Origin of the sequence: Streptomyces sp. NBC_00083 (assembly GCF_026343295.1) — a bacterium.
Taxonomy (GTDB): domain Bacteria; phylum Actinomycetota; class Actinomycetes; order Streptomycetales; family Streptomycetaceae; genus Streptomyces.
The window spans coordinates 1-225590 of record NZ_JAPELY010000002.1 but is presented as its reverse complement, the minus strand read 5'-3'; the positions used below and the strand labels follow the sequence as shown (position 1 = coordinate 225590).

Genomic DNA, 225590 nt, shown 5'->3' with positions numbered 1-225590 from the left:
CGCACGGTCGTCGCGGGAGAGGAAGCCGGCCTTCTTCAGGGCGCCGCGGTTGTTGTCCACGTCGGCCTCGTTCAGCGCGCGGGCCACGCCGAGGCGCAGGGCGCCGGCCTGACCGGACACGCCGCCACCCGAGATGCGGGCGATGACGTCGTAGCGGTTGTCGAGCTCGAGCACCTTGAAGGGCTCGTTGACTTCCTGCTGGTGGACCTTGTTCGGGAAGTAGTCCTCGAGCGTACGCCCGTTGATCTTCCACTTGCCGGTGCCCGGAACGATCCGGACACGGGCGATGGCGTTCTTGCGACGGCCCAGGCCGGCGGCCGGCTGCGGGTCGCCGAAGCGGGACGCCATCGACTCGGTGGTGTACTCGCCCTCGACGGGGACCTCGGACTCGAAGGTGGTGACCTCCGCGTAGGTCTCTTCGCCCTCGACGGGGGTCTCGACAGTGGTCTCGGCCACGATGCTCCTCAGATTCTTTTCTGTCTTAGGGGGTGTGGCCGGAACTACTGCGCGACCTGGGTGATCTCGAACGGCACCGGCTGCTGGGCAGCGTGGGGGTGCTGGTCGCCCGAGTAGACCTTCAGCTTCGAGAGCATCTGACGGCCCAGGGTGTTCTTGGGGATCATGCCCTTGATGGCCTTCTCGACGGCCTTCTCCGGGTTGTTCGCCAGGAGGTCGTCGTAGCGCACCGCGCGGAGACCGCCCGGGTAGCCGGAGTGGCGGTAGGCCATCTTCTGGGTCTTCTTGTTGCCGGACAGGTGAACCTTGTCGGCGTTGATGATGATGACGAAGTCACCCATGTCCATGTGCGGGGCATAGACAGGCTTGTGCTTCCCCCGGAGGAGGTTCGCGGCGGTGGTCGCCAGACGACCCAGGACGACGTCCCGGGCATCAATGACGTGCCACTGGCGAGTGATGTCGCCGGGCTTGGGGCTGTACGTACGCACTTCGTAGCCTTCGCTTCTTAGTGGATGGGGTCCAAACACATTGCACCCTGAAGCGATCATGCAGCTTGGACCCACAGTGCCGGGAACGCTGCCCGTATGCGAGTCACTGGTAACTGCTCCAGAGAACCTGCGCAACGGCTCTTCGCGTGAGAACGACCGAGCCAATACGCATAACAAACCAGAAGAATACCCGGGCGCCCCCAGGCGGGTCAAAACCGCCCGACGGCCCCCGGCCCGCATCCGGCACCCCCGGCCCTGGCCTGCGCAAACGTCTAGCGCGCCCGCTCCACTCGGCGCTCGTCCCACACCGGCTCGGGCGTCTCCCGCACCACTCCGTCCGAGCCGAAGACCAGATAACGGTCGAACGACTTCGAGAACCAGCGGTCGTGGGTCACCGCGAGCACCGTCCCGTCGTACGACTCCAGACCGTCCTGCAGCGCCTCCGCCGACTCCAGGTCCAGGTTGTCCGTCGGCTCGTCGAGCAGCAGCGCGGTGGTGCCGGCCAGCTCCAGGAGCAGGATCTGGAAGCGGGCCTGCTGGCCGCCGGAGAGCTTCTCGAAGGGCTGGTCGCCCTGCCGCTCCAGCTCGTAGCGGCGCAGCACCGACATCGCGGCCCCGCGGTCCTTGGCGTGCTCGCTCCACAGGATGTCCACCAGGGTGCGCCCGAGCAGCTCGGGGTGGGCGTGGGTCTGCGCGAAGTGGCCGGGCACCACCCGCGCCCCCAGCTTCCAGTTCCCGGTGTGCGCCACCGACGCGTCCCCCGCGAGCATCCGCAGGAAGTGCGACTTGCCGGAGCCGTTGGAGCCGAGCACCGCGACGCGCTCGCCGTAGAAGACCTCCAGCGAGAACGGCTTCATCAAGCCGGTCAGCTCAAGGTTCTCGCAGGTCAGGGCGCGCACCCCGGTACGACCGCCGCGCAGCCGCATGGTGATCTCCTGCTCGCGCGGCGGCTCCGGCGGCGGGCCTGCGTCCTCGAACCGCTTGAAGCGCGTCTGCATCGCGTGGTACCTGGACGCCATGTCCGGGCTGATCGCGGCCTGGTTGCGCAGCCGCAGGACCAGCGCCTTCAGCCGCGCGTGCTCCTCGTCCCAGCGCCGCTTGAGCTCCTCGAAGCGCGCGAACCGCTCGCGCCGCGCCTCGTGGTAGGTGCCGAACCCGGCGCCGTGCACCCACACGTCCGTCCCCGCGGGGCTCGGCTCCAGGCTCACGATCCGCTCCGCGGCCCGCGAGAGCAGCTCCCGGTCGTGCGAGACGAACAGCACGGTCTTACGGGTCTCCCGCAGCCGCTCCTCCAGCCAGCGCTTGCCGGGGACGTCCAGATAGTTGTCCGGCTCGTCCAGGAGCAGCACCTCGTCGGGCCCGCGCAGCAGCGCTTCGAGCACCAGACGCTTCTGCTCACCGCCACTGAGCGTGCGCACCTCGCGGAACTGCGCCTTGTCGTACGGCATCCCGAGCGCGGCCATGGTGCACATGTCCCACACCGTCTCGGCCTCGTAGCCGTGCGCCTCCGCCCAGTCGCTGAGCGCCTGCGCGTACCGCATCTGCGCGGGCTCGTCGTCGACCGTCATGATCAGGTGCTCGGCCGCGTCCACCGCGGCCGCCGCCTCCTTGATCCGCGGCTGCGCCACCGAGACCAGCAGGTCGCGCACGGTCCGCTCGTCCCGCACCGAGCCGACGAACTGCGGCATCACGCCGAGGCCGCCGCTCACCGTGACCGAACCGCCGTGCGGCTGGAGCTCGCCGGAGATCATGCGGAGCAGCGTCGTCTTCCCGGCCCCGTTGGCGCCGACCAGGGCCACCACCGAGCCCTCCGCCACCCGGAACGACGCGTCGCCGAGCAGCACCCGCCCGTCCGGCAGGTAGTACTCCAGGTGTGCAGCCTCTAGATGTCCCATGGTGCGGATTGTCGCCCAGCCCCTGCCCCCCTGAACAATCGAATTAGGATGCGCGGCATGAGCTTTGGGCAAGGGGGACCCGGGTGGGGCCCGGGGGATCAGCAGACACCGGACTGGGCGGCCCTGGCCGACGCGTCGGCCGCGCGCAACCGGCGCCGCAAGTGGCTGTTCATCGGGGGCGGTGCGCTCGCCACGGCGGCGGTCGTCGCGGTGGTCGCCACCGTGATCGTCAGCGCCGGTTCCCAGGACGACGGAAAATCCGCGAGCGAGCTGCCCTCTCCCCCGGCCCTGCCGAGCGACAGCGCCCACCCGCAGCCGTCGTTCTCCAAGGTGGCCCCGCCGCCCCCGCCCAACCCGTACGACTACATAGCGAGCGCCCAGAAGGACAAGGCGCCGCTCGGCGCCGACACCCTCTTCCCCGGCACGAGCCTGACCCTGGGCAGCGGCGTCTACGCCAAGGGCCCCACCGACCAGGTGACCTCCTGCGCCGCGGCCACCCAGGGCGCGCTCGGCACGGCGCTCACCAACAACGGCTGCCGCCAGGTCATCCGGGCCACCTTCACCAAGTCCGGTGTCGCCGTCACCGTGGGCGTCGCCGTGTTCGACACGGACACCGCCGCCAAGAAGGCGAAGGAACAGGCATCGGGCGGCATCGCCTCCCTGTCCGGCGCGGGCGTCGCGACGTTCTGCCGGGACGGCGCGGTCTGCCGCAGGACCACCAACTCCTACGGCCGCTACGCCTACTTCACGACCGGCGGCTTCGCCGACGGCAAGAACGTGACCAAGGGCGACACCCCCGTCTTCACCGCCGGCGACGACCTCGCCCAGTTCGTCTTCGACCAGATCGTCGCCCGGGGCCGCAACCAGGCGTCAGCAGCAGCCGCCCAGCCCGCCGCCTGAACTCCCGGGCAGCGTGCGCACGTTGCGTGCCTCCTTGGCCCGCGCGGCTAGCAACTCGTCGGCGGGGTAGCCCACTTCCTCCAGGGTGAGACCGTGCGGCTTCACCACGTGCACGGAGGAGTCGCGCACGGCGGCATCGAGCACCTTCCCGGGCCACTCCACATCCCGGTGCCCGTCGCCGACGTGCAGCAGCGCGCCCACCAGGGAGCGCACCATGTTGTGACAGAACGCGTCCGCCCGCACGGTCGCGGTGACGATCCCGTCGTCACCGCGCACCCAGGACAGCTCCTGGAGCGTACGGATGGTGGTGGCGCCCTCGCGCTTCTTGCAGTACGCCGCGAAGTCGTGCTCGCCGACCAGCGCGGCCGACGCCGCGTTCATGGCCTCGACGTCCAACTCCCAGTCGTGCCACAGGACATGACCCCGCAGCAGCGGGTCGACGCCGCCGATGTCGTCGGTCACCCGGTACGCGTACCGCCGCCAGATCGCCGCGAACCGCGCGTTGAACCCGCTGGGCGCCTCGGCGATCCGCCAGATCCGCACGTCGTGCGGGAGCCGCCCGGCGAGGCGCCGCAGCAGCTTCTCGCGGTGCTCGGCCCACACGTCCTCGGGCAGGTCGACATGGGCGACCTGGCCGCGCGCGTGCACCCCGGCGTCCGTACGCCCGGCGACGGTCAGGCCGTAGGGCACCTGCGACCGCGTCACCGTGCGCAGCGCGTCCTCGATCTCGCCCTGCACGGTCCGGCGGCCGAACGGCTGCCGGGCCCAGCCGGAGAAGTCCTTGCCGTCGTACGACAGGTCAAGACGCACCCGGACGTGGCCGGGCTCCACCTCATCGCTCACGTAACCGATCCTCTCAGAGCATCCACACAGCGGAACGGGCCCGCCCCCCGAAGGGAACGGGCCCGTCCACAGCCTTCAAGAACGCTTACGCGTCCTTCGCCTCGTCGGCCGGCGTGGTGTCCTCGGCCTTGGCCTCGGACTCCTTGACGGCGCGCACGGTGGCGGCCTCGGCCTCGGCGACGGTCGCCTTCTTGGCGATCTCGCCCTCGACCAGCTCGATCACGGCCATCGGCGCGTTGTCACCACGGCGGTTGCCGATCTTGGTGATACGGGTGTAGCCACCCGGACGCTCCTCGTAGCGGGGCGCGATCTCGGTGAAGAGGGTGTGGACGATGCCCTTGTCGGTGATCGTCTGCAGCACCAGGCGACGGTTGTGGATGTCGCCCTTCTTCGCCTTGGTGATCAGGCGCTCGGCGACGGGACGAAGGCGGCGGGCCTTGGCCTCGGTCGTCGTGATGCGGCCGTGCTCGAAGAGCGACTTCGCCAGGTTGGCGAGGAGCAGCTTCTCGTGCGCGGCGCTGCCGCCGAGACGTGCACCCTTTGCGGGACGCGGCATGGTGATTCTCCTAGTGATCTGCACCGGCCGTACGAGGTACCGATGTCAGTGTCCGAGCAGGCGGTTACCTGTCGGAGACCCGCGCCCCGTAAGGGGCGCGGGAAAGAGCCGATGTGCGACTCCGTCGCGTGTGCGCGACCAGCCGTGGCCGGCCCGCAGGCGGAGACCGATCAGTACTGCTCGGTCTCCACGAACCCGGCATCCGCGTCGTCGTCCGCGCCGAAGGCGTCGGCCGCGGCGGTCGGGTCGAAGCCGGGAGGCGAGTCCTTCAGGGCGAGGCCCATACCGGCCAGCTTCGCCTTGACCTCGTCGATCGACTTCGCACCGAAGTTGCGGATGTCGAGCAGGTCGGCCTCGGAGCGCGCCACGAGCTCACCCACGGAGTGGATGCCCTCACGCTTGAGGCAGTTGTACGACCGAACGGTGAGCTCCAGCTCCTCGATCGGCAGGGCGAGATCGGCGGCGAGAGCGGCGTCCGTCGGGGACGGGCCCATGTCGATGCCCTCGGCGTCGATGTTGAGCTCGCGCGCCAGACCGAACAGCTCGACCAGGGTCTTACCGGCCGACGCCATGGCGTCACGGGGACGCATGGCCTGCTTGGTCTCGACGTCGACGATCAGCTTGTCGAAGTCGGTGCGCTGCTCGACACGGGTCGCCTCGACCTTGTACGTGACCTTGAGCACCGGGGAGTAGATGGAGTCGACCGGGATGCGGCCGATCTCCTGGCCCAGCTGCTTGTTCTGCACGGCGGAGACGTAGCCGCGACCGCGCTCGACGGTCAGCTCCATCTCCAGCTTGCCCTTGCCGTTGAGCGTGGCGAGCACCAGGTCGGGGTTGTGCACCTCGACACCGGCCGGCGGGGCGATGTCAGCAGCGGTGACCAGGCCGGGACCCTGCTTGCGCAGGTACATCACGACCGGCTCGTCGTGCTCCGAGGAGACGACCAGCTGCTTGATGTTGAGGATGAGGTCGGTGACGTCCTCCTTGACGCCCGGCACGGTGGTGAACTCGTGCAGGACACCGTCGATCCGGATGCTGGTGACAGCGGCACCGGGGATCGAGGAGAGGAGCGTACGACGCAGGGAGTTGCCGAGCGTGTAGCCGAAGCCGGGCTCCAGGGGCTCGATGACGAACCGCGAGCGGTACTCGTCAACGACCTCTTCGGTCAGCGAAGGGCGCTGAGCGATAAGCATGGGAAGATCCTTCAGTCATGGGCACCCACTATTTGATGCCCTGCTGGGTACTGCGTACTGCAAGGGTACGGGCGGCACGCCTCCAAGGAGCCGTACCGCCCGAGCCTTCAAGGCAATCCTTGAGGCAACCTCGCGTCAGACGCGGCGGCGCGGGGAGCGCCGCCCCGGATCAGACGCGGCGGCGCTTCGGGGGACGGCAGCCGTTGTGCGGCGTCGGGGTGACGTCCTGGATCGAGCCGACCTCGAGGCCAGTGGCCTGGAGGGAGCGGATCGCGGTCTCGCGGCCGGAGCCCGGACCCTTGACGAAGACGTCAACCTTGCGCATGCCGTGCTCCTGCGCGCGGCGGGCGGCCGACTCGGCGGCCATCTGCGCGGCGAACGGAGTCGACTTGCGGGAGCCCTTGAAGCCGACGTGGCCGGCGGACGCCCAGGAGATCACGTTGCCCGAGGGGTCCGTGATCGAGACGATGGTGTTGTTGAACGTGCTCTTGATGTGCGCGTGGCCGTGAGCGACGTTCTTCTTTTCCTTGCGGCGCACCTTCTTGGCAGCGCCCTGACGACCCTTGGGGGGCATGTCTTACTCCAGATGGAGGGGAGGTGATCGGTCCTACAGCGAAGACCGCTGAAAAGCGTCCGCTGTGGACTACTTCTTGCCCGGCTTCTTCTTACCGGCGATGGCGCGACGCGGGCCCTTGCGGGTACGAGCGTTCGTGCTGGTGCGCTGACCGTGGACCGGCAGACCACGACGGTGGCGCAGACCCTGGTAGCAGCCGATCTCGACCTTGCGGCGGATGTCGGCGGCAACCTCACGGCGAAGGTCACCCTCGGTGCGGAGGTTGGCGTCCACGTACTCGCGGATCTTGACCAGGTCCTCTTCGGCCAGGTCACGAACGCGGGTGTTCGGGTTCACGCCGGTCGAGGCGAGGATCTCCTTGGACCGGGTACGCCCGATACCGAAGACGTAGGTGAGTGCGATCTCCACGCGCTTTTCGCGCGGGATGTCGACACCGGAAACGCGTGCCATTTACTGGCTCCAGTTGTTTTCGGGGGTCTTCCACAGCGCCGCTCCCGACCGCCGTACTAGGTACGTTTCGGGTCCCCGGCCCCCGCCGGAGGTGTCACCAGCCGGGGAAACCGGCCAGGTGGGTGCTGCGTATGTACGTTTTGCTCGCGTCGCTCGAAGAACTGCGGAGTGCAGGTCGGTCGGCGTGCGTCAGCCCTGGCGCTGCTTGTGGCGCAGGTTGTCGCAGATGACCATGACCCGGCCGTGACGGCGGATCACCTTGCACTTGTCGCAGATCTTCTTGACGCTCGGCTTGACCTTCATGGGATGTCAGGTTCTCCGGGTCAGTGCCACCGCCGCCACTGAGGGCGACGTGGGCAAGATCTACTTGTACCGGTAGACGATCCGGCCACGCGTCAGGTCGTACGGAGAAAGCTCCACTACGACCCGGTCATCGGGGAGGATACGGATGTAGTGCATCCGCATCTTGCCGCTGATGTGCGCGAGGACCTTGTGACCGTTCTGGAGTTCCACCTTGAACATGGCGTTCGGGAGGGACTCGATCACGGTGCCCTCGATTTCGATGGCACCTTGCTTCTTGGCCACGCTTCGCCTTTCGAATCGGCTACCTTGATCGACTCCCGCAGCCGTGTGTGGACACACGGGTACACGAGAGCCGACGCATCAGTCTACGACAGGCCACTCGAAAAGACGAATCCGGGGAGTTTGCCCGCCATCGTAGATCCTTAAGCGACCAGACATAGATGCCTGCCGCAGCGGGTCGCACGGCGACTCGCGGGAAGGGGGGCGGCAGGGGTCTGGGGGACGGTCAGCCCAGCGGGTCAGGAGCCGTGGTGACCCCGTACTCCGCCAGCTTCGCCTTGCCGCCGTCCGGCATCGTCAGGACCAGCGGGCCGTTCTCCGTCAGGGCGACCGAGTGCTCCCAGTGCGAGGACCAGGAACCGTCCGTCGTGATGACGGTCCAGTCGTCCTCCAGGACCTCCGTGCGGGGCGTGCCCAGGGAGACCATCGGCTCGATCGCCAGGCAGAAGCCGGGGATGAGCTTCGGGTTGTGGCGGCCGAGCATGCGGCGCTTGTCGACGTAGTTCAGGAGGTGCGGGTCCATGTGCATCTCGGAACCGATGCCGTGGCCGCCGTAGTCCTCGACGATCCCGTACTTGCCGGTCGAGGGGCGCGGCTGGCGGCGGATGTACGACTCGATCGCGCGCGAGACGTCGATGAGCTTGTTGCCCTTCTTCACCGCGGCGAGGCCGGCCCACATCGACTCCTCGGTCACCCGGGAGAGCTCGATCAGCTCGGGCGCGTGGCCGGAGCCGACGAACGCGGTGTACGCGGCGTCGCCGTGCCAGCCGTCGATGATCGCGCCGGCGTCGATGGAGATGATGTCGCCGTCCTTGAGGACGGTCTTGTCGTCGGGGATGCCGTGGACGACGACCTCGTTGACCGAGGTGCAGATGGTGGCGGGGAACCCGCCGTAGCCCAGGAAGTTGGACTTCGCGCCGTGCTCGGCGATCACCTTGCGGGCGACTTCGTCCAGGTCCTTCGTCGTGGACCCGGGCACTGCGGCCTCGCGGGTGGCGGCGTGGATCGCGGCGACGACCAGTCCCGCCTCGCGCATCTTCGCGATCTGCTCGGGGGTCTTGATCTCCACCATGTGCGGCTCACGCCTTTCTGGACAGGTATGGGTCACCCCCAACGATACGGCGTCCCGTTCCCCACCCGGGCGGCATACGCATCCCCGCCCCACGGCCAAGGGTGCCGCCCACCCTGCCCGTGCGGCCCGACACCGGCCCGACCGGGGCCACCTCAGCCCGTCCGGCGTTTGAGGACGAGCACCCTTCAGGCGCGAACGGGGTCTGGGGCAGAGCCCCAGTTCCTGAACCCCAGCCCCCCTTCCCTCCCCCGGAGGGTTTAGGGAAGGGGCGGGGTGGGGCCGTCCTCCCGGCCCCCGGCCGTCGACTGCGGACCGTGCTGGGTCACCCGCGCAGTTCCCCGCGCCCCTAGTAGGGCACCCGGCACCACCCGGAGCCGTGCACCGGGGTACGATGCGGCGGCCGCGGCGCCCCCGGAGGGGTACCGCGGCCGCATGCAGTGCTGGGTGCGAGAACTACGCCGCTTCGCGGCGCAACGCGTCCATCGCCTTCTTCGTGACCTCATCCACCTTGCCCAGCGCGGAGATCGTGATGACCAGCCCCTGCGCCCGGTAGTAGTCGATGATGGGCTCGGTCTCGCTGTGGTAGACCTCGAGCCGCTTGCGCACGGTGTCCTCGGTGTCGTCACCGCGCTGGTACAGCTCGCCGCCGCACTCGTCGCAGACGCCGTCCCGCTTCGGGGCGTTGTACACCACGTGGAAGACGTGCGCGCTGTCGTTGCGGCAGATCCGCCGGCCGGCGATCCGCTTGACGACCTCGTCCTCGGGCACTTCGAGGTCGAGCACGGCGTCCAGCTTGACGCCGTCCGCCTTCAGCACCTCGTCGAGCGCCTCGGCCTGCACCACGTTGCGCGGGAAGCCGTCGAGCAGGAAGCCGTTCTCGGCGTCCGGCGCTTCCATGCGGTCCTTGGCCATCCCGATGGTGACCTCGTCCGGCACCAGGTTGCCGGCGTCCATGTACGCCTTGGCCTGCTTGCCCAGGTCCGTGCCCTGGCTGATGTTGGCACGGAAGAGGTCGCCCGTGGAGATGTGCGGGATCGCCAGGTTCTTGGCAAGGAACGCGGCCTGCGTTCCCTTGCCCGCACCGGGCGGTCCAACGAGGACGATTCGCATCAGCGGAGGAACCCTTCGTAATTGCGCTGCTGAAGCTGGCTCTCGATCTGCTTAACGGTTTCCAGACCCACACCCACGATGATGAGGATGCTCGTCCCGCCGAGCGGGAAGCTCTGGACGCCGCCGAAGATGATCAACGCCATTGTCGGTACGAGCGCGATCAGCCCCAGATACAGCGACCCCGGCCAGGTGATCCGGTTGAGTACGTAGCTCAGGTACTCAGCGGTCGGTCGGCCAGCCCGGATGCCCGGGATGAAGCCACCATACTTCTTCATGTTGTCGGCGACTTCCTCGGGGTTGAACGAGATCGCCACGTAGAAGAACGCGAAGAAAACGATCAGCAGGAAGTAGCTGACGATGTAGTAAGGATGGTCGCCCTTGGTCAAGTTGTCCTTGACCCAGGTCGCCCAGCCGGCCGTCGAGTTCGAGAACTGGACGATCAGGGCCGGGATGTAGAGCAGCGACGAAGCGAAGATGACGGGGATCACACCCGCCTGATTGACCTTCAGCGGAATGTAGGTCGAGGTTCCGCCGTACGACCTGCGGCCGATCATGCGCTTCGCGTACTGCACGGGAACGCGCCGCTGTGCCTGTTCGACGAAGACCACGAGCCCGACCATGACGAGGCCGACCAGGAGCACGGTGCCGAACTCGATCCAGCCACCGGCCAGGTGGCCCTGCTTCTTGATGGCCCACAGGGAGCTCGGGAAGCTGGAGGCGATCGAGATGAACATCAGGATGGACATGCCGTTGCCGATGCCGCGGTCGGTGATGACCTCACCGAGCCACATGACGCAGGCGGTACCGGCGGTCATCGTGACGACCATCGTGATGGTGGTGAAGATCGAGCGGTTCGGGATGATCTCCGTGGCGACCTGGCAGCCGCTGAAGAGGGCGCCGTTGCGGGCCGTGGCCACGAGACCGGTGCCCTGCAGGATCGCCAGCGCCACGGTCAGATAACGCGTGTACTGCGTGATCTTCGCCGTGCCGGCCTGGCCCTCCTTCTTGAGGGCCTCCAGGCGCGGGATCACCACGGTCAGCAGCTGCAGAATGATGCTCGCCGTGATGTACGGCATGATGCCGAGCGCGAAGATCGTGATCTGCAGCAGCGCGCCGCCGCTGAACATGTTGACCAGGCCGAACAGACCGCTGTTCTGCTGAGCCTGATCGACACAGGTCTGCACGTTCTTGTAGTTCACGCCGGGCATCGGCACATGCGTACCGAGCCGGTAGATCACGATGATGCCGAGTGTGAAGAGCAGCTTCTTGCGCAGGTCAGGCGTCTTGAACGCCTGGGCGAACGCGGTGAGCACGGTGCCTCCTGCGACCCCCGCGCAAGTGCGTCAGGGTGACGGTCTTGAGGTTCGACGAATAAGGAATGAAGGTCTTGATCTGCCAAAAATCCGTGCCGCAGCCGTCCAGGCACACAGCACGGAACTTAGACAGTGCACGCCACCTTACCGGCGACCGTGCCCCCCTAGGAACGACCAACCGGGGATGCCCCTTTTGAGAGGCATCCCCGGTCGGATGTTCAAGCCATCAAGCTGTCTCAGACGAGCTCGGTGACGGTGCCGCCGGCGGCGGCAATCTTCTCCTTGGCGGAGCCGGAAACGGCGTCAACCGAAACCTGCAGCGCCACGGAGATCTCGCCCTGGCCCAGGACCTTGACGAGGCTGTTCTTGCGCACCGCGCCCTTGGCGACCAGGTCGGCCACCGTGACCTCTCCACCCTCGGGGTAGAGAGCGCCGAGCTTGTCCAGGTTCACGACCTGGAACTCGGTGCGGAACGGGTTGCGGAAACCCTTGAGCTTCGGCAGGCGCATGTGGAGGGGCATCTGGCCACCCTCGAAGCGCTGCGGAACCTGGTAGCGGGCCTTCGTACCCTTGGTACCACGACCTGCGGTCTTACCCTTGGACGCCTCACCACGACCCACACGGGTCTTGGCGGTCTTGGCTCCCGGGGCAGGACGGAGGTTATGGGCCTTCAGCGGGCTGTTCTCGCCCATGTCAGTCGACCTCCTCAACCGTCACGAGGTGGCGGACGGTCTGCACCATGCCGCGGAACTCGGGGCGGTCCTCCTTGACAACCACGTCGTTCAGGCGCTTGAGCCCGAGCGAACGCAGGGTGTCGCGGTGGTTCTGCTTGCTGCCGATGTACGACTTCGTCTGCGTGATCTTGAGGCGGGCCATTAGACACCCGCTCCCGCACGAGCACGGAGCAGAGCCGCGGGGGCAACGGCCTCGAGGGGCAGACCACGGCGAGCCGCGATCTCCTCGGGACGCTGCAGGCCCTTGAGGGCCGCCACGGTTGCGTGCACGATGTTGATCGCGTTGGAAGAGCCGAGCGACTTCGACAGGATGTCGTGAACGCCGGCGCACTCCAGAACGGCGCGCACCGGGCCACCGGCGATAACACCGGTACCGGGGGCAGCCGGCTTCAGGAGCACGACGCCCGCCGCACGCTCGCCCGTGATCGGGTGAGGGATCGTGCCCTGGATGCGCGGAACCTTGAAGAAGTTCTTCTTGGCTTCCTCGACACCCTTGGCGATGGCCGCGGGAACTTCCTTGGCCTTGCCGTAACCGACACCTACGGTGCCGTCACCGTCGCCCACCACGACCAGCGCGGTGAAGCTGAAGCGGCGACCACCCTTGACAACCTTGGCAACGCGGTTGATCGCGACAACGCGCTCAACGTAAGCGGTCTTCTCGGCGGCAGCGCCACCGTCGCGACCCTTCCGGTCCCGCCGCTCGCCGCCACCGGCACCGCTTCCGCGGCGCTGGGGTCCAGCCATTGGATTTACCTCTCTCTGTTACGTCCGTTAGTCCCGGAACCGGGGCTTAGAACTTCAGCCCGGCTTCGCGGGCGGCGTCAGCCAGAGCGGCAATGCGCCCGGCGTACCTGTTGCCACCACGGTCGAACACGACGGTCTCGACGCCCGCGGCCTTGGCGCGCTCGGCGACCAGGGCCCCGACCGACTTGGCCTGCGCGGACTTGTCGCCCTCGCCACCACGGATCGACGCGTCCAGAGTCGACGCCGACGCCAGGGTGTGACCCTTGAGGTCGTCGATGACCTGAGCGGTGATACCGCGGTTGGAACGCGTCACGACGAGGCGCGGACGCTCCGCCGTACCCGACACGTGCTTGCGGATGCGGACGTGGCGACGTGCCTTGGCGGCACGCTTGTAAGCGTCGCCCTTGGCGATCTTCACACCGTATGCCATGGCTTACTTACCAGCCTTTCCGACCTTGCGGCGGATGACTTCGCCGGCGTACTTGACACCCTTGGCCTTGTACGGGTCGGGCTTCCGCAGCTTGCGGATGTTCGCGGCGACCTCGCCGACCTTCTGCTTGTCGATGCCCTCGACCGAGAACTTCGTGGGCGACTCGACCTTGAAGGTGATGCCTTCGGGGGCCTCGACGGTGATCGAGTGGCTGTATCCCAGCGCGAACTCCAGGTTGGAGCCCTTCGCCTGGACGCGGTAACCGACACCGCTGATCTCGAGCGCCTTGATGTATCCCTGGGTCACACCGGTGATCATGTTGGCCACCAGCGTGCGGGACAGGCCGTGCAGGGCCTTGTTCTGACGCTCGTCGTTGGGGCGGGTGACGTTAAGAACGCCGTCCTCACCCTTCACGATCTCGATGGGAGCCGCAACAGCGTGCGTGAGGGAGCCCTTGGGGCCCTTCACGTGCACCGTACGGCCATCGATGGTGACGTCCACACCGGCGGGAACCTGGATGGGGAGCTTGCCGATTCGCGACATTAGCTTTTCCTCCGTTCCCGACTACCAGACGTAGGCGAGGACTTCCCCACCTACGCCCTTCTTGCCTGCCTGCTGGCCGGTGAGCAGACCGTGGGACGTGGAGATGATCGCCACGCCCAGGCCGCCGAGCACCTTCGGCAGGTTGGTGGACTTCGCGTACACACGCAGACCGGGCTTCGAGATCCGCTTGATGCCCGCGATGGAGCGCTCACGGTTCGGCCCGAACTTCAGCTCGAGGACGAGGTTCTTGCCGACTTCGGCGTCCTCGACCTTCCAGCCAGTGATGAAGCCCTCCTGCTGGAGGATCTCCGCGATGTGCGACTTGATCTTGCTGTGCGGCATCACGACAGAGTCGTGGTACGCCGAGTTAGCGTTGCGCAGACGAGTGAGCATGTCTGCGATCGGGTCAGTCATGGTCATGAATCGGCCTTCGGCCTCTCTCGCCGCGGTTTCCTGTATGCGCCATCCCTCTCCCCACTCAGTGGCGGGACGGGTGCGGTGCGGGGACCTACGGCGTAGTAAGTCGTTATGGGCGGCGGACGCCCAACCCCACAAGCCTACGGCATGGGGAGTCGGGCCTCCGCCGACCAGATACTTACCGAGAGCGTCCGGAAATTCCCAAGTCCCTAAGGACAGCGGGGAATTACCAGGAGCTCTTGGTCACGCCCGGCAGCTCGCCACGGTGAGCCATCTCACGGAGGCACACGCGGCACAGGCCGAACTTGCGGTACACGGAGTGGGGACGACCGCAACGCTGGCAGCGCGTGTAACCGCGCACACCGAACTTGGGCTTGCGGGCAGCCTTCGCGATGAGAGCCTTCTTCGCCATCTCGCTTACGCCTCCTTGAAGGGGAAGCCGAGGTGACGAAGGAGGGCACGGCCCTCGTCGTCGTTGGTCGCCGTGGTGACCACGGTGATGTCCATACCCCGGGTACGGTCGATCTTGTCCTGGTCGATCTCGTGGAACATGACCTGCTCCGTGAGACCGAAGGTGTAGTTGCCACGGCCGTCGAACTGCTTCGGCGACAGACCACGGAAGTCACGGATACGCGGCAGCGCGAGCGACAGCGTACGGTCCAGGAACTCCCACATGCGGTCACCGCGGAGGGTGACGTGGCAGCCGATCGGCTGACCCTCGCGCAGCTTGAACTGCGCGATGGACTTGCGGGCCTTGGTGACGGCCGGCTTCTGTCCGGTGATCGTGGTGAGGTCGCGAACCGCGCCATCCATCAGCTTGGAGTCGCGGGCGGCGTCGCCCACACCCATGTTGACCACGATCTTCACGAGGCCGGGGATCTGCATGACGTTCTCGTACGAGAACTCGTCGCGCAGCTTGCCCGCGATCTCCTCGCGGTACTTCGTCTTGAGACGCGGAGTGGTGGTGGTAGCCATCAGATGTCCTCACCCGTCCGCTTGGCAACGCGGATCTTGTTGCCCTCGTCGTCGAAGCGGAAACCGACGCGGGTAACGACCTTGTTGCCGTCCTTCTCCACGACGAGCTGAACGTTGCTCACGTGGATCGGGGCCTCGGTCGTCACAATGCCACCGGTCTGCGAACCGCGAGCGGTCTGGCCGGCCTTGGTGTGCTTCTTGACCCGGTTGACACCCTCGACCAGGACGCGGTCTTCGCGGGGGAAGGCCGCGATGACCTTGCCCTGCTTGCCCTTGTCCTTACCGGTGATGACCTGAACCAGGTCGCCCTTCTTGATCTTCATGCTTACAGCACCTCCGGCGCGAGCGAGATGATCTTCATGAACTTCTTCTCGCGCAGCTCCCGGCCCACCGGGCCGAAGATGCGGGTGCCGCGGGGGTCGCCATCGTTCTTGAGGATGACGGCCGCGTTCTCGTCGAAGCGGATGTACGAGCCGTCCTGACGACGACGCTCCTTGACGGTGCGCACGACGACAGCCTTGACGACGTCGCCCTTCTTCACGTTGCCACCGGGGATCGCGTCCTTGACGGTGGCGACGATGACGTCACCGATACCCGCGTAGCGGCGACCGGAGCCACCGAGCACACGGATGCAAAGGATTTCCTTCGCACCAGTGTTGTCGGCGACGCGCAGTCGCGACTCCTGCTGGATCACGTCTATCTCCTGATCGTCTGCCGGTTCCCGGCCGGGGCTTGATGACTCAAGCCCCGACCGAGCCTGGCGGAACCAACCTGAGGGAAGCCCCTCAGGTAATTACTTGGCCTTCTCGAGGATCTCGACGATGCGCCAGCGCTTGCTCGCCGACAGCGGACGCGTCTCCATGATGAGGACGCGGTCGCCGACGCCGGCAGCGTTCTGCTCGTCGTGCGCCTTGAGCTTGTTGGTACGGCGGATGACCTTGCCGTACAGCGCGTGCTTCACACGGTCCTCGACAGCGACGACGACGGTCTTGTCCATCTTGTCGCTGACGACCAGACCCTCGCGGGTCTTGCGGAAACCGCGCGCTTCAGTCGTCTCAGTCACATTCTTCTCGCTCATCAGGCGCTCTCCACCGTCTCGATGCCCAGCTCGCGCTCGCGCATCAGGGTGTAGATCCGGGCGATGTCCTTACGGACGGACTTGAGCCGCCCGTGGTTCTCGAGCTGGCCCGTCGCCGCCTGGAAGCGGAGGTTGAACAGCTCTTCCTTGGCTTCGCGGAGCTTGTTGAGGAGCTCCTCGTCGCCCAGTTCGCGCAGTTCGGACGCCTTGGTTCCGGCCGACATCACGCCTCACCTGCCTCGCGCCGGACGATGCGGCACTTCATCGGGAGCTTGTGAGCGGCTCGGGTGAGCGCCTCACGAGCAATCTTCTCGTTCGGGTAGGACAGCTCGAACATCACCCGGCCCGGGTGAACGTTCGCGACCCACCACTCCGGAGAACCCTTACCGGAACCCATGCGGGTCTCGGCAGGCTTCTTCGTCAGGGGGCGGTCCGGGTAGATGTTGATCCAGACCTTGCCGCCACGCTTGATGTGGCGGGTCATCGCGATACGAGCCGCCTCGATCTGGCGGTTGGTCACGTACGCCGGCGTGAGGGCCTGAATGCCGTACTCGCCGAACGCAACCGTCGTACCACCCTTGGCCATACCGCGACGCTTGGGGTGGTGCTGCTTGCGGTGCTTGACCCTACGGGGGATCAGCATTTCGGTCAGGCCTCCGTTCCGGTGCTCTCAGCCGGAGCGGCAGCGGCGGGAGCCTCGGCCTTGGGGGCCTCGGCAGCCGGCGCAGCCTGCTGCGGCTTGCGGCCGCGACCGCCACGCTCGCCGCCACGACCACCGCGGCCACCGGCCGGACGGTCGTTGGCGCCACCACGGGCCGGGCGGTTACCCGCACGGGCCGCTGCGTTCTCGGCGCGAACCTCGGCGATGTTCTTGACGTCGCCCTTGTAGATCCAGACCTTCACGCCGATGCGGCCGAAGGTCGTCTTGGCCTCGAAGAAGCCGTAGTCGATGTTCGCGCGCAGGGTGTGCAGCGGCACACGGCCTTCGCGGTAGAACTCCGAGCGGGACATCTCGGCGCCGCCGAGACGGCCGCCACACTGGATCTTGATGCCCTTGGCGCCGGCCTTCATGGTGCCCTGCATGCTCTTGCGCATGGCACGACGGAAGGAGACGCGGGAGGAGAGCTGCTCGGCAACGGCCTGAGCAACCAGCTGAGCGTCCATCTCGGGGTTCTTGACCTCGAGGATGTTCAGCTGGACCTGCTTGCCCGTGAGCTTCTCGAGGTCGCCGCGGATGCGGTCGGCCTCGGCGCCACGGCGGCCGATGACGATGCCGGGACGCGCGGTGTGGATGTCCACCCGCACGCGGTCACGGGTGCGCTCGATCTCAACCTTCGAGATGCCGGCGCGCTCCATGCCGGACGTCATCATCCGACGGATGGCGACGTCTTCCTTGACGTAGTCCTTGTACAGCTTGTCGGCGTACCAACGGGACTTGAAGTCCGTGGTAATGCCGAGCCGGAACCCGTGCGGGTTTACCTTCTGGCCCATTACCGGGTTCCTTCCTTGCTGCTGACGACCACGGTGATGTGGCTGGTCCGCTTACGGATCCGGTAGGCACGGCCCTGAGCACGCGGACGGAACCGCTTCAGGGTCGGGCCCTCGTCCACGTACGCCTCGCTGATGACCAGCGAAGAGGCGTCGGTGTGGTCGTAGTTGTGCGCGGCGTTGGCAATGGCGCTGTCCAGCACCTTGCCGACCGGCACGCTCGCGGCCTGCGGGGCGAAGCGCAGGACCGCCTGAGCCTCCGTGGCATCCATGCCACGGATAAGGTCCACCACGCGGCGGGCCTTCATGGGCGTGACGCGGATGTACCGCGCCTGGGCCCTGGCTTCCATGGTTGTCCCTTCGGTGTAAGTCATAGTCGTTACCCACCCCGCGTTAGCGGCGCTTCGACTTCCGGTCGTCCTTGACGTGGCCGCGGAAGGTGCGAGTCGGCGAGAACTCGCCGAGCTTGTGGCCGACCATCGACTCGGAGACAAACACCGGGACGTGGGTCTTGCCGTTGTGCACCGCGATCGTGTGGCCGAGCATGGCCGGGATGATCATCGAGCGACGGGACCAGGTCTTGATGACGTTCTTGGTACCAGCTTCGTTCTGAGCGTCCACCTTCTTTACGAGGTGTCCGTCGACGAAGGGTCCCTTCTTGAGACTGCGCGGCATCTAAACCCGCTCCTAGCGCTTCTTGTTCGTCTTGCGGCGGCGGACGATGTACTTGCTCGATGCCTTCTTCGGCGAGCGAGTACGACCCTCCTTCTGACCCCACGGGGAGACCGGGTGGCGACCACCACTGGTCTTGCCCTCACCACCACCGTGCGGGTGGTCAACCGGGTTCATCGCGACACCGCGGACGGACGGGCGAACGCCCTTCCAGCGCATACGGCCGGCCTTGCCCCAGTTGATGTTCGACTGCTCGGCGTTGCCGACCGCACCGATGGTGGCGCGGCAGCGGGCGTCGACCAGGCGAATTTCGCCGGACGGCATACGAAGGTGGGCCATCGTGCCCTCCTTCGCCAGCAGCTGCACCGAAGCACCCGCGGAGCGGGCGAACTTCGCACCGCCACCGGGACGCAGCTCGATGGCGTGGATGGTCGTACCGACCGGGATGTTGCGCAGCGCCAGGTTGTTGCCCGGCTTGATGTCGGCCCCGGGGCCGTTCTCAACGCGGTCACCCTGGTTCAGGCCACGGGGCGCGATGATGTAGCGCTTCTCGCCGTCTGCGTAGTGCAGGAGCGCGATGCGCGCGGTGCGGTTGGGGTCGTACTCGATGTGAGCGACCTTCGCCGGAACGCCGTCCTTGTCGTGACGACGGAAGTCGATCACGCGGTAGGCACGCTTGTGGCCACCGCCCTGGTGACGGACGGTCACACGACCGGTGTTGTTACGGCCGCCCTTGCTGTGCAGGGGGCGGACCAGCGACTTCTCCGGCGTGGACCGCGTGATCTCGACGAAGTCGGCGACGCTGGAGCCACGACGGCCCGGAGTCGTCGGCTTGTACTTGCGGATACCCATTTCTCAGTCCTCGTCCGATATTCGGACCAGGGCGCTCCGTTAGGAGGCCTGGCCGAAGATGTCGATACGGTCGCCCTCAGCAAGGGTCACGATGGCGCGCTTGGTGTCGGCGCGCTTGCCGAAACCGGTCTTCGTGCGCTTGCGCTTGCCCTGGCGGTTGATCGTGTTGACCCCGGTGACCTTGACCGAGAAGACCGCTTCCACGGCCTGCTTGATCTGGGTCTTGTTGGAGCCCGGCTTCACGATGAACGTGTACTTGTTCTCGTCGAGCAGCGCGTAGCTCTTCTCGGACACAACCGGCTTGACAAGAATGTCGCGCGGGTCCGTGAAGGTCTTGCTGGTGATCTCGGCCATCAGGCCTCGCTCCCCTCGTTGTCATCGGCCTTGGGGCCAGACACGAAGGACTCGAAAGCGGCCTGGGTGAAGACCACGTCGTCGGAGACGATCACGTCGTACGTGTTCAGCTGGCCCGGCTCCAGGATGTGGACCTGGGGCAGGTTGCGGGCGGACAGCCACGCGGCCTCGTCGGCGCGCTCGACGACCAGGAGCAGGTTGGCGCGCTCCGAGATCTTGCCGAACAGCGTCTTGGCGGCCTTGGTGGAAGCCGTGCCCTCGACCACGCCGGTGACGACGTGGATGCGGGAGTGGCGCGCCCGGTCGGAGAGGGCACCGCGCAGGGCGGCGGCCTTCATCTTCTTCGGGGTGCGCTGCGAGTAGTCACGCGGCTGCGGGCCGTGGACGACGCCACCGCCGGCGAACTGCGGCGCACGGGTCGAACCCTGGCGCGCGCGGCCGGTGCCCTTCTGGCGGTACGGCTTGCGGCCACCACCACGGACTTCGCCGCGGGTCTTGGTCTTGTGCGTGCCCTGACGGGCAGCTGCCAGCTGTGCGACGACGACCTGGTGGATCAGCGGAACGCTGGTCTTCGCGTCGAAGATCTCCGCGGGGAGCTCGACGGTACCGGCCTTGTCGCCTGCCGGCGAAAGGATGTCAATGGTGCTCATTACCTCAAGCCCCCTTGGCCGCGGTACGGACCAGGACGAGGCCGCCGTTCGGACCGGGGACCGCGCCCTTGATGAGGAGCAGACCCTTCTCCGCGTCAACCGCGTGGATGGTCAGGTTCTGGGTGGTGACACGCTCGTTGCCCATGCGGCCCGCCATGCGGACGCCCTTGAACACGCGGCCAGGGGTGGCGCAGCCACCGATGGAACCGGGCGAGCGGTGCTTGCGCTGGACGCCGTGTCCGGCGCCGAGGCCCTTGAAGTTGTGACGCTTCATGACACCGGCGAAGCCCTTGCCCTTGCTCTTGCCCGTGACGTCGACCTTGACGCCGGACTCGAACACCTCGGCAGTGATCTCCTGGCCCAGCGTGTACTCGCTGGCGTCAGGGGTGCGGAGCTCCACCAGGTGGCGGCGGGGCGTCACGTCGGCCTTGGCGAAGTGACCCTTGAGGGGCTTGTTCACCTTGCGCGGGTCAATCTCGCCGAAGGCGATCTGGACCGACTCGTAGCCGTCGACGTCGTTCGTGCGGACCTGCGTCACGACGCACGGCCCGGCCTTGATGACGGTGACCGGGACAACCCGGTTGTTCTCGTCCCAGACCTGGGTCATGCCGAGCTTCTCGCCCAGGACGCCCTTGATGTTCTTGCTCATCTCGGCCCGTCCCTTCAGAGCTTGATCTCGATGTCGACACCGGCCGGCAGGTCGAGGCGCATCAGCGAGTCAACCGTCTTCGGCGTGGGGTCGAGAATGTCGATGAGGCGCTTGTGCGTGCGCATCTCGAAGTGCTCGCGAGAGTCCTTGTACTTGTGCGGCGACTTGATGACGCAGTACACGTTCTTCTCAGTGGGCAGCGGCACCGGGCCTGCGACCGACGCACCAGTGCGGGTCACCGTCTCGACGATCTTCTTCGCCGAGGAGTCGATGACCTCGTGGTCGTAGGCCTTGAGCCGGATGCGGATCTTCTGTCCCGCCATGGCTACCTAGTAGTCCTTTGTCTCGTAACGCTCTGGAACCCGGGGGTTCTACTGACTTCCGTCTCCGACCCACGCGGTCGGGCGTGTCGCACTCCCTCTACGCAGAAATCCCATACGGAATTTCCCAACCAAGGGGATGCGGGCCACAAGACCTCGCAATCGGGGGCAGAACACCCACCGGACGCCTGGCCGGAGCCCCGCTGACACTTCCCGGAAGATTCCCGTACGTCCGCCCCTGCCCCTCTCATCTCTGGAGAAGCGTGGGACGACGAGTACTGTGGGACTCGCTTCCGGTCCTCCCGGCGGGAGACGCGCAGCATCGGCACTCAACCGAGCAACCCCGACAGTCTGCCATACCAGCCCACGGCCTGGCCAATCGCAGCCGGGAAGCGTACCCCACGTCACACACACCCACGCCTGCGGCACGCGGATGGTCCAGCCGCATGGGGCCGGCCCCTGATCCCTCAGCCGCACTCCACGAGGATCAGGCCGGGCTGCAACATGGAGACCCCCCGGCCCGACAGGTGGACCTTCGCGGCATGGGGCGGATCGAAGAAATCTACGTCACGACCGTAGCGATCAATGGCGGTCAGCATGACCTCGCATTCGGTAACGCCGCCATCGGGCGCCGCCTCGCTGACGAATTTCTGTCCGGTCCGCACGACTCCGCCCACACACCTGACAATGCAGACAGCCGAATTCTCACTCGACTCCTCCACCGAGTGGACCTGCAGCTTATTATGCACCGCCATGCTTGTATGCCTCCGCCACAAAGTGCTTGATCTGTTCTGCTGAAAGTTTTGGTACGTCGAACCCCAGTGCATCACTAATTCCCTGATATCCGTGCACCTTCGGCACATGGATGCCCATCTGGTTGAGAATGTCGTGTGCAACTCCCACAGGTATCTCGACGCCGGCTCGCTGGGCGAGCTCGGACGCAGGCAGACCAACTGCGACTTCCGCTTCGGCTCGTATGAATCCCGGCTCCAGCGGAACCCCGTCCAGCGCGCTTCGCGGGATCAACTGGACCACCGCATCGCCGAACTGCTCCGAGTGCCGGGCGAACACAGTCGCCACTCCCGGATCGGTCGATGTCGGCGTGAAGCCGGAGGCCTGTGTTCCGCTGCTCGCATCATAGCCCCGTGTCGTCCCCCGGAAAAGATGCTCTTCGTCCAGGCAGTGAAACAGCCCAAGCGGATCCATACCCATATGGGGATTCGGAACATAAGCGACGGCGTTTGGCGACGCCACCAGGCCCAGTGGATCGGGTGATAAATAGCGCGCGGTTTCCGGGTCGTAATGCCGGAAGTAGTTGTAGTGCAGCCCCGTCTCGGGGTCGAAATACTGGCCCGGGAAGCGGAGCGGGGTGTAGGCGTGGGCGTCGGTGTTCCAGGTGGTGGCGCCCCACAGGGTGGAACGGGTGCGCCAGGCCATGGCGCCCTGCTCGTCCACCAGCTCGCTCGGGGTGCCGATCAGGTCGGTGACGATCGCGAAGAAGCGTTCGTCGATCGAGTCCTCGGAAGCCGTGGATATTCGTTCGGTCTGGGCGATCGGGCGCATGCCCGCGTGATCCCAGGTCAGGGTGACCACGGCGGGAGACGCGGACGACGCGCTCGTCTGTTCGCACAGGGTGGTGCCATCCCAGGTGAACGCCACCCGCTCCGCCACCACCTCCCCCGCCATCCGTTCCTTCGCGACGCGGCGCCCGAGCGGGTCGTAGCGGTAGCGCCAGACCGCGCCGTCCGGGGTGATCACGGAGGTGAGTCGGTCCTCCGGGTCCCAGGCGTACCGCCAGGTGTCCGGCTTGCGGGACAGTCGCTGCTTCTGGCGCAGAGTGACGCGGCCCTGGGTGATGTGCCCGAGCCCGCCCCTCACCGCGGCAAGGCGGCCCGCCTCGTCGTACGCGCATCCGAACGGTGTGTCCCGGCGGGCCGTGACGGGCCACTGCCTTCGGCAAAAGGCGGATCCGGTTGCGGCAGACCCGAGTTGGCGGTCCGAAGAGCACGGACGTCGCGGCCATCCAGAGCTCGCTCGTCGCGCGGGCAACCCCACCCCCCGCTCTTCCGTCTCACTGGGCGCGCGTCCCCCGGGGTCGCCGGGATTGGGGCGAGTGGTGGGTGGAACGTACGTGGACGGCACGGCTGGGCCGGGGCGGCGCGGGGTGTTGGGGGGGCTGGCCGCGGCCGGGCTCGGGGTCGGGCTCGCGGGGTGTGGCGCGCCCTCGCGCGGGCGGGCCGGGGCGGCCGTCGGGACGGCGCCGCTCGCGGCAGCCGGCCGCACCCCGCTCCTGCTCCAGATCCTCGCCCACCCCGACGACGACCTCTACTTCATGAACCCCGACACCCAGCACACCCTCGACTCCGGCGTCCCGCTGGTGAGTGTGTATGTCACCGGCGGTGAGGCCAACGGGGACAACCGGGTGGTGAGCGACAGCGGGCCGCACGTCTACGACAAGGCGGCCTATTCGTCCGCCCGGCACCAGGGGCTGCGGCAGGCGTACGCCACGCTGCTCGGGCTCGACAAGTACACGCCCTGGCAGAAGTCCGTCGCCGAGCTGCGCGGCGGGCACCGCGCGGAGGTCAACCGGCTCCAACACCGGGGCCGCAGCGTGGAGTTGGTGTTCCTCAACACCGCCATGCACACCCCGCTCGGCGGACGGATGGGACTGCCGAGCCTGTGGGAGGACCACCACCTCCAGCTGCCCGTCGTCATCGCCGAAGGGTCCCCGCTCACCCGGGCCAAGGCCTACACGTACGACTCCATGGTCGACGTACTCGAAGGGCTCCTCGCCGACCACTCCCCCACCCTCGTCCAGACCCTCGACCCCGACCCGGACATCCAGCACAGCTCCCCCGCCGACCGCTCGCACGACTCCGAGCAGCCGGGGTACTCCGACCACGCCGACCACACCGCCGCCGCCTCCTTCGCCTGGGCCGCGATGATCCGGCACGCCGAGCGCGGCAACGCCTTCCTCGCCACCGCCTACCGCGCCTACTACAACCGGCACTGGCCCAAGAACCTCCCCGCCGGCGTCCTCGCCGAGAAGGCGGCGCACCTCGTGCCGTACGGCGGCGACAAGGACTGGCAGTGCGGCAACCCCGGCGGATGCGGCGACTACAACGTCGGCGGGAAACGGCCCCTGACCAACTGGAAGGGCTGGGTGCGGTCCACCCACCACCGCCACCCCGGCCCGCGCCTGCTCGTCTCCGACGACGGCGCCCACGCCTACGGCGTCCTCGGCCTGCGGGCCGTGCGCTGGAGCCGGAGCGCCGACGACCGGTGGGGCGGCCCGCAGGACCTCGGCGGGTCGCCGCTCGCCCCCGTCCTCGGCGGCGCCACCCTGCCCGACGGACGGCAGCTCCTGTGCGCATTGCGCTTCTCCTCGCTCCAGGGCCGGTCCGGCGCCAACACCCGCGAGGTGGTCCTGCTCGAACAGGCCGCGCCCGGCGGGGAGTTCACCGCCTGGCAGGGGCTCGGCAACCCCGAGCGCGGGGACGACCGGGGCCGGCGGATCGGGCCGCCGACGGCCGTCGCGGCGCCCGACGGACGCGTCCACCTCTTCGTGCGCAACGCCGACCGCGGTGTCAGCACCCGGGTGCGCGGGGCCGACGGCACCTGGTCCCCCTGGCGCGACCTGGGCGGCGACTCCGTACAGGAGGGTCTGAGCGCCGCCGTCGACGGGCGCGGGCGCGTGCACGTCTTCGCGGCCGGCGCCGACACGGTCCACCACTGGACGCAGAGCGCCCCGGGCCGGCCCCTCGCCCCCGTACCGTCCCGGCTGCCGCTCGCCGTGGACGCGGTGGCCCCGGTCCCGCTCGGTGACGGCGGCAGCGGAGGCATCGGCGGCGGCGTACAGCTCCTGTACCGCACCTCCGCCGACCCGAAGAAGGCCCGCGAGGACCCCGGCTCCCCCGCCTCCCCGCACCTCACCTCCGTACACCTGGACGGCACCCCGGCGCCGCCGGTCGCGCTCGACGGGTACGGTCCGGTCGCCGCGGCCGGCGGCCATGTGCTGGGGACGGACGAGCGGGGGCGCGTCCAACTGGCGCGCGCCGGGCGGGTGTCGAAGCGCAGCCGAGGCGTCGTCCCGGCCGGGCCGCCCACGCTGTACGTCCACGACGGGCAGCCCGTCGCCCTCGGGCTCGGCGTCGACGCGGCGCCCTGGTCCTGGCGCCCGTAGAACCCCGAAGAACCCCGAAGAACCGCGGAGAACCCCGGAGCGCCCGGCGGCCCGCGGGCAACGCGAAGAGCCCCGCACCTCGAAAGGTGCGGGGCTCTTCTGACAGCTCAGCGAGCTACCAGGTCAGACAGCCAAGTACTTACTTGGTGATCTTGACGACCTGGCCGGCGCCCACGGTCCGGCCACCCTCACGGATGGCGAACTTGAGGCCCTCCTCCATGGCGACGGGCTGGATCAGCGCGACGTTCATGGAGGTGTTGTCGCCCGGCATGACCATCTCGGTGCCCTCGGGGAGGGTAACGACGCCGGTCACGTCAGTCGTACGGAAGTAGAACTGCGGGCGGTAGTTGTTGAAGAACGGCGTGTGACGGCCACCCTCGTCCTTGGACAGGATGTACGCCTGGGCCTCGAACTCGGTGTGCGGCGTGACCGAACCGGGCTTGATGATGACCTGGCCGCGCTCGACGTCCTCGCGCTTGATGCCACGAAGCAGCAGACCGACGTTCTCACCGGCCTGGCCCTCGTCGAGCAGCTTGCGGAACATCTCGATGCCGGTGACCGTGGTGGTGGTCTTCTCGGTCTTGATACCGACGATGTCGACGGTCTCGTTGACCTTGAGGACACCACGCTCGATACGACCGGTGACGACGGTGCCACGACCGGTGATCGTGAAGACGTCCTCGATCGGCATCAGGAACGGCTTGTCGACGTCACGCTCGGGCTGCGGGATCGCCTCGTCGACGGCGGCCATCAGGTTCAGGACCGACTGGCCCCACTCCTTGTCGCCCTCGAGCGCCTTGAGCGCCGAGACCTTGACGACCGGCAGGTCGTCGCCCGGGAACTCGTACTCGGAGAGGAGCTCACGGACCTCGAGCTCGACGAGCTCCAGGATCTCCTCGTCGTCCACCATGTCGGCCTTGTTCAGGGCGACGACGATGTACGGAACGCCGACCTGGCGGGCCAGGAGCACGTGCTCCTTGGTCTGCGGCATCGGGCCGTCGGTGGCGGCAACCACGAGGATCGCGCCGTCCATCTGCGCGGCACCCGTGATCATGTTCTTGATGTAGTCCGCGTGACCAGGGCAGTCGACGTGGGCGTAGTGACGCGACTCGGTCTGGTACTCGACGTGCGCGATCGAGATCGTGATACCGCGCTGGCGCTCCTCAGGAGCCTTGTCGATCTGGTCGAAGGCCGAGGCCTCGTTCAGGTCCGGGTACGCGTCGTGCAGCACCTTGGTAATGGCGGCCGTGAGGGTCGTCTTACCGTGGTCAATGTGACCGATGGTGCCGATGTTGACGTGCGGCTTAGTCCGCTCGAACTTTGCCTTCGCCACTGGGGTCCTCCTGCGGAGTGGTTCTGGTACGCCTTACTCATCGGCGCCAGGTGATCTTTGCTGGGATGCCGGGGCCGCCCGGGGCATTCACCGTAAACCTGATGGTTTACGCCGAATGCCCCAGCGGCTCCGGTGACAAGCCTAAAGCGTGAACTCGGAAGAGTTACTCGCCCTTGGCCTTCGCGATGATCTCCTCGGCGACGTTCCGCGGAACCTCGGCGTAGGAGTCGAACTGCATCGAGTAGCTTGCGCGACCCGAGGTCTTGCTGCGGAGGTCGCCGACGTAGCCGAACATCTCCGAGAGGGGCACGAGGCCCTTCACGACGCGGGCGCCGCTGCGCTCCTCCATGGCCTGGATCTGGCCACGGCGGGAGTTGATGTCGCCGATGACTTCACCCATGTAGTCCTCGGGCGTGGTGACCTCGACGGACATCATCGGCTCGAGGAGCACGGGCGAAGCCTTGCGCGCGGCCTCCTTGAAGGCCTGCGAACCGGCGATCTTGAACGCGAGTTCGGAGGAGTCGACCTCGTGGTAGCCACCGTCGAGAAGGATGACGCGGACGCCAGTCATCTCGTAGCCGGCCAGGATGCCGAACTGCATGGCCTCCTGCGCACCCGCGTCCACCGACGGGATGTACTCCCGGGGGATACGGCCACCGGTGACCTTGTTCACGAACTCGTACGACGCCTCGCCGCCCTCGATGGGCTCGATCGCGATCTGCACCTTGGCGAACTGACCGGTACCACCGGTCTGCTTCTTGTGGGTGTAGTCCACGCGCTCGACGACCTTGCGGATCGTCTCGCGGTAAGCGACCTGCGGCTTGCCGACGTTCGCCTCGACACGGAACTCGCGACGCATACGGTCGACGAGGACGTCGAGGTGAAGCTCGCCCATACCACCGATGATGGTCTGGCCGGTCTCCTCGTCCGAGTGAACCTGGAAGGAGGGGTCCTCCTCCGCGAGACGCTGGATGGCGACACCCAGCTTCTCCTGGTCACCCTTGGACTTGGGCTCGATGGCGACCTGGATGACCGGCGCCGGGAAGTCCATGGACTCCAGGATGACCGGGGCCTTGTCGTCGCACAGCGTCTCACCGGTGGTGGTCTGCTTCAGGCCCATGACGGCGACGATGTCACCGGCGCCCACCGACTCGATCTCCTCACGCTTGTTCGCGTGCATGCGGTAGATCTTGCCGATGCGCTCCTTCTTGCCCTTGATGGGGTTCAGCACCGCGGTGCCGGCCTCAAGGCGTCCGGAGTAGATCCGGATGAAGGTGAGCTTGCCCAGGTGCGGGTCGCTCGCGATCTTGAACGCCAGCGCCGAGAGGGGCTCCTCGTCGGACGGCTTGCGCTTGACCACGACCTCCGGGTCCTTGACGTCGTGGCCCTCGATGGCCTCGACGTCCAGGGGGGAAGGCAGGTAGCGGACGACGGCGTCGAGCAGGGGCTGGACGCCCTTGTTCTTGAACGCGGTGCCACAGAACACGGGGGTGACGGTGGTGTCGCCGCCCTTGCCGGACGCGATCGTGATGCGACGCACCGCGGCGTACAGCTGCTCCTCGGTGGGCTCGACGCCCTCCAGGAAGAGCTCCATGATCTGGTCGTCGTTCTCGGCGACGGTCTCGACCAGCTTGCCGCGCCACTCTTCAGCAGCCTCGACGTGCGTGGCCGGGATGTCGACGACGTCGTACATCTCGCCCTTGGTCGCTTCCGCGGACCAGACGAGGGCCTTCATGCGGACCAGGTCCACAACGCCCTCGAAGTTGGCCTCGGCACCGATCGGCAGCTGCATCACGATCGGGGTGGCGCCGAGGCGGTCCACGATCATGTCGACGCAGCGGTGGAACTCGGCGCCGGTCCGGTCGAGCTTGTTGACGAAGCAGATACGCGGAACGCCGTAACGGTCGGCCTGACGCCAGACCGTCTCGGACTGCGGCTCCACACCGGCGACACCGTCGAACACGGTGACCGCACCGTCGAGGACGCGGAGCGAACGCTCCACCTCGACCGTGAAGTCCACGTGGCCCGGGGTGTCGATGATGTTGATGGTGTGGTCGACGTCCTCGAGCGGCCAGTGGCAGGTCGTCGCGGCGGACGTGATGGTGATGCCGCGCTCCTGCTCCTGCTCCATCCAGTCCATCGTGGCAGCGCCGTCGTGGACCTCACCGATCTTGTAAGACACACCGGTGTAGAACAGGATCCGCTCGGTGGTGGTCGTCTTGCCCGCGTCGATGTGAGCCATGATCCCGATGTTGCGGACCTTGGCCAGGTCAAGTGAAGTGGTAGCCATATCGGCTCAGTCTTCTCTCGGTCTCGATGTGGGTAGCGACTACCAGCGGTAGTGCGCGAAGGCCTTGTTGGACTCGGCCATCTTGTGGGTGTCCTCACGCTTCTTGACCGCAGCGCCGAGGCCGTTGGAGGCGTCGAGCAGCTCGTTCATGAGGCGTTCGGTCATGGTCTTCTCACGGCGGGCGCGGGAGTAACCCACGACCCAGCGCAGCGCGAGGGTGGCGGCGCGACCGGGCTTGACCTCGATCGGCACCTGGTAGGTGGCGCCACCGACACGGCGGGACTTGACCTCAAGAGACGGCTTGACGTTCTCAAGAGCGCGCTTCAGCGTGATGACCGGGTCAGCACCGGTCTTCTCGCGGAGGCCCTCCATGGCGCCGTAGACGATGCGCTCGGCGGTGGAGCGCTTGCCGTCCAGCAGGATCTTGTTGATCAGCGAGGTGACAAGAGGAGAGCTGTAGACCGGGTCGATGATGACCGGGCGCTTCGGGGCGGGGCCCTTACGAGGCATTCTTACTTCTCCTTCTTGGCGCCGTAGCGGCTGCGGGCCTGCTTGCGGTTCTTGACACCCTGGGTGTCGAGCGAGCCGCGGATGATCTTGTAACGAACACCCGGCAGGTCCTTCACACGGCCACCACGCACGAGCACGATGGAGTGCTCCTGCAGGTTGTGTCCCTCACCCGGGATGTAGGCCGTGACCTCGATGCCGGAGGTCAGACGCACACGCGCGACCTTACGGAGCGCCGAGTTCGGCTTCTTCGGGGTGGTCGTGAACACACGCGTGCAGACGCCGCGGCGCTGGGGCGAACCCTCGAGCGCGGGCGTCTTGTTCTTCTCGACCTTGTCCTGCCGGCCCTTCCGGACCAGCTGCTGGATCGTAGGCACTACTTCTCCGGTTTCTGTGTGCCGTAGTAAAACTAACCTGGAACACGTCTCCGACCCACGCGGTCGGGTGTGTCGAATACTGCAGACCCTGCCCGAAGGCAGGAAGGCGCAGATTGCGGTGGCCGGTCCAGAAGCTCGTACTGCGGACGTAGGCACGCAGCGGAGCCCAGGCACACCCCAGGCACAAGGTCTGAGCGTACCTACCGCATCGACTTGGGTCAAAACAAATGCCGTCCAGGACGACACGCCGGTGACGAACCCCACTCGCGACCCGCCTTCGGACCCTCCCGCAGGCGGGCCCGGCTCCGCCTGCGGGAGCCCGCCCGTACGAGCGGCGCCCCCCGGCGGCCACCGCCACCGTGGACGGCCGTCCACGGCCGGCCAGGGCCCCGTCCCGGGCGCGCGCAGGACGGGCGGCCCCCGGGAACCCCGAAGGGCGCCCACCCCGCGTGAAGCGGAGTGGGCGCCCTTCGATGCGTCAGACGTACGCCTTACTGGTTGTACGGACCGTAGTCGTAGTCCTCCAGCGGGACGGCCTGGCCGGAGCCCGTGCCGAACGGCGAGTAGTCGATGTCGTCGTAGCCGACGGCCGAGTACATCGCGGCCTTGGCCTCTTCGGTGGGCTCGACCCGGATGTTGCGGTAGCGGGACAGACCCGTACCGGCCGGGATGAGCTTACCGATGATGACGTTCTCCTTGAGGCCGATGAGGCTGTCGGACTTGGCGTTGATCGCCGCATCCGTCAGGACTCGGGTCGTCTCCTGGAAGGAGGCGGCCGACAGCCAGGATTCCGTCGCCAGCGAGGCCTTGGTGATACCCATCAGCTGCGGACGGCCGGAGGCCGGGTGGCCGCCTTCCGTGACCACACGACGGTTCTCGGTCTCGAACTTCGAGCGCTCGACGAGCTCGCCCGGCAGCAGCTCCGCGTCGCCGGACTCGATGATCGTCACGCGGCGCAGCATCTGCCGGATGATGATCTCGATGTGCTTGTCGTGGATCGACACGCCCTGCGAGTTGTAGACCTTCTGGACTTCGCCGACCAGGTGGACCTGGACCGCACGCTGACCGAGGATCCGCAGCACGTCGTGCGGGTTGGTGGCACCGACGGTGAGCTTCTGGCCCACCTCGACCGCGTCGCCCTCGCCGACCAGGAGACGGGCACGCTTGGAGATCGGGAACGCCGTCTCCTCGCTGCCGTCGTCCGGGGTGACGACGAGCTTCTTGGTCTTCTCGGTCTCCTCGATGCGGACGCGGCCCTTGGCCTCCGAGATCGGCGCGACACCCTTGGGCGTACGGGCCTCGAAGAGCTCGACGACACGCGGCAGACCCTGCGTGATGTCGTCACCGGCCACACCACCGGTGTGGAAGGTACGCATCGTCAGCTGGGTACCGGGCTCACCGATGGACTGGGCGGCGATGATGCCGACCGCCTCACCGATGTCGACCAGCTTGCCGGTGGCGAGCGAGCGTCCGTAGCAGAAGGCACAGGTGCCGACCGCGGACTCACAGGTCAGGACCGAGCGGGTCTTGACCTCCTCGACACCCGCACCCACGAGGGCGTCGATGAGCACGTCACCGAGGTCCACGTTGGCCGGCGCGATGACCTTGCCGTCGACGACGACGTCCTCGGCGAGCATGCGGGCGTAGACGGAGGTCTCGACGTCCTCGGTCTTGCGCAGCACGCCGTCGGCGCCCCGCTCCGCGATCTTGAGCTTGAGGCCGCGGTCGGTGCCGCAGTCCTCCTCGCGGATGATGACGTCCTGCGAGACGTCCACCAGACGACGGGTCAGGTAACCCGAGTCGGCGGTACGCAGGGCGGTGTCGGCGAGACCCTTACGGGCACCGTGGGTCGAGATGAAGTACTCGAGCACGGTCAGGCCCTCGCGGAACGAGGCCTTGATGGGACGCGGGATGGTCTCGTTCTTCGCGTTCGACACCAGACCACGCATACCGGCGATCTGACGCATCTGCATCATGTTTCCTCGGGCACCCGAGTCAACCATCATGAAGATGGGGTTCGTCTTGGGGAAGTTCGCGTTCATCGCCTCGGCAACCTCGTTGGTCGCCTTGGTCCAGATCGCGATGAGTTCCTGCGTGCGCTCGTCCTTGGTGATCAGGCCGCGCTCGTACTGCTTCTGCACCTTCTCGTCCTGGGCCTCGTAGCCCTGGACGATGGCCTTCTTGGCCTCCGGGACGACGATGTCCGAGACGGCGACGGTGACGCCGGAACGGGTCGCCCAGAAGAAGCCGGCCGCCTTCAGGTTGTCGAGCGTCGCCGCCACGATGACCTTGGGGTAGCGCTCGGCGAGGTCGTTGACGATCTCGGAGAGCTGCTTCTTGCCGACCGAGTAGTCGACGAACGGGTAGTCCTCGGGCAGCAGCTCGTTGAAGAGCGCGCGGCCCAGGGACGTCCGCAGACGGAACGAGTCGCCCTGCTGCCAGGTCGTCTCACCGTCCTCGTCGAGCGGCGGGGTCCAGCCACGCGGCGGGACGGTGCCGATCGGGAAGCGGATGTCGATCTTCGCCTGGAGCGAGAGCTCCCGGGCGTCGAACGCCATGATCGCCTCGGCGGTCGAGTTGAAGGCGCGGCCGGCGCCCTTCACCTCGCGCTCCTCTTCGTCCGTGGTGAGGAAGAAGAGGCCGAGCACCATGTCCTGGGTCGGCATCGTGACGGGGCGACCGTCGGCCGGCTTCAGGATGTTGTTCGAGGACAGCATCAGGATGCGGGCCTCGGCCTGCGCCTCCGCGGAGAGCGGCAGGTGGACGGCCATCTGGTCACCGTCGAAGTCCGCGTTGAACGCGGTGCAGACGAGCGGGTGGATCTGGATGGCCTTGCCCTCGACCAGCTGGGGCTCGAAGGCCTGGATGCCGAGGCGGTGCAGCGTGGGCGCACGGTTCAGGAGAACCGGGTGCTCGGCGATGACCTCTTCGAGGACGTCGTACACGACCGTGCGGCCGCGCTCGACCATCCGCTTGGCGCTCTTGATGTTCTGCGCGTGGTTCAGGTCGACCAGGCGCTTCATCACGAACGGCTTGAAGAGCTCCAGCGCCATGGCCTTCGGCAGACCGCACTGGTGCAGCTTGAGCTGCGGGCCGACGACGATGACGGAACGCGCGGAGTAGTCCACACGCTTGCCGAGCAGGTTCTGACGGAATCGACCCTGCTTGCCCTTGAGCATGTCGGAGAGCGACTTCAGCGGACGGTTGCCGGGGCCCGTGACGGGGCGACCACGACGGCCGTTGTCGAAGAGCGCGTCGACGGCCTCCTGAAGCATGCGCTTCTCGTTGTTCACGATGATCTCGGGGGCGCCGAGGTCAAGGAGTCGCTTCAGGCGGTTGTTGCGGTTGATCACGCGGCGGTACAGGTCGTTCAGGTCGGAGGTCGCGAAGCGGCCACCGTCCAGCTGCACCATCGGACGCAGGTCCGGCGGGATGACCGGCACGCAGTCGAGCACCATGCCCTTGGGGCTGTTGCTGGTCTGCAGGAACGCGGAGACGACCTTGAGGCGCTTGAGCGCACGGGTCTTCTTCTGGCCCTTGCCGGTGCGGATGATCTCGCGGAGGCGCTCGGCCTCCTCGTCGAGGTCGAAGGTCTCCAGGCGCTTCTGCAGGGCAGCGGCACCCATCGAGCCGTCGAAGTACGTGCCGAAGCGGTCACGCAGCTCGCGGTAGAGCAGCTCGTCGCCCTCGAGGTCCTGGACCTTGAGGTTCTTGAAGCGGCTCCACACCTCGTCGAGACGGTCGATCTCGCGCTGCGAACGGTCGCGCAGCTGCTTCATCTCACGCTCGGCACCCTCGCGCACCTTGCGGCGCACGTCGGCCTTGGCACCCTCGGCCTCAAGCTCGGCCAGGTCGCTCTCGAGCTTCTTGGCGCGGGCTTCGAGGTCCGAGTCGCGACGGTTCTCGATCTGCTGACGCTCGACGGAGACGTGCGCCTCCAGCGACGGCAGGTCGCGCGTACGGCGCTCCTCGTCCACGAACGTGATCATGTACGCGGCGAAGTAGATGACCTTTTCGAGGTCCTTCGGCGCGAGGTCGAGCAGGTAGCCAAGACGCGACGGAACGCCCTTGAAGTACCAGATGTGGGTCACGGGAGCGGCAAGCTCGATGTGGCCCATCCGCTCGCGGCGCACCTTGGCACGCGTGACCTCTACGCCACAGCGCTCACAGATGATGCCCTTGAAGCGGACGCGCTTGTACTTGCCGCAGTAGCACTCCCAGTCCCGGGTCGGACCGAAGATCTTCTCGCAGAAGAGTCCGTCCTTTTCGGGCTTGAGGGTGCGGTAGTTGATGGTCTCCGGCTTCTTGACCTCACCGTGTGACCACTGACGAATGTCGTCAGCAGTGGCGAGGCCGATCCGCAGCTCGTCGAAGAAGTTGACGTCGAGCACTTGTCGTCAATCCCTCTTTCGGGGTCGATTCTTCAAGATGGTCTGAGGGGGGTCCCGGGGACAGCGGGGGCTCTAGCGAGCCCCCGCCAGACCCGTCAGACCTCTTCGACGCTGCTCGGCTCGCGCCGGGACAGGTCGATACCGAGCTCCTCCGCAGCGCGGAAGACGTCCTCGTCCGTGTCGCGCATCTCGATGGACATGCCGTCCGAGGACAGCACCTCCACGTTGAGGCAGAGCGACTGCATTTCCTTGATGAGCACCTTGAAGGACTCGGGAATGCCGGGCTCGGGGATGTTCTCGCCCTTGACGATGGCCTCGTAGACCTTCACACGGCCGGTCACGTCGTCGGACTTGATGGTCAGCAGCTCCTGGAGTGCGTACGCGGCGCCATATGCCTCCAGCGCCCACACCTCCATCTCACCGAAGCGCTGGCCACCGAACTGGGCCTTACCACCCAGCGGCTGCTGGGTGATCATCGAGTACGGACCGGTCGAGCGCGCGTGCAGCTTGTCGTCGACCAGGTGGTGCAGCTTCAGGATGTACATGTACCCGATCGAGATCGGGTCCGGGAACGGCTCGCCGGAGCGGCCGTCGAACAGGTTGGCCTTGCCCGAGGGCTGGACCAGCCGGTCGCCGTCGCGGTTGGGGATCGTGGCCTCGAAGAGGCCGGTGATCTCGTCCTCGCGGGCGCCGTCGAACACCGGGGTGGCGACGTTGGTGCCGGCGGCGACCTGGTCGGCGCCGATGGCCTGCAGCCGCTGGGCCCAGTCGTCGGCCAGACCGGAGACGTCCCAGCCGCGGCTGGCGAGCCAGCCGAGGTGGATCTCCAGGACCTGTCCCGGGTTCATTCGGGACGGGACACCGAGCGGGTTGAGGATGATGTCGACCGGGGTTCCGTCCTCGAGGAACGGCATGTCCTCGATCGGAAGGATCTTCGAGATGACACCCTTGTTGCCGTGACGGCCGGCGAGCTTGTCACCGTCCGTGATCTTGCGCTTCTGCGCCACGTAGACACGAACCAGCTGGTTCACGCCCGGCGGCAGCTCGTCGCCCTCTTCACGGTCGAAGACACGTACGCCGATGACCTTGCCGGTCTCGCCGTGCGGAACCTTCAGCGAGGTGTCACGCACCTCGCGGGCCTTCTCACCGAAGATCGCGCGCAGCAGGCGCTCTTCCGGCGTCAGCTCGGTCTCGCCCTTGGGCGTGACCTTGCCGACGAGGATGTCGCCGGCGACGACCTCGGCACCGATACGGATGATGCCGCGCTCGTCGAGGTCGGCGAGGACCTCCTCGGAGACGTTCGGGATGTCCCGGGTGATCTCCTCCGGGCCGAGCTTGGTGTCACGGGCGTCGACCTCGTGCTCCTCGATGTGGATCGAGGAGAGGACGTCGTCCTGCACGAGGCGCTGCGACAGGATGATCGCGTCCTCGTAGTTGTGACCCTCCCACGGCATGAACGCCACGAGCAGGTTCTTGCCCAGCGCCATCTCACCCTCGCGGGTGGCGGGACCGTCGGCCAGGACCTGGCCCTCGATCACGCGGGCGCCCTCGTCGACGACAACCTTCTGGTTGACCGAGGTGCCCTGGTTGGAGCGGGAGAACTTCGCGATCCGGTACGTGGTGTACGTGCCGTCGTCGTTGGCGACGGTGATGTAGTCCGCGGAGACCTCCTGGACGACACCCGCCTTCTCCGCCTTGATGACGTCACCGGCGTCGACCGCGCAGCGGTACTCCATGCCGGTGCCGACGAGCGGCGCCTCGGACGTGATCAGCGGCACGGCCTGACGCATCATGTTCGCGCCCATGAGGGCACGGTTGGCGTCGTCGTGCTCGAGGAACGGGATCATGGCGGTCGCGACCGACACCATCTGGCGCGGCGAGACGTCCATGTAGTCGACCTCGGTGCCGGGCACGTAGTCGACCTCGCCGCCACGACGGCGGACCAGGACGCGCGGCTCGGTGAACCGCATCTCGTCGCTGAGCGCGGCGTTGGCCTGCGCGATGACGAAGCGGTCCTCCTCGTCGGCGGTGACGTAGTCGACCTCGTCGGTGACCTGGCCGTCGACGACCTTGCGGTACGGCGTCTCGATGAAGCCGAACGCGTTGACGCGGCCGTACGAGGCGAGCGAACCGATCAGACCGATGTTCGGGCCTTCGGGCGTCTCGATCGGGCACATGCGGCCGTAGTGCGAGGGGTGCACGTCACGGACCTCGAAGCCGGCCCGCTCACGCGAGAGACCACCCGGGCCGAGCGCCGACAGACGGCGCTTGTGGGTGAGACCCGAGAGCGGGTTGTTCTGGTCCATGAACTGCGACAGCTGGCTGGTGCCGAAGAACTCCTTGATGGAGGCGACGACCGGCCGGATGTTGATCAGGGTCTGCGGCGTGATCGCCTCGACGTCCTGGGTCGTCATGCGCTCACGCACGACGCGCTCCATACGAGCCAGACCCGTGCGGACCTGGTTCTGGATGAGCTCGCCGACGTTGCGCAGACGACGGTTGCCGAAGTGGTCGATGTCGTCGGTCTCGACGACGATGTTCCGACCCGACTCGCCGACCGTCTCGGTCTCACCGGCGTGCAGCTTGACCAGGTACTTGATGGTCGCGATGACGTCGTCGGTGGTGAGCACGCCGGCGTCCAGCGGCTCGTCGGCGCCGAGCTTCTTGTTCACCTTGTAGCGGCCGACCTTCGCGAGGTCGTAGCGCTTCGGGTTGAAGTAGAGGTTCTCGAGCAGCGTCTGAGCGGCCTCGCGCGTCGGCGGCTCGCCGGGACGCAGCTTGCGGTAGATGTCGAGCAGCGCGTCGTCCTGGCCCTGGGTGTGGTCCTTCTCCAGGGTGGCGCGCATCGACTCGTACTCGCCGAACTCCTCGAGGATCTGCTCGGTGGTCCAGCCGAGAGCCTTCAGGAGGACGGTGACGGACTGCTTGCGCTTGCGGTCGATGCGGACACCGACCATGTCGCGCTTGTCGATCTCCATCTCCAGCCAGGCACCCCGGGACGGGATGATCTTGGCCGTGAAGATGTCCTTGTCGGACGTCTTGTCGATGTTGGAGTCGAAGTAGACACCCGGCGAGCGGACCAGCTGCGACACGACGACACGCTCGGTGCCGTTGATGACGAAGGTGCCCTTGTTGGTCATGAGCGGGAAGTCGCCCATGAAGACCGTCTGGGACTTGATCTCGCCGGTCTCGTTGTTGGTGAACTCGGCGGTGACGAAGAGCGGGGCCGCGAACGTGAAGTCGCGCTCCTTGCACTCGTCGATCGAGTTCTTGGGCGGCTCGAAGCGGTGGTCGCGGAAGGTCAGGGACATCGACCCTGAGAAGTCCTCGATCGGGGAGATCTCTTCGAAGATCTCCTCCAGACCGGACTTGGTGGGGACGTCCTGTCCGCTCTCGAGAGCGGCCTCGACGCGGGACTTCCAAGCGGCATTGCCGAGCAGCCAGTCAAAGCTCTCGGTCTGCAGCGCAAGAAGGTTCGGAACCTCAAGAGGCTCCTTGATCTTTGCAAAGGAGATGCGCAGCGGGGCGGTGCTGGCGCCGTTGTTCGTATTGGCGGTCGAGGCGTTGCGCGAGGCGGCCAAGAGGGGGTCCTTCCGAGGGCTCGGACTCACTACGCGCGTACCGGTCCCACGTGGGCACAGAGAGAGACGTTTCTGATTCGGCCGGAAAGGCCAGGTCAGGGCGGTTCAATCCGAGGTGCTCAAGCGAGGGCATGCCCCTGGTGACGGGCAGGGGGCAGCTAACAGGCAGCGCAAAGGGACAGTGTAGCCACTCGGCTCACTGATGTCCAGGGCGGATTCTTCGACACCCGCGTTGCTCTTCTCAAGTACCTCGGTACCTCGGTCGGCCGTGCGCCGCGCAGACGCAGACGCAGATTAGTACTGCCCTCTTCGCCGTCGATCCATGCCTCGGATGCGGATCGTTGTGACGACGCGTCCTGAGAATTGCGCGCTGCGTGCGGTTCGTCAAGACCCCTCCGCTCCCCGGAGATCGCCGCGGGAGTTGTCGCGGGGCCTGCGCCTGCGTTCTCACCAGCAGACGGCGAAGATCACCATACTCCCCGAGGGGCCCCGTGCAAGGCACGCGTCGCGGGTACGCCGAAGGGCGACCACCCGGATGGGTGATCGCCCTTGGCGGTGCTCAGCGGCGCGCGAGCGCGCCTGCCGGGCGGTGCGGGCCCGTGAGGACCCGCGAGGTGTTACTTGACCTCGACGGAGGCGCCGGCGCCCTTGAGGGACTCGGCGGCCTTCTCGGCGGCGTCCTTGGCGACCTTCTCGAGGACGGGCTTCGGGGCGCCGTCGACGAGGTCCTTGGCCTCCTTCAGACCCAGGGAGGTCAGCTCGCGCACGACCTTGATGACCTGGATCTTCTTCTCGCCGGCACCGGTGAGGATGACGTCGAACTCGTCCTGCTCCTCGACGGCCTCAGCGGCGGCCGGGCCCGCGGGGCCGGCAACGGCGACGGCCGCGGCGGCGGTGACGTCGAACTTCTCCTCGAAGGCCTTCACGAACTCGGAGAGCTCGATGAGGGTCATCTCCTCGAACTGGGCGAGCAGGTCTTCCTGGCTGAGCTTCGCCATGATGGGCGATCCTTCCACTAATTCGGCGGGTGCCGGATGTACATGTAGGCGGGCGTACGTTCGGCCCGCTGCGACCGCGCCCCTATGGGGCCGCGATCAATGCGCGAGCCGAGTTACTCGGCACCGCCCTGCTCGGCGAGCTTGACGCGAAGCGCTTCCGCGGTGCGGACGAACTTCGACGGCAGCGCCTGGAAGAGCGAGGCAGCCTGGGACTGCTTGCCCTTGAACGCGCCGGCCAGCTTGCTGAGCAGAACCTCGCGGGACTCGAGGTCCGCAAGCTTCTTGATCTCATCGGCGGACAGCGCCTTGCCATCAAGGACACCGCCCTTGATGATCAGGTTCGGGTTCTCCTTGGCGAAGTCACGAAGACCCTTCGCCGACTCCACCGGGTCACCGGTGATGAAGGCAACCGCCGTCGGACCGTTGAACTGGTCGTCGAGCGAAGTGATCCCGGCCTCGTTGGCCGCAATCTTGGTCAGCGTGTTCTTCACCACGGCGTACTGGGCGTTCTCACCGAGCGAACGACGCAGCGTCTTGAGCTGCGCCACGGTGAGACCCCGGTACTCGGTCAGCACGGCGGCGTTCGAGCTGCGGAACTGGTCCGCGAGCTCGGCTACCGCGGCAGCCTTGTCGGGCCTTGCCATAGAGCGTCGGCCTCCTTCCGGGTGATGAGGACCGCTCAGAAGGGGCTGAACAAACGAAACGCCCCGGCGCAGGCGCACGGGGCGTAGCTCAACCAGAATGAATCCTGGGAACTTTCCACGGTCACCTGCGCGGGTCGTCCGCATTCAGCGGATCCTTCGGCCACCGCCCCTTCGAATGAAGGCACGGCAACGACCAGCGGTCTTTGGCTTCTGGAGAAGCGTACGTTACGGCGTCCGTGTCAAGCAAATCCGCCCGTACGGGGTGCGGAAGGCCCCAGGGAGCTGCCGGGCGGCCGGTTCGTCAGGCGCTCTCGCCCGAGCCCGAACCCGCGCCGGCGCGCTTGATCATCTCGGCGAAGTCGATCGTCTGGGCGGCCGGCGGGGCGGCGACCGCCACCTTGGTGCCGTAGTCCGAGTAGTGGGCGCTGATGGACGTCTTTCCCTCCGGCATGGTGATGCCGAGGTTCATCTGCACCGGGTAGCCGTCCTTGTTGATCCACAGCTCGGTGTCGTAGCCCTTGATGCCGGCCTGCTTCGCGGTGTCGAGGAGCTTCTTGCGGTCCTGGGCGGACATGCCGTCGAGCGCCTGGTTGCTCGCGGCCATCTCGTCGATCGTCAGGGTGCCCTTGTAGTGCTCGGCCTGGACTCCGTCGATCTGCTCGGTGCCGAGGTGCTTCACGTTCGGCGAGTCCGTCAGGATCGCGAGCTGCTGGGCCGGGTCCTGCTTCTCGGCGCCGCTGGTCAGCGAGGGGGCGGACGCCCCGGCACCGCCGGCGTCGGCGAGGGCGCCGAGATCCATCTTCATCCAGCGCTTGCCCTGCATCTCCTTGGAGAGCGCGGAGCCCATGTCCATGTACATGACGTTGTCGAGCTGGATCATCCGGATCTTGTCCGGTGCGTCCTCGCCGGCCTGGGCGAAGGCCGAGCCGCTCATGGTCATGTCCATCGCCGCCGGGTCCCACGACTGGACGCCGCTCATCTCGATGTCGCCGCCGGCGTCACCCGCGGTGCCCTTGGCCCCGGCCGGGACCGACATCTTCATGGTGACCCGCGCCGACTTGGCCGCGGAGGTCTTCTTGTACGCCGCCTGGAGCGCCGTGCGCGCGTCCTTGGGGCTCGACTGCTGGGCGGCCTTCCCGGGCGCCCCGTCGGCCTTCTTGGCGTCGCCCCCGCTCTGGCAGCCCGCGGCCCCCGCCACCAGGACCGCGACTGCCGCGACGGATATCCCGGCACGCTTGACGGACCTGCTCATCTGCCCCACCCCATAGATCAATCCGGCTGAATCCCTCGCAACGGTAACTCAGCGCACTGACAGGCCGCGCATGAAAAAAACCGGCCCCCGCGCCTCGTGAGAGGTGCGGGGGCCGGCTTCAGTACGCGGCGTACGTCTCCGTACGCGAACCCGCGACTGCCGGTGATCCGTGGGATCAGACGGCGGCCGGGTCCTCCTCGACGAGGAGGTTGCGGGTGCGGTTCTGGTCCAGGGTGATACCGGGGCCCATCGTGGTGGCGAGGGTCGCCTTCTTGATGTAGCGGCCCTTGGCGGCGGACGGCTTCAGACGGAGGATCTCCTCCAGAGCCGCACCGTAGTTCTCCACCAGCTTGGTGTCGTCGAAGGACACCTTGCCGATGATGAAGTGCAGGTTCGAGTGCTTGTCGACGCGGAACTCGATCTTGCCGCCCTTGATCTCCTCGACCGCCTTGGCGACGTCGGGGGTGACCGTGCCGGTCTTCGGGTTCGGCATCAGACCACGGGGACCGAGCACGCGGCCGAGGCGGCCGACCTTGCCCATGAGGTCCGGGGTGGCGACGACGGCGTCGAAGTCCAGACGGCCCTTCGAAACCTCGTCGATGAGCTCGTCGGAGCCGACGATGTCGGCGCCCGCGGCAAGCGCGGCCTCGGCACGGTCGCCGGTCGCGAAGACCAGGACCCGGGCGGTCTTACCGGTGCCGTGCGGGAGGTTCACGGTGCCACGGACCATCTGGTCGGCCTTGCGCGGGTCGACACCCAGGCGGAAGGCGACCTCGACGGTGCCGTCGAACTTGGTCGTGGAGGTCTCCTTGGCGAGACGGACCGCTTCGAGCGGCGCGTACAGCTTGTCCGCGTCGATCTTGGCGTCCGCAGCGCGGAGGGTCTTGCTGCGCTTCACTTCAGCTCCTGTGTTGGTTCAGGCATGGAGTCGTGGTGCGGGCCAGCGCTTGGCCCTACCACTGAGGTCAAACGGGGTGAGCTGAGATCAGCCCTCGACCGTGATGCCCATGGAACGGGCGGTGCCGGCAATGATCTTCGACGCGGCGTCGAGGTCATTGGCGTTCAGGTCGGCGAGCTTCGTCGTGGCGATCTCGCGCACCTGGGCCTGCGTGATCTTCGCGACCTTGGTCTTGTGGGGCTCGCCGGAGCCCTTCTCGACACCAGCGGCCTTGAGGATCATCTTCGCGGCCGGCGGCGTCTTGGTGATGAAGGTGAAGGAGCGGTCTTCGTAGACCGTGATCTCCACCGGGATCACCCAGCCACGCTGCGACTCGGTCGCGGCGTTGTAGGCCTTGCAGAACTCCATGATGTTGACGCCGTGCTGGCCGAGCGCGGGGCCGACCGGCGGAGCCGGGTTCGCCGCACCGGCGTTGATCTGGAGCTTGATAAGCCCCGTGACCTTCTTCTTCTTGGGAGGCATTGCTCTCTCCGGGTCCTAGTGAGAGTGAACCGCCTTCATCCGATCAACCGGATGGAGGCATACCGCACAACGATAACGGGTATAGCTGCGCGGCTAAAAACCGAGCAGGTCAGAGGGGCTGCGAGAGCCTCTCTGACCTGCTCGGAAGTGCTGGTTCCAGAAAGCGCCGACCGGCGGTGCCGCTAGTTCTTCTGGATCTGGTCGAAGCTGAGCTCGACCGGGGTCTCGCGACCGAAGATCTCGACGAGGCCCTTGACCTTCTTCGAGTCGGCGTTGATCTCGTTGATCGTCGCCTGCAGCGTCGCGAACGGGCCGTCGGTGACGGTGACCGAGTCGCCCACCTCGAAGTCCAGGACCTGGACCTCGACCTTGCGCTGCGGGGCCGGCTTGCCCTCGGCCTCGGCGGCCTCGCGGGCCGCCTTCTCCTCGGCCTCGGGGGCGAGCATCTTGACGATCTCGTCGAGGGTCAGCGGGTACGGGTCGTAGGCGTTGCCCACGAAGCCGGTGACACCGGGGGTGTTGCGGACGACGCCCCAGGACTCGTTCGTCAGATCCATGCGGACGAGAACGTAACCGGGCAGCTTGTTCTGCCGGACGTTCTTGCGCTCGCCGTTCTTGATCTGGACGATCTCCTCTTCGGGGACCTCGGCCTGGTAGATGAACTCCTCGACGTTCAGCGAGACGGCACGCTGTTCGAGGTTGGCCTTCACGCGCTTCTCGTAACCGGCGTACGTGTGGATGACGTACCACTCGCCGGGCAGGAAGCGGAGCTCCTGGCGCAGGGCCTCGACGGGGTCGACCGGGGCGGCGGGCTCCGCCGGCTCCTCGGTCTCGTCCTCGTCATCGGAGGCTTCGGCGTCATCGGTCTCGTCGGCGTCGGCGGACTCGGTGGGCTCCGCGGACTCCTCGTCCGACTCGGCGTCCTCTGCGTCGCTCGCCGCGGCAGCCTCGACCTCGTCGGTCTCGGGCTCGGCGGTCTCGGCGTCGTCGGACTCGACGTGCAGGGCAGCCTCTTCGGCCGCTTCGCCCGCAGCGGCGTCGGCAGCCTCGGCCTCGTCCTCGTCGGACGCCTCGACGATGTCGAGCTCGTCCTCGACGGACTCGACCGACTCGGAGGCGTCGTTCAGGTTCGGGTCAGACACGGTGGCTGCTTCTTCCTGGCTACAGATGGGGTGGAACATGCGAAAGGGGCGCCAAAAGGGGCGCCCTTCGCGGATCAGCCGAAGACGTACTTGACTACCTGCGAGAAGCCGGAGTCAATCAACGTCACGATGCCAATCATGATGACGACGAACACGATCACTACGGAGGTGTACGTCGTCAGCTGACTGCGTGTCGGCCAGACAACTTTTCGGAGTTCGGCGACAACCTGCCGGTAGAAGAGCGCGAGACGGCCCAGAGGGCCCTTCTTTCCGCGCTTACCGCCCTTGCGGGCCTTCTTCTTCGAATCCTTGGACTCCGCTGCCTCGTCCTGGGCATCAGGCATGTCGATGGAGCCCACGGCGTCCGTCACGCTTCTCACCTGATTCCGGGTCATGGCCGTGCCGCGCCCGGTGGAGCCGCACGGCGGTGCATTGAAGTACGTACATGCGCACACATCCTGGCGAAGGAGTGTGTAGCAGGGCCGGAGGGACTTGAACCCCCAACCGCTGGTTTTGGAGACCAGTGCTCTACCAATTGAGCTACGACCCTTTGTGGTTCCCCCAACCTACCGCATGCGGTGGTGTGGTCGGTGAGGGCCAACAGGCAGTGAGTGTACGTGGTCGGCGGCCCGGCGTCGAACAGCTTCCCCCCGGACACCCCGCGGTCACCTCCGCACCCTCGCCCCACCACCGCCGGATCCCGGCCGCGCCACCGCCCCACCGCACGCGGTTCGGACGCCTGTCCACATGCTGACCGGTCCGTGAAACGCGGGTGCTCCCGCCGCGGCAGGTCTGGGACCATGGCCCGCATGAGCGCTGCAACTCCCTCGTCCTCCTCCCCCACCGAGCGCCGGGTCTCCGCGCGCATCGGTGCGATCTCCGAGTCCGCGACCCTCGCCGTCGACGCCAAGGCCAAGGCCCTCAAGGCCGCCGGGCGCCCGGTGATCGGCTTCGGCGCGGGCGAACCCGACTTCCCGACGCCCGACTACATCGTCGACGCCGCGGTCGAGGCCTGCCGCAATCCGAAGTACCACCGGTACACGCCGGCCGGCGGGCTGCCCGAGCTCAAGGCGGCCATCGCCGCGAAGACCCTGCGCGACTCCGGGTACGAGGTGGACGCCTCGCAGGTCCTGGTGACCAACGGCGGCAAGCAGGCGATCTACGAGGCGTTCGCGGCGATCCTCGACCCGGGCGACGAGGTCATCGTGCCGGCTCCGTACTGGACCACCTACCCCGAGTCGATCCGCCTCGCGGGCGGCGTCCCGGTGGACGTGGTGGCCGACGAGACGACCGGCTACCGGGTCTCGGTGGAGCAGCTGGAGGCGGCGCGCACGGAGCGGACGAAGGTCGTCCTGTTCGTCTCCCCGTCCAACCCGACCGGCGCCGTCTACACCGAGGCCGACGCCGAGGCCATCGGGCGCTGGGCCGTCGAGCACGGCCTGTGGGTCATGACCGACGAGATCTACGAGCACCTGGTGTACGGCAGCGCCGCGTTCACCTCGCTGCCGGCGATCGTGCCCGAGCTGCGCGACAAGTGCATCGTCGTCAACGGCGTCGCCAAGACCTTCGCCATGACGGGCTGGCGGGTCGGGTGGATCATCGGCCCGAAGGACGTCGTCAAGGCCGCGACCAACCTCCAGTCGCACGCCACCTCCAACGTGTCCAACGTGGCCCAGGTCGCCGCGCTCGCCGCGGTCACCGGCAACCTGGACGCGGTCGCGAGGATGCGCGAGTCCTTCGACCGGCGCCGTACGACGATGGTGCGGATGCTGAGCGAGATCGACGGCGTCGTCTGCCCGACGCCGGAGGGCGCCTTCTACGCCTACCCGTCGGTGAAGGGCCTGCTCGGCAAGGAGATCCGCGGCAAGCGCCCGCAGACGTCGGCCGAGCTCGCGGCGCTCATCCTCGACGAGGCCGAGGTCGCGGTCGTCCCCGGCGAGGCCTTCGGCACCCCGGGTTACCTGCGCCTCTCGTACGCGCTGGGCGACGAGGACCTCGTCGAGGGCGTCTCGCGCATCCAGAAGCTGCTGGCGGAGGCGCGGGACTAGGTTCCGTCGCGTCACCTCGCGGGAGCGGGCCCCCTGGGGCCCGTTTCTGCGTTCGGGGCCGGTCCCGATCGGGGAAAGGGGCTGCCGGAAACCGGCCGGGTGCGGCAAGATCCCTGGATGGAGCACGTACGTGATGTCTCTGCCCTGCCGAAGGCCCATCTGCATCTGCACTTCACCGGGTCCATGCGGCCCGCCACTCTGCTGGAGCTCGCCGACAAGTACGGCGTACGGCTGCCCGACGCGCTGACCGGCGCGGAACCCCCGAAGCTGCGGGCCACCGACGAGCGCGGCTGGTTCCGCTTCCAGCGTCTCTACGACACGGCCCGGTCGTGTCTGCGGGCCCCCGAGGACATTCAGCGCCTGGTGCGCGAGGCCGCGGAGGAAGACGTCAGGGACGGCTCCGGCTGGCTGGAGATCCAGGTCGACCCCACCTCGTACGCCCCGCTCCTGGGTGGCCTCATCCCGGCCCTGGAGATCATCCTGGACGCGGTCGACGCCGCCTCGCGCGAGACGGGGCTCGGGATGCGGGTCGTGGTCGCGGCGAACCGTATGAAGCACCCCCTGGACGCGCGCACCCTGGCCCGGCTCGCGGTCCGCTACGCCGACCGGGGCGTGGTCGGGTTCGGCCTCTCCAACGACGAACGCCGGGGCATGGCAAGGGACTTCGACCGGGCCTTCGCCATCGCGCGCGAGGGCGGGCTGCTCGCGGCCCCGCACGGCGGCGAACTGGCCGGCCCCTCCTCCGTACGGGACTGCCTCGACGACCTGCACGCGCGGCGGATCGGGCACGGGGTGCGCGCCGCGGAGGACCCGCGCCTGCTGCGGCGCCTCGCCGACAAGGGCATCACCTGCGAGGTGTGTCCCGCGTCCAACGTCGCCCTCGGTGTCTACGAGAAGCCCGAGGACGTGCCGCTGCGGGTGCTGTACGACGCGGGCGTGCCGATGGCGCTGGGCGCGGACGACCCCCTCCTCTTCGGCTCGCGCCTGGCGGCCCAGTACGAGATCGCCCGCCACGACCACGGCTTCACCGACCCCGAACTGGCCGAGCTGGCCCGCCAGTCGATCCGTGCGACGGCCGCGCCCGCGGACGTGCGGGAGGGATTGCTGGCCGGAGTGGACCAATGGCTCGCACAGTGACCGGGCCGTAGCTCCCAGGACGCCGGGTGCCCTACAGGGGCACGGGGGTCCCGGCCGGTCCCGCTCGGCCGCTACCCGATGCCCCGCAGGACCGTCCCCGCGACGGCCCGCGCGAAATCCTCCAGCCCCTGCGGCGGCACCCCGTCCGGCGTCATGTCGTACGCGAAAGCCCGCTGCGCGCACGCCCCCAGCAGCAGGCACGCCGCGGCGTACGTGTCCGCGTCCTGCCGGACCCGCCCCGCCCGCTGCTCCGCACGGAGATACGCGTCGAGACCCTCCATCGGCACGTGCGGCCCCGCGCCGAGTTCCCGCAGCGCGTCGTCGTGGCGGCGCTTGAGCTGCGGATCCGCGTACAGCGACGCCGCGATCGGGAAGCTCTCCGCGTAGAACAGCGCCGCCTGGCGCGCGACCTCCGTCAGGTTCTCCGCCACCGACCGCTCCCCCGGCTCCGCCGCGAGCCGCTCGACCAGCGGGCCGAGCTTCGGCAGCCGCTCCTTGAGGACCGTCACGAACAGGTCCTCCTTGCTCGCGAAGTGCTTGTAGAGCGCCGCCTCCGAACACCCCGCCGCCTTCGCGATCTCCTTCGTCGTGGCCCGCGCAAGCCCGATCGTGTGCATCAGCTCATGCGCGGCGTCGACGATGCGGACACGAGCGGGCGGCGATTGCATGTGTGCTCCAACGAGACTTGACGCGTGGGTGAGTACTTACTCACTCTAGGGGTGAGTGAATACTTACCCACCCTAGGAGGGTGAAGCGATGAGGCTCACGGTCTTCGGTGCCACCGGCGGCATCGGCCAGGAAATCGTCAAGCAGGCGCTGGCTTCGGGCCACGAGGTCACGGCGGTGGTGCGCGACCCGGCCCGGTTCGCCGTGACCGGCCCCGGCCTCGACGTCGTACGGGCCGACCTCACCTCCCCCGACCCCCTGCGCGCGGCGGTCGCCGGACGGGACGCGGTGCTGTCCGGGCTCGGCGCCCGCAAGCGCTCGGACGCCGGCATCACGACCCCGCTCACCCGGGCGGTGCTCGCCGCGATGGAGGCCGAGGGCACGCGGCGCATCGTCGTCGTGAGCGCGGCCCCCGTCGGACCCGAGGCGCCCGGCGACGGGCTCCTCGACCGCGGCATGCGGTCCCTGATCAGCACCCTCCTGAAGGAGGTGTACGTCGATCTGCGGGCGATGGAGGACGCGTTGGCGGCCAGCGCCACGGACTGGACGTCCGTACGCCCTCCCAAGCTCACCGACAAGCCGCTCACCGGCGTGTACCGCCGGGTCGTCGGCGGCAACCCCCGGGCCGGGCGGACCATCGCCCGGACGGATGTGGCCCACGCGATGCTGGCCTGCGTCGGCGACCCCGCCACGGTGAAGCAGGGTGTGGGGGTGGCGTACTGAGGCCGGGCCGCCGGTGAAGGGGGAGAGTAGGGGCGGGCCGGGTCGAAAGGGAGCGTCACGGGGCGCTTCCCTTCGGCCCGGCCTTGTCCGGAGCCGGTCAGATCCGGTTCGGTCCGGTGGGGCTCAGAGCTCTACTCCCACGCCCACCGGCTCGTTCACCAGGGTCACCCCGAAGGCCCGCTCCACACCGGCGACGACCTCGCGGGCGAGCGCCAGCAGGTCCTCGGTCGTGGCGGCACCCCGGTTCGTGAGGGCGAGGGTGTGCTTGGTGGAGATGCGGGCGGGGCCGGTTCCGTACCCCTTGGTGAACCCGGCCTTGTCGATCAGCCAGGCCGCCGAGGTCTTGGTGCGGTCGGCGCCGACGGGCCACGCCGGGGGCGTCACGTCCGCGCCGAGCCGCTCCTGGGCGCGGGCGAGGAACGCCGCGTACGCCTCGTTGGGGAGGATCGGGTTGGTGAAGAACGACCCCGCCGACCAGGTGTCGTGGTCCTCCGGGTCGAGCACCATGCCCTTGCCGGCGCGCAGCTTGAGCACGGTCTCGCGGGCGGTGGCGGCCGGGACGCGGTCGCCGGGCTCGACGCCCAGGGTGCGGGCGGTCTCGGCGTACTTGACCGGCGCGGACAGCCCGCCCGCGTCCTCCAGGTCGAAGACCACGCGGAGCACGACGTAGCGGTCGGGGTGCTGCTTGAAGCGGCTGTGCCGGTACGAGAAGTCGCACTCGGCGTTGGTGAGCGTGACGGTGGCGCGGTCCTGGCGGTCGTACGCGACGACGTGCGTGATGGTGCTGGAGACTTCCTGGCCGTACGCGCCGACGTTCTGGATCGGGGTCGCGCCGGCCGAGCCGGGGATGCCGGCGAGGCACTCGATGCCGGCGAGCCCGGCCTCGACGCTGCGGGCCACGGCGTCGCTCCACACTTCGCCTGCGGCCAGTTCGAGGCGGGTGCCGTCGAGCGCGAAGCCCCGGGTGGCGATGCGCAGGGCGGTGCCGGCGAAGCCCTTGTCACCGATGAGCAGGTTGCTGCCGCCGCCGATGATCAGCAGCGGGGTGCCGCTGTCGTCGGCCTCGCGGACGGCGGCGATGACCTCGTCGTCGGTGGTGGCGGTGACGAGGCGGTCCGCCGGGCCGCCGAGGCGGAGGGTGGTCAGGGGGGCGAGGGGGGCATCGTGGAGTTCCTGCACGGGGTCCAGCGTACGGGGGCGCGGCCGTGCGGCGGGCAGTGCGGGGCGGTCAGCGCGGGGCGGTCAGCGCGGCCGGGTGCGGGGCGCGCCGGGTCCGCGGCGTCATCGGCCGTGGAGGGGGCGCCGCCCTGCGGTCGGCAGTGCGGCCGGGTGCGGTCGGCCCGCGCCGCGTCCCCACCGGGGTGGTGCGCCCTATCGGGGGGTGGGGGGTGTGAACGCGGCGGGGTACCTCCTCATACGTCGCGCCCGTACAGGCCCGCCCTACGGGAACCCGGCGCCGGCACTCCTCCTTGCGGGGGCACCCCGCCACGTCCCCACCCGGCCGGACAGCGTCCGCCCCATGTGCGCCACCACCTTCAAACCCCATGGCCAGTGGTTACCCCGGCGGGCGGGCGGGGAGAGCCGCCGCCGCTCAGGCCACCAGCTCTCGCTCGGGTACCGGGTCCTCGGTGACCCCCGGGAGGGGCGTCGCCCGGCGGGGGAGCAGCGCCGCCGCCACCGCCGCCACGGCGACCGCTCCCGCGCCTGCCCACAGCGCCGGGCCCAGGCCGTCGACGAAGGCCTGCGCCGATCCGTAACCGCCCTGTGCGGAGAAGACCGACGCCAGTACCGCGATGCCGAGCGCACCGCCGACTTCCCGGAGCGCGTTGTTCGCGCCCGAGGCGATGCCCTGTTCGGAGGGGCGCACGCTCGACATCACGAGGTTCGCCGCCGGGGCGAAGTACAGGCCCATGCCGATCCCGCTGATGATCAGCGCCGGCAGCTGCTCCGCGTACGACATCTGCGGCGAGACGATCAGCGCGAACCAGGCGAGGCCCGCGGCCTGGAGCGCGAGGCCCGCCGCGACGACCGGCCGCCCGCCGATCTTGTCGGACAGGAAGCCCGCGATGGGCGCGGCGATCATCGGCATGCCGGTCCAGGGCAGCATGCGCAGGCCCGCCTCGGTGGGCGAGTATCCGATGACGTTCTGCAGGAACTGGCTGAGCAGGAAGATCGAGCCGAACATCCCGACGAACATCAGCAGGCTCGCCGCGTTGATCGCCGCGAACGCCCTGCTGCGGAACAGCCGCATCGGCAGCATCGGGTTCGCGGCGCGCATCCCGTGCACCACGAAGCCGGCCAGCAGAGCGCCGCCGAGTATCAGCCCGGTGAGCACGGTCGCGCTGGTCCAGCCGTCCGGGTTGCCGCGGATCAGCGCGTACACGATCCCGAAGAGCCCACCGCTGGCGAGCAGCGTGCCCACGATGTCCAGCGGCGCACCCGTGCCGTACGACTCGTTCAGACGCAGCCGGGCCAGCGGCAGGACGAGCAGGCCGAGCGGAACGTTCAGCCAGAAGATCCACTGCCAGGACGCGTGTTCCGTCAGGCTGCCGCCGATCAGCGGGCCGGACGCCACGGCCAGGCCGTTCACCGCGCCCCAGATCCCGTACATCAGGCCGCGCCTGGCCGCGGGCACGGCCGCGGTCAGCAGCGTGAGGGTGAGCGGCATCATGATCGCGGCGCCGACCCCCTGGATCGCGCGGGCCGCGATCAGCCCGTCGATCCCGGACGACAGCGCCGCACCCGCCGAGGCGCCGGTGAAGACCGTCAGCCCGGTGATGAAGAGCCTCCTGCGCCCGAACCGGTCGCCGAGCGCCGCTCCGAACATGAGCAGCACCGCGAAGGTGAGGGTGTACGCGCTCACCGTCCATTCGAGGTCGTCGAGGGCTCCCCCGAGATCCTCCCGGATCGAGGGGAGCGCGGTGGTGACCACCAGGTTGTCCAGCGCCGCCATGAACCCCGCGACACTGGTCACCGCCAACGCCCAGCCCGCACCCCAGCGTTGCCCGCCCGGCCGCCCCCCTGTCGGTCGGTCCGCTCGCTCCTGCTGCTTCGGCATGGTTCCCCCTACGAAGTGAAGTGTTCTGGATTAGTTATTGATCACTAACTTTGCGCGGCAGCCGTGGCCCGGCAAGGCGCTCCGGCGGCTATCCGCCGCACATCCCCTGCGGCCCGTTGAGCCCTTCCCACACCCGGTCCTCGGGCGGGAACCCCAGCGCCACCAGGGTGTTGATGAGCATCCCGCACGCCAGGAACGACGTCGCCCCGGCCGCGTCCGCGCCCAGCGCCAGCAGGATCGTGTCGTACAGCTCCGTCCACCCGGCCCGTGCCGCCTTGCCGAACTCGTGGTCGCCCGACGCCTCCGCGGCGGCCGCCGTCACGTAGATCTGCATCTGCAGGAGCAGCTTGTCCCGGTCCTCGGTGATCAGCCGCTGGTAGGCGTCGCCCATCGCCGCGAGGGCCTCCTCGCCGCGGAGCCCCTCGGACGCGCCCTGGAAGGCCGCGATGATCTCCTCGACGCAGCGGCCGGAGGCCGCGAGGAAGATGGCCTGCTTGTTCGGGAACAAGCGGAAGAGGTAGGGCTGCGAGACCCCCACGCGCTTGGCGATCACCTCGGTGGAGGTGCCGTGGTAGCCGTTGCGGGCGAATTCGACCATCGCCGCACGGACCACGCTCTCGCGCCGCTCTTCTGCGCTCATCCTCACCATGGGCAGTAAGTTAGTGGTCGATAACTAACTTGGTCAAGGGGAGGCAGCCCGCGGGACTCCGAGGGCTCGCCCCCGGAGTCCCTCCGGCATCAGGCCAGGCGCACGACCGCCCGGGACATGCCGAGCACCTTCTGGCCGGCGCTCATCGCGGTGAGGTCCACGCGGACCGTACGCGCCTCGTCGTCGAGCTTCGCCGCCACCTTGGCGCTGACCTCGATCAGCGCGCCGGTGTCGTCGTTCGGCACCACGACCGGCTTGGTGAAGCGCACGCCGTACTCGGTGACCGCGCCCGGGTCGCCGACCCAGTCCGTGACCACGCGGACCGCCTCGGCCATGGTGAACATGCCGTGCGCGATGACGTCGGGGAGCCCGACCTCCTTCGCGAACTTCTCGTTCCAGTGGATCGGGTTGAAGTCGCCGGACGCGCCCGCGTACTGCACGAGCGTGGCCCGGGTCACGGGGAAGGACGCCGACGGCAGCTCGGTGCCGGGCTCGACGTCCTCGTAACGGATCTTCGCGGTCATCTCAGGCCCCCTCGGCCGCTCGGGACACCAGCTTGGTCCAGGCGGTGACGACGTGTTCGCCCGCCTCGTCGTGGACCTCGCCCCGGATGTCCAGGATGTCGTTGCCCGCGAGGGACTTGATCGCCTCGATGGTCGAGGTCACGGTGAGCCGGTCGCCCGCGCGGACGGGACGGCTGTACGCGAACTTCTGGTCGCCGTGCACCACCCGGCTGTAGTCGAGGCCCAGCTGCGGGTCCTGGATGACCTGGCCGGCCGCGCCGAACGTGATGGCGAACACGAAGGTCGGCGGGGCGATCACATCGGTGTGCCCCAGGGCCTTGGCCGCCTCCGGGTCGGTGTAGGCCGGGTTCTCGTCCCCGACCGCCACGGCGAACTCGCGGATCTTCTCGCGGCCGACCTCGTACGGGTCAGTGGGCGGATAGCTCCGCCCCACGAAGGACTGGTCGAGCGCCATCGGCTGGCTACCTCCTGTTGATCAGGAATGAAGGGTGCTCATGACGGGGGTGGCGCGCTGCTCGCGCGCCAACGCCGAGAGGCCGCTCCCCGATGTGGGGAACGGCCTCTCGAACGAGCCTGAGTGCCAGACGCCGTGGTTAGCGGGTCTCGCGGTGCGCAGTGTGCGAGTTGCAGCGCGGGCAGTGCTTCTTCATCTCCAGTCGGTCCGGGTTGTTACGCCGGTTCTTCTTGGTGATGTAGTTCCGCTCCTTGCACTCCACGCAGGCCAGCGTGATCTTCGGGCGGACGTCGGTGGCAGCCACGTGAGTGCTCCTTGACGGACGGGTTGACGGATGAACGCATAAAAGAGTAGCCGATCGAAGGACCGACCCCACAATCGGCTACCGTGTGTAGCGGTGACCGGACTTGAACCGGTGACACAGCGATTATGAGCCGCTTGCTCTACCGACTGAGCTACACCGCTTTGATACGGAGTCCCTCACCCGAAGGTGAGGGCTTCCGCACCAGAGCCCCAATACGGAATCGAACCGTAGACCTTCTCCTTACCATGGAGACGCTCTACCGACTGAGCTATTGGGGCGAGCGAGGAAGACATTACACGCACTCTCGCCGATCGCCCAAATCCGTTTCGTGCCGCCCTTCGAGCCGTCTCCCGAGGCCCTGTCCCACCGGTCCCGTAGGCCACTCAGGGCCACACCGGTACGACTATTCCGCTCCTCCTCGATGCACGGGTGGGGCCGCCCTAGGCTCGGCTCACGCTGCGTGATCTTGCCCGCCCGAGCCCGATCACCCGAGCCCGATCAGGAGCGCGATGTCCGACAGCCACCAGCAGCCGGCCCACTCCCCCGGCACCGGCGAAGGCCCCGACCCCACCTCCGGCTCTTCGCTGTTGCTGTGCGGCGCCAGACTCGCCGACGGCCGGAGCGTGGACGTGCGGCTCGGCGGCGGCCGCATCGAGGCGGTGGGCACGGTGGGAAGCCTGGCCGCGCACGGCTCCGCGCGCGTGGACCTGACCGGCTTCCTGCTGCTTCCGGCCCCCGCCGAGCCGCACGCCCACGGCGACACCGCGCTGACCGCCCTCAGCGCGGACGGCCCGGTCTCGTACGCCGTCGAGGAGGTCCAGCGCCGGGCCACCGAGGCCGCCCTGCTCCAGCTCGGCCACGGCGCGACCGCGCTGCGCTCGCACGTACGCATCGACGAGGTCAGCGGGCTCGACCCGCTGGAGGCGGTGCTCCAGACCCGGCGCTCCCTGCGCGGCCTCACCGAGCTCGCCGTCGTCGCGGTGCCGCGGCTGCTGACCGGGGTGGCAGGCGCCGACGGGCTCGCCATGCTGCGCGACGCGGTCAAGATGGGCGCCTCCGTGGTCGGCGGCTGCCCCGACCTCGACGCCGACCCGGCCGGCTACGCCGAGGCCGTCCTCGAACTCGCCGCCGAGCACGGCTGCGCCGTCGACCTGCACACCGACGCCGCCGACCCGGCGCGCCTCGCCCGCCTCGCCGCCATGTCCGGCGGGCTGCGCCCCGGCGTCGTCATCGGCCCGTGCGGCGGCCTCTCCCGGCTCCCCCGCGAGACCGCGGCCCGCGCCGCCGACCAACTCGCCTCCGCGGGCGTCGCGGTGACCTGTCTCCCCCAGGGCGGCTGCGGCATGACGGACCGTCAAGGCGCAGCTCCCGTACGCCTGTTGAGGTCGGCCGGGGTGCGACTCGCGGCGGGGAGCGGCTCCTTGCGCGACGTCTCCAACCCGGTCGGCCGCGGCGACCCGCTGGAGGCCGCCTACCTCCTCGCGTCGCAGGCCGGTCTGCGCCCCGATGACGCGTACGCGGCGGTGAGCACGGTGGCCCGCGAGACGATGGGCCTGCCCGAGGTGCGCGTGGAGGCGGGCTTCCCCGCCGAGCTGCTCGCCGTACGGGGCGACCGCATCGCGGGCGTGCTCTCCCTCGCGTACAGCCGCATCGTCATCCACCGGGGCCGTGTGGTGGCCCGTACGAGCGCGGTGCGCGAGTACTGCGACTCGGCGGCCGCGGTGGCCCTTGACCTTCCCCGGCAGGGCCGCTCGGAGTCCGGGCGGCCCGGCGAGCCCGGCTGACCCCTGCCCGGCGGGCGGCGGGCGGCGGGCGGCGGCAACTCCGCGTACCGTCGTGACCATGCGCATTGTCATCGCTGGAGGTCATGGTCAGATCGCGCTGCGGCTCGAAAGGCTGCTCGCGGCGCGCGGCGACGAGGTCGCGGGCATCATCCGCAAGAAGGAACAGGCGGACGACCTGCGAAAGGCCGGCGCGGAGCCGGTCGTCCTGGATCTGGAGTCGGCGTCGGTGGACGCGGTCGCCGACGCCCTGCGCGGCGCGGACGCCGTGGTGTTCGCGGCGGGCGCGGGTCCGGGCAGCGACGCCTCACGCAAGGAGACGGTGGACCGGGCGGCCGCGATCCTGCTCGCCGACGCGGCGGAGCGGGCGGGCGTGCGGCGCTACGTCATCGTCTCGTCCATGGGCGCGAGCTCGTCCCACGCGGGCGACGGTGTCTTCGACGCCTACCTGCGTGCGAAGGGCGCGGCGGACGACGCCGTACGGTCCCGGACGGCCCTGGACTGGACGGTCCTGCGCCCCGGTTCGCTGACCAACGACGCGGGCAAGGGCCTGGTGACCCTGGCCGCCTCGACCGGCCGCGGCGCGATCCCCCGCGACGACGTGGCCGCGGTCCTGGCCGAACTCCTGGAGAGCCCGGCCACCGCGGGCCTCACCCTGGAACTGATCAGCGGCTCGGCGCCGGTGACGGTCGCGGTGAAGGGCGTGGCGGGAAACTGAGTCCGCCCCCGGGAGCGGTCGGGTCGGGGCCGTGCCTTTGGCCGGGGCCCCGAAGTCCCGAGCCGCCGGCGGGCGCACAACGAAGAAACCCCGGGTGACCTTCTCAGGTCACCCGGGGTTTCACCCACTGTGGCGGCGCCAGGATTCGAACCTGGGTAGGCAGAGCCGACGGATTTACAGTCCGTTCCCATTGGCCACTCGGGCACACCGCCATGGGATGTCGCCTGCGGTTCCCGCCTTGCGGCGGTGCTCCGTGGCAACGACGTAAACGATACCTGATGCCCAGGGGTGGTCCGCCACCCCATTGATCAGCGCTGTGCCGGGCAGCGGGTGACTAGGCTTTGGGGCGGTGGTTCGGCAGTGGGGCCGGGTCGCCGCGCGCTCGGCCGCCGGCTCGGGCGCACCCCGACACCCCGACCCAAGGAGCCACAGGACATGGCCGACTCCAGTTTCGACATCGTCTCGAAGGTCGAGCGGCAGGAGGTCGACAACGCCCTCAACCAGGCCGCGAAGGAGATCTCGCAGCGCTACGACTTCAAGGGCACGGACGCCTCGATCTCGTGGTCCGGCGAGAAGATCCTCATGCAGGCGAACGGCGAGGAGCGGGTCAAGGCGATCCTCGACATCTTCGAGACCAAGCTGATCAAGCGCGGCATCTCCCTGAAGTCGCTGGACGCGGGCGAGCCCCAGCTGTCCGGCAAGGAGTACAAGATCTTCGCCTCCATCGAGGAGGGCATCTCCCAGGACAACGCCAAGAAGGTCGCCAAGACCATCCGCGACGAGGGCCCCAAGGGCGTCAAGGCGCAGGTCCAGGGCGAGGAGCTGCGTGTCTCGTCCAAGAGCCGCGACGACCTCCAGGCCGTCCAGGCGCTGCTCAAGGGCAAGGACTTCGACTTCGCGATCCAGTTCGTCAACTACCGCTGACCCGGTCGGCGCCGCTCGCGGGGCGCCCGGCCGTGGTGTCCGATTTCCGCCAGCGCGCGGCGGTCGGGGGTCGCAGACTCGGTGTCGTACAGGAAGAAGGGAATGTGCGATGACTGTCTACGCGACCCTCGACAGCCCCCTGGGTGAGCTGTTGCTCGTGGGTGAGGAGTCGGCGACCGCGCCGGGCGGGACCGCGCTGGTCTCGCTCTCCGTGCCGGGGCAGAAGGGCGGTGCGACCGTCCGGGACGGGTGGCGGCAGTCGCCCGGAGCCTTCGCGGGGATCGCCGCCCAGCTGCGGGCGTACTTCGCCGGCGAGCTGACCCGGTTCGACATCGAGTACGCGGCCGGCGTGCCCGGCACCGACTTCCAGCGCCAGGTCTGGGCCGAGCTGGACGCGATCGCCTACGGGACGACCGTCTCGTACGGTGAGATCGCCCGGCGGATCGGCGCCTCCCCCGTGCTCGTGCGCGCGGTGGGCACCGCGATCGGGCGCAACCCGCTGCTCGTGGTGCGGCCCTGTCACCGGGTGATCGGCTCCGACGGCTCCCTCAAGGGGTACGCCGGCGGTCTCGACCGCAAGCAGGCGCTGCTCGGCATGGAAGGCGCCCTGGCGTCATGAGCGAGGGGCTGTTCCGGCTGCCCCGGCCCGAGCGGGTCGAGGTCGCGCCCGGTGCGGTGCATCTGCCGGGATGGCTTCCGGCCGGGCGTCAGCGGGAGCTCGTCGTCGCCTGCCGGGCGTGGGCCGAGGGGCCCGTCCCGATCCGCCGCACCGAGCTGCCGGGCGGGGGTGTCATGTCGGTGCGGACGGTGTGCGTCGGGTGGCACTGGCAGCCCTACCGGTACACCCGCGTCGCCGGTGATGTGAACGGGCTTCCCGTCGCCCCGTTCCCGGACTGGCTGGGCGAGTTGGGGCGTTCGGCGGTGGCCGCCGCCTATGGCGACGCGGACGCGGCCGCCCGCTACGCGCCCGACGCCGCGCTCGTCAACTTCTATGACGACACCGCGAAGATGGGGCTCCACCAGGACAAGGACGAGAAGTCCGACGCGCCCGTGGTCTCGCTCAGCATCGGCGACAGCTGTGTCTTCCGGTTCGGCAACACCGAGAACCGCGGACGGCCCTACACCGATGTGGAGCTGGTCTCCGGCGACCTGTTCGTGTTCGGCGGGCCCTCCCGCTTCGCGTACCACGGCGTGCCCAAGGTGCTGCCGGGAACGGGAGAGCCGGCCACGGGTCTGGCGCGTGGCCGGCTCAACATCACCCTTCGGGACACGGGTCTCGGCCGCTGATCGCCCGTTCTCCCGCGCCCCGTTGGTCAGCGGCTGCGTGAATTGCCGAACAGGATGCGGTAGATGACCAGCAGCACCAGCGAGCCGCCGATGGCCGCCGCCCATGTGGCGCCGTCGTAGAAGTGGTTGGCGATCGGGCGGTCCAGCCAGCGCGCCGATATCCAGCCACCGACGAACGCTCCCGCGATGCCGATGAGGGTCGTGATGATCGGCCCGCCCGGGTCGCGGCCGGGGAGCAGGAGCTTGGCGGCCGCCCCGGCCAGCAGGCCGAGGATGATCCAGCTGACGATGCCCATGCCGGGGACCTGCCTCTCGTACGTACGCGCTGCGCGGGGCATTGCCGTATTGCGTAACCCCGCAACCATTCGGTTCGTGAGGGAAGACGCCCCGATGGCGCGCACGGTTGCGGCGCCCGGCGGCCGCTGGTTCAGCGCGCGGCGAACGGCTCGTCCGTACGGACGATCTCCTTGCCCAGGGGCAGCAGCGACACCGGGATCAGCTTGAAGTTGGCGAGGCCCAGCGGGATGCCGATGATCGTGACGCACAGGGCGATGCCGGTGACGATGTGGCCGAGCGCCAGCCACCAGCCGGCCAGAACCAGCCACAGCACATTGCCGACGCAGGAGGGCGCGCCCGCGCCCCGCCGGTCGACGACCGTGTAGCCGAACGGCCAGAGCGCGTACATGCCGATGCGGAACGCGGCCACGCCGAACGGGATCCCGATGATGGTGATGCAGAGCAGCAGGCCCGCGAGCAGGTAGCCGAGGAACATCCAGAAGCCACAGAGGATCAGCCAGATGACGTTCAGGATTGTCTTCATGGGCGGCGACCTGCCATCTGTTCGAGTCGGGCGATGCGTTCCGCCATCGGCGGGTGGGTCGAGAACAGTTTGGACACTCCCTGACCGGGCCGGAAGGGGTTGGCGATCATCATGTGGCTCGCCGTCTCGATGCGCGGCTCCGGCGGCAGCGGCAGCTGCTTGGTGCCCGCGTCGAGCTTGCGCAGCGCGCTGGCCAGGGCCAGCGGGTCGCCGGTGAGCTGGGCGCCCGACGCGTCCGCCTCGTACTCGCGGGAACGGCTGATCGCGAGCTGGATCACCGAGGCGGCGAGCGGGCCCAGGATCATGACAAGGAGCATGCCGAAGATGCCGGGGCCCTCGTCGTCGTTGGAACGGCCGACCGGGATCAGCCACGCGAAGTTGACCAGGAACATGATCACCGAGGCCAGCGCGCCGGCGACCGACGAGATCAGGATGTCGCGGTTGTAGACATGGCTCAGCTCGTGGCCGATCACGCCCCGCAGCTCCCGCTCGTCGAGGATCCGCAGGATGCCGTCGGTGCAGCACACCGCCGCGTTGCGCGGGTTGCGGCCGGTCGCGAACGCGTTGGGCGCCTGGGTGGGCGAGATGTAGAGCCGGGGCATGGGCTGGCGCGCCTGGGTGGAGAGGTCGCGGACCATCCGGTAGAGCTCCGGGGCCTCGAACTCGCTCACCGGGCGCGCCCGCATGGCACGCAGGGCCAGCTTGTCGCTGTTCCAGTACGCGTAGGCATTGGTGCCGAGCGCCACCAGGACGGCGACGATCAGCCCTGTGCGCCCGAAGAAGCTGCCGATGACGATGATGAGCGCGGACAGTCCTCCGAGGAGGACGGCGGTCCTCAGCCCGTTGTGCCGGCGGTGCACGGTACGCCCTCCAAGTGGTGCGGTGGGGAGCCTTCGCTGGTGGTCCTTCCGATGTCCAGTGGACTCTCCCGTACTGGTCAACGCCAGGCGGGGGACGCTGGTTCCCTTGTGCGCGCTGGAGGGCGCGTTACGCCGTTCGGGTCGGGTCAGCGCGGGGCGGGCAGCCCGGCCATCTCCAGCGCCACCGGGTCGGGCTCGATCTCGCTCGTGCAGTGCGAGCAGCGGCTCGCGATGCCGGGGATCTGCGCGTAGCAGCGCGGGCAGTCGCGCAGGGCGGCCTTGATGTCGACCGGCTTGTCCTTGCGGTCGAAGCGGGCCTGCACCTTCATCATGGGCACGACGACGACGAAGTAGAGCACCGCGGCGGTGATCACGAAGGCGATGGCCGCGCCGACGAACTTGCCGTAGGGGAACGTGACGCTGTCGGCGGTGAAGGTCGCCGCGCTGAAGTCGCCGGTCGAGCGGGTGGCCAGGCCGATCAGGGGGGTGATGAACGCGGTGCTGAATCCCGTGACCACCGCGGTGAAGGCCGATCCGACGGCCAGACCGACCGCCATCGTCACTATGTTCCCGCGCAGGATGAAGTCCTTGAACCCGCTCAGCACCGCTCTGCTCCCTGATGTCTCTCGTCTGGTTCCGCGCCGTCGCACGTGCGTGCGCGCCGGGATGTGCGCGTACGACAGTGCCTCCTCAAGGGCGTACGCACCAAACCGTGCCCTCGCGTCGGCCGCGCCAAAACTCAGAAGAGGGTCACCGTGGCGAAGTGCAGGGCAAGTTGGGGCAGTCCGGACAGAACGACCCCGCCGACCGCGGTGAGGCCGATGGCGGCCGCGAGCGGAACCGGGACGCGGAGGCGCTCGGGGCGCGGGGCGGTGCCGGCGGACGCGCCCGCCGGGCGGAACAGGAGCGCGGCCCACCGCAGGTAGTAGTAGAGGGCGACGACCACGTTGACCGCCATGATGACGGCGAGCCAGCCGAGCCCCGCGTCGACGGCCGCCGAGAAGACGGTGACCTTGGCGAACAGGCCGATGATGCCCGGCGGGAGCCCGGCCAGGCAGAGCAGGAAGAACGCCAGCGCGAGCGCGGCGAGCGGGCGCTCGGCGTACAGGCCCCGGTAGTCGGAGAGGCGGTTGAGGGGCTTGGCCCGGCCCACCAGGGCGGCGACCGCGAAGGCGCCCAGGTTCACGACGGCGTACATCAGGGCGTACGCCACGGTGGCGCCGACCTTGTCGTCGCCGGAGTAGGCGGCGGCCGCGATCGGCACCAGGAGGTAGCCGGCCTGGCCCACCGAGGACCAGGCGAGCAGCCGGACCGCGCTGTGGGCGCGGGTGGCGGACTGCCGCAGGGCGGCCGCGTTGCCGAGGGTCATGGTCAGCGCCGCGAACACGGCGAGCGCGGGACCCCACACGTCGGCGTAGGCGGGGAAGGCGACGACCGTCACCAGGATGAGCCCGGAGAAGCCGACCGCCTTGCCGACGACGGAGAGGTAGGCGGCGATGGGCAGGGGCGCGCCCACATAGGTGTCGGGCACCCAGAAGTGGAAGGGCGCCGCCGCCGTCTTGAAGGCGAAGCCGACCAGGGTGAGGACGACGCCCGCCTCGGCGACCGTCTCCAACTGGCCCGGAACGGTGGCCAGTTTGGTGGCCAGCTCCGTGAGGTGCAGGGTGCCCGTCGCCGCGTACACGAAGCTGACGCCGAGCAGCATCACGGCCGTCGCCGTCACCGACGACAGGAAGAACTTCAGGGCCGCCTCGGAGGAGAGCCGGTCGCCGCGCTTGAGTCCGACGAGCGCGAAGGCGGGCAGCGAGGCGACCTCCAGGGCGACGACGAGGGTCGCGAGGTCGCGGGAGGCGGGCAGCAGGGCCGCGCCGGCCGCGGAGGAGAGCAGCAGGAACCAGAACTCGCCCGCCGGGAGCTTCCCCTCCTCGGTGTCCCTCATCGACAGCAGGGTGGTGAGCAGGGCGCCGCCGAGGACCAGCGCCTGGATGACGAAGGCGAACTGGTCGACGGTGTAGCTGCACGCGTCCGGGTTGGCGGTCAGGCAGAACGTGGAGCGGCTGCCGGTGCGCAGCGGCACCAGCGAGACGAGCGCCCCGGCCAGGCCCGCGAGGGTGATCCAGCCGAGCAGCGCCTTGCGCCTCGGCGACAGGAACAGGTCGGCGAGCAGCACGACCAGGGCGACGGCCGCGGTGATCAGGGGCGGCGCGATCGCGACCCAGTCGACGGACTGGACCAGGCTTGCGGTGCCGGCCGCCGCGGTGGTGACGTCGGGGGTCACGACTTGCCTCCTGCGAGGAGCTTCTGGACGGCCGGGTCGGTGAGGCCGAGGAGGACCGCGGGCCAGAGCCCGGCGAGGACGGTGAGCGCGACGAGCGGGCTCCAGGCGGCGAACTCGTAGCCCTGGATGTCGGCGAGCACGGGCCCGTCGGCCGGCTTGCCGCCCATGCAGACCCGGCGGACCACGACCAGCAGGTACGCGGCGGTGAGCAGGGTGCCGAACGCGGCGATCGCCACGAAGGTGAGGAAGGCGGGTCGGCTCAGGCCCGGCGCCGGGTCGAACGCGCCGAACATCGAGAGCATCTCGCCCCAGAACCCGGCGAGTCCGGGCAGTCCGAGGGAGGCGACCGCGGCGAAGGCGAGGAGCCCGCCCAGGCGCGGTGCCCGGCCGTAGAGGGCGGCCCCGGTGGCGCCGGCCAGGGTGTCGAGGTCGGCGGTGCCGTAGCGGTCCTTGAGGGCGCCGACCAGGAAGAACAGCAGGCCGGTGATGAGGCCGTGGGCGATGTTGGCGAAGAGCGCGCCGTTGACGCCGGTCGGGGTCATCGAGGCGATGCCGAGCAGCACGAAGCCCATGTGGCCGACGGAGGAGTACGCGATGAGGCGCTTGAGGTCGCCCTTGTTGCCCTCCCTCGCGAGGGAGAGGCAGGCGAGCGAGCCGTAGATGATCCCGGCGACGGCGAAGGCGGCCAGGTAGGGCGCGAAGGCGTGCATGCCGTGCGGCGCGATCGGCAGCACGATGCGGACGAAGCCGTACGTGCCCATTTTCAGGAGCACACCGGCGAGCAGCACCGAGCCGACGGTCGGGGCGGCGGTGTGGGCGTCCGGGAGCCAGCTGTGCAGCGGGAACATCGGGGTCTTGACCGCGAGCCCGATCCCGATCGCCAGAACGGCGATGACCTGCACGGATGTGGTCAGCCCCCGGCCGTTGTCAGTGGCGAGTGCCACCATGTCGAACGTGCCCGCCTTGACGCCGATCAGGAGCAGGCCGAGCAGCATGACGACCGAGCCGAGCAGGGTGTAGAGGATGAACTTCCAGGCGGCGGCCTGCCTCCCGGCCCCGCCCCAGCGGGCGATGAGGAAGTACATCGGGATGAGGACCATCTCGAACGCGAGGAAGAACAGCACGAGGTCGAGGACGGCGAAGGTGGCGAGGGTGCCGGCCTCCAGGACGAGCAGGAGCGCGACGAACGCCTTCGGGGACGGCCCGGAAGGCATCTTGAAGTAGCTGTACAGCGCGCACAGGAAGGTCAGCAGCGCGGTCAGGACCAGGAGGGGGAGGGAGATGCCGTCGATGCCGAGGTGGAGGTGGACGTCGAGCGCCGGGATCCACCTGATGTCCGTCGTGGCCTGCATCCTCGACGGGTGGCCGTGGTCGAAGCCGAGCGCGAGGACGATCGCGGCGAGCAGGATCACACCGGTCACGCTCACGCCGTGGCGCAGCACGGCCTGGTCGGGGCTCTTGCCCTTGAGGCCGGGCGGCGCGGGCAGCAGGGCGGCGACGGCACCGATCAGGGGAACGACGACGATGAACGCCAGAAGGAACTGCATCACGGACTCGCTGATATCGATCACGGCTCAGGACCCCGCGGTGACGTTGGCAAGGACGACCACGGCGGCCGCCAGGACGAGTGAGCCGGCCAGCAGCGCGCTGAGGTAGCTCTGCACATTGCCGTTCTGCGCGCGGCGCACGGCCCAGCCGAGCCAGCGCGGCCCGGCGCTCGCGGCGCGTACGTACGTCTCGACGACCTCGCGGTCCAGGAAGCGGACCAGGCCGGCCGCGGCGAGGACGGGGCGGACGAACAGGGCGGAGTACAGGGCGTCCAGGTGGAAGCCGTTGGCCGCGTGGCGGTGCAGCGGGCCGAGCAGGAGCCGGCCCGGGTCGGCCGGGTCGGGCGCGGACGCGATGGAGCCGTAGACCTCGGTGTGGCTGGCGATGGCCTCCTCCTCGACCTGCCCGCCGTCGCCCTCGGGGTGGGCCACGACGGCGCCCATCGGGGTGCGGGCGGCGAGGGCGGAGGTGTGGCGCCAGGCGGCATAGGTGACCAGGCCGCCGACGAGGGCGACCCCCGTGGAGAGGACGGCGGTGGTGACGGCCGGGGTGAGGGCGCGCCCGTCGAACCAGTCGCCGAGGTAGCCGGTGGTCAGGCCGAAGGCGAGGGAGGGGATGGCGAGCACCCACAGCACGGCGTTCATGACGACCGGCTGCTTTCCGTGGTCCGGGGCTTCCGCTCCTCGGCCGCGGAAGGCGAGCAGCCACAGGCGCATCGCGTAAGCGGCGGTGAGGAGCGCGGCCAGGAGACCGGCGATCAGCACGGTCCAGCCGGCGCCGGCCGGGGCGACCTGGCTCTCGCCGAGCGCGGTGTGCTCGGCGGCGGACAGGACCGCCTCCTTGGAGAAGAAGCCGGCGAAAGGAGGGATCGCGGCGAGCGCGAGCAGGGCGACGGTCATCGTCCAGTACGCGTCGGGGATCCGCTTGGCGAGGCCGCCCATGCGGGACATGGCGGTCAGCGAGTTGGTGCCGGCGGCGTGGATGACCACACCGGCGGCGAGGAAGAGCAGCGCCTTGAAGGCGCCGTGCGACAGGAGGTGGAAGACGGCGGCGCCGCGGTCGCCGACGGCCAGGGCGCCCGACAGATAGCCGAGCTGGCCGATGGTCGAGTAGGCGAGGACGCGCTTGATGTCGTCCTGGGCGAGCGCGGCGATGCCCGAGCCGACCATGGTGATCGCGGCCATCACGGCGAGCACGGTCATCGCGGCGGCCGACGCGGCGAAGACGGGCAGCAGCCGGGCCACGAAGTAGATGCCGGCGGCGACCATCGTGGCGGCGTGGATCAGCGCGGAGACCGGCGTCGGGCCGGCCATCGCGTCGGGCAGCCAGGTGTGCAGCGGGAACTGCGCGGACTTGCCGGCGACACCGGCGAGCAGCAGCAGCGCGATGAGGGTGGGGTGGCCGATGCCGCCGGTGAGGGCGGCCTGCACGACGCCGGTGATCCGGAACGTACCGGCGTCGGTGGCGAGCGCGAACAGACCGATGAGGAAGGGGACGTCGCCGAGCTTGGTGACGAGGAAGGCCTTGAGGGAGGCGGCGCGCGCCTCGGGGGTCTCCCAGTAGTGGCCGACCAGGAAGTACGAGCAGATGCCCATGACCTCCCAGCCGACCAGGAGCACCATCAGGTCGCCGGAGTAGACGACGAGCAGCATCGCGGAGGTGAACAGGGAGACGAGCGCGGCGTACGAGGTGTAGCGCGGGTCGTCGCGGAGGTAGCCCGTCGAGTAGAGCTGCACGCACGTGGCGACCAGGCCGACCAGGACGGCGACGAGGACCGCGAACCCGTCCAGGTGGAGGGCGAGTTCGATCGGTACGGAGCCGGTCGGGGTGAGCCGGGTGGCCGCGTCGATGGCCTTGCCGCCGCCCTGGTCGACGGCGACGACGACGGCGAGCACGAACGCGGCGAACGTCGGGAGGACCGCGAGCGGGCGGACGAAGCCCGGGGCGCGGCGGCCGAGGAGCAGGCCGGCCGCGGCGCCCAGGAACGGCAGGAGCGGGACGAGGACGGCGAGGGTCGTGGTGGTCACGCGGCGGCCTCAGCCTTCTGTGCCGGGGCGGCGGGGTCGTCGGGGTCCGCCGGGTCCGAACCGGGGCCCTCGGCGGTGTCGCGGAGCTTGTCGATGTCGGCGGTGCCGCGGTTGCGGTACACGGCGAGCACGATCGCCAGGCCGATGCCGATCTCGGCGGCGGCGATGGCGATGGTGAACAGGGTGAGCGCCTGGCCGGCGTGGAGGCTGTCGCGCAGCCACACGTCGAAGGCGACGAGGTTGAGGTTGACGGCGTTGAGCATCAGCTCGACGGACATCAGGACCAGGATCGCGTTGCGCCGCGCGAGCACACCGTAGAGACCGGTGCAGAACAGGAGGACGGCGAGCACGGCGGGATAGGCGAGATGCATCAGCGCGACTCCGTCTCACGGGGGGCGGCGCCGGAGCCCGCACCGGGGGCGTCGTCCGGGGCGCTCTTGCGGGACAGCACGATCGCGCCGACCAGCGCGGCCAGGAGCAGCACGGACAGCCCCTCGAAGGGCAGCACCCAGTGCCGGAAGAGGATCTCTCCGGACACCTTGGTGGAGCCCTGGGCGGGCCCGTCGAGGTCGATCCAGCTCGTGCGGAAGGCGTCGACGACGACCCAGACGAGGGTCCCGGCAGCGGCCACGGCCACCGCGAGCGCCACCCAGCGGTTGCCGGAGTCGGCGTCCGGGGAGCGGCCGATGGGCGCCCTGGTCAGCATCAGTCCGAACAGGAGGAGCACCACGATCGAACCGACGTAGATGAGGACCTGCACCCAGGCGATGAACTCGGCGGTGAGCAGGAGGTATTCGACGGCCAGGCCGCCGAGCGCCACGACCAGCCACAGGGCGGCGTGCACCAGCTGCTGCGTCGTGACGGTCATGACGGCCGCGCCGAGGGTGGCGATGCCGACGAGGACGAAGGCGATCTCCACACCGGTCGGCGAGAGGAAGCCCTGCGGCGCGGTGAGGGCCGCCTGGGCGAGGATCGCGCTCATGCCCGACCTCCCTCGGAGGCGGCGTCGGGGCCGGGGGCCGGCTCCGCGGAGGCCGCGGCCTCCGCCGCCTGCGCGGCGGCCAGTTTGTCGGCGGCCTTGCGCGCGGCGGCGACTTCCTTGGGCTCCTCCGCTCCCGGGTCGAGCGCGGGCGGGGCCGGCACCGTCCACATCCAGTCGCGCAGCTTGTCGCGCTCGTGCGTGAGCTCGTGGATGTCGGTCTCCGCGTACTCGAACTCGGGGGACCAGAACAGCGCGTCGAAAGGACACACCTCGATGCAGATGCCGCAGTACATGCAGAGCGAGAAGTCGATGGCGAAACGGTCGAGCACGTTGCGGCTGCGCTCGCGGCCGCCCTCGACCGCGGCGGGGACCGTCTCCTTGTGGGAGTCGATGTAGATGCACCAGTCGGGGCACTCGCGGGCGCACAGCATGCACACCGTGCAGTTCTCCTCGAACAGGCCGATCACGCCCCGGCTGCGGGGCGGGAGTTCGGGCTGCACGTCGGGGTACTGCGCGGTGACGGTCTTCTTCGTCATCGTGCGGAGCGTGACAGCGAGGCCCTTGGCGAGGCCGGAACCGGGGACAGCCATTAGCTGATCGCCACCTTCACGATGCCGGTGAGCGCGATCTGGGCGAGCGCGAGCGGGATGAGCGTGGTCCAGGCGAGCTTCTGCAACTGGTCCTCGCGGAGCCGGGGGTAGCTGACCCGGAGCCAGATCACGACGAAGGCGAGCACCGCCGTCTTGAGCAGGGTCCAGACCCAGCCGAGCCCGTCGGCGCCCCAGGGGCCGTGCCAGCCGCCGAGGAAGAGGACGGTGGTCAGGCCGCACAGGACGACGATGCCGGCGTACTCGGCGAGCAGGAACAGCGCGAAGCGCAGCCCCGTGTACTCGGTGTACGCGCCGAAGATGATCTCGGAGTCGGCGACGGGCATGTCGAAGGGCGGACGCTGGAGTTCGGCGAGACCGGCGGTGAAGAAGACGAGGGCGCCGACGATCTGCCAGGGCAGCCACCACCAGTGGAAGGCGTTGAGGATGCCGGGCAGCGAGACCGTGCCGGCCGCCATCGCCACGGAGGCGGCGGCGAGCAGCATCGGCAGTTCGTACGCGAGGAGCTGCGCGGCGGTGCGCAGGCCGCCGAGGAGGGAGAACTTGTTGGCCGAGGCCCAGCCCGCCATGAGCGAACCGAGCACGCCCACGCCCATCACGGCGAGCACGAAGAAGATGCCCGCGTCGACGACCTGGCCGACCGCGCCCTCGCTCGGGCCGATGGGGACGGCCACGAGGACGAGGAGGTAGGGCAGCAGCGCGACGGCGGGGGCGAGCTGGAAGATCCGCCGGTCGGCCGCGGCCGGGACGATGTCTTCCTTCTGCGCGAACTTCACGCCGTCCGCGACGAGTTGGGCCCAGCCGTGGAAGCCGCCCGCGTACATCGGGCCGAGCCGGCCCTGCATGTGCGCCATCACCTTGTGCTCGGTCTGCCCTACGACCAGCGGGAGGACGAGGAACACGACGAAGACGACGATGATCCGGAGGGCGACGTCGAGTGCGTCATTCACGCGGGTCGCCTCCGGCGGGGTCGGTTGGTGCGGCGGGGTCGGACGGTTCGGGTTCGTCGGTTCCGGTGCCCGGGGCGGGTTTCCCGGCGGGGGCGGGTGCGGTGGGCTTCGGTTCGGGTGCGGTGGGCTCCGGTTCGGGTGCGGCGGGGCCGGACTGCTCGGGGGCGTCGCTCCCGGTGGCCGGGGCGGGCGCCCCACCCCCCTCGCCTTCGTCGAAGGCGGGTTTCGGGTGGTGCCAGGGCGCGTCGGAACTGCGCGTGCGGGGCGCCGCGGCGGGCCGCCCCTCCGCGTCCCGCTCCTGCTCCGCGGCCGGCCCCGCGTCGGGCGCCTGCTGCGAGGCCGACCCCTGCCCGGCGCTGCGGCTCCGCCGAGGACGTACGGAAGGTGCCGGGGCGGCGGGAGTACCGGACGTGTCCGGAGTCGTCTCCGGCCCGGGGCTCACCGAGGGCGTCTCCGCACCAGGGGTCGCTGGGACACCCGGGGTCTCGCCGGCGGCCTCCGAAGCACCCTGCGTCACCTGGGCACCCGGGGTCGCTGGGGCACCCGGGGTCGCTGGGGCACCCGGGGTCTCGCCGGCCTCCGAAGCACCCGGCGTCACCTGGGCACCAGGGGTCGCTGGGGCACCCGGGGTCGCTGGGGCACCCGGGGTCGCGGCCCCGCTCGGAGTCGTCGGTGTCGCCCCCGCACCCGGAGTTTTGGGGGCGGCGGGAGCCGCCTGGGCCGACCCCGTGCCCGGAGCCGTCTCCGTCCCCGGGGTCGCCTGGGCACCCGGGGTCGCTGCCCCACCCGGGGTCGCTGGGGCACTCGGGGCCGCCTGGGCACCCGCGGTCGCCGCCCCACCCGGGGTCGCCCCCGTGCCCGGGGTTTCCGGGGCGGCGGGGGTCGCCCGGGGCGCCGTCGTACCCGGAGTCGTCGCCGGGGCGGCCTCCGCTGCCTGGGAGGCCGAGCCCTCCGACACGCTGCGGGCGCGCCGCACCGGACGCTCCCCCGCCGCGCGAGCAGGCCGCTCCCCCGCCGCGCGCGGGGTGCGGGCCGGGCGGGCCGGGGCCGGGGGGAGCTGGCCCTTGAGGGGGCCCCACTCGTTGGGGTCGGGGACGCCCGGCGGGAGCATCTGGCGGCGCTTGGGGCCGCCGTGCTCCGATTCGCCCGGCTCCTTCGCCCCCGGCCACGCCTTCGCGACGCGGGCCGCGAGCACGAAGTCCTTGCGCAGCGGGTGGCCCTCGAAGTTCTCCGGCAGGAGCAGCGGCACCAGGTGCGGGTGGCCGGTGAACTCCACGCCGAACATCTCGTGGGTCTCGCGCTCGTGCCAGGCCGCGCCCGCGTACACGTCGATCGCGGAGGGCAGCACGGGCGCCGCGTGCGGAACGGTCGTGCGCAGGAGGAGCCGGCGGACCGTGCCGTCGGCGAGGGCGACGACATGGGCGCAGATCTGGAAGCCCTTGCCGGGCTCGTCCACCGCGCTCAGCCAGTCGAAGTAGGTGCAGCCCAGCTCGGTGCGGGCGGTCTCCAGCGCCGCGATCCAGGCGTCGGCGGGCACGTCGACGGTGAGCAGGTCGTACGCCCGCGCCGCCGTGGCCTGTTCGCCGAAGACGTCGGTGACGCCGTCCGGCAGGGTGTCGTACGCGTTCACGCCCGGCCCTCCCCGGGGGTCGGCGGCGCGGCGACGAGCCCGCTGGTCAGCTGGGCCGGGGTGGCCGCGTGCGCGTACCGCTCGCCGAGCGATTCGCGGGCGATCTTCTCCTGGAGCTTGAGGATGCCCTGGAGCAGCGCCTCGGGCCGCGGCGGGCAGCCGGGCACGTACACGTCGACGGGGATGATCTGGTCGACGCCCTTGGTCACGGAGTACGAGTCCCAGTACGGGCCGCCGCAGTTGGAGCAGGCGCCGAAGGAGATGACGTACTTCGGCTCGGGCATCTGCTCGTACAGCCGCTTGACCGCGGGCGCCATCTTGTCCGTCACCGTGCCGGAGACGATCATGAGGTCGGCCTGGCGCGGTCCGGGCGCGAACGGGATCACGCCGAGCCTGATGAAGTCGTGGCGGGCCATGGAGGCCGCGATGAACTCGATGGCGCAGCAGGCGAGGCCGAAGTTGAAGACCCACAGGCTGTAGCGGCGGCCCCAGTTGAGGACCACCTTCATCGGCGCGGGGGCCAGCCTCGACAGGACGCCGAGCCGCTGCGGTTCGGGCAGCAGCTGGGGTCCGGGCACCTGCTGGGGGTTGGTCACGTCCATTCCAGGACGCCCTTCTTCCATGCGTAGAGCAGTCCCAGGGCCAGGAAGCCCAGGAAGATGAACATCTCGACGAGGGTGGTGGCGCCGAAGCCCGCGGCCGCGAAGACGGTCGCCCAGGGGAAGAGGAAGATCGAGTCGACGGCGAAGATGACGTACAGGAACGCGTAGACGTAGTAGCGGACCTGGGTGTGGGCCCAGCCCTCGCCCACGGGGTCCACGCCGCACTCGTACGTCAGCAGCTTCTCCGGCGTCGGCACGGCGGGCCGCAGCAGCCGCCCGGCCCCGAAGGCCACGGCGACGAACAGCACTCCGATCACGGCGAGGAGGCCGACGACGGAATAGCTGTGGAAGTAGTCGGCAGCCAACGCCGGCGTCTGGCGCACGGTCGGTTCCGGCACGTCGCGCCCCTCGTTCCCTGACCTCGATGATCTCGTCGCGCCCTGTTCGACGCTGTGTACGGTCGGGAGTCTAGGCCCTGATAAGGGCCCCCTTGGAAGCCGTGTCTCGCGGGCTGGGCCGCCGGGGTGGGGTTTTCCCCCGGAGAAGAGGGTGCGGCACCCCATGGCGCCGCCCATCGCGGCCCGGCACCCTGGGGACCATGACCAGCACCCTCCGCGACCGGCGACGGTCCGCAGCACACCCCACAGGCGGCCCCGCCGGCGACAGGACGGACGTCCCGCCGGCGGTGCGGTTCGCCTACGACCGGCACACCTGGAAGGAGGTCGCGCACCTCCTCGCCGACCTCCCGATGGCGATCGTCGGTTTCGTCTACGTCCTCGTGATGGTCGCGCTGGGGCTCGGTCTGTCGGTCACGGTGATCGGTCTGCCGCTGCTCGCGGCCGGCCTGCTCGGCGCGCGTCAGCTGGGCAAGGCGGAGCGGGCGAGGGCGCGGGGGCTGCTCGGGGTGCGGGTCGACGAGCCCACGCCCATCCCGGCGAGCCCGAGCAGGCACGGCGGGTTCTTCCCGTGGCTGTGGACGAGCCTGCGGGACCCGGTGGCCTGGCGCAACGTGCTGTACGAGTTCGTGCGGCTGCCCTGGGGCATCCTCACCTTCACCGTGACGCTGGTCTCACTCTTCGTGGCGTGGCCGCTGCTCGGGTTCATCGTCCGCGGCCTCGCCAACGTCGACCGGATGATGGTGCGGGCCCTGCTGTCGCCCTCCGACAGCCTGGAGCGGCGGATCGCCGAGCTGGAGTCCGACCGGGGTGTCGTCGTGGACACCGCCGCGGCCGACCTGCGCCGCATCGAGCGCGATCTGCACGACGGCGCCCAGGCCCGGCTTGTGGCGCTCGCCATGGGGCTCGGTCTCGCGAAGGAGAAGCTGCTGGAGGATCCGGACGCGGCGGCCGTGATGGTCGACGAGGCGCACGGCGAGGTGAAGCTGGCCCTCCAGGAGCTGCGCGACCTGGCCCGCGGCATCCATCCGGCGGTCCTCACCGACCGGGGTCTGGACGCGGCGCTGTCCTCGGTCGCCTCGCGCTGCACGGTCCCGGTCAAGGTCGCGGTCGACCTGCCGGCCCGGCCCGCCCCCGCCATCGAGGGCATCGCGTACTTCACCGTCTCCGAGCTGCTCCAGAACGTCAGCAAGCACAGCGGGGCGCGGGCCGCCTCGGTCGAGGTGTGGCGCAGCGCCGAGCGGCTGCTCATCCAGGTCGAGGACGACGGGGTGGGCGGCGCGCGGATCGACGGCGGCAGCGGGATGGCCGGGCTCGCGGAGCGGCTCGGGGCGGTGGACGGGCTGCTCGTCCTCGAATCGCCCGTCGGTGGCCCGACGGTCGTCACGGCCGAACTGCCGTGGCGCGACCGGGGTCCGAGCGACTGATTCCGCTCCTGATGCGGCCGGGGTAGGGAAAACCCCCGGCCGAAGAGGGTGACCGGCTCCATGGCCGCGGCCGGCGCCGGGCGCGAAGCTGGTGTTCAAGAGGGGCCCCGGTCACAGCGGCGGCCGCATCACACGTGAGGGACGGGGACAGGACCGATGACCATGGAGACGGAGTACGGGTACCGCGCGGCGGACTCCCGGGAGCCTCGGCGGCACTTCCTCCCGCCGGTGCTGCGTGCCCCGTTCGAGGGGCGGACGTTCCGGGAGTTCGGCTATCTGCTGCTCAGCCTGCCGATCAGCATCGTGCTGTTCTCCTGGGCCGTCACCATGGTGTCGATGAGCGCCGGGCTCCTGATCACCTTCGTCGGCATCCCGCTGATGGCGGTGAGCCTGCTGGGCTGCCGCGCCCTCGGTGTGGTGGAGCGGGCACGGGCGCGGGCGCTGCTCGACGTGGAGATCGACGAGCCGCGGCCGGTGGCTGCGCGCGGCGGGGTCATGGCGTGGGTCGGCGGGGTTTTGAAGAGCGGTGTCTCCTGGCGCCACCTGCTCTACTCGGTGGTCCACTTCCCGTGGGCACTCTTCGCGTTCGTCACCTCGGTCACCACGTGGACGGTGGGCTGGACACTGTTCTCGTACCCGCTGTGGCAGTGGGTGTTCCCGGTGTACACCGGGCACGACGGCATCCAGATCTACGGCGGCGAGCAGCGCAGCGTGTACGTGGACACGCCGGTCACGATCGCCCTGACCTCGCTGGTCGGGCTCGTGATCACCCTGGTCGTGCCGTGGCTGATCCGGGCGCTCGCCGCGATGGACAAGCTCCTGGTGGTGGGGCTCCTCGGCCCGTCCCGTCTGGAGGAGCGGGTGAGCGAGCTGGAGTCGGACCGGGGCGTGGTGGTGGACACCACCGCCGCCGACCTGCGGCGCATCGAGCGGGATCTGCACGACGGCGCCCAGGCCCGGCTTGTGGCGCTCGCCATGGACCTGGGTCTGGCGAAGGAGAAGCTGGCGGAGGACCCGCAGGCGGCGGCCGTGATGGTCGACGAGGCGCACGGCGAGGTCAAGGTGGCGCTCCAGGAGCTGCGCGACCTGGCCCGCGGCATCCACCCCGCCGTCCTCACCGACCGCGGCCTGGACGCGGCCCTCTCCTCGGTGGCCTCCCGCTGCACGGTCCCGGTGCAGGTGGAGGTGGACCTGCCGGCCCGGCCGGTCCCGGCGATCGAGGGCATCGCGTACTACACCGTCTCCGAGCTGCTCCAGAACATCAGCAAGCACAGCGGTGCGAGCCGGGCCACCGTCGATGTGTGGCGGGCCGGCGACCGGCTGATGCTCCAGGTCGGCGACAACGGGCGCGGCGGCGCCGACGCCTCGGCCGGTTCGGGCCTCTCGGGGCTGGCCGAGCGGCTGGACGCGGTGGACGGCATCCTGGCCGTCGACTCGCCGCGCGGGGGCCCCACCACGATCACCGCGGAGCTGCCCTGGCGGGCCTAGCGCCGCGCCTTCGCCGCCGACGCGACCGGACGCGACCCCCGGCCCCCAAACACGGGGCCGGGGGTTTTTGCCTGGCGGGGGCGGATTCTTGGCCGGATGCTGGGATGCTGGGTGGGCACAACGCCATGGCTCGCACCGAGCCGTGGGGCGGGCCCCCGAGGGAGCCCGCCCGAAGAGGCAACGGAGCGCGGGGGGCTGCAAAGTCGTGGAGGACAGGGTGCGGGTGGTCATCGCCGAGGATTCGGTGCTGCTCAGGGAGGGCCTGACCCGGCTGCTGACCGACCGGGGACATGACGTCGTCGCGGGAGTGGGCGACGGGGACGCGCTGGTCAAGACGGTGGGGGAGCTGGCGGACGCGGGAACACCGCCCGACGTGGTGGTGGCGGACGTACGGATGCCGCCGACCCACACCGACGAGGGGGTGCGGGCCGCGGTGCTGCTGCGCGCGCGGTACCCGGGGATCGGGGTGCTGGTGCTCAGCCAGTACGTGGAGGAGCAGTACGCGACGGAGCTGCTCGCCGGGTCGAGCCGTGGCGTCGGCTATCTCCTGAAGGACCGGGTCGCCGATGTGCGGGAGTTCGTCGAGGCCGTGGTGCGGGTCGCCCGGGGCGGTACGGCGCTCGACCCCGAGGTGGTGGCCCAGCTCCTCGGGCGCAGCCGCAAGCAGGACGTGCTGGCCCATCTGACGCCGCGTGAGCGGGAGGTGCTCGGCCTGATGGCGGAGGGCCGCACCAACTCCGCGATCGCCAAGCAACTGGTCGTCAGCGACGGCGCCGTCGAGAAGCACGTCAGCAACATCTTCCTGAAGCTCGGGCTCTCGCCGAGCGTCGGGGACCACCGGCGGGTCCTCGCGGTCCTGACGTACATCAACTCATGACGGCCCGCCGCCCTGTCGGGGATCGAGCGGGACCCTGCCGCCGGGGGCGAAAGTCGGTCACCGGGCCGGATCGGGCCACCCTTCGCGGGGGCTCCCGGCGCGGTGCGGCCCGGCGGGCCCCCCGAGCAACCTGCGGGGACACCCCGGGCGTCTGAGCAGAAGGGTCCGGGGGCGAGCAGAGCGTGGCAGTTCAGGGCAGTGAGGCGTCTCAAAAGAGCGTCCAAGATGTGAGCGGTCCAGGGAAGGCCACCCTTACCGACGTAGGGTGGGCCTTGGCGCTACCGGTCGGCCGGATGCGCCCGAGCAGCCGCCCGAGGGAGGTCCAGTTCAGTGACCAGCCAGGTCAGTAGCCCAGCCGAGCAGGCCGACGGAGCCGATGAGGCCCTCGTCGGGGAGCAGCGCAGGCCCGCCGGTGAGAAGGAAGTCCGGCGCCTCGACCGCGTCATCATCCGCTTCGCGGGTGACTCGGGCGACGGCATGCAGCTCACCGGCGACCGGTTCACTTCGGAGACGGCGTCGTTCGGCAACGACTTGTCGACGCTGCCCAACTTCCCGGCCGAGATCCGGGCACCTGCCGGAACGCTGCCGGGCGTCTCCAGTTTCCAGCTCCACTTCGCGGACCACGACATCCTCACGCCGGGCGACGCGCCCAACGTGCTGGTGGCGATGAACCCGGCGGCGCTGAAGGCGAACCTGGCGGACGTGCCGCGCGGCGCCGACATCATCGTCAACACGGACGAGTTCGCGAAGCGCGCGATGGCCAAGGTCGGGTACGACACCTCCCCGCTGGAGGACGGCTCGCTCGACGCGTACAACGTGCACCCGGTGCCGCTGACGACGCTGACGGTCGAGGCGCTCAAGGAGTTCGGGCTCTCCCGCAAGGAGGCCGAGCGCTCGAAGAACATGTTCGCGCTCGGTCTGCTCTCGTGGATGTACCACCGGCCCACGGAGGGCACCGAGAAGTTCCTGCGGTCCAAGTTCGCGAAGAAGCCGGCGATCGCCGAGGCCAACGTGGCGGCGTTCCGCGCCGGGTGGAACTTCGGTGAGACCACCGAGGACTTCGCCGTCTCCTACGAGGTCGCGCCGGCCACCACGGCCTTCCCCGCCGGAACGTACCGCAACATTTCGGGCAACCTGGCCCTCTCGTACGGTCTGATCGCGGCCGGGCAGCAGGCGGACCTGCCGCTCTACCTGGGCTCGTACCCGATCACGCCGGCCTCCGACATCCTGCACGAGCTGTCGCGCCACAAGAACTTCGGCGTGCGCACCTTCCAGGCGGAGGACGAGATCGCGGGCATCGGCGCCGCCCTCGGTGCGGCGTTCGGCGGCTCGCTCGCCGTCACCACCACCTCCGGCCCCGGCGTCGCCCTGAAGTCCGAGGCGATCGGTCTCGCGGTCTCGCTCGAACTGCCGCTGCTCATCGTGGACATCCAGCGCGGCGGCCCCTCCACGGGCCTGCCGACCAAGACCGAGCAGGCCGACCTGTTGCAGGCGATGTACGGCCGCAACGGCGAGGCCCCCGTGCCGATCGTGGCGCCGAAGACGCCCGCCGACTGTTTCGACGCGGCGATGGACGCGGCGCGCATCGCGCTGGCCTACCGCACCCCGGTCTTCCTGCTCTCGGACGGCTACCTGGCCAACGGCTCCGAGCCGTGGCGGGTGCCCGAGACCGATGAACTCCCGGACCTGCGCGTGCAGTTCGCCTCCGGCCCCAACCACACGCTGGCCGACGGCACCGAGGTGTTCTGGCCCTACAAGCGCGACCCCCAGACCCTGGCCCGCCCCTGGGCGGTCCCGGGCACGCCGGGTCTCGAACACCGCATCGGCGGCATCGAGAAGCAGGACGGCACGGGCAACATCTCCTACGACCCGGCCAACCACGACTTCATGGTCCGCATCCGCCAGGCCAAGATCGACGGCATCGAGGTGCCCGACCTGACGGTGGACGACCCCGACGGCGCCCGCACGCTCGTGCTCGGCTGGGGCTCCACCTACGGCCCCATCACCGCCGCCGTACGCAGGCTGCGCGCCCAGGGCGAGCCCATCGCCCAGGCCCACCTGCGGCACATCAACCCCTTCCCGAAGAACCTCGGCGAGATCCTGGCCGGCTACGACAAGATCGTCGTGCCGGAGATGAACCTCGGTCAGCTCGCCACCCTGATCCGCGCCAAGTTCCTGGTCGACGCGCACTCCTACAACCAGGTCAACGGCATGCCGTTCAAGGCGGAACAGCTCGCCACCGCGCTCAAGGAGGCCATCCATGCCTGACGCTCTCAGCAACGAGCTCCTGCAGCTGGTCCCCAGGGCCGAGGGCAAGCAGTCCATGAAGGACTTCAAGTCCGACCAGGAAGTGCGCTGGTGCCCCGGCTGCGGCGACTACGCGATCCTGGCCGCCGTGCAGGGCTTCATGCCCGAGCTCGGCCTGGCCAAGGAGAACATCGTCTTCGTCTCGGGCATCGGCTGCTCGTCGCGCTTCCCGTACTACATGAACACGTACGGGATGCACTCCATCCACGGCCGCGCCCCGGCGATCGCGACCGGACTCGCCTCCTCGCGGCGGGACTTGAGCGTGTGGGTGGTGACCGGTGACGGCGACGCGCTCTCCATCGGCGGCAACCACCTGATCCACGCGCTGCGCCGCAACGTCAACCTCAAGATCCTGCTGTTCAACAACCGGATCTACGGTCTGACCAAGGGCCAGTACTCCCCGACCTCCGAGGTCGGCAAGATCACCAAGTCGACTCCGATGGGGTCGCTCGACTCCCCGTTCAACCCGGTGTCGCTGGCGATCGGCGCCGAGGCCTCGTTCGTCGCGCGCACCGTCGACTCCGACCGCAAGCACCTCACCGAGGTGCTGCGCCAGGCCGCCGAGCACCCGGGCACCGCGCTGGTGGAGATCTACCAGAACTGCAACATCTTCAACGACGGCGCCTTCGAGGTCCTCAAGGACAAGGAGCAGGCGGAGGAGGCCGTGATCCGCCTGGAGCACGGGCAGCCGATCCGCTTCGGCGCCGACGCCGCCAAGGGCGTGGTCCGCGATCCGGCCACCGGAGACCTCAAGGTCGTTCCGGTCACGCCGGAGAACGAGGCGGAGATCCTGGTCCACGACGCGCACACCGCGTCGCCGACCACGGCGTTCGCGCTCTCCCGCCTCGCCGACCCGGACACCCTGCACCACACCCCGATCGGCGTCTTCCGCTCGGTGGACCGGCCGGTCTACGACACCCTGATGGCCGACCAGCTCGACACGGCCATCGAGCAGAACGGCAAGGGCGACCTGGGCGCGCTGCTCGCGGGCAAGGACACCTGGACCGTCGTCGGCTGATCCAGTGGCATGAGCGCCGGGTGCCCGGCCGGGGAGTCTGCGCGGACCCCGGGCCCGGCACCCGTACTCATGGGGCATGGACCGTCTCGCCTACCGCGTCAAGCGGCGCCTGCTCGGCAGGCCCCTCACCACGGAACGCGCCGGCGAAGAGAGGCTGAGCAACCGCACGGCGCTCGGCGTGCTGGCGTCCGACTGCATCAGTTCGTCCGCGTACGGCTCCGAGGAAATGCTCCGGGTGCTGGTCCCGGTGGCGGGGGCCGCCGCGTTCTCCCTGCTCATGCCGGTGACCGGGGCGATCCTCCTCGTCCTGCTCCTGCTGACGCTCTGCTACAGCGATGTCGTCATGATCTACACCCGGGCCGGCGGCTCCTACGTCGTGGCCCGCGAGAACTTCGGCCCGACCGTCGCCCAGATCGCCGCGGTCGCCCTGCTCGTCGACTACATCGTGACCGTCGCCGTCCAGGTGTCGGCCGGCACCAACGCGATCGTCTCCCTCGCCCACCTGGTCGGCGGCGGGCCGACCGCGATGGACCACCTCCAACTCCCGCTCTCCGTCGCGGTGATCCTGGTCCTCGCGTACGGGAACCTGCGCGGCCTGCGCGAGGCGGGGCGGCTGTTCGCACTGCCCGCGTACCTCTTCATGGCGGCCGTGGGCCTGATGCTCGCCGTCTCCGCCGTACGCGGCCTCGCCGGCGGGCTGCCCCGGGCCGACCTGCACGCGGCGGGTGTGGTCCCGATCGGCGCCGCAGGCAACGGCTGGCTGTACGGGGCGTCGCTCTTCATCGTGCTGCGCGCCTTCGCCAACGGCGGCTCCTCGCTGACCGGCCTGGAGGCGATCTCCAACGGCGTCTCGGTGTTCCGCGACCCCCAGGGCCGCAACGCGCGGCGCACCCTCGTCACCATGAGCTGTGTCCTGGGCGGCCTGGTCCTCGGCGTGTCCACGCTCGCCCACTTCACCCACGCGGTCCCCTACGCGGACGGCACTCCGACCGTGATCGCACAGGAGGCCCACTTCGCCTTCGGGGGCGGGGCGTTGGGGACGGTGGGCCTGGTCTTCGTGCAGCTGGCGACGGCCCTCGTGCTCTACACGGGCGCCAACACCCCGTTCACCGGCTTCCCGTTCCTCGCCAGCTTCGTCGCCGAGGACCGCTTCCTGCCGCGGGTGCTGACCCGGCGCGGCCACCGGCTCGCCTTCTCCAACGGCATCATCGCGCTCACCGTCGTCTCCCTCGCCCTGCTCGTGGCGACCGGCGCCAACGTGGACAGGCTGGTGGCGCTGTACGCGATCGGCGTGTTCACGGCGTTCACGATGGCCGGGGCGGGGCTGACGGCGTACCACTGGCGGCGGCGCGAGCGGCACCGGCGGCTCAAGCTCGCCGTCAACGCGGTCGCGGCCGTGGTCTCTGCCGTCGTCGTCGTGATCTTCGCCGTCACCAAGTTCACCGAGGGCGCCTGGCTGGTGGTGGTGGTCTTCCCGCTCGGCGTGTGGGCGCTGACCCGGATCAACCGCGAGTACCGGCGCGAGGCCGCGGCGCTCGCCACGGTGCAGGCGCCCGGCGCGGACCTGCCGCGGCCGGGGCGGCGCATGGTGCTCGTCCTCGTGGAGACGCTCGACCTCGCCACCCTCAAGGCGCTGCGGTACGCGCACGAGCTGCGGCCAGACGAGATCAGGGCCGTCCACTTCGCGATCGACGAGCCGCGGGCGCGCGACCTCGCGGCGGCCTGGGAGGCGACGGCGGCGACCTCGGTCCCGCTGCACCTCAGCGCGTGTCCCGACCGTCGGCTGCGGCACGCCATGGTGGAGCTGGCGGGGCGCACCACCGAGGACGGCACGACGTCCCTGACGGTCCTGGTCCCCCGGCGCCTCTACGGCAACGCGCTGGGCAAGGTGCTGCACCGGGGCACGGCCGAACAGATGGCGAAGTCCCTGGAACACCTTCCGTCCGTCGTGGTGACGATCCTGCCCTTCGACGTCTCGCGCGCCCTGCGCCTCCTGGAGTCCGGGCAGGCCCCGCAGCCGGACTGACCCGCGGGCGGGGATCCGGCCGCCTCGCGCGCGGCTACGCGGAAGCGCGCTCCCGGGCCGCGTCATAGGCGGCCCGCGCCCGCTGCACGTCGTCCATCCGCACCCCGGTCCAGCGCGCCAGCGCCCGTACCTGCTCGGCGGCCTCGCGGCCGAGCGGGGTGAGCGAGTAGTCGACGCGGGGCGGGATGACCGGCTTGGCGTCGCGGTGCACGAAGCCGTCGCGCTCCAGCGTCTGCAAGGTCTGGGCCAGCATCTTCTCGCTGACCTTGCCCGGCGCGCTCACCTTGCCGATCTCGCGGCGCAGCTCGCTGAAGCGGTACGAGCGGTCCAGGAGCGCGTCCAGGACCAGGACGCCCCACCGGCTCGTGACGTGCTCCAGCACGAGCCGGTGCGGACACATGCTCTCGCGCCGGGACCGGTCGTCCCCGCTTCGCTCACTTACTGTCATGCCAGTACCTTACTTCAAAGTGGGTACTTTCCAGAAGTTAGCACTAACCCTAGGATGGCAGAGCAACCACGAACGACCTTCCCACTTCCCCAGGAGACCGCCATGAGCATCGTGATCACCGGAGCCACCGGAGCGCTGGGCACCCTCGTCGTCGAGGAGCTGCTCGCCCGGGTACCGGCGGGCGAGATCGTCGCCGTCGTACGCGACAAGGAGAAGGCGGCCGGACTCGCCGCGCGCGGTGTCGAGCTGCGGGTGGCCGACTACAGCGAGCCCGCCACGCTGGCCGGCGCCTTCCGGTCCGGCGACCGGGTCCTGCTGATCTCGGGCAGCGAGGTCGGGCGGCGGGTGCCGCAGCACACGGCGGTGATCGAGGCGGCGAAGGCCGCGGGCGTGGCCCAGCTCGCCTACACCGGCATCCTGGGCGGCCCCGACGCCGACTTCGCACTGGCGGAGGAGCACAAGGCGACCGAACGGTTGATCCTCGCGTCGGGCCTGCCGTACACGTTCCTGCGCAACGGCTGGTACACCGAGAACTACACGGCCAACCTCGCCCCGGTCCTCGCGCACGGCGCGGTCGTCTCCAACGCGGGCGAAGGCCGGGTCGCCTCGGCGGCCCGCGCGGACTACGCCGCCGCGGCGGCGGTGGTGCTGACCGAGGACGGTCACCTGGGCCGGGCGTACGAGCTGAGCGGCGACACGGCGTGGTCCTTCGCCGAGTACGCGGCGGAGGTCGCCACCGCGTCGGGCCGGACGGTCGTCCACACTCCGGTCGCGCCCGAGGCCCACGCGGCGGTGCTGACCGGCGCGGGCGTGCCGGCCCCGGTCGCGGAACTCCTGGTCGACGTCGACCACGCCATAGAGCGGGGCCGCCTCGCCGCCACCCCGGGCGACCTCGCCCGCCTGATCGGCCGCCCGACGACTCCGCTGGCCACGTCGGTCCGCACGGCGCTCGCCGCGTGAGCGGCTGACCCCGGCCCGTCAGGACCGTATCGCGGTACGGACATGACACCACTCCCTGTTCGGCGCTACCTTCGCTGGATCGAGCGCGCGCACAGGGAGGGCCAGTGGCCGAGGAACCAGCCGGGCAGCACAAGGCCGGCCTGCTGTACGGAATCGGCGCGTACGGGATGTGGGGGCTCGTCCCCCTGTTCTGGCCGCTCCTCGAACCCGCCGACGCCCTGGAGATCCTGGCCCACCGCATGGTGTGGTCCCTCGGCCTCGTCGCCGTCGTCCTGATCGCGCTGCGCCGCTGGGCCTGGCTCGGCGAGCTGGTGCGCACGCCGCGCAAGCTGGGGCTCATAGCCGTCGCCGCCGTGGTGATCACCGTCAACTGGGGTGTCTACATCTGGTCGGTCAACTCCGGCCATGTGGTGGAGGCGTCGCTCGGCTACTTCATCAACCCGCTCGTCACCATCGCGATGGGCGTGCTGATCCTCAAGGAGCGGCTGCGGCGGGCCCAGTGGGCGGCGGTCGGGATCGGCGTGGCGGCCGTCGTGGTCCTGACGATGGGCTACGGGCAGCCGCCGTGGATCTCGCTCACGCTGGCGTTCTCGTTCGCGACGTACGGCCTGGTGAAGAAGCAGGTGAACCTCGGCGGGCTCGAATCGCTGGCCGCCGAGACCGCCGTGCAGTTCCTGCCCGCGCTCGGCTACTTGCTGTGGCTCGGCCACGAGGGCCGCGCCACCTTCGCGAGCCACGGCCCGGGGCACGCGGCGCTGCTCGCCGCGACGGGCGTGGTGACCGCGATCCCGCTGGTCTGCTTCGGCGGCGCGGCGATCCGGGTGCCGCTCTCCACGCTCGGCCTGCTCCAGTATCTGGCGCCGGTCTTCCAACTCCTGCTGGGCATCGTGTACTTCCACGAGGAGATGCCGCCGGAGCGCTGGGCGGGCTTCGCCCTGGTGTGGCTCGCCCTGACCCTGCTGACCTGGGACGCCCTCCACACCGCCCGCCTCTCCCGCCGCGCCCTCGCGGCAGCGGTCGCCAACGCGCCGGGCACGGCGGGCGCCCGAAACCTGATCACCCCGCCGACCACACAGCCGCGGCCCCCCTCCACCCCGAGAACCCCACCGACCCCGGCGCCCTGACCACCACGCCGAGCCCCGGGCAACCCCGCCCCGCCTGCGGACCGCGCCCGCGCCTCACGCAGTTCCCCGCGCCCCTAGGCGGGGGTCAACCTTGGCAGCATGCCCAGCGCTGACACCCCCAGCCTGTCCGGCTGCTCGACTCCGGCCCATGCGGGCCACCTGAGCCCGTCCGGCGATAGAGGACGAGCGCCCTTCAGGCGCGAACCGGGGTCTGGGGCGGAGCCCCAGGACACCCCGCCTTCGGGTGCGGACCGTGTCGGGGCGGGGCCCGGGGAAAAGGTTGCGACAGGGGCGGGGTGTCCGGGCTAGCCTGGGCTCATGCCCACGTACTCGTACTACTTCTTCCGCTGACCCCCGCGGCAGCGCCCGGCGGTGCCGGTCCCGCGCTGCCCCCTGCCGTGAGGCAGCAGCCAGGAGTCAGGAAGAAGAACCCGTACCGAGTACCCCAGGGGATCCCCCATGCGCTCACGCGCCCATCACCCGTCCCAGCTGACGCTCAGCGACGTCAGCAAGAGCTACGGCGACCGCACCGTCCTCGACGCCGTGTCGTTCACGGTCCGCCCCGGCGAGAAGGCCGCCGTCATCGGCGAGAACGGTTCCGGCAAGTCGACCCTGCTGCGGCTGCTCGCCGGCGCCGAGCGGCCCGACACCGGTGAGGTCACCGCCGTCTTCCCGGGCGGCACCGGCCACCTCGCCCAGACCCTCGCGCTCGCCCCCGACCGCACCGTCCAGGACGCCGTGGACCTGGCGCTGGCCGACCTGCGTGCCCTCGAAGCGGAGATCCGCGCGGCGGAGACCCGCCTCGCCGACGCGTCGGAGGCCGAACTCACCGCGTACGGCGACCTGTTGAGCGCGTACGAGGAGCGCGACGGCTACCGCGCCGACACCCGCACCGACGCCGCGATGCACGCGCTCGGCCTCGCCCATGTGACCCGCGACCGCACCCTCGGCTCGCTCTCCGGCGGCGAGCGGTCCCGGCTGGCGCTGGCCTGCGTGCTGGCCGCAGCCCCCGAGCTGCTGCTGCTCGACGAGCCGACCAACCACCTCGACCGCGAGGCCGTCGACTGGCTGGCCGGTCAACTCCGGGCCCACCACGGCACGTTGGTGGTGGTCACCCACGACCGCGCCTTCCTCGAACGCGTCTCCACGACGATCCTGGAGGTGGACCGTGAGCTGCGGACGGTCGTCCGGTACGGCGACGGCTGGGCCGGCTACCGCACCGCGCGGGCCGCGGCGCGCCGCGGCCGGGAGCTGGCGTACCAGGAGTGGGTCGAGGAGCTGGCCCGCACCCGCGAGCTGGTCGAGGCGGCGGCCCGGCGGCTCGCATCCGCGGGCAAGGACCCGGGGCAGGGCTTCGGCAAGCACCGCCGCTCCTCGGAGGCAAAGCTGTCGGGGCAGGTCAGGGCGGCCAGGACCCGCCTGGATCAACTGGAGCGGGAGCCGGTAGCGGCCCCGCCCCCGCCCCTGCGTTTCCAGGCCCGCCTCACCACCGCGGCACCCACCGCGGAGACCACCACGGCACCCACCGCGCAAGGCCCGCTCGTCGAGCTGACGGCGGTGCGGGTGGGCGCCCGGCTCGACGTGCCCGCCCTGACGGTCGGGCCGGGGCAGCGCCTCCTCGTCTCGGGCCCCAACGGCGCCGGCAAGACCACCCTGCTGCGCGTCCTCGCCGGCGACCTCACCCCGGACACCGGCACGGTCCGCCGGACGAGCCGCCATATCGCCTATCTCGCACAGGAGTTGGAGCACACGCCGGGTTCCGCGCGGGGCCGCGAACCACACCCCGTCCCCCTCCTCGCCGCCTACGCCGCCGGACGCCCCGGCCACCCCGAGGAGTACGCCGACGAGCTGCTCGCCCTCGGGCTGTTCCGCGAGGAGGACCTGGCGGTGCCGGTCGCGGCGCTCTCCGTCGGCCAGCGGCGGCGGCTCGAACTGGCCCGCCTCGTGACGCGCCCCGCCGACCTCCTCGTACTGGACGAGCCGACCAACCACGTCTCGCTCGCCCTGGTCGAGGAGGTGGAGGAGGCCCTGGCCGGCTACGCGGGCGCGGTCGTCGTGGTCTCGCACGACGAACGATTCCGGTCGTCCTTCACCGGCGACCGACTGGATCTCCGCTCGGGGACCCCGGTGAGCTGACCCGACCCCGACCCCGACCCCGACCCCAACCCAGACCCAGACCCCACCCGCGCCCGCGCCCGCGAACCCTGGCGCGCCGCGCCCGACTCCGCCTCCCCATCTCTCCGCGCCATCAGGCGAGTTGAGCCCACACCGAGGGACCGTCAACCGCTCCCGGAGAATCATGCATGTGCATATACTGCATGTGCATGATTCTCCGGGCCCCGACCGGCCCGGTCACAGACGGAGGGGACCATGGCCCGCGATTTCCTTTTCCTGCTCGGCAGCACCCGCGGCGGCGGCAACACCGAGGCGCTCGCGCGGCACGCCGCCGAGCAGTTGCCCGCCGGTGACACCGCGCGCTGGCTCAGCCTCGTCGACCTCGAACTCCCGCCGTTCCGCGACATCCGGCACGGCGAGGACCCGGTACCGCCCGCGCCCACCGGCGACGCGGCGAGACTTCTGGACGCGACCCTGGCCGCCACCGACCTGGTGATCGCCTCGCCCCTGTACTGGTACAGCGTCTCGGCTCCGGTCAAGCACTACCTCGACCACTGGGTGACCTGGCTCTCCCGCCCCGAGCTGGACTTCAAGCAGCGCATGACGGGCCGCACCCTGTGGGGTGTGAGCGTGCTCGCCGGGGCCGACCACTCCGCCGCCGACCCCCTGGTGGACACCCTGCGGCGCTCGGCCACGTACCTGGGCATGCGCTGGGGCGGCGCGCTCCTCGGCACCGGCACCGAACCCGGCGACATCGAGGGCGACTTGGACGCCGTCGCCCAGGCCAAGACGTTCTTCAGCGCGACGCCGGCGCCCGCAACGCCCGCATGACATGGGCCACGATCTCCTCCACCCGCTCCGGCGAAGGGAGCGGGCGGCGCAGCGCGTGGCGGTAGTAGAGCGGGCCGTAGAGCAGTTCGACGGCGAGCGGCAGATCCGCGTCCGGGGGCAGCTGGCCCTGCTCCTGGGCGCGGCGCATGCGTGCGTGGACCAGCGCGACGCGGGGGATGACGAACTGCTCGTTGACCGTCCTGGCCAGCCGCTCGTCGTGCAGCACCTCGGAGAGGATCCCGGTGTACGCGGGTCCCGCCACGGGCGCGCTGAACAGCTGCACCAGGCTGCCGATGTGGGTGCTCAGATCGGCGTCGATGTCCCCGGTGTCGGGGAACGGCGTGTCGCTGACCACGAGTTCGGTCACCGCGTCGAGCAGGACCGCGCCCTTCGTCGGCCACCAGCGGTAGATCGTCTTCTTGCTCACCCCGGCACGCGCCGCGATGGCCTCGATGGTGACCTTGCCGTACCCGTTCTCCGTGCACAGTTCGAGCGCGGCCGACAACGTCGCACGACGCGACTTCTCGCTGCGCCGCCGTGAGCTCGGGGCTGACTCGGACGGGGTGATCATGTCCTCACTCTACGAGCAGGCACGGAACCGGATTGACACCAGAACGCGCGGCTCCAACAATGACACGGGAAACGGAACGTGTCGTGTCGAGCCGTCACGGGGGTGGGCTCGACGCGACCGTACCGCTTTCCCTTCCACCCGGTGTCACGCGGTGATGTCCTTCGTGGTGAAGCGGGCCCACGCCGCCGAGCCGAAGACCGCGACGTACAGCGCCTGGAGCTCGAAGTTCTTCACCAGCTGGTCCCAGTAGACGGGCTCGCGCAGCACGTCCGCGAAGGACAGCCAGTAGTGCGGGAACAGATACGGCCCCATCGCGTGCAACTGCGGTATCTGGCCCAGGATCTGGACCGTGACGAGCAGCCCGACGGTCGAGGCCATCGCGGCGATCCCGCTACTGGTCAGCGTCGAGACGAACAGGCCGAGCGCCGCCATTCCGGATAGCGAGACGGCGACCACCCCGGCGACCGCCGCCGCCCGCAGCAGCCCGTCCGCGAAGGAGATCTGCGTACCGGAGATGGTCGTGACGTCGCCGAGCGGGAAGAGCAGGAGGCCGACCGCGAGCGCGGACGCGGCCACCACCAGCGTCGCCGTCAGACAGAACACCAGTACCGAGGCGTACTTGGCGAGCAGCAGCCGGGTGCGCCCGGCCGGGGCGACCAGCAGATAGCGCAGGGTGCCCGAGCCGGCCTCGCCCGCCACCGCGTCGCCCGCCACCACGCCGACCGCCATCGGCAGGAAGACCGGCAGGGTGGCCGCGAGCGCGGCGAAGACCAGGAAGAGCCCGTTGTTGGTGATCTGGGAGACGAAGGCCGGGCCCTCGCCGCCCCTGCCGCCGCCCCCGCCGTCGCCCGTCTCGATCCGCACCGCGATACCGATGAGGACCGGCACGGCGGCGAGCACCGCGAGCAGGGCGAGCGTGCGCCAGCGGCGCAGCACGGTGACGATCTCGGAGCGGAAGAGGCCGAGCGACCACAGGACGCCCGGCTTCCGGGCCGGCGCCGTGTCCGGCGCCCGGTCCGCCACTTCCGCGGTCTCAGCCCGCGACATCGAAGCCCTCCCCGGTCAGTGCGACGAACGCGTCCTCCAGGGAGGCCCGCTCGGCCACGAATCCGCGCACCCGCACCCCGGCCCGGACGAGCCCGGCGTTGATGTCCGCCAACTCGACGTCATCCAGCGGGAGTTCACCCGTGACGCGGTCCTCTCTGGCGACGGTGACATCGGCGATCCCGCGCTCCTTGAGGAGGCGGGCCGCCGCGCCGGTGTCCGGGGTGGTCACCGCGAGCCGGCCGCGGGCGCTCGCCGCGAGCTCGGCCACCTCGCCCTGGACGACGAGCCGGCCCTGGTTCATCACCGCGGCGTGCGAGCAGACCTGCTCGATCTCGTCGAGCAGGTGCGAGGAGAGGAAGACGGTCGTCCCGTCGTCGGCCAACTCCCTTATCAGGGAGCGGATTTCGCGCATCCCCTGGGGGTCGAGCCCGTTGGTCGGCTCGTCGAGGACGAGCAGCTCCCTGCGCTGGAGCAGCGCGGACGCCAGGCCGAGGCGCTGCTTCATGCCCAGGGAGTACGCCCGTGCCTTCTTGCCGGCCGCGACGGTGAGGCCCACCCGGTCGAGCGCGGCGGCCACCCGGGCGGTGCGGCTGCGCGGGTCGGCCGTGGGATCGGCCGCGTCGTAGCGCAGCAGATTGTCGCGGCCCGACAGGAAGGGGTAGAGGGCCGGGCCCTCGATGAGGGCGCCGACCCGGGGCAGCACGGTGCGGGCCGCGCGCGGCATGGGGCTGTCCAGGACCCGCGCGGTGCCCGCCGTCGGCTCGATGAGCCCCATCAGCATGCGGATGGTGGTGGTCTTGCCGGACCCGTTGGGGCCGAGGAAACCGAAGACGCTGCCGCGGGGCACGGTGAGGTCGAGCCCCTCCACGGCCAGCTGGCCGCCGCGGAACCGCTTGCTCAGCCCCCGCGTCTCGATGACCGCCGAACTGTTGCCCACCCGCGCCCCTTTCCGGGCCGGAGGCCGAGCCCCCTGGTCCCCGGAGGGGCCGGACCGGGCCGGGGGAGGAAACCGGAGCCCCGGCTCCCCTCCCCCAACCCGCCTTCCCCCCGTGCCCGTTACTTGTTGGAGTTGGCCGCCGCGATCAGCGCGTCCTTGGTCACGGCACCCACGTACACCTTGCCGTTGTCCGTGATCAAGGCGTTGACCACGCGGGTCTTGAAGACCGTGCCCGTGCCGAACGGGCCGGACGCCTTGTCGCCGAGGGAGTCGAGGAACTTCTGGGCGTCGCCGCCGCCCTTGCCCTGCTCCGCCTTCGGCATGCCCTTGCCGCCGGTGTCGAACGTGGCGATGGCGGTCCAGCCCTCGCCGATCACCTTGGTGTTCTTGCCGTCGCCCAGGCCGCCGAGCCCGCCGGGCAGGCTCTGCTCGGGCTTGAAGCTCTGCTTCTGCTTGCCGTCGTCCTCGGTGACCTTCGCGCCCTTGGGCGGGGTGAAGGCGAAGGTGCTCGCGGACGGCTTGGAGAAGTCGACCTTGGTGAAGCCCGCGTCGACCACGGCCTTGCCGCCCGCGCTCGACGAGAGCGTGACCTTCAGCGGCACGCCCGTCTTGGCGTCGACGGCGATGCGCACCGACCCGATCGTCGAACCGGACTGCTTGGGCTTGATCAGGAGCTGGTACGCGTCGTGCCCGGCCACCTGCGCCGTGCCGTCGACCGAGACCGCGGTGGTCGGGTCGACGTTCTTCAGGAACTGGTCGGCGATCGCCTTCGGCGTGGTCGGAACGCCCGCGTCCGGCGTCTTGCCGCCGTGCGCCCGGCCGCCGTGCTCCTTCGCCCCGTCGGCCGCGGAGTGCTGCGCGTGATAGGCCTGGTTGGAGCCGCTGTCGTACGCCCAGACGTCGTCGCCGTTGTGGATGAGGCTGTACTCGGCCGCGTCCTCCAGGATCGACACCTTCTGGCGGTCGGGGCCGTCGGCCGCGACGCGCAGGGTGTGGGTGCCGGACGCCAGCTCGGTGAGCTTGTCCTGCGGTGCGGCCGACTTGCCGGAGCCGCCGGCCTTGGGGACCAACGAGCCGAGGCTGTCCAGGCCGGGCAGGCCCAGGTCGGTGGTGATCTTCACCGTGCCGGAGAGCTGCTGGGTGTCCGACGCGGCGATCTTCTCGATGAGCTGCTGTGCGCTGATCTTCGGCAGACTGGGGTCACCGGCCGCGGCGAGTGCCGGGACCAGTCCGATGGTCGCGGCCGCCACGCCCGCTACCGCGACCGGGACGATGTAGCGCGCCGCCTTTCGGCGCCCGGCGCCGGGCTCCTGGCCCTCGTCGGTGGCCTGTGCGCTGTCGTTCGGTGCCATGTGTGCCCTACCTCCGTGGTCGGCGGCGTCCGTCCGTCGTGCTCAGTTCCACCCCGCGCCGCCATTCTCACCCGAATTGGTCAGGAGTGGTGATATCCATTCGACCAAAATGCACGGCCCCGCGCGTCAGCCCCCAGGAGCAACCCGGCGTACCTCTCTGGGATGACGGAACCCCGAGACCGGGGCCCCGTCCCGTAGGGGGCGGCGGCCGCCCCCGTCGGGTCAGCCGGCGCGGTGCACGACCGCGTCGCAGAGCTCTTCCAGCGCGGACTTCGCATACCCCGAGGGCAGCGGCGCGAGGGTGGCCCTCGCCTCCTCCGCGTACCGCACGGTGTCCTTGCGCGCCTGTTCGAGCGCCGGGTGGACGCGCAGCCGGCGCAGCGCCTCCGCGTGCCGGGCGTCGTCGCTGAGGTCGCCGTCGAGCAGCGCCACGAGCTCCAGGTCCTCGGGGAGGCCGTCCTTGGCGGCGCGGGCCCGCAGATGCAGGACCGGCAGCGTGGGGATGCCCTCGCGCAGGTCGGTGCCCGGGGTCTTGCCGGACTCGTGGGAGTCGCTTGCGATGTCCAGGACGTCGTCGGCGAGCTGGAAGGCGGTGCCCAGGCGCTCGCCGTACTGCGTGAGGATGTCGACGACCGACTCGTCGGCGCCGGACATCATCGCGCCGAACCGGCCGGAGACCGCGACGAGCGAGCCGGTCTTGCCGGCCAGCACGTCGAGGTAGTGGTCGACCGGGTCGCGCCCGTCGCGGGGGCCCGCGGTCTCCAGGATCTGTCCCGTGACGAGCCGTTCGAACGCCTCGGCCTGAATGCGTACGGCCTCGGGGCCGAGATCCGCCAGTATGTGCGACGCGCGCGCGAAGAGAAAATCACCCGTCAGGACCGCGACGGAGTTGCCCCAGCGGGTGTTGGCGCTGTCCACGCCGCGCCGCACATCGGCCTCGTCCATCACGTCGTCGTGGTACAGCGTCGCGAGGTGGGTGAGCTCGACGACCACGGCCGAGGGCACGACGCCGGGCGAGTAGGGATCACCGAACTGGGCGGCCAGCATCACGATCAACGGACGGAACCGCTTGCCACCTGCACGGATGAGGTGTTGCGCGGCCTCCGTGATGAACGGGACCTCGCTCTTGGTGGCATCGAGCAGCCCCGCCTCGACAGCTGCCAATCCGGTCTGGACATCGGCTTCAAGTGCCTGGTCCCGCACGCTCAGCCCGAACGGCCCGACGACGGTCACGAGGGGTACTCCTGTCTGCTGACGATCACACGGATTGTCGATGTGTCGCTGCCTTCACTCAAGTCAGCGTATCGGGTCGCTGTTCGATCACCATGGGCGCCTTCCCGTCACCGCCCGCGCACAGTCCCCCGTACCCCGGTATGTTCTTGATCAGCTCATACGATCAGGAGTGGAGCTTTTGTCCGAGACCATGGCTGAGACCCCCGAAGAACCGGCCGCGGAACAGCCGCCGCCCGAGGACGATCATGCCCTTTTCGGCCAGCCCCGCGGCCTCGTCACCCTCTCCGGCCTGGAGGTCTGGGAGCGATTCTCGTTCCTCGGCATGCAGGCAATCCTCGTCCTGTACTTCGCCGACTCGGTCGCCCACGGCGGCATGGGCATGGCCGCCGGCACCGCGGCCTCGGTCTCGGCCGCGTACGGCACCCTGGTCTATCTGGTCTCGGTGGGAGGCGGCTGGCTCGCCGACCGCATCCTCGGCTCCTACCGCGCGGTCCTGTACGGCGGCGTCCTCATCGCCTGCGGCCACTACGCGATGGCCGTGCCCGCCCCGGCCGCGACCTGGGCCGGGCTCGGCCTGATCAGCGCGGGGACCGGCCTGCTCAAGCCCAATGTGGCCACCATGGTCGGCAAGCTCTACCGCACCGACGACGAGCGGCGCGACGCCGGCTTCGCCCTCTACTACATGGGCATCAACATCGGCGCCTTCCTCGGCCCGCTGATCACCGGCTGGCTCGGCGACCACAAGGGCTGGCACTGGGGCTTCTCGGCCGCCGCGATCGGCATGACGTTCGGCCTGATCCAGTACGTGCTCGGCCGGCGCCACCTGGCCGGACGCAAGCACGCGGCCGAATTCGCCCTGCCGCCCGAGGGCATGCGGCGCGCGGTCCGCCTGATGGTCCTCGGCGCGGTGATCGTGGCCGCGCTCGCCGTGCTGCTCTCCCTCGGCGGCTGGCTCACGATGGGCCGCTTCGTCGACCTGCTCACCCTGATCTCGGTGATCGCACCGATCGTCTACTTCGCGGTGATGTTCGCGAGCCCCCGCGTGAGCGCCGAGGAACGCGGCCGCCTGCGGCCCTACGTGGTCCTGTTCCTCGCCTCGGTCGCGTTCAACTTCATCCTGTTCCAGGCGTACTCGACGATGATGCTGCTCGCCTCCACCAACGCCGAGACGACCATCCTCGGCTTCCACTTCCCGGCCAGCTGGTACGCCTCCGCGCTCGGCGCGTTCGAGGTGGCGCTCGCGCCGGTGGTGGCCGCCGTGTGGGCCCGCATGGGCCCGCGCCAGCCGCACGCCTCCAACAAGATCGCCTTCGGTGTGATCCTGGGCGGCCTGTCGTTCCTGCTGATGGTCCTGCCGACGTCGGGCCACGCCACCGACACCTACAAGATGGCGGCCTGGTGGATCGTCGGCTCGTACCTGCTGCTCGGGCTCGGCGACATCCTGCTCGAAACCTCCGGCATGTCGGCCACCACCAAGCTCGCCCCGCGGGCCTTCGCCAGCCAGACGATGTCGCTCTGGTTCCTCTCCCTCGCGCTCGCCAACGGCATCCAGGCGCAGACCGTGAAGGTGTACGGAAAGGTCTCCAATCCGGCGTACTTCGGCGTCAACGGCGCCATCGCGGTGCTCGTCGGCATCGCCGTGATCGTCGCCGCCCCCTGGCTCAAGCGCACCATGCACCCCGTCCACTGAGTCCCGAGCACGCACCCCGCTCCCCCGAGGTCGCCGCCATGCACATCCGCACCGCATTCCCGTACGAGACACAGCGCGAGGATGTCCGGATCCCGCTCCCGGACGGCACCCTGCTGTACGCGCGCGTCTGGCGCCCGGTCGGCGAGGAGCCCGTCCCGGCGCTCCTCGAATACCTTCCGTACCGCCTCACCGACTGGACGGCGCCGCGCGACTGGCAGCGCCACCCCTGGTACGCGGGGCACGGCTACGCCTCGGTCCGCGTCGATGTGCGCGGGCACGGCTGCTCCGAGGGGCTGCCGGGCGACGAGTACGACGCGACGGAGCTGGCCGACGGGGTCGCGGTCGTCAACTGGCTGGCGCGGCAGCCCTGGTGCACCGGCAAGGTCGGCATGTTCGGCATCTCGTGGGGCGGCTTCAACAGCCTCCAGATCGCCGCCCTCGCGCCCGAACCGCTCAAGGCGATCGTGACGGTCTGCTCAGCCGACGACCGCTACGACAACGACGTGCACTACATGGGCGGTTCGGTGCTCGCCGTCGACATGCACGCCTGGGCGGCGACGATGCTGGCCTTCGTCTCGCGCCCGCCGGACCCCCTCTTCGTCGGGGAAAAATGGCGCGAAATGTGGCTGGAACGACTCGAAGCGGTGGAGCCGTTCATCCACACCTGGCTCGCCCACCAGACCCGGGACGCCTACTGGAAGCACGGCAGCGTCTGCGAGGACTACGGAGCGATCGACGCGGCCGTCCTCGCGGTGGGCGGCTGGCACGACCCGTACCGCGACACGGTCCTGCGCCTGGTGGAGCACCTCCCGGCGGACCGGGTACGCGGCCTCATCGGCCCCTGGTCGCACCAGTACCCGGACCGCGGTCTGCCGCCCGGCCCCGCCATCGGCTTCCTCCAGGAGACCCTGCGCTGGTGGGACCACCACCTCAAGGGCGAGGAGACGGGGGTGATGAAGGAGCCCCTGCTGCGCTCCTGGATCAGCGAGTCGCACCCGCCGGCCACGGTCTACGCGGAGCTGCCGGGCCGCTGGGTCGGCGACCCCGCCTGGCCCTCTCCGCACGTCACCCCGGTGTCGTACGCGCTGGGCGGCGAGCCCGTGCGGGTGCGCTCGCCGCAGCACACCGGGCTCGACGCCGGCCGCTTCTTCCCCTTCGGCAACGACGCGGATCTGCCTCCGGACCAGCGCGCCGAGGACGCCCACTCGGCCGCCTTCGACTTCCCGGTCCCGGCGGACTCCGGTCCGCTGGAAATCCTGGGCCGGCCCCGCGTGACCCTGCGTCTGCGCATGGACGTGCCCTTCGGCCAGGCGATCGCGCGCCTCTGCGACGTGGCGCCGGACGGCTCGTCGACGCTGGTGACGCGGGGCGTGCTCAACCTCTCCGCCCGCCACGGCCGGGACCGGGCCGAGGCGTGGCCGCTCGGCGCGATGGAGGACGTGGTGTTCTCCCTGAACGGCATCGGACACGCCTTCCCTCCGGGCCACCGCATCCGGCTCGCGGTCTCCTCCGCGTACTGGCCGTGGATCTGGCCGCAGGCCGACTCGGTGGGCTTCACCCTCGACCCGGCGGGCTCCGCCCTCGAACTCCCGCTGCGTGAGCGGACGTCGGACGACACGATCGCCTTCGCGGACCCCGAGCAGTCCGAGCCGCTCGGCGTCTCCTACCCGGCCCCGCTCGACGAGCCCCGTCCCGAACGGCTCGTTGTACGCGACGTGGCGAAGGGCGAGTGGCGCCTGGAAGTCGACCCGCGGTACGGCGGGACCCGGGTCTACCCGGACGGCCTCGAATTCTCGGAGGACGCGAAGGAGACGTACGTCATCGAGTCGGACGACCCGCTGTCCGCGCGGACGCGCTCGGAGTGGCGGGTCCGGCTGCACCGGCCGGAGCTGGGGTGGGACGTGAGCGTGGAGACGCGGTCGGAGATCACGTGTGATGCGGCGGATTTCGTGACGTCGGACGAGGTGGTGTGCCGCGAGGGCGACGAAGTCGTCTTCCACCGCACCTGGCAACGCCGAATCCCCCGCCACACGGGCTGACCCGGGACCGGCCCCGGGCGCCCCACCGGGCGCGAACGGTCCACGCCGGGTGCCCTACCAGGGGCACGGGGCTGTGCCATTTGCGCGGCTCCGCCGCGGCGGGCGCGGGCCGCGGGCGTCGACGCCGGGTGCCCTACTTTTAGGGGCGCGGGGAACTGCGCGGGTGCCCCAGCACGGTCTGCTGACGAAGGCCGGGGTTGCTGGGGCTCCGCCCCAGGCCCCGGGGGATGCCCCACCCCGCCCCTTCCCGAAACCCTCCGGGGGTTGTGGACGGCTGAGGTTCAGGAGCCTGGGGCTCCGCCCCAGACCCCGTTCGCGCCTGAAGGGCGCTCGTCCTCAAACGCCGGACCGGCTGAGGATGCCGCAGCTGGGCACCCTGCCAAGGGCAACCCGCCCAGGGGCGCGGGGAACTGCGCGGGGTCATGCGCGGGAGAGGGCCGCGGCCAGGCGAGGGGAGGCGTACCGCGTGCCGCAGACGAAGCGCATCAGCGGCCCGAAGGAGGACGCCGCGGGCAACCCCGTGAAGTACAGCCCCCGCACGGCCGACTGGAAGCCCGCGTCGAGAACGGGCGCCCCCCGCGACACGACGAGCCCCGTCCGCACGCCGTCCCCCAGGAAGGACAGCGCCGCCACGTCCATGCGGTACCCCGTCGCCGCCATGACGTGATCCGCCGCGAGCTCCCGCCCCGCCCCCGCCCCGCCGCTCAGCGTGAGCACCGGCCGGCCCGACTCCACCCGGGCCCGGACGATCCGCCGCCCGTCGGTCACCGCGACCCGCCCGGTGAAGCGCTCGCGCAGCCACCACGCGCCCAGCGGGCCCAGCACGTTGCGCACCAGGTAGTGCCGGGCCGCCGGCGGCAGGTGGCGCACGTGGGTCGCGTGGTACGAAAGTGCGTACAGCGACCACGCCTTGCCGAAGGGGGAGTCGGGACTGAAGCGGGGCTGCCGGTCCGGCGGCACGCCGAAGCCGACCGCGCCCGCCCGCCGCGCCACGACCCGCACGCTCGCCCCCGCCTCCGCCATCAACACCGCGTTCTCCAGCGCCGATTGGCCCGCCCCAACCACCAGCACCTCGCGCCCCGCGAAGCCCGACAGGTCGCGGTGCTGGGCGGCGTGCGAGACGGGCCCCGACGCGGACGGGCCGTCGGGTATCGCGGCGGCCAGTTCCCGCGGCAGCCGGGCGAGCCCCGAGAGCCCGGTGGCCACGACGACCGCCCGCGCCTCGAAGCTCTCCCCCGAGTCCAGCTTCAGGGCGAAGCCGCCGCCCCGCGCCCGGTCCACCGAGACGACCCCGACCTGCTCCAGATCGGGGAACAGTTTCGCGGCGAACCACTGCCCGTACGCGGCGAAGTCCTCGACCGGGATGAGGTCCCACTCCGATTCGAGGCGCCGCGCACCGGTCTCCGCGCAGAAGTCGAGCAGCCCGAGGCCCCGCTGCGGCGCGTCGATGACGGAGGCGACCGGCGTCGACTTGAGGATCATCCCCGCCGGCATGTGCGCGCGCCAGCTCACCATGGGCGAGCCGAAGACACGGACCGGGACGCCCCGGGCCCGCAGATGCGCGGCGGCCGACAGACCGTAGGGCCCCGCCCCGATGACCACCACCGGACGTGCCGTCGTACTCGCAGTACTCACTCGCGATCCCTTCTCGCTGACGGGAGTTCGAAGCCGCGCTACCCGCCGGTTCAGGTACGGCGCGAGCCCTGCCAGAGCCGGTACAGATGCCGGGCCCCGGGCCGTGCGAAGCGGGCCAGCATCGTGACGAAGGGACGGATGTCGTCCCGCGCGATCCAGGCGAGCTCGGTGCCGGCCGGGCGCTCGGGCGCGTGCGGCGTGGTGTAGCCGCCGCGTCGGTAGGCGAGCAGCGCGGGCAGGTCGATGTTCTCGACCACGTAGCGGTGCCCGGCCCGCTGTTCGCCCTCGGGCACCCGGCGCCCCGTGAGGTGGAGGTGCTGGGCGCGGACCACGTCGACGCCGGCCTCGCTCTCGAAGAGGCGGAACTGGGCGCCCATGCGCGGATTGAAGTCGAGGAGCTTGTACCGGCCGTCGCGCCGGTCGAAGCGCAAATCGAGGTCGACGATGCCGCTGAAGCCGATGCGCTTCACGAACTGTTCGGCGAGAGCGGCGAGCTCGGGGTTGTCCACGACGTACGCGGTGGCCGTCATCCCCGCGTGCGGCGGCCAGGACCGCACCTTCACCCCGGTGAAGAGCGCGAGCGGCGTGGAGTTCTCGTCGAAGTAGGCGTGCACGATCCAGTCCTCGGCCTGTTCGCGCGGCAGGTACTCCTGGAGGATCACGCCCGGCCGCTCGCCCCAGCGGCGGGCCAGCGCGAGCAGATGCCCGCGGTCGTCGACCCGGGTCGTGCCGGCCACCGCGGGACGGCGGCGCCGCACGAACGCCTCCCGGTTCTTGGCCACCACCGGGAAGAGCGCGTGTTCGGCGAAGTCCGCGACATCGGCGTACGTCTCGGGGAACGCGGCCGCCGGGGACGGCACGCCGTGCTCCACGCACAGCTCGTGCAGCCCCTGCTTGCTGGCCAGGCGGCGGGGCAACTCCGGCGCCACGGACGGGAAGAGGAAGTGCTCGGCGAGCTCCTTCTGGTGCTCGGCGATCAGCACCGCGGCCTCTTCGTCGGTGGGGATCAGGACGGACGGGCGCCCGATCCGCCGCCCGACCGCGAGCAGCCCGTCGAGCAGCGCGGCCGGTTCCTCGGTCCCGGTCGTCGGCCAGGCGAAGGCGCGCGTGAGGTAGCGGGAGTGGGCCGCGGGCGTCCACCGGTCCTCGGTGATCGCGTACATCGGCACACCCAGTCTGCCGAGACTGCGGATGGCGCCGACCCCGCCGTGGTGCAGCGGATAGTTCCCGAACTTCACGATCAGTCCGGGTACGTCCCGGTCCACCCTGAACAGCACGCCACTGCCCGCCACCGGCCCCCCTCGGGACAGAAAGCCCGACACCCCCGCCAGGGCGCGCGGCCCCCTCGCCGGTCCCGCCCCGGACAGAGACGCTAAGGGGGAACGACCGCTTCCGGAGACGGAATTTCCGGACATTGCGAACTCTTTAGGCACTGCCGCGCCGAGCACCGCCCACGTAACGTGTAGCCCACACCCGTGGAAAGCGAGGCAGGCACCGATGTCCGAGCAGAGCCCGCTCGAACTGGCCGAGGGCGACCCCTTCGGCCCGCACAATCTCCCGTACGGCGTCTTCTCCACGCCGGACCGCCCGGCCGACCGCAGGGTCGGCGTCCGCATCGGCGACCACGTCCTCGACGCGGGGGCGGCGGCGCACGCGCTGGGCTCCCCGTACGCGGCGCTCCTCGCCAAGCCGAGCCTCAACCCGCTCCTCGCGGCGGGGCGCACGGCCTGGCGCGATGTGCGCCGGGCGCTCACCGCCTGGGTGACGGTGCCCGCGCACCGCCCGGTGATAGAGCCCCTGCTGCACCCCCTCTCCGAGGTCGAGCTGCACCTGCCGTACGAGGTCGCCGACTACGTCGACTTCTACGCGAGCGAGCATCACGCCACCAACGTGGGCCAGATCTTCCGCCCCGACGGCGACGCGCTCACCCCCAACTGGAAGCACCTGCCGATCGGTTACCACGGCCGCTCCGGCACGATCGTGGTCTCGGGCACGGAGGTGCGCCGCCCGCAGGGGCAGCGCAAGACCCCCGCGGACGCCGCGCCGGTGTTCGGCCCCTCCGTCAAGCTGGACATCGAGGCCGAGGTGGGCTTCGTGGTGGGTACGCCGTCCGAGCTGGGCGAGCCGGTGGACCTGGCCTCGTTCGACGACCACGTCTTCGGTCTGTTCCTGCTCAACGACTGGTCCGCTCGGGACATCCAGGCCTGGGAGTACGTGCCGCTCGGCCCCTTCCTCGGCAAGTCCTTCGCCACGTCGGTCTCGGCGTGGGTCACCCCCCTGGAGGCCCTGGCGGCGGCCCGCACCGCCCCGCCCGCCCGGGACTTCCCCCTCCTGCCCTATCTGGATGACTCCGCCGAGGAGGTGCCGGGCGGGTTCGACCTGCGGATCACGGTGGCGATCAACGGCACGCCGGTCGCGGAGCCGCCGTTCTCGACGATGTACTGGACGGCCGCGCAGCAGCTGGCCCACATGACGGTGAACGGCGCGTCGCTGCGCACGGGTGACGTGTTCGGCTCGGGCACGGTCAGCGGACCCGAGCGCGACCAGCGCGGGTCGCTCCTCGAACTCACCTGGAACGGCACGGAGCCGCTGGAACTGCCCACGGGCAAGCGGACGTTCCTGGAGGACGGCGACGAGGTCACCCTCACGGCCTGGGCGGCCGGGCCGCACGGGGTCCCGGTGGGCCTGGGCGAGGTCCTCGGCCGCATCACCCCCTGACCCGGGACAGGGCTGCCCTCGGCGCCCTGCCAAGGGCAGCCCACCCGGGCCGACCCTTGGCAGGGTGCCCCGGCCCGGGACCCCTCGCCCTTGTCGGGGCGCCCGGACCGGGGGCCACCCCGGCTTTGGCAGCTGCCCGGCCCCGTCCCGTACAGGCCCCCTCAGCCCGTCCGGCGTTTGAGGACGAGCGCCCTTCAGGCGCGAACCGGGGTCTGGGGCGGAGCCCCAGGACACCCCGCCTTCGTCCGCGGACCGTGCCCGCGTCTCGCGCAGTTCCCCGCGCCCCTAAGTGGGTTGGCCTTCGCAGGGTGACCAGCAGAGGGTCTGGGGCGGAGCCCCAGGACACCCCGCCTTCGTCCGCGGACCGTGCCCGCGTCTCGCGCAGTTCCCCGCGCCCCTAAGTGGGTTGGCCTTCGCAGGGTGACCAGCAGAGGGTCTGGGGCGGAGCCCCGGGGTCAGGGGAGGTCGGCCAGGACGGTCAGGACGCCCTCGCCGTACTTGGCTCGCTTGTTCTCCCCCACCCCGCTCACCGTGGCCAACTCCTCCAGAGACCCCGGCCGAACCGTAGCGATCTCCCGCAACGTCGCATCGTGGAAGATGACGTACGCCGGAACCCCGCCCTCCTTCGCCTGCGCCGCCCGCCACGCCCGCAGCGCCTCGAAGACGGGCAGCGCCTCGGGCGGCAGGTCAGCCGCGGCCGCGGCGCCGCCGGACTTCTTCGGACCGCTCCGCGAAGCCGCCCGCGCCGGCTTCTCCGGCTCCGTCCGCATCCGGACCTCGCGCCGCCCCCCGAGCACCTCCCCGCTCGCCTCGGTCAGCACCAGCGTCCCGTACTCCCCCTCCACCGCCAGCAGCCCCTGCGCGAGCAACTGCCGCGCAACGCCCCGCCATTGGGCCTCCGAGAGGTCCTCTCCGATACCGAAGACCGACAGCGCGTCATGGTCGAACTGGATGATCTTCGCGGTCCTGCGGCCGAGCAGGATGTCGATGATCTGGCCGGCGCCGAACTTCTGGCCCCGCTCGCGCTGGAGGCGTACGACCGTGGAGAGCACCTTCTGCGCCGCCACCGTGCCGTCCCACGTCTTGGGCGGGGTGAGGCACGTGTCGCAGTTGCCGCAGTTCTCGGCGGTGGCCTCCTGGCCGAAGTAGCCGAGGAGCTGGGCCCGCCGGCAGGAGGCGGTCTCACAGAGCGCCAGCATCGCGTCGAGGTGCGCGGCGGCCCGGCGCCGGAACGCCTCGTCGCCCTCGCTGCCCTGGATCATCTTCCGCTGCTGGACGACGTCCTGCAGTCCGTACGCCATCCAGGCCGTCGACGGCAGCCCGTCACGCCCCGCGCGGCCGGTCTCCTGGTAGTAGCCCTCGACGGACTTGGGCAGGTCGAGGTGGGCGACGAACCGGACGTCGGGCTTGTCGATGCCCATGCCGAAGGCGATGGTGGCGACCACCACCAGGCCGTCCTCCCGCAGGAAGCGGGACTGGTTGACGGCTCGTGTGCCGGCGTCGAGCCCCGCGTGGTACGGGACGGCCTGGATGCCGTTGTCGCTCAGGTACTGCGCGGTCTTGTCGACCGAGGCGCGCGAGAGGCAGTAGACGATGCCCGCGTCTCCGTCGTGCTCCTCCTTGAGGAAGGTGAGCAGCTGCTTCTTCGGGTCGCTCTTGGGCACGATCCGGTACTGGATGTTGGGCCGGTCGAAGCTGGCCACGAAGTGCCGCGCGTCCGGCATGACGAGGCGCTGGGTGATCTCGCGGTGCGTCGCGTCGGTGGCGGTGGCGGTGAGCGCGATGCGAGGCACGTCGGGCCAGCGCTCGCCGAGCAGGGACAGGGCGAGGTAGTCGGGGCGGAAGTCGTGGCCCCACTGGGCGACGCAGTGCGCCTCGTCGATGGCGAAGACGGAGATCTTGGCGCGGGAGAGGAGGTCGAGGGTGGCTTCGACGCGGAGGCGCTCGGGGGCGAGGTAGAGGAGGTCGAGCTCGCCGGCGAGGAGTTCGGCCTCGACGGTGCGGCGCTCGTCGAAGTCCTGCGTGGAGTTGATGAACCCGGCGCGCACGCCGAGCGCCCGCAGGGCGTCCACCTGGTCCTGCATGAGGGCGATGAGCGGGGAGACGACGACGCCGGTGCCGGGCCTGACGAGGGCGGGGATCTGGTAGCACAGCGACTTTCCGCCGCCGGTGGGCATGAGCACGAGGGCGTCGCCCCCGGCCACGACGTGCTCGATGATGTCGCCCTGTGCGCCGCGGAACGTCTCGTACCCGAAGACGCGGTGCAGCGTCCGCTGGGCGTCGCTCTGCGTATCGATGTCCTGCGCTTCCGTGATCTGCGTGTCCACCATCTGCGTTCCGCCGGTTGCGCTCATCGCTCTGTCCCCCGCACTGGTCCGTCACCGTTCACCCCAGCAACGATAGGCGCCCCCACGGACACCCCCCGAGTTATCCACAACCCCGGCCCCGGGTGGACCGTGGCAGGGCGCCCAGGCCCGGCCCCCTCAGCCCGTCCGGCGTCTGAGGGCGGGCGTGCGGAAGGCCCCGGCGTTGGTGGCTTGCCGGGGCCCGTCTCACGAGGGTGAGCTAGCGCACGAACACCCCCGCGTTGTGCGCGAGGTCGAGGAAGTACTGCGGCGCCACACCCAGCACCAGCGTCACCGCGACGCCGACCGCGATCGCCGTCATCGTCAGCGGGGACGGGACCGCCACCGTCGGGCCGTCGGCCTTCGGCTCGCTGAAGAACATCAGCACGATCACCCGGATGTAGAAGAACGCCGCGACGGCGGAGGAAATCACACCGACCACGACCAGCGCCCCCGCGCCTCCCTCGGCCGCCGCCTTGAACACGGCGAACTTTCCGGAGAAGCCGGAGGTCAGCGGGATGCCGGCGAAGGCGAGCAGGAAGACCGCGAAGACCGCCGCGACCAGCGGCGAGCGCCGGCCGAGCCCCGCCCACTTGGACAGGTGGGTCGCCTCGCCGCCCGCGTCCCGCACCAGCGTGACCACCGCGAACGCGCCGATCGTCACGAAGGAGTACGCCCCCAGGTAGAAGAGGACGGACGAGATGCCGTCCGCGTTGGTGGCGATGACACCGGCCAGGATGAACCCGGCGTGCGCGATCGAGGAGTACGCGAGGAGCCGCTTGATGTCGGTCTGGGTGATCGCGACGACCGCGCCGCCCAGCATCGTGATGATCGCGACGCCCCACATGACCGGCCGCCAGTCCCAGCTCATGCCGGGCAGCACCACGTACAGCAGACGCAGCAGCGCACCGAAGGCGGCGACCTTGGTGGCGGCCGCCATGAAGCCCGTCACCGGGGTGGGCGCGCCCTGGTAGACGTCCGGGGTCCACATGTGGAACGGCACCGCGCCGACCTTGAACAGCAGGCCCATCAGGAGCATCGCGCCGCCGATGAGCAGCAGCGCGTCGTTGCCCATGGTGCCGGCGAGCGCGGGGTCGACGTTCTGGACGGAGCCGCTGACGACATCGGCGATCGTGGCGTACGAGACGGAGCCCGCGTAGCCGTACAGGAGCGCGATGCCGAAGAGCAGGAAGGCCGAGGAGAACGCGCCGAGCAGGAAGTACTTGACGGCCGCTTCCTGCGACATGAGCCGCTTGCGGCGGGCGAGCGCGCACAGCAGGTAGAGGGGGAGGGAGAAGACTTCCAGAGCCACGAAGAGGGTCAGGAGGTCGTTCGCCGCCGGGAAGACCAGCATCCCGGAGACCGCGAACAGCGCGAGCGGGAAGACCTCCGTGGTCGTGAACCCGGCCTTGACCGCGGCCTTCTCGCTGTCGCTGCCCGGCACCGAGGCCGCCTGGGCGGCGAAGGAGTCCACCCTGCTGCCGTGCGCCTCCGGGTCGAGGCGGCGCTCGGCGAAGGTGAAGACCGCGACGATCGAGGCCAGCAGGATCGTGCCCTGGAGGAAGAGCGCGGGGCCGTCGACCGCGACCGCGCCCATCGCCGCGATGTGTGCCTTGGTGGTGCCGTAGCCACCGGCCGCGAGGCCGACGACCGCCGCGAAGGCCGCGGCGAGCGCGACCACCGCGAGGAAGACCTGCGTGTAGTACCGGGCGCGGCGCGGGACGAAGGCCTCGACGAGGACGCCGACGACCGCCGCGCCCACCACGATCAGCGTGGGTGCGAGCTGCGCGTACTCGATGTGCGGCGCGGGGATCTTGTCCAGCTTTCCCTCGGCCGCCGTGGTCCACAGGCTGTGGACAGCTGATGGGCTCACTTGGCCGCCTCCACCGCGGGGTTGGGATCCTTCTTGTGTACGTCCGACATCGTGTGCTGCACCGCCGGGTTGACGATGTCCGTCAGCGGCTTCGGGTAGACCCCGAGGAAGATCAGCACCGCGATCAGCGGGGCGACCACCAGCAGCTCACGCACCTTGAGGTCGGGCATGCCCTGGACCTCGGCCTTGACCGGCCCGGTCATCGTCCGCTGGTAGAGGACGAGGACGTAGAGCGCGGCCAGGACGATGCCGAGGGTCGCGACCACCCCCGCCACCGGGTAGCGGCTGAACGTGCCGACCAGGACGAGGAATTCGCTCACGAAGGGAGCGAGGCCCGGCAGGGACAGGGTGGCGAGGCCGCCGATCAGGAACGTGCCGGCGAGCACCGGGGCGACCTTCTGGACGCCGCCGTAGTCCGAGATGAGCCGGGAGCCGCGGCGCGAGATCAGGAAGCCGGCCACCAGCATCAGCGCGGCCGTCGAGATCCCGTGGTTGACCATGTAGAGCGTCGCGCCGGACTGCCCCTGGCTGGTCATCGCGAAGATGCCCATGACGATGAAGCCGAAGTGCGAGATCGACGCGTACGCCACCAAGCGCTTGATGTCGCGCTGGCCGACCGCGAGCAGCGCCCCGTAGATGATGCTGATCACGGCGAGCACCACGATCACGGGCGTGGCCCACTTGCTGGCCTCCGGGAAGAGCTGGAGGCAGAAGCGCAGCATCGCGAAGGTGCCGACCTTGTCGACGACCGCGGTGATCAGAACGGCGACCGGTGCGGTCGACTCGCCCATCGCGTTGGGCAGCCAGGTGTGCAGCGGCCACAGCGGGGCCTTCACCGCGAAGGCGAAGAAGAAGCCGAGGAACAGCAGCCGCTCGGTGCCGGTCGCCATGTGGAGCGAGCCGCTCGCGCGGGCCGAGGCGATCTCGTCCAGCGAGAACGAGCCGGCCACCACGTACAGGCCGATGACCGCGGCCAGCATGATGAGGCCGCCGACCAGGTTGTAGAGCAGGAACTTGACGGCCGCGTACGAGCGTTGGGTCGCCGCCGCCTCGTCGCCCTGACTGTGGGCCCGGTCGCCGAAGCCGCCGATGAGGAAGTACATCGGGATGAGCATGGCTTCGAACAGGATGTAGAAGAGGAAGACGTCGGTGGCCTCGAAGGAGAGCACCACCATCGCCTCGACGGCGAGGATCAGGGCGAAGAAGCCCTGGGTGGGCCGCCAGCGGCTGCTGTGGGTCTCCAGGGGGTCGGCGTCGTGCCAGCCGGCCGCGATGATGAACGGGATGAGCAGCGCGGTGAGCCCGATGAGGGCGACGCCGATGCCGTCGATACCCAGTTCGTAGCGGACTCCGAAGTCCTTGATCCAGGCGTGCGACTCGGTCAACTGGTAGCGGGCGCCGCCCGGTTCGAACCGGACGAGCTGGATCGCGGCGAGCACCAGGGTGCCGACCGAGACCAGCAGCGCCAGCCACTTGGCGGCGGTCCGCCGTGCGGCGGGGACGGCCGCGGTCGCGACCGCGCCGAGCGCCGGCAGGGCGGCCGTGGCGGTGAGGAGGGGGAAGGACATCGCGTTACACCGCCCTCATCAGCAGAGTCGCGGCGATGATCACCACAGCACCTCCGAACATCGAGACCGCGTAGCTGCGGGCGAAGCCGTTCTGCAGCTTGCGCAGGCGGCCGGAGAGCCCGCCGACCGAGGCGGCGGTTCCATTGACGACTCCGTCGACCAGGCTGTGGTCGAGGTAGACGAGCGAGCGGGTGAGGTGTTCGCCGCCGCGGACCAGGACCACGTGGTTGAAGTCGTCCTGGAGCAGGTCGCGGCGGGCGGCCCGGGTGAGCAGCGAGCCGCGCGGGGCGACGGCCGGCACGGGCTTGCGGCCGTACTGGGCGATCGCGAGGCCCGCGCCGATCAGCAGGCAGACCATGGTGGCGCCGGTGACGGTCCACTCCCCGACCGGCGAATCGCCGTGGGAGAAGGAGGTGACGGGCTCCAGCCACTTCACGAAGCGGTCGCCGATACCGAAGATGCCGCCGGCGAAGACCGATCCGAAGGCGAGGACGATCATGGGGATCGTCATGGTCTTCGGAGACTCGTGCGGGTGCGGTTCGGCGTGGGCGCCGTGGGTGTCGGCGGCGGGCTCCACGTCCGGCTCGGCCGGCGACGCGGTCTTCGCGTGCTTCCAGCGCTCCTCACCGAAGAAGGTCATCACCATCACGCGCGTCATGTAGTACGCGGTGATCGCGGCGCCGAGCAGGGTGACCGTGCCGAGGATCCAGCCCTCGGTGCCGCCCTTGGCGAACGCCGCCTCGATGATCTTGTCCTTGGAGAAGAATCCGGACAGGCCCGGGAAGCCGATGATCGCCAGGTAGCCGAGGCCGAAGGTCACGAAGGTGACCGGCATGTACTTCCGCAGGCCGCCGTACTTGCGCATGTCGACCTCGTCGTTCATGCCGTGCATGACGGAGCCGGCGCCGAGGAAGAGCCCGGCCTTGAAGAAGCCGTGCGTCACCAGGTGCATGATCGCGAAGACGTAGCCGATCGGACCGAGGCCGGTCGCGAGGACCATGTAGCCGATCTGCGACATCGTCGAGCCGGCGAGGGCCTTCTTGATGTCGTCCTTGGCGCAACCGACGATCGCACCGAACAGGAGCGTGACCGCGCCGATGACCACGACGACCGTCTGGACGTCGGGCACCGCGTTGAAGACCGCGCCGGAGCGGGTGATCAGGTAGACGCCGGCGGTCACCATGGTCGCCGCGTGGATGAGGGCCGAGACCGGGGTCGGGCCCTCCATCGCGTCACCGAGCCAGGACTGGAGCGGGACCTGCGCCGACTTGCCGCACGCGGCGAGCAGCAGCATCAGGCCGATCGCCGTGTCGCGCCCCGAACTCGCCTGGCCGGCCCCGCCGAGGACGGTGGAGAAGGCGAACGAGCCGAACGTCGTGAACATCACCATGATGGCGATCGACAGGCCCATGTCGCCGACCCGGTTGACCAGGAAGGCCTTCTTGGCGGCGGTCGCCGCGCTGGGCTTGTGCTGCCAGAAGCCGATGAGCAGGTAGGACGCGAGGCCCACGCCTTCCCAGCCGACGTACAGGAGCAGGTAGTTGTCGGCGAGGACCAGCAGGAGCATCGCCGCGAGGAACAGGTTGAGGTAGCCGAAGAAGCGACGGCGGTTCTCGTCGTGCTCCATGTAGCCGATCGAATAGATGTGGATCAGGGTGCCCACACCGGTGATCAGCAGGACGAAGGTCATCGACAACTGGTCGAGCTGGAAGCCGACGTCGGCCTGGAAGCCCTGGACGGGGATCCAGCTGAACAGGTGCTGGGTCACCGTCCGGTGGTCGGCGGAGCGGCCCAGCATGTCGAAGAAGAGCACCGCGCCGATGACGAAGGACGCGGCCGCGAGCAGGGTGCCCAGCCAGTGGCCGACGCGGTCGAGGCGCCGGCCGCCGCACAGCAGGACGGCGGCTCCGAGCAGGGGCGCCGCGATGAGCAGCGCGATGAGGTTCTGTGTGTTTCCCACGGTTGCAGCGACCCCTTACAGCTTCATCAGGCTGGCGTCGTCGACCGAGGCCGAGTGGCGGGAACGGAAGAGCGACACGATGATCGCGAGTCCGACCACGACCTCCGCGGCGGCGACGACCATCGTGAAGAACGCGATGATCTGGCCGTCGAGGTTGCCGTGCAGCCGGGAGAAGCAGACGAAGGCGAGGTTGCAGGCGTTGAGCATCAGCTCGACGCACATGAAGACCACGATCGCGTTCCGCCTGATGAGCACCCCGGCGGCGCCGATGGTGAACAACAGGGCTGCCAGATAGAGGTAGTTGACCGGATTCACTTGGCGGCCTCCTCTTGGTCGCGCCCGAGGTCGTGGTCGCGCCCGGCATCCCGGCCGTGTCCCGAGTCGTTGCCCCGGCCGAGCCGGCCCTCCGAGCGCTGCTCCAGCGCCTTGAGGTCGGCGAGCGCCTCGTTGGAGACGTCGCGGATCTGGCCGCGGCCGCGGAGGGTCTGGTTGACGGTGAGCTCGGACGGGGTGCCGTCGGGGAGCAGGCCCGCGATGTCCACCGCGTTGTGCCGGGCGTAGACGCCGGGGGCGGGCAGCGGGGGCAGGTGCTTGCCGCGTACGCGCTCTTCGGACATCTCGCGCTGGGTCTTGGCGCGCTCGGTGCGCTCCCGGTGGGTGAGCACCATCGCGCCGACCGCCGAGGTGATCAGGAGGGCGCCGGTGATTTCGAAGGCGAAGACGTACTTGGTGAAGATGAGGGTCGCGAGCCCCTCGACGTTTCCGTTGGCGTTGGCCTGGCCCAGCCCGTTGAAGCTCTTGAGCGAGGCGTTGGCGATGCCGGCGATGAGGAGCACACCGAAGCCGAGCCCGCAGGCCGCGGCCCACCAGCGCTGGCCCTTGATGGTCTCCTTCAGCGAGTCGGCGGCGGTGACGCCGACCAGCATGACGACGAAGAGGAACAGCATCATGATCGCGCCGGTGTAGACGACGATCTGGACGATGCCCAGGAAGTACGCCCCGTTGGCGAGGTAGAACACCGCGAGGATGATCATGGTTCCGGCGAGGCACAGCGCGCTGTGCACGGCCTTCCTCATGAGGATCGTGCACAGGGCGCCGACCACGGCGACCGTGCCGAGCACCCAGAACTGGAAGGCCTCACCGGTGGAGGTGTGCGAGGCCGCGGCGGCCAGCAGCTCGGTGGGCGCGCTCATGCCCCCACCGCCTTGCCGGACGCGGGCTCGTCGTCACCGAAGGTGGACGCGCCCTCCTGGGGCCGCTCCCCCTTGCTGAGCGCGACCTGGCGGACGGTGCCGGGCGCGGCCTCGGTGACCAGGCCGCGGTAGTAGTCCTGCTCGTCCATGCCCGGGTAGATCGCGTGCGGACTGTCGACCATAATGTCGTCGAGCCCGGCGAGGAGCTGCTCCTTGGTGTAGATCAGGTTCTCGCGCGAGGAGTCGGCCAGTTCGAACTCGTTGGTCATCGTCAGCGCCCGGGTGGGGCACGCCTCGATGCACAGACCGCACAGGATGCAGCGGGCGTAGTTGATCTGGTAGACGCGGCCGTAGCGCTCGCCCGGCGAGTAGCGCTCCTCTTCCGTGTTGTCGGCGCCCTCCACATAGATGGCGTCGGCGGGACAGGCCCAGGCGCACAGCTCGCAGCCGATGCACTTCTCCAGGCCGTCCGGATGCCGGTTGAGCTGGTGGCGGCCGTGGAAGCGCGGCGCGGTGACCTTCGGCGTCTCCGGGTACTGCTCGGTCAGCCGCTTCTTGAACATGGCCTTGAAGGTCACGCCGAAGCCGGCCACGGGGTTGAGGAACTTGTCCTGCGACTCCTGCGACCCGGCCGGCTGCCCGGCCTTCGCCGGCTGCGCCGACTTCTTGCTCAAGGACTTGTCAGATGGCGTGTCAGACACCGTCGCCCTCCCTTCCTTCTCCGTCACTCTGAGTATCCGCCCCACCACTGACAATCAACTCGCGCTCCTGACGCGGCCGTCGGCGGGGTACGGGCGGAAGGGTCTGTCCGGGCAGCGGCGGCACCGGGAATCCCCCGGCCATCGGGTCGAAGGCGGCGGGCGGCGTCTTCGCCTCCTCGTCCTCCCCCTTCTTGCTCCGGAACACGTCCGCGACGAAGGAGAGCAGCAGCAGCGCGACGACGGCGCCGCCGACGTACAGCACGATCTTCGAGAAGCCGTAGCCCTCGTTGTGCAGTGCCCGTACGGTCGCGACCATCATCAGCCAGACCACGGAGACCGGGATGAGGACCTTCCACCCCAGCTTCATCAGCTGGTCGTAGCGGACCCGGGGCAGCGTGCCGCGCAGCCAGATGAAGAAGAAGAGCAGCAGCTGGACCTTGATGACGAACCAGAGCATCGGCCACCAGCCGTGGTTCGCGCCCTCCCAGAAGGTGCTGACCGGCCAGGGTGCGCGCCAGCCGCCGAGGAAGAGGGTGACCGAGACGGCCGAGACGGTGACCATGTTGACGTACTCGGCGAGCATGAACATCGCGAACTTGATCGACGAGTACTCGGTGTTGAAGCCGCCGACCAGGTCGCCCTCGGACTCCGGCATGTCGAACGGCGCCCGGTTGGTCTCGCCGATCATCGTGACGATGTAGATGATGAACGAGACCGGCAGCAGCACGATGTACCAGCGGTCGCCCTGCGCCTCCACGATCTTCGAGGTCGACATCGACCCGGAGTAGAGGAAGACCGAGGCGAAGGCCGCGCCCATGGCGATCTCGTACGAGATCATCTGCGCGCAGGAGCGCAGGCCGCCCAGGAGCGGATAGGTGGAGCCCGACGACCAGCCGGCGAGCACGATGCCGTAGATGCCGACCGAGGCGACGGCCAGGATGTACAGCATGGCGATCGGCAGGTCGGTGAGTTGCATCGTGGTGCGGTGGCCGAAGATCGACACCTCGTTGCCGGCGGGCCCGAACGGGATGACGGCGATCGCCATGAACGCGGGGATCGCGGCGATGATCGGGGCCAGGACGTAGACGACCTTGTCGGCCCTCTTGACGATGACGTCTTCCTTCAGCATCAGCTTGATGCCGTCGGCGAGCGACTGGAGCATGCCCCAGGGACCGTGCCGGTTGGGGCCGATGCGCAGCTGCATCCAGGCGACGACCTTGCGCTCCCACACGATGGAGAACAACACGGTCACCATGAGGAACGCGAAGCAGAAGACGGCCTTGACGACGACGAGCCACCAGGGGTCGCGGCCGAACAGGGAGAGGTCCTCCGCAGCGAGCGTGATCACGCCTCCACCACCTCCGAGGGGGCATCCGTAACGGCCGGTCCGATGCGGACGACCTGTCCGGGGACCGCGCCGGTGTCGGCGGCGACCCCGCCTCCGACGGAGTTCAGCGGCAGCCACACCACCCGGTCGGGCATCTCGCTCACCTGGAGCGGGAGTTGGACACCGCCGGACGCGCCGGTGACCTGGAGCAGGTCGCCGTCCTTGACGCCGGCCTCGGCCGCGGTGGCCGCCGAGAGCCGGGCGACGGCCGCGTGCCGGGTGCCGGCCAGCGCCTCGTCGCCCGCCTGGAGCGAGCCCTGGTCGAGCAGCATCCGGTGCCCGGCGAGGACGGCTTCGCCCTCGGCGGGCCGGGGCAGCGCCAGCGCCGTCTCCAGGGGCTCGCTCGCGCGCGGCCCGTCCCAGGTGCCGAGCCGCGTCATCTCGCGCCGCACGGCGTGGACGTCGGGCAGGGCGAACCGGCCGCCGTCGTCGGTGCCCGCGGCGTCGGCGACCGCGTCGGCCAGCATGTGCAGCACCCGCGCGTCGGTGGGCGCCAGGGTGCGGGTCATCTGCTCCGGCTTGAGCGCGGCCTCGAACAGGCGGGCCCTGCCTTCCCAGGTGAGGAAGGCACCGGACTTCTCGGTGACGGAGGCGACCGGGAAGACCACCGCCGCGTGGGCGGTGACCGCGCTCGGCCGCAGTTCGAGGCTGACCACGAAGGCGCCTTCGAGGGCCTGGCGGGCCCGCGCCGGGTCCGGCAGGTCGGCCGGGTCGACGCCCGCGACGAGCAGCGCGCCCAGTTCGCCGGTGACGGCGGCCTCGACGATCTGTCCGGTGTCGCGGCCGTAGCGGTGCGGAAGTTCGCGTACGCCCCAGGCGCCGGCGACCTCGTCGCGGGCGCGCGGGTCGGTGGCCGGGCGGCCGCCGGGCAGCAGCGACGGGAGCGCGCCCGCCTCCACCGCGCCGCGCTCGCCGGCCCGGCGCGGGATCCACACCAGTTCGGCGCCGGTGGCGGAGGCCGCGCGCACCGCGGCGGTCAGCGCGCCGGGCACGCCCGCGAGCCGCTCACCCACGATGAGGACGGCGCCCGGGGAGCGCAGGGCCTCGGCCGCCTTCGCGCCGTCGTCGTCGAGGCCGACGCCGCCCGCGAGCGCGTCGAGCCACTCGGTCTCGGTGCCGGGCGCGGCGGGCAGCAGGGTGCCGCCCGCCTTCGCGAGGCCCCGCGTCATGTGGGTGGCGAGCGAGAAGGTGCGCTGGCCGTGCTTGCGCCAGGCCTTGCGCAGCCGCAGGAAGACGCCGGGCGCCTCCTCCTCGGACTCGAAGCCCACCAGGAGGACGGCCGGTGCCTGTTCCACGGAGGCGTAGGTCGCGCCCCGCCCGTCGAGGTCACGGCCCCGGCCGGCGACGCGGGCCGCCAGGAAGTCGGCCTCCTCCGCGGAGTGCGTCCGGGCCCGGAAGTCGATGTCGTTGGTGTCGAGGACGGTCCGGGCGAACTTGGCGTAGGCGTACGCGTCCTCGACGGTGAGCCGTCCGCCGACGAGGACTCCGGCCCGGCCGCGCGCGGCGGCGAGCCCGGTGGCCGCGGCCTCCAGCGCCTCGGGCCAGCTCGCCGGTTCGAGCACGCCCTCGGCGTTGCGCACCAGCGGCGTGGTCAGCCGGTCGTGCTGCTGTCCGTACCGGAAGCCGAACCTGCCCTTGTCGCAGATCCACTCCTCGTTGACCTCGGGGTCCTCCGCCGCGAGGCGGCGCATGACCTTGCCGCGCCGGTGGTCGGTGCGGGTCGCGCAGCCGCCCGCGCAGTGCTCGCACACCGAGGGCGACGACACCAGGTCGAAGGGGCGGGAGCGGAAGCGGTACGCCGCCGAGGTCAGCGCGCCGACCGGGCAGATCTGGATGGTGTTGCCGGAGAAGTACGACTCGAACGGGTCGCCCTCGCCGGTGCCGACCTGCTGGAGCGCGCCCCGCTCGATCAGCTCGATCATCGGGTCGCCGGCGATCTGGTTGGAGAAGCGGGTGCAGCGCGCGCACAGCACGCAGCGCTCGCGGTCCAGGAGCACCTGGGTGGAGATCGGGACCGGCTTCTCGTAGGTGCGCTTGTGGCCCTCGAAGCGCGAGTCCGCGGAGCCGACCTGCATCGCCTGGTTCTGCAGGGGGCATTCGCCGCCCTTGTCGCAGACCGGGCAGTCCAACGGGTGGTTGATCAGGAGGAGTTCCATCACCCCGCGCTGGGCCTTCTCGGCGACCGGCGAGGAGAGCTGGGACTTGACCACCATGCCGTCGGTGCAGGTGATGGTGCAGGACGCCATCGGCTTGCGCTGGCCCTCGACCTCGACGATGCACTGGCGGCAGGCGCCGGCCGGGTCGAGCAGGGGGTGGTCGCAGAACCGCGGGATCTCGATGCCGAGCTGTTCGGCGGCGCGGATCACCAGAGTGCCCTTGGGGACGCTGATGCCGACGCCGTCGATGGTCAGCGAGACGAGATCCTCCGGCGGCACGGCCGCCTCGCCGCCCCCGGAGGAAGCGCTACTCGTCGTCACAGTCATGCGTTCACCTCCGTGCTGTCGTCCGCCCAGGCCGTGGACCTGGCGGGGTCGAAGGGGCAGCCCTTGCCCGTGATGTGCCGCTCGTACTCGTCGCGGAAGTACTTGAGCGAAGAGAAGATCGGCGAGGCGGCGCCGTCGCCGAGCGCGCAGAACGACTTGCCGTTGATGTTGTCGGCGATGTCGTTCAGCTTGTCGAGGTCGTCCATCGAGCCCTTGCCGGCCTCGATGTCGCGGAGCAACTGGACCAGCCAGTAGGTCCCTTCACGGCAGGGCGTGCACTTGCCGCAGGACTCGTGGGCGTAGAACTCGGTCCAGCGGGTGACGGCCCGCACCACGCAGGTCGTCTCGTCGAAGCACTGGAGCGCCTTGGTGCCGAGCATCGAGCCGGCCGCGCCCACACCCTCGTAGTCGAGGGCCACGTCGAGGTGCTCGTCGGTGAACATCGGGGTGGAGGAGCCGCCCGGCGTCCAGAACTTGAGCCGGTGGCCCTTGCGCATCCCGCCGCTCATGTCGAGCAGCTGGCGCAGGGTGATGCCCAGCGGCGCCTCGTACTGGCCGGGGCTCGTGACGTGCCCGCTGAGCGAGTACAGCGTGAAACCCGGGGACTTCTCGCTGCCCATCGACTTGAACCAGTCCTTGCCCCGGTTCAGGATCGCGGGAACCGACGCGATGGATTCGACGTTGTTCACCACAGTGGGGCACGCGTACAGACCGGCCACCGCGGGGAAGGGGGGCCGGAGCCGGGGCTGGCCGCGACGGCCTTCGAGGGAGTCCAGGAGCGCGGTCTCCTCGCCGCAGATGTACGCGCCGGCGCCCGCGTGCACGGTGAGTTCGAGGTCGAGGCCGCTGCCGAGGATGTCCTTGCCGAGGAAGCCCGCCTCGTACGCCTCGCGCACGGCCTCGTGCAGCCGCCGCAGTACGGGGACGACTTCGCCGCGCAGGTAGATGAAGGCGTGCGAGGAGCGGATCGCGTAGCAGGCGATCACGATGCCCTCGATGAGGGAGTGCGGGTTGGCGAACAGGAGCGGGATGTCCTTGCAGGTCCCGGGCTCCGATTCGTCGGCGTTGACGACGAGGTAGTGCGGCTTGCCGTCGCCCTGCGGGATGAACTGCCACTTCATCCCGGTGGGGAAGCCGGCGCCGCCGCGGCCGCGCAGACCGGAGTCCTTGACGTACGCGATGAGGTCGTCCGGGGTCATGGCGAGTGCCTTGCGCAGGCCCTCGTAGCCGTCGTGGCGCCGGTAGGTGTCCAGGGTCCACGAATCGGGCTGGTCCCAGAAGGCGGAGAGGACGGGTGCCAGGAGCTTCTCCGGGCTTCCGTTCCCGTTGCCTTCGATCTCGGTGGCCAAGGTCATCACTTCCCCTCCTCGGAGACCGGGCCCGCCGGGTGCTCGGGGTCGGACGCCGAGGTCTGCTGCGGTGCGTCGTGCGAGCTCAAGTGGTGCGAGCCCGGCTGGGGTCGGTCCTGCGGCTCCTGGCCGCCGCGCGGGTGCACCACGCGTGCGCCCGGTGTCTCGCCCTTGGCGAGCCGCAGCCCGGCGAGCGAGGCGGGGCCTGCGCCGCCGGTCGCGGCCACGGCGCCGGGGCGCTCGTCGGGGAAGCCGGCGAGGATCCGCGCGGTCTCCTTGTACGTGCACAGGGGGGCGCCCCGGGTCGGTTCGACGGGGCGGCCGGCGCGCAGGTCGTCGACGAGACGCTTGGCGCTCTCGGGGTCCTGGTTGTCGAAGAACTCCCAGTTGACCATCACGACGGGCGCGAAGTCGCAGGCCGCGTTGCACTCGATGTGTTCGAGCGTGACCTTGCCGTCGTCGGTCGTCTCGTTGTTGCCGACGCCCAGATGGCTCTTCAGCTCGTCGAAGATGGCGTCGCCGCCCATCACCGCGCAGAGCGTGTTGGTGCAGACGCCGACCTGGTACTCGCCGGACGGCTTGCGCCGGTACATGGAGTAGAAGGTGGCGACCGCGGTGACCTCGGCCGTCGTCAGCTCCAGGAGCTCCGCGCAGAAGGCCATGCCGGTGCGCGAGACGAATCCCTCCTCCGCCTGGCAGAGGTGGAGCAGCGGCAGTAGCGCGGAGCGGCTGTCGGGGTAGCGGGCGACGATCTCCTTGCCGTCCGCTACGAGCCGGGCGCGTACATCGGCCGGGTAGTCGGGCGCGGGCAGTTGGGGCATGCCCAATTGGATGTCGGTCACCGGTCGACGCCTCCCATCACGGGGTCGATGGACGCGACGGCGACGATGACGTCGGCGACCTGGCCGCCCTCGCACATCGCCGCCATGGCCTGGAGGTTGGTGAAGGACGGGTCGCGGAAGTGGACCCGGTAGGGGCGGGTGCCGCCGTCGGAGACGACGTGCACGCCGAGTTCGCCCTTGGGCGATTCGACGGCCGTGTAGGCCTGGCCCGCCGGCACCCGGAACCCCTCGGTCACCAGCTTGAAGTGGTGGATGAGGGACTCCATCGAGGTGCCCATGATCTGCTTGATGTGGTCGAGCGAGTTGCCGAGTCCGTCCGGGCCGAGCGCGAGCTGCGCGGGCCAGGCGATCTTCTTGTCCTCGACCATCACCGGGCCGGGCTCCAGGCGGTCCAGGCACTGCTCGACGATCCTGAGCGACTGGCGCATCTCTTCGAGGCGGACCAGGAAGCGGCCGTAGGAGTCGCAGGTGTCGGTGGTGGGGACGTCGAACTCGTAGTTCTCGTAGCCGCAGTACGGGTCGGTCTTGCGCAGGTCGTGCGGAAGACCGGCGGAGCGCAGGATCGGGCCGGTGGCGCCGAGCGCCATGCAGCCGGTGAGGTCGAGGTAGCCGACATCCTGCATGCGGGCCTTGAAGATGGGGTTGCCGGTGGCGAGCTTGTCGTACTCCGGCAGGTTCTTCTTCATGGTCTTCACGAACTCGCGGAGCTGGTCCACGGCGCCCGCCGGCAGGTCCTGGGCGAGGCCGCCGGGGCGGATGAACGCGTGGTTCATGCGCAGGCCGGTGATCAACTCGTAGAGGTCGAGGATGAGTTCGCGGTCGCGGAAACCGTAGATCATGATCGTGGTCGCGCCGAGCTCCATGCCGCCGGTGGCGATGCACACCAGGTGCGAGGAGAGCCGGTTGAGCTCCATGAGCAGGACGCGGATGACCGAGGCCCGGTCGGGGATCTGCTCGGTGATGCCGAGGAGCTTCTCGACGCCGAGGCAGTACGCCGTCTCGTTGAAGAACGGCGTCAGGTAGTCCATGCGCGTGACGAAGGTGGTGCCCTGCGTCCAGGTGCGGAATTCGAGGTTCTTCTCGATGCCGGTGTGGAGATAACCGATTCCGCAGCGGGCCTCGGTGACGGTCTCGCCCTCGATCTCCAGGATCAGCCGGAGCACGCCGTGCGTGGAGGGGTGCTGGGGGCCCATGTTGACGACGATGCGCTCGTCGTCGGCCTTGGCCGCGGACTGGACGACGTCGTCCCAGTCGCCACCGGTGACCGTATATACGGTCCCCTCGGTGGTCTCCCTGGCCGAAGCGTGCGACGTTCCGTTCGAAGTGGACATCAGGTGTACGACCTCCGCTGGTCCGGAGCCGGGATCTGGGCGCCCTTGTACTCGACCGCGATGCCGCCGAGGGGGTAGTCCTTGCGCTGCGGGAAGCCCTGCCAGTCGTCCGGCATCATGATCCGGGTGAGCGACGGGTGGCCGTCGAAGACGAGACCGAAGAAGTCGTAGGTCTCGCGCTCGTGCCAGTCGTTGGTCGGGTAGACCTCGACGAGCGAGGGGACGTGGGGGTCGCTGTCCGGAGCGCTCACTTCGAGCCGGATGAGCCGGCCGTGGGTGAGCGAGCGCAGGTGGTAGACGGCGTGCAGCTCGCGCCCCTTGTCCCCGAGGAAGTGGACGCCGCTGACGCCCGTACAGAGCTCGAAGCGCAGGGCGGGGTCGTCGCGCAGGGTGCGGGCGACGCGGACGAGGTGCTCGCGCGCGACGTGGAAGGTGAGCTCGCCGCGGTCGACGACCGTCTTCTCGATGGCGTTCTCGGGGAGCAGGTCCTGCTCCTCCAGGGCGCCTTCGAGTTCGTCGGCGACCTCGTCGAACCAGCCGCCGTAGGGGCGCGAGGTGGCACCGGGCAGGGTGACGGTCTTGATGACGCCGCCGTAGCCGCTGGTGTCACCGCCGTCGGCCGCGCCGAACATGCCCTTGCGTACGCCGATGACGTCGCCGGTGTTCCCGCGCGGGGCGGGCACGCCGTTCTGTTCGGGGGTGTCCGGAGTTTCGGGAGAGCTCACCGCAGCAGCCCCTTCATCTCAATGGTGGGGAGCGCCTTGAGGGCCGCGTCCTCGGCCTCGCGGGCCGCTTCCACCTGATTGACCCCGAGCTTGGAGCCCTGGATCTTCTGGTGGAGCTTGAGGATCGCGTCGATCAGCATCTCGGGGCGGGGTGGGCAACCGGGCAGATAGATATCAACCGGAACAATGTGGTCAACGCCCTGAACAATTGCGTAATTGTTGAACATTCCGCCCGATGAGGCGCAAACCCCCATGGAAATGACCCACTTGGGGTTGGGCATCTGGTCGTAGACCTGCCGCAGGACCGGCGCCATCTTCTGGCTGACCCGGCCGGCCACGATCATCAGGTCGGCCTGGCGCGGGGAGCCGCGGAAGACCTCCATGCCGAACCGGGCCAGGTCGTAGCGGCCCGCACCCGTCGTCATCATCTCGATGGCGCAGCAGGCGAGGCCGAAGGTGGCGGGGAAGACGGACGCCTTGCGCACCCAGCCCGCGGCCTGCTCAACAGTGGTCAGTACGAAGCCGCTAGGCAGTTTCTCTTCGAGTCCCATAGGTGCCCCTCAGCCCCTCAGTCCCATTCCAGACCGCCGCGCCGCCACACATACGCGTAGGCGACGAAGACGGTGAGCACGAAGAGCAGCATCTCCACGAGCCCGAAAAGCCCCAGGGCGTCGAAGGTGACCGCCCAGGGGTAGAGGAAGACGATCTCGATGTCGAAGACGATGAAGAGCATCGCCGTCAGGTAGTACTTGATCGGGAAGCGACCGCCGCCGGCCGGCGTGGGAGTGGGTTCGATGCCGCACTCGTACGCCTCAAGTTTGGCCCGGTTGTACCTTTTTGGGCCGATAAGCGTGGCCATGACCACGGAAAAGATCGCAAACCCTGCCCCGAGGGCGCCGAGCACGAGGATGGGCGCGTAGGCATTCACGCTCCTCGCTCCTTCCAGTCGTCCTTGACCGTTGGACCGCACAGCGGGCTCTGCGAACGCCTCGCCATTCCTTCATGCCGCGCGAAGATCGCGTACATGTGAGGCAGTTCACAAGCCCGACTGCCCCGCATCCTATGCCCGGCGGTCTGTGATCTGCGACACGGGGTACGACAACGCCTTTGTGATCTCCACCACCTGACGAAGGATCATGAAGTCGGATGAGCGGTGATCTTCATACGCGAAGCGCCTGAGTGATCACGAGACGTGACATTCGATGGTGTTACCGCTGGTCGGCGACGGTCTGGCATTATCAAGAGATGTGCGCTACAGGCAAATTGGCGATGGATGCGCGTCAGTGGTAGGCGGTCCCCGCTCACCCATGAGAGGGACTTCGCCGCCCAAAGGTGGACGCGTGCACACGTTCACGAGACCCGCACGCTCGCCACGGTCGGCCGGATCCCTTCACACTGTGACCTGCGTCACGCAGCAACGGTCGTGGAATCAACGGGGCTTGGCCATCGACGTGAGGGGATGGTAAGCGCCGGGCAATTCGGGCGTTTCATGGAAAACGCATGATCACAGCCCTGAAAGCACCTGCCGGGTTTGTCCGTTACGGCGTCAATAAACGCCGTCACGAAGCGGATTCACCGCTTCCATGGCCAACTGTGGCGCAGCACACGTTTCTTGAAGGGAACCCTGAACCCCTGATAGCGGTTATTCCCATGTCCCACACCGCTCACATACCCAGCCACCGGAAGCCCCGCCGCAGCGCCTCGAAGGTCTCGCTCCGGGCCGGAGTTGCCGGTGGCGTACTCAGCACCATCGCGCTGGCAGGTGCGGCCGCCCCGGCCATCGCCGCCCAGCCGGTCACCGAGACCATCGAGATGCCCACGCTGACCGGTGACCTCGCGACCACCGCGGCCGCTTCCGCCCAGGCCACCAAGGCAGTTGCCGCCGACCTCCAGCTCCAGGCCGCTCAGGACGCCGCAGCGTCCACCGCCGCCAAGGACGCCAAGAAGGCCAAGGACGACGCCGAGGCCAAGGCCGCCGAAGCCAAGGCGAAGGCCGAAGCCGAGGCCAAGGCGAAGGCCGACGCCGCCGAGCGCGCCTCCCGCTCCGCCGAGCGCACCACGCTCAAGTCGGCCTCGACCGCCGCGTCCACCGGCACGACCTCGTTCAAGTCGTCCAACGCCACGGGCTCCGCCGCCGCCATCGTGAACTTCGCCCTGGCCCAGGTCGGCAAGGCGTACGTCTCCGGCGCCACCGGCTCCAGCGCGTACGACTGCTCGGGTCTCGTGCAGGCCGCCTACCGCCAGGTCGGCGTCGACCTGCCGCGCGTCTCGCAGGACCAGTCGGCCACCGGCACCGAGGTGTCGCTGTCCAACCTCCAGCCGGGCGACATCCTTTACTGGGGCGGCAAGGGCTCCGCGTACCACGTGGCGATCTACGTGGGCGGCGGCAACTTCGTCGGCGCGCAGAACCCCTCCACCGGCGTCGTCGAGCGCAGCCTGGACTGGGACTCCCCCTCGGGCGCCGTCCGCGTTCTCTGAGGCGCACAGCAGCCTTCTGAGCCGTACAAGCACCGCCTGCAAGGGCCGTTACTCCCCCGCTCGGGAGCGACGGCCCTTCGGCATGCCCGGAATTGTTGAACTCTGCCCGTATCCGGGCAGCATCCCCTGTCAGGGGGTGGGCGCATGGACGAGCAGGCGCGGGACGACGCGGAACCGCGGGCCTATGAGGTCTACGCCGACGGGCTCGGCATGTTCGCCGCGATCGGCATCGTGTTCATGGTGCTCGGCCTGTGGATGCTGACCGGCATCCGCCCCTGGCAGGGCCCCGTCGACTGGTCGAAGCTCGCCTTCGGTTGGGGCTTCGCGCTGTTCGTCATCGGCGCCGGGGCGTTCCTGGTCGTCGCCTGCGTGTACGGGGCGCTGCGCCCCGTCATCCGGGCGGACGAGGCGGGCATACATCTGGCCGGCCGGTTCGACGCGCCCTGGTCGCAGGTGCGGGAGATCGAGGTCGGAACCGTCGCGATCTGGGAGATCGGCGACGAAGGCACCGCAGGCGGCTACGAGCACCACCGCGCGGTGTGGGTGACGCTGCACGACGGCAGGCGCCACGAGTACGTGGCGCGCCGCCAGGGCGGCGGGCTCTCGCCGGACGAACTCCGCACCGGTCTGTCCCGGTTCGCCGGAGAGGTCCCGGTCCGCTGGACGGACGAGGTGGAGCGGCGCAGCTGAGCGGCGCGCGCGGCGGCCGATGGGTTTGACGGTGACCGGGGGTCAGAATGCGGTGAGTGCCCCTTCGAACCCGCTGAACCCGCAGCACCCGCTGAACCCGCAGCACCCGCTGAACTTGCAGAATCCGCTGAGCCCGCAGAAGCAGCAGAAATCGAGGCCCCCGATGCGCACCCTGATCAGCACCGCGTTCATCTCGCTCGACGGCGTCGTGGAGGCCCCGGGCGGCGAGCCCGGTTACCGCAACGCCGGATGGACCTTCAAGGACGTCGAGTTCCTGCCCGAGGCGTTCGAGATCAAGGGCCGCGAGCAGGAGGAGGCCACCGCGATGCTCCTCGGCCGCGCCAGTTACGAGGCGTTCAGCCCGGTGTGGCCCGCTATGGAGGAGTTCGCCGGTTACAAGGCGATGCCGAAGTACGTCGTCTCCACCACCCTCACGGAGGGCGACCTGGTGGCGGACTGGGGCGAGACGACGATCCTGCGCTCACTCGACGAGGTGGCCGCCCTGAAGCGGACCGAGGGCGGCCCGGTCATCGTGCACGGCAGCGCCGCCCTGAACCACGCGCTGTCCGACGCCGGCCTGATCGACCGTTACCACCTGCTGGTCTTCCCCCTCCTGCTCGGCGCGGGCAAGCGCCTGTTCAGCACGGCGGACAAGGACACCCAGCGGCTGCGTCTCGTGGAACACGAGGCGTACGCGAACGGGCTCCAGAAGAACGTCTTCGACGTGCTCGGCACCGCGTAGCCGGCTGTCCGCACGGAGTCCGCGTGGCGGAAGGGTGGACGGGTGAGAGTCCGGACCGGGTATGCGGCGTGGATCGTGGGCGTGGCGCAGTTCTTCGTCGTCCACGGGATCGCCCAGTCGGCGTGGGCCAGACCGTACAGCTGGGCCCGGAACAACATCAGCGACCTGACCAACGCCCACTGTGCGGTGCGTTCCGATCCCAATCCGCGCTACATCTGTTCCCCCGAACACGGCCTGATGAGCGGTGCGTTCGTGGCCCTGGGGGTGCTGCTCGTGGTGGGCGCCGCCCTGACCGGCGGTCCGCTCTGGCGCGCGAGCCGGTCCGCCGCCGCGGCCCGGCTGCTGCTCGTGACCGCAGGCGTCGGATACGTGCTGGCCGGTGTGGTCCCCGCCGACGTCGACCGGGGCAGGCACGTCCTGGGCGCCCTGCTCGTCATGGCGGCCGGCAACATCGGCCTCGTGGTGGCCGGGTCCGGCCTCGGGGACCACGTACCGGCACCCCTGCGGTGGGGCACCGGCCTGCTGGGAGCCGCGGCGCTCACCGCGACCGGCCTGTGCTTCTCCCGCCACTACCTGATGCTCGGCATGGGCGGCATGGAACGCGCCGCCGCCTTCCCCCTCCTGCTCTGGGCGTCGGCCGCCGGCGTCCTGGGCATCGCCGCGTCCCGACCGGCCGGCCGCTCGGGACCGGCCGGCGGCGCGGTCAGGCCTTCGGGGCCACCTTCGACAGGCCGTTGATGATGCGGTCCATCGCGTCGCCGCCCGTCGGGTCGGTCAGGTTGGCCAGCATCTTCAGGGTGAACTTCATCAGGAGCGGGTGGGTGAGGCCGCGCTGGGTGGCGATCTTCATGACCTTCGGGTTGCCGATGAGCTTCACGAAGGCGCGGCCCAGCGTGTAGTAGCCGCCGTACGTGTCCTTGAGGATCTTCGGGTAGGCGTGCAGGGCCAGTTCCCGCTGAGACGGGGTCGCGCGGGCGTGGGCCTGGACGATGACGTCCGCGGCGATCTGTCCCGATTCCATCGCGTACGCGATGCCCTCGCCGTTGAACGGGTTGACCAGGCCGCCCGCGTCACCGACGAGCAGCAGGCCCTTGGTGTAGTGCGGCTGGCGGTTGAAGGCCATGGGGAGGGCGGCGCCGCGGATCGGGCCCGTCATGTTCTCCGGGGTGTAGCCCCAGTCCTCCGGCATGGACGCGCACCACGCCTTGAGGATCTCGCGCCAGTCGAGCTCCTTGAAGGCGGACGAGGAGTTGAGGATGCCGAGGCCGACGTTGGACGTGCCGTCGCCCATGCCGAAGATCCAGCCGTACCCCGGCAGCAGCCGCTCCTGCGGGCCGCGCCGGTCCCAGAGTTCGAGCCAGGACTCCAGGTAGTCGTCGTCGTGGCGGGGCGAGGTGAAGTAGGTCCGTACGGCGACGCCCATCGGGCGGTCCTCGCGCCGGTGCAGGCCCATCGCGAGGGAGAGCCGCGTCGAGTTGCCGTCCGCGGCGACCACGAGCGGGGCGTGGAAGGTGACCGGGGTCTTCTCCTCGCCGAGCTTGGCGTTGACGCCGGTGATGCGGCCGGTGCGCTCGTCCACGATCGGGGCGCCGACGTTGCAGCGCTCGTACAGCCGCGCGCCGGCCTTCTGCGCCTGCCGGGCGAGCTGCTCGTCGAAGTCGTCGCGCTTGCGGACGAGTCCGTAGTCCGGGTACGAGGCGAGGTCCGGCCAGTCGAGCTGGAGGCGGACGCCGCCGCCGATGATCCGCAGCCCCTTGTTGCGCAGCCAGCCGGCTTCCTCGGAGATGTCGATCCCCATGGAGACGAGCTGCTTGGTGGCGCGCGGGGTCAGCCCGTCGCCGCACACCTTCTCGCGCGGGAAGGCGGTCTTCTCCAGGAGCAGCACGTCGAGTCCGGCCTTGGCCAGGTAGTACGCGGTCGTCGAACCGGCCGGGCCGGCGCCGACGACGATCACGTCCGCGGTGTGTTCGGAGAGCGGCTCGGTCACAGCGGGATCTCCCGAAGACTCGAATTTGCGTGCCGAGAAGCACAGGACATGTGCAGTCTATGGGTGGCCGTTGATCGACATCGCGAAGGGTTGCCCCCGCCATGAGCTCTGTGTCCCCCGAGTCCGCCGTACCGCGCACGTCCCTGCCGGTGGTCCGGCTGCGCGTGCCCACCGAGGAGGACGCGTACGCCTGGCACCGGGTGTTCGACGACCCGGACGTGATGGAGTTCCACGGCGGCCGCACGGCCGAGGTCTCGGTCTACGAGGAGCTGACCGCCCGCCAGCGCAAGCACGATGCCGAACACGGCTTCTGTCTGTGGACGTTGCTGGACGAGGACGACGAGGTCATCGGCTTCACCGGCGCGCAGCCGTGGCCGCTGGACGACTGGGGCCCGGTCGGCGAGATCGAGATCGGCTGGCGCCTGGCCCGCACCCACTGGGGCCGCGGCTACGCGACGGCGGCGGCCCACGCCACCCTGCCCCGGGTCCGCGCCGCGGGCGTCCCGCGCGTGGTGGCGATGGTCCATCCCCGCAACACACGTTCGGTGGCGGTGACAGAACGCCTCGGGATGACCCGGTCCACGACCTACCCGTCGGCGAAGCTCGGTGTGGACGTGCTGTGCTTCGGGCTTGAGTTGGACGCCTGAGCACCCCGGGAACGCAGGCGCCCCCGCCGGGCGGGGGCGGTGGTCCGGGTTCGGGGTGGCGCGACCGGTCGCCCCGGGCCGGCGGGGCTACGGCTTGAAGCCCCGGTGGAGGGCCACGACGCCGCCCGTCAGGTTGCGCCAGGCCACCTTCGACCAGCCCGCTCCCTGGAGGCGCGCCGCCAGGGCGTCCTGGGCGGGCCAGGCGCGGATGGACTCCGCGAGGTAGACGTACGCCTCCGGGTTGGAGGAGACCGCCGTCGCGACCGGCGGCAGCGCGCGCATCAGGTACTCCGTGTACACCGTCCGGAACGGCTTCCACGTCGGCTGCGAGAACTCGCAGATCACGACGCGCCCGCCCGGCTTGGTCACCCGGTACATCTCGCGCAGCGCCACGTCCGTGTCCTGCACGTTGCGCAGCCCGAAGGAGATCGTCACCGCGTCGAACGTGTCGTCGCGGAACGGCAGCTTCGTCGCGTCGCCCGCCGTAAACGGCATGTGCGGCTGGCGCTCCTTGCCGACCTTGAGCATGCCGAGTGAGAAGTCGCACGGCACGGTGTACGCCCCGGCCGCGGCGAAGGGCTGCGAGGACGTGGCCGTGCCGGCCGCCAGGTCGAGCACCTTCTGTGCGGGGCGCGCGTCGACCGCCTTCGCGACCTCCTTGCGCCACAGCCGCGTCTGCCCGAGGGAGAGCACGTCGTTGGTGAGGTCGTAGTGTGCCGCGACGTCGTCGAACATCGAGGCGACTTCGTGCGGCTGCTTGTCCAGGGATGCGCGGGTCACGCTTCCCATTCAAGCAGCACGCGACGGAGCCCCGGGCGCCCGGCCCCGACCGGCACGGCGCAGCCACGTACATTCTCCTTTCGGTGCCACGGGGGCGCACATTCACGAGAGCGGGAGCACACGACGATGCGGAGTTTCCTGAGAGTGCCGGCGGGGGCGGCGGCCGGTGTCCTGGCCGCACTGGTGTGCGCGGGGTGCTCCGCGGGGCCGACCGCCCCGGACGCCCCGAAGGCACAGGGCACCCCGGCCGCGGCCGGCCCGCTGACCACCACCTACTCCCCCTACGTCAGCGCCACCACCGCCGCGCCGACCGACGCCATCGGCTCCCCCGCCGTCTACAACCTGGCCTTCGTGATCGCCCACGGCTCCACGTGCCGCGCGGTGTGGGACGACGACACCGCGATCGTGGACCAGGACGTCAAGGACCGGGCCGTCGCGCTGAGGAAGTCGGGCGCCGCGGTACGGGTGTCGTTCGGCGGGCAGGCCGGCAAGGAACTCGCGCTCACCTGCCGCACCCCGGCCCAGCTCGCCGCCGCCTACGCCACGGCGCTCGACGCGGCCGGCGCCGCCGAGGCGGACTTCGACATCGAGGGCGCGGCCCTGACCGACCCGGCCGCCCTGACCCGGCGCGCCGAGGCGATCGCCCTGCTCCAGAAGGAGCGCGCCCTGAAGGTGACGTTCACGCTCGCCGCGATGCCGACGGGGCTGACGCCCGAGGCGACGGCGCTGCTCACGTCGGCCAGGGCGCACGGGGTGACGGTCTCGGCCGTCAACGTCATGGCGATGAACTACGGCACGTCGTTCGGCGCGGACATGGGCGACTACGCGGTGGCGGCGGCGACCGCCGCGCAGGCCCAGCTCAAGCAGGTGCTCGGGCTCTCCGACCGCGCGGCCTGGCAGCGGCTCGGAATCACGCCGATGATCGGCGTCAACGACGTCAAGGGCGAGACGTTCACGCTCGACGACGCCGCGAAGGTGCGGACGTTCGCGCGGGACAAGGGGGTCGGGCGGGTGTCCATGTGGGTGTCGTACCGCGATCAGAAGTGCGCGGACGGCGTCGACTCGACGGTGGCGCAAGCCAGTTGCAGCGGCGTGGACCAGGCACCGGGCGCCTTCGCGAAGGCGCTCTCGAAGAGCTGACCGGGGCCGAACGGGGCCGGGGCCGACGCTAGCGGCGCCGGTGCAGGAGCCGGCCGCCGATGACGGTGGCCACGCACGTCCCCGCGCCCTCCGCGGCGAGAGCCGCCTCGTCGCGGACCGCGAAGACCGCGAACCGGGCCGGCCCGCCCACCGCGAGCGGCGCCCGGAAGGCGTCGGCGGGCTCCGTGGCGGCGAACGGGTCGAGGAGCGCGGGGCCCTCGGCCGCGGCGCCCGGCAGGAGCTCAAGTCCCGCCCGGTGCACGGCGGTTCGTACCGACGGGGTGGCCAGCGGGCCCGTCACCGCGACCACGCCGTGCGCGAGGTGCCCCGGCGGGACTCGCCCGGCGCGAGTGCGGCGAGCGCGGCCCCGGTGAGCGGCTCGCCGCCCAGCTCGTCGAGTTCGAAGGGGTCGTCGGGGAAGTACGTGTGCTCCAGGAGGGCCGCGCCGTGCCGGTTGACCAGGCCGGGCGTGAGCACGCCGGGCCAGCGGCGCAGGCGGGCGGCGGGATGCGCGTCCGCCACGTCCTCGTACGGCGCGATCATCGCGATCCGGTCGCCGTCGACGAGGACCGCGCCGCCCGGGACCGGCGCGCGGTCCCCGGGCAGCAGCAGCTCGGCGGCGTGGATCGTCAACACCTCGGGATCACGGCCTCAGTTGGAGGCGAGGAGCTTGAGCTCCGGGTGCGCGGTGCCGCCGGCGAGCGCGGTGGAGGAGATGTGCGACTGGACGCGCGTGTCGACCGGGTCGTTGGCCGGGTCGTCGTGCACGACGAGGTGCTCGTAGGTGGTGGCGCGCTGGGCGGGCACCCGGTCCGCCTTGCGGATCATGTCGATCATCTCGATGAGGTTGGAGCGGTGCTTGGCACCGGCCGACGAGACGACGTTCTCCTCCAGCATGACCGAGCCCAGGTCGTCGGCGCCGTAGTGCAGCGAAAGCTGGCCGGCCTCCTTGCCCGTGGTCAGCCAGGAACCCTGGATGTGGGCGACGTTGTCGAGGAAGATCCGCGCGATGGCGATCATGCGCAGGTACTCGAAGATGGTCGCCTGGGTGCGGCCCTTGAGGTGGTTGTTCTCGGGCTGGTAGGTGTACGGGATGAACGCGCGGAAGCCGCCCGTACGGTCCTGTACGTCGCGGATCATGCGCAGGTGCTCGATGCGCTCGGCGTTGGTCTCGCCGGTGCCCATGAGCATGGTGGACGTCGACTCGACGCCGAGGCCGTGCGCGGTCTCCATGATCTCCAGCCACCGCTCGCCGGACTCCTTGAGCGGGGCGATCGCCTTGCGCGGGCGCTCGGGGAGGATCTCGGCGCCGGCGCCGGCGAAGGAGTCGAGCCCGGCGGCGTGGATGCGGCTGATGGCCTCCTCCACGCTCACCTTGGAGATGCGGGCCATGTGCTCGACCTCGGAGGCGCCGAGGGAGTGGATGACCAGCTGGGGGTAGGCCTTCTTGATCGCCGAGAAGTGCTCTTCGTAGTACTCGACGCCGTAGTCGGGGTGGTGTCCGCCCTGGAACATGATCTGCGTGCCGCCGAGCTCCACGGTCTCCGCGCAGCGGCGCAGGATGTCGTCGAGGTCGCGGGTCCAGCCCTTGTCGGTGTCCTTGGGGGCGGCGTAGAAGGCGCAGAACTTGCACGCCGTCACGCAGACGTTCGTGTAGTTGATGTTCCGCTCGATGATGTACGTCGCGATGTGCTCGGTGCCGGCGTACCGGCGGCGGCGCACCGCGTCGGCGGCGGAGCCGAGCGCGTGCAGCGGCGCGGAGCGGTACAGGTCGAGCGCTTCCTCGGGGGTGATCCGCCCACCCTCGGCGGCGCGGTCGAGAACGGACTGGAGATCGGCCTTCTCAGTCACCGGGGGGTGTCCCTTTCGGAAGGGTTACGGGCGGACCGATCCAGCGTACGCCAGCGGGCGTCCCCCGCTGATCGGGGGCTGTGACCCGGCCTCAGGCGGCGGCCGCGCCGAGCAGCAGCCCGCCGAAGGCTCCGGCGATCAGGAACGGGCCGAGCGGGAACGCCGCCTTGCGGTCCGCCCGGCGCAGCAGCAGGAGTCCGAGTCCGTACAGCGCGCCCAGGACGAGCCCGAGCAACGCCCCGGAGAACAGGCACGGCCACCCGTACCACCCGAGCATCACGCCGAGCCCAAGCGCGAGTTTCACGTCGCCGAAGCCGAGGCCCGCCGGGTTGATGAGGAACAGCACCCCGTATCCGCCGCCGAGCGCGAGCCCGCCGAGCAGGGCGGTGGACCAGGAGCCGGCGTGGTGCGGGGCGAGCGCGGCGAGCCCGAGCAGCGCGGCGGCGGCGCCGGCCAGCGCGAAGGTCAGGGCGTCGGGCAGCCGGCGCACCGCGAGGTCGACGAGGCAGAGCAGCACGGTGAGCGGGGCGAGCAGCAGCCAGACCACGAGTTCGGGCCGGGGCCCGGTGGCGGCGGCGAGGGCGGCGCAGAGGGACGCGGTGCCGAGGGCGGTGGCCTCCGGCCGTCCGTAGCGGCCCCGCCCTTCGCACCGCCCGCACCGGGCGGCCCCGAGCAGCCCTCCGCCCGAGCCGCCGAGCGGGTGTCCGGCGGGGCAGTCGGTGCGCCAGGGCTCCCCGGGTTCGACGGCGAGCCGGTACCCCGGCCGCGCCAGCAGCCACCCCGCGCCCGCACCCCACCCGGCCGCGACGACGATCAGCAACACGTTCACGCCCCCAGGGTGCCCGTAAGGCGGCGGGTGCCGCGGCGGAACGGGTAGGTACGCGGGGCGGGTGCGAAACGCGTGCGGCCCGGGAGGGCTACTGCCTGCTGAGCGTTCCCGTGGGCCGGCCCGCCGCGGCCTCCTGCGACACGAAGCGGAGGGTGCCGTCCGCCTGGAGGGTGTACGTCATCGTGGCGGTGGCGCCCGTGCAGCCGAACGTCGACGGCTCGGACGGGTCGGTGCGTTCGGTGATGTGCAGGACGCGCGCGGTGGCGGAGTCCAGGACGCCGACGCCGTGGCACTGGAGCGGGCCGACCGTCGTGGTGGTGTGCACCACGTCCGTCCCCTTGGCGCCCCTGGTGATCACGGCGGTGTACTCGTACCCCGAGGTGCCGTTGTCCTGGGCGAGGACGCCCTTCCAGGTACCGGTGAACTCGCCCGGCACGCTGGGCAGTTGGCCTCCCTCGGACGGTGACGCCGGGGCCGGGCCCGCCGGGTCCGGCGCGTGCGAGCCGGTGGCCGGGGCGGAACTCGCGTGCTGGGCGCCGGAGTTGTGGGAGCCGCCGCCGCTGCCCGGCAGGACGTCGTAGAGGAACGCGGCGCCGAGGGTGACGGTGGCCAGGGCGCCCGCCACGGCGAGGGCGACCGTGCAGCTCACCCGGCGGCCGCGGCCGCGCTCCCCGGGCTCGCTCTCGGTCGCGAGCGACAGGGCGACGCGCGGACCCCGCTCGGCGGGACCGGTCGAGGGCGGCTCCGGGTGGCCGTACGCGTGCGCGTCCGCCCGGCCGTACGAGCCTGCGCCCGCGGGGCCGTCCGGATCCGCGGGGCCGTAGGAGGCGTCGGGCGGGCCGAAGGTGCCTGCCGCGCCGCCGATCGCCGGGCTGCTGAAGGGGATCGGGCCCGAGCCGGAGAGCGTGTCCCTGGGCTCCAGGTCGAGCAGCCGCACCGCCGAGCGGCTGACGTCCTCGACGAGCGGTCCCGGCAGCCAGCCCCCGCGCACCAGGTCCGCCGCACCGGCCGGGGCGAGCCGGGAGGCGAGGGCGGTCGGGGCCGGGCGGTCCGCGGGGTCCTTGGCGAGGCAGGACGCGACGGCGTCCCGCACCTCGCCGGTGAGGGCCGCGCCCAGCTCGGGCGGCTCGTGGACGACCTTGTAGAGGAGCGCGGCCGAGGAGTCGCCGGGGAAGGGCGGCTCGCCGGTCGCCGCGTACGCGAGGACCGCGCCGAGCGAGAAGAGGTCGGCGGCACCGGTCACGCCACGGCCGAGGATCTGCTCGGGCGACATGTAGCCGGGCGAGCCGATGGAGACGCCGCTCGCCGTGAGCGACGCGGTGCCGTCGGTGGCGCGGGCGATGCCGAAGTCGATGAGGCGCGGGCCGTCGAGGGTGAGCAGCACGTTGGACGGCTTCACGTCACGGTGGACGAGGCCGAGCGCGTGGACGGCGGCCAGCGCTTCGGCGAGCCCGGCGCCGAGCGCGCGTACCGAACGCTCGGGCAGCGGGCCGCGGTCCATGACGGCCTGGGTCAGCGAGGGCCCCGCGACATAGCCCGTCGCCACCCACGGCACCGGCGCCTCCGGGTCGGCGTCGAGGACCGGCGCGGTCCACTGGCCGCCGACCCGGCGGGCCGCCTCGACCTCGTGCCGGAACCGTGCCCGGAACTGTTCGTCGAGCGCGAAGTGGGGGTGCACCACCTTCACGGCGACGGTGCGACCTCCCGCGCTGCGGCCCAGATACACGCGGCCCATGCCGCCCGCGCCGAGTCGGCCGAGCAGCCGGTAGGAGCCGATCGTGTGCGGTTCGCCCGCTTCCAGCGGCTGCAACGACTGCATCGCGGCGCTCCCCCCACTGCCCACCCGTTCAAGCCGGTCGCACAGCAGCGTAGAGGCGTACGTGCGCGGGATCACCCCCGGCCGGGAGGGATCCGGGGCGCTGTGAGAGAACCGAACAGCGCGTTCCGCACTCTTGACTGGCGTGGTTCATGCCCAATCGCCCACAATTCCGCTCGGGCCGCGCCCGCCCCGCCGCCCCGCCCTCCCCGATCCCCATACGCACGGAGCCCCCGAATGAACCGTCGCCGTCCCGCCGCTCTGATAGGCGCCGCCGTCATCGGCTCGATCGTGCTGGTCACCGGCTGCTCGGACGAGGGCAAGCCGGTCAGTTTCGACTCGGGTCCGAGCGGCCCCTCCGCCCAGGCGTCGATCCGGGCCGGACAGGAGGACGGTGACGCGGGCGCGAAGAACGGTGACGCCAAGAGCGGCGCCGCGGCGCAGACGCTGCTGCCGACCGGGCCGAAGGCCGAGTTCACCACGCAGAGCTCGCTGGGCGACGGCACCAAGATCGGCGTGACCACGCTCAAGGGCGCGAAGTCGGGGTTCACGGGCAAGGTGTGGGTGTGGGCGCCCAAGCAGTACTTCGACCCCAAGTACCGCGACAGCGGCTTCCCGGTGCTCATCGCGCTGCCGGGCGGAAACGGTTACCCCAAGAACTACTGGATGGGCACCGACCTGAAGCTGCAGAGCAGCATCAGCGAATGGTCCAAGACCGGCAAGAGCCTGCCGTTCATCGTGGTCATGCCGGTCCTCAACCCGGACGCCAAGCACTACTACGACGGCAGTGACATCCCGGGGCAGCCGAAGATGGGCACCTGGATGACCGAGGACGTGCCGAACCTGGTGCGGGCCAACTTCCGCACCTTCAGCTCCCGCGACGGCTGGGCCTTCATGGGCTCCTCGTCGGGCGGCTTCGTCGGCCTGAAGTCGGTGCTCAAGCGGCCCGACCTGTTCAAGGCGGCGATCGCCTCCGGCCCCGACATCGTGCCGGACTCACCGCTGTGGACCGGCCATGACGCCGAGAAGCAGGCGAACAACCCGGAGAAGCTGGCGCAGGAGCTGATCGACAAGAGGGGTCCCGAGGTCGCCCTCGCCTTCCAGGTGGGCACCAAGGAGGGCACGGTCGTGCCGAAGGTCAGGCAGTTCATCGCGACGTACGGCAAGGGGCCGGTGAAGACCCGCCTCCAGATGATCCCGGGCGGCACCCACAACGCCCACACGTACGTGAAGGGGATGGGCGAGGGGACCATGGAGTGGATCAGCAAGCAGATGCTCGCCCCGGTCCCGTCGTCCTGAACCCCGTCCTGAGTCCGGCCTGAGTCCCGTCCCGGACCGCACCGCCGACGCCGTTACGGTGCGAGCAGCGTTACGGTGCGAGCAGCGTTACGGTGCGAGCAGCGTTACGGTGCGAGCAGCGTTACGGTGCGAGCAGCTCCACACCCACGTCCGACGGGAAGCCCGTCGTGGGGCCGGTGCGCCGCGCGAACTCCCGTACGCCTTCGAGCTGTTCGGCACCGAAGCGGAAGTCGAGCGTCGTGAAGTAGCGCTCCAGGAGATCGGCGTCGAAGACCTCCCAGCGGGCCGCCTGCTCGGCCACCTTGGTGACCTCCTCCAGGGAGAGGTCGCGCGAGGCGAGGAACGCCTCGTGCACCTGCTGGACGACGCGCGGCTCGCGGGCCAGGTAGTCCTTGCGGGCCGCCCACACGGCGAAGACGAACGGCAGACCCGTCCACTCCTTCCACATCGCGCCCAGGTCGTGGACCTGGAGCCCGAGCCGGGGCGCGTCGTGCAGCGAGGCCCGCAGGGCCGCGTCCCCGATGAGCACGGCGGCGTCCGCCTCGCGCATCATCAGGCCGAGGTCGGGCGGGCACGTGTAGTAGTCGGGGGTGACCTTGTACCGCTCGGCGAGCAGCAGCTGCGCGAGCCGTACGGAGGTCCGTGAGGTGGAGCCGAGCGCTACGCGCGCCCGGTCCAGGTCTTCCAGCGGACGCTGCGAGACGATCACGCAGGACATGACCGGCCCGTCGCAGCCGACCGCGATGTCCGGGAAGGCGACCAGGTCGTCGGCGTTGCGCAGGAACTCGACGAGGGTGATCGGCGCGATGTCGAGGGAGCCGTTCACCAACTGCTCGCTGAGCTTCTCGGGGCTGTCCTTGGTCAGCTCCAGGTCGAGCAGGGTTCCGGTCCGCGCCAGGCCCCAGTACAGGGGCAGGCAGTTGAGGAACTGGATGTGGCCGACGCGCGGCCGGCCGCCGTGGTGCTGGGGGCTGGTTGAATTGTCCACATGCCGAGGCTAGACCCGTCCCACTCCGTGGACGGCGCCGGGCCTGCCGGGGGCGGTGTGGCGCGGGGGCGCGGGGCCCCCGAGGAGGGTGCACATACTTGCGAGTGAAGTGATCTTTCCCTCTACCGCGCCACCCGAGCTGCGTGCTACGCTCAGCGCAAGTTGCAGTTTGGTTTCCCTTGCAGTACAGAGCCTGCGGAGCATGTAACCCGCAGGCTTTTGTAGTTTTCAGACTTGTTTGCAGGTTCTGGAGCAGGGCAACCCTTTGGCCCAAGGAGGGCTTATGGCTACCGGAACCGTGAAGTGGTTCAACGCTGAAAAGGGCTTCGGCTTCATCGCCCAGGACGGCGGCGGCCCGGATGTCTTCGTCCACTACTCCGCGATCAACGCGTCTGGTTTCCGCTCCCTGGAGGAGAACCAGGTCGTGAACTTCGACGTCACTCAGGGCCCGAAGGGCCCGCAGGCGGAGAACGTCATCCCGGCCTAACTTCTCCGGGTTGGCGATCGCTGACTTAGCAGTACCCAAGGAGCCCCGTCCCTGTGGACCGGGGCTCCTGCCTTTTGCGCGCGGCGGTTGCGGGTGCCTTCGGGTGCGGCTGCCTTCGGGTGCAGGGTGCCCGCGCAGTTCCCCGCGCCCCTGGGGACCCCGGGCCCGCCGTCGTCCGCGGACCGTGCTGGGTTGCCCGCGCAGTTCCCCGCGCCCCTAAAGATTCCGGTGCGGGCCGGGATCTCGAAAGCGTCGGGCGCCCTACAGGGGCGCGGGGAACTGCGCGAAACGGCCCCACCGGCCCGCAGCCGGAACTGTGCGAAACGGCTCTCGCCGGGCCCGCGGGGCTGGGGGGTGGCCGGGCTACTTGTACAGCGCGGCTATTTCCTGGGCGTAGCGGTCGAGCACCACCCTCCGCCGCACCTTGAGCGTGGGCGTCAGCTCACCCCCCTCGACCGTGAAGTCCCGCGGCAGCACCGCGAACGCCCGGATCCGGGCCGGCCGGGACACCTGCTCGTTGGCCTCAGCCACGGCACGCCCCACCAGCTCGCGCACCTCCGCCGCATCACGCCCCGCCACCGCCTCCGCCTCCACCGTGATCAGCGCGACCGGATACGGCCGCCGGTCGCCCGCCATCACCGCGTGCGAGACGAACCGGGACCGTTCGATGGCCAGCTCGACGTGCGAGGGCGTCAGGTTCTTGCCGGCGGACGTGATGATCAGGTCCTTCTTGCGGCCGGTGATCGTCAGGTAGCCGTCCGCGTCGACCGCCCCGAGGTCCCCCGTGTGCAGCCACCCCTCCGCGTCGAGCGCGTCCGCCGTGCCCCCGGGGTTCGCGTGGTAGCCCGGGAAGACCATCGGGCCCCGGGCGAGCACCTCCTCGTCGTCCGCGATGCGCACCTCGCACCCGAGGACCGGCCGCCCCACCGTGCCGTACCGCACCGCACCGGGGTGGTTGAGCGAGATGACGCCCGCGGACTCGGTCATCCCGTACCCCTCGAAGACCTGGATCCCGCAGGCCCGCAGGAAGTCGAGGACGGCCGGGTCGATCGGGGCGCCGCCGGTCAGGGCCCAGCGGAGGCGCCCGCCGAACGCGGCCCTGACCAGGCTGAACAGCGAGGCGTCCGCGGCCTCGTACGCGGCGCGGCGCTCGGGCGGAAGCTCACCGTCGGCCGCGAGGACGCCGACCGCGACCGCCGCGTCGAACCGCTCGGCCCCGCCCTCCTCGGCCTCGGCGAGCGACCGCACCACCGAGTAGACCTTCTCGAACAGGCGCGGCACGGACGGCAGGTGGGTCGGCTGCGCCTCGGCCAGCTCGCCGACGACGTCCTCGATGCGCCCGCCGAAGTAGCAGAGCTCGCCGCCGTACAGCAGCGTGGAGAACTGGATCAGCTGGGCGAGCAGGTGCGCGAGGGGCAGGTAGAGGTAGGTGCGGTCGCCCGGCCCGCCCTGGATGAGGTGGAGCGTGGCGTCCTGGACGGCGCCGAGGTTGCCGTGGGTGAGCCGGCAGCCCTTGGGCAGCCCGGTGGTTCCGGAGGTGTAGACGAGTTCGGCGTCGTCCTCGGGGCGCACCGCCTCGGCCCGTGCGAGCAGGTCGCCGAGGGAGACTTCGGCCCCGCCCGCCGCGGTCGGCCCCTCCGTCGCCCCGCCCGCCGCGGCCGGCCCGTCGGGGCCCGTCATCGGCAGGACGTGGGCGAGCGCGGGCAGCTTCGGGCGGAGCTCCGCCACGCGGGCCGCCTCCGCCGGCCCCTCGCAGAAGACCGCCTTCGCGCCGGAGTCGGAGAGCACCCAGGAGGTCTCCTCGTCGCCCGCCGTCGGATACACCGGCACCACGACCGCGCCCACCGCGAGACAGGCGAAGTGCGCGTACGTCCACTCGGGCCGGGTCTCGGCGAGGATCGCCACCCGGTCGCCGGCCCCGATGCCGAGCGCCAGGAGGCCCAGCGCGGTGCGGCGTACGGTGGCGCGCAGCTCGGTGTAGGTCACCGGGACCCAGCCTCCGGCGGCGTCGCGGAACCGGAGCGCCGGCCGGTCCGGATAACGCTCCGCCGCCCACTCGGTGAACACGGCGAGCGTGCGGGGACGGCCGGACGGCTCCTGGTGCTCGGTGGGCTCACGGTGCTCACTCTGTGGGGTCATGCCCCGACGGTAAGTACGGTGGGGGCCGTGCGGGATGACGGGAAACGTCACCCCGGCTGACCTCAACGCTCAATCCGGCTACGGTCGTTGACCATGGCGACGCCGACGATCACCGTGCACCACGTACGGGCGGTGCTGCGCGGCGCCGAGCGGCACGGCGTCGACACCGTGCCCCTGCTCCAGGCGGCCGGGATCCCTCCGCTGCTGCTCGGGGACGACCGGGCGCGGGTCACCCCGGCACAGTTCGCCCACCTCTTCCGCGCCCTGTACCGGGCGACGGGCGACGAGTTCCTCGGCCTCGGCGGTGCGCCCAGCCGCCCCGGCACGTTCGCGATGATGTGTTACGCCGTGCTCGGCTGCCGCGACCTCGGCGGGGCCGTGCACCGGGGCACCGCCTTCTACGGCCTGTTCGCGCACGGACCCGACCTCGCCCTCGAAGTGGCGGGCGGGGAAGCCGTGTTCACGGTGCGGGGCGATCTCGCGGGCCAGGACGAGGACCGGTTCCTGACCGAGTGCCTCGTGATCATCTGGCACCGGCTGTGCAGCTGGCTGGTGGGCCGCCGCATCCCGCTCGCCCGCGCCGCCTTCGGCTATCCGCCGCCCCGGCACGGGGCCGAGTACGAGTCGCTGTTCGGCTGTCCGGTGCGCTTCGGCGGCGCCCGTACCGAGGCGGTGTTCGACGCGCGCTGGCTGACCGCGCCGCTCGTACGGGACGAGGCGGCCCTGGGCCAGATGCTGCGCCGCTCACCCTTCGAGCTGCTCAGCCGGCACACGTACGGCACGACGGTGGGCGAGCAGGTGGGGCGGGCGCTCTCGGGCGCCCTGCGCGCCTCGCCCCGGCTGCCCACCCTGGAGGAGACGGCGGCCAGGCTCGCCATGTCACCGGCGACCCTGCGCCGCCGCCTCGCGCGCGAGGGCACCTCGTTCCAGCAGCTCAAGGACGCGGTGCGGCGGGACGCCGCGATCGCGGGGCTCGCCGAGGGCCGCGAGCCCATCGCGGAGATCGCGGCGCGCCTCGGCTTCTCGGAGGACACCAGCTTCCACCGTGCCTTCCGCCGCTGGACGGGGACGACACCGGGCTCCTACCGCCTGGAGCACTGAGCCCGCGCCGGCCGCGCGCCGGGCGGTGCGGTCAACCCCGGTCAGTGAAGGTGAGCGGTACGGTCAGCTCCGTACCTACCGGTCAGTCACTACCTTCTCCTCAACTGCCCAGCCCCATCGGACCGTTGGGAGAGCCGCATGCACGTCCGTATCCGAGTCGCCGGCGCCGTAGCCGCCGCACTCCTCCTCTCGGCAGCCACCCCCACCGCATTCGCCGACGACGCCCCGTCCCCCGCGCCGGGCGACGTCCTCACCCAGTCACCCACCGCGTTCCACCCGCTCCCCGGCCAGTGGACCAACACCCGTGCCTGGCACGTCACCTACCGTTCCACCAACGCCAGGGGCGGCCCGAACACCGTCTCCGGCACGGTCATCGTGCCCAACGACGGCCGCACCGGCCCGCGCCCCCTCGTGACGTACGCCGTCGGCACGGTCGGGCTCGGCGACTCCTGCGCGCCCAGCGCCAACTTCCCGTACGGCACGGCCGTCGAGGCCACCCTGATCAACCAGGTGGTGCAGAAGGGGTGGGCGGTCGCGGTCACCGACTACGAGGGGCTCGGCACGCCCGGCGACCACACCTACACCGTCGGCCGCGCCGAGGGCACCGCCGTCCTGGACGCGGCCCGCGCCGCCGAGCGCCTCGGCATCCCCGGCGTCGACGCCGGCTCCCCCGTGGGGATCATGGGGTACTCGCAGGGTGGCCAGGCGAGCAGCTGGGCGGCCGAGCTGCACGACTCCTACGCACCCGACCTGAAGGTGAAGGGCACCGCGACCGGCGGCGTCCCGGCCGACCTGATGAAGGTGGCCTCCGCCAACGACGGCGGCCTGGGCTCCGGCCTCATCTTCATGGCGGCGGCCGGCCAGGACGCCGCCTTCCCCGAGCTGAAACTGGACGCGTATCTGAACCCGGCGGGCAGGTCGCTGGTCGACTACTTCAAGAACAACTGCGTGGCGGTCGACACCACGGTGGGCTCGTTCAAGCACGTGACGGACCTGACGGTGAAGAACCCGCTCCAACAGCCGGACTGGCAGGCCAGGTTGGCCGAGTCCAAGCTCGGCACCCACCGTCCGGACGCGCCGGTCTACCTCTACCACGGCACCGTCGACGAGCTGATCCCGTACGCGGTCGGACAGCAGCTCCGCGCCGACTGGTGCGCCCGGGGCACGGACGTGGAGTGGCACGCGCTGCCGCTGCTCGGCCACATCGGCGGCGTGACGGTGGGCGGGGTCCCCGCCGCGAACTGGCTCGGCGACCGATTCGCGGGCAGGCCGACGCACTCCAACTGCTAGACAGCAGAGGGCGGTTGCTGCCGCGCCCGTTCCGGCTCACCGGGGCGGGCGCGGCTCGCGTCCGTGCTCGCCGGCCTCGCTACAGGCCGTACCGGCGTGCGGACTCCTCCTGCTGGGCGAGGCGGTGCAGGGCGCGCAGCACCGGTTCGAAGAGGATGGTCGCGGCGACGGCCGTCTCCACCTTCTCCTCCTCGGAGGGGTGGCTCTCCACGAAGTCGAGGTCGCGGGCTGCGGCCTGGTGCATCAACCGGGCGTACGGCGCCATGAGTTCGGCGTCCCAGGGGTAGCCGAGCCGGTTGAGCGTGGCGACGGCGACGATCAGCGCGCGGTGGTCGGGCGAGAGGTCGCCGAGCTCACGCGCGGTCGCCCAGCCGAGCAGTTCGAAGAGCCGGTCCACCTCGGTGCGGGCGGCGGCCACCGACGCGTCGCCGTCGTCGGGGTCGGGTCCGTGCGGCAGTGCCCACAGGGCGGCGCCGAGCCGGATCGTTCGGTCGAGGGATTCGTCGTCGACGTACCCGATGACCTCCTTGGCCGTCGCCACGGGGAGCCGGCCGACCTCGATCAGGGCGCGCACGAGGCGGAGCCGGCGCAGATGGCTCTCGTCGTACTCGGCGGTGGTAGCGCCGACCTTGCGGCCCGGGGCCAGCATGCCCTGCCGCAGGTAGTACTTGATCATCGCGGTGGAGACCCCGCTCCGCCCGCTCAACTCCGCAAGCCGCATCCCTTGCGCCCTCCCTCGGACAACGCCATCATCCAAGGTGTCATCCATGGATAACTCCATTATCCAACAGGCGAGTTGGAGGCACGATGTCCGCCAAGCCGATCCCGGGTCGCACGACCGCCGCCGTCGAGGGCGACGCGGTGGTGCTGCTCATCGGGATGCGCGTCAACCACTTCTGGGCCGTGCACCAGTGGGTGCCCGTGGGGCTCGCCATGCTCCGGATGCTGCGCGAGCTGTCGAAGGACAGGAGCCACGGGCACCTCGGCCACGTCCTGCTCACCGCGTCGCCGCGCACGTACTACGTGGTCCAGTACTGGGAGTCGAAGGAGAAGCTGTACGCCTACGCGCACTCGCCCGACATGTTCCACCACCGCGCGTGGGCGATCCTCAACCGCAAGGAACGCAGAGGCGGAATGCGCGGCCACGTCGGGCTCTGGCACGAGACGTACATCGCCCCCGAGGGGTGCTATGAGTCGATCTACGCGGACATGCCCCCCTTCGGCCTGGCGGCGGCCACGGGCGTGCTGCCGATCGAGAGCCGGGGCCGCCGGGCCAAGGACCGCCTGGCCCACCGGTCACAGGCCCGCACGGATTCGAACATCCGGGGTATGTACTAGCGTGCAGCAAGAACCCAGGTCTCCCCGCACCCGTACACAGCGCCATCCCCCCAACTGACCGGAACGGCCGCGACCGGCCCTCCGGCTAGGATTCCCGCCTTGTCAGACACAGCTCTGCGTTCCACACTCCCCCGCCCCCGCCCCCGCCCGGTACGGCCGCCGCTCTCCGCGCCGCCGGGCGCCCGGACGAGACCGCCACGGCTGTACGTGCTCGACGGGCTGCGGCTGATCGCGGCGCTCATGGTGGTCGGCTTCCACTTCGCCGGATACGACCGCTACGGCGACGACGGGGCGTGGGGCCGGAGCACCGCGACGCTCTTCCCCCTCGTGCACAGCGTCGCCGGGTACGGCTGGCTCGGCGTCGAGCTGTTCTTCCTCATCAGCGGATTCGTCATCTGCATGAGCTGCTGGGGCCGCACGCCGCGGGACTTCTTCATCTCCCGTGTGGTGCGCCTGTATCCGGCGTTCTGGGTCTGCGTCCTCACGACGTCGATCGTGCTGTGGTCCTGCGGCGACAGGACGATCACCCTGTCCCGCGTCCTGACCAACCTCACGATGGTCCACGAGCCGCTGGGCGTCGCCCACGTCGACCCCTCGTACTGGTCGCTCTGGGCCGAGATGCGGTTCTACCTCCTGTTCGCGGTCGTCGCGTACAAGGGCCTGACCTACCGGCGCGTGGTGACCTTCTGCGGCCTGTGGCTCCTCGGCGCGGTCCTCGCGCCCAGCTCGGGGATCCCGCTCCTGACCGTGGTGTTCCAGCCGCAGTTCGCCCCGTTCTTCGTCGGCGGCATCGTGCTCTACCTCATGCACCGGTTCCGGCCCGCGCCGCTCCTGTGGCTGCTCCTCGGCGCGTCGTGGCTGCTGGCCCAACAGCAGCTGATGGGGCTCGTGAAGGACGAGGACTGGGCCGGTCTGCACCCGTCGTGGCCGGTGGCGCTGACCGTCGTCAGCGTCTTCTACGCCGTCCTGCTCGCGGTCGCCCTCGGCAAGGCCGACTTCCTGAACTGGCGCAGGCTCACCACCGCCGGCGCCCTGACCTACCCGCTCTATCTCCTGCACGAGTCCATAGGCTGGGCCGTGATCGAGCGCCTCCACACCCGCATCCCGGCCCACCTCCTGATGGCGGGTCTTGTCGCGGCCCTCCTGGTGGCCGCCTGGGCGGTGCACCGGTTCGTGGAGCGCCCCTTCGGCCGCCGCCTCAAGAACTGGCTCAGCGGCGACCTCGGCGTCCCCCGCGCAGCCCCGGCCGCGGTGCGCGAGGACGTGATTCCGCCTCCGCGCTGAGCGCTCCCCCGTTCAGGCCGCGACGGGTGCCGAGACGCGGACCGCCTGGGCCGGCAGCTGGACGCCGCACGCGATCCGCACCCCGGGCGGCAGTTCGTTGTACGGGCCCACCTCGGCGGTGTCGCCGACGACGGCCTCCCGCACGACGCAGCCGCCGCCCACCGTCGCCTGCCGGCCGACCACCGAGCGGTGCACCAGGGTGTCCGGCGCGATCCGGGCCCCGGGCAGCACGACACTCGCCTCGACGACCGCACCGCGCTCGACGACCGCGCCCTCACAGACCACGGTGCCGCCGCTGAGCAGCGCCCGCTCGTGCACCTGGGCGCCGGGCAGCACGATGGCCTCGCCCACGGCCCCGGGCAGCGCCGGCGAGTCGATCAGGCCCCGTACGAGATCGGCCGAGCCCTGCACGAAGGCGGCGGGCGTGCCGAGGTCGAGCCAGTAGCTCTCGTCCACGACGCCGCGCAGATGGCCGCCCGAGCGCAGCAGGCCGGGGAAGGTCTCGCGCTCCACCGAGACCTCGCGGCCGGCGGGAATCGTGTCGATGACCGAGCGGGTGAAGACGTAGCAGCCCGCGTTGATCTGGTCGGTGATGATCTCCTCGGGCGTCTCGGGCTTTTCGAGGAACGCCTGGACCCGGCCGTGCGGGTCGGTGGGCACGAGGCCGAAGGCGCGCGGATCGGGCACCCGGGTCAGGTGCAGGCTCACCTCGGCGCCCGACGCCCGGTGGCCCTCGCGCAGCGCGGCGATGTCGAGGCCGGACAGGATGTCGCCGTTGAAGACGAGGACCGGCTCGTCGGGGCCCGAGCGCAGATGGCGGGCGGCGTTGCGGATGGCTCCGCCGGTGCCGAGCGGCTCCGCCTCGGTCACGTAGACGAGTTCGAGACCGAGCTGGGCGCCGTCGCCGTACTCCTGCTCGAACAGCTCGGCGAGGTACGACGTGGCGAGCACCACCCGGGTGACACCGGCGGCCGCGGCGCGGGCCAGCTGGTGGGTGAGGAAGGGCACCCCGGCCACCCGCAGCAGGGGCTTGGGGGTGAAGGTGGTCAGCGGGCGGAGCCTGGTGCCCTTGCCGCCGACGAGAAGGATCGCCTCGCTCATCGCGTTTCTGCCTTTGATCGGGAGGTGCCGGCCCGCGGCCCCCGGGGCCCGGGGACGGTGGGGCTCTGTGCGGGGGCGCTACTGCTGGGCATTGCCGGGTCCCGCGTATCCGGAGCCGAAGCACTTCTTGATCGCCTGCTCGGTGTCGGGCCGGCCGGCGAAGTGCAGCCGTGACGTGGCGTCAGTGGGCTTGGCGTACGGGTTGTCGTCGAAGTAGATCGACCACCAGTAGACGCCCTTCATCTTCCGCTGCTGCACGACCTGGCAGACCGCGGTGTACCAGTTGGCCTGCACCTGGGTGTTGAGGGGACGCGTGACGTAGAAGTCGCCCGGCGCGTGATAGGCCCCGGTCATCGCGGCGATGCCGGCCTCGGAGAGGACGATCTTGGGCAGGGCGCCCTTCGTCTTCTTGTCGAGCCAGCCGTCCCAGCCCTTCACCAGGTCCTTCACCGGGGCGTTGTCGGGCACCTTCACCGGGAAGTACGCGTCGACGCCGAGCTGTTCCACGGGCATGTTGATGCGGCCGGCCACGTAGTTGTCGTAGTTCGCGTCGTAGCTGATCTCGCCCGAGTACCGCTTCTCCGCCGAGGCGGCGAGCTGCTTCCAGTGCGGGTCGCCCTCAAGGGTGTTGAGTTCGGTGGCGAGGGTGAAGGTGGCCACCTTGTTCTTCTGCGCCACGTCGAGGAAGGGGGCGAGGAACTTGGTGTACGAGGCGAACCAGGCGTCCCGGTTCGACGGCTTGATGGTGCCGCGCCAGTTGGGCATCCCGCCGAGCGAGGTCTCGTCCATCAGCGGGCGGAGCGTGACCCGCAGCCCGGCGTCCTGGAAGGCGCGGATCACGGTGGTGAGCCGGGCGGGGCTCGGGGTGTGCTTCCCCGCGAACGTCTTCGTCGAGGTGGGGGTGCCGGTGTAGAAGGGGAAGGTCAGCGACACCGAGTTCGCCCCGAGGCTCACCAGGTACTTGGCCTGGAGCTGGGCCTTGGCGGTGAGGTAGGAGGGGGACTGCTTGACGTTGTCCTCCCAGTAGATCTGCACGCCCCACTGCGGCATGCCCGGCTTCCACGGCTTGGCCACGTGGTCCGCCGCGCCGGGGGCCGGCCCCTCGACGACGGCCGGCGGCGTGGGCGCCGCCTCGGTGTCCGCCTTCGCCGCCTTCACGGTCGTCTTCGCGGTCGTCTCGTTGCCCACGACCACGTGGGGCACGAGGGAGCCGGCGCTCCAGCGCAGGGGCTGGTTGCCGAGGACCAGCGGCACGGCGATCACACCGGTGATGACGGTGACGGGGAAGACCGCGAGGAGGGGTATGCGGGATCGGGATCGTTTCATGGGAGCAGTTCCTGGGAGACGTTAGGCGGGCTTGGCGATCACGACGAACTTGTTCTCCTCGCGCCGCACGAACTTGATGAATCCGCGGAACCCGCCCAGGCCTTCCAGGATCGAGAACACGGGTATGAGCCCGACGACGACGATGGGTTCCCACCACTTGCGCCGGCCGCTGCTCGAGACGAGGGCGTTGAGCCGCAGCCCTTCCCAGTACGTCCAGATGACGTACGCGAAGTTCAGCGACCACAGCACCACCACCGACTGCGTCACCGGCGAGGTGTTCATGTTGCCGGTGAACCAGGCGATCAGGAGGACGGCGCCGATGTGCTGGAGCGGGCCGAGGATCCAGGTGGCCACGCACACGGCGAGGAACCAGCGGTAGCGCAGCGGGATGGTGCGGTTGAAGCAGAGCGCGACCAGGCCCCAGGCCCAGCGTTCGCGCTGCTTGATGAAGTCGCGGGCGCTGGCCGGCGACGCGCCGTAGCAGCGGCCGTTGAACCAGTCGCTGCGGCCGGGGTAGCGGCGGCAGAAGTTCAGGGCGAGCTGGGCGTCCTCCACGATGGCCTTGGGGCCGAAGTCCCAGCCGATCGTGGCCTCGATGGAGGCCCGCAGCAGGAGCAGCTCGCCGTGCACACCGGCGACCGGGGTGCCCGTGCCGGTCAGCGCGCGGAACCGCGCGATGTCGTCGGCGGGGCGCACCGCGTCGGCGAGCCAGGTGAAGAGGTTGACGGCGTTCTCACGCGGATAGGTGAGGATGCCCTGCGCCATGTGCTTGGCGTCGTCGGGGTGGGCCCGGCGCTGGCGGTTGATGAACTGGGCGACGGCCCCCGCGGTGTCGGGCCCCACTGCGGTGTCGTCGTCCATGTGGAGCACCCACACGTCGTCCAGGGCTTCGCCCTCGGCGATCCGCAGCTCGTGCGAGTAGTGGTTGGCGCGGGCCTTGAAGCGGGTGCCGTTGTCGGTGACGTACGCCTTCGGCACGGTCACCACCCGGATCAGCGGGCTGCGCTCCTCCAGGGCCTGGATGCGGTCGCCCGCCTCGCAGCCCTCCTCGGTGAGCACGTCCACCCGCATCTGCGGGAAGTAGCGCGGCAGATGGTCGACGTAGGACAGGACGGAACGTTCCAGCGCCGGGTAGGTGTCGTGCCGTCCGATGGTGGGCACGAGGACGATCAGGAAGTCCTCCTCCACCGGGGCCGGCGGCACCATCTCGTCGGCCCGCCTGACCCGGCGGCGGATCAGCAGCCCGCCCTGGAGGCCCACCATCACGCCGACCACCGGCAGCGACCAGACGATGGTCAGGACCCAGCCCATGGGGGTGTCGTTCGGCAGGTAGGACCACAGGCCGAACGCGAGCAGCACCAGGAACGGCAGCAGGAAGGGCACGATGCCCGGCTTCCAGGCGGCGTGCCGCTCCGCCATGTCGGCGGTCGGGGGCGGGGCTATGTGCTCCACGTCTTGGGCGGGGGCAGTCATGGACGTTTCTCCGGGTCGGTCGGCACGGGGCGGTGGCTCGGGTCAGTTGCCGGGCATCGGCGGCTGCTGACCGGGGTGGGGCGTGCCCGGCTGCTGCGGATAGCCGTAGGAGTACGGCGACGGCTGCTGGCCCTGCGGCGCCTGGTAGGGCGGCTGGGCCTGCGCCGGGGCCTGGTACGGCTGCTGGGCCTGGGCGGGCGGCGCCTGGTAGGTCGGCTGGACGTACCCGGGCTGGGCCTGCTGCGGGAAGCCCTGCTGCTGGTGCGGGGCGGAAGCGCCCTGCTGGGCCCAGGGGTTGGCCGGCGGCGTCCACGGCTCGTACACGACGGCGTCCCGGACGAGCAGCAGGACGAGGGCGACGGCGACGAGGAAGCCGAGCGCGAAGGTGACCAGCTTCAGCTGGCCCTCGGTGGTGTGCGTGAACCACTCGTGCTGGCGGTCGTCGAAGAGCGCACCGGTGAGGCTGCGCAGCCGGTTGTAGCCCTCGATGAGGGCCGCGCCGCACGCGAGGCCGCGGGCCCAGATGCTGCCGCGCAGGATGAACAGGCCGGCCGCCGCGTACACGACGGCCCAGTTCAGGTTGGCGGTGTCGGCCTGGCCCGAGCCGTCGCCCACGCCGTAGTAGACGATGCCGCGGGCGAAGTCGGCGAAGCCCACCTGCCAGAAGCAGTTGTACGCGGTCCAGGCGAGCAGGACGACGGCCCAGGCAAGGGCGATGAACGCGGCCGCGCGGTGGATGCGCGGGACAGCGGAGAGATCTGCTCGGCCGGATGCCGATGCGATGGAGCCAGAGATTGCTCTCACCTCGTCTGATTCAAGGGGAACGTCGGGATGGGGTGGCCTCTCGGCCACCGTGTGCGGTGCGGGGCGGGCGGGGCCCGGTGGCGGCCCGTGGTCGGGCCTCCGGTCACCGTTGCCGGAGTGCGAGCCAGCGCTGTCCGTCGCCGCCGGGGCCCGCGGTGAGCGTGCGCGGGGAGTTGTAGGTGGCCTTGACGTCGGCCGGGGTGTTCAGCCCCTGCGGGGCCGTCACGTTGTGCTGGGTCAGGCCCTGGCCCCAGACCGTCCACAGCACCCAGGGGGTGGTGTCCAGGGTGTGCGGCTGGGCGCTGTTGACCGGCACGTGGAAGGACTCGGCCATCATCCGCGGCTTGCCGTAGTCGGCGAGCCCGTCGTACCAGCGCTTGGTCCACACCCCGCCGTCGAAAGGCTGTTGCGGGCTGCCGCTGTAGTCGTCGACGCCGACCACGTCCACATATTTCTCCCCCGGGTAGTAGTCCCACGGTTCGCTGCCGTGGATGTGGTCCCAGGCGTTCGGGGACCACACGAAGATGAGGTTGTGGAGGTTGCGGGTCCCCACCAGGTAGTCGTAGAGCGTCCGCCACAACCGGGTGTACTGGTCCGGTGCGAGCGCCGACCACCAGAAGCCCTCCTGGGCCCCGGCGTTCATCTCGTGGTACGGACGGAAGAGTACGGGTACGTCGTGCGCGGCCAGATAGGCGAGGTGGTCCGCGACGAAGGACAGGTCGTGCAGGAGCGCTCCGTGGTCCGCCGTGCCCGGGGTCAGGAGCCGGCGGATCCAGTCGCCGTCGCGGACCGCCGGCGAGTTGCGCCGTTTCGTCTCGTCGTACCCCTTGACGGGGCTGCCGGGCCACGGCTGATGGAACGACATGCCCACCAGCCCGGCCGGCCGGCCTCCGTTGGACGGCAGCGCCGAGGCGGAGCCGTCGCTGCGGGGCTCGCGTCCGTCGGTGTTGTACGTGCCGTCCGCGGCGCGGGGCAGCCCGCTCCACACGCCGACGGCGAGGTCGACGGCGTCGTCCGTGTAGGCCCAATTCTTACGGTGGTTGGGCCAGGCGGCGGAGTAGGGACGCGGACGGTCCACTCCCCAGCCCTGCTGGCCGTATCCGGGCCCAAGATCAATTTCCACGAAGCCGGGGAACTTACCCGTGATGTCCCAGGCTTTTCGGTAGTAGTAGCCCGGCGGCTTCATACCCCGGTAATCGCCGTAGTCCGGGTTGTACAACTCATTGTGGAGTTCCACGTGTTGGCCGATGACCGTCTTGGTCGTCCGTCCGGCGCGGGCGTCGTTCTCCAGATCGGCGAGCATCGCGAATACCGCGCGGGCCGCGGGAGAGGCGGCCGGATCACGTCGCCCGAGGTCGCGCCCTACCGGCGCGGGCCGCGTCACGGCCTTGGACCCCGCCCCGGAAGCCTCAATTCCGGCGTAGCCGAGCGCAGCCGCCACGGCGGCGCCCCCGCTGAATATCGCCGTACGGCGCCTCACGCCCGCTCCCCTATGTGTCACTTCTGCCTGCACGTTCCATTCAATCCCCCGCAGGCAGACGCACGACGAACGCGAAAAGTTGCACGGCCTTCACACCATGATGCGAAACCGGGCCTCGCGCCGGAAAAGAATAACTCGGACCAACTCCCTTGAAGTGCCCTAAAAGGGGGGCCGGGTTGTGCGGAGAATCACTGAATCCGTTCGGTGGCCGACCAGGGCGATCCTGGTGCGCCACGGGCGTGCCGCGCACGCCCAACGCGCAACGCCCGCGCCCCCGTCAGGCGGGGCGCGGGCGTTGCGGGGTTGGGGCGGCGGGGCCGGGACCGGCAGGGTCAGGCGGCGGCCGGGACCCGGGGCTGCTCCGGCTCGGCGGGCGCGGTCGTGGCCTCCGCCGGGGAGAACGACGCCCTGTTGAACGCGTCCAGGTCCAGGATCTTCTCCCGGGCCGAGACGATGACCGGCACGAGGGCCTGGCCCGCCACGTTGGTCGCGGTGCGCATCATGTCGAGGACCGGGTCGATGGCCATCAGGAGGCCGACGCCCTCCAGGGGCAGGCCGAGCGTGGAGAGGGTCAGGGTCAGCATGACCGTGGCGCCGGTCAGACCGGCCGTCGCGGCGGAGCCGATGACCGACACGAAGGCGATCAGGACGTAGTCGCCGACACCGAGGTGCACGTCGAAGATCTGCGCGATGAAGATCGCGGCGAGCGCCGGGTAGATCGCGGCGCAGCCGTCCATCTTGGTGGTCGAGCCGAAGGGCACCGCGAAGGACGCGTACTCCTTGGGCACGCCGAGGCGTTCGGTGACCTTCTGCGTCAGCGGCATCGTGCCCACGGAGGAGCGGGAGACGAAGGCCAGCTGGATCGCGGGCCAGGCGCCCTTGAAGAACTGGAGCGGGTTGACCTTGGCGACGGTGGCGAGCAGCAGCGGGTAGACCCCGAACATCACCAGGGCGCAGCCGATGTAGACGTCGGCGGTGAAGGTGGCGTACTTGCCGATGAGGTCCCAGCCGTAGTCGGCGATGGCGAAGCCGATGAGGCCGAGGGTGCCGAGCGGGGCGAGCCGGATGACCCACCACAGCGCCTTCTGGAGGAGTTCGAGGACGGCCTCGCTGAGCGTGAGGATCGGCTTGGCCTTCTCGCCGAGCTGGAGCAGCGCGATGCCGGCGACGGCGGCCATGAACACGATCTGCAGGACGTTCAGTTCGGTGAACGGCGTGATGACGTCCGTCGGGATGATGCCGGTCAGGAAGTCCAGCCAGGAGCCCGTGTGCTTGGGGAGCTTGCCGTCCTTCGGGGTGAGGCCGGTGCCCGACCCCGGGTTGGTGAGCAGGCCGATGGCGAGGCCGATGGCCACCGCGATCAGCGACGTGATCATGAACCAGAGCAGGGTGCGCGAGGCGAGCCGCGCGGCGTTGTTGACCTTGCGCAGGTTGGTGATCGACACCAGGATCGCGAAGAAGACGAGCGGCGCGACGGCCAGCTTCAGGAGCTGGACGAAGGTGTCGCCGATTTGCTCAAGGGTGCTCTTGAGCCAGCTGATGTCCTGGCTGCGGGCGAGCCAGCCGAGCAGGCCGCCGAGGACGAGACCGGCGATGATCTGGGCCCAGAACGGGAACTTCGAGGATATGGAGAAGCCGGACTTGGGCTTCTCCGGAGCGGTCGCGGAGGACACGGAAAGACTCCCTGGTGAGCGGAGACGGGGACTGATCGACGTTCAGAGATGAGCGCGGCGCCCGTTCACGAGGGACAGGTCGCGTGGACCGGTCACGTAAGGCTGGGGACACCGCCGCATGATGCCGGGGTCAGACGTCGCGGCAACAGACCGCGGACATGCAGCGGCAGAGGTCGACATGCAGACGCGCCACGAGCGGAACGGATCCGCCGGTGGGGTGCTGGTGCACAGCTGCTGTCGTCATGTCGAACACGTTAACACTTGAACTTTGAGAACCTCAAAGCAGTTCTTTTACCTGTGATGACCCACTCACCCCCGCCCCCGGTCACGACGACGGCCCGGCCCGAAGCGGAGTGCTTCGGAACCGGGCCGTGGGAGCTGAGGGAGCGGGCTACTGGACGACGCCGTCCTCCTGCGAACGGTTCGCCTCCAGCTTCGCCTTGGCGCTCTCCACCTTGGTCACGATCTGCGCGGACATCGCGTCGCGCTGCTTGCGCAGGAGCACGTAGCTGAGCGGCGCGGAGATGACCAGCGCGAGCAGGACGACCCAGACGAGGTTCGAGTTGCCGTTGCCCTTGGGCACGATGCCGAACTGGACCAGCAGGCCGACGAAGACCAGGCTGCCGATGAAGATGCCCACGCGCAGCATGGTGTACCAGATGGTGGCGCTCGGCTTTGCGGCGTTCACGACTGACCTTCTCTCTACGGTGGCACCTGCCCGACTAGTGAAGCACGCCCACAAATGGATCAGTTCAGCGGGCGGGCACGGGCCGGCGCCGGACCCGGCTCAGCCCAGCGGGAGCAGCATGATGATGTCGTCGCGGTCGTCCCCGGCGGCCACCCGGATCGCGCCGGGCACCCGCCCGACCTCCTTGTAGCCGCACGAGGCGTAGAAACGGTCGACACCGGTGCCGCCCCGGCAGGTGAGCCGGATCGCCTCGATGCCATCGAGGCCGCGCACCGCGTCGGCGGTCGCCGCCATCAGGTCGCGGCCGTACCCCTCGCCCTGGTACCGGGGGTGCACCATGACGGTGTACAGCCACACCCAGTGCGTCATGAGGCGATGGGTGTTGTACGCGATGAACGCGGTGGCGGCGACCCGCCCGTCCTCGTCGAACCCGACGAGCAGCCGCATCCGCCCCTCGGCCATGGCCACGAAGTGCTTGACCAGTTCGGGGCGCACGTCCTCCACGGTGACCGGCGGCACGAAGCCGACGGCCCCGCCCGCGTCGGACACCTCCGCCCACAGGGCGAGGAGTCCGTCCCGCAGGGCGGGGGTGACCGGCGGGTCGAGCCGGAACGTCAGTGCCACGGGACCTCGCTCAGAAACGCATCGGCTGCGGCGACTCGCGCAGCTCCGTGTCCGGGCCCGGGTACTCGCGGATGATCTCGTACCGCGTGTTGCGCTCCACGGGACGGAAGCCGGCCTCGCGGATGAGGTCGAGCAGGTCGTCACGGGTCAGCTTGTTCGGCGTGCCGTAGTTGTCGGCGTCGTGCGTGATCTTGTACTCGACGACCGAGCCGTCCATGTCGTCGGCGCCGTGCTGGAGCGCGAGCTGGGTGGTCTGGAGGCCGTGCATGACCCAGAAGCACTTCACGTGCGGCACGTTGTCGAAGAGCAGGCGCGAGACCGCGAAGGTCTTGAGCGCCTCGGCGCCGGTCGCCATCGTGGTGCGCGCCTGGAGCTTGTTGCGGACCTTGCCGTCCTGCATGTCCACGAAGTCGTGCTGGTAGCGCAGCGGGATGAAGACCTGGAAGCCGCCGGTCTCGTCCTGGAGCTCGCGCAGGCGCAGCACGTGGTCGACGCGGTGGCGCGGCTCCTCGATGTGCCCGTACAGCATGGTCGCCGGGGTCTTGAGCCCCTTCTCGTGCGCCAGGCGGTGGATGCGCGACCAGTCTTCCCAGTGGGTGCGGTGGTCGACGATGTGCTGGCGCACTTCCCAGTCGAAGATCTCGGCGCCGCCGCCGGTGAGCGATTCGAGGCCCGCCTCGATCAGCTCGTCGAGGATCTCGCTCGCGCTGAGCCCGGAGATCGTCTCGAAGTGGTGGATCTCGGTGGCCGTGAACGCCTTGAGCCCGACGTTCGGCAGGGCCTCCTTGAGGGCCTTGAGCGAGCGCGGGTAGTAGCGCCAAGGGAGCGTCGGGTGGAGCCCGTTGACGATGTGCAGCTCGGTGAGGCTGTCGTTCTCCATCGCCTTGGCGAGGCGGACGGCCTCCTCGATGCGCATCGTGTACGCGTCCTTCTCGCCCGGCTTGCGCTGGAACGAGCAGTACGCGCACGACGCGGTGCACACGTTGGTCATGTTGAGGTGACGGTTGACGTTGAAGTGGACGACGTCGCCGTTCTTGCGGGTGCGCACCTCGTGGGCGAGGCCGCCGAGCCAGGCCAGATCGTCCGACGCGTACAGCGCGACGCCGTCCTCACGGCTGAGCCGCTCCCCGGCCCGGACCTTCTGCTCCAGCTCGCGCTTGAGTCCCGCGTCCATCAAGGCCGCCTCCCATATGTGTGTCTTTCAGGCTCCACCCAAGGTACGCCCCGCCCTACTCGGGAAGTTCCCCGACCCGGTTCTCCCACTTCGTGGAGAGCACGATCGTGGTGCGGGTGCGCGAAACGCCCTTGGTCGAGCCGAGGCGGCGGATCGTCTTCTCCAGGCCGTCCACGTCACCGGCCCGGATCTTGAGCATGTACGAGTCGTCGCCGGCGATGAACCAGCAGTCCTCGATCTCCGCGAGGTCGCGCAGACGGCGGGCCACGTCCTCGTGGTCGGCGGCGTCGGAGAGCGAGATGCCGATCAGCGCGGTGACGCCGAGGCCGAGCGACGCGGAGTCCACCGTGGCGCGGTACCCGGTGATGACACCGGCCGCCTCGAGACGGTTGATGCGGTCGGTGACGCTGGGGCCCGAGAGCCCGACGAGCCGGCCCAGTTCCGCGTACGAGGCCCTGCCGTTCTCCCGCAGAGCCTGGATGAGCTGCCTATCGACGGCGTCCATATGCCTGAAGCCTTCCATTGTTCAGCGATACCGCGAGTTTACGTGTAGAATCTAAGGCACGCAGGGGAGACACCCTGCGAATCATGCAGCTGTTTGGATAAATTTCCAGCAGATCAAAGACGATCTTTCAGGAGTTGTCACCGTGTACACGATCGAGATGGCCTACGCCCGCATGCGCGAGCTTCAGGACCTGGCCAACCGGTCCCGTGCCCACCAGACCGCGACGAAGCCCCGCGCCCCCAAGCGCGCCGCCAAGAAGCGCTAATCCCCGCGAGAGCCTCCTTCGAGATCGCGGCCGCGCCCGTCCGGGGCGTGCCCCGATCCGAGCTCTCCCTCCCAGCGGCGGTACAGACCGTGCGGCACCCCTGCCGCGTCGAGCACCCGCCCCGCGACGAAGTCCACCAGATCCTGGATGTGCGTCGCCCCCGCATAAAACGCCGGAGAGGCGGGCAGCACCACGGCGCCCGCCTCGTCCAGCGCCACCAGGTGCTTGAGCGTCTGACCGTTCAACGGCGTCTCGCGCACCGCGACCACCAGCTTCCGCCGCTCCTTGAGCGTCACGCTCGCGGCCCGCTGCAACAGGTCCTTCGAAAGCCCGAGCGCGACCCCGGCCACACAGGCCGTCGACGCCGGCACGATCAGCATCCCCTTCACCGCGTACGACCCCGACGAGGGCCCGGCCGCCAGATCCCCGGCCGCCCAGTGCCGCACGTCCGACACGTCCACGGCGCCGAAGGCGTCCGGCTTGCCGTCCGCGCCCCGCGCCAGCCACGCCCGCAGGTCGTCCCGCCAGTGCGCGTCACGGAACGCGATGCCCGTCTCGTCGAGAAGCGTCAGCCGCGAGGCGCGCGAGACCACCAGGTCCACGCTCTCGCCGGCCGCCAGCAGCGCGCGCAGCACCGCCGCCGCGTACGGCGTGCCCGACGCGCCCGACACCCCCACGACCCACGGCGTCCGCTGCTGACTGTGTACGTTCACGTGCTCCACGTGTCCGAGCCTATCCGGCACCCCCTGCGGGGCGCCGCCAGGTACTAGACCGTCAGCCCCCGCACCACCAGGTCAAGCAGCGCGCACACGAAGAGCGCGATCCCGATGAAGCCGTTGACCTGGAAGAAGGCGCGGTTGAGCTTGGAGAGGTCGTGCGGCTTGACCAGGGTGTGCTCGTAGAGGAAGGCCCCGAGCACGATGACGAGACCCAGCCAGAAGAAGATCCCGGCGCCGGTCGCCAGCGCGTACCAGACGAGCAGCGCCATCGTCACGGTGTGGCAGCCGCGCGCGCCGTAGATCGCGGCTGGGATGCCGAAGCGGGCCGGCACCGACTTCACGCCGTGGCCGCGGTCGGCCTCCACGTCCTGGCAGGCGTAGATCAGGTCGAAGCCGCCGATCCAGATGCCGATCGCGAGCCCCAGGATCACCGCGTCCCACGACCAGGAGCCGGTGATCGCGATCCACGCGCCGACCGGGCCCATCGCCTGCGCGATGCCGAGGATGGCCTGCGGGAAGTTGGTGAACCGCTTCCCGTACGGATAGACCACCATCGGAACCACCGCGACCGGCGCGAGCGCCAGGCACAGCGGGTTGAGCGCGGCGGCCGCGCCGAGGAAGACGACGAGCGCGATGAGCGCGCCGGTCCACGCCGAGCGCACCGACACCGCGCCGGTGACCAGCTCGCGGCCCGCGGTGCGCGGGTTACGGGCGTCGATCTCCCGGTCGATGATCCGGTTGCACGCCATCGCGAAGGTACGCAGCCCCACCATGGCGACGGTGACCAGGAGCAGCCGCCCCCAGTGGATGTTCCCGTCGAGCTGGAACATCGCCGTGAGCGCGGCGGTGTAGGCGAAGGGCAGCGCGAAGACCGAGTGCTCGATCATGACGAGGCGCAGGAAGGCCTTGGTCCGCCCCGGCTGGGGCACTGCTGCGGCTGAGGCACTCACTAGAGCCCGTACTCCTTCCAGCGGCGGTCGACCTTCGCCGCCGTATCCGCGTCCGACTCGACCATCGCGGGCCAGCCGCCGTCGCGCGTGTAGCCCTCCTCGGGCCACTTCGCGGTCGCGTCGATGCCCGCCTTGCCGCCCCAGAACTGCTGGTAGGAGGCGTGGTCGAGGTGGTCGACCGGGCCTTCGACGACGGTCAGGTCGCGGGCGTAGTCGGTGTTGCCGAAGGCCCGCCAGGACACTTCGTGCAGGTTGTGGACGTCGCAGTCGGCGTCCACGATCACGATGAGCTTGGTGAGCGACATCATGTGCGCGCCCCAGATCGCGTGCATCACCTTCTGCGCGTGCTTGGGGTACTTCTTGTCGATCGAGACGATCGCGCAGTTGTGGAAGCCGCCCGACTCCGGCAGGTGGTAGTCGACGATGTCCGGCACGATGATCTTGAGGAGCGGCAGGAAGAAACGCTCCGTCGCGCGGCCCAGCGGCCCGTCCTCGGTCGGCGGGCGGCCGACCACGATGGACTGGAGCAGCGGGCGCTTGCGCATCGTGACGCAGTCGATGGTGAGCGCGGGGAACGGTTCCTGCGGCGTGTAGAACCCGGTGTGGTCGCCGAACGGCCCCTCGGGCAGCATCTCGCCCGGCTCCAGCCAGCCCTCGATGACGACCTCGGCGTTGGCCGGCACCTGGAGCGGCACGGTCTTGCAGTCGACCATCTCGATCCGCTTGCCCTGGACGAACCCGGCGAAGAGGTACTCGTCGATGTCGCCGGGCAGCGGCGCGGTGGAGGCGTACGTGACGGCCGGGGGGCAGCCGAAGGCGATCGCGACCGGCAGCCGCTCGCCCCGCTTGGCGGCGACCGCGTAGTGGTTGCGGCTGTCCTTGTGGATCTGCCAGTGCATGCCGATGGTGCGCTTGTCGTGGCGCTGGAGGCGGTAGAGGCCGAGGTTGCGCACGCCCGTCTCGGGGTGCTTGGTGTGGGTGAGGCCCAGGTTGAAGAACGAGCCGCCGTCCTCGGGCCAGGTGAAGAGCGCGGGCAGCCGGTCGAGATCGACGTCGTCCCCGGTCAGCACGACCTCCTGGACGGGGGCGGCCTCCTGCTTCACCTTCTTCGGCGGTACGTGGACCATCGTGCCGAGCTTGCCGAACGCCTCGCGGATGCCGACGAAGCCCTGCGGCAGCTCGGGCTTGAGCAGCCCGCCGATCTTGTCGCTGATCTCCTCGTACGACGAGAGCCCGAGTGCCTTGAGGAGGCGCCGGTCGGTCCCGTAGACATTCATGGCCAGGGGCATCGCGGAGCCCTTGACGTTCTCGAAGAGGAGGGCGGGGCCGCCGGCCTTGTTGACCCGGTCGACGATCTCGCCGACTTCCAGATACGGGTCGACCTCGGCCTTGATGCGCTTGAGGTCGCCCTCGCGCTCCAGCGCCCTGAGCAGCGATCGGAGATCGTCGTAAGCCATGGGGTCCAGTATCCGGCACCCGATACCCTGGGCCGGTCACCGGGGCCGAGGCACGGCCCGCAACCGCTCCCGGGGGGACCGTCCGACATGCTCAGGTATCTGCCGTTCCTGCTGGTCCTGGCGGTGTGGATCTACGCGTTCATCGACTGCCTGAACACCCCGGAGGAGGACGTCAAGGGCCTCCCCAAGGTGGTGTGGATCATCGTGGTGCTGCTCTTCGGGGAGGTGCTGGTGGGGCCGGTGGCGTGGCTGGTGGCGGGCAAGGTCCGCCGTCGTCCGGCGCGGTGGACGGCGCCGGACGACAACCCGGAGTTCCTGGCGTCCCTGGAGGACCGCACTCGGCGCGACCGGGGCGACGACTCGTAGCCGAGCCCGACTGCTCGGCGCCGCCCGGCACGCCGGGGGCCGCCTGGACGGAGCCCCGCCTGCGGCCTGTGCGCGGCCCCGGGTTCGTCTGCGGACCGTGCCCGCGTCTCGCGCAGTTCCCCGCGCCCCTGGGTGGGTTGCCCTTGGCAGGGTGCCCAGTTGCGGCATCCTCAGCCGGTCCGGCGTTTGAGGACGAGCGCGCTTTCAGCCCGTCCGGCGTTTGAGGACGAGCGCCCTTAAGGCGCGAACGGGGTCTGGGGCGGAGCCCCAGGTCCTGAACCCCAGTCCCTCTTCCCGCCCCCGGAGGGTTTCGGGAAGGGGCGGGGTGGGGCATCCCCCGGGGCCTGGGGCGGAGCCCCAGCAACCCCGGCTTCCGTCTGCGGACCGTGCCCGCGTCTCGCGCAGTTCCCCGCGCCCCTGTAGGGCACCCGGCGTCGCGCCCACCGCGGCGGAGCCGCGCAAACGGCACAGCCCCGCGCCCCTGAAGACGTAGGGCACCCGGAGCCGAGCCGAGCGGCTGTGTCAGACGCCGGCGTAGGAGTGCTTGCCGTTGACGAAGATGTTCACGCCGTAGTAGTTGAACAGCCAGCACCCGAACGCGATCAGCGCCAGCGTCGCCGCCTTGCGCCCCTTCCAGCCCGCCGTGGCACGCGCGTGGAGGTAGCAGGCGTACGCGACCCACGTGATGAAGGACCAGGTCTCCTTCGGGTCCCAGCCCCAGTAGCGGCCCCACGCGTCGCCCGCCCAGATCGCGCCCGCGATGATCGTGAACGTCCACAGCGGGAAGACCGCCGCGTTCACGCGGTACGCGAACTTGTCGAGCGAGGACGCGGCAGGCAACCGCTCCATGACGGACGTCGCGAACGTGCCCGGCTTGCCGCCCTCGGCGAGCTTCGCCTCGTACCGGTCGCGGAAGAGGTAGAGGACCGTGGCGACCGCGCCCACGTAGAACACCGCGCCGCAGAAGATCGCGGTGGAGACGTGGATCCACAGCCAGTACGAGTGCAGCGCGGGAACGAGCTGGTCGCTGGCGGTGTAGAGCACGGTGACGGCGAGGCCCAGGTCGAGCAGGACCGTGGTGACCAGCGGGAGGCCGAGCCAGCCGACGTTCTTCTTCAGGGCGAGCAGCGTCAGGTACACGCCGACGGCGACCGTCGAGAAGGTCAGGTTGAACTCGTACATGTTGCCCCACGGCGCCCGCTGCACGGACAGCGCGCGGGTGAGGACACCGCAGAACTCGATGAGGAAGGCGAGCACCGTCAGGGAGACGGCGATGCGGCCGTAGAGGTCGCCCTTCGCGTCGCCGCCGGACGCGCCGGGCCCGTCCGGCACGTCGCGGGTGCCGGCGGCCGAGCGGGTCACGACCTTGGGGCGGTCCAGGACCGCGGTGCCGCCGCTCTTCGTGGCGACCTCGACCTTGACGGTGCCGGTGCCCGCGGCCTGCTGACCGGCGCCGGTCAGCGCGGCCGCCGTGCGGGCGACCTTGCTGCGGCTGCCGAAGAGCCACTCGGCCATGTTGGCGAAGAAGGCCAGCAGGTACACGGCCATCGCCGAGTAGATCAGGTAGTTGCTGGTGTGGGCCAGGCTCTCATTGGTGGTGGCGGCGAGATTCACTTCTCAGCCCCTTCGGCAGGAACAACTGAGGGTTCGGGTTCGGGATCCGGCGCGGTCGGCGCCTGCGGGATGAGCGTGACCGCGAGATCGGCCAGCTCCTCGGGAAGCTTCGCGGACTCACTGCGGCCGAGCCCGGCCATCTCGACGACGGTCACGCCGTCGTCGCCCGTGACGGCCCGGACCCAGATCCGGCGGCGCTGGATGAACAGCGAGCCGGCGAGCCCCGCGATGGCACCGATCGCGCCGGTGAGGGCGAGACCGTTGCCGGGCTGGTGGGAGATCTGGAAGCTGGCCCACTGCTTGATGGGGCCCTTGTCGAAGGTGATCGACCCCGCGCCGCCGGGGAGCTGGAGGCTCTCGCCCGGCAGCAGCAGCTTCTTGAGGATCTTGCCCTGGTCGTCCTTGAAGGGCTTGATCGAGCGGCTGCTGGTGTCCAGCTGGTACACGTTCTGCGGCAGCCCCGAGTTGACGCCGAGGTCGCCGTGGTAGGCGCCGACGTTGAGCACCGGGAAGTCGGGCGCCGGGAACTTCGAGAACATCTGGGTGGCGCCGGTGCCCTTGCCCCCGAAGGTCGGCACGAAGAACGCGGCGAAGCCGAGCTGGTCCTTGTTGCCCTGGGCGTCGCGGTATCCGTCGAGCACCTTGATGGCGCCGCTGGAGGTCAGGTTGTTGTCCATCGGCAGCAGCGGCGTCGCGCCGTGGAAGACGACGTTGCCCTTGCCGTCCCTGACGGTGACCGAGGGCGCGTACCCGTGCGAGAGCAGGTACACCTTGGAACCGTCGACGACGAGGGGCTTGTTGACCTCGACGACCTTCTGCTGCTCCTTGCCCTCGGCGCCCTCGGAGTAGGTGAGGTGCGCCTTGAACTCGCGGGCGGTGCCCAGCTCGGGGCCGCTGCGCTCGTACGACGCGTCGAAGCGGTCCAGGGTGAAGCTGAAGGGGGCCAGGTCCTCGGTGTTGAAGAGCGAGCCCGACCTGAAGTCGTCGTACTGGGTGAGGGTGTTGGAGAACCCGTCGCCCTGGACGATCAGCTTGCCGCCCTCGGACTTGAAGAGCTGGCCGGTGGCGAACGCGACCAGGATCACGATCAGCGAGACGTGGAAGATCAGGTTGCCGGCCTCGCGCAGATAGCCCTTCTCGGCGGCGACGGCGTCACCGCTGATCCGGGAGCGGAAGCGGCGCTTGCGGAGCATGGCGAGCGCGGCCTCGCGGACCTGCTCGGGCTCGGCGTCGGTGCGCCACGTCGTGTACGCGGGCAGCCGGGTCAGGCGGCCCGGCGCGGCCGGCGGCTGCCCGCGCAGCTGGCCGACGAACTGCCAGGTGCGCGGCACGATGCAGCCGATGAGCGAGACGAACAGCAGGATGTAGATCGCGGAGAACCACACCGAGCTGTAGACGTGGAAGAGGCCGAGCTTCTCGTAGATCGGCGTGAGGGTGTCGTGCCGCTTCTGGAAGTCGGCGACCTTCATCTCGTCGACGCTGGTCTGCGGGATCAGCGAGCCGGGGATGGCGCCGAGCGACAGCAGGAAGAGCAGGATGAGGGCGACCCGCATCGAGGTCAGCTGCCGCCAGAACCAGCGCAGCCAGCCGAAGGCGCCGATGCCGACGGGCCCGTTGGACCGTTCCTCGGTGGGGGCGGTGGAGAGCTGTGCCCCGGCCTCGCCGAGGTCGGGCTCCGGAGTCGATTCGGTCTTGCTCATGCGTCAGACACCCACCTGAAAGCCTGTGGACCAGCCCTGTACCTGCTGGACGAGCTCCGCCCAGGCGCCGGTGAGCAGCAGCACACCGGTCACGATCATCATTCCGCCGCCGATCCGCATCACCCATACGTAGTGCTTCTTGACCCAGCCGAAGGCGCCGAGCGCCTTGCGGAAGGCGACGGCCGCGAGCACGAACGGCAGCCCGAGGCCGAGACAGTACGCGACCGTCAGTATCGCTCCGCGGCCGGCGCTCGCCTGGTCCATCGCGAGCGCGTTGACCGAGGTGAGCGTGGGGCCCAGGCACGGCGTCCAGCCGATGCCGAAGAGCGCGCCGAGCAGCGGCGCCCCGGCGAGCCCGGTCACCGGCCGCTTGTGGACGCGGAATTCGCGCTGCGTCATCCACGGCATGAGCCCCATGAAGAAGACGCCCATGAGGATCATGAGGACGCCGAGGATCCTGGAGAGCGTGGCGCTGTGGTCCTGGAGGTTCTGGCCGAAGTAGCCGAACAGGGCGCCGCCGGAGACGAACACGGCGGTGAAGCCGAGGACGAACAGGCCGGCGCCGGCGACCATCCGGCCGCGTCGCGCCTCGGCCAGGTCGGTACCGGTGACGCCGGTGACGTACGAGAGGTAGCCGGGGACCAGGGGCAGTACGCAGGGCGAGAAGAACGAGACGAGGCCGCCGAGCACGGCGACCGGCAGGGCCACGAGGAGGGCCCCGCTGAAGACGGTCTCGTTCATCGAGCCGACGGCGGCCAGTGCGCTCACGCGATCACTTCTCCGCGATCAGCGGGTCGATCATCTGGTGCAGTTTGGTGTCGTCGAGCGCCATGAGGGCGCGTGCGGCGATCTTTCCGTTCCGGTCGAGAACGATCGTCGACGGAATGGCCTGCGGATTCAGGCTGCCCTTCGGGAAACGCAGAATGAGCTTCCCGATCGGGTCGTACAGACTCGGATAGTCGACGCCGAATTCCTTCTCGAACTGCTGGGCCGGGCCCTTGTCCGTGTCGCGGGTATTGATCCCGACGAACTCGACGCCCTTGGCCTTCGCCTCCTTGGAGACCTTGGCCAGATACGGCGCCTCGGCCCGGCACGGGGCGCACCAGGAACCCCACACATTCAGCACGACGACCTTGCCCTTGAGGGAGGCGACGTCGAGCTGCTTGCCGTCGACGGTCGCGCCGGACAGCTCGGGGGCTGCCCGGCGGTCCCCCTTGGCCACGGTGGCGATCCCGCCGGTGCCGGTGACGAACTTCGTGTCACCGGACCCACCGGACGTGCCACCGGAACCGCAGGCCGTCAGGGTCAGCGCACCGGCGGCCACGGCAGCCGCGGCCAGCGTCAGGGTGCGACGGCGTCGGAATGCAGGACTCACGGACATGTGAAAAGTTTCGCATGGCGGATTCGGGGATCTTGCGCGCCCCCCTGCATGCCCGTAAAGCCCCTTGTCAGGAAGGCCTAAACGGACTTCATGAACGTGTTCCAGCCACCGGCGGGAGCCTGACCCACGCCCAGCGTACGGAGCTTGGCGAGCACCTTCGGGTCCTGCACGTCGAGCCAGTCGCAGTACTGCTTGAAGGAGACGAGCCTCACATCCTTCTTCGCGTCCCGCTGCGCGACGATGCCCTTGAACGCCTCTTCGACGGCGTCCATGTAGATGCCACCGTTCCACTGCTCGAAGTGGTTTCCGATGTAGAACGGCGCGCGATTGGATTCGTAGGCCCGCTTGAATCCGGCGAGATAGGCCTCGGTGGCCTGCTTGCGCCAGCCCGGGTAGTTGGCCGGCGGCGCCTTGGTCGAGTTCTTCGACTGGTTGGCGAGGATGTTGTAGTCCATCGACAGGACCTGGAACGAGTGCCCGGGGAAGGGTATTTGCTGGAGCGGCAGGTCCCACAGGCCGTGCCGCTTGACCGGCCACACCTGGGTGCCGCCGGGCGATGAGGCGTCGTAGCGCCAGCCCAGCTTCTGCGCGGTGGGCAGCAGGTTGTCCTGGCCCAGCAGGCAGGGAGTGCGGCCGCCGGCGAGCTCGCGCTTGTAGTCGAAGGGCAGCGGGTCCTCGTCCGTCCACCCGGTGTTGGTCTTCCACTGGGTGACGAAGCCGATGGCCTGGTCTATCTCGCTCTGCCACTGGGCGGGGGTCCAGTGCTCGACGGTGCCGCGCCCGGTGCAGAAGTGGCCGTTGAAGTGCGTGCCTATCTCATGGCCGTCGGTCCAGGCCTGGCGGACGTACTTCAGCGTCTCCTTGATGTGCGGGTCGGAGAGGTAGCCGATGTCGGAGGCGCCGACGGCGTTGTTCGGCGGGCGGTAGAGCCGCTTCTTGGCCTCGGGCAGCAGATAGAGCCCGGACAGGAAGAACGTCATGCCCGCGCCGTGGTCCTCGGCGAGCTTGAGGAAGCGCGGGAAGAGCCCGTTGCCGACCTCGCCCGCGCCGTCCCAGGAGAAGATCACGAACTGCGGCGGGGTCTCGCCGGGCTGGAGCGGGACGGGCTTGTCGGGCTGGTGCGCCTGCTTGCCGGTGTCGGCGGTGGAACCGTCGCCTATGAGTTTGGCGTCGGCCTTCTTGGCGGCCGGATCGCCGCTCTTGCCGCCCTGGTCACCCTTGCCGTCCGACCCGCTGCCGCCCGAAGTGCCGCATCCGGCGAGGCCGGCCGCCGTGGCGGCGCCCAGTCCCAGTCCCAGCATGCCCCTTCGGCTGAAGTTCCGTCCGATCTCCCGCATACGCCCGTCCGTTCCCATCGCGTCGCACCGTCGTCTCGTCGTCCTCGAACCCAAGTGCGTCACCGCAGTTGGGCGATGTGTGAGATGCCAGGTGAAACCGGGGTGGTTCCCCACAGCTCGCACAAACCTTCGTAAACCGTACGAGATGAGGGGTGCGGGTCGAGGGGGCGGGGGGTGGGGATCGCGTGAACACCGGGACGAACGGGACCGCTCACCGGGACGGACACGGCTGCGTTCCGGGACGTTCCGGGGGGGGCGGCGGGGCGTTCCGGGGGGCCCGGGGCGTCCCGGGGGTGAGCCGGGAGCATCGTCCCCGCGCGGCCGGCGGCGCCGGGCGGACGGACCGGGGTGATCCCGGCCGGTCCGTCCGGCGGCGAGCGGAGCGTCAGGCGCCGAACGCCTTCGACTTGCCCTTGGCCGGCTTGGCGCCTGCCAGCAGGTGCGCCGGTACGAGATCGCGGGCGGGCTCGCTGTAGCCCACGGACACGATCCGGTCGCCCTGATAGGTGAAGCTCGTCAGCGAGGCCAGCGTGCACTGCCGCTTGCGCGGGTCGTGCCACAGGCGGCGCTTCTCGACGAAGCTGCGCACGATCCAGATCGGCAGCTGGTGGCTGACGCACACCGCCTCGTGCCCCCGGGCCGCGTCCCGCGCGGCGTCCAGCGCGCCCATCATCCGCACGACCTGCTCGACGTACGGCTCGCCCCAGGACGGGCGGAACGGGTTGGTCAGGTGCTTCCAGTTGGCGGGCTTGCGCAGGGCGCCGTCGCCGACACCGAAGGTCTTGCCCTCGAAGACGTTGCCCGCCTCGATCAGCCGCGGGTCGGTGCCGAGGTCCAGGCCGTGGGCCTTGGCGATCGGCGTGGCCGTCTCCTGCGCGCGCTCCAGCGGGGAGGCGACGACATGGGTGATGTCCCGGCCGGCCAGGTGCTCGGCGACCCGGTCGGCCATCTCACGGCCGAGCTCTGAGAGGTGGTAGCCGGGACGGCGGCCGTAGAGCACGCCGTCCGGGTTGTGCACCTCGCCGTGGCGCATCACGTGCACGACGGTCAGTTCGTTCCCGGCGTTGTTCTCGCTCATGCCGTGGCCTCCGCTGCGGCGCGGGCGGCGGCGGGCAGCGCGGCCGCGATGCGCTCGACGGCGCGCTCGTCGTGGGCGGTCGACACGAACCAGGACTCGAACGCGGACGGCGGCAGGTAGACGCCCTGCGCCAGCATCGAGTGGAAGAACCCGTTGAAGCGGAAGGACTCCTGCTTCTTCGCGTCCTCGTAGTCGCGCACTTCATCGGCGGTGAAGAAGACGGAGAACATGTTGCTCGCCGTCTGCAGCCGGTGGGCCACGCCCTCCTTGCTGAGCGCGCCGGTGACGAGCGCCTGGATCTCGGCGGAGACGGCGTCGACCTTCTCGTACGCCGCGTCGTCGAGGAGCCGCAGCTGGGCGAGGCCGGCGGCGGTGGCGATCGGGTTCCCGGAGAGGGTGCCCGCCTGGTAGACGGGGCCCGCGGGGGCGAGATGGCCCATGACGTCGGCCCGGCCGCCGAACGCCGCGGCGGGGAAGCCGCCGCCCATGACCTTGCCGAACGTCATCAGGTCGGGCTTCACACCGTCGACCCCGTACCAGCCGGCCTTCGAGGTGCGGAAGCCGGTCATCACCTCGTCGGAGATGTAGAGCGCGCCGTTCTTGGCACAGGCCGCCTTGAGGCCGGCGTTGAAGCCGTCCGCGGGAGGGACGACGCCCATGTTGCCGGGAGAGGCCTCGGTGATGACACAGGCGATCTCGCCCGGGTTGGCGTGGAACGCCGCGTGCACCGCGTCCAGGTCGTTGTACGGCAGCACGATCGTGTCGCCGGCCTGCGCGCCGGTCACGCCCGGGGTGTCGGGAAGCCCGAAGGTGGCGACCCCGGAACCGGCGGCGGCCAGCAGCGCGTCCACATGGCCGTGGTAGCAGCCGGCGAACTTGATCACCTTGGCGCGGCCCGTGAAGCCGCGGGCCAGCCGGATCGCGGACATGGTCGCCTCGGTGCCCGAGGAGACCAGGCGGACCTGCTCGACCGGCTCGACGCGGGCCACGATCTCCTCGGCGAGCGCGACCTCGCCCTCGCCGGGCGTACCGAAGGACGTGCCGCGGGCGACGGCCTCCTGCACGGCGGCGATGACCTCGGGGTGCGCGTGACCGAGGATCATCGGACCCCACGAACACACCAGGTCGACGTAGTCGCGCCCGTCGGCGTCGGTCAGGTAGGGCCCCGTACCGGACACCATGAACCGGGGCGTACCGCCCACGGCCCGGAAGGCACGGACGGGGGAGTTCACACCGCCGGGCGTCACGGCGGACGCACGGTCGAAGAGGTTCTGCGAAACTGGGGCGTCGTATTCGTACGGATAGCTCACACAGCCATGGTGGCAGAGGCCCGGACGTTCTTGCGGACTGGTGTTTCACCGCACGCGCGCGGGGGAGGTCAGTGACACGATGATCCGCAGATGATCGAGTTGCATGGGCGGATGATCGGGTTGCGCGGCGGGGCGCGCGCCGTCTACAAAGCAGTCGGGCTACAAGCAGTCGGGTGAAGGATATGCATCGCGGTGGCGGACTGGGCGAAGGGACCGACGACCGGGGTCCCGAGCGCGCCCACCGTCGGGGACGGCACCGGCGACGCGACGCCCAGGACCGGATCGACCGGGTCGCTGGCGCCGCAGGGGCGGGAGACGCCGCAGGGGCGGGGAACGGAAGTGGCCGTATGGGGGTGACCTACAAGTACTTCGGCGCGCCGGACGGCGCGACGGCCGCGCGGGTGCCCGTCACCATGCGCCCCGAGGAACTCGGCGGTGACGAACTGGGCATGGGCGGCATGTTCACCAAGATCAAGCCGGAGACGATGGCCGCGATGGTCCTCACCGGCATCCAGGGCATACCCCTGCACAAGGTCCCGCCCCTGGAACTCGTCGTCCTCCACCCCGACTACGCGGTGGTCAAGCTCCCCATGACGGTCGTCGACCCGCTGCGCGGCGTCGGGGAGGAATCGGTCGGAGCCGCCGCCTTCATCTGGTCCACGGTCCCCGACCGGGGCGGTCCGCGCGACGCGTTCAACGTCTACCAACTCCTGCACGAGTGGCAGGACTTCAGCCACCGCCTCCACGAGGCAGGCCACCAGCCGTACTGTCTGGTCTGGCCCTGATCCTCCGCGGCCGGCAGCCGCAGAGGTTCCCGGACGGCGCCGCGACCGGCCTGCTGGAACGCCCCGAGGCGGCTCACGGGCGCCTTGGACCTTCGTCCATTCGGGTTCGCAGCTGCCGTGTACTTTCCGACGGAACCTTTGTATATGCGGCGTGAAGACGCCTATCTTGTCGCACATGCAGTCCTACACCATCGGCCAGGCAGCGCGTCTGCTCGGCGTCAGCCCCGACACCGTGCGCCGCTGGGCCGACGGCGGCCGCGTCACGACCCATCGTGACGAAGGCGGCCGCCGACTCATCGACGGGCGGGATCTGGCCGCTTTCTCCATCGAGGTCGGCCAGTCCTCCAACGGCGAGGAGGAGGTGCCCTACACCTCCGCCCGCAACGCCTTCCCCGGCATCGTCACCGCCGTCAAGCTCGGTGACGTAGCCGCCCAGGTCGAGATCCAGGCCGGCCCGCACCGCCTGGTCTCCCTCCTGACCCGGGAGGCCGTCGAAGAGCTGGGCCTTGAGGTGGGCATGCAGGCCATCGCACGCGTGAAATCCACCAACGTGCACATCGACCGCACCTAGGTCGAGAACAGGCCATTCACGTACGTCCCCGCGGCGTCGCCCCTTCCCCCCGCTTCCAGGGACCTCCGGCACACGGCGGTCCGGTCTGGGGAAGCCCTCACCTCCCGGCGCGGCTCGTCAAGCATCCGAAGGAGCTCCACCCATGTCTGTCAAGGCACTCAGCGCCAAGCGCCGCCGCGCCGCCGCGGCCGTCGTCTCCGCCGCCCTGCTCATCCCGCTCGCCGCGGCCTGCGGCAGCGACAAGGACAGCGGCAGCGGCAAGACCGCCTCGCCGTCCGGCAGCGCCGCCGCTCCGAAGGCGGCGCAGCTGACCGTCCTCGCCGCGTCCTCGCTCACGGACGTCTTCAAGGCGGCCGGTGCCGCCTACGAGAAGGAGCACCCGGGTACGAAGGTGAAGTTCTCCTTCGCCGGTTCGCAGGAGCTGGCCGCGCAGGTCAAGCAGGGCGCGCCCGCGGACGCCCTGGTGACCGCGGACACCAAGACCATGGACGGCCTCAAGGCCGATGTGAACGACTCGACGATCATCGCCAAGAACCGTCTGGTCATCGCGACCGACAAGGGCAACCCGAAGAAGGTCGAGGCCCTCAAGAACCTGTCCGACACCAACCTGAAGGTCGTCCTCGCGGCGCCCGAGGTCCCGGTCGGCCGCTACAGCAAGCAGGTTCTCGACGCGCAGCACCTCACGGTGAAGCCCGTCTCGCAGGAGCCCAACGTGCGCGCCGTCCTCTCCAAGGTGGAACTGGGCGAGGCCGACGCCGGCATCGTCTACAAGACCGACGCCGCCTCCGCCAAGGGCAAGGTCGACACCGTCGACATCCCCGACGCGCAGAACGCCGTGGCCAAGTACCCCGCCGCCACCCTGAAGACGTCGAAGAACGCCGACGCCGCCGCGGCGTTCGTGAAGTGGCTCTCCACCCCCGAGGCGCAGAAGATCCTCACGGACGCGGGCTTCCAGCAGCCGTAGCCGGCCCGTCCGGCCCGCCTCCCCCGGGCCGGTACCGTCCACCTCCCTTGCGGGGCCCGCCCGTTCGCCGTCCGTCCGCGGCGGGTGGGCGGGCCTCCGCGCCATCAGGACACCGGGGAACCCCATGAAGCCCCTGACCCGCGGCCGCTCCCGCCGCCCGCGCCCGCCCGTCGCGCTCGCGCTGCCCGCCCTGCTCGCCATCGCGTTCCTGCTGATGCCGCTCCTCGGTGTGCTGACCCGCACCTCCTGGGGCGAGCTCGGTACGGACCTGACGAGCCCCGAGGTCACCGAGGCGCTGCGGCTCTCCCTCGTCGTCTCCTTCTGGGCACTGGGCCTCTCCCTCCTTCTCGGCGTGCCCCTGGCCTGGCTGCTGGCCCGTGTCGAGTTCCCCGGCAAGGCGCTGGTGCGCTCCCTCGTGCTGCTGCCGATGGTGCTGCCGCCCACCGTCGGCGGCGTGGCGCTGCTGCTCGGCTTCGGGCGGCGCGGCCTGATCGGGCCGTGGCTGGAGAACACCTTCGGCATCACGCTGCCCTTCCACACCTCCGGCGCGGTGGTGGCGGCCACGTTCGTCGCGATGCCGTTCCTCGTGATCAGCCTGGAGGGCGCGCTCGGCGGGCTGCGCCCCCGCTACGAGGAGACCGCCGCCTCGCTCGGCGCCTCCCCGGTCCGGGTCTTCCTCACGGTGACGCTGCCCATGGTCGCGCCCGGCCTCGCCGCGGGCGCGGCCCTCACCTGGGCGCGTGCGCTCGGCGAGTTCGGCGCGACCATCACCTTCGCCGGCAACCTCCCCGGCACCACCCAGACCCTGCCGCTCCAGGTCTACCTCCTGCTCCAGGACTCCCCCGAGGCCGCGACCTCGGTCTCCCTGCTCCTCCTCGCCATCGCGATGGCGGTCCTGGTGGCGCTGCGCGGGCGATGGACCGGCGCCGCCACGGTGCGCGGCGGTGCGCCCGACACCGCCGCCCTCCCGGACGCCGGCCACGACACCGACACCGACCCTGCCCAGGAATCCGACCCGCAGGGTCCGGACCGCGTCGCCCCCGCGCCTGCGGCTGCCCCCAGCGCGGCCGCCAACTCGGCTTCTCCCAAGGCGAGTTGGCCGCTCCATGCCGACGTGACCGGGTTCAATCAGCTGACCCTCGACGCCGACCCCGGCACCACCATCGCCGTCGTCGGAGAGAACGGCGCGGGCAAGACCACCCTGCTGCGGGCCCTGCTCGGGCTCACCCCGCGCGCCCACGCCGAGCTGCGTCTGGGCGGCCTCGACGTCACCTCGCTGCCGCCCCACAAGCGCGGGGTCGCCTGGGTCCCGCAGGACGGCGCCCTGTTCCCGCACCTCACCGCGCTCGCCAACACGGCGTACGGGCTGCGCGCCCAGGGCGTACCGCGCGCCGAGGCCCGCGCCGAGGCCCAGCACTGGCTCGACCGGCTGGGCGTCGGCCGTCTCGCCCAGCGCAAGCCCGCCCAGCTCTCCGGCGGCCAGGCCCAGCGTGTGGCCCTCGCGCGGGCGCTCGCCGCTCGGCCGCGTCTGCTCCTGCTCGACGAGCCCCTGGCCGCCCTCGACCAGACCACCCGCGCCCACGTCCGCCACACCCTGCGCACCCACCTCGCGGGCTTCACCGGGGTCTGTCTGATCGTCACCCACGACCCCGTCGAGGCCCTCTCACTGGCCGACCGCGTCCTCGTCCTCGATCACGGCCGCACCCTCCAGGACGCGCCTCCCCCGGAGGTCACCCGCAACCCCCGCTCCCCGTGGGTGGCGCGCATGCTGGGCCGCAACGCCTGGCCCGGCACCGTGAGCGCCGACGGCCTCCGCCTGGCCGGCGGCGGACGGATCGTGGCGGCGGAGCAACTCCCCGACGGCGGCCGGGCGCTGGCGATCATCGCGCCGGAGGCGGTGTCGCTGCACCGCACGCGCCCCGACGGCAGCCCCCGCAATGTGTGGCCCGGCACGGTCCGTGAGGTCACCGCGAGCGGCAGCAGACTGCGGGTGCTCATCGGGTCCGCCGAGTCGCCCGATCTGATCGCGGAGGTCACCCCGGAGGCCGCGGCCGAGCTGGGTCTGGTGGAGGGCGCGGCGGTGTGGTCGAGCGTGAAGGCGACCGAGGTGACTCTCGTGTCCCTGTGAGCCGGCGCCTCTAGACTGGCTGCCCGGGGCGACAGAACGGCCAAGCCCAGGAGACGGGAGACGACGGTGACGACGAGCGGCACCGACCCGTCGACCGAGGTGCTCGGGGAGGCAGCGGGGGTCTTCGGACTCCTTGCCTCGCCCGCGCGGCTGCACATCATGTGGACGCTGAGCCACGGCGAGTCGGATGTGTCGGGTCTGGCCGAGAGGGTCGGCGGCGCACTGCCGGCCGTCAGTCAGCACCTGGCGAAGCTGAAACTCGCGGGGCTCGTACGGTCCCGGCGGGAGGGGCGCCGGGTGGTCTACCTCGTGGACGATCCGGACGTGGCTCAGATGGTGCGCTGGCTGGTCGCCCGGCTGGGCGGGAGCGTCAAGCTGCCGGGACCGTCGGGGCTCGTCCGTGACCTGGGCGCCTGACCGGATCTCTCCGCCGGATTCCGGGCGCTCGCCGTTCTCCGGGCGCCCATCGCGGGACGGACGCGCTGCGCGGTCCGCGTCTGCTCTGCGGTCCGCGACTGCGTTGCGGTCTCTGCAGTTGTCAAGGAGCACTCCTCTGCAGCTGCTGCGTTCCCTCGGCTCCGGCCCACGGGGACTGGTGGAGTCCGAGGCCGAGAAACGACTCCTGCGGTATGGGGAAAACGTCCTTCCCACGCGCCGAGTTCCGTCCCTGCCGATTATTTTTCTGCGCAGTCTGCGCGACCCGTTCACCGCCGTCCTCGCCTCCCTCGCCCTGGTGTCCGCGCTGGTCGCCGCGTGGGCGACGGCCGCTGTCATCGCGGTGCTCGTGGTGGTGAGCTGCGCGCTGCGGGCGGCCGGCGAGCACCGCGCCGACCGTTCGGCGGCCGGGCTGCGGCAGCTCGTCGCGAGCACCGCGACCGTGCTGCGCAGGGCGTCCGACGACGCGGCGCCGGTGGCCCGCGAGGTCCCGGTGGACCAGGTGGTGCCGGGCGACGTGGTGCGCCTGATGCCCGGCGACCTCGTACCGGCGGACCTGCGTCTGCTGCGCGCCACGGGCCTGACGATGCATCAGGCGGCGCTCACCGGAGAGACCGCGCCGGTCGCCAAGTACCCGGTCGACGAGCCCTCACCGCCCCCCGCGACGGCGGAGTCGCCCGCGGCAGCCCCCGACCACGACACCGGCCCCGGCCCCGTGGACGACTTCGACCGGCCGGAGCTGTGCTTCCAGGGCAGCAGCGTGGCCGCCGGGAGCGGCACCGGCGTGGTGATCGCGACCGGGGCCGGCACCCGGTTCGCGGCGGCCGACCAGCTGCCCGGGAACGACCGGCGCACGACCGCCTTCGACCGGTCGGTGTACGGGATTTCGTGGATCCTGATCCGCTTCATGCTGCTCACCCCGCCGCTCGTCCTGATGGCCAACGCGGCGCTCCGCGGCCGAGGCATCGAGACCCTGCCGTTCGCGGTGGCCGTCGCGGTCGGACTCACCCCCGAAATGCTGCCGGTCATCGTGACGACGACGCTGGCGCGCGGCGCGTCCGCGCTGGCCCGCACCCACCAGGTGATCGTCAAGCGGCTGCCCGCCCTGCACGACCTGGGCGCCGTCGACGTCGTCTGCCTGGACAAGACCGGCACCCTGACCCAGGACCGCCCGGTCCTGGAGTGCGCGCTCGGTGCGGACGGCGCTCCCGACGACTCCGTGCTGCACTGGGCCGCCGTCAACAGCCTGTGGACGGTGCAGCTGGCGGAAGTACCGAGCGCCGACGCCCTGGACGAGGCCATTCTCGACGCGGCGGAACACCGCCTCCCCGAAGGGGCGGACGCCCTGGAGTACGACCCCGTCACCGCGCTCCCCTTCGACCCGGTACGCCGGCTGTCCACCGCCGTGATCAGGACTCCGCGCCGGCTCGGCCACCACACCCTGGTGGTCAAGGGCGCCACCGAGAGCGTCATGGAGCGGTGCGCGCTCGGCGACGAGGAACGCCGACGGGTCACCGCGCTCGCCGACCGGATGGCCGCCGAAGGGCTGCGCGTCCTCGCGGTCGCCCGCGCCGAACGGCCCGCCGTCACCCGCCCGTACGCCCCCTCCGACGAACACGGCCTGACCTTCACCGGTCTGGTGGGGCTGCGTGACGCGACGGCGGACACGGCGGCCGACGCGCTCGCCGCCCTGCGGCACCGGGGGATCGCCGTGAAGGTGCTGACCGGGGACCATCCCGGCACCGCGGCCCGCGCCTGCCGCGACCTCGGCCTCGCCCCGGGGGAGGTCGTCACCGCCTCCTCCACCGACGCGCTGAGCGACGCCGAACTGGGCGAAATCGCCGACAGTAGTACGGTCTTCGCGCGCTGCTCCCCCGAGCACAAGGCCCGCATCGTCCGGGTCCTCCGGGAGCGCGGGCATGTCACCGGGTTCCTCGGCGACGGAGTCAACGACCTGCCCGCGCTGCGCGCCTGTGACGTCGGTATCTGCCCGCCCGACGCGGTCGACGTGGCCCGCGAGACGGCCGACGTCGTCCTCGCCGCGAAGGATCTGACCTCGCTCGACCACGCCGTCATGGCGGGACGCGGGAGCGGCTCGGCCATCGCCGGCTATCTGCGGATCACGCTCTCCTCGAACCTCGGCAACGTCATCGCGATGCTGACCGCCGGGCTGCTGCTGCCGTTCCTGCCGATGCTCCCGTCCCAGGTCCTCGTCCAGAACCTGTGCTTCGACGCGGCTCAGCTGGCGTTCGCGTACGCCCGTCCGCGGGCCGGGGCGCTGCGGCATCCGCTGAAGCTGCGCCCGCGCGAAGTCCTCGCCTCCGTCACCGGGTTCGGCGTGCTCAACGCCGCCGCCGACCTCGCGACCTTCGCGGTCCTGGCCTGGGCGGTCAGCGACGCGCGGGCCGAAACCGCCTTCCACGCGGGCTGGTTCACCGAGAACCTGCTGACCCAGGCCCTGGTCATGGTCCTGCTGCGCACGGGCCGGGGCGGCGGCGTCCCGGTCACCGCGGGCGTGCTCGCGCTGACCGGTCTGCTGCTGCCGCTCTCGCCGCTCGGCCCGCTGCTCGGCATGGCCGCGCTCCCCTTCGCGTACTACCCGCTGCTCGTCCTGGTGCTCACGCTGTACGCGGGCTCCCTGTTCTGGCTCACCCGGCGCCCAGGGCGCCGGGACACCGTGTAATTCCAGGTCAGGGGGTGTTGTCAGACCCGGCGCCTACAGTTCTGGACATGAGCGAAACAGCCCGTGAACTCCCCCCGCAGATCCACCTGGTGGCCTGGTCGGACGGCGACCTCGGCCTGCTGCGACGCAACAACGCGCCGGAGATGACCGAGCACCTCGGCGGCCCGGAGACCGAGGAGAAGGTGCTGTCCCGGCACGCCAAGTACACGGCCCTGAGCGCCCGGCCCGCCACCGAGGGCCGGATGTTCAAGGTCGTCCTCGCGGATTCGGGCGAGGCCGTCGGATCGGTCGGGTACTGGCCGCGCATAGGGGAGGGCGAGGCGGTGTACGAGACGGGGTACGGCATCCTGCCCGAGTTCCGGGGCCGGGGCCTGGCCGTCGCCGCGTTGCGGGCGGTGGTGGCGGAGGCACGCGCCGCCGGTGGCCCGCGCACGCTGCACGCCTATCCGTCCGTGGACCACACGGCGTCCAACGCCATCTGCCGCAAGGCGGGGCTCACTTGCGCCGGCGAGGTCGCGTTCGAGTACCCGCCGGGCACACCGCTCCGCTCCAACGACTGGTGGACCGGCCTCGGGGATTAGCCGGGGCGGGCCCACCGGCCGTCAGTCCAGCGGCTTGTCGAAGTTGAAGGCGGTCACCGCCATGCGCTCACGGAAGTAGAAGCGGTGCGCGTCGGTGCGGTGGGTGCCCGAGTCGAGGTTGAGGGAGGTGCAGCCGGCGGCCCGTGCGTGGCCTTCCAGGTGGGCGAGGAGGGCGTGGCCCACGCCGGTGGAGCGGGCGGTGGCGGCGGTGACCAGGTCGTCGACGTACAGCTTGCGGACCGCGCTCGTATTGACGATGATCCGCCATCCGGCCGCGCCCACGCAGACCCCGGCGTCGCTGTACGCGGCGGTGAAGCGCAGCCCCTGGGCGTGCCCCTCCCCGTAGATGTCGGCGAAGAGGGCTGCGGTGAGGTGGGGACGGAGTTCGCTGAGGACCGGCAGCAGGTCGTCCGTCAGACGCGGGTCGCCCGGCTCAAGGTCGATGATCTTCATGCCGGGAAGGGTAGAGGGCGCGGCACGGATTGGGCAGCGGCGGGGCGGGGCGCGGCGGGGCCGGTCCGGGCGGGGCGCGGTTCAACAGAGTCCCGGGTCGACCGAGCCCCGGGTCAACGGAGCCCCGGCGCTCGGGGGTCCCCTCCGGAGGCGCCCCTTCCCGGAGGCGCCCCTTCCCGGAGGCGCCCCTGCGCGAGAGCCTCCCTGCGCGAGAGCCTCCCGGTATGCGCGCTCCCGTATGCGCGCTCCGAGCGGCGGTGTCGATACGCGCTTGACGGTCCTGGCTTTGCCGAGGATATTTACCTGCGTCACGCAGATTCCGCACAGCGCAGCTTAGTGGGTGGCCTTGCGGCCTGCCTGCCGCACCACGGAGACTCCCCGCACCTCCCAACTCCCCTGATCCGAAAGGTATTTCCACCATGACGGTCCTGATCACCGGCAGCCGCGGCAAGGTCGCCACCACCCTCATTCCGCTCCTGCGCGAGCAGGGCATCACCGTGCGGGCCGCCTCCGCGAGCCCTGACAAGCTGGTCGTTCCGGACGGCGTGGAGCGCGTCGTGTGCGACCTCGACGACCCGGCGACGTTCCCGGCCGCCCTGACCGGTGTCGAGTCGGTCTTCCTCTACGCCAACCCCCAGCACATCGAGGCGTTCCTCGCCGAGGCGAAGGCGGCCGGCGTCCAGCACATCGTGCTGCTCTCCTCCAGCTCCGTCCTGGAGCCCGGCGCCGACACCAACGCCATCGCGGCGATGCACAGCGCGGTCGAGCGCGGGCTCGAACGGTCCGGCATCCAGTCGACGTTCCTGCGGCCCGGCGGGTTCGCGGGCAACGCGCTCGGCTGGTCCTGGGCCGCGAAGTCCACCGGCACCGTGGACCTGCCGTACCCCGAGACCCAGGCAAGCCCCATCCACGAGGCTGACATCGCCGAGGCCGCCCTCGCCGTCCTGACCCGTCCCGAACTGCGCGGCCAGGCCTACCACCTCACCGGTCCGGCCTCGCTCACCGCGGCCGAGCAGGTCGCGGCCGTCGCCGAGGCCGCCGGGCGCCCGCTCACCGTCACTCCCGTGAGTGCCGAGGCGTGGAAGCAGTCGATGGCCGAGTTCATGCCCGCCGGCGTCGCGGACGCGCTGCTCGACTACTTCGCGTCCCACGAGGGCCACGCCGACGCCGTCACCCAGGACGTCGAGCAGCTCACCGGTCACCCGGCCCGCACCTTCGAGTCCTGGGCCCGCGAGAACGCGGACGCGTTCCGGCCCTGAGCGACAGGGCGCCTGCGCTGGGGCGCGTGCCACGAAATCCCTGGCCGGAGCGGCGCCGCGATGCGATCCTGGCGGCGTGAACGGACCGGAGATCCAGATCGCTTTCGCCCCTGAACTGCACGTCTTCGTGCCGGCGAAGCGCCGCGAGGGGCGCAGCGCCGTCGTCACGGACGGCGTGTCCAGCCTCGGCCATGTCGTCGAGTCGCTGGGCGTGCCGCTCACCGAGGCCGGCCGGCTGCTCGCCGACGGCCGCGAAGTCCCGTTCTCGCACGTCCCGGTGGCGGGCGAGGCCGTCGAGGTGCGCCCCGTCGAACGGCCACAGGCGGTGCCGGGCGCTCCGCTGCGGTTCCTGCTGGATGTCCATCTCGGCACGCTGGCACGGCGGTTGAGGCTGCTCGGCGTCGACGCGGCGTACGAGAGCGAGGACATCGGCGACCCGGCGCTGGCCGCGCTCTCCGCGCGGGAGCGGCGCGTCATGCTCTCGCGCGACCGGGGGCTGCTGCACCGCAGGGAGCTGTGGGCGGGGGCGTACGTCTACAGCCATCGCACCGATGAGCAACTCCGGGACGTACTGGGCCGTTTCGCGCCCGCGCTCGCGCCCTGGACGCGCTGTACCGCCTGCAACGCGCTGCTGCGCGCGGCCGACAAGGAGTCGGTGGGGGACCGTCTGGAGGCCGGTACCCGCAGCGCGTACGAGGTCTTCGCGGAGTGCGGGTCGTGCGAGCGGGTGTACTGGCGCGGGGCGCACCACGCGAGCCTTGAGGCGATTGTGGACGGGGCGGTTCGTGAGTTCGGGGAGGTGGGGGTTCGCGTGGCGGGTGGCCCGGCGGGGGGCCATGCGGGCGGCGCGGCGGGTGACGAAGCCTGAGCTTGCCCTCGGCCCGCGCAGTTCCCCGCGCCCCTGGGTGGGTTGACCTTGGTGGCGTGAGCAGGACTGGTGGCATGAGTATCAGCTGGGCGGAGCCCGGTCGATCCGTCAGAGGAGGCCGCTTCTGAGGCGTTCGGACTGGGTGGTGCTGAGGGTGATCGTGCGGCGCATGTGCGTGGTGATGAGCTCGATCTCGTCGTCTCCGTACGCCTCGAACATCTCCCACCAGGCTCCGTTGAGCCGGCCCCACACCGCGCCGAGCTCCGCCATCCGTTCGGGCACGACCGCGACCAGCACCTTGCGGCGGTCCTCGGTGTCGCGGCGGCGCGTCACGTATCCGGACTTCTCCAGGCGGTCGACGAGCCGGGTCGCGGACCCCGTGGTGAGCCCGGTCAGCTCGGCGATCCGCCCGGTGGTGACGGGCCCGGGTTCGAGGCCCAGCAGGTTGAGGCACTGCAGGTCCGTGGGGTGCAGGCCCAGGTGGTCGGCGAGCGCCTGGTTGAAGAGCGCGTACGAGGCCATGTAGCGACGGGCCACCGCGCCCAGGTCACGCATCAGATCGTTCCGCGGGCCGCGCCCATCGACCCGCTCGGCGCTCTTCTTCTGTGCCATGCAGAGAGTGTACGGCGCAGGGGTTCTGCCCGAGAGGGGACGCGTCCCGGCCGCTCAGGGACGCTCGGCCGTCAAGTAGCGCTGGACCGTGGGGCCGAGCCACGCGATGACGTCCTCGCGGGTCATCGCGGCCGTCGGCGGGAAGCGCAGCACATAGCGGGTCACGGCCATGCCCAGGATCTGCGCGGAGACCAGGGCGGCCCGGCGCGGGGCGTCGTCCGGGTCGGGGCAGACGGCGGCGGCGAGCGGCACCATCTGCTCGGAGAAGATCGACCGCACCCGCTCGGCGCCGGCCGCGTTGGTGACGCCGACCCGGAACAGGGCGGTCAGCACGTCGTCGTCCTCCCAGCGGTCGAAGAAGTGGGCGACGAGCGCCGCGCCGAGCCCCTCGGCGGGCAGTGTGCCGGGGTCGGGAAAGCCCAGCTGGATGTCGCAGGCGGCCGCGAACAGGCCCGCCTTGTTGCCGTAGTACCGCATCACCATCGACGGGTCGATCCCCGCGTCCCGGGCGATGGCCCGGATCGTCGCGCGTTCGTAGCCGTCGGCCGCGAAGCGCTCACGGGCGGCTTCGATGATCGCGGCCTTGGTGGCTCCGGAGGTGCGGCGGGGGCCTCCGGCGGCGGCTTCGGTCGTCATGCCAACAAATGTAGGCCAACGCTTGTTGACACGCCAGTTTCCGCGGTTCTACATTGGCCAACAAGCGTTGGCCTACGGGTGTTGGCCCACGCTCGTTGACGCGCACGGCCGTCAACCCCCACCCGTTGACCCGCGCAACCGTTGACCCCCACCCGTTGACCCGCGCAACCGTCGACCCGTAGAGACCCATAACCGTCGACCCGCAGAGGTGACCGACGACCGGCACCGACGACGTCCGTGCCCGTCGACATCGGCGGCCCCTTACCGGCCGGCATCCAGGAGGCAGTCATGAACGGCTCCACCCCCACCCCCGACTCCGCGTTAACCAGCGACGTCCTCGTCGTCGGCTCCGGGCCGACCGGGCTGCTCCTCGCGGGCGACCTGGCCGCCGCGGGCGCGAGCGTCACTGTCGTCGAGCGCAGGCCGCACGGGATCAGCAACATGACGCGCGCCTTCGGCGTCCACGCGCGCACCCTGGAAATGCTCGACGCCCGGGGCCTGGCCGAGGAACTGATCAAGACCGGCACCACCGTCAGCCGCATGGACATGTTCGGCCACGTCACCGTCGACCTGACGCGGCTGCGCTCCCGCTTCCCGTTCCTGCTGATCTCCCCGCAGTACGAGACGGAGCGCCTCCTGGAGCGGCGCGCGGTGGCCGAGGGCGTCCAATTCCATTACGGGACAGAGCTGTTGGGCCTGCGGCAGGACAGCGACGGCGTCACCGCCCAGCTCCGCGAGACCGACGGCGAGCGCCTCCTCACCGCCCGCTCCCGCTATCTCGTCGGCACCGACGGCGCGCGCAGCGGGGTCCGCGGGGCGCTCGGGGTGCCGTTCCCCGGCGCGGCCGTGATCCGCTCGATCGTGCTGGCGGACGTGCGGCTCGACACGGAGCCGGACGTGATGCTCACCCTCACGGGCTCCGGCGACTCGTTCGCCGTCATCGCCCCGTTCGGCGACGGCTACTTCCGGGTCATGGGATGGAACCGCAACCACCAGGTCCCCGACACCGCCCCCGTCGACCTCGACGAGCTGCGCCTCATCACCCGCGAGGCACTCGGCGTCGACCTCGGGCTGCACGACCCCCGCTGGATCTCCCGCTTCCACAGCGACGAACGCCAGGCGCCGTCCTACCGGGTCGGCCGGGCCTTCCTCGCCGGAGACGCCGCCCACGTCCACTCCCCCGCCGGCGGCCAGGGCATGAACACCGGCCTCCAGGACGCCGCGAACCTCTCCTGGAAGCTCGCCGCCGCGCTGCGCGGCCGGGCCGCCGACCCCGAGGCGCTGCTCGACAGTTACCAGGCGGAACGCCACCCGGTCGGCGCGTCGGTGCTGCGCAGCAGCGGGGCCCTGGTGCGGCTCGCCATGGCCCGCACGCCGCTCCAGCGCGCGGCTCGTTCACTGGTCACCCGCACCCTCACATCCGTACGCCCGGCCGCCGACAAGGCGCTCGGGATGATCAGCGGCGTGGGCATCTCCTACGGGGCGGAACGCGGAGCGCATCCGCTCACGGGCAAGCGCGCCCCCGACCTCGACCTCGCGGACGGCCGCCTCTACGAGGCGCTGCGGCGGGGGGAGTTCGTCCTCGTGACACCGCGGGGCGTCCCGGACACCGCGTCCGAGGGCGTGGTGTCCGCGCGGTGGCGGAGCGGGCGCGGCAGCATGCTGCTCGTGCGGCCCGACGGATACGTGGCCTGGGCGAGCGACCGCCCGGACCCGACCGGGCTGCACGCGGCGCTCGACCGCTGGACGGGGCGGGCGCGGGCGGTCGCCTCGTAGGGGCGGGGGTGACGGTCGAGGTCGGGGCGCCCAGCGGTTCAGAACGTGTACGCGTCGCCCGTGGCGAGGGCCACCACCCGGTGGGTGTTGTTCGCCAGGTTGCGGTCGCTGATGCCGCCGTTCCAGACGGTGTCGATGTCGACGCCCACCTCGTTCGGGGTGCCCACGGTCGCCACGTCCAGGGCGAGCTGGGCACCGCTGCCCGCGGCCCGCATCGCGCCGGTGCCGCAGTGCACCACGGCGGGGCCGGTACGCAGACAGCTCGGCGGCAGGGTGGCGTCGCGGTCGAGCGGCACCGAGAAGCGCAGCCGCACGGTTGCTCCGGCGAGCGGGGCGGGGCCGTGGTTGGCGGTGGTGAGCCAGAGGCCGACGCGGCCGTTCCACAGCGAGACGTGGCCGTGGTACGAGACGTCCGCCTCGACTCCGGCGTCGGCGGCGCCCGCCACGGGGCCCGAACCCGCCGTCGTGGCGCCGCCGTCGTCGTCGCCGGGGCCGGTCGCCCCGCTCGGCGTGCCGGTGGCGATCAGCGTCGCCGCGGCCAGGACGGCGACGGCGATCGTCGCCAGGGTGCCGCGCGTCCGGGTGGGGCGGGTGCTTGCGCGGCGGGTGCTTGCGGGTCGGGCGGCGCCGCCCGGCTCAACCGGCTTGCGCGACGGACCCGGCCCGAACGCCCGGCCCGATCCGTTCAATCTGTTCATCACACGAACGACCATGAGCGAAAGGTACCGTTCGTCCCTTATTTCGCCGGAACGCCACCCCGAGCGCTTCCGATAGCGCCCGAGCCCTCCCGATCGCCCCGCCGGCTCGCGCTCGCTGCCCGGACGCCGCTTCGTCGGGTGCGCGGCCGGCCGTGCCACCCTGACTCCCATGCTCATCGCCCGCTCCGCGCTCCTGTTCGTCCTGGCCGCCCTGTTCGAGATCGGCGGGGCCTGGTTGGTGTGGCAGGGCGTGCGGGAGCACCGGGGCTGGATCTGGATCGGCGCCGGTGTGCTCGCGCTCGGCGTCTACGGCTTCGTGGCGACGCTGCAGCCGGATGCCGAGTTCGGCCGGATCCTTGCCGCGTACGGGGGTGTTTTTGTGGCGGGCTCGATTGCTTGGGGCGTGGTGGCGGACGGCTATCGTCCGGATCGCTGGGACGTCGTGGGCGCGGGGGTCTGTCTGGCCGGGATGGCCGTGATCATGTACGCCCCCCGCGGCCGCTGACCGAGCCCAGCCCGTCCAACCGCTCGCCCCCGGGCCGCCTCAGCCTGTCCGGCGTTTGAGGACGAGCGCCCTCAAGGCGCGAACGGGGCCTGGGGCGGAGCCCCAGAAACCCCGCCTCTGTCTGCGGACCGTGCCCGCGACTCGCGCAGTTCCCCGCGCCCCTGGGTGGGTCGACCTTGGCAGCACGACATCCCGAGCACCCCGCCCGGCTGCTCGACTCCGGCCCGCGGGGCCCCCTTCAGCCCGTCCGGCTGGTCGGCCCCGGCCCATCCGGGCCACCTCAGCCCGTCCGGCGATTGAGGACGAGCGCCCTCAAGGCGCGAACGGGGCCTGGGGCGGAGCCCCAGGCAACCCCGCCTTCGCCTGCAGACCGTGCCCGCGCCCCTGGCGGCGTGGGCGGCATCGGCCCACCTATCCTGGCGGCGTACTCACCACACGCGCGAGGAGCACGACATGACTGCCGCCGGGACCCCGATCGCCGTCGTCACCGGAGCGAGCAGCGGGATCGGTGCCGCCACCGCCCGCGGGCTCGCCGCCGCCGGCTACCGCGTGGTGCTGACCGCCCGCCGCAAGGACCGCATCGAGGCGCTCGCGGCCGAGATCACCGAGGCGGGCCACCAGGCGACGGCGTACCCCCTCGACGTGACGGACCGTGCCGCCGTCGACGAGTTCGCCACCGCCTTCCGCACCATCGGCGTGCTCGTCAACAACGCGGGCGGCGCGCTGGGAGCGGACCCGATCGCCACCGGCGACCCCGACGACTGGCGGCAGATGTACGAGACCAACGTCATCGGCTCGCTCAACGTCACCCAGGCCCTGCTGCCCGCGCTCGAAGCGTCCGGCGACGGCACGGTCGTCATCCTGTCCTCCACCGCCGGCCACGCCACCTACGAGGGCGGCGGCGGTTACGTGGCCGCGAAGAACGGCGCGCGCGTGCTCGCCGAGACGCTCCGCCTGGAAATCGTCGGCCGCCCGGTGCGGGTCATCGAGATCGCGCCCGGCATGGTGAAGACCGACGAGTTCGCCACCACCCGCTTCCGCGGCGACACCGAGAAGGCCGCCAAGGTGTACGCGGGCGTGGCCGAGCCGCTCAGCGCCGAGGACGTGGCCGACACCATCACCTGGGCGGTGACCCGGCCCAGCCACGTCAACATCGACCTGCTGGTGGTCCGCCCCCGCGCCCAGGCCTCCAACACCAAGGTCCACCGCGACCTGTAGCCACCCCGGGCCGGGCCGGTCCCGGCCACCCGCGAAGCCCCCGGCCGGTCTCCGCCCCCTACCGCCCCTTCGCCCGCAGCACCGGTGTCCTCGCGTGGCGGCGCTCCTCGCCGGGGTGGAAGACCAGGATGATCAGACGGGCGCCCGGCGCGGACATCGGCTGGGCGGCGCACACCGTTGCCCAGCCCGGCCCCTGAACCGCGTGGTGCAGGGGCCGTTCGTCCCCGTCGAGGTGCAGCGACGCGCCCGCCGAGTGGTAGATCGGGGCGGCGAGCGGGTCGGCGAGGACGTCCTGCTCGATCCCCGCGAGCGTCCGGTCGGCGGGGTCGGCGGCGAGCGCGGCCCGCAACTGGGGCAGGACCAGCGGCGCCCAGGCGTGCTCCCAGTCGGTGAGGATCTCCCGGGCGGCGGGGTCGAGCGCCATCCACCGCATGACGTTGCCCGGCACCCTGCGGCCCGGGAACATCTGCGCCCAGCGGTCGTTGTGGGTCAGCAGGTTCCACGAGCGGTCGTTGACGTACGCCATGTGTCCGATGGCGTCGACCGCCTCCTGCCACACACCGGGGATCTCCGCACCGGACCGCGCGTTGAGGGGGAACGGCGGGTCCTGGCCGAGGCAGTACCGCCAAAGGGCCGTCCACTCCTGCTCGTCCATGCCGAGCAGCCGGGCCACGTCCTGCAACAGGTCCGCGGGCGGGTTCGGGTAGCGGCCCGACTCCAGGCGGCCGTACGTGTCGGGGGCCCGGTGCAGGAGCTGGTCGATCTGCGCCTGCGACAGGCCGGGCGCGCGCCGCCCCTGCCGGGTGGGTCTGCTCAGGCCGTGGCTCTCGGGCTGGATCAGCGCGCGACGCTCGCGCAGCAGCGAGCGCAGGGCGGACTTGTCCATCGGTGGTTCTCCCCCGGGGTGACGCGCGGCCGTCGACTTCACCGTCGGCGGCCGCGATCGGGAACAGCCACCTCCGGCTTTCGGCCACGACTCTGCCATCGCCTCCGGGCGGAGCGCTCGGCGGGCATCGGGCCGGATCTTTTCCCCTGCCGGTTTTCGGCGGATAAATCGTCAGCGGAAAACCGGGGCCGCTTCCCGCATCCTGGGGCCGGTGCCGCCCGGGGTGAACCGGCCCCCTTCCCCGGTCTCCCCCGGTCGCGTCCTCGCGGCAAGGGCGGTGCCCGGCCGCCGGGCACGGTCGTGCGCGCTTTCCCGGCATGCGGGCCGGGAACAGGCGGCGGCCGGGGGTTCACACCCCCGGCCCGGCCGCCGGCCCCGGCCCTGACACCCCCGCCGGCCCCCGCGCCCCCCTCACCCCTTGACGCAGATCACCTGCTTCAGCTTCGCCACGACCTCGACCAGGTCGCGCTGCTGGTCCATGACCCTCTCGATCGGCTTGTACGCGCCCGGGATCTCGTCCACCACGCCGGCGTCCTTGCGGCACTCCACGCCCCGCGTCTGTTCGGCCAGGTCGCGCGTGGTGAACGCCCGCTTCGCCGCGCTCCGGCTCATCCGCCGGCCCGCGCCGTGCGAGGCCGAGTTGAAGGACGCCTCGTTGCCGAGGCCCTTCACGATGTACGAGCCCGTGCCCATGGAACCCGGGATGATCCCGAACTCCCCCGAGCCCGCCCGGATCGCCCCCTTGCGGGTGACCAGCAGGTCCATGCCGTCGTACCGCTCCTCCGCCACGTAGTTGTGGTGGCAGGAGATGACGTCGTCGAAGGCGACCCGGGCCTTCTTGAACTCCTTGCGCACGACGTCCTGGAAGAGCGCCATCATGATCGCCCGGTTGTACTTGGCGTATTCCTGCGCCCAGAACAGGTCGTTGCGGTACGCCGCCATCTGCGGGGTGTCCGCGACGAAGACGGCGAGGTCGCGGTCGACCAGGCCCTGGTTGTGCGGCAGTCCGCGGGCCTCGCCGATGTGGAAGTCGGCGAGCTCCTTGCCGATGTTGCGCGACCCGGAGTGCAGCATCAGCCAGACCGCGCCCGACTCGTCCAGGCAGAACTCCACGAAGTGGTTGCCGGAGCCGAGCGTGCCCATCTGCTGCGCGGCGCGCTCCGCACGGAACTTGACCGCGTCGGCGATCCCCCCGAACCGCTCCCAGAACCCGTCCCACCCCGCCATCGGGAAGCCGTGCAGCCGGCCCGGGTCCACCGGCGACTTGTGCAGGCCGCGCCCCACCGGGATGGCCTGCTCGATCTTGGAGCGGAGCCGGGAGAGGTCGCCCGGCAGGTCGTTGGCGGTCAGCGAGGTCTTGACCGCGGACATGCCGCAGCCGATGTCGACGCCGACCGCGGCAGGGCACACCGCACCGTGCATGGCGATGACCGAGCCCACCGTGGCGCCCTTGCCGTAGTGGACGTCGGGCATCACCGCGAGCCCCTTGATCCACGGCAGGGTGGCGACGTTGTGCAGCTGCTGCATCGCGCCGTCGTCGATGGACGCCGGGTCGGTCCACATCCTGATGGACACCCGAGCACCGGGCATCTCCGTGTACGACATAATTCTTCGATCCCCCGTGAGTGAAAACCTGTAAGCGATGACCTGTGAGCGATGACCCGCAAGCCACACCCCGTACGCGAGAACCGCAGGCGGAAAACGGCACCAAGGTCCTGAAAGGCACGTAAGGCAAAAACCGACGCCCAGGCCCACAACCAGGACAGTGGACCGGCGTTCACAGGTGCACGTGCGATACACATTGTGTCCGGCCACCGCCCCGCGGCGGCAACCGGTTTTCCCTCACCGTCGTCCCGCTGGAAGGAGCCTTCGAACCGTGCAGCGAAAGGCGTACGTGCCTGGTCTCGCACTTCTGGTGGCGCTCGCCTCCGGCTGTTCCGCGGCCTCCGGATCCGACGGATCGAGCACCGACTCCAAGGGTGGCGTGACCAAGTCCGCCCCCGCGCCGGCCGGCAAGTACCGCACCCTGCCCGAGCCCTGCCACGCGGTGAGCCGCAGTGCGCTGAAAGACATGCTGCCGGGCGCGGCCGGCCTCGCCGACGCCGACGCCACGAAGGAGTACGCGGGCTCCGCCGACCTGACCTACGACACCGACCGCAGGGTCGGCTGCCGCTGGAAGGACGAGACGGCCGACGGTGTGCGAAGGCTCACGGTCGACTTCGAGCGGGTGGTGTCGTACGACCCCACCGTCAGCGACGACGACCAGACGCAGGAGCTGTACGCGAAGAAGGAGGCGGCGGCCAACCTGCCCGCTCCGCGCAGCTCCGCGCCCGCGGCATCCCCGACCCCGTCCGGATCGCCCGCATCGCCCGCCTCACCTGCGTCGAAGGCGGCCGGCGGCTCCGGCTCCCCCGTCCTGGCCCCCGGCCGTGCGGTCTCCCCGAGCGGCACGGCGTCGCCCGGCGGCACCCCCTCCGCCGGCGGATCCGGCACACCGGGCGGCACCGACCCGGACGGCCTCCAGCCGCGCCGGCTCAGCGGGCTCGGCGACGCCGCGTTCATCGACGACGTGGCCTCCCCGGCCGGCACCGGCGGCGGCGCGGGCGCCGGACAACGTACCGTCACAGTGGTCTTCCGTACGTCCAACGTCATCGTGACCATCGAGTACACCGCCCAGGCCATGGCATCCGCCGAGGTCCCCGACAGCAAGGAGCTGCAGGAGCAGGCCCAGGCCATGGCCGGCAAGCTCGTCGAGCAGTTCAACGAATAGCGCGCCAGCGCGAAGAACGAAGCGAAGGAATCATGCACCGATCAGCCCCGGCCACCTCCGAAAAGGCGCACGCCCCGGCCCCGCGCATCCGGCTCGCCCGTGTCCTCGCCTGTGCCGCCGTCCCTGTGATGCTCGTCGCAGTGGGCTGTTCCTCCGACTCGGGCGGCGACAAGAAGGCGTCGGGCTCCTCGTCGTCCTCCTCCTCGTCCGCGTCCGGCGGCAAGCAGTCCAGTGCCTCGCCCTCCCTCGCGCCGGCGAAGCTCACCAAGCTGCCCGAGGCGTGCCCGTCGATCAGCGCGAAGGCGATCGACGAGTACGTGCCGAAGGCGAAGGCCAAGGCCGGCGTGGTCGGCAAGACCTCGGACCCGCAGTCCCAGGCGAGCTGCACCTGGAACGGCCTGGACGACAAGGGCGTCGACGGCTCGCAGTACCGCTGGCTCGACATCGACTTCAAGCGCTACGACTCCACGCCGGGCCTCGGCAGCGGCGACGCGCTGGCGCAGAAGCAGTTCGACCGCGCGGTCTCGGCGGCGCAGTCCACGAGTGACGCGCAGAACGTGAAGTCCGCCCCGACCTCCGGTCTCGGCGACCAGGCCACGACGATCACGTTCGACCTGAAGAAGGACGACGCCACCTTCCGTTACGCCGTCGTGGTGGCGCGCACCGCCAACGCCGTGGTCGCCATCGACTACAACGGCACCGGCTACCAGGGCGCCGACGCGCCCGACAACGACAACGTGCAGGGCGCCGCGACCGCCCTCGCCAAGGAGGCGGTCGCGGCGGTGACCGCCGCCAACAACAAGTAGCGCTCGCGCAACCGTACGGAGTCCGGCCCTCCCCTGTGGGCCGGACTCCGTACGTATGTGCCAGGCTGTGCCCGCCAGTTGCTTGACAAGGGGAGGGGACGCGGGTGGCCGCGACTCAGCTGACACGGACGCACCGCATCCTGATCGGAGTGGTGGTCGCCGGTGCCGTGGTGATCGCCGGGATCGGTTTCGCGGGTTCGTACGCCGCGGTCCGCGAACTCGCGCTGCAGAAGGGCTTCGGCAACTTCTCCTACGTCTTCCCGATCGGCGTCGACGCGGGCATCTGTGTGCTGCTCGCCCTCGACCTGCTGCTGACCTGGATGCGGATCCCGTTCCCGCTGCTCCGCCAGACGGCCTGGCTGCTCACGGCCGCCACGATCGCCTTCAACGGCGCCGCGGCCTGGCCGGACCCGCTGGGCGTGGGCATGCACGCGGTCATCCCGGTCCTGTTCGTGGTCTCCGTCGAGGCGGCACGGCACGCGGTGGGCCGGATCGCGGACATCACCGCCGACAAGCACATGGAGGGCGTCCGGCTCACCCGCTGGCTGCTCTCGCCGATCCCCACGTTCCGGCTGTGGCGCCGGATGAAGCTGTGGGAGCTGCGCAGCTACGAGCAGGTCATCAAGCTCGAACAGGACCGACTCGTCTACCGGGCCCGCCTCCAGGCGGTCTACGGCCGGGCCTGGCGCCGCAAGGCGCCCATCGAGTCGCTGATGCCGCTGCGGCTCGCGAAGTTCGGCGTGCCGCTCGCCGAGACCGCCCCGGCGGGTCTCGCCGCGGCCGGCATGGACCCGGTGCTGCTGCCGCCGGCGCCGGAGCCCCCGCGCCCCGAGCCGCAGCCGGAGCTGCCGCCCGCCCACGCGCAGACCCCGCCCGAGGAGCCCCCGCGCCGGGCACAGACCGAGGCGCAGGCGCAGGCACAGGCGCAGGACCCGTGGCCCGAGCAGGAGCCGGGCTACATCGAGCCGGAGCACCCGACCACGCACGAGAGCCCGTGGTTCGCCGCCCAGCACGTCACGCCCGAGGAGTACGCGGGCACCTACGACCCGGCCTTCGCCGAGCCCGTCGCCGAGCAGGCTCAGCCGGCGGAGCCGGTGATGGTCCCGTCGGGGCCCAACCGTGAGCGCCCCCTCGGCGTGCCCGCCCCGCGCGCGCAGGGCCCCCGGCCCGCGCCGGAGCAGGAGACCGTCGCCGAGCCGGCCCCGGCTCCGGTCGCGGTCCCGACGGAGGACGAGTTCGCGGCGTTCGCGGAGCTCGCCTACGACGTGTTCCGCCAGCACGTGAACAGCGAGGGCGACTACCCCACCGTCGAGACGCTCGACATAAGGCTCACGGACGAGCACGGCGTCGGCTACCCGGAGAGCGCCACGGTGCTCCGCCAGCTGTACCCGCAGTTCAAGCGCCACTTCGAGGCGACCCGGGACACCGAGGACCACATCGCCTGACGGTACGTCGACCGCCGCACCGCACCGCCCGCCGAGGCGAACGCGCAGGGCCGCCACCCGCACCGGGTGACGGCCCTGCGCTGTGCGTGACGGTCAGACGGCGAGCAGCTTGCGCACCCGGTCGGCGCCCACGGCGAGCAGCAGCGTGGGCAGGCGCGGGCCCGTCTCGCGGCTCACCAGGAGCGTGTAGAGCAGCGCGAAGAACGAGCGCTGCGCGACCTTCAGCTCGGGCGTCGGCTTGGCGTCCGGCTCCAGGCCCGCCATCACCTTCGGCACGCCGTAGACGAGCGTGGTCAGGCCGTCGAGCGACCAGTGCGTATCGAGGCCCTCGACGAGCAGGCGCAGCGATTCGCGGGCCTGGTCGTCGAGCGAGGCGAGCAGCTCGGTGTCGGGCTCCTCGCGGACCAGGGTGCGCTGGTCGGCCGGGACCTGGGTGGTGATCCAGTTCTCGGCGCGGTCCAGGCGCGGGCGCACCTCGTCGAGCGAGGTGACCGGGTTGGCCGGGTCCAGCTCGGTCAGGATGCGCAGGGTCTGGTCCTCGTGGCCGGCCGTCACGTCCACCACCGAGGCGAGCGTGCGGTAGGGCAACGGCCGTGCGGTGCGCGGGAGTTCACCGGCCGCGGTGCGGGCGGCCCGGGAGTGGGCGGCCGCGTCGGCGGGCAGCGCCGAGCCGTCGGCGACCTTCGCCTCCAGCTTGTCCCACTCGTCGTACAGCCGCTGGATCTCCTGGTCGAAGGCGATCTTGAAGGACTGGTTGGGCCTGCGGCGCGCGTACAGCCAGCGCAGGAGCTGCGGCTCCATGATCTTCAGCGCGTCGCCCGGGGTCGGCACGCCGCCCTTGGACGAGGACATCTTGGCCATGCCGCTGATGCCGACGAAGGCGTACATCGGGCCGATCGGCTGGACGCCGTCGAAGATCGACACGATCTGGCCGCCGACCTGGAACGAGGAGCCCGGCGAGGAGTGGTCGACGCCGGAGGGCTCGAAGATCACGCCCTCGTACGCCCAGCGCATCGGCCAGTCGACCTTCCAGACCAGCTTGCCGCGGTTGAACTCGCTGAGCCGCACGGTCTCCGAGAACGCGCACGCGGAGCAGGTGTAGGTCAGCTCCGTGGTGTCGTCGTCGTAGGCCGACACGACCGTGAGGTCCTTGCCGCAGCCGCCGCAGTACGGCTTGTACGGGTAGTAGCCCGTCGAGCCGGTGCCGTCGTCCTCGGCCGCGGCGCCGGAGCCCTCGGCGGCCTCGACCTCGGCCTCGTCGAGCGGCTTCTGCGACTTCTTGCCCGGGGCCTTCTTGGTCCGGTACTGCTCCAGGATCGCGTCGATGTCACCGCGGTGCTTCATCGCGTGCAGCACCTGGTCGCGGTAGACGCCCGAGGTGTACTGCTCGGTCTGGCTGATGCCGTCGTACTCGACGCCCAGCTCGGCGAGGGCCTCGGTCATCGCGGCCTTGAAGTGCTCGGCCCAGTTCGGGTACGCCGAGCCGACCGGCGCGGGGACCGAGGTCAGCGGGCGGCCGATGTGCTCGTTCCACGACTCGTCCACACCGGGGACGCCGTTGGGCACCTTGCGGTAGCGGTCGTAGTCGTCCCACGAGATCAGGTGCCGCACGGTGTAGCCGCGGCGGCGGATCTCGTCGGCGACCAGGTGCGGGGTCATGACCTCGCGCAGGTTGCCCAGGTGGATGGGGCCGGAGGGCGAGAGGCCGGACGCGACGACGACCACCGGGGCTTCGGCGGGAGATTTCGCAGCGCCAGGCGCACGTCGCTCCGACTCGGCGATGACATCGTCCGCGAAACGGGAGACCCAGTCGGTCTCGGTGCTGCTCTGAGCCACGGTCGGCACGTCCTTCTTTCTCGTATGCCTGGGAGGAGCTGGCACGCTCATTCTCCCAGACGGAGCGAGCTCCTCCGGGGTTGCCCGTAACGCAGGAGAAACGGCGGGGGGCCGCGTGGGAGAATCGGAGCACATTCGTCCTCACTCCCGACAGGAACGGCACCTCATGGCCTCGGTCCATTCCCTCGCTTCCACTGTCCAGCAGCGCCTGGCGGACGCCCTCTCGGCTGCCCTGCCGGAGGCCGGCTCCACCGACCCGCTGCTGCGCCGAAGCGACCGGGCCGACTTCCAGGCCAACGGGATCCTCGCCCTCGCGAAGAAGCTGAAGGGCAACCCGCGCGAGCTCGCGACCAAGGTCGTCGAGCAGGTCGACGGCGACCTGATCAAGGAGATCGAGGTCTCGGGCCCCGGCTTCCTCAACATCACGCTCGCCGACCGGGCGATCATCGAGACGCTCGCCGGGCGCGCCGCCGACGACCGGCTCGGCGTGCCCCTGAAGGAGCACCCGGGCGTCACCGTCATCGACTACGCCCAGCCGAACGTCGCCAAGGAGATGCACGTCGGCCACCTGCGGTCGGCGGTCATCGGCGACGCGCTGCGGGCCATGCTCGACTTCACCGGCGAGAAGACGATCGGCCGGCACCACATCGGCGACTGGGGCACCCAGTTCGGCATGCTCATCCAGTACCTGATCGAGAACCCCGGCGAGCTGGCCCCGGCCGACGACGTCGACGGCGAGCAGGCCATGAGCAACCTGAACCGGGTCTACAAGGCCTCGCGCGCCGTCTTCGACTCCGACGAGGAGTTCAAGGAGCGGGCGCGCAAGCGGGTCGTCGCGCTCCAGTCGGGCGACCAGGAGACCCTGGAGCTGTGGCAGCAGTTCGTGGACGAGTCGAAGGTCTACTTCTACTCGGTCTTCGAGAAGCTCGACATGGAGATCCGCGACGACGAGATCGTCGGCGAGTCCGCGTACAACGACCTGATGCCGGAGACGGCCCGCCTCCTGGAGGAGTCCGGGGTCGCGGTGCGCTCCGACGGCGCGCTCGTGGTCTTCTTCGACGAGATCCGGGGCAAGGACGACCAGCCGGTGCCGCTGATCGTGCAGAAGGCCGACGGCGGCTTCGGCTACGCGGCCTCCGACCTCTCCGCGATCCGCAACCGGGTCGGCGAGCTCGACGCGACCTCGCTGATCTACGTCGTGGACGTGCGGCAGTCGCTGCACTTCAAGATGGTCTTCGAGACGGCCCGCCGTGCGGGCTGGCTCGGCGACGACGTCACCGCGCACAACATGGGCTACGGCACGGTGCTGGGCGCGGACGGCAAGCCGTTCAAGACCCGTGAGGGCGAGACGGTCAAGCTGGAGGACCTCCTGGACGAGGCCGCCGAGCGGGCCACCGCCGTCGTGCGCGAGAAGGCCGAGAAGGTGGGCCTGAGCGAGGAGGAGATCGTCGAGAACGGCCGGTACGTCGGCATCGGCGCGGTCAAGTACGCCGATCTCTCCACCTCCGCGAACCGGGACTACAAGTTCGACCTGGACCAGATGGTGTCGCTCAACGGCGACACGTCGGTGTACCTGCAGTACGCGTACGCCCGGATCAAGTCGATCCTGCGCAAGGCCGGGACCACCGCGCCCGCCGCCCACCCGGAGCTCGAACTCGCCCCGGCGGAGCGGGCGATGGCCCTGCACCTGGACGCGTTCGGCGACCTGGTCTACGAGGCCGCCGCCGAGTACGCGCCGCACAAGGTGGCCGCGTACCTGTTCCAGCTGGCGTCGCTGTTCACGACGTTCTACGACCAGTGCCCGGTCCTGAAGGCCGACACCGAGGCGCAGACCGAGAACCGGCTGTTCCTCTCCGAGCTGACAGCACGGACGCTGAACCGCGGCATGGCCCTGCTCGGCATCAGGACGCCCGAGCGCCTCTGACCCCCCGGGTCAACTCCCGCGTGGGAGAAGCCGGTTGCTCATGGGGCATCCAGCTTCTCCCACGCGTTGTCGAACGGGTTGTAGTCGTACGCCGGCCGGCCCTTGACCGCGCTGGTGTGGAACGGCTTGCCACCGTCGTTCACGGTGACCTTCCCGGAGCGTTCGCCGCTGCTCCAGCCGACCTCCAGATACCAGCTGACGTCGTGGTCCTCGGTGTGCACGTCCAGGTCGTAGACCTCGGGGTCGTGCGCGGACACCTTGAAGGGGAAGTCCTTGGCCGGCACAACGTTGTCACCCTGGTGACCGGCGACGGGCTTGGTGACCGGCTGCGGCGCGTCCAGGTCGAGGTCGAAGGTCTGCGGGACGACACCGCCGCCGCACCCCTGCCCCATCGAGTAGGCCGTCCAGGCCAGCGGCGCCTCGCGCCCCACCACGCGCACGCTGATCCCGGTGATGACCACCGCGTCTTCGCTCTTGCCCGTGGCGGTGAGCTCCAGTTTGAGACCCCCGCCGTCGACCCCGCCGAGCGCCCGCGCCCAGGACCGCCGGTCCTGCTCGCTGGGCGGGGGCGGGGGCACCGCGGTGGGCTTCTGGTCGAGCAGGTAGTACTTGCCGCACGGCGTGTCCCAGTCGTACGAGCTGATGCCCACGCTGATGGGCGTGCCGGTCGCGCCCCCCTTCGGTGCGGGCTTCGTGTGCGACACGGCGGCCGAGGCCGACGGGCCGGCCGAGGACGATGCCGAAGCGCTGGGCGTCGGGCTCGCTGAGGCGCCGGGCGTGTGCGGGGGCGCGCTCTTCACGGCCGCGCGGCTCTGCTTGGCGTCGGCGACCGCGCCGCTGGGTTTGTCGTCGGGCCCCGACAGGGCGGCGACGGCCACGGCGGGCACGGCGAGCGCCACGACGGCCGCCCCGATGAGCGCGAGCCGCGTCCGCTTCCCGCCGAACCGGCCCGTCGCCGACGGCGTACCGGCGGCCTCGGAGGCGACGACGTCGGGCAGTTCGTCACGGGGGCCGGGCTCGGGGTCCGGGTCCGGGCCGGCCGCGGAGCCGGGTACGGGCCCGGGGGCGGAGTCGAACGCGGAGCCGAACGCGGGGGCGGGGCCGGACCCGCGGGCGGAGCCGGACCCGCCGACCCGGCCGGACTCGGCGGCGTCGGCGTGGGCATCGGCGTCGGCGGCCCGGCCGGTCTCGGCCGGAGCGGCAGCCGGCTCCGCGGCCGGCGCGGGGGCAGCGGCAGGGGCGGCCCCCGCCGGGTTCGTGCCGCGCGCGCGGCGGCGCGCCTCGTCCGCCAGGATCCAGCGCCGGTGCAGTTCGACGGACTCCTCGGGGCTCGCCCCGCACAGCCGGGCGAGCCGCTCGACGGGCGCGTACTCGTTGGGGACCGCGTCCCCGTTGCAGTACCGGTGGAGCGTGGACGTACTCATGTGCAGGCGGCCCGCGAGCACCCCGTAGCTGCGCCCCGAGCGTTCCTTCAACTCGCGCAGCAACGCCGCGAACTGCTCCGACTCCGTTGTCGCCATGCCCCGGTTCCCTCCCCATCCATCCCAGGAACGCATTCCAGGGACAGGTTGTTTCCCCAGGTCAAAGGGTGTTCCAGCGTTCCAGCTTCCCCCATTGTCCCTTGCTCGTTGCCGGACCGTCGGACCGGCCCGCAAGGTAGGTGCAGCAAGCAGCCGAACAGCTCGCTCCGGGGAGCAACCCATGCGATTCCGCATCCGGTTCAACGTGGCGGACGCCATGGCCGTGGTCGTCCTGGCCGTGTCCATCGCCACCCTCATCACGCTGATCCACCACTACCGCCGCTGACGCGTTCACGACGACGTCGGGCCGGCATCACCTACTCACACGGGGAGCACCCTCACCATGCGCACCACCTTCCGCATCGCCGCCGCCGCGACCTCCACGCTCGTCGCCGCCCTCGCCCTGACCGCCTGCGGCGGAGACGGATCGGACGGCTCGACCTCGGCCGAGAAGCCGGCGGCTTCGACCCCCGTCGACACCCCGGCCACCCCCGGCCAGACGCCCGCGGGCGACAGCAAGGGCTCGGGTACGGGTACGGGGTCCGGCAAGAGCGCGGGCTCGTCCTCCGGCGGGCACACCGGCTCCGGTTCCGGCAGCGGCTCCGCCGCCAACCCGGGCGGAAAGTCCGCGAAGAAGCCCTCCGGGGGCGGCTCGTCCGACGCGTCCTGCACGGGCGCCACCGTGAAGCTGACCGCGACCCCGGTGACCCGGCCGATCAACCACGTACTCCTGACGGTCACCAACACCGGCTCGACCCGGTGCAACGCCTACTACGCGCCGTCGGTGGCCTTCTTCGGCGACCAGCAGTCGCCGGTCGCCGTGGACAAGGACACGATCCCGCAGGCAGTGGTCTCCCTCTCCCCCGGCGCCTCGGCGTACGCGATGGTCCGCACCCAGGGCGAGGACGACGGGAGCAAGCCGCGGAACTCCACCCGCGTCTCGGTGTACTTCCAGGGCAAGGACGACAACGGTTCCACGGGCTCCGCCGCGCACGCCTCGCTCACCAAGAGCATCGCCGTCGTGGAGAGCCAGGCCATGGTCACGTACTGGCAGTCGGACCTGTCGACGATCGACTCCTGGTAGTCCACGGCGCTCGCGCCGGTACGCGAGCGTCCTCAACTGCCCTGCGCCGGGCGCCGGGTGAGAACACGCCCCGTGGCCGCGACGGCCAGCGCGAGAAGGACCAGGACGGCCGCCACCGCGAACGTCACCCGCATCCCGGTGGCCACGGCTCCCGAGCCCGCCGTGGTGACGTCGTCCGTGGCGGAGGCCGCGGCGAACACCGCGCCCATCACCGACGTCCCGGTGATGAGGCCGAGGTTGCGCGACAGATGGAGCATGCCGGAGGTGACGCCCCGCCGGTCCGGTGCGACATCGGCCAGGACGGCGGTGTTGTTGGCCGTCTGGAACAGCGCGTAGCCGCCGGTGACGACCACTAGCGGGACGACGTACCCGAGGACCCCGAACGCCGTCGGCGTCAGGGACAGGAGCACACAGCCGACCGCCGAAGCGGCGAGCCCGGCGACCGTCGTGCGGTGCGCGCCGAACCGGTCCACGACCCGGCCCGCCGGCACCCCGGACAGCGCGGCGACGAGCGGTCCCGCGGACAGGGCGAGCCCCACCAGGGCGTCCTGGAGGCCGAGTCCACGGGAGAGGTAGAACGGCCCGACCACCAGGGTCGCCATGATCACCGTGGAGACGAGCGCGCTCATCGCGAGGCCGGCGCTCAGCGCCGGATCGCGGAACATGGCCGGCCGGACCAGCGGCGCCACCGCCCGCGCCTCGGCCCGTACGAAGGCGACGGCCCCCGCCCCCGCGACCACGAGCAGCACCACGCCGAGCGCCCCGATCCGGCCGTGCCCCAGCGTCATGGCCAGCGCGTACGCGGTGAGCGTGAGGGCGAGCAGCACCGTGCCGACGCGGTCGAACGCGGTCCTGGGCGCACCCGGCCACGCCCGGTCGGCGGGCACATGGCGATGCACCAGCAGCAGGCTCACGAGGCCGAGCGGCACGCCGACGAGGAAGACCGCACGCCAGCCGAACCCGGAGATCAGCAGGCCGCCGAGCGACGGCCCGAGCGCGGTGCCGGTCGCGGACATCGTGCCCAGCAGCCCCATCGCCCGCCCGGTCCGCTCCTTGGGCACGGTCTCGCCGACGAAGGCGAGGGTGAGGGCCATCAGCACCGCGGCGCCCAGTCCCTGCGCGGCCCGCGCCGCGATGAGCACCCCCAGGGTGGGCGCGGCACCGCACAGCAGGGAGGCCGCCGTGAACAGCAGGATCCCCGCGAGGAGCAGCCGTCGCCGGCCAAGCAGATCACCGAGCCGGCCGGCGCCAACGATGAGGGCGGTGACGGCGAGCAGATAGGCGAGGACGACCCACTGCACCTGCTGGAACGAGGCGTCGAAGGCGCGGGCCAGGCCCGGCAGGGCGACATTGGCGCTGCTGGTGCCGAGCGAGGACAGCAGCGCGGAGAGCGAGAGCCCGGCCAGCGCCCAGCGGACCGGCCCCGGCCCGCGCGCCGGTGCCGGGAGGGCGCGCCCGGTGGCCGCCGCCGCATCTGGTCTCTGTCGCTCGCTGGACGTCACCATGAACCCCGTTCTCGGACCGGAGCCCGCCGACGGGACCCCTGCCGAGGAAGGTGCGCCCGTGGAGCCGGAACGGCAACATCTGTTGCCGGTTCCGGGACGGCCGGGGTGGAATGCCCCCATGGCGCGCACGAAGAACCCCGAACCCGACGAGCTCGACGAACCCGTGGCCCCGCTGCCCGACGCACCGGCCCGCTCCCCCCATCAGGCGGTTCTGGACGAGGTCGGCCCCCGGCTCCGGCGGCTGCGCGCGAAGCGCGGCCTGAGCCTGGCCTCGCTCGCCACGACGACCGGGATCTCCAAGAGCACCCTGTCCCGCCTGGAGTCGGGGCAGCGCCGCCCGAGCCTCGAACTCCTGCTGCCCCTGGCGAGCGCGTACGGGGTACCGCTCGACGACCTGGTCGGCGCGCCCGAGGTCGGCGACCCCCGGGTGCGCCTCACCCCGCGCCCGCTGCAGAACGGCGGCACGTTCGTCCCGCTGACCAGGACGCCGGGTCCCCTCCAGGCGTACAAGCTCCTCATCCCGCACCGGGGCACCGAGCCCGACCTGCGCTCGCACGAGGGGTACGAGTGGCTGTACGTCCTCGACGGCAGGCTGCGGCTCGTCCTCGGCGAGCACGACCTGGTCCTGGGTCCGGGCGAGGTCGCCGAGTGGGACACGAAGGTGCCGCACTGGTTCAGCAGCGCGGACGCCCGCCCGGTGGAGGTGCTGAGCCTGTTCGGCAGACAGGGCGAGCGGATGCACGTGAGGGCGAAGCCGAAGGGGTAGGCGGCGAGAGCCGAGGCCGCAGCCGCGAGGCCACCAACTTCCCTGACAGCGCGGGGAGTTGACCAATCTATCCCCTGAGGGCTCGACCGAGCCGGGTCAGTCCCTCGCGGATCTCGTCGGGTGCCGAGGTGACGAAGCAGAGCCGCAGCGAGGCGGCGTCCGGGGTGCCGGCGAAGAAGGGGGCACCCGGAACATAGGCCACATCGTGCTCAACCACCTTGGGGAGCAGAGCAGTTGCGTCGTGGCCGTCCGGCAGCCTGACCCACAGGAACATGCCGCCCTCGGGCCGGTTCCAGGTGGAGCCGGAGGGCAGCGCGTCGGCGAGGCCGGCGAGCATGGCGTCCCGGCGCTCGCCGTAGGCGGCCCGCACCACGGCGAGGTGGGCGTCGAGATCGCGGTCCGCGAGGTAGCGGGCGGCGGCGAGCTGGTTCACGGTCGGGGTGTGCAGGTCGGAGGCCTGCTTGGCTATGACGCAGGCGCGCAGCAGAGCATGGGGAGCGCGCAGCCAGCCGATGCGCAGTCCCGGCGCCATGATCTTGGAGTAGCTGCTGAGCAGCACGGTGCGGTCGGCGGCGTCCTCGTACGAGGAGATCCACGGCACGTGCTCGCCCTCGTAGCGCAGCTCGCCGTACGGGTCGTCCTCCACGATCCACAGCCCGCGCCGCACGGCGACATCGGCGACGGCCCGGCGCCGCTCGGCGGTCATGGTGCGGCCGGTGGGGTTCTGGAAGGTGGGCACGGAGTAGAACAGCTTCGGCCGCTCGCGGGCCACGAGCGCGTCGAAGGCGGCCGGGTCGGGGCCCTCGTCGTCGCAGGGCACGGCGATGACGCGCGCCCCGGCGAAGCCGAAGACCTGCAACGCGGCCAGGTAGCAGGGGTCTTCGACGAGGACGACGTCGCCGGGTTCGAGCAGGGCGGCGGCGAGCAGGGTGAGCCCCTGCTGCGATCCGGTGGTGATGAGGAGGTCGTCGGCGTCCGTGGCGAGCCCGCGCTTGGTGACCCGGTCGGCGGTGGCGGCACGCAGCGCCGGGCTGCCCTCGGTCGTGGAGTACTGGAGCGCGGCGGCGCTCTGCTCGTCGAGCACCGCCCGGAACGCGGCGGCCATGCCCGCCCCGTCGAACAGCTCGGGCGCGGGGAGGCCGCCGGCGAAGGAGATCACCTCGGGCCGGGCGGTGAGCGCCAGGATCTCCCGTACGGGGGAGGCACCGACGGACGCGGCACGCGCGGCGAGCGGGGGCACGGCGGCGGCCGAAGAGGCGGCGGTCATGGGCGGGCTCCTGTCGGTTGCTCGGACGTCCTACTACCCGGCACCCTACGCAGCGGCCCGTCGTCGACATCCGGCCATCCCAGCATCCGGGCACCCGTCTCAACCCGCGGCTCGGGACCCCCGGCCCAGCACCCTCAACTCGGCCCCGGGCACACGAACTCGCACCACACGGCCTTGCCGGGGTCCCGCTCCCCCACCCCCCACTTGTCGGCCATGGCCTCGACCAGCAGAAGCCCGCGCCCGCCCTCGTCCCCCGCGCCCCGCACACCCGCGATCCCGGGCACCCCGCCCCCGCTGTCCTGCACCTCGACCCGCAGCACGGCCCCGTCGCACAACCCCATCCGCAGCAGAAACCCCCGCCCGGGTGGAACCCCGTGCAGCAGCGCGTTGGTGACGAGCTCGCTGACACAGAGCAGCACGTCGTCGCGCCGGTGCGCGAACCCCCAGTCGGCGACGGCCCCCTCGGCGAACTCCCTTGCCGCAGGCACGGATTGGCGCCGCCGGGCGTAGAAGCGTTCGCGGATTTCGTTCTCGGTCATGAGGGGAGGGTTGCGGAGGAGGCGGGGTGGGTTGCAGTGCGCCGACCCGTACAACATTTCTGTACGGCTCGGAAATGCGTAACGTACGTGTACGTATGGGGAGTTGAGCGAACATGCGACGCCCAAGGAAGCGGTCCCGTAAGAACACGTCGGCGATGAAGCTGGTCGGCGCCCTCGTGGCGAACTTCCGGGAAGCCGCCGGCATGACCCAGAAGGAACTGGCCCATCGTGCGCTCCTTCACCTGGAGATGATTGCCTCGATCGAACAGGGCCGTCGCCTCCTCAAACCCGACCTGGCCCGCTCCCTGGACGGCATCCTCGACACCAAGGGCGCCCTGGAGACGGCGGTGGCCAACATGCCGGAGATCGATCTGATTCCGGCGTGGGCGGAGGAGTACATGGATCTGGAGCGGGAGGCCATCGCGCTGTCCTGGTTCGAGAACCAGGTACTGCCGGGCCTGCTCCAGACGGAGAACTACGCGCAGGCGGTCTTCCTGAGCAAGGTGCCCGCGATGAGCGAGGACGAGATCATCGCGCAGACCGCGAAGCGGTTGGAGCGGCAGGAGATACTGCACCAGAAGGAGCCGCCGACGATCAGCTTCGTCATCTCCGAAGCGATCCTGCGAGACCGCCTGGGCAGCGACCAGGTGTACGTCGAGACGCTTCGACACCTGCGTTCGTGCGCTTCCCTGCCAGGCCTGACCCTTCAGGTGATGCCGCTGGGACGGCATACGCACGCAGCCCTCGCGGGGCCCTTCATCCTCGTGGAAACCCCGGATCACCACCAGCTCGCCTACACCGAAACTCAGCGGGGCAGCCAGCTCATCTCCGACCCCGATGAGGTCAGTATCCTCGCCCAGAAATATGCGATGCTGCGAACGCAGGCTCTCAACTCCGAGCAGACAAGGGGCCTGTTGGACCGGCTACTAGGAGAGCAATGAGCATCGCACTTGCGTGGTTCAAGTCCAGCTACAGCAGCGACGAGGGCGGCGCCTGCGTCGAAATGGCCTGCGACTGGCAGAAGTCGAGCTACAGCGGAAGTGACGGCGGCGAGTGCGTCGAGGTGGCGACCCACCCCTCGGCGATCCACGTCCGGGACTCCAAGAACCCCGAGGGTCCGACCCTCACCCTGAACCCCACCACCTGGCAGGGCTTCCTCACCGCGCTCTGAGGCCGACGCGTCAGTTCGTGTTGTGCGTGGGGTAGACCTGGACGTCGCCGTAGGAGCCCTTGACGCTGCCCGCACCGGAGGGCCAGTTCAGCGTGATGGTGTGAGTCTCGTTCGGGGGCGTCACCAGGATGTTGGTCGGGTGGGAGAGGCTCTTGCCGCTGGAGTCGATGGTGTACGCGATGTCGAAGACGGCGGCGTCGCCCGGCTTCAGGGTGGTGATGCGGGGCTGGGCCTGGCCGCGCGGTATGGGGTTCGAGGTGTGGTCGGCGTCCTTGATGTCGACGCCGGCGAATCCGGTCGCGGAGCAGGTGGTGGAACCCCGGTTGATCATCGTGATGTTGACGCGGCCGGACGTCTTGTCGGGCGCGGCGTTCTGGGCGTCGATGGCGAGGTCCGCCGTCTTGCAGAACTTGGTCTTGCCGTCGCCCTGGCCGGTGCCGTTCACGGCGCCGTTGGCGGAGCCCTTGGCGCCGCCCGACTTGCCGCTGCCGGAGGTCGAACCTCCGCCGCCGGAGCTCTTCGCGCCGCCGTTGGACGAGGCGGAGGAGCCGGAGGAGTCCGAGGAGCCGGGGTCGGCGGTGACGGGGGCGGGCGCTGCGGCGGAGGGCGAACCGGCGGCCTGGCCGTTGGAGGAGTCGTCGCCGTTGCAGGCGGTGAGCGAGAACGTGGCGGCGACACCGAGGGCGGCGATGGCGGCGATGCGGGTGAGCTTCATGGTGTTCCCCCAGGAGAGGCGTTCGTTCGTTCGGTCAGAACTATTTGTAACTCGCAGCGAGTTACGAGCGGTCTCCCACTAGGTCTTCGTTCTGTCACAGGGGACCCACATGAACGCCCTGCGGGCACGCCGCCGTTACTCCCGCCGGGACCCCCAACTCTCCTCCTGTACACCACAGTTGGGGCTAATGGCACTCACCACGGCACGGACGTTCCGTCCCACGAGAAGAAGCCGCCGGTGGGGCCGTCGTCCGGCAGGAGGGCGAGGCGTACGGCGCCGAGGGCGGCCTCGGCCGGGTCGCCGCCGGTTTGCGCGGCGCGGGGGTTGAGGTCGGTGGCGCGCAGGCCGGGGGCGAGCGCGTTGACCTTGAAACCGTCCCCGGCCAGCGTCTGGGCGTACAGGACGGTGAGGGCGTTGAGCGCGGCCTTGGAGGACCGGTAGGCGGCGGCGCCCCCGCTTCCCGGGGTGAACTGGGGGTTGGGGCCGGTGCTCCAGGTCAGCGAAGCCGTGCCGCTGGAGACGTTGACGATGCGGGGGTGCGGGGAGCGGCGCAGGGCGGGCAGGAAGGCGTTGGTCACCGCGACCACCCCGAACACGTTGGTCTCGTACGTACGCCGGAACTCGTCGGTGGCCGTTTCGGCCGGTGGGGTGAGGGAGGGCGAGATGCCGGCGTTGTTGACCAGCACGTCCAGGCGGTCCAGCCGCGCCGCCGCCTGGGCGATGGTCTGGGGATCGGTGACGTCGAGGACGAGCGGACGGGCACCGGTGCCGATCTCCTCGGCGGCGCGCTGCCCGCGCCCGGGGTCGCGGGAGCCCACGTACACGGTGAGGCCCTCGGCGGCGAGGAGCCGGGCGATATGCTTCCCGATGCCCTTGTTGGCGCCGGTGACCAGAGCGATGCGTTGGTTCATGCCCCCAGGTTTCCCTGGTCGCGGGAGGCGTGCCAGGGACAACCTGTACCAGGCGGGTGGCGGGAGGCGACATGCCGCGACAGGAGCTGGCCCACTTCCTGCGGGCGCGCCGGGCGGAGCTGCGTCCGGACGGCACGGGCCTGACGGCGACGGGCGGCGTCCGCCGCACGCCGGGGCTGCGCCGCGAGGAGGTCGCGGAGCTGGCCCACATGTCGGTCGACTACTACACCCGGCTTGAGCAGGCCCGGGGGCCGCGGCCGTCGGCCCGGATCCTGGACGCGCTGGCCCGCGCGCTGCGGCTCACGCGGGCGGAACGCAGCCATCTGTTCCGCCTGGCGGGCACGGGCGAGCCGCCGGGCACCAGCGCGGTGCGGCGGGTGCGTCCGCACGTGGCCCGCATGCTGGAGCGGCTGCCGGAGACGGGTGCGGTGGTCACGGACGCGGCCTACGACGTGGTGGCCTGCAACCCCCTGGCGCGGGCGCTGCTCTGCGCCGACCCCGGCGAGGGGCCCACGAACCTGGCCCGGCGGCGGTTCCTCGCCCGGGGGCGGGTGTACGAGAGCTCCGGCTCCGAGGAGTTCGGGCACATCGCGGTGGCGAGGCTGCGCCGGGCGGCGGACCGCTATCCGCAGGACGCGCGACTGGCGGCGCTGCTAGCCGAACTGCACGCGGGCAGCGAGGAGTTCCGGCAGATCTGGGAGACCCGCCCGGTCCACGCGCCGGGGCACCGCACCAAGACCCTGGAGCACCCGCAGGCGGGGGCGCTCCGCCTGAACTGCGACGTGCTGCTCGTACCGGAGGACGACCAGGAGGTCGTCCTCCTGACAGCAGACCCCGGATCCCGCGCGGCACGGGGGCTGCGGGGGCTGGCGGGGCGGGGGGGCTGAGTCGGGACGGGCGGGGCGAGGCGCCGAACCGCGTTGTCAGTGGCGGGACTTACATTCGGGACATGGCGATGCTTGCGAATCCTCTTCCGCGGTTGACGGACGACCCAGCCGGTGCGGCGCTGGGGCTGGTGCTGCCGTCGGGCGGTCTGGTCGGCCCGGCGGACGAGCCCTGGTGCTGGTGCGCGGACGAGCCGGCCGGGCCCCGGGACTGGGCACGGCTGGCCCCGGCGCGCAGGACGGCTGGGCTGCATCCCGTACTGCTGGGCGGGGTGAGGGACTTGGGGCAGTGGGACTTGGCGCCGGGCGAGGTGTCGTATCCGGGGGACCACGACGCGGAGGACGTCCTGGCGGAGTTCTGGGAGGCGTACGCGGAGGTCGAGCTGGGGTACGGGGGCGAGGAGTGGCCGGGTCTGGCGGAGGCGCCGGATTCCGGGGCGGACCCCGACCGGGTGGCGGCGGAGGTCGCCGGGGCGGCGACGGGCGCGGGCCCGCTGCGGGGCGCCCGCATGGCCCTGGTCCCGGCGCGGCGCAGCGCGGACATCCCGGCGGCGCTCGGCTGGCGGGGCGCGCTGAGCCACGAGAACGACGTGGCGCGGCTGTGCGCGGTGCTGCGGTCGTGGGAGGACCGGTTCGGGATCCGGGTCGTGGGGCTGACGTACGACCAGCTCCTGGTGTCGGTGGCGGCCCCGCCGGAGGACCGGGAGGAGGCGCTGGTGCTGGCGGCGGAACACTTCGCGTTCTGTCCGGACGCGATAGCGACGACCCTCCAGGAGCACGCGGAGTCCCTGGTGGGGGCGCGGAGTTGGACCTTCCGGTGGGACTGACCGCTCCCTGAGCGGACCCCCGCGCGCCTGGGTGAGGTTCGGGGAATGTGGCCCCGGGTGCCTGGCGGATTGCTTACGGTGACGGTGGCTGTGGCTGTGATCGACGGCTGTACGGCGGTGTGACCGGTGACGGTGGCGGTGGCGGTGGCGGTGGCCGACGGCTGGTCCCGGTGTCGGTCCCGGTGCCGGTGCCGGTGCCGGTGTCGGTCGCGGTCCCTGTGCCGGTGTCGGTCGCGGTCCCGGTGTCGATGACAGTGACGTGGCGATCCGGCGGACAGGGCCCGGCCGGGACACCGGCGCCGGGCCGGTGCCCGGACCCACCGGGGCAAAAGGGTGGAGGGGCGTAGTGGTCGTGGACGTGGTGCGGGAGTCAGCCGGAGCGGGCCGGATCGTGCTGTGGGAGGAGTCTGCGCGGGACGGCGCGCAGGCCAAGACGTTGATGACGCCCGGCTTCCGGGTGGAACTGGCGCGCGAGATGGGCCGGATGTTCGGCGCGGACGGGCCCCGGCACGTGGTGTTCGCCGCCGGGTTCCCCGCGGTGTGCGGGGAGGAGTTCGAGGCCGTACGCCGCGTCGCTGCCGAGGCCGAGGGTGCGGTGAGCGTCGCGGCGGTCTGTCGGGGGGCGCGGCGGGACCTGGAGCAGGCGGTGGCGTCCGTACGGGGCAGCCGGCATGCGCGGGTCATGGTCGTGGTGCCCGCGTCGGAGGCGATGGCGCAGGTCATGGTGCACCGCACCGCGCGGGAGGCCCTGCAGGCCGGGGTCGATCTGGTGAAACACGCCCGCGACCTGGACGACGGGGTCGCGGTGGACATCTGCCTGGCCGACGCGTCCCGAGCGGACCACGCACTGATGGCGCACTACGCACAGGCGATGACCGACGCCGGGGCGGGGGTGATCGTGCTGGCGGACACGGTGGGCGCCCAACTCCCGTTCGCCTGTGGGGAGATGTTCCGCCGGGTGCGGGCGGGGTGTGGCGCGGGCGGCGGTGCCGAGGCGGGGCTTGTTGCGGGCGGCGGTGCAGGGGCGGGGCGGGCTGCGGGCGGCGACGCCGAGGTGGGGCTTGCCGGGGGCGGCGACGCTGAGGTGGGGTTCGCCGCGGGAGGCGAGGGACCGGCGGGGCGGGCAGGCGGCGGCACGGGCCGCGGCACACCGGCGGGACGGGCTGCGGGCGGCATCGAGGTGGTACTGGCGTCGCACCTGCACAACGACCTCGGCCTGGGCCTGGCCAACACACTGGAGGCCCTGGCCGCCGGCGTACGCGTGGTGTCCTCGTCCTGGCTGGGCATCGCCGAACGCGCCGGGATGGTCGCCACGGAACAGCTGCTGTTTCTGCTGGCGCGGCATGGAGACGAGCTGCTGGGAGGCGGGGGCGTACAGCCGGGGGTGGGCGGTGCGCCGACGCGGGACGGCCGGGGACCGGCCACCGGGCCGGAGGCCGGTCTGTGGTGGACCGAGCCCGACCTGACACGGCTGCCGGGCATCGCGCGCAGAGTGGCCGAGGAGACCGGCGTCCCGCTCACCGTGACCACGCCGATCGTGGGGGCCGGGGTGGGGTCCATCTCCACCGGCACCCCCTTCGTCCACCCCACGCTCTTCCAGCCGTTCGACCCCGAGGAGGTGCTGGGAATCGAGCCGCGGGTGGTCCTCACCCACCTGGCCAGCGCCCGCGTCGTCACCGCCGTCGCCGGTCGCCTGGGCCACACGCTCGACGCCGGGCAGAACCGGGCGGCGATGGCGTGGGTCAAGGAACGCGCCTACCGGACGGGGCGGGCCGTGGTCGAGGACACCGCGTTCGCCGACTACCTGGCAGGCCTCAAGGCCTCGATCAACCGCACCGACCCCAACTCCTCTACTGGAGGGCTCCGTTGAACAGCGACACCGCCCCCACCCTGCCCCGCACGCCGGTGGACCTGGCCGGTGCCCGGCGGGCCGTACGCGAGGGCGGGGCGGTGGTGCTGCCGAATCCGGCGCCGCTGACCCACGTGGTCACAGCGACGCGACCCGAGGCCGTGAACGAGTCCAAGGGCCGACCGGCCGGCCAGCCGGTGGCCCTGTGGGCCCACGCCCCGGAAACCCTCCGCACGGTGACCGCGTGCACCCCGCTCGACACCACCGGCGCCGCGCTGGCCGCACGCCTCCTGGCCGAGGAACACCTCACCCTGCTGCTGCCGCTCAGCACGGACGCCCGCCCGCCCGCCTGGCTCGCACCCGCCACCAAGGACGGCTGGGTCCTGCTCTTCGGCGCGCGCTGGCACCCGCTCGTACCGCTCCTGGACGACCACCCGGTCCTGTACGTGAGCAGCGCCAACCGCACCGGCCACCGCCCCGCGGCGACCCCGGTGGAGGCCATGACGATGTTCCCCGAGGAGATGCCGGTCCTCCACCTCCCGCGCGTTGAAACCGAGTTGCGCCCCTCCGACGCCCGCCGAGCCACGACCACACTGACCCTGCACCCCGACGGCCGTCCGACCCTCCACCGCCAAGGCGCCCAGGACGCACCCTTCCCGACCCCGGACGCCTACCTCGACGACCTGCGCGTCCGGTACGGGGCATCGACGGCCTGACGGAGGGGGTGGCACGATGAGCAGGCTCGCGAAAGGAGGTCGTCCCATGCCCGACGAGGCGGTCACTCAAGCGGAAGCAGCCATCCCCGACCCCGGGAACGGGACCAAGGCGACCGGCAGCAGGGCCTCGGGTTCGCGTAGATGCCCGCGGTTCCATCCGGCGGTCTTCAGGACGCTCGCCCCTGCCCACCTCACGCGACACGTGTGAGCTGACCCGTGGCAGCCCTTGTCTACTTCGCGAAGGTGGCCGAGCGGCCCGGGTCGGTGCGGTACGCGTTCGGTGACGCTCCGGGGCACATGACACGCCACCTCAGCGTCGACACCGCAACCCGGCACTCGATGCCGGAGGATGGGCGGGCCGACTACACGTACCTCAAGGCCTCCCGCAAGATCAACTCCCTCTATGCGGAGCGAAAGCAGTGGCCCGAGCGCGGCATGAGCGTCAGCTGATCGGTGGAGGGCGGCTTCGTGGCTGGCCGCCCCCCTTCTCCGGCATCGCCCCGCCTGCCTCATGTGCGGGCAGGCGGGGCGGGAGGGTCTGGCGGGGCCGGGGTGGCCCGGGTGGGGGCCGGGGTCAGAGGCCTCGGGCTACCTCGGTGGCCCAGTACGTGAGGATCATGTTCGCGCCGGCGCGCTTGATGCCGGTCAGGGTTTCCAGGATCGCTCGGTCCCGGTCGATCCAGCCCCTTTCCGCCGCCGCCTCGACCATCGCGTACTCGCCGCTGATCTGGTACGCCGCGACCGGCACGTCCACCGACTCGGCGACCTTGGCCAGGATGTCGAGGTACGGGCCGGCCGGCTTCACCATTACCATGTCCGCACCCTCGGCCAGGTCCAGCGCCAACTCCCGCATGGATTCACGGGTGTTGGCCGGGTCCTGCTGGTACGTCTTGCGGTCGCCGCGCAGGGAGGAGCCGACGGCCTCGCGGAACGGGCCGTAGAACGCGGAGGAGTACTTCGCCGTGTACGCCAGGATCGACACGTCCTCGTGGTCGGTCTGGTCCAACGCGTCCCGGATGACGCCGACTTGGCCGTCCATCATGCCGGAGGGGCCCACGACGTGGACGCCGGCGTCGGCCTGGACCTGGGCCATCTCCGCGTAGCGCTCCAGGGTGGCGTCGTTGTCGACCCGGCCCTGCTCGTCGAGGACGCCGCAGTGGCCGTGGTCGGTGTACTCGTCCAGGCACAGGTCGGACATGATGACCAGGTCGTCGCCGACCTCTTCGCGTACGGCGCGGATGGCGACCTGGAGGATGCCGTCGGGGTCGGTGCCCGCCGTGCCGGCCGCGTCCTTCTTCTCGTCCTCCGGCACGCCGAAGAGCATGATCCCGGCGACGCCCGCGCCGACCGCCTCGACGGCGGCCTTCCGCAGGGTGTCCAGGGTGTGCTGGGCGACGCCCGGCATCGCCTGGATCGGGACGGGTTCGGTGATCCCTTCCCGTACGAAGGCGGGGAGGATGAGGTCGGCGGCGTGCAGCTGGGTCTCCGCGACCATGCGGCGCATGGCGGGGGTGGTGCGCAGCCGACGGGGCCGGGCCCCGGGGAAGGATCCGTACTCAGTCATGCCGTACACGCTACGCCGCCGCGGAGGGGGCTCTCCCCCACCCCGCCCTTGCCTGCGGCCGTGCTCGCGTCTTGCGCAGTTCCGGTTGCGGCCGCCTCAGCCCGTCCGGCGTTTGAGGACGAGCGCCTTTCGGGCGCGAACGGGGTCTGGGGCGGAGCCCCAGGGCGCTTGGACCTCAGCCCCCCTTCCCACCCCCGGAGGGTTTAGGGAAGGGGCGGGGTGGGGCATCCCGGGGCCTGGGGCGGAGCCCCAGCAACCCCGGCCGGCTTTCGTCTGCAGACCGTGCTGGGGCACCCGCGCAGTTCCCCGCGCCCCTAAAGACGTAGGGCACCCAGCACCGAGCGGATCACCCGCGGCGCGGCCACCCTCAGCCCGGAGTTGAGGCTGGCCCGGGGTTGGAGCCGGCCCCGGGTTGGAGCGCCCCGGGTTGGGGCCGGCCCGGCGTTACCTCGTGCGGCGGCGCTAAGTCGTGCGGCGGCGCCTCGCGCCGGGGCGGCGTTCGCTGGGGCGGGTGACGTGCTCGCCCGCCGAGACCGCCGCGTCACGCCGGGCCGCACCGAAGTCCGCCAGCGCCTGCGCCAGCTTGTGGACGGACGGCTCCGGAGCCATGACGTCCACCCGCAGCCCGTGCTCCTCCGCCGTCTTCGCCGTCGCGGGACCGATGCACGCGATGACCGTGACGTTGTGCGGCTTGCCCGCGATGCCCACCAGGTTGCGCACCGTCGAGGACGAGGTGAAGAGCACCGCGTCGAAACCGCCGCCCTTGATCGCCTCACGGGTGTCGGCCGGCGGCGGCGAGGCCCGCACGGTCCGGTAGGCCGTGACGTCGTCGACCTCCCAGCCGAGCTCGATCAGGCCCGCCACCAGCGTTTCCGTGGCGATGTCGGCGCGCGGCAGGAAGACGCGGTCGATGGGGTCGAAGACCGGGTCGTAGGGCGGCCAGTCCTCCAGGAGGCCGGCCGCGGACTGCTCGCCGCTCGGCACGAGGTCCGGCTTGACGCCGAACTCGACCAGCGAGGCCGCCGTCTGCTCGCCCACCGCGGCGACCTTGATCCCCGCGAACGCGCGCGCGTCGAGCCCGTACTCCTCGAACTTCTCGCGCACCGCCTTCACCGCGTTGACGCTGGTGAACGCGATCCACTCGTACCGTCCGGTCACCAGACCCTTGACCGCGCGCTCCATCTGCTGGGGCGTGCGCGGCGGTTCGACGGCGATCGTCGGCACCTCGTGCGGCACGGCCCCGTACGACCTGAGCTGGTCGGAGAGCGAGGCGGACTGCTCCTTCGTACGCGGTACGAGCACCCGCCAGCCGAACAGCGGCTTGGACTCGAACCACGAGAGCTGATCACGCTGAGCAGGCGCGCTGCGCTCGCCGACCACGGCTATGACCGCCTGGTGCCCGTCCGGCGAGGGCAGCACCTTCGCCTGCTTGAGCACCTGGGCGACCGAGCCGAGCGTCGCGGACCAGGTCCGCTGACGGGTCGTGGTGCCCGCGATCGTCACGGTCATCGGGGTGTCGGGCTTACGGCCCGCCGACACCAGCTCGCCGGCCGCGGCGGCGACGGTCTCCAGGGTGGTGGAGACGACCACCGTCCCGTCGCTCGCGCCGACCTCGGTCCAGCACCGCTCGGACGCGGTACGGGCGTCGACGAAACGGACGTCCGCACCGCTCGCACCGCTCAGCGGGACACCGGCGTACGCCGGCACGCCGACCGCCGACGCGACACCCGGCACCACCTCGAAGGGGATGCCCGCGGAGGCGCAGGCCAGCATCTCGCCGGTGGCGTCGCCGTCGAGACCCGGGTCGCCGGAGACCGCACGGACGACCCGCCTGCCGGAGCGCGCGGCCTCCATGACAAGATTGGCGGCGTCCCGCAACACAGGGATCCCGGCGCTTGTTGACGCCTCGTCAATAACCGTCAGCTGAGGTGTGTCCACACCTGCCCGCGCATGCGCGCGAACAACGTCGAGCACAGCGGGCTCGGCGATCAGGACGTCCGCCGACGCCAGCGCCTCGACGGCGCGCAGCGTGAGCAGTCCGGGGTCACCGGGACCGGCACCGAGGAAGGTGACGTTTCCGGCTGCGGTGGGGTGGGTCGTGGGGCTCAAAGTGCTCGCTCCCCCATAAGACCGGCCGCACCCTTGGCGAGCATCTCGTCCGCGAGTTCGCGTCCGAGGGCCATCGCTTCGTCGTGCGACGTGGGTACGGGACCGGTGATGGACAGCTGCACCAGCGAGGAACCGTCGGTGGTACCGACAACTCCGCGCAGGCGCATCTCATGAACAGCCTGCCCGTCGGCCAGAAGGTCGGCCAGCGCACCCACAGGTGCGCTGCAGCCGGCCTCCAGGGCGGCGAGCAGGGATCGCTCGGCGGTCACGGCGGCCCGCGTGTACGGGTCGTCGAGCTCGGCGAGCGCGGCGGCGAGGTCGGCGTCGGCCGCCGCGCACTCGATCGCCAGTGCCCCCTGGCCGGGGGCGGGCAAAACGGTGTCGACCGAGAGGAACTCGGTCACGACGTCGCTGCGTCCGATGCGGTTGAGCCCCGCGGCGGCCAGGACCACCGCGTCGAGCTCGCCCTTGGTGACGTAGCCGACCCGGGTGTCGATGTTGCCGCGGATCGGCACCGTCTCGATCGTCATCCCGTGGCTGCGGGCGTACGCGTTGAGCTGCGCCATGCGCCGCGGCGAGCCGGTGCCCACGCGGGCGCCGTCCGGGAGTTCGGCGAAGGTCAGCCCGTCGCGGGCGACGAGCACGTCGCGCGGGTCCTCGCGGTGCGGGATCGCGGCGAGCGTGAGGTCGGGGTGCTCGGCGGTCGGCAGGTCCTTCAGGGAGTGCACCGCGAAGTCGACCTCGCCGCGCAGCAGCGCGTCGCGCAGCGCCACGACGAACACGCCGGTGCCGCCGATCTGCGCGAGGTGCTCACGGGAGGTGTCCCCGTACGTGGTGATCTCCACCAGCTCGACCTGACGGCCGGTCAACTGCCGTACGGCGTCGGCCACATGGCCGGACTGGGCCATGGCGAGCTTGCTGCGCCTGGTCCCGAGTCTCAGTGCTTTCTCGGTCATGACCGCCCTCGGTTCTTGACATCGGCGTCGTTCAGATCGGCCCGGGAGACGGCGGCCACCGTGTCCGGGTCGAGGTCGAAGAGAGTACGCAGCGCGTCCGCGTATCCGGCGCCACCCGGTTCCGCGGCGAGCTGCTTGATCCGCACGGTCGGTGCGTGCAGAAGCTTGTCGACGACGCGGCGCACGGTCTGGGTGACCTCGGAGCGCTGCTTGTCGTCGAGTCCGGGAAGCCGGCCTTCGAGGCGAGCGACCTCGCCGGCCACCACTTCGGCGGCCATGGCGCGCAGCGCGACGACGGTGGGCGTGATGTGCGCGGCCCGCTGGGCGGCGCCGAACGCGGCGACCTCGTCGGAGACGATGGAGCGCACCTGGTCCACATCGGCGGCCATCGGGGCGTCCGCGGACGCCTCGGCGAGCGACTCGATGTCGACGAGGCGCACCCCGGGCACCCGGTGGGCCGCGGCGTCGATGTCGCGCGGCATGGCGAGGTCGAGCAGCGCCAGCCTCACGGGCCCGGCCGGTACGGGGATGTCCCTGCGCTCCCGCGTGATCCTGCGCTCGGTGTTCTCGGCCCAACTCCCGTGCAGTTCGAGGGAGTCGGTGTCGCCACCCGGGGTCGCGGCGGCCGCCCCGTCGGCCCTGAGCGCCCCGTCGACCACCCCGAACCCGGCCATCGCGGCACCCGCGGCCGCCGTGCCGGGGAAGTCCACGGGACACCCCATGGCCGCGGCGCTCCCCGCGGGCGGGGCCTGCACCGGCTCGGTGAGGCTCTCGCCGACCGCGTGGGCGACGGCCTCGCCGGTCAGCACGAGGCCGGTGGCCCCGGTACAGGAGACCGCGATGTCGACTCGTGTCAGTTCCCGTGCGACATCGGCCATCGCGACGGCCCGCGCGGCCGTGCCCGACTCGCCGAGGATCTCGACGAGCCGCTCGGCGCGGGCATGGGTGCGGTTGGCGACGACGACCTCGTCGATGCCGGTCCTGGCGAGCGTCGCCGCGGCGAGCGAGGACATGGAGCCGGCGCCGATGACCAGCGCCCGCTTGCCCTTGGCCCACTGCTCGACGGGCGCGCCCGAGGCGAGCTGTTCGAGGCCGAAGGTGACCAGCGACTGCCCGGCGCGGTCGATGCCGGTCTCGCTGTGGGCCCGCTTGCCGACCCGCAGCGCCTGCTGGAACAGGTCGTTCAACAGCCGCCCGGCGGTGTGCAGTTCCTGTCCGAGCGCGAGGGTGTCCTTGATCTGGCCGAGGATCTGGCCCTCGCCGACGACCATCGAGTCCAGGCCGCAGGCCACCGAGAAGAGGTGGTGGACGGCCCGGTCCTCGTAGTGCACGTACAGATAAGGAGTGAGCTCTTCGAGGCCGACGCCGCTGTGCTGGGCGAGCAGCGTGGAGAGCTCGGCGACACCCGCGTGGAACTTGTCCACGTCCGCGTACAGCTCGATGCGGTTGCAGGTGGCGAGCACGGCCGCCTCGGCGGCGGGCTCGGCGGCGAGGGTGTCGTGGAGCAGCTTGCTCTGCGCGTCCGCGGAGAGGGAGGCCCGCTCCAGGACGCTGACGGGGGCGCTGCGGTGGCTGAGGCCGACGACCAGGAGGCTCATGCCGGCATCACGGCGGGCAGGTCCCCGTCCGGTCCCTTCCGGCCATTGCCGGTGGCGCGCACCGGCGGCACGACGGCGGCGGCCGCGGCGCTCGCCTCGGCGACGGCGGCTTCCTCGCCGGCCTTGCGCTGCTCGTGGAAGGCGAGGATCTGGAGCTCGATGGAGAGGTCGACCTTGCGCACGTCGACGCCCTCGGGCACCGACAGGACGGTCGGCGCGAAGTTCAGGATGGAGGTCACACCGGCCGCGACGAGACGCTCGCAGACCTGCTGGGCGGCGCCCGCGGGGGTCGCGATGACCCCGATCGAGACGCCGTTCTCGCTGATGATCTTCTCCAGGTCGTCGGTGTGCTGCACCGGCATCCCGGCCACCGGCTTCCCGGCCATCGCGGGGTCGGCGTCTATCAGGGCCGCGACGCGGAATCCGCGCGACGCGAAGCCGCCGTAGTTGGCGAGGGCCGCGCCGAGGTTACCGATACCGACGATCACAACCGGCCAGTCCTGGGTCAGACCCAGTTCCCGGGAGATCTGGTAGACGAGATACTCGACGTCGTACCCGACACCGCGGGTGCCGTACGAGCCGAGGTACGAGAAGTCCTTGCGCAGCTTCGCGGAGTTGACCCCCGCGGCGGCCGCGAGTTCCTCGGAGGAGACCGTCGGCACGGAGCGCTCGGAGAGTCCGGTGAGCGCTCGCAGATACAGCGGAAGCCTGGCGACGGTGGCCTCGGGGATTCCTCGGCTTCGGGTCGCCGGTCGGTGAGTTCGGCCAGTTGCCACGGTGCTCCTGCGGGATGAGCGGGGCTGCAGGCGGCCACATGTCCCAAGGCCGCCCCGTCGAGTGCAGGCTATGTCTTTGTGAACGCGTGCACAAAGATGGTGTCCGCTTTGTCCGAGCAAAGTGACCGGGCTCACGCAAGAAGGCGCGGGAATCGCGGAACCGCAGCGGGGGTCGGTCCGTTCAGGACCCGAAGGGGGCAAAGCCGCACACTCTCCTCACAGCGATACCCCCGAACCACAGCAAAACGACCCTGATGGTAACCGCAACCATCGCGATACCCCTCATTTGGCTGTTCAGCGGACCGCTGCCCGCGGCCGACCCACGGGCCCCGGCGGGACCGCGCGGTACTTCGGCGGGACCGCCCGCCCGCCGCGGCGGGACCGCGCCGGACCGCGCGGGAGCTCAGCCGGCCAGCGCGCCCCTGAGGCGGGCGGGGTCCACGCGCCAGAAGGTGTGCTGCTCGCCGTCGACCAGGACCACCGGGATCTGCTCCCAGTACTCCTTGTGCAGCGCCTCGTCCTGCGTGATGTCCTTCTTCTCCCAGGTCGCGCCCGTCTCGGCGCACACGGCCTCGATCACCTCCTGGGCGTCGTCGCACAGATGACAGCCGGGTTTCCCGATCAGCGTGACCACCCGGTCCGCGGGGTTCCCGCCCGGCTTCCTCGTACGTCGCAGCAAGGGACTCATACCGTCCATTGTCCAGCCCCCGCCGCCCGGCCCGGCGATTTACGCGACGGCCCCGCAGTGTTCACGCCATCGCACCCCGGCGCGTCCGGCACTCACAAACGGACTGGCTATGCTCACGGCATGGCCGCACTGGGATGGCTCACCCCTCGTAGGCGCTCGGCGACAGCACGCAGCGTGCTGGCCGGCGAGGCCGCAGCCGAGGCAGCCCGCAAGTCGTCGCAGGAACTGGCGGAGCTGGCCGAACTGGCAGCACGGGCGAGCGAGCAGGCCGGCTCCGACGAGGCGTCCGCGCCCCCGGAGCCCGAGTTTCCCGTCGTCGGTGACGACCTCGCCGCCGCCTTCTTCGACCTCGACAACACCGTGATGCAGGGCGCCGCTCTCTTCCACTTCGGGCGGGGCCTCTACAAACGCCAGTTCTTCCAGCGCCGCGAACTCGCCCGCTTCGCCTGGCAGCAGGCCTGGTTCCGGCTGGCCGGGGTCGAGGACCCCGAGCACATGCAGGACGCCCGCGACAGCGCGCTCTCCATCGTCAAGGGCCACCGCGTCTCCGAGCTGATGTCGATCGGCGAGGAGATCTACGACGAGTACATGGCCGACCGCATCTGGCCCGGCACCCGGGCCCTCGCCCAGGCGCACCTCGACGCCGGGCAGAAGGTGTGGCTGGTGACGGCGGCACCGGTCGAGACGGCCACGATCATCGCGCGACGGCTCGGGCTGACCGGGGCGCTCGGCACGGTCGCCGAATCCGTCGACGGCGTCTATACGGGACGCCTGGTGGGCGAGCCGCTGCACGGCCCCGCGAAGGCGGAGGCGGTACGCGCGCTCGCCGCGGCGGAGGGTCTGGACCTGTCCCGGTGCGCCGCGTACAGCGACTCGCACAACGACATCCCGATGCTGTCGCTGGTCGGCCACCCCTATGCCATCAACCCGGACGCGAAGCTGCGGAAGCACGCGCGGGAGCGGGAGTGGCGGCTGCGGGACTACCGCACGGGACGCAAGGCGGCGAAGGTCGGCATCCCGGCGGCGGCCGGGGTCGGCGCGCTCGCCGGTGGCACGGCGGCGGCGGTGGCGCTGCATCGGCGACGCCGGTGACCTCGCGGGGGCGGTGACCTCCGGGGGGGGGCGGTGACCTTGCGACGCCGCTGACCTCGCGGGGCGCTGACCTCGCGACGCCGCTAACCTCGCGGGGGCGGCTCCGCCGAGGCTGACCCCGGCCCTCGCCCCTCCCGGCCACGCCCGGAACCCGGGGCTCGGCACCCCAGACCCCGCTCGCGCCTGCGGCCCCGGCCCCCGGGGCGGACCGGCCGGGACCGGTAAACCCCGCCTTCGCCTGCAGGTCGTGCGTGGCTGGTCGCGCAGTTCCCCGCGCCCCTAGGTGGGTTGCCCTTGGCAGGGTGGCCGGCCCCGGCAACCCGTCTCCCCTCGGCAGGAGCCCAGCCTCGGCCTCTTCAGCCGGTCCGGCGTTTGAGGACGAGCGCCTTTCGGGCGCGAACGGGGTCTGGGGCGGAGCCCCAGGGGTTTGGACCTCAGCCCGTTCCATAACCCCCGGAGGGTTTCGGGAAGGGGCGGGGTGGGGCATCCCGGGGCCTGGGGCGGAGCCCCAGCAGCCCCGCTTTCGTCTGCGGACCGTGCTGGGGCACCCGCGCAGTTCCCCGCGCCCCTAGAGACGTAGGGCACCCGGCGTCGCAGCCCGCCACCCACCCCCGGGCCGAAGTGGTCGCGACTGTCCGTTACCGGAGGGCGAAGGCGGTGGAATATTCGAATCCGGGGGTTTCGGCCCACCCCCCATGGCCCGCCTGCCCCGTTGCCCGCACCCGGCCACAACAGATCCCCGCCACGGACAGATCCGAAAGCAACCCGATCAACTTCCGGTCACCATGCGTGCCCTGAATAGACGCATAGACGTAACAGAAGCGACGGAATCGACGATTTGAGCAACTGGGTGTAGCGCTCCCTGCACGAAGCGTTATTCTCCTCAGACGCAATCCGGAACCCGCACATCGCCACGATGGGTGAACAGTTCCGCACTGCACGTGATGGAAGCTCTGCCTCTGGGAGTCCCGTGTACCCACACGTCGGGGTTGACGCCTCGGGCCTGGCTACGCTGCGCGGGGCGGTCGTCGACCGCCTGCGCGTCTTCGTCCCCACCGCGTACGCCGGCGCCCCTGCCTTCGCCACCGCAACACCTGTCGGGCCCTGCTATGCCCTGGCCGACGGTGGTGCCGCGGTCGGTAGACGGAGCGGCGGCCGCAGCACGGGCACGTCCGCGACGCCCACCGCCCGCCGGCCCACCGCCGACAGCGACAGCGCCCGCATGATGGATCTCGTCGAGCGCGCACAGGCCGGCGAGGCCGACGCCTTCGGGCGCCTCTACGACCAGTACAGCGACACGGTCTACCGCTATATCTACTACCGCGTCGGCGGCAAGGCGACGGCCGAGGACCTCACCAGCGAGACGTTCCTGCGCGCCCTGCGCCGGATCTCCACCTTCACCTGGCAGGGCCGCGACTTCGGCGCCTGGCTGGTCACGATCGCGCGCAACCTGGTCGCCGACCACTTCAAATCGAGCCGGTTCCGGCTCGAAGTGACCACCGGCGAAATGCTCGACGCCAACGAGGTCGAGCGCTCCCCCGAGGACTCCGTCCTGGAGTCCCTCTCCAACGCCGCACTGCTCGAAGCCGTGCGCAAACTCAATCCCCAGCAGCAGGAGTGCGTCACCCTGCGCTTCCTGCAGGGCCTCTCGGTCGCCGAGACCGCCCGTGTCATGGGCAAGAACGAGGGCGCGATCAAGACCCTCCAGTACCGGGCCGTCCGTACGCTGGCCCGGCTCCTGCCGGACGACGCACGCTGATCGCCCGGCCCCGTCCGGTCACCACCCGCCGACCCGCCTCCGGCGGGTCCAACTCACCGTCCGTGAGCACCCGATGACGCTGTGGTCCGATCATCTTTCGTCTCATCTTTCGTCCGTAACCCAAGTGCCGCGTCCGTCGTTGTGCGGGATGCAGGCTCCCTGTGGTCGCGCCCTGTCCAGCTCCGCTCACTCGATCGTGTGGATGTGCTCAAGGCGTGCAACCTTCCAGGCCCCTTGGGGAGTCGACCGTGATGATGAGAGGAGGTGCCGCCAGTGATCGCGAACGTATCGGCGCACCGGCGGGCGAACGCCTTCGCCCAGGCCCTGGAAGAAGCCTCGGCGGCCGACCAGGAGACACCCGAGACCGGCCCGGCCGAACAGGCCGAGACCGGCAGGCTGTTGACCCTGGCGGGTGGGCTCGGCGAACTGCCGAAACCGGAGATGGACCCGCAGGTCAAGGTCGAGCAGCGGGCGCTGCTCATGGCCGAGATGGAGCGCATGTTCGCCGGCGGCGGTGCCGCCGACCCTCAGGTGCCCGAGCAGCGGACCGGCCGCGGCGCCCACCGGGCGACGTCGCTCCGGAAATTGCGACCCCGCTCCCGCTGGTCCAAGGGCATTGCGGCGGGCGGACTCAGCATCGGCGTGGCCGCGGGAGCCTTCAGCGGCGTGGCCGCTGCCAGTTCCGACGCCCTGCCCGGTGATTCCCTGTACGGGCTGAAACGCGGCATGGAGGACCTCAAGCTCGGCATGGCCGACGACGACGCCAGCCGGGGTGAGCTCTACCTCGACCAGGCCTCGACGCGGCTCTCCGAGGCGAGACGCCTGATGGAGAGAGGCCGCTCCGGCGACCTCGACCACGAGCAGCTCGGCGAGGTCCGGCGCGCCCTCAGCGGCATGGAGCACGACGCCTCCGAGGGCCACCGCCTGCTCCACCAGGCGTACGCGAAGGACGGCTCGCTCGGCGCCATCGCCGCGCTCAACTCCTTCTCCCAGGCGCACCGCGAAAGCTGGAGCAAGCTGCGGGGCAAGCTGCCCGCACAGCTGACCGACGTCGGCGACAAGGTGAACTCGGTCTTCACCGCCATAGACCAAGAGGTCGGGCCGCTGCAGTCGCTGCTGCCCAAGACGTCGTCCAAGACCCACACCCGGCAGGACGGCTCGCACCCCGGCACCCCGGGCACGAGCCACCCGTCCGCGCCGTCCTCGTCCTCGTCCTCCCGGCACGGCGCCCCCGCCACCAGCGGAAAGCCGCAGCAGCCCTCCACTTCGCCCTCCGACGAGGGCCTCCTGGGCGGCAACACGGGCGGCCTCTTCGAGCCGGGCACCGGAAGCGGTACGCCGGCCCCGTCGGGCAAGGTGGCCAAGCCCCCGGTCCCGGACGTCACCCTGCCCCCGCTCCTGCCGGGCCTGCTGCCGGGCCTCGGCATCGACGCGGACAAGGCGGAGTAGCCGGAGCGCCAGACGCGTACCTGCGTGAAGACGTGAAGGAGGGAGGGGCCGGACAACCCGGCCCCTCCCTTCACGTACGCCTAGGACGCACTCGGCGCGCCCAGTGAGGAACGGGCCGCCGAGGAACGGGCATCGGAAGAACCGGCCTCAGAAGGACCCTCAGAAGAACACGGACCGCCGCTGCACGAGCAGCTTGTACAGCGTGTGCTGGATCTGTTCGCGCACCTGGTCGGTGAGGTTGAACATCAGCATCGGGTCCTCGGCGGCCTCCGGCGGATATCCGTCCGTCGGGATGGGCTCGCCGAACTGGATGGTCCACTTCGTGGGCAGCGGCAGCAGACCCGCGGGGCCGAGCCAGGGGAACGTCGGCGTGATCGGGAAGTACGGGATGCCGAGGAGCCGGGCCAGCGTCCTGGAGTTCCCGATCATCGGGTAGATCTCCTCGGCCCCCACGATCGAGCACGGCACGATGGGCGTGCCGGCCTTGAGCGCGGTCGACACGAACCCGCCCCGCCCGAAGCGCTGGAGCTTGTACCGCTCGCCGAAGGGCTTCCCGATGCCCTTGAACCCCTCGGGCATCACGCCGACGACCTCGCCGCGTTCGAGCAGCGCCTGCGCGTCCTCGGAACAGGCGAGCGTGTGCCCGGCCTTGCGGGCCAGTTCGTTGACGACCGGCAGCATGAACACCAGGTCGGCCGCGAGCAGCCGCAGATGGCGCCCGGCGGGGTGGTGGTCGTGCACGGCGACCTGCATCATCAGGCCGTCGAGCGGCAGCGTCCCGGAGTGGTTGGCGACGACGAGCGCCCCGCCCTCGGCGGGAATGTTCTCGACGCCCTTCACCTCGACCCGGAAGTACTTGTCGTAGAACGGCCGCAGGACCGACATGAGGACCTGGTCGGTGAGTTCCTCGTCGTAGCCGAACTCGTCGACGTCGTACTCGCCGGTGATCCGCCGCCGCAGGAACGCCAGGCCGCCCGCGATCCGCTCCTCCCAGCCGGCGCCGCCCCGCTCGGCGGGCGCGCCCTCGCCGGCGCCGGACGTCGACCCGGTACGGTCCTCCGCCCCGGAGGCCTCCTCGCGGCTCGGCCCGCCGGATGCGGGGCCCCGCCCTCCGGAAGGGTGCTCCGCGGCCCCCTGCGGGCCCGGCAGGGCACTGACCGGGGCCGCGGGGCCCGGGACCTGCGGGCTGCCCTGCTCGGCCTTGCGGCGGCCCGCTGCGGGGCGCCTGCGACCGGGCCGCTGCGCGCCCTGGCGCGAGCGGTCGTCGTCGAACGGGATGACCTTGGCGTCCGCCATCGTTGGTGCGCTCCTCATTCCGCGTTCGAAGGGGTGGTGGCCCCGGTGGCCACCCGGTCCGCGACCCGGTCCACCGCCCTGGCCAGCGCGTCGGGCGGCAGCAGGCCCGGCCCCCGGCTCCGGGCGAAGTCCGCGAACGTCTCGACCGTCGAGTACTTGGGTTCGTAGCCCAGTGTCTCGCGCATCTCGGTGGTGCTGACCACCCTGCCGTGGGTGAGCAAACGAATCTGCTCGGGCGAGAAGTCGGTCACCCCGACCGTCCTCAGCGCGGTCCCGACCCAGCGCACCGCGGGGAGCAGCACCGGCACCGTGGGCCGTCCGAGCCGACGCGAACACTGCGACAACAGGAGCACGCCCTCACCGGCGACGTTGAACGTGCCGCTGTTGAGCGTGCCGCGCCGGGCCTCGCCCGCGGCGATCCGGAGCACGTCGATCACGTCGTCCTCATGGACGAACTGGAGCCGCGGGTCGTAGCCGAGCACCGTCGGCAGGACCGGCAGCGAGAAGTACTCGGCGAGCGGCGAATCGGCGCTCGGGCCGAGGATGTTGGCGAAGCGCAGCACGCACACCGCGACGTCGGGGCGGCGCCGGGCGAAGCCGCGCACATACCCCTCGACCTCGACGGCGTCCTTCGCGAACCCGCCGCTCGGCAGCGACTTGGGCGGCGTCGTCTCGGTGAACACCGCGGGGTCGCGCGGCGCGGACCCGTACACGCTGGTACTCGACTTCACGACGAGCCGCTTGACCGTCGGCGACTTCTGGCAGGCGCCGAGCAGCTGCATCGTGCCGATGACGTTGGTCTCCTTGACCGAGGTGCGCCCGCCGCCCGAGCCGAGCGGCGTCCCGGTCACGTCCATGTGCACCACGGTGTCCACGCCGAACTCGGCGAGCACCTTCGCGATGGCCGGCTGACGGATGTCCGCCTGGACGAAGTCCGCGGCACCCAGACGATGGCCCGGCCGGACCACATCGACCCCGATCACCCGGTCGACCTCGGGGTCCCGCTGGATGCGCCGCACGAGACGGCCCCCCAGCTGCCGGGCCACTCCAGTGACGAGCACGACCTTCCCCAAGATCAGCGCCTTCCTTCGGCCTTCGGTACGCCCCTACCGCCTGTGCCCGCAACCGTAGCGGCTGGAGGGAGCACGGCGGCGGTCCCGTACGCGCGCTTGGCCGAGAAATCGCGTCCGGGAATCCGCACCCGGGAATCGGTGCCCAAAAAATCCGTGTCCGGCTACGCCACAGCCCTCCCGCCGACAATGCGGCGGGAGGGCTGTGATCTCACGAACTGCGTTCGCTTACTTCTTGTTGCGACGCTGAACGCGCGTGCGCTTGAGCAGCTTGCGGTGCTTCTTCTTGGCCATCCGCTTGCGCCGCTTCTTGATAACAGAGCCCACGACTACCCTCGCTCACTTCTTCTCACTTGGTGCGGGGCGTCTGGGCCCACACGACCTACGTCGGCCTAGCCTACCTGCCGCCGAGTGAGGGACGTAATCCGAGGGGAACGCGCAGCTCCCTTCAGGCCGTCTCCACCCCCACAAAGGACTCGCGGAGATACTCGTGAACTGCTTGCTCCGGGACCCGGAAGGACCTGCCCACCCTGATCGCCGGCAGATGACCGCTGTGCACCAAGCGGTACACGGTCATCTTCGACACTCGCATCACCGAGGCGACTTCCGCCACGGTCAGGAACTTGACCTCGTTGAGAGGCCTGTCACTCCCAGCAGTCATGACCCACCTGTACCTTCCGCACCGAACGCGCACCGGCTTCCCCTCCGGTGACTCAACGTCGCTGTGCGCTCACTCCCCAGACTAGGGGCGGGTGGTGCGAGTGGGGAAGAGGAGCCCCGGACGGCCGCCTACTGTGACAGACACGCTCGATTGAGTACATAGCGAGTAAGCGGCCGGTAGTAATCGGACCGCACGGCGTCATCAAGCGGAACGGCCACGGCCACTCTCCCCTCGGCCTCGCCGACGAACAGCGCGGGGTCGTCCGTGTCCGCCAGGCCGACCGCCTCAATACCGAGCTGACCTGCTCCGCAGACCCATCCATGGTCCCCGATCACAAGATCGGGAACCCGCCCGGAGCGCCCCGCCGAGGCCCCCAGGGCCAGCCGAACCGGGAGCGGAGAATGGGAGTGCGCGCCGGTCTGACTCCCGGCCCCCCGCGCGCCGGGTTCCCGCACCAACGCGACTCCCCGTACGTAGTCAAGGTTGTACGTACGTACGCCGAACCGGGTCGTTATGTCGACAGAGCTACCCTGCGCGGGGGTGAGGACAGGGCATCCCGCCGCCGACAAAGCGTCCGCCAGCGCGGCGTAGAACCCCAGGAGCCGGTGCGGATGCCCGGTCCCGAGCAACACCGCGCCCCGCCGCGCCGCCACCTCTCCGAGCCGGGCCGCGAACGCGTCGAGCCCCGCCAGGGTCCGCTCGGGGTCGATGACATCGGGGCCGCTCACATGGCCCGGGTCGTCGCTGACCCCGCACTTGTCGGCCATGAGCCGCAGCAAGTCCCGCTCGCCCCAGCCCCATTCGGGGTCGAGGCCGAGCATGACACGGGGGTCGCGGGCCGCGAACAGCCGGTAGCTGCGCAGGCTCTCCTCCCGCGAGGTGGCCACCGGCCCGGCCAGCCTGGCCGCCAGAAGATGCGCCCGCAGCGCCCCGATGCTCAACACCCGACGATGCTCCCGCAGCACACCCGGGCCCGCCCCAATTTCGCCCGCGTTCCCCACAGTTGGCGTAACGCCCGCACCCCGGCAGACCCGGCACCCCGCCGCCCCCGGGGAGCACCGCCCGGCCCACGCAGTTCCCCGCGCCCCTGGGAGGGCCGCCCTCGGCAGGACGCCGCCCCCGAGCACTTCACCCGGCCCGGCTGCTCGACTCCGGCCCGTGGGGGCCCCTTCAGCCCGTCCGGCTGCTCGGCCCCGGCCCGTGGGGCCCCCTTCAGCCCGCCCGGCTGGTCGGCCCCGGCCCGTGGGGCCCCCTTCAGCCCGCCCTGCTGCTCGACTCCGGCCCGGGGGCCCCCTTCGCCCCGTCCGGCTGTTCGGCCCCGGCCCGTGCGGGCCACCTCAGCCTGTCCGGCGTTTGAGGACGAGCGCCTTTCGGGCGCGAACGGGGTCTGGGGCGGAGCCCCAGCAACCCCGCCTTCGTCTGCGGACCGTGCCCGCGACTCGCGCAGTTCCCCGCGCCCCCAAGTGGGTCGACCTCGGCAGGGTGCTGACCCCGAGCATCTTCAGCCCGTCCGGCGATTGAGGACGAGCGGGGTCGAGGCGTGAAACGGGGTCTGGGGCGGAGCCCCAGGCAACCCCGCCTTCGGCTGCAGACCGTGCTCGCGTCCCGCGCAGTTCCCCGCGCCCCTAGGTGAGTCGACCTTGGCAGGGTGCTGACCCCGAGCATCTTCAGCCCGTCCGGCGTTTGAGGACGAGCGGGGTCGAGGCGTGAAACGGGGTCAGGGGAGGAGGCCCCGCAGCGGGAAGGCCGATCGGCGCGTCGCGAGCACCGCCTGGTCGAGCCGGTCCGCAGGGTCGTACCCCGCATCCCACGACCGCCACGACACCGCCCGCCCATCCGTCATCCGCCCCGGCCCCAACTGCCGCGTACGCGCGAACACTTCGTCCCGCCAGGACGAGGGAATCACCGACTCGGGGTCGACGGGCGCATGCCCGGCGATCCCCACCAGATGCGTCCAGGACCGCGGCACCACGTCCACCACCGCATACCCCCCGCCCCCCAACGCGACCCACTTCGCCCCCTCGACGTACTCGTGCGCCAACGCGTGGCACGCCGCCTGCACCTCCCGCTGCGCATCGAGCGAGACGGCCAGGTGCGCCAGCGGGTCCTCGAAGTGCGTATCGGCCCCGTGCTGAGTGACGAGCACCTGTGGCCGAAAATCAGCGATGAGCTCCGGCACCACCGCGTGGAACGCCCGCAGCCACCCCGCGTCCCCCGTCCCCGCCGGCAGCGCGAGATTGACCGCCGAACCCTCGCCGGCCCCGTCCGCACCGGTCTCTTCCGGCCACCCCGTCCCGGGGAACAGCAGCCGGGGATGCTCGTGCAGCGAGATCGTCAGAACCCGGGGGTCCTCCCAGAAAGCCGCCTGCACCCCGTCCCCGTGGTGCACGTCCACATCCACGTACGCGACCCGCTCGACCCCCAGCTCGAGCAGCCGCGCGATCGCGAGCGCCGCATCGTTGTAGACGCAGAATCCGGCCGCCCCGCCGGGCATCGCGTGGTGCAGCCCGCCCGCGAAATTGACCGCGTGCGAGGCCTCCCCCGCCCACACCGACTCGGCCGCCGCGACGGACTGCCCGGCGATGAGCGCGGACGCCTCGTGCATCCCGGCGAACGCGGGATCGTCCACCGTCCCCAGCCCGTACGCCGCGTCGGCCGCCGCGGGGTCGGCGGACGCGGCCCGCACGGCGTCGACGTAGTCCTGCCGGTGCACGAGCCGCAGCGTGGAATCGCCGGCCGCCGGCGCGGCAACGACGTCGACCCGCTGGTCGAGCCCGTACGCCCGCACCAGACCCATGGTCAGCGCGAGCCGTACCGGATCCATCGGGTGGCTCGACCCGAAGTCGTAGCGCGTGACAGCTTCATCCCACATCAACAGTGCGCGGCCGTTCATGTCCGCCACCGTATCGGGCGCCCGCCGAGCCGAACGAGCGGGCGTACACCAGCGTCAGCAGCACCAGGACCATCGGCACCAGCATCGCCCCGCGGTAGCTCCACGCGTCCCCGAGCGCGCCCACGAGCGGCGACCCGACGAGGAACCCCACGTAGTTGAAGATGTTGAGCCGGGCCACCGCCGCGTCGCTGCTGTCCGGAAACAGCCGCCCGGCCGCGGCGAAGGTCTGCGGCACGATCACGCAGAGCCCGAACCCCAGCAGGGTGAATCCGGCCATCCCCACCCAGGGCCCCGGTGCCAGCGCCACCACACCGAACCCGGCCGCCGCCAGCACCGTCCCGAACCGCACCACGGCCGCCGCCCCGAACCGCCGCACCCCGAAGTCCCCCGCGGCCCGCCCGAGCAGCGTGGTGACCATGTAGACGTTGTACGGAACGGTCGACAGCTGCTCGGAGCTCCCCAGCGTGTCCTGGAGGTACTTCGCGCTCCAGTTGGAGACGGTCGAGTCCCCGATGTACGCGAAGCTCATCACCAGGCACAGCGGCAACAGCAGCCGGAACACCACCGGCTTGCCCCCCGGCGTGCCGGTCGCCACCTCCGCGGCCGGCTCCCCGTCCACGTACCACCGGCTCGCGACCAGACACACCGGCAGCAGCACGGCCACGACCGGCAGATACGACGCGAGCAGCGACAGGTGCCAGTGCGCCCCCGCCCACGCCAGCGAGGCCCCGCCGATCCCGCCGAGGCTGTACGAGGCGTGGAACCCGAGCATGATGCTGCGCCCGTACGTGCGCTGGAGGCTGACCCCCAGCATGTTCATGGACGCGTCGAGCGCCCCCACGGAGAGCCCGAACGCGCCGAGCGACAGCGCGGCCTGCCACATCTGCCCGCCCGCACCTGCGCCGAGCAGCGCCAGGAGCACGGCGGGCTGGGCGAACCGCAGCACCACGCTCGGGCGGACCCGCTTGATCAGCTGCTCGGTGCAGACGCTGCCGGCCCCCGCGAGGATCGGCACGGCCGCGAGGAAGACGGGCAGCAGCCCGTCGGATATCCCGTACTGGTCCTGGATCGCCGGTATTCGGGTCACCAGGAGGGCGAAGGCCATGCCCTGCGCGAAGAAGCTCACCGCCAGGGACGCCCTGCCGTGCCGCAGGCGTGCGTCTGTCATGGCCGCACAGCCTAGGGCCGTTACCTACCCCTGGGTAGATGGATCACCCGAGCAATCCGAGCAGCTGTCCCATGTCGCCGAAGTAGCCGTTGGCCCCGGCGAGCCGCTCGGCCGGCGTCATCGACGTGAACCCGTACACGTCCATCCCCGCGGCCCGCGCCGCCTCCACCCCGAGCCGGCTGTCCTCGACGACGACGCACCGCTCGGGCGCGAAGCCCATCCGCTCGGCCGCGTGCAGGAACAGGTCGGGCGCCGGCTTACCGCGCCCGACATCCTCCGCCGAGAAGATCCACTCGTCCTCGAACCATTCGTCGAGCCCGGTCCTGAGGTGCCCCACCCGGATCCGCTCATGGCTCCCGGACGACGCCACGCAGTACGGCACCCCGTCCGCCACGAGCTTCCCGAGTACGTCCGTGACGCCCGGGACGGGCTGCAATTCCCGCTCGAACGCGGCGAAGATCCGGGCGTGCAGCGTCTCGTCGAAGTCCTCGGGCAGCGTCCGCCCGGTCCGCTCCTGGATGAGGTCGTGGACGCGGTGGACTGCGGCGCCCATGTAGTCGCGGAGGGAATCCTCGTACGAGGTGGCATGGCCGAGCTCGGTGAGATACCCGGCGAGGATCGTGTTGGAGATGGGCTCGCTGTCGACGAGCACGCCGTCGTTGTCGAAGATGATGAGGTCGTAGCGCATGGTTCGACCTTAAACGCAGAAAAGCCCCGCACCACGACCCTGAAGGTCTGGTGCGGGGCTTTTCCCAAAATTTGTTCGGCGGCGTCCTACTCTCCCACAGGGTCCCCCCTGCAGTACCATCGGCGCTGAAAGGCTTAGCTTCCGGGTTCGGAATGTAACCGGGCGTTTCCCTAACGCTATGACCACCGAAACACTATGAAGTTGAACTCGACCAGCACACACCCAAAGGGCATGCGGGAGTTCATTGCTTCAGAACAAACACAGTGGACGCGAGCAACTGAGGACAAGCCCTCGGCCTATTAGTACCAGTCAGCTCCACCCGTTACCGGGCTTCCACATCTGGCCTATCAACCCAGTCGTCTACTGGGAGCCTTACCCTCTCAAGGAGGTGGGAACACTCATCTCGAAGCAGGCTTCCCGCTTAGATGCTTTCAGCGGTTATCCTTTCCGAACGTAGCCAACCAGCCATGCCCTTGGCAGGACAACTGGCACACCAGAGGTTCGTCCGTCCCGGTCCTCTCGTACTAGGGACAGCCCTTCTCAATGTTCCTGCGCGCGCAGCGGATAGGGACCGAACTGTCTCACGACGTTCTAAACCCAGCTCGCGTACCGCTTTAATGGGCGAACAGCCCAACCCTTGGGACCGACTCCAGCCCCAGGATGCGACGAGCCGACATCGAGGTGCCAAACCATCCCGTCGATATGGACTCTTGGGGAAGATCAGCCTGTTATCCCCGGGGTACCTTTTATCCGTTGAGCGACGGCGCTTCCACAAGCCACCGCCGGATCACTAGTCCCGACTTTCGTCCCTGCTCGACCCGTCGGTCTCACAGTCAAGCTCCCTTGTGCACTTACACTCAACACCTGATTGCCAACCAGGCTGAGGGAACCTTTGGGCGCCTCCGTTACTCTTTAGGAGGCAACCGCCCCAGTTAAACTACCCATCAGACACTGTCCCTGATCCGGATCACGGACCGAGGTTAGACATCCAGCACGACCAGAGTGGTATTTCAACGACGACTCCACAACCACTGGCGTGGCCGCTTCAAAGTCTCCCACCTATCCTACACAAGCCGAACCGAACACCAATATCAAACTGTAGTAAAGGTCCCGGGGTCTTTCCGTCCTGCTGCGCGAAACGAGCATCTTTACTCGTAGTGCAATTTCACCGGGCCTATGGTTGAGACAGTCGAGAAGTCGTTACGCCATTCGTGCAGGTCGGAACTTACCCGACAAGGAATTTCGCTACCTTAGGATGGTTATAGTTACCACCGCCGTTTACTGGCGCTTAAGTTCTCAGCTTCGCAACCCCGAAAGGTCACTAACCGGTCCCCTTAACGTTCCAGCACCGGGCAGGCGTCAGTCCGTATACATCGCCTTACGGCTTCGCACGGACCTGTGTTTTTAGTAAACAGTCGCTTCTCGCTGGTCTCTGCGGCCACCCCCAGCTCAGAGAGTAAATCTCATCACCGGTGATGGCCCCCTTCTCCCGAAGTTACGGGGGCATTTTGCCGAGTTCCTTAACCATAGTTCACCCGAACGCCTCGGTATTCTCTACCTGACCACCTGAGTCGGTTTAGGGTACGGGCCGCCATGAAACTCGCTAGAGGCTTTTCTCGACAGCATAGGATCATCCACTTCACCACAATCGGCTCGGCATCAGGTCTCAGCCTTATATGTGCGATCCGGATTTGCCTAGCTGCACGGCCTACACCCTTACCCCGGGACAACCACCGCCCGGGTTGGACTACCTTCCTGCGTCACCCCATCGCTTACCTACTACAAGTCTGGGTCACCGGCTCCACCACTTTCCTTTCCCCGAAGGGTCCGGAACGGCTTCACGGGCTTAGCATCGCCTGATTCAGTATTGGGCGTTTCAAAGCGGGTACCGGAATATCAACCGGTTGTCCATCGACTACGCCTGTCGGCCTCGCCTTAGGTCCCGACTTACCCTGGGCAGATCAGCTTGACCCAGGAACCCTTAGTCAATCGGCGCACACGTTTCTCACGTGTGTATCGCTACTCATGCCTGCATTCTCACTCGTGAACCGTCCACCACTAGCTTCCGCTGCAGCTTCACCCGGCACACGACGCTCCCCTACCCATCCCAGCAGGCGTTGGCCCTATATGCTGGAATGACACGACTTCGGCGGTACGCTTGAGCCCCGCTACATTGTCGGCGCGGAATCACTTGACCAGTGAGCTATTACGCACTCTTTCAAGGGTGGCTGCTTCTAAGCCAACCTCCTGGTTGTCTCTGCGACTCCACATCCTTTCCCACTTAGCGTACGCTTAGGGGCCTTAGTCGATGCTCTGGGCTGTTTCCCTCTCGACCATGGAGCTTATCCCCCACAGTCTCACTGCCGTGCTCTCACTTACCGGCATTCGGAGTTTGGCTAAGGTCAGTAACCCGGTAGGGCCCATCGCCTATCCAGTGCTCTACCTCCGGCAAGAAACACACGACGCTGCACCTAAATGCATTTCGGGGAGAACCAGCTATCACGGAGTTTGATTGGCCTTTCACCCCTAACCACAGGTCATCCCCCAGGTTTTCAACCCTGGTGGGTTCGGTCCTCCACGACCTCTTACAGCCGCTTCAACCTGCCCATGGCTAGATCACTCCGCTTCGGGTCTAGAGCGTGCAACTATGTCGCCCTATTCGGACTCGCTTTCGCTACGGCTTCCCCACACGGGTTAACCTCGCTACACACCGCTAACTCGCAGGCTCATTCTTCAAAAGGCACGCAGTCACGACTGTATGTGCAAGCACATACAGCGACGCTCCCACGGCTTGTAGGCACACGGTTTCAGGTACTATTTCACTCCGCTCCCGCGGTACTTTTCACCATTCCCTCACGGTACTATCCGCTATCGGTCACCAGGGAATATTTAGGCTTAGCGGGTGGTCCCGCCAGATTCACACGGGATTTCTCGGGCCCCGTGCTACTTGGGTGTCTCTCAAACGAGCCGTTGATGTTTCAGCTACGGGGGTCTTACCCTCTACGCCGGACCTTTCGCATGTCCTTCGCCTACATCAACGGTTTCTGACTCGTCCTCGTCAGCCGGCAGACTGATGAAAGAGAGATCCCACAACCCCGCATGCGCAACCCCTGCCGGGTATCACACGCATACGGTTTGGCCTCATCCGGTTTCGCTCGCCACTACTCCCGGAATCACGGTTGTTTTCTCTTCCTGAGGGTACTGAGATGTTTCACTTCCCCTCGTTCCCTCCACATACCCTATGTGTTCAGGTATGGGTGACAGCCCATGACGACTGCCGGGTTTCCCCATTCGGAAACCCCCGGATCAAAGCCTGGTTGACGGCTCCCCGGGGACTATCGTGGCCTCCCACGTCCTTCATCGGTTCCTGGTGCCAAGGCATCCACCGTGCGCCCTTAAAAACTTGGCCACAGATGCTCGCGTCCACTGTGCAGTTCTCAAACAACGACCAACCACCCATCACCCCCACCATTCAGTGGAGTTCACTGGGGCCGGCACTAGAAGGCAGCCTCTCGGCCGTACCTTCAGATACCCAACAGCGTGCCCGGCCCTCTCCATCGCCCCGATCCGTTTTCCACGCTCCGAAGAGCAGTACTAGCGGCCCGAGTTGACCAAGAGTGCCGAATAGTCAACGTTCCACCCATGAGCTGACCGTGCAGAACATTTGTCTGCAGACGGTGCTGTGCTCCTTAGAAAGGAGGTGATCCAGCCGCACCTTCCGGTACGGCTACCTTGTTACGACTTCGTCCCAATCGCCAGTCCCACCTTCGACAGCTCCCTCCCACAAGGGGTTGGGCCACCGGCTTCGGGTGTTACCGACTTTCGTGACGTGACGGGCGGTGTGTACAAGGCCCGGGAACGTATTCACCGCAGCAATGCTGATCTGCGATTACTAGCAACTCCGACTTCATGGGGTCGAGTTGCAGACCCCAATCCGAACTGAGACCGGCTTTTTGAGATTCGCTCCGCCTCGCGGCATCGCAGCTCTTTGTACCGGCCATTGTAGCACGTGTGCAGCCCAAGACATAAGGGGCATGATGACTTGACGTCGTCCCCACCTTCCTCCGAGTTGACCCCGGCAGTCTCCTGTGAGTCCCCATCACCCCGAAGGGCATGCTGGCAACACAGAACAAGGGTTGCGCTCGTTGCGGGACTTAACCCAACATCTCACGACACGAGCTGACGACAGCCATGCACCACCTGTATACCGACCACAAGGGGGCGACTATCTCTAGCCGTTTCCGGTATATGTCAAGCCTTGGTAAGGTTCTTCGCGTTGCGTCGAATTAA

The 225590-nt window shown here is 70.5% G+C and carries 211 protein-coding genes, 4 tRNA genes, 3 rRNA genes and 3 pseudogenes (1 of these 221 running past the window's edge); 65 read left to right on the top strand and 156 right to left on the bottom strand.

Annotated features, from left to right (window positions below; translation table 11 throughout):
- The 3 genes from rpsI to OOJ98_RS17515 form a co-directional block, all read right to left on the bottom strand.
- Window positions 1-456, bottom strand: partial view of a 30S ribosomal protein S9 gene (rpsI, locus tag OOJ98_RS17525; protein WP_161245589.1) — the 5' portion only. Its footprint begins 63 nt before the window's first position; 456 of the gene's 519 nt are visible here — the first part of the coding sequence; the start codon lies at window positions 454-456; its stop codon lies off the left edge, out of view.
- Between the two features lie 44 nt (window positions 457-500).
- Window positions 501-944 (bottom strand): 50S ribosomal protein L13, encoded by a 444-nt coding sequence (gene rplM, locus OOJ98_RS17520; protein ID WP_267055824.1) that lies wholly within the window; start codon window positions 942-944, stop codon window positions 501-503.
- Between the two features lie 272 nt (window positions 945-1216).
- Entirely contained in the window at window positions 1217-2839 is a 1623-nt protein-coding gene (locus OOJ98_RS17515) for an ABC-F family ATP-binding cassette domain-containing protein (RefSeq protein WP_267055823.1), read from the bottom strand.
- A gap of 57 nt (window positions 2840-2896) precedes the next feature.
- Here OOJ98_RS17515 and OOJ98_RS17510 point away from each other — a divergent pair, with 57 nt between their 5' ends.
- The gene (locus OOJ98_RS17510; RefSeq protein WP_267055822.1) at window positions 2897-3739 is read left to right on the top strand and encodes a hypothetical protein; all 843 of its coding nucleotides are present in this window, start codon (window positions 2897-2899) and stop codon (window positions 3737-3739) included.
- Here OOJ98_RS17510 and truA read toward each other — a convergent pair.
- The 33 genes and pseudogenes from truA to OOJ98_RS17345 form a co-directional block, all read right to left on the bottom strand.
- Entirely contained in the window at window positions 3710-4582 is an 873-nt protein-coding gene (truA, locus tag OOJ98_RS17505) for a tRNA pseudouridine(38-40) synthase TruA (protein ID WP_267055821.1), read from the bottom strand. The genes OOJ98_RS17510 and truA overlap by 30 nt on opposite strands.
- An 85-nt stretch (window positions 4583-4667) precedes the next feature.
- Window positions 4668-5138 carry a 50S ribosomal protein L17 gene (gene rplQ / locus OOJ98_RS17500; protein ID WP_267055820.1) on the bottom strand — a complete coding sequence of 157 codons (471 nt, stop codon included), beginning with the start codon at window positions 5136-5138 and terminating at the stop codon, window positions 4668-4670.
- A gap of 170 nt (window positions 5139-5308) precedes the next feature.
- Window positions 5309-6331: a DNA-directed RNA polymerase subunit alpha gene (locus OOJ98_RS17495; RefSeq protein WP_010473911.1), complete on the bottom strand. Its 1023-nt coding sequence runs from the start codon at window positions 6329-6331 to the stop codon at window positions 5309-5311.
- A gap of 169 nt (window positions 6332-6500) precedes the next feature.
- Window positions 6501-6905 carry a 30S ribosomal protein S11 gene (gene rpsK, locus OOJ98_RS17490; RefSeq protein ID WP_003956432.1) on the bottom strand — a complete coding sequence of 135 codons (405 nt, stop codon included), beginning with the start codon at window positions 6903-6905 and terminating at the stop codon, window positions 6501-6503.
- 69 nt (window positions 6906-6974) lie between these two features.
- Complete coding sequence (gene rpsM / locus OOJ98_RS17485; RefSeq protein ID WP_053727621.1) at window positions 6975-7355, bottom strand: 30S ribosomal protein S13; 381 nt, start codon at window positions 7353-7355, stop codon at window positions 6975-6977.
- Window positions 7356-7544: 189 nt separating this feature from the next.
- A complete protein-coding gene (gene rpmJ / locus OOJ98_RS17480; protein ID WP_003956441.1) occupies window positions 7545-7658 on the bottom strand; it encodes a 50S ribosomal protein L36 in 114 nt (37 codons plus the stop codon).
- Window positions 7659-7718: 60 nt separating this feature from the next.
- The gene (infA, locus tag OOJ98_RS17475) at window positions 7719-7940 is read right to left on the bottom strand and encodes a translation initiation factor IF-1 (protein ID WP_003956442.1); all 222 of its coding nucleotides are present in this window, start codon (window positions 7938-7940) and stop codon (window positions 7719-7721) included.
- Between the two features lie 223 nt (window positions 7941-8163).
- Complete coding sequence (gene map, locus OOJ98_RS17470) at window positions 8164-9009, bottom strand: type I methionyl aminopeptidase (RefSeq protein ID WP_267055819.1); 846 nt, start codon at window positions 9007-9009, stop codon at window positions 8164-8166.
- 453 nt (window positions 9010-9462) lie between these two features.
- Window positions 9463-10119, bottom strand: coding sequence for an adenylate kinase (locus OOJ98_RS17465; RefSeq protein WP_267055818.1), 657 nt, complete (start codon window positions 10117-10119; stop codon window positions 9463-9465).
- Entirely contained in the window at window positions 10119-11432 is a 1314-nt protein-coding gene (gene secY / locus OOJ98_RS17460) for a preprotein translocase subunit SecY (protein ID WP_267055817.1), read from the bottom strand. The genes OOJ98_RS17465 and secY overlap by 1 nt, the downstream gene beginning before the upstream one ends.
- Window positions 11433-11668: 236 nt before the next feature.
- Complete coding sequence (gene rplO, locus OOJ98_RS17455) at window positions 11669-12124, bottom strand: 50S ribosomal protein L15 (RefSeq protein ID WP_120721896.1); 456 nt, start codon at window positions 12122-12124, stop codon at window positions 11669-11671.
- Between the two features lies 1 nt (window position 12125).
- Window positions 12126-12308, bottom strand: coding sequence for a 50S ribosomal protein L30 (gene rpmD, locus OOJ98_RS17450; RefSeq protein ID WP_053682614.1), 183 nt, complete (start codon window positions 12306-12308; stop codon window positions 12126-12128).
- Window positions 12308-12910, bottom strand: a complete 603-nt coding sequence (rpsE, locus tag OOJ98_RS17445; protein ID WP_267055816.1) for a 30S ribosomal protein S5 — start codon at window positions 12908-12910, stop codon at window positions 12308-12310. The genes rpmD and rpsE overlap by 1 nt, the downstream gene beginning before the upstream one ends.
- A 46-nt stretch (window positions 12911-12956) precedes the next feature.
- Window positions 12957-13340 (bottom strand): 50S ribosomal protein L18, encoded by a 384-nt coding sequence (gene rplR / locus OOJ98_RS17440; RefSeq protein WP_100578126.1) that lies wholly within the window; start codon window positions 13338-13340, stop codon window positions 12957-12959.
- Between the two features lie 3 nt (window positions 13341-13343).
- Window positions 13344-13883 carry a 50S ribosomal protein L6 gene (gene rplF, locus OOJ98_RS17435; protein WP_267055815.1) on the bottom strand — a complete coding sequence of 180 codons (540 nt, stop codon included), beginning with the start codon at window positions 13881-13883 and terminating at the stop codon, window positions 13344-13346.
- 21 nt (window positions 13884-13904) lie between these two features.
- Window positions 13905-14303, bottom strand: a complete 399-nt coding sequence (gene rpsH / locus OOJ98_RS17430; protein WP_003966947.1) for a 30S ribosomal protein S8 — start codon at window positions 14301-14303, stop codon at window positions 13905-13907.
- A 223-nt stretch (window positions 14304-14526) separates the two neighbouring features.
- Window positions 14527-14712, bottom strand: coding sequence for a type Z 30S ribosomal protein S14 (locus OOJ98_RS17425; protein WP_003948630.1), 186 nt, complete (start codon window positions 14710-14712; stop codon window positions 14527-14529).
- 5 nt (window positions 14713-14717) lie between these two features.
- Window positions 14718-15275 carry a 50S ribosomal protein L5 gene (gene rplE / locus OOJ98_RS17420; protein WP_267055814.1) on the bottom strand — a complete coding sequence of 186 codons (558 nt, stop codon included), beginning with the start codon at window positions 15273-15275 and terminating at the stop codon, window positions 14718-14720.
- On the bottom strand, window positions 15275-15598 hold the full coding sequence (gene rplX / locus OOJ98_RS17415) for a 50S ribosomal protein L24 (RefSeq protein WP_053727612.1): 324 nt from the start codon (window positions 15596-15598) through the stop codon (window positions 15275-15277). The genes rplE and rplX overlap by 1 nt, the downstream gene beginning before the upstream one ends.
- A gap of 2 nt (window positions 15599-15600) precedes the next feature.
- Window positions 15601-15969 carry a 50S ribosomal protein L14 gene (rplN, locus tag OOJ98_RS17410; protein WP_053727611.1) on the bottom strand — a complete coding sequence of 123 codons (369 nt, stop codon included), beginning with the start codon at window positions 15967-15969 and terminating at the stop codon, window positions 15601-15603.
- 99 nt (window positions 15970-16068) lie between these two features.
- Complete coding sequence (gene rpsQ, locus OOJ98_RS17405; RefSeq protein WP_100578124.1) at window positions 16069-16353, bottom strand: 30S ribosomal protein S17; 285 nt, start codon at window positions 16351-16353, stop codon at window positions 16069-16071.
- On the bottom strand, window positions 16353-16577 hold the full coding sequence (rpmC, locus tag OOJ98_RS17400) for a 50S ribosomal protein L29 (RefSeq protein ID WP_003966952.1): 225 nt from the start codon (window positions 16575-16577) through the stop codon (window positions 16353-16355). Before rpmC ends, rpsQ begins: the two co-directional genes overlap by 1 nt.
- Window positions 16577-16996 carry a 50S ribosomal protein L16 gene (rplP, locus tag OOJ98_RS17395; RefSeq protein ID WP_053727610.1) on the bottom strand — a complete coding sequence of 140 codons (420 nt, stop codon included), beginning with the start codon at window positions 16994-16996 and terminating at the stop codon, window positions 16577-16579. The genes rpmC and rplP overlap by 1 nt, the downstream gene beginning before the upstream one ends.
- Before the next feature lie 5 nt (window positions 16997-17001).
- Window positions 17002-17844 (bottom strand): 30S ribosomal protein S3, encoded by an 843-nt coding sequence (rpsC, locus tag OOJ98_RS17390; RefSeq protein ID WP_053727609.1) that lies wholly within the window; start codon window positions 17842-17844, stop codon window positions 17002-17004.
- Window positions 17844-18191, bottom strand: a complete 348-nt coding sequence (rplV, locus tag OOJ98_RS17385; RefSeq protein WP_004571827.1) for a 50S ribosomal protein L22 — start codon at window positions 18189-18191, stop codon at window positions 17844-17846. The genes rpsC and rplV overlap by 1 nt, the downstream gene beginning before the upstream one ends.
- A 43-nt stretch (window positions 18192-18234) precedes the next feature.
- Window positions 18235-18516 (bottom strand): 30S ribosomal protein S19, encoded by a 282-nt coding sequence (gene rpsS / locus OOJ98_RS17380; RefSeq protein ID WP_100578122.1) that lies wholly within the window; start codon window positions 18514-18516, stop codon window positions 18235-18237.
- Between the two features lie 12 nt (window positions 18517-18528).
- The gene (gene rplB / locus OOJ98_RS17375; RefSeq protein WP_267055813.1) at window positions 18529-19365 is read right to left on the bottom strand and encodes a 50S ribosomal protein L2; all 837 of its coding nucleotides are present in this window, start codon (window positions 19363-19365) and stop codon (window positions 18529-18531) included.
- Window positions 19366-19404: 39 nt separating this feature from the next.
- Window positions 19405-19719, bottom strand: coding sequence for a 50S ribosomal protein L23 (rplW, locus tag OOJ98_RS17370; protein ID WP_053727606.1), 315 nt, complete (start codon window positions 19717-19719; stop codon window positions 19405-19407).
- Complete coding sequence (gene rplD / locus OOJ98_RS17365; RefSeq protein ID WP_100578119.1) at window positions 19719-20369, bottom strand: 50S ribosomal protein L4; 651 nt, start codon at window positions 20367-20369, stop codon at window positions 19719-19721. The genes rplW and rplD overlap by 1 nt, the downstream gene beginning before the upstream one ends.
- A 4-nt stretch (window positions 20370-20373) precedes the next feature.
- Window positions 20374-21018, bottom strand: coding sequence for a 50S ribosomal protein L3 (rplC, locus tag OOJ98_RS17360; RefSeq protein ID WP_120721902.1), 645 nt, complete (start codon window positions 21016-21018; stop codon window positions 20374-20376).
- Window positions 21019-21032: 14 nt separating this feature from the next.
- On the bottom strand, window positions 21033-21341 hold the full coding sequence (gene rpsJ / locus OOJ98_RS17355) for a 30S ribosomal protein S10 (RefSeq protein ID WP_003948644.1): 309 nt from the start codon (window positions 21339-21341) through the stop codon (window positions 21033-21035).
- Window positions 21342-21805: 464 nt separating this feature from the next.
- Window positions 21806-22015 (bottom strand): hypothetical protein, encoded by a 210-nt coding sequence (locus tag OOJ98_RS17350; protein WP_267055812.1) that lies wholly within the window; start codon window positions 22013-22015, stop codon window positions 21806-21808.
- Window positions 22016-22079: 64 nt separating this feature from the next.
- A pseudogene (locus OOJ98_RS17345) lies at window positions 22080-23189 on the bottom strand (RHS repeat domain-containing protein); the annotation flags it as partial.
- A gap of 280 nt (window positions 23190-23469) precedes the next feature.
- Between OOJ98_RS17345 and OOJ98_RS17340 the strand changes: the two are divergent.
- Window positions 23470-25521 carry a PIG-L family deacetylase gene (locus tag OOJ98_RS17340; protein WP_267055810.1) on the top strand — a complete coding sequence of 684 codons (2052 nt, stop codon included), beginning with the start codon at window positions 23470-23472 and terminating at the stop codon, window positions 25519-25521.
- 139 nt (window positions 25522-25660) lie between these two features.
- On the opposite strand, the gene tuf is transcribed toward OOJ98_RS17340, so the two are convergent.
- The 14 genes from tuf to OOJ98_RS17270 all read right to left on the bottom strand — a co-directional run bounded on the left by tuf (window position 25661) and on the right by OOJ98_RS17270 (window position 44006).
- Window positions 25661-26854, bottom strand: coding sequence for an elongation factor Tu (tuf, locus tag OOJ98_RS17335; RefSeq protein ID WP_267055809.1), 1194 nt, complete (start codon window positions 26852-26854; stop codon window positions 25661-25663).
- A 163-nt stretch (window positions 26855-27017) separates the two neighbouring features.
- The gene (gene fusA / locus OOJ98_RS17330) at window positions 27018-29144 is read right to left on the bottom strand and encodes an elongation factor G (RefSeq protein WP_267055808.1); all 2127 of its coding nucleotides are present in this window, start codon (window positions 29142-29144) and stop codon (window positions 27018-27020) included.
- A 39-nt stretch (window positions 29145-29183) separates the two neighbouring features.
- Window positions 29184-29654, bottom strand: a complete 471-nt coding sequence (gene rpsG / locus OOJ98_RS17325; protein WP_018101248.1) for a 30S ribosomal protein S7 — start codon at window positions 29652-29654, stop codon at window positions 29184-29186.
- A gap of 2 nt (window positions 29655-29656) precedes the next feature.
- Complete coding sequence (rpsL, locus tag OOJ98_RS17320; protein WP_003948652.1) at window positions 29657-30028, bottom strand: 30S ribosomal protein S12; 372 nt, start codon at window positions 30026-30028, stop codon at window positions 29657-29659.
- Window positions 30029-30519: 491 nt separating this feature from the next.
- Window positions 30520-34419 carry a DNA-directed RNA polymerase subunit beta' gene (locus tag OOJ98_RS17315; RefSeq protein WP_267055807.1) on the bottom strand — a complete coding sequence of 1300 codons (3900 nt, stop codon included), beginning with the start codon at window positions 34417-34419 and terminating at the stop codon, window positions 30520-30522.
- Between the two features lie 95 nt (window positions 34420-34514).
- Window positions 34515-38000, bottom strand: a complete 3486-nt coding sequence (rpoB, locus tag OOJ98_RS17310) for a DNA-directed RNA polymerase subunit beta (protein WP_267055806.1) — start codon at window positions 37998-38000, stop codon at window positions 34515-34517.
- A 617-nt stretch (window positions 38001-38617) separates the two neighbouring features.
- On the bottom strand, window positions 38618-38998 hold the full coding sequence (rplL, locus tag OOJ98_RS17305) for a 50S ribosomal protein L7/L12 (RefSeq protein ID WP_267055805.1): 381 nt from the start codon (window positions 38996-38998) through the stop codon (window positions 38618-38620).
- Window positions 38999-39111: 113 nt separating this feature from the next.
- Entirely contained in the window at window positions 39112-39642 is a 531-nt protein-coding gene (rplJ, locus tag OOJ98_RS17300; RefSeq protein WP_189963091.1) for a 50S ribosomal protein L10, read from the bottom strand.
- A gap of 301 nt (window positions 39643-39943) precedes the next feature.
- Window positions 39944-40894 (bottom strand): hypothetical protein, encoded by a 951-nt coding sequence (locus tag OOJ98_RS17295; RefSeq protein WP_267055804.1) that lies wholly within the window; start codon window positions 40892-40894, stop codon window positions 39944-39946.
- Window positions 40895-41069: 175 nt separating this feature from the next.
- Window positions 41070-41792 carry a 50S ribosomal protein L1 gene (rplA, locus tag OOJ98_RS17290; RefSeq protein ID WP_267055803.1) on the bottom strand — a complete coding sequence of 241 codons (723 nt, stop codon included), beginning with the start codon at window positions 41790-41792 and terminating at the stop codon, window positions 41070-41072.
- 87 nt (window positions 41793-41879) lie between these two features.
- Window positions 41880-42314 (bottom strand): 50S ribosomal protein L11, encoded by a 435-nt coding sequence (gene rplK, locus OOJ98_RS17285; RefSeq protein ID WP_267055802.1) that lies wholly within the window; start codon window positions 42312-42314, stop codon window positions 41880-41882.
- Between the two features lie 182 nt (window positions 42315-42496).
- Window positions 42497-43456: a transcription termination/antitermination protein NusG gene (gene nusG, locus OOJ98_RS17280; protein WP_267055801.1), complete on the bottom strand. Its 960-nt coding sequence runs from the start codon at window positions 43454-43456 to the stop codon at window positions 42497-42499.
- 74 nt (window positions 43457-43530) lie between these two features.
- Window positions 43531-43827, bottom strand: a complete 297-nt coding sequence (gene secE, locus OOJ98_RS17275) for a preprotein translocase subunit SecE (RefSeq protein ID WP_053731183.1) — start codon at window positions 43825-43827, stop codon at window positions 43531-43533.
- 106 nt (window positions 43828-43933) lie between these two features.
- A tRNA-Trp gene (locus tag OOJ98_RS17270) sits at window positions 43934-44006 on the bottom strand.
- Window positions 44007-44265: 259 nt separating this feature from the next.
- Here OOJ98_RS17270 and OOJ98_RS17265 point away from each other — a divergent pair.
- Together OOJ98_RS17265 and OOJ98_RS17260 are read left to right on the top strand one after the other, a co-directional pair.
- The gene (locus tag OOJ98_RS17265) at window positions 44266-45504 is read left to right on the top strand and encodes a pyridoxal phosphate-dependent aminotransferase (protein ID WP_267055800.1); all 1239 of its coding nucleotides are present in this window, start codon (window positions 44266-44268) and stop codon (window positions 45502-45504) included.
- Between the two features lie 117 nt (window positions 45505-45621).
- Complete coding sequence (locus OOJ98_RS17260) at window positions 45622-46641, top strand: adenosine deaminase (RefSeq protein WP_267055799.1); 1020 nt, start codon at window positions 45622-45624, stop codon at window positions 46639-46641.
- 71 nt (window positions 46642-46712) lie between these two features.
- Here OOJ98_RS17260 and OOJ98_RS17255 read toward each other — a convergent pair whose 3' ends face one another.
- Window positions 46713-47309: a TetR/AcrR family transcriptional regulator gene (locus OOJ98_RS17255; protein WP_267055798.1), complete on the bottom strand. Its 597-nt coding sequence runs from the start codon at window positions 47307-47309 to the stop codon at window positions 46713-46715.
- Window positions 47310-47397: 88 nt separating this feature from the next.
- Here OOJ98_RS17255 and OOJ98_RS17250 point away from each other — a divergent pair, with 88 nt between their 5' ends.
- Window positions 47398-48030, top strand: coding sequence for an NAD(P)-dependent oxidoreductase (locus tag OOJ98_RS17250; RefSeq protein ID WP_267055797.1), 633 nt, complete (start codon window positions 47398-47400; stop codon window positions 48028-48030).
- 123 nt (window positions 48031-48153) lie between these two features.
- Here OOJ98_RS17250 and OOJ98_RS17245 read toward each other — a convergent pair whose 3' ends face one another.
- The 8 genes from OOJ98_RS17245 to OOJ98_RS17210 all read right to left on the bottom strand — a co-directional run bounded on the left by OOJ98_RS17245 (window position 48154) and on the right by OOJ98_RS17210 (window position 53297).
- On the bottom strand, window positions 48154-49209 hold the full coding sequence (locus tag OOJ98_RS17245; RefSeq protein ID WP_267055796.1) for a UDP-N-acetylmuramate dehydrogenase: 1056 nt from the start codon (window positions 49207-49209) through the stop codon (window positions 48154-48156).
- A 412-nt stretch (window positions 49210-49621) separates the two neighbouring features.
- A complete protein-coding gene (locus OOJ98_RS17240) occupies window positions 49622-51088 on the bottom strand; it encodes a DHA2 family efflux MFS transporter permease subunit (RefSeq protein ID WP_267055795.1) in 1467 nt (488 codons plus the stop codon).
- 88 nt (window positions 51089-51176) lie between these two features.
- On the bottom strand, window positions 51177-51737 hold the full coding sequence (locus tag OOJ98_RS17235) for a TetR/AcrR family transcriptional regulator (protein ID WP_267055794.1): 561 nt from the start codon (window positions 51735-51737) through the stop codon (window positions 51177-51179).
- Window positions 51738-51826: 89 nt separating this feature from the next.
- The gene (locus OOJ98_RS17230) at window positions 51827-52261 is read right to left on the bottom strand and encodes a MaoC family dehydratase (protein WP_267055793.1); all 435 of its coding nucleotides are present in this window, start codon (window positions 52259-52261) and stop codon (window positions 51827-51829) included.
- Window position 52262: 1 nt separating this feature from the next.
- A complete protein-coding gene (locus tag OOJ98_RS17225; RefSeq protein ID WP_267055792.1) occupies window positions 52263-52715 on the bottom strand; it encodes a MaoC family dehydratase N-terminal domain-containing protein in 453 nt (150 codons plus the stop codon).
- 139 nt (window positions 52716-52854) lie between these two features.
- On the bottom strand, window positions 52855-53019 hold the full coding sequence (gene rpmG / locus OOJ98_RS17220) for a 50S ribosomal protein L33 (protein WP_003956487.1): 165 nt from the start codon (window positions 53017-53019) through the stop codon (window positions 52855-52857).
- 88 nt (window positions 53020-53107) lie between these two features.
- Window positions 53108-53180, bottom strand: a tRNA-Met gene (locus OOJ98_RS17215).
- A gap of 44 nt (window positions 53181-53224) precedes the next feature.
- A tRNA-Thr gene (locus tag OOJ98_RS17210) sits at window positions 53225-53297 on the bottom strand.
- A 231-nt stretch (window positions 53298-53528) separates the two neighbouring features.
- Between OOJ98_RS17210 and OOJ98_RS17205 the strand changes: the two genes are divergently transcribed.
- Both OOJ98_RS17205 and OOJ98_RS17200 read left to right on the top strand, forming a co-directional pair.
- Window positions 53529-54803, top strand: a complete 1275-nt coding sequence (locus tag OOJ98_RS17205) for an amidohydrolase family protein (RefSeq protein ID WP_267055791.1) — start codon at window positions 53529-53531, stop codon at window positions 54801-54803.
- Between the two features lie 58 nt (window positions 54804-54861).
- Complete coding sequence (locus OOJ98_RS17200) at window positions 54862-55518, top strand: SDR family oxidoreductase (protein ID WP_267055790.1); 657 nt, start codon at window positions 54862-54864, stop codon at window positions 55516-55518.
- A 130-nt stretch (window positions 55519-55648) separates the two neighbouring features.
- Here the strand turns inward: OOJ98_RS17200 and OOJ98_RS17195 are convergent.
- Window positions 55649-55730 (bottom strand) — tRNA-Tyr (locus OOJ98_RS17195).
- A 223-nt stretch (window positions 55731-55953) separates the two neighbouring features.
- Between OOJ98_RS17195 and OOJ98_RS17190 the strand changes: the two genes are divergently transcribed.
- From OOJ98_RS17190 to OOJ98_RS17180, 3 genes are all read left to right on the top strand, one after another.
- Window positions 55954-56442: a YajQ family cyclic di-GMP-binding protein gene (locus tag OOJ98_RS17190; RefSeq protein WP_267055789.1), complete on the top strand. Its 489-nt coding sequence runs from the start codon at window positions 55954-55956 to the stop codon at window positions 56440-56442.
- Between the two features lie 109 nt (window positions 56443-56551).
- Window positions 56552-57061, top strand: a complete 510-nt coding sequence (locus OOJ98_RS17185; protein WP_267055788.1) for a methylated-DNA--[protein]-cysteine S-methyltransferase — start codon at window positions 56552-56554, stop codon at window positions 57059-57061.
- Window positions 57058-57729, top strand: a complete 672-nt coding sequence (locus OOJ98_RS17180) for an alpha-ketoglutarate-dependent dioxygenase AlkB (protein WP_267055787.1) — start codon at window positions 57058-57060, stop codon at window positions 57727-57729. Before OOJ98_RS17185 ends, OOJ98_RS17180 begins: the two co-directional genes overlap by 4 nt.
- Before the next feature lie 26 nt (window positions 57730-57755).
- Here OOJ98_RS17180 and OOJ98_RS17175 read toward each other — a convergent pair whose 3' ends face one another.
- From OOJ98_RS17175 to OOJ98_RS17110, 14 genes are all read right to left on the bottom strand, one after another.
- The gene (locus OOJ98_RS17175; protein WP_267057003.1) at window positions 57756-58025 is read right to left on the bottom strand and encodes a GlsB/YeaQ/YmgE family stress response membrane protein; all 270 of its coding nucleotides are present in this window, start codon (window positions 58023-58025) and stop codon (window positions 57756-57758) included.
- Window positions 58026-58156: 131 nt separating this feature from the next.
- Window positions 58157-58549, bottom strand: a complete 393-nt coding sequence (locus OOJ98_RS17170; protein WP_267055786.1) for a YccF domain-containing protein — start codon at window positions 58547-58549, stop codon at window positions 58157-58159.
- Complete coding sequence (gene htpX / locus OOJ98_RS17165; protein ID WP_267055785.1) at window positions 58546-59409, bottom strand: zinc metalloprotease HtpX; 864 nt, start codon at window positions 59407-59409, stop codon at window positions 58546-58548. Before htpX ends, OOJ98_RS17170 begins: the two co-directional genes overlap by 4 nt.
- A 146-nt stretch (window positions 59410-59555) precedes the next feature.
- Window positions 59556-60014 carry an MscL family protein gene (locus OOJ98_RS17160; protein ID WP_267055784.1) on the bottom strand — a complete coding sequence of 153 codons (459 nt, stop codon included), beginning with the start codon at window positions 60012-60014 and terminating at the stop codon, window positions 59556-59558.
- 134 nt (window positions 60015-60148) lie between these two features.
- Window positions 60149-61687 (bottom strand): NADH-quinone oxidoreductase subunit N, encoded by a 1539-nt coding sequence (locus OOJ98_RS17155; RefSeq protein WP_267055783.1) that lies wholly within the window; start codon window positions 61685-61687, stop codon window positions 60149-60151.
- Window positions 61684-63234: a NuoM family protein gene (locus OOJ98_RS17150; RefSeq protein ID WP_267057002.1), complete on the bottom strand. Its 1551-nt coding sequence runs from the start codon at window positions 63232-63234 to the stop codon at window positions 61684-61686. The genes OOJ98_RS17155 and OOJ98_RS17150 overlap by 4 nt, the downstream gene beginning before the upstream one ends.
- A gap of 27 nt (window positions 63235-63261) precedes the next feature.
- A complete protein-coding gene (locus OOJ98_RS17145; protein WP_267055782.1) occupies window positions 63262-65262 on the bottom strand; it encodes an NADH-quinone oxidoreductase subunit L in 2001 nt (666 codons plus the stop codon).
- Window positions 65259-65633 carry an NADH-quinone oxidoreductase subunit NuoK gene (nuoK, locus tag OOJ98_RS17140; RefSeq protein WP_267055781.1) on the bottom strand — a complete coding sequence of 125 codons (375 nt, stop codon included), beginning with the start codon at window positions 65631-65633 and terminating at the stop codon, window positions 65259-65261. The genes OOJ98_RS17145 and nuoK (OOJ98_RS17140) overlap by 4 nt, the downstream gene beginning before the upstream one ends.
- Window positions 65633-66244 carry an NADH-quinone oxidoreductase subunit J gene (locus OOJ98_RS17135; RefSeq protein ID WP_267055780.1) on the bottom strand — a complete coding sequence of 204 codons (612 nt, stop codon included), beginning with the start codon at window positions 66242-66244 and terminating at the stop codon, window positions 65633-65635. Before OOJ98_RS17135 ends, nuoK (OOJ98_RS17140) begins: the two co-directional genes overlap by 1 nt.
- The gene (locus tag OOJ98_RS17130) at window positions 66241-66834 is read right to left on the bottom strand and encodes an NADH-quinone oxidoreductase subunit I (protein WP_267055779.1); all 594 of its coding nucleotides are present in this window, start codon (window positions 66832-66834) and stop codon (window positions 66241-66243) included. The genes OOJ98_RS17135 and OOJ98_RS17130 overlap by 4 nt, the downstream gene beginning before the upstream one ends.
- Window positions 66834-67802 carry a complex I subunit 1 family protein gene (locus OOJ98_RS17125; RefSeq protein ID WP_267055778.1) on the bottom strand — a complete coding sequence of 323 codons (969 nt, stop codon included), beginning with the start codon at window positions 67800-67802 and terminating at the stop codon, window positions 66834-66836. Before OOJ98_RS17125 ends, OOJ98_RS17130 begins: the two co-directional genes overlap by 1 nt.
- Window positions 67795-69432 carry an NADH-quinone oxidoreductase subunit C gene (locus OOJ98_RS17120; RefSeq protein ID WP_267055777.1) on the bottom strand — a complete coding sequence of 546 codons (1638 nt, stop codon included), beginning with the start codon at window positions 69430-69432 and terminating at the stop codon, window positions 67795-67797. Before OOJ98_RS17120 ends, OOJ98_RS17125 begins: the two co-directional genes overlap by 8 nt.
- Entirely contained in the window at window positions 69429-70034 is a 606-nt protein-coding gene (locus tag OOJ98_RS17115; RefSeq protein ID WP_267055776.1) for an NADH-quinone oxidoreductase subunit B, read from the bottom strand. Before OOJ98_RS17115 ends, OOJ98_RS17120 begins: the two co-directional genes overlap by 4 nt.
- Window positions 70025-70432, bottom strand: a complete 408-nt coding sequence (locus OOJ98_RS17110) for an NADH-quinone oxidoreductase subunit A (protein WP_267055775.1) — start codon at window positions 70430-70432, stop codon at window positions 70025-70027. The genes OOJ98_RS17115 and OOJ98_RS17110 overlap by 10 nt, the downstream gene beginning before the upstream one ends.
- A 200-nt stretch (window positions 70433-70632) precedes the next feature.
- Here OOJ98_RS17110 and OOJ98_RS17105 point away from each other — a divergent pair, with 200 nt between their 5' ends.
- From OOJ98_RS17105 to OOJ98_RS17080, 6 genes are all read left to right on the top strand, one after another.
- Entirely contained in the window at window positions 70633-71856 is a 1224-nt protein-coding gene (locus OOJ98_RS17105) for a sensor histidine kinase (RefSeq protein ID WP_267055774.1), read from the top strand.
- Between the two features lie 162 nt (window positions 71857-72018).
- On the top strand, window positions 72019-73344 hold the full coding sequence (locus OOJ98_RS17100) for a sensor histidine kinase (RefSeq protein ID WP_267057001.1): 1326 nt from the start codon (window positions 72019-72021) through the stop codon (window positions 73342-73344).
- Window positions 73345-73561: 217 nt separating this feature from the next.
- Window positions 73562-74221: a response regulator transcription factor gene (locus tag OOJ98_RS17095; RefSeq protein WP_323177927.1), complete on the top strand. Its 660-nt coding sequence runs from the start codon at window positions 73562-73564 to the stop codon at window positions 74219-74221.
- Window positions 74222-74551: 330 nt separating this feature from the next.
- Window positions 74552-76489: a 2-oxoacid:acceptor oxidoreductase subunit alpha gene (locus OOJ98_RS17090; protein WP_267055772.1), complete on the top strand. Its 1938-nt coding sequence runs from the start codon at window positions 74552-74554 to the stop codon at window positions 76487-76489.
- Window positions 76482-77546, top strand: a complete 1065-nt coding sequence (locus OOJ98_RS17085; protein WP_267055771.1) for a 2-oxoacid:ferredoxin oxidoreductase subunit beta — start codon at window positions 76482-76484, stop codon at window positions 77544-77546. The genes OOJ98_RS17090 and OOJ98_RS17085 overlap by 8 nt, the downstream gene beginning before the upstream one ends.
- A 76-nt stretch (window positions 77547-77622) precedes the next feature.
- The gene (locus OOJ98_RS17080; RefSeq protein WP_267055770.1) at window positions 77623-79572 is read left to right on the top strand and encodes an APC family permease; all 1950 of its coding nucleotides are present in this window, start codon (window positions 77623-77625) and stop codon (window positions 79570-79572) included.
- Window positions 79573-79606: 34 nt separating this feature from the next.
- Here the strand turns inward: OOJ98_RS17080 and OOJ98_RS17075 are convergent, their stop codons facing one another.
- Window positions 79607-80020, bottom strand: coding sequence for a helix-turn-helix domain-containing protein (locus OOJ98_RS17075; protein WP_267055769.1), 414 nt, complete (start codon window positions 80018-80020; stop codon window positions 79607-79609).
- A gap of 102 nt (window positions 80021-80122) precedes the next feature.
- On the opposite strand from OOJ98_RS17075, the gene OOJ98_RS17070 reads away from it, so the two are divergent.
- The 4 genes from OOJ98_RS17070 (at window position 80123) to OOJ98_RS17055 (ending at window position 85050) form a co-directional block, all read left to right on the top strand.
- Entirely contained in the window at window positions 80123-80980 is an 858-nt protein-coding gene (locus tag OOJ98_RS17070; RefSeq protein ID WP_267055768.1) for an SDR family oxidoreductase, read from the top strand.
- 104 nt (window positions 80981-81084) lie between these two features.
- On the top strand, window positions 81085-82104 hold the full coding sequence (gene rarD / locus OOJ98_RS17065; protein ID WP_267055767.1) for an EamA family transporter RarD: 1020 nt from the start codon (window positions 81085-81087) through the stop codon (window positions 82102-82104).
- A 459-nt stretch (window positions 82105-82563) separates the two neighbouring features.
- Window positions 82564-84240, top strand: a complete 1677-nt coding sequence (gene abc-f, locus OOJ98_RS17060) for a ribosomal protection-like ABC-F family protein (RefSeq protein ID WP_267055766.1) — start codon at window positions 82564-82566, stop codon at window positions 84238-84240.
- A gap of 234 nt (window positions 84241-84474) precedes the next feature.
- A complete protein-coding gene (locus OOJ98_RS17055; protein WP_267055765.1) occupies window positions 84475-85050 on the top strand; it encodes a flavodoxin family protein in 576 nt (191 codons plus the stop codon).
- Here the strand turns inward: OOJ98_RS17055 and OOJ98_RS17050 are convergent.
- The 5 genes from OOJ98_RS17050 to OOJ98_RS17030 all read right to left on the bottom strand — a co-directional run bounded on the left by OOJ98_RS17050 (window position 85016) and on the right by OOJ98_RS17030 (window position 90190).
- Window positions 85016-85621: a TetR/AcrR family transcriptional regulator gene (locus tag OOJ98_RS17050; RefSeq protein WP_267055764.1), complete on the bottom strand. Its 606-nt coding sequence runs from the start codon at window positions 85619-85621 to the stop codon at window positions 85016-85018. The genes OOJ98_RS17055 and OOJ98_RS17050 overlap by 35 nt on opposite strands.
- 144 nt (window positions 85622-85765) lie before the next feature.
- The gene (locus OOJ98_RS17045; protein WP_267055763.1) at window positions 85766-86668 is read right to left on the bottom strand and encodes an ABC transporter permease; all 903 of its coding nucleotides are present in this window, start codon (window positions 86666-86668) and stop codon (window positions 85766-85768) included.
- Window positions 86655-87605: an ABC transporter ATP-binding protein gene (locus OOJ98_RS17040; protein ID WP_267055762.1), complete on the bottom strand. Its 951-nt coding sequence runs from the start codon at window positions 87603-87605 to the stop codon at window positions 86655-86657. Before OOJ98_RS17040 ends, OOJ98_RS17045 begins: the two co-directional genes overlap by 14 nt.
- Window positions 87606-87724: 119 nt before the next feature.
- The gene (locus tag OOJ98_RS17035) at window positions 87725-88957 is read right to left on the bottom strand and encodes a DUF2092 domain-containing protein (protein WP_267055761.1); all 1233 of its coding nucleotides are present in this window, start codon (window positions 88955-88957) and stop codon (window positions 87725-87727) included.
- Between the two features lie 222 nt (window positions 88958-89179).
- Window positions 89180-90190: a polyprenyl synthetase family protein gene (locus OOJ98_RS17030; RefSeq protein ID WP_267055760.1), complete on the bottom strand. Its 1011-nt coding sequence runs from the start codon at window positions 90188-90190 to the stop codon at window positions 89180-89182.
- Window positions 90191-90368: 178 nt separating this feature from the next.
- Here OOJ98_RS17030 and OOJ98_RS17025 point away from each other — a divergent pair, with 178 nt between their 5' ends.
- On the top strand, window positions 90369-91880 hold the full coding sequence (locus tag OOJ98_RS17025) for a peptide MFS transporter (RefSeq protein WP_267055759.1): 1512 nt from the start codon (window positions 90369-90371) through the stop codon (window positions 91878-91880).
- Window positions 91881-91918: 38 nt separating this feature from the next.
- Window positions 91919-93919 (top strand): CocE/NonD family hydrolase, encoded by a 2001-nt coding sequence (locus OOJ98_RS17020; protein ID WP_267055758.1) that lies wholly within the window; start codon window positions 91919-91921, stop codon window positions 93917-93919.
- A 420-nt stretch (window positions 93920-94339) separates the two neighbouring features.
- On the opposite strand, the gene OOJ98_RS17015 is transcribed toward OOJ98_RS17020, so the two are convergent.
- Both OOJ98_RS17015 and OOJ98_RS17010 read right to left on the bottom strand, forming a co-directional pair.
- A complete protein-coding gene (locus tag OOJ98_RS17015) occupies window positions 94340-95554 on the bottom strand; it encodes an FAD-dependent oxidoreductase (RefSeq protein ID WP_267055757.1) in 1215 nt (404 codons plus the stop codon).
- Window positions 95555-95604: 50 nt separating this feature from the next.
- A complete protein-coding gene (locus OOJ98_RS17010) occupies window positions 95605-96846 on the bottom strand; it encodes an ATP-grasp domain-containing protein (protein WP_267055756.1) in 1242 nt (413 codons plus the stop codon).
- Window positions 96847-97051: 205 nt separating this feature from the next.
- Here OOJ98_RS17010 and fahA point away from each other — a divergent pair, with 205 nt between their 5' ends.
- On the top strand, window positions 97052-98272 hold the full coding sequence (fahA, locus tag OOJ98_RS17005; protein WP_267055755.1) for a fumarylacetoacetase: 1221 nt from the start codon (window positions 97052-97054) through the stop codon (window positions 98270-98272).
- Between the two features lie 455 nt (window positions 98273-98727).
- On the opposite strand, the gene recQ is transcribed toward fahA, so the two are convergent.
- The 15 genes from recQ to OOJ98_RS16930 all read right to left on the bottom strand — a co-directional run bounded on the left by recQ (window position 98728) and on the right by OOJ98_RS16930 (window position 116957).
- Window positions 98728-100602, bottom strand: a complete 1875-nt coding sequence (gene recQ / locus OOJ98_RS17000; RefSeq protein ID WP_267057000.1) for a DNA helicase RecQ — start codon at window positions 100600-100602, stop codon at window positions 98728-98730.
- A gap of 235 nt (window positions 100603-100837) precedes the next feature.
- A complete protein-coding gene (gene nuoN / locus OOJ98_RS16995) occupies window positions 100838-102490 on the bottom strand; it encodes an NADH-quinone oxidoreductase subunit NuoN (RefSeq protein ID WP_267055754.1) in 1653 nt (550 codons plus the stop codon).
- Entirely contained in the window at window positions 102487-104058 is a 1572-nt protein-coding gene (locus tag OOJ98_RS16990) for an NADH-quinone oxidoreductase subunit M (RefSeq protein ID WP_267055753.1), read from the bottom strand. Before OOJ98_RS16990 ends, nuoN begins: the two co-directional genes overlap by 4 nt.
- 4 nt (window positions 104059-104062) lie before the next feature.
- Window positions 104063-106018 (bottom strand): NADH-quinone oxidoreductase subunit L, encoded by a 1956-nt coding sequence (gene nuoL, locus OOJ98_RS16985; RefSeq protein ID WP_267055752.1) that lies wholly within the window; start codon window positions 106016-106018, stop codon window positions 104063-104065.
- Window positions 106019-106033: 15 nt separating this feature from the next.
- Window positions 106034-106333, bottom strand: coding sequence for an NADH-quinone oxidoreductase subunit NuoK (nuoK, locus tag OOJ98_RS16980; protein WP_100578793.1), 300 nt, complete (start codon window positions 106331-106333; stop codon window positions 106034-106036).
- The gene (locus OOJ98_RS16975) at window positions 106330-107211 is read right to left on the bottom strand and encodes an NADH-quinone oxidoreductase subunit J (protein ID WP_267055751.1); all 882 of its coding nucleotides are present in this window, start codon (window positions 107209-107211) and stop codon (window positions 106330-106332) included. Before OOJ98_RS16975 ends, nuoK (OOJ98_RS16980) begins: the two co-directional genes overlap by 4 nt.
- On the bottom strand, window positions 107208-107885 hold the full coding sequence (gene nuoI, locus OOJ98_RS16970; protein ID WP_267056999.1) for an NADH-quinone oxidoreductase subunit NuoI: 678 nt from the start codon (window positions 107883-107885) through the stop codon (window positions 107208-107210). Before nuoI ends, OOJ98_RS16975 begins: the two co-directional genes overlap by 4 nt.
- A 19-nt stretch (window positions 107886-107904) precedes the next feature.
- Window positions 107905-109257, bottom strand: a complete 1353-nt coding sequence (gene nuoH / locus OOJ98_RS16965) for an NADH-quinone oxidoreductase subunit NuoH (RefSeq protein ID WP_267056998.1) — start codon at window positions 109255-109257, stop codon at window positions 107905-107907.
- Window positions 109257-111782 (bottom strand): NADH-quinone oxidoreductase subunit G, encoded by a 2526-nt coding sequence (locus OOJ98_RS16960; RefSeq protein ID WP_267055750.1) that lies wholly within the window; start codon window positions 111780-111782, stop codon window positions 109257-109259. The genes nuoH and OOJ98_RS16960 overlap by 1 nt, the downstream gene beginning before the upstream one ends.
- The gene (gene nuoF, locus OOJ98_RS16955) at window positions 111779-113137 is read right to left on the bottom strand and encodes an NADH-quinone oxidoreductase subunit NuoF (RefSeq protein WP_267055749.1); all 1359 of its coding nucleotides are present in this window, start codon (window positions 113135-113137) and stop codon (window positions 111779-111781) included. The genes OOJ98_RS16960 and nuoF overlap by 4 nt, the downstream gene beginning before the upstream one ends.
- Window positions 113137-113952, bottom strand: a complete 816-nt coding sequence (gene nuoE / locus OOJ98_RS16950; RefSeq protein WP_267056997.1) for an NADH-quinone oxidoreductase subunit NuoE — start codon at window positions 113950-113952, stop codon at window positions 113137-113139. The genes nuoF and nuoE overlap by 1 nt, the downstream gene beginning before the upstream one ends.
- 17 nt (window positions 113953-113969) lie before the next feature.
- Window positions 113970-115304: an NADH-quinone oxidoreductase subunit D gene (locus OOJ98_RS16945; RefSeq protein ID WP_267055748.1), complete on the bottom strand. Its 1335-nt coding sequence runs from the start codon at window positions 115302-115304 to the stop codon at window positions 113970-113972.
- On the bottom strand, window positions 115304-116029 hold the full coding sequence (locus tag OOJ98_RS16940) for an NADH-quinone oxidoreductase subunit C (RefSeq protein ID WP_267055747.1): 726 nt from the start codon (window positions 116027-116029) through the stop codon (window positions 115304-115306). Before OOJ98_RS16940 ends, OOJ98_RS16945 begins: the two co-directional genes overlap by 1 nt.
- Window positions 116026-116580, bottom strand: a complete 555-nt coding sequence (locus OOJ98_RS16935; RefSeq protein ID WP_267055746.1) for an NADH-quinone oxidoreductase subunit B family protein — start codon at window positions 116578-116580, stop codon at window positions 116026-116028. The genes OOJ98_RS16940 and OOJ98_RS16935 overlap by 4 nt, the downstream gene beginning before the upstream one ends.
- A 17-nt stretch (window positions 116581-116597) precedes the next feature.
- Complete coding sequence (locus OOJ98_RS16930; RefSeq protein WP_030494815.1) at window positions 116598-116957, bottom strand: NADH-quinone oxidoreductase subunit A; 360 nt, start codon at window positions 116955-116957, stop codon at window positions 116598-116600.
- 722 nt (window positions 116958-117679) lie between these two features.
- On the opposite strand from OOJ98_RS16930, the gene OOJ98_RS16925 reads away from it, so the two are divergent.
- The 4 genes from OOJ98_RS16925 (at window position 117680) to OOJ98_RS16910 (ending at window position 120677) form a co-directional block, all read left to right on the top strand.
- Window positions 117680-118507 (top strand): C40 family peptidase, encoded by an 828-nt coding sequence (locus OOJ98_RS16925; protein ID WP_267055745.1) that lies wholly within the window; start codon window positions 117680-117682, stop codon window positions 118505-118507.
- 144 nt (window positions 118508-118651) lie between these two features.
- Window positions 118652-119197, top strand: a complete 546-nt coding sequence (locus OOJ98_RS16920; protein ID WP_267055744.1) for a hypothetical protein — start codon at window positions 118652-118654, stop codon at window positions 119195-119197.
- A gap of 163 nt (window positions 119198-119360) precedes the next feature.
- The gene (locus OOJ98_RS16915) at window positions 119361-119939 is read left to right on the top strand and encodes a dihydrofolate reductase family protein (RefSeq protein ID WP_267056995.1); all 579 of its coding nucleotides are present in this window, start codon (window positions 119361-119363) and stop codon (window positions 119937-119939) included.
- Window positions 119940-119981: 42 nt separating this feature from the next.
- Window positions 119982-120677, top strand: a complete 696-nt coding sequence (locus tag OOJ98_RS16910) for a DUF998 domain-containing protein (protein ID WP_267055743.1) — start codon at window positions 119982-119984, stop codon at window positions 120675-120677.
- On the opposite strand, the gene OOJ98_RS16905 is transcribed toward OOJ98_RS16910, so the two are convergent.
- Complete coding sequence (locus OOJ98_RS16905) at window positions 120643-121926, bottom strand: geranylgeranyl reductase family protein (RefSeq protein ID WP_100578782.1); 1284 nt, start codon at window positions 121924-121926, stop codon at window positions 120643-120645. The genes OOJ98_RS16910 and OOJ98_RS16905 overlap by 35 nt on opposite strands.
- Window positions 121927-122027: 101 nt before the next feature.
- Between OOJ98_RS16905 and OOJ98_RS16900 the strand changes: the two genes are divergently transcribed.
- A complete protein-coding gene (locus OOJ98_RS16900) occupies window positions 122028-122573 on the top strand; it encodes a GNAT family N-acetyltransferase (RefSeq protein WP_267055742.1) in 546 nt (181 codons plus the stop codon).
- An 87-nt stretch (window positions 122574-122660) separates the two neighbouring features.
- Here the strand turns inward: OOJ98_RS16900 and OOJ98_RS16895 are convergent, their stop codons facing one another.
- Window positions 122661-123353 carry a demethylmenaquinone methyltransferase gene (locus OOJ98_RS16895; protein ID WP_267055741.1) on the bottom strand — a complete coding sequence of 231 codons (693 nt, stop codon included), beginning with the start codon at window positions 123351-123353 and terminating at the stop codon, window positions 122661-122663.
- 126 nt (window positions 123354-123479) lie between these two features.
- On the opposite strand from OOJ98_RS16895, the gene OOJ98_RS16890 reads away from it, so the two are divergent.
- Window positions 123480-124493 carry a hydrolase gene (locus OOJ98_RS16890; RefSeq protein ID WP_267055740.1) on the top strand — a complete coding sequence of 338 codons (1014 nt, stop codon included), beginning with the start codon at window positions 123480-123482 and terminating at the stop codon, window positions 124491-124493.
- Between the two features lie 28 nt (window positions 124494-124521).
- Here the strand turns inward: OOJ98_RS16890 and OOJ98_RS16885 are convergent.
- The 4 genes and pseudogenes from OOJ98_RS16885 to OOJ98_RS16870 all read right to left on the bottom strand — a co-directional run bounded on the left by OOJ98_RS16885 (window position 124522) and on the right by OOJ98_RS16870 (window position 128983).
- Window positions 124522-125129, bottom strand: a pseudogene (locus OOJ98_RS16885) (hypothetical protein).
- A 15-nt stretch (window positions 125130-125144) separates the two neighbouring features.
- Entirely contained in the window at window positions 125145-126344 is a 1200-nt protein-coding gene (mqnC, locus tag OOJ98_RS16880; protein ID WP_267055739.1) for a cyclic dehypoxanthinyl futalosine synthase, read from the bottom strand.
- Between the two features lie 91 nt (window positions 126345-126435).
- On the bottom strand, window positions 126436-127173 hold the full coding sequence (locus tag OOJ98_RS16875) for an A24 family peptidase; A24 family peptidase; prepilin peptidase (protein ID WP_267055738.1): 738 nt from the start codon (window positions 127171-127173) through the stop codon (window positions 126436-126438).
- Between the two features lie 88 nt (window positions 127174-127261).
- The gene (locus OOJ98_RS16870) at window positions 127262-128983 is read right to left on the bottom strand and encodes a serine/threonine-protein kinase (RefSeq protein ID WP_267056994.1); all 1722 of its coding nucleotides are present in this window, start codon (window positions 128981-128983) and stop codon (window positions 127262-127264) included.
- 243 nt (window positions 128984-129226) lie between these two features.
- Between OOJ98_RS16870 and OOJ98_RS16865 the strand changes: the two genes are divergently transcribed.
- Window positions 129227-130288, top strand: a complete 1062-nt coding sequence (locus OOJ98_RS16865) for an esterase family protein (RefSeq protein WP_267055737.1) — start codon at window positions 129227-129229, stop codon at window positions 130286-130288.
- 121 nt (window positions 130289-130409) lie between these two features.
- On the opposite strand, the gene OOJ98_RS16860 is transcribed toward OOJ98_RS16865, so the two are convergent.
- Complete coding sequence (locus tag OOJ98_RS16860) at window positions 130410-131276, bottom strand: menaquinone biosynthetic enzyme MqnA/MqnD family protein (protein WP_267055736.1); 867 nt, start codon at window positions 131274-131276, stop codon at window positions 130410-130412.
- 283 nt (window positions 131277-131559) lie between these two features.
- Here OOJ98_RS16860 and OOJ98_RS16855 point away from each other — a divergent pair, with 283 nt between their 5' ends.
- Window positions 131560-131763, top strand: a complete 204-nt coding sequence (locus OOJ98_RS16855; protein WP_267055735.1) for a cold-shock protein — start codon at window positions 131560-131562, stop codon at window positions 131761-131763.
- 363 nt (window positions 131764-132126) lie between these two features.
- On the opposite strand, the gene OOJ98_RS16850 is transcribed toward OOJ98_RS16855, so the two are convergent.
- Window positions 132127-133902, bottom strand: coding sequence for a long-chain fatty acid--CoA ligase (locus tag OOJ98_RS16850; protein ID WP_267055734.1), 1776 nt, complete (start codon window positions 133900-133902; stop codon window positions 132127-132129).
- Window positions 133903-133995: 93 nt separating this feature from the next.
- Between OOJ98_RS16850 and OOJ98_RS16845 the strand changes: the two genes are divergently transcribed.
- Window positions 133996-135003, top strand: coding sequence for an AraC family transcriptional regulator (locus OOJ98_RS16845; RefSeq protein ID WP_267055733.1), 1008 nt, complete (start codon window positions 133996-133998; stop codon window positions 135001-135003).
- A 138-nt stretch (window positions 135004-135141) separates the two neighbouring features.
- Window positions 135142-136293 carry a lipase family protein gene (locus OOJ98_RS16840; RefSeq protein ID WP_267055732.1) on the top strand — a complete coding sequence of 384 codons (1152 nt, stop codon included), beginning with the start codon at window positions 135142-135144 and terminating at the stop codon, window positions 136291-136293.
- A gap of 79 nt (window positions 136294-136372) precedes the next feature.
- On the opposite strand, the gene OOJ98_RS16835 is transcribed toward OOJ98_RS16840, so the two are convergent.
- Window positions 136373-137014: a MerR family transcriptional regulator gene (locus OOJ98_RS16835; RefSeq protein ID WP_267055731.1), complete on the bottom strand. Its 642-nt coding sequence runs from the start codon at window positions 137012-137014 to the stop codon at window positions 136373-136375.
- Between the two features lie 86 nt (window positions 137015-137100).
- Between OOJ98_RS16835 and OOJ98_RS16830 the strand changes: the two genes are divergently transcribed.
- Window positions 137101-137631: a DUF4188 domain-containing protein gene (locus OOJ98_RS16830; RefSeq protein ID WP_267055730.1), complete on the top strand. Its 531-nt coding sequence runs from the start codon at window positions 137101-137103 to the stop codon at window positions 137629-137631.
- A gap of 99 nt (window positions 137632-137730) precedes the next feature.
- Window positions 137731-138915 (top strand): acyltransferase, encoded by a 1185-nt coding sequence (locus OOJ98_RS16825; RefSeq protein ID WP_267055729.1) that lies wholly within the window; start codon window positions 137731-137733, stop codon window positions 138913-138915.
- Between the two features lie 12 nt (window positions 138916-138927).
- On the opposite strand, the gene OOJ98_RS16820 is transcribed toward OOJ98_RS16825, so the two are convergent.
- The 10 genes from OOJ98_RS16820 to OOJ98_RS16775 all read right to left on the bottom strand — a co-directional run bounded on the left by OOJ98_RS16820 (window position 138928) and on the right by OOJ98_RS16775 (window position 149763).
- Entirely contained in the window at window positions 138928-140016 is a 1089-nt protein-coding gene (locus OOJ98_RS16820) for an NDP-sugar synthase (RefSeq protein ID WP_267055728.1), read from the bottom strand.
- A gap of 78 nt (window positions 140017-140094) precedes the next feature.
- Window positions 140095-141342, bottom strand: coding sequence for a hypothetical protein (locus OOJ98_RS16815; RefSeq protein WP_267055727.1), 1248 nt, complete (start codon window positions 141340-141342; stop codon window positions 140095-140097).
- Window positions 141343-141363: 21 nt separating this feature from the next.
- A complete protein-coding gene (locus tag OOJ98_RS16810) occupies window positions 141364-142815 on the bottom strand; it encodes a glycosyltransferase family 2 protein (protein ID WP_267055726.1) in 1452 nt (483 codons plus the stop codon).
- A gap of 42 nt (window positions 142816-142857) precedes the next feature.
- Window positions 142858-143619, bottom strand: a complete 762-nt coding sequence (locus OOJ98_RS16805; RefSeq protein WP_267055725.1) for a hypothetical protein — start codon at window positions 143617-143619, stop codon at window positions 142858-142860.
- A gap of 103 nt (window positions 143620-143722) precedes the next feature.
- The gene (locus tag OOJ98_RS16800; protein WP_267055724.1) at window positions 143723-145099 is read right to left on the bottom strand and encodes a glycoside hydrolase family 26 protein; all 1377 of its coding nucleotides are present in this window, start codon (window positions 145097-145099) and stop codon (window positions 143723-143725) included.
- A 332-nt stretch (window positions 145100-145431) separates the two neighbouring features.
- Window positions 145432-146772 (bottom strand): dicarboxylate/amino acid:cation symporter, encoded by a 1341-nt coding sequence (locus tag OOJ98_RS16795; RefSeq protein ID WP_267055723.1) that lies wholly within the window; start codon window positions 146770-146772, stop codon window positions 145432-145434.
- 391 nt (window positions 146773-147163) lie between these two features.
- The gene (locus tag OOJ98_RS16790; protein ID WP_267055722.1) at window positions 147164-147460 is read right to left on the bottom strand and encodes a DUF4229 domain-containing protein; all 297 of its coding nucleotides are present in this window, start codon (window positions 147458-147460) and stop codon (window positions 147164-147166) included.
- 99 nt (window positions 147461-147559) lie between these two features.
- On the bottom strand, window positions 147560-148084 hold the full coding sequence (locus OOJ98_RS16785) for a GNAT family N-acetyltransferase (RefSeq protein WP_267055721.1): 525 nt from the start codon (window positions 148082-148084) through the stop codon (window positions 147560-147562).
- A gap of 10 nt (window positions 148085-148094) precedes the next feature.
- Window positions 148095-149258 carry an aminofutalosine synthase MqnE gene (gene mqnE / locus OOJ98_RS16780; protein WP_267055720.1) on the bottom strand — a complete coding sequence of 388 codons (1164 nt, stop codon included), beginning with the start codon at window positions 149256-149258 and terminating at the stop codon, window positions 148095-148097.
- 55 nt (window positions 149259-149313) lie between these two features.
- Window positions 149314-149763, bottom strand: coding sequence for an Lrp/AsnC family transcriptional regulator (locus tag OOJ98_RS16775; protein ID WP_100578735.1), 450 nt, complete (start codon window positions 149761-149763; stop codon window positions 149314-149316).
- 142 nt (window positions 149764-149905) lie between these two features.
- Here OOJ98_RS16775 and OOJ98_RS16770 point away from each other — a divergent pair, with 142 nt between their 5' ends.
- The gene (locus OOJ98_RS16770) at window positions 149906-150028 is read left to right on the top strand and encodes a hypothetical protein (RefSeq protein WP_267057076.1); all 123 of its coding nucleotides are present in this window, start codon (window positions 149906-149908) and stop codon (window positions 150026-150028) included.
- Here the strand turns inward: OOJ98_RS16770 and OOJ98_RS16765 are convergent.
- Genes OOJ98_RS16765 through OOJ98_RS16755 form a run of 3 tightly spaced genes read right to left on the bottom strand, consistent with a single transcriptional unit; the run spans window position 150025 to window position 153154 of the window.
- Window positions 150025-150750 carry a UbiX family flavin prenyltransferase gene (locus tag OOJ98_RS16765; RefSeq protein ID WP_267055719.1) on the bottom strand — a complete coding sequence of 242 codons (726 nt, stop codon included), beginning with the start codon at window positions 150748-150750 and terminating at the stop codon, window positions 150025-150027. The two genes, OOJ98_RS16770 and OOJ98_RS16765, sit on opposite strands and share 4 nt — an antisense overlap.
- 44 nt (window positions 150751-150794) lie before the next feature.
- The gene (mqnP, locus tag OOJ98_RS16760) at window positions 150795-151697 is read right to left on the bottom strand and encodes a menaquinone biosynthesis prenyltransferase MqnP (RefSeq protein ID WP_267055718.1); all 903 of its coding nucleotides are present in this window, start codon (window positions 151695-151697) and stop codon (window positions 150795-150797) included.
- Window positions 151697-153154: a menaquinone biosynthesis decarboxylase gene (locus OOJ98_RS16755; protein ID WP_267055717.1), complete on the bottom strand. Its 1458-nt coding sequence runs from the start codon at window positions 153152-153154 to the stop codon at window positions 151697-151699. Before OOJ98_RS16755 ends, mqnP begins: the two co-directional genes overlap by 1 nt.
- An 87-nt stretch (window positions 153155-153241) precedes the next feature.
- Here OOJ98_RS16755 and OOJ98_RS16750 point away from each other — a divergent pair.
- Window positions 153242-153502 (top strand): annotated as a pseudogene (locus OOJ98_RS16750) (PLD nuclease N-terminal domain-containing protein); the annotation flags it as partial.
- 540 nt (window positions 153503-154042) lie between these two features.
- On the opposite strand, the gene ccsB reads toward OOJ98_RS16750, so the two are convergent.
- The 7 genes from ccsB to hemL all read right to left on the bottom strand — a co-directional run bounded on the left by ccsB (window position 154043) and on the right by hemL (window position 161940).
- Window positions 154043-155134 carry a c-type cytochrome biogenesis protein CcsB gene (gene ccsB / locus OOJ98_RS16745; RefSeq protein WP_267055716.1) on the bottom strand — a complete coding sequence of 364 codons (1092 nt, stop codon included), beginning with the start codon at window positions 155132-155134 and terminating at the stop codon, window positions 154043-154045.
- Entirely contained in the window at window positions 155131-156834 is a 1704-nt protein-coding gene (locus tag OOJ98_RS16740; protein WP_267055715.1) for a cytochrome c biogenesis protein ResB, read from the bottom strand. The genes ccsB and OOJ98_RS16740 overlap by 4 nt, the downstream gene beginning before the upstream one ends.
- Window positions 156835-156837: 3 nt before the next feature.
- Window positions 156838-157575, bottom strand: coding sequence for a cytochrome c biogenesis CcdA family protein (locus OOJ98_RS16735; RefSeq protein WP_267056993.1), 738 nt, complete (start codon window positions 157573-157575; stop codon window positions 156838-156840).
- A gap of 31 nt (window positions 157576-157606) precedes the next feature.
- Window positions 157607-158215, bottom strand: coding sequence for a TlpA disulfide reductase family protein (locus OOJ98_RS16730; RefSeq protein WP_267055714.1), 609 nt, complete (start codon window positions 158213-158215; stop codon window positions 157607-157609).
- A gap of 77 nt (window positions 158216-158292) precedes the next feature.
- Window positions 158293-159552: a hypothetical protein gene (locus OOJ98_RS16725; RefSeq protein ID WP_267055713.1), complete on the bottom strand. Its 1260-nt coding sequence runs from the start codon at window positions 159550-159552 to the stop codon at window positions 158293-158295.
- A gap of 385 nt (window positions 159553-159937) precedes the next feature.
- A complete protein-coding gene (locus OOJ98_RS16720; protein ID WP_267055712.1) occupies window positions 159938-160630 on the bottom strand; it encodes a histidine phosphatase family protein in 693 nt (230 codons plus the stop codon).
- A complete protein-coding gene (gene hemL, locus OOJ98_RS16715) occupies window positions 160627-161940 on the bottom strand; it encodes a glutamate-1-semialdehyde 2,1-aminomutase (RefSeq protein ID WP_267055711.1) in 1314 nt (437 codons plus the stop codon). The genes OOJ98_RS16720 and hemL overlap by 4 nt, the downstream gene beginning before the upstream one ends.
- A 182-nt stretch (window positions 161941-162122) precedes the next feature.
- On the opposite strand from hemL, the gene OOJ98_RS16710 reads away from it, so the two are divergent.
- The 7 genes from OOJ98_RS16710 (at window position 162123) to OOJ98_RS16680 (ending at window position 170087) form a co-directional block, all read left to right on the top strand.
- On the top strand, window positions 162123-162725 hold the full coding sequence (locus OOJ98_RS16710) for a hypothetical protein (protein WP_267056992.1): 603 nt from the start codon (window positions 162123-162125) through the stop codon (window positions 162723-162725).
- Window positions 162726-162900: 175 nt separating this feature from the next.
- Entirely contained in the window at window positions 162901-163296 is a 396-nt protein-coding gene (locus OOJ98_RS16705; protein WP_267055710.1) for a molybdopterin-binding protein, read from the top strand.
- 142 nt (window positions 163297-163438) lie between these two features.
- The gene (gene modA, locus OOJ98_RS16700) at window positions 163439-164260 is read left to right on the top strand and encodes a molybdate ABC transporter substrate-binding protein (RefSeq protein WP_267055709.1); all 822 of its coding nucleotides are present in this window, start codon (window positions 163439-163441) and stop codon (window positions 164258-164260) included.
- A 124-nt stretch (window positions 164261-164384) separates the two neighbouring features.
- Entirely contained in the window at window positions 164385-166388 is a 2004-nt protein-coding gene (locus OOJ98_RS16695; RefSeq protein ID WP_267055708.1) for an ABC transporter permease, read from the top strand.
- 66 nt (window positions 166389-166454) lie between these two features.
- Window positions 166455-166805 carry a metalloregulator ArsR/SmtB family transcription factor gene (locus tag OOJ98_RS16690; RefSeq protein ID WP_267055707.1) on the top strand — a complete coding sequence of 117 codons (351 nt, stop codon included), beginning with the start codon at window positions 166455-166457 and terminating at the stop codon, window positions 166803-166805.
- A gap of 85 nt (window positions 166806-166890) precedes the next feature.
- Window positions 166891-169506, top strand: coding sequence for a magnesium-translocating P-type ATPase (gene mgtA / locus OOJ98_RS16685; protein WP_267056991.1), 2616 nt, complete (start codon window positions 166891-166893; stop codon window positions 169504-169506).
- Window positions 169507-169553: 47 nt separating this feature from the next.
- The gene (locus OOJ98_RS16680) at window positions 169554-170087 is read left to right on the top strand and encodes a GNAT family N-acetyltransferase (protein ID WP_267055706.1); all 534 of its coding nucleotides are present in this window, start codon (window positions 169554-169556) and stop codon (window positions 170085-170087) included.
- Between the two features lie 21 nt (window positions 170088-170108).
- Here OOJ98_RS16680 and OOJ98_RS16675 read toward each other — a convergent pair whose 3' ends face one another.
- Window positions 170109-170540: a GNAT family N-acetyltransferase gene (locus OOJ98_RS16675; protein ID WP_267055705.1), complete on the bottom strand. Its 432-nt coding sequence runs from the start codon at window positions 170538-170540 to the stop codon at window positions 170109-170111.
- A 419-nt stretch (window positions 170541-170959) separates the two neighbouring features.
- Between OOJ98_RS16675 and OOJ98_RS16670 the strand changes: the two genes are divergently transcribed.
- Together OOJ98_RS16670 and OOJ98_RS16665 are read left to right on the top strand one after the other, a co-directional pair.
- Window positions 170960-171799, top strand: a complete 840-nt coding sequence (locus OOJ98_RS16670; protein ID WP_267055704.1) for an NAD(P)H-binding protein — start codon at window positions 170960-170962, stop codon at window positions 171797-171799.
- 76 nt (window positions 171800-171875) lie between these two features.
- A complete protein-coding gene (locus OOJ98_RS16665) occupies window positions 171876-172667 on the top strand; it encodes a Mut7-C RNAse domain-containing protein (protein ID WP_267055703.1) in 792 nt (263 codons plus the stop codon).
- A 108-nt stretch (window positions 172668-172775) separates the two neighbouring features.
- Here the strand turns inward: OOJ98_RS16665 and OOJ98_RS16660 are convergent, their stop codons facing one another.
- Together OOJ98_RS16660 and OOJ98_RS16655 are read right to left on the bottom strand one after the other, a co-directional pair.
- Complete coding sequence (locus OOJ98_RS16660; RefSeq protein ID WP_267055702.1) at window positions 172776-173279, bottom strand: MarR family winged helix-turn-helix transcriptional regulator; 504 nt, start codon at window positions 173277-173279, stop codon at window positions 172776-172778.
- A gap of 54 nt (window positions 173280-173333) precedes the next feature.
- Window positions 173334-173915: a TetR family transcriptional regulator gene (locus OOJ98_RS16655; protein ID WP_267055701.1), complete on the bottom strand. Its 582-nt coding sequence runs from the start codon at window positions 173913-173915 to the stop codon at window positions 173334-173336.
- A gap of 288 nt (window positions 173916-174203) precedes the next feature.
- Here OOJ98_RS16655 and OOJ98_RS16650 point away from each other — a divergent pair, with 288 nt between their 5' ends.
- Window positions 174204-175691 (top strand): FAD-dependent monooxygenase, encoded by a 1488-nt coding sequence (locus OOJ98_RS16650; protein WP_267055700.1) that lies wholly within the window; start codon window positions 174204-174206, stop codon window positions 175689-175691.
- Between the two features lie 38 nt (window positions 175692-175729).
- On the opposite strand, the gene OOJ98_RS16645 is transcribed toward OOJ98_RS16650, so the two are convergent.
- Window positions 175730-176389, bottom strand: a complete 660-nt coding sequence (locus tag OOJ98_RS16645; RefSeq protein WP_267055699.1) for a hypothetical protein — start codon at window positions 176387-176389, stop codon at window positions 175730-175732.
- Window positions 176390-176558: 169 nt separating this feature from the next.
- Between OOJ98_RS16645 and OOJ98_RS16640 the strand changes: the two genes are divergently transcribed.
- On the top strand, window positions 176559-176894 hold the full coding sequence (locus tag OOJ98_RS16640) for a YnfA family protein (protein ID WP_267055698.1): 336 nt from the start codon (window positions 176559-176561) through the stop codon (window positions 176892-176894).
- Window positions 176895-177347: 453 nt separating this feature from the next.
- Window positions 177348-178112 carry an SDR family NAD(P)-dependent oxidoreductase gene (locus OOJ98_RS16635; RefSeq protein WP_267055697.1) on the top strand — a complete coding sequence of 255 codons (765 nt, stop codon included), beginning with the start codon at window positions 177348-177350 and terminating at the stop codon, window positions 178110-178112.
- Between the two features lie 58 nt (window positions 178113-178170).
- On the opposite strand, the gene OOJ98_RS16630 is transcribed toward OOJ98_RS16635, so the two are convergent.
- Both OOJ98_RS16630 and OOJ98_RS16625 read right to left on the bottom strand, forming a co-directional pair.
- Complete coding sequence (locus tag OOJ98_RS16630) at window positions 178171-178998, bottom strand: helix-turn-helix domain-containing protein (RefSeq protein WP_267055696.1); 828 nt, start codon at window positions 178996-178998, stop codon at window positions 178171-178173.
- Between the two features lie 411 nt (window positions 178999-179409).
- Complete coding sequence (locus tag OOJ98_RS16625; RefSeq protein WP_267055695.1) at window positions 179410-180603, bottom strand: RtcB family protein; 1194 nt, start codon at window positions 180601-180603, stop codon at window positions 179410-179412.
- Window positions 180604-180874: 271 nt separating this feature from the next.
- Here OOJ98_RS16625 and OOJ98_RS16620 point away from each other — a divergent pair, with 271 nt between their 5' ends.
- The 3 genes from OOJ98_RS16620 (at window position 180875) to OOJ98_RS16610 (ending at window position 184019) form a co-directional block, all read left to right on the top strand.
- Entirely contained in the window at window positions 180875-181768 is an 894-nt protein-coding gene (locus tag OOJ98_RS16620) for a DUF3558 domain-containing protein (RefSeq protein WP_267055694.1), read from the top strand.
- 32 nt (window positions 181769-181800) lie between these two features.
- Complete coding sequence (locus tag OOJ98_RS16615) at window positions 181801-182574, top strand: DUF3558 domain-containing protein (protein WP_267055693.1); 774 nt, start codon at window positions 181801-181803, stop codon at window positions 182572-182574.
- 104 nt (window positions 182575-182678) lie between these two features.
- Window positions 182679-184019, top strand: coding sequence for a DUF2637 domain-containing protein (locus OOJ98_RS16610; RefSeq protein WP_267055692.1), 1341 nt, complete (start codon window positions 182679-182681; stop codon window positions 184017-184019).
- 93 nt (window positions 184020-184112) lie between these two features.
- Here the strand turns inward: OOJ98_RS16610 and lysS are convergent, their stop codons facing one another.
- The gene (gene lysS, locus OOJ98_RS16605) at window positions 184113-185906 is read right to left on the bottom strand and encodes a lysine--tRNA ligase (RefSeq protein ID WP_267055691.1); all 1794 of its coding nucleotides are present in this window, start codon (window positions 185904-185906) and stop codon (window positions 184113-184115) included.
- Between the two features lie 115 nt (window positions 185907-186021).
- On the opposite strand from lysS, the gene argS reads away from it, so the two are divergent.
- Window positions 186022-187779, top strand: a complete 1758-nt coding sequence (argS, locus tag OOJ98_RS16600; protein ID WP_267055690.1) for an arginine--tRNA ligase — start codon at window positions 186022-186024, stop codon at window positions 187777-187779.
- A 38-nt stretch (window positions 187780-187817) separates the two neighbouring features.
- Here the strand turns inward: argS and OOJ98_RS16595 are convergent, their stop codons facing one another.
- Window positions 187818-189299, bottom strand: a complete 1482-nt coding sequence (locus OOJ98_RS16595; RefSeq protein WP_267055689.1) for a helix-turn-helix transcriptional regulator — start codon at window positions 189297-189299, stop codon at window positions 187818-187820.
- A 343-nt stretch (window positions 189300-189642) separates the two neighbouring features.
- Here OOJ98_RS16595 and OOJ98_RS16590 point away from each other — a divergent pair, with 343 nt between their 5' ends.
- Window positions 189643-190383 carry a DUF4232 domain-containing protein gene (locus OOJ98_RS16590; protein ID WP_267055688.1) on the top strand — a complete coding sequence of 247 codons (741 nt, stop codon included), beginning with the start codon at window positions 189643-189645 and terminating at the stop codon, window positions 190381-190383.
- A gap of 32 nt (window positions 190384-190415) precedes the next feature.
- Here the strand turns inward: OOJ98_RS16590 and OOJ98_RS16585 are convergent, their stop codons facing one another.
- On the bottom strand, window positions 190416-191888 hold the full coding sequence (locus OOJ98_RS16585) for an MFS transporter (protein WP_267055687.1): 1473 nt from the start codon (window positions 191886-191888) through the stop codon (window positions 190416-190418).
- Window positions 191889-192006: 118 nt separating this feature from the next.
- On the opposite strand from OOJ98_RS16585, the gene OOJ98_RS16580 reads away from it, so the two are divergent.
- On the top strand, window positions 192007-192654 hold the full coding sequence (locus OOJ98_RS16580; RefSeq protein WP_267055686.1) for a helix-turn-helix domain-containing protein: 648 nt from the start codon (window positions 192007-192009) through the stop codon (window positions 192652-192654).
- A gap of 67 nt (window positions 192655-192721) precedes the next feature.
- Here the strand turns inward: OOJ98_RS16580 and OOJ98_RS16575 are convergent, their stop codons facing one another.
- Together OOJ98_RS16575 and OOJ98_RS16570 are read right to left on the bottom strand one after the other, a co-directional pair.
- Window positions 192722-193921 (bottom strand): PLP-dependent aminotransferase family protein, encoded by a 1200-nt coding sequence (locus OOJ98_RS16575; RefSeq protein WP_267055685.1) that lies wholly within the window; start codon window positions 193919-193921, stop codon window positions 192722-192724.
- 134 nt (window positions 193922-194055) lie between these two features.
- Window positions 194056-194460 (bottom strand): ATP-binding protein, encoded by a 405-nt coding sequence (locus tag OOJ98_RS16570; RefSeq protein ID WP_267055684.1) that lies wholly within the window; start codon window positions 194458-194460, stop codon window positions 194056-194058.
- A gap of 155 nt (window positions 194461-194615) precedes the next feature.
- Between OOJ98_RS16570 and OOJ98_RS16565 the strand changes: the two genes are divergently transcribed.
- A complete protein-coding gene (locus OOJ98_RS16565; protein ID WP_267055683.1) occupies window positions 194616-195401 on the top strand; it encodes a helix-turn-helix transcriptional regulator in 786 nt (261 codons plus the stop codon).
- Window positions 195398-195631 (top strand): DUF397 domain-containing protein, encoded by a 234-nt coding sequence (locus OOJ98_RS16560; protein WP_267055682.1) that lies wholly within the window; start codon window positions 195398-195400, stop codon window positions 195629-195631. The genes OOJ98_RS16565 and OOJ98_RS16560 overlap by 4 nt, the downstream gene beginning before the upstream one ends.
- A 10-nt stretch (window positions 195632-195641) precedes the next feature.
- On the opposite strand, the gene OOJ98_RS16555 is transcribed toward OOJ98_RS16560, so the two are convergent.
- Both OOJ98_RS16555 and OOJ98_RS16550 read right to left on the bottom strand, forming a co-directional pair.
- The gene (locus OOJ98_RS16555; protein WP_267055681.1) at window positions 195642-196346 is read right to left on the bottom strand and encodes a DUF4232 domain-containing protein; all 705 of its coding nucleotides are present in this window, start codon (window positions 196344-196346) and stop codon (window positions 195642-195644) included.
- 194 nt (window positions 196347-196540) lie between these two features.
- On the bottom strand, window positions 196541-197257 hold the full coding sequence (locus OOJ98_RS16550) for an SDR family oxidoreductase (RefSeq protein WP_267055680.1): 717 nt from the start codon (window positions 197255-197257) through the stop codon (window positions 196541-196543).
- Window positions 197258-197328: 71 nt separating this feature from the next.
- Here OOJ98_RS16550 and OOJ98_RS16545 point away from each other — a divergent pair, with 71 nt between their 5' ends.
- The 5 genes from OOJ98_RS16545 to OOJ98_RS16525 all read left to right on the top strand — a co-directional run bounded on the left by OOJ98_RS16545 (window position 197329) and on the right by OOJ98_RS16525 (window position 201983).
- On the top strand, window positions 197329-198144 hold the full coding sequence (locus OOJ98_RS16545; RefSeq protein WP_267055679.1) for a helix-turn-helix transcriptional regulator: 816 nt from the start codon (window positions 197329-197331) through the stop codon (window positions 198142-198144).
- A gap of 62 nt (window positions 198145-198206) precedes the next feature.
- A complete protein-coding gene (locus tag OOJ98_RS16540; RefSeq protein WP_267055678.1) occupies window positions 198207-198968 on the top strand; it encodes a DUF4253 domain-containing protein in 762 nt (253 codons plus the stop codon).
- Window positions 198969-199314: 346 nt separating this feature from the next.
- Window positions 199315-200838, top strand: a complete 1524-nt coding sequence (locus tag OOJ98_RS16535) for a 2-isopropylmalate synthase (protein WP_267055677.1) — start codon at window positions 199315-199317, stop codon at window positions 200836-200838.
- Window positions 200835-201533, top strand: a complete 699-nt coding sequence (locus tag OOJ98_RS16530) for a Sua5/YciO/YrdC/YwlC family protein (RefSeq protein WP_267055676.1) — start codon at window positions 200835-200837, stop codon at window positions 201531-201533. Before OOJ98_RS16535 ends, OOJ98_RS16530 begins: the two co-directional genes overlap by 4 nt.
- 216 nt (window positions 201534-201749) lie before the next feature.
- Window positions 201750-201983, top strand: a complete 234-nt coding sequence (locus OOJ98_RS16525; RefSeq protein ID WP_267055675.1) for a hypothetical protein — start codon at window positions 201750-201752, stop codon at window positions 201981-201983.
- 124 nt (window positions 201984-202107) lie between these two features.
- Here the strand turns inward: OOJ98_RS16525 and hemB are convergent, their stop codons facing one another.
- The 6 genes from hemB to OOJ98_RS16495 form a co-directional block, all read right to left on the bottom strand.
- On the bottom strand, window positions 202108-203097 hold the full coding sequence (gene hemB, locus OOJ98_RS16520) for a porphobilinogen synthase (protein ID WP_267055674.1): 990 nt from the start codon (window positions 203095-203097) through the stop codon (window positions 202108-202110).
- Window positions 203098-203559: 462 nt separating this feature from the next.
- The gene (locus OOJ98_RS16515) at window positions 203560-205206 is read right to left on the bottom strand and encodes a bifunctional uroporphyrinogen-III C-methyltransferase/uroporphyrinogen-III synthase (RefSeq protein ID WP_267055673.1); all 1647 of its coding nucleotides are present in this window, start codon (window positions 205204-205206) and stop codon (window positions 203560-203562) included.
- Complete coding sequence (hemC, locus tag OOJ98_RS16510) at window positions 205203-206162, bottom strand: hydroxymethylbilane synthase (protein ID WP_267055672.1); 960 nt, start codon at window positions 206160-206162, stop codon at window positions 205203-205205. The genes OOJ98_RS16515 and hemC overlap by 4 nt, the downstream gene beginning before the upstream one ends.
- Entirely contained in the window at window positions 206159-207760 is a 1602-nt protein-coding gene (locus OOJ98_RS16505) for a glutamyl-tRNA reductase (protein WP_267055671.1), read from the bottom strand. Before OOJ98_RS16505 ends, hemC begins: the two co-directional genes overlap by 4 nt.
- Window positions 207757-208536 (bottom strand): redox-sensing transcriptional repressor Rex, encoded by a 780-nt coding sequence (locus tag OOJ98_RS16500; RefSeq protein ID WP_267055670.1) that lies wholly within the window; start codon window positions 208534-208536, stop codon window positions 207757-207759. Before OOJ98_RS16500 ends, OOJ98_RS16505 begins: the two co-directional genes overlap by 4 nt.
- A gap of 403 nt (window positions 208537-208939) precedes the next feature.
- Window positions 208940-209224, bottom strand: a complete 285-nt coding sequence (locus OOJ98_RS16495) for a glutaredoxin family protein (protein WP_267055669.1) — start codon at window positions 209222-209224, stop codon at window positions 208940-208942.
- A gap of 120 nt (window positions 209225-209344) precedes the next feature.
- Here OOJ98_RS16495 and OOJ98_RS16490 point away from each other — a divergent pair, with 120 nt between their 5' ends.
- The 3 genes from OOJ98_RS16490 (at window position 209345) to OOJ98_RS16480 (ending at window position 213524) form a co-directional block, all read left to right on the top strand.
- Window positions 209345-210316, top strand: a complete 972-nt coding sequence (locus OOJ98_RS16490; protein WP_267055668.1) for an HAD family phosphatase — start codon at window positions 209345-209347, stop codon at window positions 210314-210316.
- Window positions 210317-211286: 970 nt separating this feature from the next.
- On the top strand, window positions 211287-212075 hold the full coding sequence (locus OOJ98_RS16485; RefSeq protein ID WP_053724590.1) for an ECF subfamily RNA polymerase sigma factor, BldN family: 789 nt from the start codon (window positions 211287-211289) through the stop codon (window positions 212073-212075).
- Window positions 212076-212348: 273 nt separating this feature from the next.
- Window positions 212349-213524 (top strand): DUF5667 domain-containing protein, encoded by a 1176-nt coding sequence (locus OOJ98_RS16480; RefSeq protein ID WP_267055667.1) that lies wholly within the window; start codon window positions 212349-212351, stop codon window positions 213522-213524.
- 159 nt (window positions 213525-213683) lie between these two features.
- Here the strand turns inward: OOJ98_RS16480 and OOJ98_RS16475 are convergent, their stop codons facing one another.
- The 11 genes from OOJ98_RS16475 to OOJ98_RS16425 all read right to left on the bottom strand — a co-directional run.
- Window positions 213684-214820 (bottom strand): lysophospholipid acyltransferase family protein, encoded by a 1137-nt coding sequence (locus OOJ98_RS16475; protein ID WP_267055666.1) that lies wholly within the window; start codon window positions 214818-214820, stop codon window positions 213684-213686.
- A 14-nt stretch (window positions 214821-214834) separates the two neighbouring features.
- The gene (locus tag OOJ98_RS16470) at window positions 214835-215893 is read right to left on the bottom strand and encodes an NAD-dependent epimerase/dehydratase family protein (protein ID WP_267055665.1); all 1059 of its coding nucleotides are present in this window, start codon (window positions 215891-215893) and stop codon (window positions 214835-214837) included.
- Between the two features lie 225 nt (window positions 215894-216118).
- Window positions 216119-216217, bottom strand: coding sequence for an AURKAIP1/COX24 domain-containing protein (locus OOJ98_RS16465; protein ID WP_003948845.1), 99 nt, complete (start codon window positions 216215-216217; stop codon window positions 216119-216121).
- Between the two features lie 121 nt (window positions 216218-216338).
- Complete coding sequence (locus OOJ98_RS16460) at window positions 216339-216551, bottom strand: helix-turn-helix domain-containing protein (RefSeq protein ID WP_162952545.1); 213 nt, start codon at window positions 216549-216551, stop codon at window positions 216339-216341.
- Between the two features lie 128 nt (window positions 216552-216679).
- Window positions 216680-217495, bottom strand: a complete 816-nt coding sequence (locus tag OOJ98_RS16455) for a phosphatase (RefSeq protein ID WP_267055664.1) — start codon at window positions 217493-217495, stop codon at window positions 216680-216682.
- Between the two features lie 773 nt (window positions 217496-218268).
- Window positions 218269-219444 (bottom strand): acetoin utilization protein AcuC, encoded by a 1176-nt coding sequence (locus OOJ98_RS16450; protein WP_267055663.1) that lies wholly within the window; start codon window positions 219442-219444, stop codon window positions 218269-218271.
- Window positions 219413-220612 (bottom strand): MFS transporter, encoded by a 1200-nt coding sequence (locus OOJ98_RS16445; protein WP_267055662.1) that lies wholly within the window; start codon window positions 220610-220612, stop codon window positions 219413-219415. Before OOJ98_RS16445 ends, OOJ98_RS16450 begins: the two co-directional genes overlap by 32 nt.
- A 43-nt stretch (window positions 220613-220655) precedes the next feature.
- A complete protein-coding gene (locus tag OOJ98_RS16440) occupies window positions 220656-221300 on the bottom strand; it encodes an HAD family phosphatase (RefSeq protein WP_267055661.1) in 645 nt (214 codons plus the stop codon).
- A 73-nt stretch (window positions 221301-221373) separates the two neighbouring features.
- Window positions 221374-221490, bottom strand: a 5S ribosomal RNA gene (rrf, locus tag OOJ98_RS16435).
- Between the two features lie 89 nt (window positions 221491-221579).
- Window positions 221580-224709, bottom strand: a 23S ribosomal RNA gene (locus tag OOJ98_RS16430).
- 284 nt (window positions 224710-224993) lie between these two features.
- Window positions 224994-225590: ribosomal RNA gene (locus OOJ98_RS16425) — 16S ribosomal RNA — on the bottom strand; the annotation flags it as partial.

Excerpts from the sequence above, each read along its gene's own strand:
- rplK (WP_267055802.1), bottom strand. The coding sequence starts at position 42,314 with ATGCCTCCCAAGAAGAAGAAGGTCACGGGGCTTATCAAGCTCCAGATC.
- rplL (WP_267055805.1), bottom strand. The coding sequence starts at position 38,998 with ATGGCGAAGCTCAGCCAGGAAGACCTGCTCGCCCAGTTCGAGGAGATG.
- rpsH (WP_003966947.1), bottom strand. The coding sequence starts at position 14,303 with ATGACCATGACTGACCCGATCGCAGACATGCTCACTCGTCTGCGCAAC.
- OOJ98_RS17035 (WP_267055761.1), bottom strand. The coding sequence starts at position 88,957 with ATGGCACCGAACGACAGCGCACAGGCCACCGACGAGGGCCAGGAGCCC.
- OOJ98_RS16855 (WP_267055735.1), top strand. The coding sequence starts at position 131,560 with ATGGCTACCGGAACCGTGAAGTGGTTCAACGCTGAAAAGGGCTTCGGC.
- OOJ98_RS16755 (WP_267055717.1), bottom strand. The coding sequence starts at position 153,154 with ATGGCTTACGACGATCTCCGATCGCTGCTCAGGGCGCTGGAGCGCGAG.
- rpsK (WP_003956432.1), bottom strand. The coding sequence starts at position 6,905 with ATGCCCCCCAAGGGTCGTCAGGGCGCTGCCAAGAAGGTGCGCCGCAAG.
- OOJ98_RS16915 (WP_267056995.1), top strand. The coding sequence starts at position 119,361 with ATGCGCACCCTGATCAGCACCGCGTTCATCTCGCTCGACGGCGTCGTG.
- rpsG (WP_018101248.1), bottom strand. The coding sequence starts at position 29,654 with ATGCCTCGTAAGGGCCCCGCCCCGAAGCGCCCGGTCATCATCGACCCG.
- OOJ98_RS16730 (WP_267055714.1), bottom strand. The coding sequence starts at position 158,215 with ATGTCCGTGAGTCCTGCATTCCGACGCCGTCGCACCCTGACGCTGGCC.
- OOJ98_RS16440 (WP_267055661.1), bottom strand. The coding sequence starts at position 221,300 with ATGCGCTACGACCTCATCATCTTCGACAACGACGGCGTGCTCGTCGAC.
- OOJ98_RS16650 (WP_267055700.1), top strand. The coding sequence starts at position 174,204 with ATGAACGGCTCCACCCCCACCCCCGACTCCGCGTTAACCAGCGACGTC.
- OOJ98_RS17250 (WP_267055797.1), top strand. The coding sequence starts at position 47,398 with ATGAGGCTCACGGTCTTCGGTGCCACCGGCGGCATCGGCCAGGAAATC.
- OOJ98_RS17515 (WP_267055823.1), bottom strand. The coding sequence starts at position 2,839 with ATGGGACATCTAGAGGCTGCACACCTGGAGTACTACCTGCCGGACGGG.
- modA (WP_267055709.1), top strand. The coding sequence starts at position 163,439 with ATGTCTGTCAAGGCACTCAGCGCCAAGCGCCGCCGCGCCGCCGCGGCC.
- OOJ98_RS16820 (WP_267055728.1), bottom strand. The coding sequence starts at position 140,016 with ATGAGCGAGGCGATCCTTCTCGTCGGCGGCAAGGGCACCAGGCTCCGC.
- OOJ98_RS16450 (WP_267055663.1), bottom strand. The coding sequence starts at position 219,444 with ATGAACGGCCGCGCACTGTTGATGTGGGATGAAGCTGTCACGCGCTAC.
- OOJ98_RS16565 (WP_267055683.1), top strand. The coding sequence starts at position 194,616 with ATGAAGCTGGTCGGCGCCCTCGTGGCGAACTTCCGGGAAGCCGCCGGC.
- rplX (WP_053727612.1), bottom strand. The coding sequence starts at position 15,598 with ATGAAGATCAAGAAGGGCGACCTGGTTCAGGTCATCACCGGTAAGGAC.
- OOJ98_RS17200 (WP_267055790.1), top strand. The coding sequence starts at position 54,862 with ATGCGCATTGTCATCGCTGGAGGTCATGGTCAGATCGCGCTGCGGCTC.
- fahA (WP_267055755.1), top strand. The coding sequence starts at position 97,052 with ATGTCCGAGCAGAGCCCGCTCGAACTGGCCGAGGGCGACCCCTTCGGC.
- OOJ98_RS16900 (WP_267055742.1), top strand. The coding sequence starts at position 122,028 with ATGAGCTCTGTGTCCCCCGAGTCCGCCGTACCGCGCACGTCCCTGCCG.
- map (WP_267055819.1), bottom strand. The coding sequence starts at position 9,009 with ATGGTGGAGATCAAGACCCCCGAGCAGATCGCGAAGATGCGCGAGGCG.
- OOJ98_RS16580 (WP_267055686.1), top strand. The coding sequence starts at position 192,007 with ATGGCGCGCACGAAGAACCCCGAACCCGACGAGCTCGACGAACCCGTG.
- rpsQ (WP_100578124.1), bottom strand. The coding sequence starts at position 16,353 with ATGAGCGAGAAGAATGTGACTGAGACGACTGAAGCGCGCGGTTTCCGC.
- OOJ98_RS16575 (WP_267055685.1), bottom strand. The coding sequence starts at position 193,921 with ATGACCGCCGCCTCTTCGGCCGCCGCCGTGCCCCCGCTCGCCGCGCGT.
- OOJ98_RS17020 (WP_267055758.1), top strand. The coding sequence starts at position 91,919 with ATGCACATCCGCACCGCATTCCCGTACGAGACACAGCGCGAGGATGTC.
- OOJ98_RS17425 (WP_003948630.1), bottom strand. The coding sequence starts at position 14,712 with ATGGCGAAGAAGGCTCTCATCGCGAAGGCTGCCCGCAAGCCCAAGTTC.
- OOJ98_RS16495 (WP_267055669.1), bottom strand. The coding sequence starts at position 209,224 with ATGAGTCCCTTGCTGCGACGTACGAGGAAGCCGGGCGGGAACCCCGCG.
- rpsS (WP_100578122.1), bottom strand. The coding sequence starts at position 18,516 with ATGCCGCGCAGTCTCAAGAAGGGACCCTTCGTCGACGGACACCTCGTA.
- OOJ98_RS16460 (WP_162952545.1), bottom strand. The coding sequence starts at position 216,551 with ATGACTGCTGGGAGTGACAGGCCTCTCAACGAGGTCAAGTTCCTGACC.
- OOJ98_RS17115 (WP_267055776.1), bottom strand. The coding sequence starts at position 70,034 with ATGGACGTGACCAACCCCCAGCAGGTGCCCGGACCCCAGCTGCTGCCC.
- OOJ98_RS17170 (WP_267055786.1), bottom strand. The coding sequence starts at position 58,549 with ATGAAGACAATCCTGAACGTCATCTGGCTGATCCTCTGTGGCTTCTGG.
- rplO (WP_120721896.1), bottom strand. The coding sequence starts at position 12,124 with ATGGGCGAGAACAGCCCGCTGAAGGCCCATAACCTCCGTCCTGCCCCG.
- rplV (WP_004571827.1), bottom strand. The coding sequence starts at position 18,191 with ATGGAAGCCAGGGCCCAGGCGCGGTACATCCGCGTCACGCCCATGAAG.
- OOJ98_RS16645 (WP_267055699.1), bottom strand. The coding sequence starts at position 176,389 with ATGAACAGATTGAACGGATCGGGCCGGGCGTTCGGGCCGGGTCCGTCG.
- OOJ98_RS16920 (WP_267055744.1), top strand. The coding sequence starts at position 118,652 with ATGGACGAGCAGGCGCGGGACGACGCGGAACCGCGGGCCTATGAGGTC.
- nuoE (WP_267056997.1), bottom strand. The coding sequence starts at position 113,952 with ATGCCCCAACTGCCCGCGCCCGACTACCCGGCCGATGTACGCGCCCGG.
- OOJ98_RS16925 (WP_267055745.1), top strand. The coding sequence starts at position 117,680 with ATGTCCCACACCGCTCACATACCCAGCCACCGGAAGCCCCGCCGCAGC.
- OOJ98_RS16850 (WP_267055734.1), bottom strand. The coding sequence starts at position 133,902 with ATGACCCCACAGAGTGAGCACCGTGAGCCCACCGAGCACCAGGAGCCG.
- OOJ98_RS16945 (WP_267055748.1), bottom strand. The coding sequence starts at position 115,304 with ATGTCCACTTCGAACGGAACGTCGCACGCTTCGGCCAGGGAGACCACC.
- OOJ98_RS17190 (WP_267055789.1), top strand. The coding sequence starts at position 55,954 with ATGGCCGACTCCAGTTTCGACATCGTCTCGAAGGTCGAGCGGCAGGAG.
- rplF (WP_267055815.1), bottom strand. The coding sequence starts at position 13,883 with ATGTCGCGAATCGGCAAGCTCCCCATCCAGGTTCCCGCCGGTGTGGAC.
- OOJ98_RS17510 (WP_267055822.1), top strand. The coding sequence starts at position 2,897 with ATGAGCTTTGGGCAAGGGGGACCCGGGTGGGGCCCGGGGGATCAGCAG.
- OOJ98_RS16445 (WP_267055662.1), bottom strand. The coding sequence starts at position 220,612 with ATGACAGACGCACGCCTGCGGCACGGCAGGGCGTCCCTGGCGGTGAGC.
- OOJ98_RS16625 (WP_267055695.1), bottom strand. The coding sequence starts at position 180,603 with ATGTCGTACACGGAGATGCCCGGTGCTCGGGTGTCCATCAGGATGTGG.
- OOJ98_RS17235 (WP_267055794.1), bottom strand. The coding sequence starts at position 51,737 with ATGGTGAGGATGAGCGCAGAAGAGCGGCGCGAGAGCGTGGTCCGTGCG.
- OOJ98_RS16670 (WP_267055704.1), top strand. The coding sequence starts at position 170,960 with ATGACGGTCCTGATCACCGGCAGCCGCGGCAAGGTCGCCACCACCCTC.
- OOJ98_RS16630 (WP_267055696.1), bottom strand. The coding sequence starts at position 178,998 with ATGGACAAGTCCGCCCTGCGCTCGCTGCTGCGCGAGCGTCGCGCGCTG.
- OOJ98_RS16935 (WP_267055746.1), bottom strand. The coding sequence starts at position 116,580 with ATGGGACTCGAAGAGAAACTGCCTAGCGGCTTCGTACTGACCACTGTT.
- nuoK (WP_267055781.1), bottom strand. The coding sequence starts at position 65,633 with ATGCATCTCGCCTATCCCGCCGTGCTCGCCGTCCTCCTGTTCTGCACC.
- OOJ98_RS17265 (WP_267055800.1), top strand. The coding sequence starts at position 44,266 with ATGAGCGCTGCAACTCCCTCGTCCTCCTCCCCCACCGAGCGCCGGGTC.
- OOJ98_RS16810 (WP_267055726.1), bottom strand. The coding sequence starts at position 142,815 with ATGACTGCCCCCGCCCAAGACGTGGAGCACATAGCCCCGCCCCCGACC.
- OOJ98_RS16720 (WP_267055712.1), bottom strand. The coding sequence starts at position 160,630 with ATGAGCGAGAACAACGCCGGGAACGAACTGACCGTCGTGCACGTGATG.
- OOJ98_RS17150 (WP_267057002.1), bottom strand. The coding sequence starts at position 63,234 with ATGCAGTTCCTTCTGGCGTTCATCGTCGTCGTTCCCCTGATCGGTGCC.
- OOJ98_RS16680 (WP_267055706.1), top strand. The coding sequence starts at position 169,554 with ATGAGCGAAACAGCCCGTGAACTCCCCCCGCAGATCCACCTGGTGGCC.
- rplE (WP_267055814.1), bottom strand. The coding sequence starts at position 15,275 with ATGGCTACCACCACCACTCCGCGTCTCAAGACGAAGTACCGCGAGGAG.
- OOJ98_RS16550 (WP_267055680.1), bottom strand. The coding sequence starts at position 197,257 with ATGAACCAACGCATCGCTCTGGTCACCGGCGCCAACAAGGGCATCGGG.
- OOJ98_RS17260 (WP_267055799.1), top strand. The coding sequence starts at position 45,622 with ATGGAGCACGTACGTGATGTCTCTGCCCTGCCGAAGGCCCATCTGCAT.
- rpmC (WP_003966952.1), bottom strand. The coding sequence starts at position 16,577 with ATGTCGGCCGGAACCAAGGCGTCCGAACTGCGCGAACTGGGCGACGAG.
- hemC (WP_267055672.1), bottom strand. The coding sequence starts at position 206,162 with ATGACCGAGAAAGCACTGAGACTCGGGACCAGGCGCAGCAAGCTCGCC.
- rplC (WP_120721902.1), bottom strand. The coding sequence starts at position 21,018 with ATGAGCAAGAACATCAAGGGCGTCCTGGGCGAGAAGCTCGGCATGACC.
- rpmJ (WP_003956441.1), bottom strand. The coding sequence starts at position 7,658 with ATGAAGGTCAAGCCGAGCGTCAAGAAGATCTGCGACAAGTGCAAGGTG.
- recQ (WP_267057000.1), bottom strand. The coding sequence starts at position 100,602 with ATGGTGGACACGCAGATCACGGAAGCGCAGGACATCGATACGCAGAGC.
- OOJ98_RS17070 (WP_267055768.1), top strand. The coding sequence starts at position 80,123 with ATGAGCATCGTGATCACCGGAGCCACCGGAGCGCTGGGCACCCTCGTC.
- OOJ98_RS16640 (WP_267055698.1), top strand. The coding sequence starts at position 176,559 with ATGCTCATCGCCCGCTCCGCGCTCCTGTTCGTCCTGGCCGCCCTGTTC.
- OOJ98_RS17180 (WP_267055787.1), top strand. The coding sequence starts at position 57,058 with ATGAGCGAGGGGCTGTTCCGGCTGCCCCGGCCCGAGCGGGTCGAGGTC.
- OOJ98_RS16840 (WP_267055732.1), top strand. The coding sequence starts at position 135,142 with ATGCACGTCCGTATCCGAGTCGCCGGCGCCGTAGCCGCCGCACTCCTC.
- OOJ98_RS17185 (WP_267055788.1), top strand. The coding sequence starts at position 56,552 with ATGACTGTCTACGCGACCCTCGACAGCCCCCTGGGTGAGCTGTTGCTC.
- OOJ98_RS16475 (WP_267055666.1), bottom strand. The coding sequence starts at position 214,820 with ATGGCGGACGCCAAGGTCATCCCGTTCGACGACGACCGCTCGCGCCAG.
- OOJ98_RS16890 (WP_267055740.1), top strand. The coding sequence starts at position 123,480 with ATGCGGAGTTTCCTGAGAGTGCCGGCGGGGGCGGCGGCCGGTGTCCTG.
- OOJ98_RS16835 (WP_267055731.1), bottom strand. The coding sequence starts at position 137,014 with ATGCGGCTTGCGGAGTTGAGCGGGCGGAGCGGGGTCTCCACCGCGATG.
- OOJ98_RS17240 (WP_267055795.1), bottom strand. The coding sequence starts at position 51,088 with ATGCCGAAGCAGCAGGAGCGAGCGGACCGACCGACAGGGGGGCGGCCG.
- rplP (WP_053727610.1), bottom strand. The coding sequence starts at position 16,996 with ATGCTGATCCCCCGTAGGGTCAAGCACCGCAAGCAGCACCACCCCAAG.
- OOJ98_RS16725 (WP_267055713.1), bottom strand. The coding sequence starts at position 159,552 with ATGCGGGAGATCGGACGGAACTTCAGCCGAAGGGGCATGCTGGGACTG.
- OOJ98_RS16490 (WP_267055668.1), top strand. The coding sequence starts at position 209,345 with ATGGCCGCACTGGGATGGCTCACCCCTCGTAGGCGCTCGGCGACAGCA.
- rplJ (WP_189963091.1), bottom strand. The coding sequence starts at position 39,642 with ATGGCAAGGCCCGACAAGGCTGCCGCGGTAGCCGAGCTCGCGGACCAG.
- OOJ98_RS16660 (WP_267055702.1), bottom strand. The coding sequence starts at position 173,279 with ATGGCACAGAAGAAGAGCGCCGAGCGGGTCGATGGGCGCGGCCCGCGG.
- abc-f (WP_267055766.1), top strand. The coding sequence starts at position 82,564 with ATGCGCTCACGCGCCCATCACCCGTCCCAGCTGACGCTCAGCGACGTC.
- OOJ98_RS16560 (WP_267055682.1), top strand. The coding sequence starts at position 195,398 with ATGAGCATCGCACTTGCGTGGTTCAAGTCCAGCTACAGCAGCGACGAG.
- OOJ98_RS17295 (WP_267055804.1), bottom strand. The coding sequence starts at position 40,894 with ATGAGCAGGTCCGTCAAGCGTGCCGGGATATCCGTCGCGGCAGTCGCG.
- OOJ98_RS17130 (WP_267055779.1), bottom strand. The coding sequence starts at position 66,834 with ATGGCTGTCCCCGGTTCCGGCCTCGCCAAGGGCCTCGCTGTCACGCTC.
- OOJ98_RS16555 (WP_267055681.1), bottom strand. The coding sequence starts at position 196,346 with ATGAAGCTCACCCGCATCGCCGCCATCGCCGCCCTCGGTGTCGCCGCC.
- rplW (WP_053727606.1), bottom strand. The coding sequence starts at position 19,719 with ATGGCCGAGATCACCAGCAAGACCTTCACGGACCCGCGCGACATTCTT.
- OOJ98_RS16505 (WP_267055671.1), bottom strand. The coding sequence starts at position 207,760 with ATGAGCCTCCTGGTCGTCGGCCTCAGCCACCGCAGCGCCCCCGTCAGC.
- nuoF (WP_267055749.1), bottom strand. The coding sequence starts at position 113,137 with ATGACCTTGGCCACCGAGATCGAAGGCAACGGGAACGGAAGCCCGGAG.
- OOJ98_RS17045 (WP_267055763.1), bottom strand. The coding sequence starts at position 86,668 with ATGTCGCGGGCTGAGACCGCGGAAGTGGCGGACCGGGCGCCGGACACG.
- OOJ98_RS16585 (WP_267055687.1), bottom strand. The coding sequence starts at position 191,888 with ATGGTGACGTCCAGCGAGCGACAGAGACCAGATGCGGCGGCGGCCACC.
- OOJ98_RS16865 (WP_267055737.1), top strand. The coding sequence starts at position 129,227 with ATGAACCGTCGCCGTCCCGCCGCTCTGATAGGCGCCGCCGTCATCGGC.
- OOJ98_RS17225 (WP_267055792.1), bottom strand. The coding sequence starts at position 52,715 with ATGGCGCTCGACCAGTCCTTCGTGGGGCGGAGCTATCCGCCCACTGAC.
- OOJ98_RS17105 (WP_267055774.1), top strand. The coding sequence starts at position 70,633 with ATGACCAGCACCCTCCGCGACCGGCGACGGTCCGCAGCACACCCCACA.
- OOJ98_RS17175 (WP_267057003.1), bottom strand. The coding sequence starts at position 58,025 with ATGGGCATCGTCAGCTGGATCATCCTCGGCCTGCTGGCCGGGGCGGCC.
- mqnE (WP_267055720.1), bottom strand. The coding sequence starts at position 149,258 with ATGGACGCGGGACTCAAGCGCGAGCTGGAGCAGAAGGTCCGGGCCGGG.
- OOJ98_RS16705 (WP_267055710.1), top strand. The coding sequence starts at position 162,901 with ATGCAGTCCTACACCATCGGCCAGGCAGCGCGTCTGCTCGGCGTCAGC.
- OOJ98_RS16710 (WP_267056992.1), top strand. The coding sequence starts at position 162,123 with ATGCATCGCGGTGGCGGACTGGGCGAAGGGACCGACGACCGGGGTCCC.
- fusA (WP_267055808.1), bottom strand. The coding sequence starts at position 29,144 with ATGGCTACCACTTCACTTGACCTGGCCAAGGTCCGCAACATCGGGATC.
- OOJ98_RS17495 (WP_010473911.1), bottom strand. The coding sequence starts at position 6,331 with ATGCTTATCGCTCAGCGCCCTTCGCTGACCGAAGAGGTCGTTGACGAG.
- rpsJ (WP_003948644.1), bottom strand. The coding sequence starts at position 21,341 with ATGGCGGGACAGAAGATCCGCATCCGGCTCAAGGCCTACGACCACGAG.
- OOJ98_RS17230 (WP_267055793.1), bottom strand. The coding sequence starts at position 52,261 with ATGACCGCGAAGATCCGTTACGAGGACGTCGAGCCCGGCACCGAGCTG.
- OOJ98_RS16695 (WP_267055708.1), top strand. The coding sequence starts at position 164,385 with ATGAAGCCCCTGACCCGCGGCCGCTCCCGCCGCCCGCGCCCGCCCGTC.
- hemB (WP_267055674.1), bottom strand. The coding sequence starts at position 203,097 with ATGACTGAGTACGGATCCTTCCCCGGGGCCCGGCCCCGTCGGCTGCGC.
- OOJ98_RS17050 (WP_267055764.1), bottom strand. The coding sequence starts at position 85,621 with ATGATCACCCCGTCCGAGTCAGCCCCGAGCTCACGGCGGCGCAGCGAG.
- rplB (WP_267055813.1), bottom strand. The coding sequence starts at position 19,365 with ATGGGTATCCGCAAGTACAAGCCGACGACTCCGGGCCGTCGTGGCTCC.
- OOJ98_RS16615 (WP_267055693.1), top strand. The coding sequence starts at position 181,801 with ATGCACCGATCAGCCCCGGCCACCTCCGAAAAGGCGCACGCCCCGGCC.
- OOJ98_RS16990 (WP_267055753.1), bottom strand. The coding sequence starts at position 104,058 with ATGTCCTTCCCCCTCCTCACCGCCACGGCCGCCCTGCCGGCGCTCGGC.
- OOJ98_RS16570 (WP_267055684.1), bottom strand. The coding sequence starts at position 194,460 with ATGACCGAGAACGAAATCCGCGAACGCTTCTACGCCCGGCGGCGCCAA.
- OOJ98_RS16830 (WP_267055730.1), top strand. The coding sequence starts at position 137,101 with ATGTCCGCCAAGCCGATCCCGGGTCGCACGACCGCCGCCGTCGAGGGC.
- OOJ98_RS17465 (WP_267055818.1), bottom strand. The coding sequence starts at position 10,119 with ATGCGAATCGTCCTCGTTGGACCGCCCGGTGCGGGCAAGGGAACGCAG.
- OOJ98_RS16775 (WP_100578735.1), bottom strand. The coding sequence starts at position 149,763 with ATGGACGCCGTCGATAGGCAGCTCATCCAGGCTCTGCGGGAGAACGGC.
- OOJ98_RS17080 (WP_267055770.1), top strand. The coding sequence starts at position 77,623 with ATGGACCGTCTCGCCTACCGCGTCAAGCGGCGCCTGCTCGGCAGGCCC.
- OOJ98_RS17055 (WP_267055765.1), top strand. The coding sequence starts at position 84,475 with ATGGCCCGCGATTTCCTTTTCCTGCTCGGCAGCACCCGCGGCGGCGGC.
- rplD (WP_100578119.1), bottom strand. The coding sequence starts at position 20,369 with ATGAGCACCATTGACATCCTTTCGCCGGCAGGCGACAAGGCCGGTACC.
- OOJ98_RS16590 (WP_267055688.1), top strand. The coding sequence starts at position 189,643 with ATGCGCACCACCTTCCGCATCGCCGCCGCCGCGACCTCCACGCTCGTC.
- OOJ98_RS16675 (WP_267055705.1), bottom strand. The coding sequence starts at position 170,540 with ATGAAGATCATCGACCTTGAGCCGGGCGACCCGCGTCTGACGGACGAC.
- argS (WP_267055690.1), top strand. The coding sequence starts at position 186,022 with ATGGCCTCGGTCCATTCCCTCGCTTCCACTGTCCAGCAGCGCCTGGCG.
- OOJ98_RS16540 (WP_267055678.1), top strand. The coding sequence starts at position 198,207 with ATGGCGATGCTTGCGAATCCTCTTCCGCGGTTGACGGACGACCCAGCC.
- OOJ98_RS17100 (WP_267057001.1), top strand. The coding sequence starts at position 72,019 with ATGGAGACGGAGTACGGGTACCGCGCGGCGGACTCCCGGGAGCCTCGG.
- OOJ98_RS16545 (WP_267055679.1), top strand. The coding sequence starts at position 197,329 with ATGCCGCGACAGGAGCTGGCCCACTTCCTGCGGGCGCGCCGGGCGGAG.
- lysS (WP_267055691.1), bottom strand. The coding sequence starts at position 185,906 with ATGAGCGTGCCAGCTCCTCCCAGGCATACGAGAAAGAAGGACGTGCCG.
- OOJ98_RS16655 (WP_267055701.1), bottom strand. The coding sequence starts at position 173,915 with ATGACGACCGAAGCCGCCGCCGGAGGCCCCCGCCGCACCTCCGGAGCC.
- rpmD (WP_053682614.1), bottom strand. The coding sequence starts at position 12,308 with ATGGCCCGCCTCAAGATCACGCAGACGAAGTCGTACATCGGCAGCAAG.
- OOJ98_RS16740 (WP_267055715.1), bottom strand. The coding sequence starts at position 156,834 with ATGAGCAAGACCGAATCGACTCCGGAGCCCGACCTCGGCGAGGCCGGG.
- rpsM (WP_053727621.1), bottom strand. The coding sequence starts at position 7,355 with ATGGCACGCGTTTCCGGTGTCGACATCCCGCGCGAAAAGCGCGTGGAG.
- OOJ98_RS17205 (WP_267055791.1), top strand. The coding sequence starts at position 53,529 with ATGTCCGACAGCCACCAGCAGCCGGCCCACTCCCCCGGCACCGGCGAA.
- OOJ98_RS16735 (WP_267056993.1), bottom strand. The coding sequence starts at position 157,575 with ATGAACGAGACCGTCTTCAGCGGGGCCCTCCTCGTGGCCCTGCCGGTC.
- OOJ98_RS16960 (WP_267055750.1), bottom strand. The coding sequence starts at position 111,782 with ATGACTGTGACGACGAGTAGCGCTTCCTCCGGGGGCGGCGAGGCGGCC.
- rpsC (WP_053727609.1), bottom strand. The coding sequence starts at position 17,844 with ATGGGCCAGAAGGTAAACCCGCACGGGTTCCGGCTCGGCATTACCACG.
- OOJ98_RS17255 (WP_267055798.1), bottom strand. The coding sequence starts at position 47,309 with ATGCAATCGCCGCCCGCTCGTGTCCGCATCGTCGACGCCGCGCATGAG.
- OOJ98_RS17075 (WP_267055769.1), bottom strand. The coding sequence starts at position 80,020 with ATGACAGTAAGTGAGCGAAGCGGGGACGACCGGTCCCGGCGCGAGAGC.
- OOJ98_RS16815 (WP_267055727.1), bottom strand. The coding sequence starts at position 141,342 with ATGAAACGATCCCGATCCCGCATACCCCTCCTCGCGGTCTTCCCCGTC.
- rplR (WP_100578126.1), bottom strand. The coding sequence starts at position 13,340 with ATGGCATACGGTGTGAAGATCGCCAAGGGCGACGCTTACAAGCGTGCC.
- OOJ98_RS16975 (WP_267055751.1), bottom strand. The coding sequence starts at position 107,211 with ATGAGCGCGCCCACCGAGCTGCTGGCCGCCGCGGCCTCGCACACCTCC.
- OOJ98_RS17085 (WP_267055771.1), top strand. The coding sequence starts at position 76,482 with ATGCCTGACGCTCTCAGCAACGAGCTCCTGCAGCTGGTCCCCAGGGCC.
- OOJ98_RS17135 (WP_267055780.1), bottom strand. The coding sequence starts at position 66,244 with ATGAGCGCGATCCTCGCCCAGGCGGCCCTCACCGCGCCGCAGGGCTTC.
- rpsE (WP_267055816.1), bottom strand. The coding sequence starts at position 12,910 with ATGGCTGGACCCCAGCGCCGCGGAAGCGGTGCCGGTGGCGGCGAGCGG.
- rplQ (WP_267055820.1), bottom strand. The coding sequence starts at position 5,138 with ATGCCGCGTCCCGCAAAGGGTGCACGTCTCGGCGGCAGCGCCGCGCAC.
- OOJ98_RS16845 (WP_267055733.1), top strand. The coding sequence starts at position 133,996 with ATGGCGACGCCGACGATCACCGTGCACCACGTACGGGCGGTGCTGCGC.
- OOJ98_RS16635 (WP_267055697.1), top strand. The coding sequence starts at position 177,348 with ATGACTGCCGCCGGGACCCCGATCGCCGTCGTCACCGGAGCGAGCAGC.
- OOJ98_RS16595 (WP_267055689.1), bottom strand. The coding sequence starts at position 189,299 with ATGGCGACAACGGAGTCGGAGCAGTTCGCGGCGTTGCTGCGCGAGTTG.